The 224,788-nt window shown below is 60.8% G+C and carries 233 protein-coding genes, 1 tRNA gene and 9 pseudogenes (2 of these 243 running past the window's edge); 114 read left to right on the top strand and 129 right to left on the bottom strand.

Annotated elements, in window-relative coordinates; translation table 11 throughout:
• The 9 genes and pseudogenes from C5F70_RS06860 to gspG form a co-directional block, all read right to left on the bottom strand.
• Positions 1-11,617, bottom strand: a pseudogene (locus tag C5F70_RS06860) (filamentous haemagglutinin family protein) (it extends 985 nt beyond the left edge of the window).
• Positions 11,618-11,845: 228 nt separating this feature from the next.
• Positions 11,846-13,018 carry a substrate-binding domain-containing protein gene (locus C5F70_RS06855; protein WP_102618449.1) on the bottom strand — a complete coding sequence of 391 codons (1,173 nt, stop codon included), beginning with the start codon at positions 13,016-13,018 and terminating at the stop codon, positions 11,846-11,848.
• Positions 13,019-13,476: 458 nt separating this feature from the next.
• Positions 13,477-14,688 (bottom strand): type II secretion system inner membrane protein GspF, encoded by a 1,212-nt coding sequence (gene gspF, locus C5F70_RS06850; RefSeq protein WP_104902984.1) that lies wholly within the window; start codon positions 14,686-14,688, stop codon positions 13,477-13,479.
• A complete protein-coding gene (gene gspE, locus C5F70_RS06845; RefSeq protein ID WP_104902983.1) occupies positions 14,688-16,106 on the bottom strand; it encodes a type II secretion system ATPase GspE in 1,419 nt (472 codons plus the stop codon). The genes gspF and gspE overlap by 1 nt, the downstream gene beginning before the upstream one ends.
• A gap of 500 nt (positions 16,107-16,606) precedes the next feature.
• Positions 16,607-18,910, bottom strand: coding sequence for a type II secretion system secretin GspD (gene gspD / locus C5F70_RS06835; RefSeq protein ID WP_104902981.1), 2,304 nt, complete (start codon positions 18,908-18,910; stop codon positions 16,607-16,609).
• Entirely contained in the window at positions 18,907-19,419 is a 513-nt protein-coding gene (gene gspM / locus C5F70_RS06830) for a type II secretion system protein GspM (RefSeq protein WP_017849138.1), read from the bottom strand. Before gspM ends, gspD begins: the two co-directional genes overlap by 4 nt.
• Entirely contained in the window at positions 19,412-20,494 is a 1,083-nt protein-coding gene (gene gspL / locus C5F70_RS06825; protein ID WP_104902980.1) for a type II secretion system protein GspL, read from the bottom strand. The genes gspM and gspL overlap by 8 nt, the downstream gene beginning before the upstream one ends.
• Complete coding sequence (gene gspK / locus C5F70_RS06820; protein ID WP_158243620.1) at positions 20,491-21,381, bottom strand: type II secretion system minor pseudopilin GspK; 891 nt, start codon at positions 21,379-21,381, stop codon at positions 20,491-20,493. Before gspK ends, gspL begins: the two co-directional genes overlap by 4 nt.
• An 8-nt stretch (positions 21,382-21,389) precedes the next feature.
• Entirely contained in the window at positions 21,390-21,839 is a 450-nt protein-coding gene (gene gspG, locus C5F70_RS06815) for a type II secretion system major pseudopilin GspG (protein WP_017849135.1), read from the bottom strand.
• A 148-nt stretch (positions 21,840-21,987) separates the two neighbouring features.
• Here gspG and gspI point away from each other — a divergent pair, with 148 nt between their 5' ends.
• Complete coding sequence (gene gspI / locus C5F70_RS06810; RefSeq protein WP_046489240.1) at positions 21,988-22,374, top strand: type II secretion system minor pseudopilin GspI; 387 nt, start codon at positions 21,988-21,990, stop codon at positions 22,372-22,374.
• Here the strand turns inward: gspI and C5F70_RS06805 are convergent.
• Positions 22,361-22,792 (bottom strand): type II secretion system protein N, encoded by a 432-nt coding sequence (locus C5F70_RS06805; RefSeq protein WP_079444148.1) that lies wholly within the window; start codon positions 22,790-22,792, stop codon positions 22,361-22,363. The genes gspI and C5F70_RS06805 overlap by 14 nt on opposite strands.
• A gap of 92 nt (positions 22,793-22,884) precedes the next feature.
• Here C5F70_RS06805 and C5F70_RS06800 point away from each other — a divergent pair, with 92 nt between their 5' ends.
• Together C5F70_RS06800 and C5F70_RS06795 are read left to right on the top strand one after the other, a co-directional pair.
• Complete coding sequence (locus C5F70_RS06800; RefSeq protein WP_104902979.1) at positions 22,885-23,337, top strand: GspH/FimT family pseudopilin; 453 nt, start codon at positions 22,885-22,887, stop codon at positions 23,335-23,337.
• Positions 23,334-23,945, top strand: coding sequence for a type II secretion system protein GspJ (locus C5F70_RS06795; RefSeq protein ID WP_046383039.1), 612 nt, complete (start codon positions 23,334-23,336; stop codon positions 23,943-23,945). The genes C5F70_RS06800 and C5F70_RS06795 overlap by 4 nt, the downstream gene beginning before the upstream one ends.
• A gap of 1,781 nt (positions 23,946-25,726) precedes the next feature.
• Here the strand turns inward: C5F70_RS06795 and C5F70_RS06790 are convergent.
• Genes C5F70_RS06790 through C5F70_RS06780 form a run of 3 tightly spaced genes read right to left on the bottom strand, consistent with a single transcriptional unit; the run spans position 25,727 to position 27,871 of the window.
• Positions 25,727-26,647 carry a FecR domain-containing protein gene (locus C5F70_RS06790; RefSeq protein WP_104902978.1) on the bottom strand — a complete coding sequence of 307 codons (921 nt, stop codon included), beginning with the start codon at positions 26,645-26,647 and terminating at the stop codon, positions 25,727-25,729.
• Positions 26,648-26,684: 37 nt separating this feature from the next.
• Entirely contained in the window at positions 26,685-27,230 is a 546-nt protein-coding gene (locus C5F70_RS06785; protein WP_017846682.1) for an RNA polymerase sigma factor, read from the bottom strand.
• Positions 27,227-27,871, bottom strand: coding sequence for a secretin and TonB N-terminal domain-containing protein (locus C5F70_RS06780; protein WP_026139985.1), 645 nt, complete (start codon positions 27,869-27,871; stop codon positions 27,227-27,229). The genes C5F70_RS06785 and C5F70_RS06780 overlap by 4 nt, the downstream gene beginning before the upstream one ends.
• A 216-nt stretch (positions 27,872-28,087) precedes the next feature.
• On the opposite strand from C5F70_RS06780, the gene C5F70_RS06775 reads away from it, so the two are divergent.
• From C5F70_RS06775 to C5F70_RS06760, 4 genes are all read left to right on the top strand, one after another.
• Complete coding sequence (locus tag C5F70_RS06775; RefSeq protein ID WP_104902977.1) at positions 28,088-28,399, top strand: hypothetical protein; 312 nt, start codon at positions 28,088-28,090, stop codon at positions 28,397-28,399.
• 111 nt (positions 28,400-28,510) lie between these two features.
• Entirely contained in the window at positions 28,511-29,407 is an 897-nt protein-coding gene (locus tag C5F70_RS06770; protein ID WP_104902976.1) for a VOC family protein, read from the top strand.
• A gap of 10 nt (positions 29,408-29,417) precedes the next feature.
• Entirely contained in the window at positions 29,418-30,809 is a 1,392-nt protein-coding gene (locus tag C5F70_RS06765) for an alginate export family protein (RefSeq protein WP_104904539.1), read from the top strand.
• 90 nt (positions 30,810-30,899) lie between these two features.
• Positions 30,900-31,718, top strand: coding sequence for an alpha/beta fold hydrolase (locus C5F70_RS06760; protein ID WP_104902975.1), 819 nt, complete (start codon positions 30,900-30,902; stop codon positions 31,716-31,718).
• Between the two features lie 53 nt (positions 31,719-31,771).
• On the opposite strand, the gene C5F70_RS06755 is transcribed toward C5F70_RS06760, so the two are convergent.
• Both C5F70_RS06755 and C5F70_RS06750 read right to left on the bottom strand, forming a co-directional pair.
• Entirely contained in the window at positions 31,772-32,158 is a 387-nt protein-coding gene (locus C5F70_RS06755) for a DoxX family protein (protein WP_104902974.1), read from the bottom strand.
• 77 nt (positions 32,159-32,235) lie between these two features.
• Positions 32,236-33,111 carry a LysR family transcriptional regulator gene (locus tag C5F70_RS06750; RefSeq protein WP_104902973.1) on the bottom strand — a complete coding sequence of 292 codons (876 nt, stop codon included), beginning with the start codon at positions 33,109-33,111 and terminating at the stop codon, positions 32,236-32,238.
• A 111-nt stretch (positions 33,112-33,222) separates the two neighbouring features.
• Here C5F70_RS06750 and C5F70_RS06745 point away from each other — a divergent pair, with 111 nt between their 5' ends.
• Both C5F70_RS06745 and C5F70_RS06740 read left to right on the top strand, forming a co-directional pair.
• Complete coding sequence (locus C5F70_RS06745; RefSeq protein ID WP_104902972.1) at positions 33,223-34,455, top strand: YbfB/YjiJ family MFS transporter; 1,233 nt, start codon at positions 33,223-33,225, stop codon at positions 34,453-34,455.
• Positions 34,452-35,450: an NAD(P)H-quinone oxidoreductase gene (locus C5F70_RS06740; RefSeq protein WP_104902971.1), complete on the top strand. Its 999-nt coding sequence runs from the start codon at positions 34,452-34,454 to the stop codon at positions 35,448-35,450. Before C5F70_RS06745 ends, C5F70_RS06740 begins: the two co-directional genes overlap by 4 nt.
• A 59-nt stretch (positions 35,451-35,509) precedes the next feature.
• On the opposite strand, the gene C5F70_RS06735 is transcribed toward C5F70_RS06740, so the two are convergent.
• The 3 genes from C5F70_RS06735 to C5F70_RS06725 form a co-directional block, all read right to left on the bottom strand.
• On the bottom strand, positions 35,510-36,634 hold the full coding sequence (locus tag C5F70_RS06735) for an alkene reductase (protein ID WP_017846692.1): 1,125 nt from the start codon (positions 36,632-36,634) through the stop codon (positions 35,510-35,512).
• An 87-nt stretch (positions 36,635-36,721) separates the two neighbouring features.
• Positions 36,722-37,399: a type 1 glutamine amidotransferase domain-containing protein gene (locus C5F70_RS06730; protein ID WP_057004385.1), complete on the bottom strand. Its 678-nt coding sequence runs from the start codon at positions 37,397-37,399 to the stop codon at positions 36,722-36,724.
• A gap of 26 nt (positions 37,400-37,425) precedes the next feature.
• The gene (locus C5F70_RS06725) at positions 37,426-38,025 is read right to left on the bottom strand and encodes a TetR/AcrR family transcriptional regulator (RefSeq protein WP_046487185.1); all 600 of its coding nucleotides are present in this window, start codon (positions 38,023-38,025) and stop codon (positions 37,426-37,428) included.
• A gap of 173 nt (positions 38,026-38,198) precedes the next feature.
• Here C5F70_RS06725 and C5F70_RS06720 point away from each other — a divergent pair, with 173 nt between their 5' ends.
• Entirely contained in the window at positions 38,199-39,143 is a 945-nt protein-coding gene (locus C5F70_RS06720; protein ID WP_046383029.1) for a GlxA family transcriptional regulator, read from the top strand.
• Here C5F70_RS06720 and C5F70_RS06715 read toward each other — a convergent pair.
• Positions 39,140-39,646, bottom strand: coding sequence for a GNAT family N-acetyltransferase (locus tag C5F70_RS06715; RefSeq protein WP_026139989.1), 507 nt, complete (start codon positions 39,644-39,646; stop codon positions 39,140-39,142). The genes C5F70_RS06720 and C5F70_RS06715 overlap by 4 nt on opposite strands.
• Before the next feature lie 180 nt (positions 39,647-39,826).
• Between C5F70_RS06715 and C5F70_RS06710 the strand changes: the two genes are divergently transcribed.
• On the top strand, positions 39,827-40,699 hold the full coding sequence (locus tag C5F70_RS06710) for an undecaprenyl-diphosphate phosphatase (protein ID WP_104902970.1): 873 nt from the start codon (positions 39,827-39,829) through the stop codon (positions 40,697-40,699).
• A gap of 12 nt (positions 40,700-40,711) precedes the next feature.
• Here C5F70_RS06710 and yghU read toward each other — a convergent pair whose 3' ends face one another.
• Both yghU and C5F70_RS06700 read right to left on the bottom strand, forming a co-directional pair.
• On the bottom strand, positions 40,712-41,548 hold the full coding sequence (gene yghU, locus C5F70_RS06705; RefSeq protein ID WP_046383028.1) for a glutathione-dependent disulfide-bond oxidoreductase: 837 nt from the start codon (positions 41,546-41,548) through the stop codon (positions 40,712-40,714).
• A gap of 81 nt (positions 41,549-41,629) precedes the next feature.
• Positions 41,630-42,556, bottom strand: coding sequence for a LysR substrate-binding domain-containing protein (locus tag C5F70_RS06700; protein WP_104902969.1), 927 nt, complete (start codon positions 42,554-42,556; stop codon positions 41,630-41,632).
• 114 nt (positions 42,557-42,670) lie between these two features.
• Here C5F70_RS06700 and C5F70_RS06695 point away from each other — a divergent pair, with 114 nt between their 5' ends.
• A complete protein-coding gene (locus tag C5F70_RS06695) occupies positions 42,671-43,273 on the top strand; it encodes a glutathione S-transferase family protein (protein ID WP_104902968.1) in 603 nt (200 codons plus the stop codon).
• A gap of 6 nt (positions 43,274-43,279) precedes the next feature.
• Here the strand turns inward: C5F70_RS06695 and C5F70_RS06690 are convergent, their stop codons facing one another.
• Positions 43,280-44,047, bottom strand: a complete 768-nt coding sequence (locus tag C5F70_RS06690; RefSeq protein WP_017846701.1) for an SDR family NAD(P)-dependent oxidoreductase — start codon at positions 44,045-44,047, stop codon at positions 43,280-43,282.
• Between the two features lie 138 nt (positions 44,048-44,185).
• On the opposite strand from C5F70_RS06690, the gene C5F70_RS06685 reads away from it, so the two are divergent.
• From C5F70_RS06685 to potE, 3 genes are all read left to right on the top strand, one after another.
• Positions 44,186-45,334, top strand: coding sequence for an aldose epimerase family protein (locus C5F70_RS06685; protein WP_057004388.1), 1,149 nt, complete (start codon positions 44,186-44,188; stop codon positions 45,332-45,334).
• 147 nt (positions 45,335-45,481) lie between these two features.
• Complete coding sequence (locus tag C5F70_RS06680) at positions 45,482-45,913, top strand: hypothetical protein (protein ID WP_104902967.1); 432 nt, start codon at positions 45,482-45,484, stop codon at positions 45,911-45,913.
• Between the two features lie 330 nt (positions 45,914-46,243).
• The gene (potE, locus tag C5F70_RS06675) at positions 46,244-47,572 is read left to right on the top strand and encodes a putrescine-ornithine antiporter (RefSeq protein WP_017846704.1); all 1,329 of its coding nucleotides are present in this window, start codon (positions 46,244-46,246) and stop codon (positions 47,570-47,572) included.
• A gap of 120 nt (positions 47,573-47,692) precedes the next feature.
• Here the strand turns inward: potE and C5F70_RS06670 are convergent, their stop codons facing one another.
• The 6 genes from C5F70_RS06670 to C5F70_RS06645 form a co-directional block, all read right to left on the bottom strand.
• Positions 47,693-49,435: an ABC transporter substrate-binding protein gene (locus C5F70_RS06670; protein WP_046487167.1), complete on the bottom strand. Its 1,743-nt coding sequence runs from the start codon at positions 49,433-49,435 to the stop codon at positions 47,693-47,695.
• Positions 49,436-49,604: 169 nt separating this feature from the next.
• Positions 49,605-49,877: a DUF2160 domain-containing protein gene (locus tag C5F70_RS06665; RefSeq protein ID WP_017846706.1), complete on the bottom strand. Its 273-nt coding sequence runs from the start codon at positions 49,875-49,877 to the stop codon at positions 49,605-49,607.
• A 10-nt stretch (positions 49,878-49,887) separates the two neighbouring features.
• Entirely contained in the window at positions 49,888-50,688 is an 801-nt protein-coding gene (locus tag C5F70_RS06660) for a carbohydrate ABC transporter permease (protein WP_017846707.1), read from the bottom strand.
• Between the two features lie 10 nt (positions 50,689-50,698).
• A complete protein-coding gene (locus C5F70_RS06655; protein ID WP_046487164.1) occupies positions 50,699-51,565 on the bottom strand; it encodes a carbohydrate ABC transporter permease in 867 nt (288 codons plus the stop codon).
• Positions 51,562-52,659 carry an ABC transporter ATP-binding protein gene (locus C5F70_RS06650; protein WP_104902966.1) on the bottom strand — a complete coding sequence of 366 codons (1,098 nt, stop codon included), beginning with the start codon at positions 52,657-52,659 and terminating at the stop codon, positions 51,562-51,564. Before C5F70_RS06650 ends, C5F70_RS06655 begins: the two co-directional genes overlap by 4 nt.
• Entirely contained in the window at positions 52,659-53,753 is a 1,095-nt protein-coding gene (locus C5F70_RS06645; RefSeq protein ID WP_102618745.1) for an ABC transporter ATP-binding protein, read from the bottom strand. Before C5F70_RS06645 ends, C5F70_RS06650 begins: the two co-directional genes overlap by 1 nt.
• A gap of 328 nt (positions 53,754-54,081) precedes the next feature.
• On the opposite strand from C5F70_RS06645, the gene C5F70_RS06640 reads away from it, so the two are divergent.
• Positions 54,082-55,899, top strand: a complete 1,818-nt coding sequence (locus tag C5F70_RS06640; RefSeq protein WP_104902965.1) for a sigma-54-dependent Fis family transcriptional regulator — start codon at positions 54,082-54,084, stop codon at positions 55,897-55,899.
• Between the two features lie 92 nt (positions 55,900-55,991).
• Positions 55,992-56,321, top strand: coding sequence for a hypothetical protein (locus C5F70_RS06635; RefSeq protein WP_046383018.1), 330 nt, complete (start codon positions 55,992-55,994; stop codon positions 56,319-56,321).
• On the opposite strand, the gene C5F70_RS06630 is transcribed toward C5F70_RS06635, so the two are convergent.
• The 4 genes from C5F70_RS06630 to C5F70_RS06615 all read right to left on the bottom strand — a co-directional run bounded on the left by C5F70_RS06630 (position 56,291) and on the right by C5F70_RS06615 (position 61,391).
• Positions 56,291-58,408 carry a TonB-dependent receptor domain-containing protein gene (locus tag C5F70_RS06630; RefSeq protein ID WP_104902964.1) on the bottom strand — a complete coding sequence of 706 codons (2,118 nt, stop codon included), beginning with the start codon at positions 58,406-58,408 and terminating at the stop codon, positions 56,291-56,293. The genes C5F70_RS06635 and C5F70_RS06630 overlap by 31 nt on opposite strands.
• Positions 58,409-58,546: 138 nt before the next feature.
• Positions 58,547-58,816 carry a hypothetical protein gene (locus C5F70_RS06625; protein ID WP_017846713.1) on the bottom strand — a complete coding sequence of 90 codons (270 nt, stop codon included), beginning with the start codon at positions 58,814-58,816 and terminating at the stop codon, positions 58,547-58,549.
• A gap of 127 nt (positions 58,817-58,943) precedes the next feature.
• Positions 58,944-59,657 (bottom strand): hypothetical protein, encoded by a 714-nt coding sequence (locus tag C5F70_RS06620; RefSeq protein WP_017846714.1) that lies wholly within the window; start codon positions 59,655-59,657, stop codon positions 58,944-58,946.
• Between the two features lie 408 nt (positions 59,658-60,065).
• Complete coding sequence (locus C5F70_RS06615) at positions 60,066-61,391, bottom strand: OprD family porin (RefSeq protein ID WP_026139991.1); 1,326 nt, start codon at positions 61,389-61,391, stop codon at positions 60,066-60,068.
• A 747-nt stretch (positions 61,392-62,138) separates the two neighbouring features.
• Here C5F70_RS06615 and C5F70_RS06605 point away from each other — a divergent pair.
• Positions 62,139-64,685, top strand: a complete 2,547-nt coding sequence (locus C5F70_RS06605; protein WP_256588366.1) for a cation-translocating P-type ATPase — start codon at positions 62,139-62,141, stop codon at positions 64,683-64,685.
• Between the two features lie 918 nt (positions 64,686-65,603).
• Here the strand turns inward: C5F70_RS06605 and C5F70_RS06590 are convergent.
• A complete protein-coding gene (locus C5F70_RS06590) occupies positions 65,604-66,062 on the bottom strand; it encodes an anti-virulence regulator CigR family protein (RefSeq protein WP_081610141.1) in 459 nt (152 codons plus the stop codon).
• Between the two features lie 592 nt (positions 66,063-66,654).
• Here C5F70_RS06590 and C5F70_RS06585 point away from each other — a divergent pair.
• Both C5F70_RS06585 and C5F70_RS30525 read left to right on the top strand, forming a co-directional pair.
• Positions 66,655-66,930, top strand: coding sequence for a hypothetical protein (locus C5F70_RS06585; protein WP_046385245.1), 276 nt, complete (start codon positions 66,655-66,657; stop codon positions 66,928-66,930).
• Between the two features lie 222 nt (positions 66,931-67,152).
• The gene (locus C5F70_RS30525) at positions 67,153-67,293 is read left to right on the top strand and encodes a hypothetical protein (RefSeq protein WP_162231504.1); all 141 of its coding nucleotides are present in this window, start codon (positions 67,153-67,155) and stop codon (positions 67,291-67,293) included.
• A 159-nt stretch (positions 67,294-67,452) separates the two neighbouring features.
• Here the strand turns inward: C5F70_RS30525 and C5F70_RS30520 are convergent, their stop codons facing one another.
• Positions 67,453-67,632, bottom strand: a complete 180-nt coding sequence (locus tag C5F70_RS30520; RefSeq protein WP_046383012.1) for a hypothetical protein — start codon at positions 67,630-67,632, stop codon at positions 67,453-67,455.
• Between the two features lie 586 nt (positions 67,633-68,218).
• Here C5F70_RS30520 and C5F70_RS30980 point away from each other — a divergent pair.
• A pseudogene (locus C5F70_RS30980) lies at positions 68,219-68,326 on the top strand (MarR family transcriptional regulator); the annotation flags it as partial.
• A gap of 44 nt (positions 68,327-68,370) precedes the next feature.
• Here the strand turns inward: C5F70_RS30980 and fabI are convergent.
• Positions 68,371-68,769: pseudogene (gene fabI, locus C5F70_RS06570) on the bottom strand (enoyl-ACP reductase FabI); the annotation flags it as partial.
• 109 nt (positions 68,770-68,878) lie between these two features.
• Here fabI and C5F70_RS06565 point away from each other — a divergent pair.
• Both C5F70_RS06565 and C5F70_RS06560 read left to right on the top strand, forming a co-directional pair.
• Positions 68,879-69,430 (top strand): hypothetical protein, encoded by a 552-nt coding sequence (locus C5F70_RS06565; protein ID WP_173677844.1) that lies wholly within the window; start codon positions 68,879-68,881, stop codon positions 69,428-69,430.
• A gap of 85 nt (positions 69,431-69,515) precedes the next feature.
• The gene (locus C5F70_RS06560) at positions 69,516-70,919 is read left to right on the top strand and encodes a surface-adhesin E family protein (RefSeq protein WP_126587374.1); all 1,404 of its coding nucleotides are present in this window, start codon (positions 69,516-69,518) and stop codon (positions 70,917-70,919) included.
• An 87-nt stretch (positions 70,920-71,006) separates the two neighbouring features.
• Here the strand turns inward: C5F70_RS06560 and C5F70_RS06555 are convergent, their stop codons facing one another.
• The 4 genes from C5F70_RS06555 to C5F70_RS06540 all read right to left on the bottom strand — a co-directional run bounded on the left by C5F70_RS06555 (position 71,007) and on the right by C5F70_RS06540 (position 72,686).
• On the bottom strand, positions 71,007-71,297 hold the full coding sequence (locus tag C5F70_RS06555; protein WP_126585723.1) for a hypothetical protein: 291 nt from the start codon (positions 71,295-71,297) through the stop codon (positions 71,007-71,009).
• 148 nt (positions 71,298-71,445) lie between these two features.
• Positions 71,446-71,760 (bottom strand): hypothetical protein, encoded by a 315-nt coding sequence (locus C5F70_RS06550; RefSeq protein WP_104902960.1) that lies wholly within the window; start codon positions 71,758-71,760, stop codon positions 71,446-71,448.
• 106 nt (positions 71,761-71,866) lie between these two features.
• Positions 71,867-72,013 carry a hypothetical protein gene (locus tag C5F70_RS06545; RefSeq protein WP_226926172.1) on the bottom strand — a complete coding sequence of 49 codons (147 nt, stop codon included), beginning with the start codon at positions 72,011-72,013 and terminating at the stop codon, positions 71,867-71,869.
• Positions 72,014-72,347: 334 nt separating this feature from the next.
• Positions 72,348-72,686: a hypothetical protein gene (locus C5F70_RS06540; protein ID WP_104902959.1), complete on the bottom strand. Its 339-nt coding sequence runs from the start codon at positions 72,684-72,686 to the stop codon at positions 72,348-72,350.
• Between the two features lie 307 nt (positions 72,687-72,993).
• Here C5F70_RS06540 and C5F70_RS06535 point away from each other — a divergent pair, with 307 nt between their 5' ends.
• Positions 72,994-73,398 (top strand): hypothetical protein, encoded by a 405-nt coding sequence (locus C5F70_RS06535; RefSeq protein WP_307847780.1) that lies wholly within the window; start codon positions 72,994-72,996, stop codon positions 73,396-73,398.
• Between the two features lie 81 nt (positions 73,399-73,479).
• Positions 73,480-73,854, top strand: a complete 375-nt coding sequence (locus tag C5F70_RS06530) for a hypothetical protein (protein ID WP_104902958.1) — start codon at positions 73,480-73,482, stop codon at positions 73,852-73,854.
• A gap of 293 nt (positions 73,855-74,147) precedes the next feature.
• Here C5F70_RS06530 and C5F70_RS06525 read toward each other — a convergent pair whose 3' ends face one another.
• The gene (locus C5F70_RS06525) at positions 74,148-74,798 is read right to left on the bottom strand and encodes a hypothetical protein (protein WP_104902957.1); all 651 of its coding nucleotides are present in this window, start codon (positions 74,796-74,798) and stop codon (positions 74,148-74,150) included.
• A 52-nt stretch (positions 74,799-74,850) separates the two neighbouring features.
• On the opposite strand from C5F70_RS06525, the pseudogene C5F70_RS06520 reads away from it, so the two are divergent.
• Positions 74,851-75,818: pseudogene (locus C5F70_RS06520) on the top strand (DNA cytosine methyltransferase); the annotation flags it as partial.
• Positions 75,819-75,927: 109 nt separating this feature from the next.
• Here the strand turns inward: C5F70_RS06520 and C5F70_RS06515 are convergent.
• Positions 75,928-76,320 carry a hypothetical protein gene (locus C5F70_RS06515; protein WP_104902956.1) on the bottom strand — a complete coding sequence of 131 codons (393 nt, stop codon included), beginning with the start codon at positions 76,318-76,320 and terminating at the stop codon, positions 75,928-75,930.
• A 38-nt stretch (positions 76,321-76,358) separates the two neighbouring features.
• Here C5F70_RS06515 and C5F70_RS30515 point away from each other — a divergent pair, with 38 nt between their 5' ends.
• The 5 genes and pseudogenes from C5F70_RS30515 to C5F70_RS30970 form a co-directional block, all read left to right on the top strand.
• Positions 76,359-76,517 carry a hypothetical protein gene (locus C5F70_RS30515; RefSeq protein ID WP_156179900.1) on the top strand — a complete coding sequence of 53 codons (159 nt, stop codon included), beginning with the start codon at positions 76,359-76,361 and terminating at the stop codon, positions 76,515-76,517.
• A gap of 46 nt (positions 76,518-76,563) precedes the next feature.
• Entirely contained in the window at positions 76,564-76,764 is a 201-nt protein-coding gene (locus tag C5F70_RS06510; RefSeq protein ID WP_046383003.1) for a hypothetical protein, read from the top strand.
• Positions 76,765-77,233: 469 nt separating this feature from the next.
• A pseudogene (locus C5F70_RS30975) lies at positions 77,234-77,539 on the top strand (SAM-dependent methyltransferase); the annotation flags it as partial.
• Between the two features lie 59 nt (positions 77,540-77,598).
• Positions 77,599-77,784, top strand: coding sequence for a hypothetical protein (locus tag C5F70_RS06500; protein WP_104902955.1), 186 nt, complete (start codon positions 77,599-77,601; stop codon positions 77,782-77,784).
• Positions 77,785-77,857: 73 nt separating this feature from the next.
• Positions 77,858-78,100, top strand: a pseudogene (locus C5F70_RS30970) (integrase); the annotation flags it as partial.
• Between the two features lie 512 nt (positions 78,101-78,612).
• On the opposite strand, the gene C5F70_RS06490 reads toward C5F70_RS30970, so the two are convergent.
• From C5F70_RS06490 to C5F70_RS06380, 23 genes are all read right to left on the bottom strand, one after another.
• Positions 78,613-79,032, bottom strand: coding sequence for a hypothetical protein (locus tag C5F70_RS06490; protein ID WP_177410549.1), 420 nt, complete (start codon positions 79,030-79,032; stop codon positions 78,613-78,615).
• An 80-nt stretch (positions 79,033-79,112) separates the two neighbouring features.
• Positions 79,113-79,619 carry a lysis system i-spanin subunit Rz gene (locus C5F70_RS06485; RefSeq protein WP_104902954.1) on the bottom strand — a complete coding sequence of 169 codons (507 nt, stop codon included), beginning with the start codon at positions 79,617-79,619 and terminating at the stop codon, positions 79,113-79,115.
• On the bottom strand, positions 79,616-80,125 hold the full coding sequence (locus C5F70_RS06480) for a glycoside hydrolase family 104 protein (protein WP_104902953.1): 510 nt from the start codon (positions 80,123-80,125) through the stop codon (positions 79,616-79,618). The genes C5F70_RS06485 and C5F70_RS06480 overlap by 4 nt, the downstream gene beginning before the upstream one ends.
• Before the next feature lie 529 nt (positions 80,126-80,654).
• Complete coding sequence (locus tag C5F70_RS06475) at positions 80,655-80,867, bottom strand: hypothetical protein (RefSeq protein WP_104902952.1); 213 nt, start codon at positions 80,865-80,867, stop codon at positions 80,655-80,657.
• Complete coding sequence (locus tag C5F70_RS06470; RefSeq protein ID WP_104902951.1) at positions 80,845-81,225, bottom strand: hypothetical protein; 381 nt, start codon at positions 81,223-81,225, stop codon at positions 80,845-80,847. The genes C5F70_RS06475 and C5F70_RS06470 overlap by 23 nt, the downstream gene beginning before the upstream one ends.
• Positions 81,225-82,091 carry a hypothetical protein gene (locus C5F70_RS30505; RefSeq protein WP_158683842.1) on the bottom strand — a complete coding sequence of 289 codons (867 nt, stop codon included), beginning with the start codon at positions 82,089-82,091 and terminating at the stop codon, positions 81,225-81,227. The genes C5F70_RS06470 and C5F70_RS30505 overlap by 1 nt, the downstream gene beginning before the upstream one ends.
• A gap of 747 nt (positions 82,092-82,838) precedes the next feature.
• Positions 82,839-83,120, bottom strand: coding sequence for a hypothetical protein (locus tag C5F70_RS06460; RefSeq protein WP_046382996.1), 282 nt, complete (start codon positions 83,118-83,120; stop codon positions 82,839-82,841).
• Between the two features lie 41 nt (positions 83,121-83,161).
• On the bottom strand, positions 83,162-86,761 hold the full coding sequence (locus C5F70_RS06455) for a phage tail protein (RefSeq protein ID WP_104902948.1): 3,600 nt from the start codon (positions 86,759-86,761) through the stop codon (positions 83,162-83,164).
• Positions 86,762-86,820: 59 nt separating this feature from the next.
• Positions 86,821-87,408 (bottom strand): tail assembly protein, encoded by a 588-nt coding sequence (locus C5F70_RS06450; protein WP_104902947.1) that lies wholly within the window; start codon positions 87,406-87,408, stop codon positions 86,821-86,823.
• Between the two features lie 54 nt (positions 87,409-87,462).
• Positions 87,463-87,807: a lipoprotein gene (locus tag C5F70_RS06445; protein ID WP_104902946.1), complete on the bottom strand. Its 345-nt coding sequence runs from the start codon at positions 87,805-87,807 to the stop codon at positions 87,463-87,465.
• Between the two features lie 61 nt (positions 87,808-87,868).
• Positions 87,869-88,297, bottom strand: a complete 429-nt coding sequence (locus C5F70_RS06440; protein WP_104902945.1) for a hypothetical protein — start codon at positions 88,295-88,297, stop codon at positions 87,869-87,871.
• A gap of 110 nt (positions 88,298-88,407) precedes the next feature.
• Positions 88,408-88,563, bottom strand: a complete 156-nt coding sequence (locus C5F70_RS30500; protein ID WP_158683840.1) for a hypothetical protein — start codon at positions 88,561-88,563, stop codon at positions 88,408-88,410.
• 359 nt (positions 88,564-88,922) lie between these two features.
• A complete protein-coding gene (locus C5F70_RS06430) occupies positions 88,923-89,177 on the bottom strand; it encodes a hypothetical protein (RefSeq protein WP_104902943.1) in 255 nt (84 codons plus the stop codon).
• Positions 89,178-89,202: 25 nt separating this feature from the next.
• Positions 89,203-89,967, bottom strand: coding sequence for a C40 family peptidase (locus C5F70_RS06425; RefSeq protein ID WP_104902942.1), 765 nt, complete (start codon positions 89,965-89,967; stop codon positions 89,203-89,205).
• A gap of 2 nt (positions 89,968-89,969) precedes the next feature.
• The gene (locus C5F70_RS06420) at positions 89,970-90,722 is read right to left on the bottom strand and encodes a phage minor tail protein L (protein WP_104902941.1); all 753 of its coding nucleotides are present in this window, start codon (positions 90,720-90,722) and stop codon (positions 89,970-89,972) included.
• Between the two features lie 9 nt (positions 90,723-90,731).
• The gene (locus tag C5F70_RS06415; RefSeq protein ID WP_010567892.1) at positions 90,732-91,070 is read right to left on the bottom strand and encodes a phage tail protein; all 339 of its coding nucleotides are present in this window, start codon (positions 91,068-91,070) and stop codon (positions 90,732-90,734) included.
• On the bottom strand, positions 91,070-94,120 hold the full coding sequence (locus tag C5F70_RS06410; protein ID WP_104902940.1) for a phage tail tape measure protein: 3,051 nt from the start codon (positions 94,118-94,120) through the stop codon (positions 91,070-91,072). Before C5F70_RS06410 ends, C5F70_RS06415 begins: the two co-directional genes overlap by 1 nt.
• A 27-nt stretch (positions 94,121-94,147) precedes the next feature.
• On the bottom strand, positions 94,148-94,453 hold the full coding sequence (locus C5F70_RS06405) for a DUF1799 domain-containing protein (RefSeq protein ID WP_104902939.1): 306 nt from the start codon (positions 94,451-94,453) through the stop codon (positions 94,148-94,150).
• Positions 94,454-94,470: 17 nt separating this feature from the next.
• Positions 94,471-94,851: a phage tail assembly chaperone gene (locus C5F70_RS06400; protein ID WP_104902938.1), complete on the bottom strand. Its 381-nt coding sequence runs from the start codon at positions 94,849-94,851 to the stop codon at positions 94,471-94,473.
• A 9-nt stretch (positions 94,852-94,860) separates the two neighbouring features.
• Positions 94,861-95,520 (bottom strand): phage tail protein, encoded by a 660-nt coding sequence (locus tag C5F70_RS06395; protein WP_104902937.1) that lies wholly within the window; start codon positions 95,518-95,520, stop codon positions 94,861-94,863.
• Positions 95,521-95,559: 39 nt separating this feature from the next.
• Positions 95,560-95,988 carry a phage tail terminator-like protein gene (locus C5F70_RS06390; RefSeq protein WP_104902936.1) on the bottom strand — a complete coding sequence of 143 codons (429 nt, stop codon included), beginning with the start codon at positions 95,986-95,988 and terminating at the stop codon, positions 95,560-95,562.
• The gene (locus C5F70_RS06385; protein WP_104902935.1) at positions 95,985-96,641 is read right to left on the bottom strand and encodes a hypothetical protein; all 657 of its coding nucleotides are present in this window, start codon (positions 96,639-96,641) and stop codon (positions 95,985-95,987) included. The genes C5F70_RS06390 and C5F70_RS06385 overlap by 4 nt, the downstream gene beginning before the upstream one ends.
• Positions 96,638-97,006 carry a hypothetical protein gene (locus C5F70_RS06380; protein ID WP_104904537.1) on the bottom strand — a complete coding sequence of 123 codons (369 nt, stop codon included), beginning with the start codon at positions 97,004-97,006 and terminating at the stop codon, positions 96,638-96,640. Before C5F70_RS06380 ends, C5F70_RS06385 begins: the two co-directional genes overlap by 4 nt.
• A 19-nt stretch (positions 97,007-97,025) precedes the next feature.
• Here C5F70_RS06380 and C5F70_RS06375 point away from each other — a divergent pair, with 19 nt between their 5' ends.
• Entirely contained in the window at positions 97,026-97,316 is a 291-nt protein-coding gene (locus C5F70_RS06375) for a hypothetical protein (RefSeq protein ID WP_104902934.1), read from the top strand.
• Here the strand turns inward: C5F70_RS06375 and C5F70_RS06370 are convergent.
• From C5F70_RS06370 to C5F70_RS06320, 11 genes are all read right to left on the bottom strand, one after another.
• The gene (locus C5F70_RS06370; RefSeq protein WP_104902933.1) at positions 97,313-97,816 is read right to left on the bottom strand and encodes a DnaT-like ssDNA-binding protein; all 504 of its coding nucleotides are present in this window, start codon (positions 97,814-97,816) and stop codon (positions 97,313-97,315) included. The two genes, C5F70_RS06375 and C5F70_RS06370, sit on opposite strands and share 4 nt — an antisense overlap.
• Before the next feature lie 59 nt (positions 97,817-97,875).
• The gene (locus C5F70_RS06365; RefSeq protein ID WP_104902932.1) at positions 97,876-98,466 is read right to left on the bottom strand and encodes a hypothetical protein; all 591 of its coding nucleotides are present in this window, start codon (positions 98,464-98,466) and stop codon (positions 97,876-97,878) included.
• A gap of 46 nt (positions 98,467-98,512) precedes the next feature.
• Entirely contained in the window at positions 98,513-99,475 is a 963-nt protein-coding gene (locus C5F70_RS06360) for a major capsid protein (protein WP_104902931.1), read from the bottom strand.
• A 12-nt stretch (positions 99,476-99,487) separates the two neighbouring features.
• Positions 99,488-100,216 carry a hypothetical protein gene (locus C5F70_RS06355; protein WP_104902930.1) on the bottom strand — a complete coding sequence of 243 codons (729 nt, stop codon included), beginning with the start codon at positions 100,214-100,216 and terminating at the stop codon, positions 99,488-99,490.
• A gap of 82 nt (positions 100,217-100,298) precedes the next feature.
• On the bottom strand, positions 100,299-101,384 hold the full coding sequence (locus C5F70_RS06350) for a phage minor head protein (protein ID WP_104902929.1): 1,086 nt from the start codon (positions 101,382-101,384) through the stop codon (positions 100,299-100,301).
• Complete coding sequence (locus C5F70_RS06345) at positions 101,359-102,777, bottom strand: DUF4055 domain-containing protein (RefSeq protein WP_104902928.1); 1,419 nt, start codon at positions 102,775-102,777, stop codon at positions 101,359-101,361. The genes C5F70_RS06350 and C5F70_RS06345 overlap by 26 nt, the downstream gene beginning before the upstream one ends.
• The gene (locus C5F70_RS06340; RefSeq protein ID WP_104902927.1) at positions 102,774-104,075 is read right to left on the bottom strand and encodes a terminase large subunit domain-containing protein; all 1,302 of its coding nucleotides are present in this window, start codon (positions 104,073-104,075) and stop codon (positions 102,774-102,776) included. Before C5F70_RS06340 ends, C5F70_RS06345 begins: the two co-directional genes overlap by 4 nt.
• Entirely contained in the window at positions 104,062-104,523 is a 462-nt protein-coding gene (locus tag C5F70_RS06335) for a DUF2280 domain-containing protein (protein ID WP_104902926.1), read from the bottom strand. Before C5F70_RS06335 ends, C5F70_RS06340 begins: the two co-directional genes overlap by 14 nt.
• Positions 104,524-104,554: 31 nt before the next feature.
• Positions 104,555-105,178 carry a putative metallopeptidase gene (locus C5F70_RS06330; RefSeq protein ID WP_104902925.1) on the bottom strand — a complete coding sequence of 208 codons (624 nt, stop codon included), beginning with the start codon at positions 105,176-105,178 and terminating at the stop codon, positions 104,555-104,557.
• Between the two features lie 27 nt (positions 105,179-105,205).
• On the bottom strand, positions 105,206-105,469 hold the full coding sequence (locus tag C5F70_RS06325; protein ID WP_104902924.1) for a hypothetical protein: 264 nt from the start codon (positions 105,467-105,469) through the stop codon (positions 105,206-105,208).
• A gap of 296 nt (positions 105,470-105,765) precedes the next feature.
• Entirely contained in the window at positions 105,766-106,209 is a 444-nt protein-coding gene (locus C5F70_RS06320; protein WP_104902923.1) for a proteasome subunit beta, read from the bottom strand.
• Between the two features lie 93 nt (positions 106,210-106,302).
• Here C5F70_RS06320 and C5F70_RS06315 point away from each other — a divergent pair, with 93 nt between their 5' ends.
• Entirely contained in the window at positions 106,303-106,644 is a 342-nt protein-coding gene (locus C5F70_RS06315; RefSeq protein WP_104902922.1) for a hypothetical protein, read from the top strand.
• A gap of 40 nt (positions 106,645-106,684) precedes the next feature.
• On the opposite strand, the gene C5F70_RS06310 is transcribed toward C5F70_RS06315, so the two are convergent.
• The 16 genes from C5F70_RS06310 to C5F70_RS06235 form a co-directional block, all read right to left on the bottom strand.
• Positions 106,685-107,017, bottom strand: coding sequence for a phage holin, lambda family (locus tag C5F70_RS06310; protein ID WP_104902921.1), 333 nt, complete (start codon positions 107,015-107,017; stop codon positions 106,685-106,687).
• 415 nt (positions 107,018-107,432) lie between these two features.
• Entirely contained in the window at positions 107,433-108,395 is a 963-nt protein-coding gene (locus C5F70_RS06305) for a hypothetical protein (protein WP_104902920.1), read from the bottom strand.
• 38 nt (positions 108,396-108,433) lie between these two features.
• Positions 108,434-108,592, bottom strand: a complete 159-nt coding sequence (locus C5F70_RS06300) for a Com family DNA-binding transcriptional regulator (RefSeq protein WP_099494182.1) — start codon at positions 108,590-108,592, stop codon at positions 108,434-108,436.
• Positions 108,593-108,882: 290 nt separating this feature from the next.
• On the bottom strand, positions 108,883-109,428 hold the full coding sequence (locus C5F70_RS06295; RefSeq protein WP_104902919.1) for a hypothetical protein: 546 nt from the start codon (positions 109,426-109,428) through the stop codon (positions 108,883-108,885).
• Positions 109,425-109,691, bottom strand: coding sequence for a hypothetical protein (locus C5F70_RS06290; protein ID WP_104902918.1), 267 nt, complete (start codon positions 109,689-109,691; stop codon positions 109,425-109,427). Before C5F70_RS06290 ends, C5F70_RS06295 begins: the two co-directional genes overlap by 4 nt.
• The gene (locus tag C5F70_RS06285; protein ID WP_104902917.1) at positions 109,688-110,269 is read right to left on the bottom strand and encodes a recombination protein NinG; all 582 of its coding nucleotides are present in this window, start codon (positions 110,267-110,269) and stop codon (positions 109,688-109,690) included. Before C5F70_RS06285 ends, C5F70_RS06290 begins: the two co-directional genes overlap by 4 nt.
• The gene (locus C5F70_RS06280) at positions 110,266-110,478 is read right to left on the bottom strand and encodes a hypothetical protein (protein ID WP_104902916.1); all 213 of its coding nucleotides are present in this window, start codon (positions 110,476-110,478) and stop codon (positions 110,266-110,268) included. The genes C5F70_RS06285 and C5F70_RS06280 overlap by 4 nt, the downstream gene beginning before the upstream one ends.
• Entirely contained in the window at positions 110,475-110,945 is a 471-nt protein-coding gene (locus tag C5F70_RS06275; RefSeq protein WP_104902915.1) for a hypothetical protein, read from the bottom strand. Before C5F70_RS06275 ends, C5F70_RS06280 begins: the two co-directional genes overlap by 4 nt.
• Complete coding sequence (locus tag C5F70_RS06270) at positions 110,945-111,184, bottom strand: hypothetical protein (RefSeq protein WP_104902914.1); 240 nt, start codon at positions 111,182-111,184, stop codon at positions 110,945-110,947. The genes C5F70_RS06275 and C5F70_RS06270 overlap by 1 nt, the downstream gene beginning before the upstream one ends.
• Positions 111,181-111,924 (bottom strand): hypothetical protein, encoded by a 744-nt coding sequence (locus C5F70_RS06265; RefSeq protein WP_104902913.1) that lies wholly within the window; start codon positions 111,922-111,924, stop codon positions 111,181-111,183. The genes C5F70_RS06270 and C5F70_RS06265 overlap by 4 nt, the downstream gene beginning before the upstream one ends.
• A complete protein-coding gene (locus tag C5F70_RS06260; protein WP_104902912.1) occupies positions 111,921-112,109 on the bottom strand; it encodes a DUF1382 family protein in 189 nt (62 codons plus the stop codon). The genes C5F70_RS06265 and C5F70_RS06260 overlap by 4 nt, the downstream gene beginning before the upstream one ends.
• Positions 112,106-112,894 carry a hypothetical protein gene (locus tag C5F70_RS06255; RefSeq protein ID WP_104902911.1) on the bottom strand — a complete coding sequence of 263 codons (789 nt, stop codon included), beginning with the start codon at positions 112,892-112,894 and terminating at the stop codon, positions 112,106-112,108. Before C5F70_RS06255 ends, C5F70_RS06260 begins: the two co-directional genes overlap by 4 nt.
• On the bottom strand, positions 112,881-113,870 hold the full coding sequence (locus C5F70_RS06250; protein WP_104902910.1) for a phage replication protein: 990 nt from the start codon (positions 113,868-113,870) through the stop codon (positions 112,881-112,883). The genes C5F70_RS06255 and C5F70_RS06250 overlap by 14 nt, the downstream gene beginning before the upstream one ends.
• A gap of 1 nt (position 113,871) precedes the next feature.
• Positions 113,872-114,729 (bottom strand): Bro-N domain-containing protein, encoded by an 858-nt coding sequence (locus tag C5F70_RS06245; RefSeq protein ID WP_177410548.1) that lies wholly within the window; start codon positions 114,727-114,729, stop codon positions 113,872-113,874.
• A gap of 195 nt (positions 114,730-114,924) precedes the next feature.
• On the bottom strand, positions 114,925-115,545 hold the full coding sequence (locus C5F70_RS06240; RefSeq protein ID WP_104902909.1) for a hypothetical protein: 621 nt from the start codon (positions 115,543-115,545) through the stop codon (positions 114,925-114,927).
• Between the two features lie 50 nt (positions 115,546-115,595).
• Positions 115,596-115,808 carry a Cro/CI family transcriptional regulator gene (locus C5F70_RS06235; protein ID WP_104902908.1) on the bottom strand — a complete coding sequence of 71 codons (213 nt, stop codon included), beginning with the start codon at positions 115,806-115,808 and terminating at the stop codon, positions 115,596-115,598.
• Between the two features lie 88 nt (positions 115,809-115,896).
• On the opposite strand from C5F70_RS06235, the gene C5F70_RS06230 reads away from it, so the two are divergent.
• The 6 genes from C5F70_RS06230 (at position 115,897) to C5F70_RS06200 (ending at position 119,219) form a co-directional block, all read left to right on the top strand.
• Positions 115,897-116,556 carry a S24 family peptidase gene (locus tag C5F70_RS06230; protein ID WP_104904535.1) on the top strand — a complete coding sequence of 220 codons (660 nt, stop codon included), beginning with the start codon at positions 115,897-115,899 and terminating at the stop codon, positions 116,554-116,556.
• Positions 116,556-116,798, top strand: coding sequence for a hypothetical protein (locus C5F70_RS06225; RefSeq protein WP_104902907.1), 243 nt, complete (start codon positions 116,556-116,558; stop codon positions 116,796-116,798). The genes C5F70_RS06230 and C5F70_RS06225 overlap by 1 nt, the downstream gene beginning before the upstream one ends.
• 58 nt (positions 116,799-116,856) lie before the next feature.
• Positions 116,857-117,345, top strand: a complete 489-nt coding sequence (locus C5F70_RS30495; protein WP_158683838.1) for a hypothetical protein — start codon at positions 116,857-116,859, stop codon at positions 117,343-117,345.
• Positions 117,326-118,099 carry a DUF1828 domain-containing protein gene (locus C5F70_RS06215; protein ID WP_177410547.1) on the top strand — a complete coding sequence of 258 codons (774 nt, stop codon included), beginning with the start codon at positions 117,326-117,328 and terminating at the stop codon, positions 118,097-118,099. The genes C5F70_RS30495 and C5F70_RS06215 overlap by 20 nt, the downstream gene beginning before the upstream one ends.
• 121 nt (positions 118,100-118,220) lie before the next feature.
• Positions 118,221-118,802 (top strand): superinfection immunity protein, encoded by a 582-nt coding sequence (locus C5F70_RS30870; protein WP_218276642.1) that lies wholly within the window; start codon positions 118,221-118,223, stop codon positions 118,800-118,802.
• 165 nt (positions 118,803-118,967) lie between these two features.
• Entirely contained in the window at positions 118,968-119,219 is a 252-nt protein-coding gene (locus tag C5F70_RS06200; protein ID WP_104902905.1) for a DUF1654 domain-containing protein, read from the top strand.
• A 619-nt stretch (positions 119,220-119,838) separates the two neighbouring features.
• Here C5F70_RS06200 and C5F70_RS06195 read toward each other — a convergent pair.
• Complete coding sequence (locus C5F70_RS06195) at positions 119,839-120,357, bottom strand: DUF1993 family protein (RefSeq protein ID WP_104902904.1); 519 nt, start codon at positions 120,355-120,357, stop codon at positions 119,839-119,841.
• A gap of 222 nt (positions 120,358-120,579) precedes the next feature.
• On the opposite strand from C5F70_RS06195, the gene C5F70_RS06190 reads away from it, so the two are divergent.
• The 13 genes from C5F70_RS06190 to C5F70_RS06130 all read left to right on the top strand — a co-directional run bounded on the left by C5F70_RS06190 (position 120,580) and on the right by C5F70_RS06130 (position 127,172).
• Entirely contained in the window at positions 120,580-120,771 is a 192-nt protein-coding gene (locus C5F70_RS06190; protein ID WP_082107739.1) for a hypothetical protein, read from the top strand.
• Positions 120,772-120,792: 21 nt separating this feature from the next.
• The gene (locus tag C5F70_RS06185; RefSeq protein ID WP_079444362.1) at positions 120,793-120,978 is read left to right on the top strand and encodes a DUF551 domain-containing protein; all 186 of its coding nucleotides are present in this window, start codon (positions 120,793-120,795) and stop codon (positions 120,976-120,978) included.
• Positions 120,979-120,997: 19 nt separating this feature from the next.
• Entirely contained in the window at positions 120,998-121,264 is a 267-nt protein-coding gene (locus C5F70_RS06180; RefSeq protein WP_104902903.1) for a hypothetical protein, read from the top strand.
• Complete coding sequence (locus tag C5F70_RS06175; RefSeq protein WP_104902902.1) at positions 121,242-121,472, top strand: hypothetical protein; 231 nt, start codon at positions 121,242-121,244, stop codon at positions 121,470-121,472. Before C5F70_RS06180 ends, C5F70_RS06175 begins: the two co-directional genes overlap by 23 nt.
• Complete coding sequence (locus tag C5F70_RS06170; protein WP_046382947.1) at positions 121,469-121,696, top strand: hypothetical protein; 228 nt, start codon at positions 121,469-121,471, stop codon at positions 121,694-121,696. Before C5F70_RS06175 ends, C5F70_RS06170 begins: the two co-directional genes overlap by 4 nt.
• Positions 121,697-121,753: 57 nt before the next feature.
• Complete coding sequence (locus C5F70_RS06165; protein WP_256588364.1) at positions 121,754-122,902, top strand: hypothetical protein; 1,149 nt, start codon at positions 121,754-121,756, stop codon at positions 122,900-122,902.
• Positions 122,903-122,955: 53 nt separating this feature from the next.
• Entirely contained in the window at positions 122,956-123,945 is a 990-nt protein-coding gene (locus tag C5F70_RS06160; RefSeq protein ID WP_104902901.1) for a RecT family recombinase, read from the top strand.
• The gene (locus C5F70_RS06155; RefSeq protein ID WP_104902900.1) at positions 123,945-124,607 is read left to right on the top strand and encodes a lambda exonuclease family protein; all 663 of its coding nucleotides are present in this window, start codon (positions 123,945-123,947) and stop codon (positions 124,605-124,607) included. Before C5F70_RS06160 ends, C5F70_RS06155 begins: the two co-directional genes overlap by 1 nt.
• Before the next feature lie 2 nt (positions 124,608-124,609).
• Positions 124,610-124,852 (top strand): hypothetical protein, encoded by a 243-nt coding sequence (locus tag C5F70_RS06150; RefSeq protein WP_046382944.1) that lies wholly within the window; start codon positions 124,610-124,612, stop codon positions 124,850-124,852.
• Entirely contained in the window at positions 124,849-125,319 is a 471-nt protein-coding gene (locus C5F70_RS06145) for a hypothetical protein (RefSeq protein WP_104902899.1), read from the top strand. The genes C5F70_RS06150 and C5F70_RS06145 overlap by 4 nt, the downstream gene beginning before the upstream one ends.
• Positions 125,320-125,388: 69 nt before the next feature.
• The gene (locus tag C5F70_RS06140; RefSeq protein WP_104902898.1) at positions 125,389-125,700 is read left to right on the top strand and encodes a hypothetical protein; all 312 of its coding nucleotides are present in this window, start codon (positions 125,389-125,391) and stop codon (positions 125,698-125,700) included.
• A gap of 57 nt (positions 125,701-125,757) precedes the next feature.
• Complete coding sequence (locus C5F70_RS06135; RefSeq protein ID WP_104902897.1) at positions 125,758-126,180, top strand: hypothetical protein; 423 nt, start codon at positions 125,758-125,760, stop codon at positions 126,178-126,180.
• Between the two features lie 206 nt (positions 126,181-126,386).
• Positions 126,387-127,172, top strand: a complete 786-nt coding sequence (locus C5F70_RS06130) for a DNA cytosine methyltransferase (RefSeq protein ID WP_256588425.1) — start codon at positions 126,387-126,389, stop codon at positions 127,170-127,172.
• A gap of 41 nt (positions 127,173-127,213) precedes the next feature.
• Here the strand turns inward: C5F70_RS06130 and C5F70_RS06125 are convergent, their stop codons facing one another.
• On the bottom strand, positions 127,214-127,867 hold the full coding sequence (locus C5F70_RS06125) for a hypothetical protein (protein ID WP_104902896.1): 654 nt from the start codon (positions 127,865-127,867) through the stop codon (positions 127,214-127,216).
• Positions 127,868-127,913: 46 nt separating this feature from the next.
• Between C5F70_RS06125 and C5F70_RS06120 the strand changes: the two genes are divergently transcribed.
• Positions 127,914-128,606 carry a hypothetical protein gene (locus C5F70_RS06120; protein ID WP_104902895.1) on the top strand — a complete coding sequence of 231 codons (693 nt, stop codon included), beginning with the start codon at positions 127,914-127,916 and terminating at the stop codon, positions 128,604-128,606.
• Here the strand turns inward: C5F70_RS06120 and C5F70_RS06115 are convergent.
• Positions 128,592-128,804, bottom strand: coding sequence for a hypothetical protein (locus C5F70_RS06115; protein WP_017848206.1), 213 nt, complete (start codon positions 128,802-128,804; stop codon positions 128,592-128,594). The two genes, C5F70_RS06120 and C5F70_RS06115, sit on opposite strands and share 15 nt — an antisense overlap.
• 515 nt (positions 128,805-129,319) lie before the next feature.
• Between C5F70_RS06115 and C5F70_RS06110 the strand changes: the two genes are divergently transcribed.
• Genes C5F70_RS06110 through C5F70_RS06090 form a run of 5 tightly spaced genes read left to right on the top strand, consistent with a single transcriptional unit; the run spans position 129,320 to position 132,259 of the window.
• A complete protein-coding gene (locus tag C5F70_RS06110; RefSeq protein ID WP_104904532.1) occupies positions 129,320-129,589 on the top strand; it encodes a hypothetical protein in 270 nt (89 codons plus the stop codon).
• A 49-nt stretch (positions 129,590-129,638) separates the two neighbouring features.
• Positions 129,639-130,403, top strand: coding sequence for a hypothetical protein (locus C5F70_RS06105; RefSeq protein WP_104902894.1), 765 nt, complete (start codon positions 129,639-129,641; stop codon positions 130,401-130,403).
• Between the two features lie 49 nt (positions 130,404-130,452).
• Positions 130,453-130,917, top strand: coding sequence for a hypothetical protein (locus tag C5F70_RS06100; RefSeq protein ID WP_104902893.1), 465 nt, complete (start codon positions 130,453-130,455; stop codon positions 130,915-130,917).
• A gap of 36 nt (positions 130,918-130,953) precedes the next feature.
• On the top strand, positions 130,954-131,190 hold the full coding sequence (locus C5F70_RS06095; RefSeq protein WP_058425430.1) for a DUF4224 domain-containing protein: 237 nt from the start codon (positions 130,954-130,956) through the stop codon (positions 131,188-131,190).
• Between the two features lie 4 nt (positions 131,191-131,194).
• On the top strand, positions 131,195-132,259 hold the full coding sequence (locus C5F70_RS06090) for a tyrosine-type recombinase/integrase (RefSeq protein ID WP_104902892.1): 1,065 nt from the start codon (positions 131,195-131,197) through the stop codon (positions 132,257-132,259).
• 127 nt (positions 132,260-132,386) lie between these two features.
• On the opposite strand, the gene C5F70_RS06085 is transcribed toward C5F70_RS06090, so the two are convergent.
• Positions 132,387-132,477: transfer RNA gene (locus tag C5F70_RS06085), tRNA-Ser, on the bottom strand.
• A gap of 152 nt (positions 132,478-132,629) precedes the next feature.
• Between C5F70_RS06085 and C5F70_RS06080 the strand changes: the two genes are divergently transcribed.
• A complete protein-coding gene (locus C5F70_RS06080; RefSeq protein WP_017848008.1) occupies positions 132,630-133,301 on the top strand; it encodes a Bax inhibitor-1/YccA family protein in 672 nt (223 codons plus the stop codon).
• Positions 133,302-133,375: 74 nt separating this feature from the next.
• On the opposite strand, the gene murB is transcribed toward C5F70_RS06080, so the two are convergent.
• The 8 genes from murB to C5F70_RS06040 all read right to left on the bottom strand — a co-directional run bounded on the left by murB (position 133,376) and on the right by C5F70_RS06040 (position 140,219).
• The gene (murB, locus tag C5F70_RS06075; RefSeq protein WP_017848009.1) at positions 133,376-134,395 is read right to left on the bottom strand and encodes a UDP-N-acetylmuramate dehydrogenase; all 1,020 of its coding nucleotides are present in this window, start codon (positions 134,393-134,395) and stop codon (positions 133,376-133,378) included.
• Positions 134,392-134,856 carry a low molecular weight protein-tyrosine-phosphatase gene (locus tag C5F70_RS06070; protein ID WP_017848010.1) on the bottom strand — a complete coding sequence of 155 codons (465 nt, stop codon included), beginning with the start codon at positions 134,854-134,856 and terminating at the stop codon, positions 134,392-134,394. The genes murB and C5F70_RS06070 overlap by 4 nt, the downstream gene beginning before the upstream one ends.
• Complete coding sequence (gene kdsB / locus C5F70_RS06065) at positions 134,856-135,620, bottom strand: 3-deoxy-manno-octulosonate cytidylyltransferase (RefSeq protein ID WP_017848011.1); 765 nt, start codon at positions 135,618-135,620, stop codon at positions 134,856-134,858. The genes C5F70_RS06070 and kdsB overlap by 1 nt, the downstream gene beginning before the upstream one ends.
• Positions 135,617-135,802 (bottom strand): Trm112 family protein, encoded by a 186-nt coding sequence (locus C5F70_RS06060; RefSeq protein ID WP_003174668.1) that lies wholly within the window; start codon positions 135,800-135,802, stop codon positions 135,617-135,619. Before C5F70_RS06060 ends, kdsB begins: the two co-directional genes overlap by 4 nt.
• Before the next feature lie 23 nt (positions 135,803-135,825).
• Positions 135,826-136,836 (bottom strand): tetraacyldisaccharide 4'-kinase, encoded by a 1,011-nt coding sequence (gene lpxK / locus C5F70_RS06055; protein ID WP_104902891.1) that lies wholly within the window; start codon positions 136,834-136,836, stop codon positions 135,826-135,828.
• On the bottom strand, positions 136,836-137,264 hold the full coding sequence (locus tag C5F70_RS06050) for a biopolymer transporter ExbD (protein ID WP_046382925.1): 429 nt from the start codon (positions 137,262-137,264) through the stop codon (positions 136,836-136,838). Before C5F70_RS06050 ends, lpxK begins: the two co-directional genes overlap by 1 nt.
• Entirely contained in the window at positions 137,261-137,896 is a 636-nt protein-coding gene (locus C5F70_RS06045; RefSeq protein ID WP_046382924.1) for a MotA/TolQ/ExbB proton channel family protein, read from the bottom strand. Before C5F70_RS06045 ends, C5F70_RS06050 begins: the two co-directional genes overlap by 4 nt.
• A 109-nt stretch (positions 137,897-138,005) precedes the next feature.
• Positions 138,006-140,219, bottom strand: a complete 2,214-nt coding sequence (locus C5F70_RS06040) for a DNA internalization-related competence protein ComEC/Rec2 (protein ID WP_104902890.1) — start codon at positions 140,217-140,219, stop codon at positions 138,006-138,008.
• 147 nt (positions 140,220-140,366) lie between these two features.
• Here C5F70_RS06040 and C5F70_RS06035 point away from each other — a divergent pair, with 147 nt between their 5' ends.
• Positions 140,367-140,882, top strand: coding sequence for a DUF2062 domain-containing protein (locus C5F70_RS06035; RefSeq protein WP_017848016.1), 516 nt, complete (start codon positions 140,367-140,369; stop codon positions 140,880-140,882).
• Positions 140,883-140,885: 3 nt separating this feature from the next.
• On the opposite strand, the gene C5F70_RS06030 is transcribed toward C5F70_RS06035, so the two are convergent.
• Positions 140,886-142,256, bottom strand: coding sequence for a sensor histidine kinase (locus C5F70_RS06030; protein ID WP_104902889.1), 1,371 nt, complete (start codon positions 142,254-142,256; stop codon positions 140,886-140,888).
• Positions 142,243-142,971: a response regulator transcription factor gene (locus C5F70_RS06025; RefSeq protein WP_104902888.1), complete on the bottom strand. Its 729-nt coding sequence runs from the start codon at positions 142,969-142,971 to the stop codon at positions 142,243-142,245. The genes C5F70_RS06030 and C5F70_RS06025 overlap by 14 nt, the downstream gene beginning before the upstream one ends.
• A 204-nt stretch (positions 142,972-143,175) precedes the next feature.
• Between C5F70_RS06025 and C5F70_RS06020 the strand changes: the two genes are divergently transcribed.
• The 4 genes from C5F70_RS06020 to C5F70_RS06005 all read left to right on the top strand — a co-directional run bounded on the left by C5F70_RS06020 (position 143,176) and on the right by C5F70_RS06005 (position 147,906).
• The gene (locus tag C5F70_RS06020; RefSeq protein WP_046382920.1) at positions 143,176-145,929 is read left to right on the top strand and encodes a response regulator; all 2,754 of its coding nucleotides are present in this window, start codon (positions 143,176-143,178) and stop codon (positions 145,927-145,929) included.
• Between the two features lie 74 nt (positions 145,930-146,003).
• The gene (locus C5F70_RS06015) at positions 146,004-146,993 is read left to right on the top strand and encodes a 2-hydroxyacid dehydrogenase (protein WP_017848020.1); all 990 of its coding nucleotides are present in this window, start codon (positions 146,004-146,006) and stop codon (positions 146,991-146,993) included.
• A 71-nt stretch (positions 146,994-147,064) separates the two neighbouring features.
• The gene (locus tag C5F70_RS06010; RefSeq protein WP_017848021.1) at positions 147,065-147,505 is read left to right on the top strand and encodes a hypothetical protein; all 441 of its coding nucleotides are present in this window, start codon (positions 147,065-147,067) and stop codon (positions 147,503-147,505) included.
• Positions 147,502-147,906, top strand: a complete 405-nt coding sequence (locus C5F70_RS06005) for an META domain-containing protein (protein ID WP_104902887.1) — start codon at positions 147,502-147,504, stop codon at positions 147,904-147,906. The genes C5F70_RS06010 and C5F70_RS06005 overlap by 4 nt, the downstream gene beginning before the upstream one ends.
• Positions 147,907-148,021: 115 nt before the next feature.
• Here the strand turns inward: C5F70_RS06005 and C5F70_RS06000 are convergent, their stop codons facing one another.
• A complete protein-coding gene (locus C5F70_RS06000) occupies positions 148,022-148,483 on the bottom strand; it encodes a TlpA disulfide reductase family protein (protein ID WP_017848023.1) in 462 nt (153 codons plus the stop codon).
• 115 nt (positions 148,484-148,598) lie between these two features.
• Here C5F70_RS06000 and arsC point away from each other — a divergent pair, with 115 nt between their 5' ends.
• From arsC to C5F70_RS05985, 3 genes are read left to right on the top strand one after another with little or no spacing between them, the layout of a single operon-like run.
• The gene (arsC, locus tag C5F70_RS05995) at positions 148,599-148,952 is read left to right on the top strand and encodes an arsenate reductase (glutaredoxin) (RefSeq protein WP_017848024.1); all 354 of its coding nucleotides are present in this window, start codon (positions 148,599-148,601) and stop codon (positions 148,950-148,952) included.
• Positions 148,949-149,563, top strand: a complete 615-nt coding sequence (gene wrbA / locus C5F70_RS05990) for an NAD(P)H:quinone oxidoreductase (protein WP_046485241.1) — start codon at positions 148,949-148,951, stop codon at positions 149,561-149,563. The genes arsC and wrbA overlap by 4 nt, the downstream gene beginning before the upstream one ends.
• Positions 149,547-149,966: a DUF2069 domain-containing protein gene (locus tag C5F70_RS05985; RefSeq protein WP_017848026.1), complete on the top strand. Its 420-nt coding sequence runs from the start codon at positions 149,547-149,549 to the stop codon at positions 149,964-149,966. Before wrbA ends, C5F70_RS05985 begins: the two co-directional genes overlap by 17 nt.
• A gap of 84 nt (positions 149,967-150,050) precedes the next feature.
• On the opposite strand, the gene C5F70_RS05980 is transcribed toward C5F70_RS05985, so the two are convergent.
• Together C5F70_RS05980 and ttcA are read right to left on the bottom strand one after the other, a co-directional pair.
• Entirely contained in the window at positions 150,051-150,722 is a 672-nt protein-coding gene (locus C5F70_RS05980; protein ID WP_017848027.1) for a DNA-3-methyladenine glycosylase I, read from the bottom strand.
• Between the two features lie 67 nt (positions 150,723-150,789).
• Complete coding sequence (gene ttcA / locus C5F70_RS05975; RefSeq protein WP_017848028.1) at positions 150,790-151,614, bottom strand: tRNA 2-thiocytidine(32) synthetase TtcA; 825 nt, start codon at positions 151,612-151,614, stop codon at positions 150,790-150,792.
• Positions 151,615-151,917: 303 nt separating this feature from the next.
• On the opposite strand from ttcA, the gene C5F70_RS05970 reads away from it, so the two are divergent.
• The gene (locus tag C5F70_RS05970; protein WP_046382918.1) at positions 151,918-152,520 is read left to right on the top strand and encodes a Yip1 family protein; all 603 of its coding nucleotides are present in this window, start codon (positions 151,918-151,920) and stop codon (positions 152,518-152,520) included.
• A gap of 129 nt (positions 152,521-152,649) precedes the next feature.
• Complete coding sequence (locus C5F70_RS05965) at positions 152,650-153,144, top strand: SprT family zinc-dependent metalloprotease (RefSeq protein WP_026140162.1); 495 nt, start codon at positions 152,650-152,652, stop codon at positions 153,142-153,144.
• Positions 153,145-153,258: 114 nt separating this feature from the next.
• Here C5F70_RS05965 and C5F70_RS05960 read toward each other — a convergent pair whose 3' ends face one another.
• Positions 153,259-154,440, bottom strand: a complete 1,182-nt coding sequence (locus C5F70_RS05960) for a CaiB/BaiF CoA-transferase family protein (protein ID WP_057004417.1) — start codon at positions 154,438-154,440, stop codon at positions 153,259-153,261.
• A gap of 158 nt (positions 154,441-154,598) precedes the next feature.
• Here C5F70_RS05960 and tusD point away from each other — a divergent pair, with 158 nt between their 5' ends.
• The 6 genes from tusD to C5F70_RS05930 all read left to right on the top strand — a co-directional run bounded on the left by tusD (position 154,599) and on the right by C5F70_RS05930 (position 158,035).
• Positions 154,599-154,991: a sulfurtransferase complex subunit TusD gene (gene tusD / locus C5F70_RS05955; protein WP_046382916.1), complete on the top strand. Its 393-nt coding sequence runs from the start codon at positions 154,599-154,601 to the stop codon at positions 154,989-154,991.
• 1 nt (position 154,992) lies between these two features.
• Entirely contained in the window at positions 154,993-155,343 is a 351-nt protein-coding gene (gene tusC / locus C5F70_RS05950; protein WP_017848033.1) for a sulfurtransferase complex subunit TusC, read from the top strand.
• On the top strand, positions 155,343-155,621 hold the full coding sequence (gene tusB / locus C5F70_RS05945; RefSeq protein ID WP_017848034.1) for a sulfurtransferase complex subunit TusB: 279 nt from the start codon (positions 155,343-155,345) through the stop codon (positions 155,619-155,621). Before tusC ends, tusB begins: the two co-directional genes overlap by 1 nt.
• Positions 155,618-155,953: a TusE/DsrC/DsvC family sulfur relay protein gene (locus C5F70_RS05940; RefSeq protein ID WP_104902886.1), complete on the top strand. Its 336-nt coding sequence runs from the start codon at positions 155,618-155,620 to the stop codon at positions 155,951-155,953. The genes tusB and C5F70_RS05940 overlap by 4 nt, the downstream gene beginning before the upstream one ends.
• Positions 155,950-156,951: a glycosyl transferase family protein gene (locus tag C5F70_RS05935; RefSeq protein ID WP_104902885.1), complete on the top strand. Its 1,002-nt coding sequence runs from the start codon at positions 155,950-155,952 to the stop codon at positions 156,949-156,951. The genes C5F70_RS05940 and C5F70_RS05935 overlap by 4 nt, the downstream gene beginning before the upstream one ends.
• 88 nt (positions 156,952-157,039) lie before the next feature.
• Positions 157,040-158,035 carry a glutathione S-transferase family protein gene (locus C5F70_RS05930; RefSeq protein WP_104902884.1) on the top strand — a complete coding sequence of 332 codons (996 nt, stop codon included), beginning with the start codon at positions 157,040-157,042 and terminating at the stop codon, positions 158,033-158,035.
• 106 nt (positions 158,036-158,141) lie between these two features.
• On the opposite strand, the gene cysG is transcribed toward C5F70_RS05930, so the two are convergent.
• The 6 genes from cysG to ftsK are packed head-to-tail and all read right to left on the bottom strand — an operon-like array spanning position 158,142 to position 165,641.
• The gene (gene cysG / locus C5F70_RS05925; RefSeq protein ID WP_017848038.1) at positions 158,142-159,536 is read right to left on the bottom strand and encodes a siroheme synthase CysG; all 1,395 of its coding nucleotides are present in this window, start codon (positions 159,534-159,536) and stop codon (positions 158,142-158,144) included.
• Positions 159,537-160,817 carry a serine--tRNA ligase gene (gene serS / locus C5F70_RS05920; protein WP_017848039.1) on the bottom strand — a complete coding sequence of 427 codons (1,281 nt, stop codon included), beginning with the start codon at positions 160,815-160,817 and terminating at the stop codon, positions 159,537-159,539. It abuts the gene before it with no gap.
• Positions 160,818-160,833: 16 nt separating this feature from the next.
• Positions 160,834-161,208, bottom strand: coding sequence for a fluoride efflux transporter CrcB (gene crcB / locus C5F70_RS05915; RefSeq protein ID WP_017848040.1), 375 nt, complete (start codon positions 161,206-161,208; stop codon positions 160,834-160,836).
• Positions 161,208-162,530 carry a replication-associated recombination protein A gene (locus C5F70_RS05910; RefSeq protein WP_017848041.1) on the bottom strand — a complete coding sequence of 441 codons (1,323 nt, stop codon included), beginning with the start codon at positions 162,528-162,530 and terminating at the stop codon, positions 161,208-161,210. The genes crcB and C5F70_RS05910 overlap by 1 nt, the downstream gene beginning before the upstream one ends.
• A gap of 27 nt (positions 162,531-162,557) precedes the next feature.
• Complete coding sequence (gene lolA, locus C5F70_RS05905; protein WP_017848042.1) at positions 162,558-163,181, bottom strand: outer membrane lipoprotein chaperone LolA; 624 nt, start codon at positions 163,179-163,181, stop codon at positions 162,558-162,560.
• A gap of 54 nt (positions 163,182-163,235) precedes the next feature.
• Positions 163,236-165,641: a DNA translocase FtsK gene (ftsK, locus tag C5F70_RS05900; protein ID WP_017848043.1), complete on the bottom strand. Its 2,406-nt coding sequence runs from the start codon at positions 165,639-165,641 to the stop codon at positions 163,236-163,238.
• A 496-nt stretch (positions 165,642-166,137) separates the two neighbouring features.
• Here ftsK and aat point away from each other — a divergent pair, with 496 nt between their 5' ends.
• The 3 genes from aat (at position 166,138) to infA (ending at position 167,900) form a co-directional block, all read left to right on the top strand.
• Complete coding sequence (aat, locus tag C5F70_RS05895) at positions 166,138-166,818, top strand: leucyl/phenylalanyl-tRNA--protein transferase (RefSeq protein WP_104902883.1); 681 nt, start codon at positions 166,138-166,140, stop codon at positions 166,816-166,818.
• Positions 166,819-166,873: 55 nt separating this feature from the next.
• Positions 166,874-167,581, top strand: a complete 708-nt coding sequence (locus C5F70_RS05890) for an arginyltransferase (protein ID WP_017848045.1) — start codon at positions 166,874-166,876, stop codon at positions 167,579-167,581.
• A gap of 100 nt (positions 167,582-167,681) precedes the next feature.
• On the top strand, positions 167,682-167,900 hold the full coding sequence (gene infA / locus C5F70_RS05885; RefSeq protein WP_002553999.1) for a translation initiation factor IF-1: 219 nt from the start codon (positions 167,682-167,684) through the stop codon (positions 167,898-167,900).
• Between the two features lie 185 nt (positions 167,901-168,085).
• Here the strand turns inward: infA and clpA are convergent, their stop codons facing one another.
• Together clpA and clpS are read right to left on the bottom strand one after the other, a co-directional pair.
• The gene (gene clpA, locus C5F70_RS05880) at positions 168,086-170,356 is read right to left on the bottom strand and encodes an ATP-dependent Clp protease ATP-binding subunit ClpA (protein ID WP_104902882.1); all 2,271 of its coding nucleotides are present in this window, start codon (positions 170,354-170,356) and stop codon (positions 168,086-168,088) included.
• Positions 170,357-170,385: 29 nt separating this feature from the next.
• Positions 170,386-170,754, bottom strand: a complete 369-nt coding sequence (gene clpS / locus C5F70_RS05875; protein WP_010567912.1) for an ATP-dependent Clp protease adapter ClpS — start codon at positions 170,752-170,754, stop codon at positions 170,386-170,388.
• A gap of 224 nt (positions 170,755-170,978) precedes the next feature.
• Here clpS and cspD point away from each other — a divergent pair, with 224 nt between their 5' ends.
• The gene (gene cspD / locus C5F70_RS05870; protein WP_032804724.1) at positions 170,979-171,257 is read left to right on the top strand and encodes a cold shock domain-containing protein CspD; all 279 of its coding nucleotides are present in this window, start codon (positions 170,979-170,981) and stop codon (positions 171,255-171,257) included.
• A gap of 79 nt (positions 171,258-171,336) precedes the next feature.
• Here cspD and icd read toward each other — a convergent pair whose 3' ends face one another.
• Complete coding sequence (icd, locus tag C5F70_RS05865) at positions 171,337-172,593, bottom strand: NADP-dependent isocitrate dehydrogenase (protein WP_026140163.1); 1,257 nt, start codon at positions 172,591-172,593, stop codon at positions 171,337-171,339.
• Positions 172,594-173,098: 505 nt separating this feature from the next.
• Here icd and C5F70_RS05860 point away from each other — a divergent pair.
• From C5F70_RS05860 to nuoN, 22 genes are all read left to right on the top strand, one after another.
• Complete coding sequence (locus tag C5F70_RS05860) at positions 173,099-175,324, top strand: NADP-dependent isocitrate dehydrogenase (protein ID WP_017848049.1); 2,226 nt, start codon at positions 173,099-173,101, stop codon at positions 175,322-175,324.
• A 215-nt stretch (positions 175,325-175,539) separates the two neighbouring features.
• Positions 175,540-175,986, top strand: coding sequence for an NUDIX hydrolase (locus C5F70_RS05855; protein ID WP_104902881.1), 447 nt, complete (start codon positions 175,540-175,542; stop codon positions 175,984-175,986).
• 59 nt (positions 175,987-176,045) lie between these two features.
• Complete coding sequence (gene mnmA, locus C5F70_RS05850; protein ID WP_079444191.1) at positions 176,046-177,170, top strand: tRNA 2-thiouridine(34) synthase MnmA; 1,125 nt, start codon at positions 176,046-176,048, stop codon at positions 177,168-177,170.
• Positions 177,167-177,790, top strand: a complete 624-nt coding sequence (hflD, locus tag C5F70_RS05845) for a high frequency lysogenization protein HflD (RefSeq protein WP_017848052.1) — start codon at positions 177,167-177,169, stop codon at positions 177,788-177,790. The genes mnmA and hflD overlap by 4 nt, the downstream gene beginning before the upstream one ends.
• A 125-nt stretch (positions 177,791-177,915) precedes the next feature.
• A complete protein-coding gene (purB, locus tag C5F70_RS05840) occupies positions 177,916-179,286 on the top strand; it encodes an adenylosuccinate lyase (protein WP_046382910.1) in 1,371 nt (456 codons plus the stop codon).
• Positions 179,287-179,370: 84 nt separating this feature from the next.
• Positions 179,371-180,540 (top strand): cupin domain-containing protein, encoded by a 1,170-nt coding sequence (locus C5F70_RS05835; RefSeq protein ID WP_104902880.1) that lies wholly within the window; start codon positions 179,371-179,373, stop codon positions 180,538-180,540.
• A complete protein-coding gene (locus tag C5F70_RS05830) occupies positions 180,533-180,955 on the top strand; it encodes a GNAT family N-acetyltransferase (RefSeq protein WP_017848055.1) in 423 nt (140 codons plus the stop codon). Before C5F70_RS05835 ends, C5F70_RS05830 begins: the two co-directional genes overlap by 8 nt.
• 362 nt (positions 180,956-181,317) lie before the next feature.
• A complete protein-coding gene (locus C5F70_RS05825) occupies positions 181,318-182,055 on the top strand; it encodes a secretin N-terminal domain-containing protein (RefSeq protein WP_017848056.1) in 738 nt (245 codons plus the stop codon).
• 492 nt (positions 182,056-182,547) lie between these two features.
• Entirely contained in the window at positions 182,548-183,873 is a 1,326-nt protein-coding gene (aceA, locus tag C5F70_RS05820; RefSeq protein ID WP_024076175.1) for an isocitrate lyase, read from the top strand.
• Positions 183,874-184,532: 659 nt separating this feature from the next.
• Positions 184,533-184,946 (top strand): NADH-quinone oxidoreductase subunit A, encoded by a 414-nt coding sequence (locus C5F70_RS05815; protein WP_003219575.1) that lies wholly within the window; start codon positions 184,533-184,535, stop codon positions 184,944-184,946.
• A 10-nt stretch (positions 184,947-184,956) separates the two neighbouring features.
• Entirely contained in the window at positions 184,957-185,631 is a 675-nt protein-coding gene (locus tag C5F70_RS05810; protein ID WP_003219572.1) for an NADH-quinone oxidoreductase subunit B family protein, read from the top strand.
• Positions 185,632-185,703: 72 nt separating this feature from the next.
• Positions 185,704-187,488 (top strand): NADH-quinone oxidoreductase subunit C/D, encoded by a 1,785-nt coding sequence (gene nuoC / locus C5F70_RS05805; RefSeq protein WP_017848058.1) that lies wholly within the window; start codon positions 185,704-185,706, stop codon positions 187,486-187,488.
• Positions 187,489-187,490: 2 nt separating this feature from the next.
• Positions 187,491-187,988, top strand: a complete 498-nt coding sequence (nuoE, locus tag C5F70_RS05800) for an NADH-quinone oxidoreductase subunit NuoE (protein ID WP_017848059.1) — start codon at positions 187,491-187,493, stop codon at positions 187,986-187,988.
• On the top strand, positions 187,985-189,340 hold the full coding sequence (gene nuoF / locus C5F70_RS05795; RefSeq protein WP_017848060.1) for an NADH-quinone oxidoreductase subunit NuoF: 1,356 nt from the start codon (positions 187,985-187,987) through the stop codon (positions 189,338-189,340). Before nuoE ends, nuoF begins: the two co-directional genes overlap by 4 nt.
• 135 nt (positions 189,341-189,475) lie before the next feature.
• Positions 189,476-192,190 (top strand): NADH-quinone oxidoreductase subunit NuoG, encoded by a 2,715-nt coding sequence (gene nuoG / locus C5F70_RS05790; RefSeq protein WP_017848061.1) that lies wholly within the window; start codon positions 189,476-189,478, stop codon positions 192,188-192,190.
• Complete coding sequence (gene nuoH, locus C5F70_RS05785; protein ID WP_017848062.1) at positions 192,187-193,194, top strand: NADH-quinone oxidoreductase subunit NuoH; 1,008 nt, start codon at positions 192,187-192,189, stop codon at positions 193,192-193,194. The genes nuoG and nuoH overlap by 4 nt, the downstream gene beginning before the upstream one ends.
• Positions 193,195-193,205: 11 nt before the next feature.
• Positions 193,206-193,754: an NADH-quinone oxidoreductase subunit NuoI gene (nuoI, locus tag C5F70_RS05780; RefSeq protein ID WP_003174725.1), complete on the top strand. Its 549-nt coding sequence runs from the start codon at positions 193,206-193,208 to the stop codon at positions 193,752-193,754.
• 9 nt (positions 193,755-193,763) lie between these two features.
• Positions 193,764-194,267 (top strand): NADH-quinone oxidoreductase subunit J, encoded by a 504-nt coding sequence (gene nuoJ / locus C5F70_RS05775; RefSeq protein ID WP_017848063.1) that lies wholly within the window; start codon positions 193,764-193,766, stop codon positions 194,265-194,267.
• A gap of 2 nt (positions 194,268-194,269) precedes the next feature.
• Positions 194,270-194,578 (top strand): NADH-quinone oxidoreductase subunit NuoK, encoded by a 309-nt coding sequence (nuoK, locus tag C5F70_RS05770; protein WP_026140165.1) that lies wholly within the window; start codon positions 194,270-194,272, stop codon positions 194,576-194,578.
• The gene (gene nuoL / locus C5F70_RS05765; protein WP_017848065.1) at positions 194,575-196,428 is read left to right on the top strand and encodes an NADH-quinone oxidoreductase subunit L; all 1,854 of its coding nucleotides are present in this window, start codon (positions 194,575-194,577) and stop codon (positions 196,426-196,428) included. The genes nuoK and nuoL overlap by 4 nt, the downstream gene beginning before the upstream one ends.
• Positions 196,429-196,483: 55 nt before the next feature.
• On the top strand, positions 196,484-198,016 hold the full coding sequence (gene nuoM / locus C5F70_RS05760) for an NADH-quinone oxidoreductase subunit M (protein ID WP_010566880.1): 1,533 nt from the start codon (positions 196,484-196,486) through the stop codon (positions 198,014-198,016).
• Between the two features lie 7 nt (positions 198,017-198,023).
• Positions 198,024-199,487: an NADH-quinone oxidoreductase subunit NuoN gene (gene nuoN, locus C5F70_RS05755; protein WP_017848066.1), complete on the top strand. Its 1,464-nt coding sequence runs from the start codon at positions 198,024-198,026 to the stop codon at positions 199,485-199,487.
• Positions 199,488-199,575: 88 nt separating this feature from the next.
• Here the strand turns inward: nuoN and C5F70_RS05750 are convergent, their stop codons facing one another.
• Positions 199,576-200,400: an arylamine N-acetyltransferase gene (locus C5F70_RS05750; RefSeq protein WP_104902879.1), complete on the bottom strand. Its 825-nt coding sequence runs from the start codon at positions 200,398-200,400 to the stop codon at positions 199,576-199,578.
• A 120-nt stretch (positions 200,401-200,520) separates the two neighbouring features.
• Between C5F70_RS05750 and C5F70_RS05745 the strand changes: the two genes are divergently transcribed.
• Both C5F70_RS05745 and C5F70_RS05740 read left to right on the top strand, forming a co-directional pair.
• Positions 200,521-200,757, top strand: a complete 237-nt coding sequence (locus C5F70_RS05745; protein ID WP_046382905.1) for a DUF6555 family protein — start codon at positions 200,521-200,523, stop codon at positions 200,755-200,757.
• 224 nt (positions 200,758-200,981) lie between these two features.
• Complete coding sequence (locus tag C5F70_RS05740) at positions 200,982-201,503, top strand: DUF3087 domain-containing protein (protein WP_046382904.1); 522 nt, start codon at positions 200,982-200,984, stop codon at positions 201,501-201,503.
• On the opposite strand, the gene C5F70_RS05735 is transcribed toward C5F70_RS05740, so the two are convergent.
• The 4 genes from C5F70_RS05735 to C5F70_RS05720 form a co-directional block, all read right to left on the bottom strand.
• On the bottom strand, positions 201,500-201,940 hold the full coding sequence (locus tag C5F70_RS05735) for an MEKHLA domain-containing protein (protein WP_104902878.1): 441 nt from the start codon (positions 201,938-201,940) through the stop codon (positions 201,500-201,502). The two genes, C5F70_RS05740 and C5F70_RS05735, sit on opposite strands and share 4 nt — an antisense overlap.
• 43 nt (positions 201,941-201,983) lie before the next feature.
• Positions 201,984-203,114, bottom strand: coding sequence for an MFS transporter (locus C5F70_RS05730; RefSeq protein ID WP_017848071.1), 1,131 nt, complete (start codon positions 203,112-203,114; stop codon positions 201,984-201,986).
• Positions 203,115-203,184: 70 nt separating this feature from the next.
• Positions 203,185-204,549 (bottom strand): MFS transporter, encoded by a 1,365-nt coding sequence (locus C5F70_RS05725; RefSeq protein ID WP_104902877.1) that lies wholly within the window; start codon positions 204,547-204,549, stop codon positions 203,185-203,187.
• A 176-nt stretch (positions 204,550-204,725) separates the two neighbouring features.
• A complete protein-coding gene (locus C5F70_RS05720) occupies positions 204,726-205,589 on the bottom strand; it encodes a Dyp-type peroxidase (protein ID WP_104902876.1) in 864 nt (287 codons plus the stop codon).
• Positions 205,590-205,727: 138 nt separating this feature from the next.
• Between C5F70_RS05720 and C5F70_RS05715 the strand changes: the two genes are divergently transcribed.
• Positions 205,728-207,344, top strand: coding sequence for an NADP-dependent glyceraldehyde-3-phosphate dehydrogenase (locus C5F70_RS05715; RefSeq protein WP_104902875.1), 1,617 nt, complete (start codon positions 205,728-205,730; stop codon positions 207,342-207,344).
• A gap of 23 nt (positions 207,345-207,367) precedes the next feature.
• The gene (locus C5F70_RS05710) at positions 207,368-208,429 is read left to right on the top strand and encodes an FUSC family protein (protein ID WP_026140166.1); all 1,062 of its coding nucleotides are present in this window, start codon (positions 207,368-207,370) and stop codon (positions 208,427-208,429) included.
• A 168-nt stretch (positions 208,430-208,597) separates the two neighbouring features.
• On the opposite strand, the gene C5F70_RS05705 is transcribed toward C5F70_RS05710, so the two are convergent.
• Positions 208,598-209,350, bottom strand: coding sequence for a TetR/AcrR family transcriptional regulator (locus C5F70_RS05705; RefSeq protein WP_017848076.1), 753 nt, complete (start codon positions 209,348-209,350; stop codon positions 208,598-208,600).
• A 356-nt stretch (positions 209,351-209,706) separates the two neighbouring features.
• On the opposite strand from C5F70_RS05705, the gene C5F70_RS05700 reads away from it, so the two are divergent.
• The 4 genes from C5F70_RS05700 to C5F70_RS05685 are packed head-to-tail and all read left to right on the top strand — an operon-like array spanning position 209,707 to position 214,327.
• On the top strand, positions 209,707-210,414 hold the full coding sequence (locus C5F70_RS05700; RefSeq protein WP_017848077.1) for an ABC transporter ATP-binding protein: 708 nt from the start codon (positions 209,707-209,709) through the stop codon (positions 210,412-210,414).
• On the top strand, positions 210,411-211,610 hold the full coding sequence (locus C5F70_RS05695; RefSeq protein ID WP_102617243.1) for an ABC transporter permease: 1,200 nt from the start codon (positions 210,411-210,413) through the stop codon (positions 211,608-211,610). The genes C5F70_RS05700 and C5F70_RS05695 overlap by 4 nt, the downstream gene beginning before the upstream one ends.
• Complete coding sequence (locus C5F70_RS05690) at positions 211,603-213,084, top strand: TolC family protein (RefSeq protein WP_046382896.1); 1,482 nt, start codon at positions 211,603-211,605, stop codon at positions 213,082-213,084. The genes C5F70_RS05695 and C5F70_RS05690 overlap by 8 nt, the downstream gene beginning before the upstream one ends.
• Positions 213,074-214,327, top strand: a complete 1,254-nt coding sequence (locus C5F70_RS05685; protein WP_104902874.1) for an efflux RND transporter periplasmic adaptor subunit — start codon at positions 213,074-213,076, stop codon at positions 214,325-214,327. Before C5F70_RS05690 ends, C5F70_RS05685 begins: the two co-directional genes overlap by 11 nt.
• 22 nt (positions 214,328-214,349) lie before the next feature.
• On the opposite strand, the gene C5F70_RS05680 is transcribed toward C5F70_RS05685, so the two are convergent.
• The 3 genes and pseudogenes from C5F70_RS05680 to C5F70_RS05670 form a co-directional block, all read right to left on the bottom strand.
• Complete coding sequence (locus C5F70_RS05680; RefSeq protein ID WP_104902873.1) at positions 214,350-215,744, bottom strand: FAD/NAD(P)-binding protein; 1,395 nt, start codon at positions 215,742-215,744, stop codon at positions 214,350-214,352.
• A gap of 12 nt (positions 215,745-215,756) precedes the next feature.
• Positions 215,757-216,342 (bottom strand): annotated as a pseudogene (locus tag C5F70_RS05675) (ABC transporter ATP-binding protein).
• Positions 216,339-216,488: pseudogene (locus C5F70_RS05670) on the bottom strand (acyl-CoA synthetase); the annotation flags it as partial. The pseudogenes C5F70_RS05670 and C5F70_RS05675, both read right to left, overlap by 4 nt.
• 401 nt (positions 216,489-216,889) lie before the next feature.
• Here C5F70_RS05670 and C5F70_RS05665 point away from each other — a divergent pair.
• The gene (locus C5F70_RS05665; RefSeq protein WP_104902872.1) at positions 216,890-217,789 is read left to right on the top strand and encodes a hypothetical protein; all 900 of its coding nucleotides are present in this window, start codon (positions 216,890-216,892) and stop codon (positions 217,787-217,789) included.
• A gap of 68 nt (positions 217,790-217,857) precedes the next feature.
• On the opposite strand, the pseudogene C5F70_RS05660 reads toward C5F70_RS05665, so the two are convergent.
• Positions 217,858-218,562 (bottom strand): annotated as a pseudogene (locus tag C5F70_RS05660) (LLM class flavin-dependent oxidoreductase); the annotation flags it as partial.
• A gap of 94 nt (positions 218,563-218,656) precedes the next feature.
• Positions 218,657-219,220, bottom strand: a complete 564-nt coding sequence (locus C5F70_RS05655; protein WP_017848086.1) for a helix-turn-helix domain-containing protein — start codon at positions 219,218-219,220, stop codon at positions 218,657-218,659.
• A 92-nt stretch (positions 219,221-219,312) separates the two neighbouring features.
• On the opposite strand from C5F70_RS05655, the gene C5F70_RS05650 reads away from it, so the two are divergent.
• The 4 genes from C5F70_RS05650 to C5F70_RS05635 form a co-directional block, all read left to right on the top strand.
• The gene (locus tag C5F70_RS05650) at positions 219,313-220,242 is read left to right on the top strand and encodes a DMT family transporter (RefSeq protein WP_046485013.1); all 930 of its coding nucleotides are present in this window, start codon (positions 219,313-219,315) and stop codon (positions 220,240-220,242) included.
• 211 nt (positions 220,243-220,453) lie between these two features.
• Positions 220,454-223,375 (top strand): monovalent cation/H+ antiporter subunit A, encoded by a 2,922-nt coding sequence (locus C5F70_RS05645; RefSeq protein WP_017848088.1) that lies wholly within the window; start codon positions 220,454-220,456, stop codon positions 223,373-223,375.
• Complete coding sequence (locus tag C5F70_RS05640) at positions 223,375-223,719, top strand: Na+/H+ antiporter subunit C (RefSeq protein WP_007986256.1); 345 nt, start codon at positions 223,375-223,377, stop codon at positions 223,717-223,719. Before C5F70_RS05645 ends, C5F70_RS05640 begins: the two co-directional genes overlap by 1 nt.
• Positions 223,716-224,788 carry the 5' portion of a monovalent cation/H+ antiporter subunit D gene (locus tag C5F70_RS05635; RefSeq protein WP_046485002.1) on the top strand. Its footprint extends 610 nt past the window's final position, so only the first 1,073 of its 1,683 coding nucleotides appear in the window; its start codon is at positions 223,716-223,718; the stop codon falls past the right edge of the window. The genes C5F70_RS05640 and C5F70_RS05635 overlap by 4 nt, the downstream gene beginning before the upstream one ends.

The following is a 224,788-nucleotide window of genomic DNA, read 5'->3' as shown; positions in this document are numbered from 1 at the left end:
ACCGAACGGGCGAAGATGCGTTGCTGCTCGGGGCCCAAGCCTGCAAAGTACGCCCGCGCCTGCTCGGCATCGCCGCTGAAGGCGTAGCGCTCGTTGAGCCATTGCAACAGTTCGGCCTCGTAGGTTTTCGCCACCTTGCCGGCTTGCGCAGCCAGCGCGACCCCCTCGACCGCCTGATTGGCGCGGTCCAGGTAGGGCGTGACGAACTTCAGGTAATCCAGGCCGTTGAGCCCGACCCCGGCTTCCAGCACGATGGATGCCCCCGGACGGGAGTCGCCCGCCGCCACCGGTCCCAGGCTGGTGATGGATGCTTTGTCGGCCATCAACAGGTTGCGCCCGGCACTGACTTCCAGGGTGCCGGGGCCGGCGACGTTGAAGCTGCTGTAGAGAATGTCGCGCCCGGCGGAAACCACTGACACGTCCTCAGGGCGGCTGTGAACGAACAGGTTGCCGCGGCTTTCACCCAAGTAATCGCCGTTGTAACCCAACAGTTTAGGAAGCACCGTCGACGAGCCCATATCGGTACCTGAACTGACAATGTCGCGCCCCGCCCGCATCCAGACCGGGCCTGCGGACTCATAGCGGACCTGGCCTTGACGCGGGCTGCCGAACGTCAGGATCTCACCGCTGCGCAGCCCCACGATGTCGCCCTGCTGGGCATAAAACCTGGCCGGCTCTGCCTGGGAAGCCGGACGCGCAAGATCAGTCGCGCTGCGGAAGGCGAACAAGGAAAGGTCGTCCTGTATCGCGTCACTGCCCAGGTTGTTGACGACCAGGCTGAACCCATTCCTGCCGACAAAGGCTGGCGCGAACGGCGTCGGTATAGCACCCTGGCTGTCACCCGACTGGTTGACCGCATAACCGCTGGCGTAAATTGAGTCCCCGGCCAACATGGCCAATCGTCCTTTGCTCGACGGCGCCAATAACAGCGAATAAGCAGGATTGTTAGGCAGCGGGCCAGCACCCAGCGCGGATGCGCCGAGATAAATACTGCCATTGGCTGCTACCACGCCGAGCTTGGAGGGGAAGATGAAACGCCCGTCCGAACTGGAGTAGTTTTGCTCGGGCAGAGGATTCAGCTGGCCATTGGCGCTCAGCGACATGCTCTGCACGCTAGGCGTCAAACTGCCACCTGCGGAGAACAAGTCGATGGCGGTACGCTCGGTCCATAATGAGAACCATGTGGTGCCATTGCCATAAGCGCTACCGTTGTAACTGAACGCTTGGGTATTTTCGGTAGAGACGCGTCCAGGGTCGCCGGTCCCCGCCAACACCAGGTCACCTCGCGTCGACAGGGTGGCCGTGGCGTCGCCCAGCATCAAGGTGATCCCGCCCGTGGCCGTGCCCAGGCTTGCGGTGTACGGCGAGTAGGCTCGGCTTTCCTTGACATCCTGATCGTTACGCATACTGCCATAGTTCAAGGCAATGCCCCCCAGGCTGCCTGCCTGCAGGTTCAAGGCGCCACGCAGGTTGGTCAGCACGCCATTGAGGCTGAGTGTTTGTGCCTTATAGTCGACTGATTGCAAGCTGGCGGTATTACTGCGGGTCGCACGAGCGTCCAGCCCAGGGTTCAAATCGCCTCCCATGCGTACATCCAGGTCGCCGCCCCCCGTCAACAGCAATTGACCGTCCACCACCCGCCCGGTACTCCCCACTGCCAACACCAGGCCTTCACTGCGCGGTGCTCTCAAGCCATCCACGGAGCCACGGCGCGTCTGCATGCCACCATCGCTGCCCAGGTCCAGGGTCAGATTGCCGCCGCCCAGCGTGCCGACACCGGTGAACCCCACCAGGCGTGGCAGCTGGTCTATCTGTGCAGCGTCGTCAAAATACCGGTTGGCAGTGCCGCTTTTGCCCTTTATATAAGTGCCAAAGTTGATCCACCAACTGGTCGGTATCGGGGTGACACCCGCCGTGCTGCCTGTGCCTTGGCGCCACAACCAGTTGCCCAGGTTCGCACTGTTGAGTTGGCTGCGACCGTCATTGTCCATTGGCCTATCTTGCATCGGCGTCCAGACAGCGCCCGTCAGGCTACCGCCGGTGCGCAGCAACACGTTGCCGCCGCCGTCGGGGTACCAGGCGGCGTAAGGGCTGGCGCTGCTTTCATCGACCAAGGCTTCATACGCCTTGGCCGCGCTGCCCAGCACCGTCACATCCGCAGCGGTGACGCGAGCCTGGTTGAAGTCGGCGGCGGCACCACCTGCGCGAGACGCGCTGGACGCCCCTGCGGTGTACACGCCGTAGGGCGATTGCATTGAGACGTTGCCCGCAGCGATCAGATCCAGATCACCGGTGCCGGTGCGCAGCACACTGAAATGCTGACTCACGGGTGAAACCAGTTTGACCGGACCGACGATCACCTGCTCAGGGATTGCTGGAGTGGGTTCGCCCAAGGAAACGCACAGATCTGCGTCGCACGTGCTTTCGTTTTCGGGTGACACCGGCGCCCCGGGAGTAAAGCCAAACAACTCGGCTAAGTCGCTCCACACGTAGTTGACGCGCACGCACAAGTCCGGGCAAGAAGCCCACTCGGACTCCGGCACCGGAGTACCCGCCGTGACGCCGAACAGCTCGGCGGCAAAGTCACTCCAGTACCAGGCGCCGCCTGGCCGGGCCGGTTGCCCCGGGATGGTGGTTTTACTGTGAGTCTCGTAAATGCCGTAGTGCGTGTCCGCCAGGGTCAGGTCGCCGGCAAAGGCCGGCTGGATAGAACGCGTGTCGGCCGCCTGGGTATCAGCACCGGACACCAGACGCAACGACCACGACTGCGAGCCTTCGGCCAACATCGGCGCCACAGCCCAGTTCTGGCGTGCCGTGGCGCCGGTCACGGTGCGCAACGGCACCGATATCGCGCCGTTCGGCAGTTTGACGTCCGTGCCATAAGGAATCAGCGCGCCAACCTTGAGAGCCAGGTTCACAGCCAGCAAAACACCGTCGGTCGCACTGCCGATCAGCACCCCTCGGCTGGGTAACGGCACGCCGGCCGGCCAGGTCATCGCGCGCAGGGCGGCAGCGCCCGCCAATACGGTGCCGGCGTCCAGTCGTGTATCGGCAGCGAGCACCACAGGTTGTTGCAACAACGTGCCGGCGGCATACAGCAGGTTGCCGGCGCTGTCGCGCACCGCCGCGCTCAACACGGTATTGGCCGGCAGGGTCAGTGGCGCATCGAGGATGCCCTGCGTCGGCAGCACAGTGCCTTGCGCCAGCGTGGTGGCCTGGATCGGTAACGAGTAGTTGAGGGTCTTGCCAGTGGGGAATGCACTGCCCTCTGCCAGCACCACACCAGGGCCGGGCACGATCACATCGCTGCCGAACCCTTGCAGGCCGGGGGTCAGCACCCAGCCGTTGTCGTCCGGGGTGGGCGGCGGCGGGGCAAAACCGTCGTTGATGCTGCCGTAGACGTCCAGATTGCCACCGGCACGCACCACCAGGCTGCCGACCTCGCCCGAAGGCGTATTGCGGTTGAGGCTGGCATAGCGCATGCCCGACAGGTCCAGGTCGCCACTGACCACCAGATCGCCTTCGGCGACGATTTCCACGCCTGGGCGCAGGTGGAAGGCGTCGGCGTAGCGGCTGTTGTTCAAGCCCGCCAGCTTGCCTTGCGTCAACCCGAGGTTGTTCAAGGCATTGTTGATAAAGGTTTCACTGAGCGCGTGTTTTTATTCAGGTAATCCTGATCGATCATCTGATACGGCCGGCCACTGACCGACGGCTCAACGCCGGGCGGCGCATCGGTGTAACGGGCGACAGCGTTCAGCGCGATGGAGCGAGCGCCAAGGATATCGACGCGCCCGCGCGCATCGATGGCCACATCATTGGCATTCAGCCGGGGGGCATTCAGTTCCAGGGTGCCACGGGCCAGGCCGTCGTATTGCCCCGGGCCACGGCCCAGGAGCGCAGCCGTGCCGTGGCGCACGTCGATACGCGCGCCATCGGCCAAGGTCAATTGACCGTCACCGCTGTTGAGTTCAACCATCGCCCGGTTCGGCGCATCGATGATTTTGCCGTAGCTGTCGACCCGCAACGCCGTACCGTGGGCATCCAGCACCGCACTGCCGGCGAGGGTCAGACCCTGCTTGCCGGCCAGGCGGATACTGCCGACCCGCTCACCACTGGCGTCGATAGTGCCCACCACCGTCAAACTGCCGTTATCCACCGAGACGTTGACCTGATTGGCCTTGAGTTCATCGCCGATAACCAGGTTGCCCTGCTTGAGCTGGAAGCTGCGCGAACCCCACACCTGCCCCTGGTTCAAGCGTTGGTTCAACGCGGCGAAATCCCCCATCTGCTGCGCACGAATGTCCACCCCGCCCGCCTGGTACGGTACCAGGGTGCCACCGGCATCGTAATAGCCGCTGCTACCGGCGCGGATCTGCCCTTGCAAGTCGACCTGCCCTGCTCCGGCGTCCACCGCCACGGCTTTGAGCAGGCCACCTTGGTTGTATCGGGCGGACAGGTCGACGAGCGCACCTGCGGCCTGATAAATGTTGCCGTGGCGGCTTTCCAGGCTGACGTCACCGCCCCAGCTGTATTTGCTCACGTCGTTGTTCCGCACGGTGCGACCACTGAGGTCCAGACGCGAAGAAGCGCCCAGGGTCAGCGCTTCATCGGCGCTGAGAGTCAGCTTGCCGCTGGGCAACACCACCGCCGTATCGACCGCCACGCTGCGCCCGGACAGCAATAACTCGGCGCCCAACGCGTCGATGGCCGTCGCATCCGCCGGGGCCGCACCGTTGGCCGGGGCCACTACGGTCACTGCGCCACCGGCGGTGATCCGGTTGATCGAACCGGCTTCACCGGTCAACAACGGCGCGGTGATGGTCAAGTTGCCGCCACTGTAGGCAAAGCCCTTGCCCGCTTCATAAGCGCCCTGGGACTGATGCACCGCCAGGCTGCCTTTGTGGTTGGCCGTAATGCGTTCGTCGGCGTTGAGGTGGACATTGGCAAAGCCCAGGGTCATGCGGCCATTCTCGGTCAGGCCATCGGGCTGGGCGTTGCGGCCATAGCCGAATTCGATGCGCCGAGCCTGCAGCTCCAGGGTGCCGCTGCCAGTGCCCGCGCCTTGGTTGATCACGGCCGGCGGCGCACTGGTATCGCCTCCCCACACCAAGGTGCCGGTCTGGATCAACGCCACATCCGCCGCGTTGCCATAGCCATAGATCGCCGGAGTCGTCAGTAACAGTTCATCCAGCAGTGACTTACCCGAGCTGTCGAGGGTGCTCAGGGTTGCGCTGCCATAGAAGTTCAAGGATTGCCCAGCTGTCAGTGCCAGGCTTTTCAGGGCCGGTGCGCCGCGTGAGGTATCGCCGCGCAACAGGCGATCCATCACTTGCTGATTGAGGGTCAAGCCCGACGGCAACACGCCGCGCGCGGCTGCCTCGGCCAACGCCTCCGGGCTGCCGACGTTGATCCCACCCACCGCCAGCGCCAGATGACGGGTGCCGTAGCGCACACCGTCACCCAAGGCAAAGCGGTTGGTGGTGGCAAAGGCAATCGAGCCCTCGGAATACAGTGACGTTTCACCGCTGCAAGCCCCTGGATTGCACTGGCCGATCAGGATGCTGCCTGGTCCTCTATTATTGTCGCCAGCGGTTGGGGCCAGCATCTGCAAGCGCCCGTTGGACACTGCCAGGACACTATGAGCGCCTGGTCGATAGATAAAACCATCATCCGAGTCATAGGCAGCCTTGCCGAGCCCCAGGGTGTTGATCGACGCACCTTGTTCGATCTCAATGGCGCCCGAGGACGTACCCGTCATCAAGAACACTTCCGGCGCCGCCAAGCTCGCCCCCTGACGCACAATCACCGAGTTCGCGCTGGATCCTGTGTCGAACCCGACGAAATTACCACCCTGGCCGTACATCACCGTCGTCAAGCCGCCCACCACCAAACGGGCGGCCCCCAAGGCATTCAAATCGCTGGCGCGTACCGCCACCGTCGACGGTGTGGTACTGGCTTGGGCAGTGTCAGAAATCACCTCGATGGCGTTGCCCTGCACCGCTACAGTGGCACCGAATCCACCCTCCGCGGGTTTAAAACGCCCCTCGCCATCAAAGGTGAACCCCACGTCTTTTTGACCGGCGATCAGTTGCAACTTCAGGGTTTTGGCGTCGGCTTCAAGGGCCGCACGCGGGACGCCCAGGCGCGCAGCGTCAGCGCGCACGAAGTCTGCGTAACGGGTTTCGTTGTACTGGGAATACCGGCGCAATACCGCCGCCGGCGTGACGATCACCTGGCTCGACAGGCTGTCGCGAATGCCGGTGTGGGCAATCGACAGGAAGCCCTCGGTTGACCAGGAACCGTTATTCATGGCCGAAGCGTTCGGCATCGAACCTGCGGCAAACGCCGTTGCCAAGCCGTTGATCTCGACCCGAAACGCCCCCGGCAACAAGGCGTAACTAGACGGCAGCAAGGTGTAGGTCCCCGCCGGCAAGCCTGGAACCCCGGCACCGATACTGATTTGTTGCCCCACCAGCGGCTGGGTCGCACCCGGCTCGCCACCGCTGGGCGCGACTCCCGGCTGGGCGCCGGGAACAATCGCATAGATCGGGTTGGTGGCCAGCCCCGGCAAGGTAAAGCGCCCGTCCGCACCGATTTGCACCAACGGGTTGTAGCGCGCATCGGTGGAGCCGCCGCGCCCGGAGACAAACGCCGCGCCGAGCAACTCACCGCCACCGGCAAGGTCCAGCACCGCGCCCTGCTGCACATTCAGCGAGCGCCCGACCAATTGCATACCAACGGCCAGACTGCCCGTGTTATAGGTGCCGCCGACGCCCAGCAACTCCACCTGTTTGCCGTTGTACTGCCAGGTCACGCCGTCGACTGTCCCGCCATACGGCAGCACCAGGCCACCGGCGCTGACGGAGGTCAGGCTGCCAGGCAACAGGTTGATCACTTTGGTGGAACGGACGATGCCGCCATCCATGCCCAGGGTCAGCACACCCATGGGCGCCCGTAACACGCCGCCTTGTTCGATGGTCGAGGCACTCAGCAGTAAGCTGCCAAACACTGAATAAGGTTGCGCCGGGGCCTCACTGCCGACCCGGCCGATGCGCAAGGTGCGTGTCGGGTCAAAGTCGCTGTTAGGCCCCGTGTAGCCGGCCGTGACCTCGGCAACGGCCCCCGTGGCCGGGTAAATCTGCGCCGCCGTCAGGCTCAAGTCGGCCTGGGTGGTCAAGGCGGTTTTAGTATTGTTCGCGCTGCGGGCCAGAAAGCGCATATCCCCCAGGCTGACCAACTGGGCCTGATCGAAGGCGCGTCGGTCAAAGCCGTTGGCCAACGCCTTGGAGCGCTCGGCATGGGCACCGAAGTTGAGGCTATCACGCACATCCAGCACGTTTGCCGCTTCAACCCTCAAGAGCCCGGCTGTACCCTGCGTGGAAACGCCACCCTGGACCGTCGGACGAACGGCGCCGTCACTGCCCTGGCTGTTGTTGCCAACCCCGGCCAGGCGTACATAAGGCGCCGCCAGGAGCACCTGGGACTGTCGGGGCGCGCCATCCGTCAACGCCATGGCCCCGGAATACAGGCTCAGGCTCTGCCCCAGACGCAGGGACACGTCACCGTCGAAGCTGATCAGACCATTGCTCAACAGCGACAGGTTATCGAAGCCGCCGGCGTCGACCTGGCTGACCGTGAGCCGGCCATGACCGTAGACCAGGCTGCCCGCGGCCGATTCGGGGGTGCTGCCGGCGGGCAACGGCACGCCCGGATCGGCGGCACTGACAATCAATTCACGGGCTTGCCGCACGCGAGCGGCGGCTGATTCGGCGTACAGCGGCGTTTCCAAGGCCAGGCTCAGGGAACCACCCGCCGCACCGGCACCACCGCTGCCGGCCTTGAGCGTACCGTCGAGGTACACGCCGGTGTTGGATGCCAGGGAGATGTTGCCGCCACGGCTGGCGATCACGCTCGGGCCGGCACCGTCCAGGTCCAGCACCGCCTGGCTGCCGGAAGCGTCAAGGCGCGCGCCTTCGCGCACCACCACAAACAGGTTGGCGGCGGAGGCGATCCCGGTGGCCGGGTCGATCACCCCGCCAATCACGATAGTGCCGCCCTGGCCGACCGTACCGTAGCGCCGGCCGAGACTGTCCACTGCGGTGAACGCCCGCCCGGCCACGTCCAGTACTGCGTGTTCACCGATCCAGATCGAACGGCCATGGCCCTGGTTTTCAACGCCATCGGCCACGTTGGGTTGCACGCTGACGGCGCCCAGCGTGATGCTGCCACCCCAGGCATTCAGGCTGCCATCCACAGTCAACTGGCCAATGCTGCGTAGACTGATCGCTTGACCCGGATCAACCTCAATCCGCGCGCCCTGGCCGATGCGCAGTTGCGCCGACGCCATCTGCGCCGCTGTCGACAACAACGTACCGGCTTGCAAGCTCATGCTCGCGCCTTTGCGGGGGGTCAACAGGCCCTTGGTGGGGTTTTCCTGATACTGCGGCGGGGTCCAGATCTCCAGCGCAGTGCGTGGCGCTGCACCGCTCGCCACGCTTTGTGCGTTGTCATTGAGGCGGTACACCGGGGTTGTCACTGCAAGCTGGGTGCCATCGGCGACCACCAGACCTTCATTACCCGTGATGTCATAGGCGCCAAAGCCCTTATTGAAGAACCCACTGCCGAGCTGCAACGTCCCGGTACCTGGGGCAACCGCCGAATCGCTGATCAGCACCTGGCCGGCCTGCACACTCAGGCGCCCGCCGCCATTGACCCCATACCCGAGCAACTCACCGTCGAGGGCCAGGCTGCCTCGGCTGTCGCCACTATTGGCGTTGGCCGCGAGCGTCAGGTCACCACCCTTGCCGCCAGTGAGCTGGCCCTTGGCATCCAGGGCTGCGCCGGATGACACGTCGACCTGGCTACCTGCCGCCAGGGTCATATCACCGCTACTGCGCAACGCCACGCTGCCGCCGTTGAGATAGGGCAAACGGCTGCCATCGCCGGTGCCCAGCCGCTGATTGCTCCACAGGCCGCTGGCATCCAGGGACACGCCGTTGTTCACCGTCAGGCTGCCACGCCCACCGAGGGTCACATCGACTTTGCCGGCGGGGGTGATCTGCGTTTGTACGTTACCCAGTTGCAGGCTGCCGGAATGCGCGGTCAGGTTGGCATTGACCTCGATTTTCGGAGCAAACAGGGTGATGTCGCCGGCTGCGGCCACCTCCAGCGCACCGTTGACCAGAATCGAACCGGTGCTGGCGATTTTGATCGTGCCCAGCTCCGTCGCGTTCAAGGCATCGGTGTCCAGATAGAGCGTGGACACCCGATCAGCCGGCAGTGCGGTGGTCAAGTCCAGACCTGCGGCGATAGCCGCCGCCCGCTGCCCGAGCACGACGTTTTTCACGGTGCTGGCATCCGCCCCCAGGGCGTACTGCAACGTGGCGCTGTCCTTGACGTAATACGGCACGTAACTACCGACCACGAATTGGGCACCGCGGGCCACGGCTTTTTGCGACTGCAAATAACCGTCCAGGCCTTTTTGCGCGGCCTGGGTCTGGCGTTCGCCCTGATAGGTGTCACCCACAACCTGGCCCTCCAGAACCGCACTGGCGGTACTGACGACCAGGCGTCCGGCATCGCGCCCTACGGTGTAGGCACCTTCTGAACGCTCACGCGGGGCGATCAACGGGTTGTAGTAATACTCGGTCACGCCCCAGCGCTGGCTGTGGTCCTCATAGCCTTTGTAAATCCCGCTGTAGAGCAAGTCCCCCGGCGCGGTGGACAGTTCATACAAACGCCCGTCCGGCCCTTTGAGCCAGGTTTGCTGGACCTTGCCCGCTTGCACATCGAGGGTGCCGCCGGACAAGTTGATCTGCGAACCCTGTTGGGTCACTACGTCCTTACCGCTGAAGGTCACCGTACCGCCCTGGGCCATCCACTCGCCAATGCCGTGGTTACGGGTGCCCAAATAACCGCCCACTTCCAGCAGGCCGCCCGCGGTGTACCAGCGGTCGGTGGCATAGCCATTGGTCCCGGCCGCGACAAAAATCAAGTCGCGGACATCCACCCACACATCGTTGTTATTCAGGGACTTGTCGTCGCGATTGACCGCCGCATCGCGCTGCTCGTTGCCTTGGATATTGACCTTGACGCTATTGGACGCCATCGACACCTTGACCCCGGTGGCGCCGGACACGTCGATCACCGCGCCGTCGCGCACCAGGGTGCGCTGCGCAGCCTTGATACCGACTTGGCCGCCAGTGGCCAGGGTCACGGAACCGCTGCGAAAATCCACCGTGCCGTCGCTGGTGATTTCCACCAGGGACTGGTCACGGCGATAGGTATCGGCCGGCACAATGTTGCCGTTCTGATCAAGCGACGGCGTCATCAGCCCAGCGCGCTGGCTGTCGAGGGCGCTGCTGCTGTCGAGCAAAATCGCGCTGAGGCTGCCCTCGCCCAGGGTCACGCTAGCGTTGTTGCCCGTGCCCTTTACATGCAGGGTACCCCGGGCTTCCACCGACGAACTGGCAAGTAACACGCCGTTTTGCAACACCTGCTGGCCGGCCAGGGTGATGTCACCGGTAGAGGCCTGAATCAGCCCGCTGTTGCTGACCTTGCCGTTGCCGGTGACGCTGACTTCATTGCCCCGCGTGGTGGACGCGACATTGCCATCGGTGCTGTAGCCCTTCTTGATCACAAAGCTGTCGCCCGCCGCCAGGGTGGTCTGGCCTCGCGCGGTGGAAATGGTCCCGGCGTTCTCCACCTCTTTGCCGAGCAACAGCACATAACCGCCGCCCGCAGTGGAGGTGGCGGGCACCTGGGTCTGGATCTGCGCGCCACGCTCGACCGTCACCTTGCCGGCGGCCTGGGTGAATCCGGGCGCGCTGTTGCTTGAACTGTACAGCCCCTTGGCGGTGAATTGCTCATCGCTGAAGCCCGTGGCGGCAGCCACCAGGTTGCGCACGTTGACCTGGCTGCTGCCGCTGAACACGACGCCGTTGCTGTTGAGGATCAGCACCGTGCCGTCAGCTTTGAGAGCCCCTTGGATCTGGCTCGGCGCCGTGCTGTTGTTGACCTTGTTGAGCGCGGCCCAATCGCTGTTCTGTTGGAACTGCACGGTGGTGTTGCGACCGATGTTGAAGGTGTCCCAATTGAGGATCGCCTTATCGGCCGTTTGCTTGATCGAGACCAGCGTCTTGCCGTTGGCATCGGTTTGCACCGGCCCCTCGGCGTTGACGAACAGCGGCTTGCCATCCGCGCCGATCACCACATTCAAGCCGTTGCCGCCCAGACCGTTATGGATCGTCTCCGGCCCCGCGCTGGCGTTATTGCGGGCAGCGGCCTGCGCCGCCTGTTGCGCGGCAATTGCGGCGACGCTGGTGTTGAGGGTCTGAAAGGAGCGTTGCAACTGCTGACCAAGCGCCTGTTGCTGGGCCAACGGCGGCGGCGTTCCCGGCGACGTCGCGCCAGGGCGTGCGCCGCCATCGGCCTGCGTCACGCCCTTGGCGGCAAACCAACCCGAACTGAACGCATGGGGCTGCGCCGCGTGGGCACCGCCGGTAAACACCAGCAGTGCGATCACATGGGCCAGGGGTTTAAGGCGCAACACCGGTTGACCGGCAGTGGCAGGCACGTTGGCAGCGCGGTTGGCAGGCAGCTTCAGACGGGAACGCATCACTTACAGGTCCTTTTGACGGGGCAGGCGAACGACGGGCGCGCGAACACTGCGCGGGCACGTGTTGTGGTTATTGCTTAAGGCGGTTGCCGAGGGGTGCGACCGAACTGATGTCACACAATGTTCATACAACGCGGTTCAACTGGCGGGTCGCGATGCACAACGACAAAACCGGCAATGACGCGAAGTCATTGCCGGTTGTGGGGCCAACCCTGTCGAGACGGGGTGTTACAGCGGACGACCGATACCGTTGCAGGTGTTGGTGTCGCCGATGCGCAGCGAGCTGGTGGTGGCAACGAAGTTGTCGTAGACCGCTTTCTGCCAGGTGGTGGACAACGGAATGAACGAGTGGCTGCTGATAGCCGCGTTATTCACGCCGGTGTAGTGACGTTTCAGGAAAGTCTGGATGCGGATGTTGTCAGTGGAGTCTTTGTAGCACTGGCTGAAGACCAGGTTGGTGTAGCCGACGATGGGGTAGCCCGCAGTCGGGTTGGCAAACGTAGGGACCCAGTTCAACGGGTCGGCGGCGGCGGCGGAACCGACGGCCGGTGGCGCAATAGTATCGAGAGAAGCTTGAACGTTCACTTCAGTCGGCAGGAAGCCATTGACCGAGGCAACGGCGGCGGCGCTGTTGAACGCTGCGTAGTCAGGGCTGACGTAACCGATGGCACCATTGTTATTGGTGATAGCAGTGGCGACACCTTGACTGCCGGTTACAGCGAGGTAGCTTGAACCGACCGGAGCGCTGGTGGCTGGGTCAAAGCCGATGGCGGTGACGAAGCTGTTGCTGACATTCGGTACCGATGCGGGTTTTACCGCTTTGAGGTGGTTGGTAAAAATCTCGGTGGTACCGCTGGTTTCCTGACGGTAGACCACTTTGATCTGCAGGTCTGGACCGGCAGCCCCGTTGAATTGCACGTCTTTCCAGTTAGTGATCTTGCCGGCGAAGATATCGGCCAACTGAGCACTGGTGAGCTGCAGCGAGGTTTTACCGTCGATGTGGTAAGGCACGGTCACCGAAGTGGCTTCAGCCGGGACTTGAACCAGCGGGCCATAGGCGGCGCGGCCTTTAACGGTGTCAGCGTTGTAAGCAGCCAGTTCCGCGGCGCTCACCACCGAGTCGCTACCGGCATAATCAATGGTAATACCCGCGGCCAATTTCAGCTTGGTCGAATCGTTACCGAAGAACGCCTTCTTGCCGTCGCCGCTGCCCACACCGATGTAGGGGCTAAAACCTGGAATGCTGGCAGAGAGGATGCCGGTAGCCGTCGTCGATGTGGCAGTGCTGCCGTAGAGTTTTTCCGGCAAGGTGGCCCCGCCACCGACCACTGCGGCCATGGATTGGGCCGAAGCCAGTGCTGCAACTGCCAAAGAGGCCGCGATCATAGTGCGCTTAAACATGAAGAATCTCCTTTCGTCGTGTTTGTACGTTTGAGGTAGATGGCTCTTGCATGACGCCATGGCTTCGGTCCCAAGCCGTGTTCCGGGGGTGACTGGGGTGAGGCCATGGCTAGAGAATTTCGCAGTTTCCGATGACAGCAATGGGAAAAAACCTCGGGAGGAAGAGCTTGATTTTTAAAAAGATTCTCGGGTGTTTTGGTCATGGTTTTGAGCGGTTTGGAGGCAGGTGACAGCGCGGTTTCAGTGGGGGTTTCGTCAAGGCGGCGTAGGCTGCGGCGAGGGGCTTGGCTGTGACGAAACGATGAACCCGAGGTTGCGGGCTGGCGGTATCGGCCCACCCCCAAATCAACTGAACAGGTAGGGTCCAATGTGGGAGGGGGCTTGCCCCCGATGAGGGAGTGTCAGCCAAAGATGCATAGACTGACCCATCGCAATCGGGGGCAAGCCCCCTCCCACATTCAGGTCACCAGTTGGTTGATCTCGATGATCGGCAACAGCACCGCCATCACGATCACCAGCACCACGGCGCCCATCACTACGATCATCAGTGGCTCGAGCAGCGCGGTCATGCCCATGGCACGGCGTTCGATGTCCCGCGACAGGGTCTGCGCCGCGCGTTCGAGCATGGGCGGCAGTGAGCCGGTTTTTTCACCGCTGGCGATCAGGTGGATCAGCACCGGTGGGAACACCTTCTCCACCGCCAGCGCCGGAGCGAGGTTGACGCCCTCGCGCACTTTGGCGGTGGCGTCGTTGACGCACTGGCTCAGGCGCTCGTTGGACAGGGTCTGGCGCGCCGCTTCGAGGGCGCGCAACAGCGGCACGCCAGCACCGCCGAGGATCGCCAGGGTCGAGGCAAATCGGGCGGTGTTCAGGCCCAGCACAAAGCGCCCGATCAGCGGCAAGCGCAGCACGCGGCTGTGCCAGTTCAAGCGCGCCACCGGGTCGCGCAGGTACAGGCGCCAGCCCCAGAAGCTGCCGACGATCCCGGCAAAACACAGCCACCCCCAGGCGCGGATGAAGTCGCTGGCGTTGAGCATCGCCAGGGTCAGCCCCGGCAGGTCCTGGCGCGCCTGGGAGAACGCGCTGACCACCTGGGGCACCACGTAGCTGAGCAGGAAAATCACAATGCCGATGGACACCAGCCCCACCACGCCGGGGTAGATAAAAGCGGTGAGGATCTTGCCGCGCAGGTTGTTGCGCTCCTCGATGTAGTCGGCCAGGCGCTCCATCACCTGGGCCAGGTCGCCGGACTCCTCCCCCGCCGCGATCAGCGCACGGTAGATCGACGGAAAGTCCCGTGGCCGTGCCGCCAGGGCATCGGCCAGGCGCATGCCGCCGCGCACATCGGCGCGCACGGCGGCCAGGGTCTGGGCGATGTGTTTTTTCTCGGCCTGCTCCACCGTCGCGCTCAGCGCCGCTTCCAACGGCAGGCTGGCGCCGAGCAGGCTCGCCAGTTGCCGCGTGGCCCAGGCCAGGTCGTTGTCCGACAGCTTGGCGCTGAATAGGCTGCTGCCGCCCGCGGCCTGTTGACTGCCTTCGACCTGCACCAGAAGCGCGGTCAGGCCACGGCTGCGCAACGCGGCAAACGCCGCGCTCTGGCTGTCCGCCTCCAGGTGCCCGGCCTCGACCTTGCCGCTGGCGTCGGCGGCTTCATAGCGATAGCGATTCATCAGGCGTCCCGTGTTACGCGCAGGATTTCTTCGGCCGCGGTGGTGCCGCTGCGCACCCAGCGCTCGCCGTCTTCACGCATGCTGAACATGCCGGCGCGGCGTGCCGCCTGGCGCAGCTCCTGCTCGCCAGCGCCCTGGTGGATCAGGCTGCGCACCTCGTCGTCGACGCAGAACAATTCATGGATACCGGTACGCCCGCTGTAGCCGATCTGGTTGCACTGCGCGCAGCCCACCGGGCGCCAGGTGCCCGGCATGGCCGGGTCTGCCTGCTTGCAGTGCGGGCACAGGCGCCGCACCAGGCGCTGGGCCAACACGCCCAACAGTGAAGACGCCAGCAGGAACGGTTCGACGCCCATATCGATCAGGCGGTTGACCGCCGACACCGCGTCGTTGGTGTGCAGGGTGGCGAGCACCAGGTGGCCGGTGAGCGAGGCTTGCACGGCGATCTGGGCGGTCTCCAGGTCGCGGATTTCGCCGATCATGATGATGTCCGGGTCCTGGCGCAGGATCGCACGCAAAGCCAGGCCGAAGGTCATGTCGATCTTGGCGTTGACCTGGATCTGGCTGATGCCCGGCAGGTCATACTCCACCGGGTCTTCGACGGTGAGGATATTGCTGGTGCTCGCATCCAGCCGCGCCAGCGCGGCGTAGAGGCTGGTGGTCTTGCCGCTGCCGGTGGGCCCGGTGACCAACACGATGCCGTGGGGCTGGCGGATCAGCGTGTCGAGGCGGGCCAGCAGTTGCGGCTCCATGCCCAGGGTCTCCAGTTGCAGGCGCCCGGCCTGCTTGTCCAGCAAGCGCATCACTACGCGCTCGCCATGCCCGGTGGGCACTGTCGACACGCGGATATCAATCGGCCGCCCGGCCACGCGCAGGGCGATGCGGCCGTCCTGGGGCAGGCGTTTTTCGGCGATGTCGAGCTGGGCCATGATCTTGATCCGCGACACCAGCGCGCCATGCAGCGCCTTGCGCGGCGAGACCACATCGCGCAGGGTGCCGTCGACGCGGTAGCGCACCACGGAGTGGGTTTCGTAGGGTTCGATATGGATATCACTGGCCTCATCGCGGGCGGCCTGGGTCAGCAAGGCGTTGATCATTCGGATCACCGGCGCGCCGTCCTGGGTGTCGAGCAGGTCGGTGATCTCGGGCATGTCCTGCATCAGGCGGTCGAGGTCGACTTCGTTTTCGGCGGCACCGACCACCGCAGCGGCGCTGCCGGTGTCGGCATAGGCGCTGGCGAGCAGGCCGTCGAGCTCATCATCGCGCACCTGTTCAAGGCGGCTCTGGCCGAACTGACGTTGCACTTCGCTGATCGACCAGCCGGGGGTCGACGGGCAGACCGTCAGCAGCAGGCCGGCCTCGCCGGGGCGCAGGAGGATGCGCTGGGATTTGGCCCAGGCGTAGGGCAGCAGGCTCATGGGGTTGACCCTTTTGGATTGAGTACATATCCGTTGCTGCGGTAACGGCGGCTTACGGTTCCGCCCTCACGGCGGGCCGCCGCGCAGTGTAAATGTGGGAGGGGGCTTGCCCCCGATAGCGGTGTGTCAGTCAATTCATCTGTAACTGAACCACCGCTATCGGGGGCAAGCCCCCTCCCACATTTTGAAGCGGTGAGTGCCTGGGGATTCTCAGTCAAATCCGACTGCACCCGTCTGGGCACTGCATTGATTGCAGCGGGGTTGTGGCACAAATCCAGGCCATGAAAAAACACCGCCCCCCGCGTAAACACGATGCGAAGCGAGCCGCTTTTGATCTTAAACCACGCAAGCCTGCGTTCGGGCACACCGAGCCCAAGCGAGGTGCCGAGTGGTGGGGCAAGAGCCCTTTGGTTACTTTGGGGCTTTTCCAAAGTGACCCGCCGTAAGTGCGGAACCATAAGCCGCCGTTACCGAAGCCCCGGATATGCACTCGCTCAACATCAATCACGAGCCGGCACCGCCCTGATCACCGCCCTCGGCCCAGCCCCCGGAATCGCCTTCTCCACCGACGGCAACTGCGGTGCCTGCACATCCGGCATTGCCCAACTGCGCTCCGGCTGCAAGCCTCCCTGGGCGCGGCGCATGAACTCATAGCGGTTCAGCGTGATACTGCGCCCCGCGCCACTGTCGCGAATGATGTAGGGGCGCAAAAACACCATCAGGTTGGTCTTGTTCACACTGCGCTTTTCATTGCGAAACAACGCGCCCAACCCCGGGATATCCGACAGCCACGGCACCGCGTCATTGCTCTGGCTGTAGCCGTCCTGCAACAACCCGCCGAGCACCATGATCTGCCCGTCGTCCAACAGGATGCTGGTATCGATCGCCCGCTTGTTGGTCACCGTGCCCGCGTCCACCGACGCCCGCGCGTCCACGCTGCTGACTTCCTGGTAGATATCCAGCTTCACCGTGCCGCCTTCGGAAATCTGCGGGCGCACGTTGAGCTTGAGCCCCACTTCTTCGCGCTGCACGGTCTGGAACGGGTTGTTGCTGGTGCCGCCGCCGCCCGTCACATAGCTGCCGGTGACGAACGGAATGGTCTGCCCGACAAAAATGCTCGCGGCTTCGTTGTCCAGGGTCAACAGGTTCGGTGTCGACAGCACGTTGGTGCCGCCCTTGCTCTTCAAGGCGCGGGCCAGCACTTTGAGGTCGAGCACCTTGCCGATCCCGGGGATGTCGACGCTGCCATCGACCAGGCCGATATTCAGGCCCTTGGGCAGCACATCGATGCTGGTCTTGCTGGTCGACGTGCCATTCACCCCGCTGCCCCCCAGGTTCACCCCGCCAAAACCGCCCTTGCCGCCGAGGTTGCCGGCCTGCCACTGCACGCCGAACTCGCTGGCGTCGTCTTCGTTGACTTCGACGATCAGGCTTTCAATCACCACCTGGGCGCGGCGCTGGTCAAGCATGTCGATCACTTCGCGCAGGTTGCGGTACAGCGGGTCCGGCGCGGAGATCAGCAAGGTGTTGGTGGTGGCGTCGGCCTGGATCGTCACGCCGCCGGCGCTGAACGCGGTGTTCTGATCGCTGGGGTTGCTGCCGGTCGCCGGTTTGTCCTGGCTATACCCGGCCTGCACGCCGCTGCCGGTGGGCGTGCCGCTGCTGTTCTGCGCGGTGCTGTTGCCCTGGGTGCTCTGGGCATTGCCACCCATGGCACTGAGCTTGCCCCGCGCCTCGTCGCTGACGCCGGACTCGCTCTCGCCGGTGAGCAAGCCGCGCAGCGACTGTGCCAGCTTGCCGGCCTGGGCGTTGCGCAGGTAGACCACGTGCATGTTGCTCGGGTTGCTCTGGGCATTGTCGAGTTTGTAGATCAGGTTGCGCGCCAGCTCGGTGCGCTCGGGGCTGCCGGAACGGATGATGATCGAGTTGGAGCGCGGGTCACCGATCACGTTGATCTTCTGGGTCTGGTCGGCGCCCTGGGTTTCCAGGAGTTCGCTGACCATGGCGGCGATGTCCACGGCGATGCCGTTCTGCACCATCACCACGTCGGTGTCGATGGCGCTGGGGGTGTCGATGCCGTCGATGATCTGCGCCACCCGCGCAAGGTTTTCCGCGTAGTCGGTGATGACGATGCTGTTGTTGCCCGGGTAGGCGTTGATCGGGTTGTTCGGCGACACGATCGGGCGCAGCACCGGGATGAGGTTCACCGCGTTTTCGTATTGCAGGCGAAAGGTGCGGGTCTGCATGCCGCTGCTGCCGGCGCTGTAGATCGGCCCGCCGAGCAACTTCGCATCGGCCTCCGGCACCACCTGGGCCACGCCGCCGACGTCGACCACGCTGAAGCCCTGCATGCGCAGCGCCGCCAGCAGCATGTCGTAGGCTTGATGCGCCGGCACCTGGCCTTCGCTGACCAGGGTCAGGTTGCCTTTGACTCGAGGGTCGACCAGAAACTGCTGGCCGGTGGCACGGGACAGCGCGCGCACCACCGCCTGGATATCGGCATCGACAAAATTCAACTGCACCGGCTGATCGCCCAGTGGGTTGCGCGTCTTGACCGCAGCCGGCGCGTGGCCACGGGCGCTGTTGGTCAGCGGGTGCTGGACGCGGGGCTTGGGCGCCGGCTCGCGCTGGCGCTCCAGCACGCTCTCGCTGCTGCGCCGGGTGTCGGCCAGGGGCTGGCCGAGTTCGCTGTCCACCTGCAACGGCTTGGTCGGCGACGGGGTGTTGCTGCACGCGCTCAAGGCCAGTAACAGCAGCGGCGCGATCTTGCGAAAAGGCGCAGGGTTGGGGACTGACCACTTCATGAAGCTTCCTTAGCGCCAAGCGCCTGATCCATGCGAACGGTCCCGGACACAGTGCCGGCCGAGTTGTCGATAGCGTCCGCGCTACGCTGCAAGCGCGCCTCGGACACCTCCAGGGAAAACGAACGGGGATTGCCCAGTAACCAGTCCATCACCGCATCGGCCGGCGCGTTGTCGAAGCTCAGGCGCCAGGCGCCGGCATCCAGCGCCTGCAACTGGTAACGACCTTGCAGGCCGGCGCTGTCCAGGGCCTGTTGCAGCGTGGCGGCATCGGCGGGCCGCGGCGCCGCGACGCCCTGCAACAGCGCGTGCAAGGTGGCCGCCTGGGTGCGCAACTTGGGGGTTTCGGCCTGCCAATACGCGATCGTCTTCAAGGGCGGCTGAATCAGCACCAGCCAGGTCAACAGACCTGCCAGCACCAGGCCGGCGCCGCTGAGCATGCGTTGTTCGCGCAGGGCCAGGCCGCTCCAGAACGCCTGGGCCTGGCTGCGTAGACGGCGCCACTTATTCATCAGCGGCTCCCGGTTTTTCGGCGCTTTCCACCGGGCCCAACGTCCAGCCATGCTCATCGCGGGTCGCGCTAAACCCGGCCTGGGCCAGCGCCGCTTGCCCATCGTCCGGCGCCGTCGGGCTACGGCTGTCGGCCAGCAAGCCCACGTGCAAGCGGCCCTGTTCGAAGCTCAGGTTGTCGACGTTGCCGACCATGAACGGCAGGCTGCTGCCGGCCACTTGCAGCAGGCTGCCAAAGCGCTGGGCGGGGTCGGCGGCGGCGCCGGTTTGGCGGGCGGCCAACTGTTGGCGGGCCTGCTGCAAGGGGTTGAGGATCACCGGTAATTCGGGGAAGGCCTGGCGCACCTGCTGGCTCAGCAGCGCCTTGAGCTGCTGGCCTTCGCCCGCCTGGCGCGCGGCGTACAGGTTCAGGCCCAGGGTCCAGACGGCAGTGGCCAGGGCGACAGCGGCCAGCGCCCTGCCCCAGCCACCGCTCGCCGATTGGTTGAGGCGGCCGTGCAAGCCCCAGCCAGGCACGGCGCCACTCCAGCGTTGCGCCTCCGGCGCCAGCGGCACCTCCAGCCCTTGATCCAACACCTGTTGCCCGAGCGGATGCACCGCCGCTTGGTGCAGGCTATGGCGTGTCAGCAAGTAACCGTCGTGCATGGCCGCGGCGCCGAGCGGCAAGGCATACGGCGCCGGGTACAGACCGCGCAACCTGAACTGGCCCTGCGCCAACACCTGGCCCAGGCGCTCCAACCCGGCCGTGGACACCCAGGCCACCTGCACGCGCCCATCGCTGTCGCGCGGGCCGTGGGCCACCTGCATCTGCTCCACCGGCCCGAGGATCAACGCCTGTGCGGCACAGGCCACGGCGGCGGCGGTTTTGGCGGCGGCCAGCGGCGGCAGCTCGAGGCTGGTCGACAGGCTGTCGGCGGGGTGCAGAAAGCACTCCACCGACGGCTTGGACCGGCCCAACTGCAGCAGGCTTTCGCCGCCCTCGCTCACCACGGCACCACGCTCCAGCCAGGCAAATTGCACCTGGCTGTCGACCGTCAGTTGATCGAGTGGCGGCAAGCCGATCCGCAGGCGTTTCATGCGCCCACCCGCGACCAGATCACCTGGGGCCGGCGGTCTTCAGGGCGATGCAACAACGCGTCGATTGTCACCCGGCGCTGTTCACGGCGTACCTGGCCCTGCAGGCGAAACCACTCGCTGGTGATGCCCACTTGCACGCTGTCCACCGCCACTTGGGGCAGGTGCAGGCGGTTGACGAAATCGCCACGGTTGATAAACCAGCGCCCGCTGTCGCGCTCGGCCACCAATGCCTGGGCCTGGGCCAGGCTGAGTTCCGGCACCACCGCGCTGAGCACTTCGGCGCTGGCGGTGTTGCCGTTGACCCAGGTATTGCCGGGCAGCACGCCGACGAAGGTCTGTAGGCGTCGCAGCAGCAGCGGGTCGAGCCCTTCGATACCGCTCAGGTCATCCAGGCTGCGCAGCATCGGGTAGCGCGCCGGCAGCAGCGTCTTGTCGGTACGTTGATCATAGGAGGCGATCACTCGCCGGCTGATACGTCGGCTCACGGCCGGGTCGATGTCAATCAGGCGGCACAGGCGCTCGAAAGCTTGCAGTTGTTCGGCGTCGAGCCGCTGGTGATTGACCAGATTGCGCAGGTTGAACTTGCCCTGCTCGTCCTCCAGGCGCCCTTCAAACACCCCGCCCTGGGGCCGCGCCCACGGCTGATCGAGGCGCGTCAGCACGTCCTTCTGGCGCGCCTCCCACAGCAACAGGCGGCTGTGTTCCAGGCGGCCTTGCAACAGCCACTGACCCTGAATGCGCAATTGCTCGGCCTCCACGCTGCGGGTGAATACGCTCTGGCGCGTGAGCATGGCGCCGGCGATCACCGCCACCACCGCCGCGATCAGTAACGCGCTGATAATCGCCATGCCGCGCTGCTTCGCCGCTGCGGGCGAATCCCGTTTCATCGCGCGCTTTACAGCTGCCAGGAGCCGATATCGGCATTCACGCCGTCGCCATCCGGCTGGCCGTCGGCACCCAGGGAGAACACATCGACCTCGCCGTTGGCGCCTGGGTTGAGATAGTGATAAGGATGGCCCCACGGGTCATTGGGCAGACGGTCGAGGTAGGCGCGCCAGTTGCTGTTTTTCGCATCCGCCGGGCGTTCCACCAGCACTTTGAGGCCCTGGTTCATCGTCGGGTAAGTGCCGTGGTCGAGGCGATAGAGTTTCAGCGCCTGCATCAACCCGCCGATGTCCTGTTTCGCCGCGGTGGCCCGCGCCTGGTCCGGACGGTCGAGTACCTTGGGCACCACCATCGCCGCCAGAATCCCGAGAATGACCACCACCACCATGATCTCGATCAGGGTGAAGCCACGCTGGCCGCGAGGGCCTGGCAGTGGGGATGTTAGGCGTGCGATATCCATCTCGACATTCCTTGGCTTGAGTGCATTTCGGGGCGCAGTGTTGCAAGAACACATGTCAGTCGTATTGAAAATCCTCGGGAGTTTCGGTCGCCAATCGGTCAACTGCCAGCGCTAGGCTGCGCACCTGTTTCCAGGCTTTGAGAACGCCATGCGCAGGCACCGCAACGAGCGAGGTTTTACCCTGATTGAAGTGCTGGTGGCGCTGGCGATCATCGCGGTGGCCATGGCCGCGGCCGTGCGCGTGGCCGGGCTGATGACCCAGAGCAACGGCCTGTTGCGCGACAAGTCGATGGCGATGCTGGCGGCGCAAAGCCGGCTGGCGGAGTTGCAGTTGGAGGGGCGGTTGAGCAGCGGTAAGAAGACCTTCGCGTGCGATCAGGGCCGCTTGAAACTGCGTTGCGAGCAGACCCTCAGCAGCAGCCCCGACAGTCAGTTGGTGCAGGTCGATGTGCAGGTGCGGGACGCCAGCCGCGAGGCGCCCCCGTTGGCGCGCCTGGCGACGACCCTGGCCAGGCCGCAGGTCAAGGCCGAGTGAGGCGTGGCAATGCGGGCGCCTGCGGCAACGTGTCGAGCTGCACGCGCACCTTCTCGCCGCCGCGCTCGATCTCGACACCGTCGCCCGCGATGGCCGTCAAGCGCACGCCGGGGCTGAGGCGCTCGCCGAGCAGAAAACTGCGCGGCGGGCCATCGTTGAGGCTGAGGATCGCCACCGCGCCCCGCGCTCCGGCCAAGACCCCCGAGACCTTGACCTGCAATGCCGTCGGCGCCGTGGAAAACCACTGCAACGCCGGGTTATCGCTGCGCGCCGCCAACACCTCGGCGGCCGCCGGCGGCGTGTGGGATTCGGCGGAAGTGAGCAGCAACGGCGTCCAGACCGCCACGCCGGCCAACGCGGCAACCACGGCCAGTGCCTGCACGCCGAGGGCGGGAGAAAAACGAAGGGCAAGTGCCATGGGTGGACCTCCTGTTTGTCCGTGGCATCAGCCTACAGGCCAATTCGCACGTTTTTATTTCATAACCTCGCCAGCTTTCCAGGTGCCGCCCCATGAAACAGCAAGGTTTCACCCTGATCGAACTGATGGTGGTGCTGGTGATCATCGGCATTGCCAGCGCCGCCATCAGCCTGACCATCAAGCCCGACCCGCTGCACCTGCTGCGCAAGGATGCCGAGCGTGTGAGTCAGTTGCTGCAAGTAGCCCAGGCCGAAGCCCGCGCCGATGGGCGGCCGATCACCTGGCGCGCGGACGCCAAGGGTTTCCGCTTCAACCGTCGCAGCGATGACGGCCTCGGCGTGGAGTCATTCCAGGGCGACGCCCAACTGCGCCCGCGCCTATGGGAGAGCACGCCGATGCAGGTCACGATCGAGCCCCGGCAAACCTTGGTGCTCGACGCCGAATGGATCAACCCGCCGGTGCGGGTCGAGCTGTCCGACGGGCAACACCGCCTCAGCCTGCAACGTGATGCCGCCGGTTTGATGCGCGTGGTGAGCCAGCCATGAGTGCCTCGCAGAAAGGCTTCACGCTGATTGAGGTGATGGTGGCGATCATGCTGATGGCGCTGGTCAGCCTCATCGCCTGGCGCGGCCTCGACAGCGTGACCCGTGCGGATCAGCACTTGCAGGCCAGCACGGAACAGACCGAGGCGTTGTTGCGGGCGCTGAACCAGTTGCAGCGCGATCTCAACATGCGCGCCAGCGTGGAGCTGAGCGTGCCGGCTTCTCTGCAAGCCGATAAAACCAAGCCCAGCGGGTTGGCGGCGGTGACGGTGCGCAGTTCCGACAGCAAGGGCTTTCGCCTGGACGTGATCCGCAGCGCGCCGGTCGCGGCGGATGGGCTGCAACGGGTGCGGTGGTGGCTCAAGGGCGACAGCCTGTACCGCGCAGCCGCACCGGCGCGGGATCGCTTTCCGTTGCCGGCGGCTAAGGATGGGGTGGTGGTGTTGACCGGGGTCAGTGATCTGCAGGTGCGGGTGTGGGAAGCGGACAAGGGCTGGCGGCAGTTGAGCGGGAATCGGCGGGAAGATCCGCTGGGGCTGGAGGTGAGCCTGGTGCGGCAGACGGCGCAGGGGGTGGAGCGGTATCGGCAGGTGGTGGGGCCGCTTTGGTAGGGGGTGGGTGATGGGGGCATATTCGTTTTTTTGGTAATGGCGGCTTGGGGTTTTGATGGGGGACATATCCGTTTTTTTGGTAACGGCGGCTTAGGGTTCCGCTCTTACAGCGGGTCACTTTGGAAAAGCCCCAAAGTAACCAAAGGGCTCTTGCCCCACCACTCGGCACCTCGCCTAGGCTCGGTGTGCCCGAACGCAGGCATTACTCCGCGGGCCGCCGTCACGGGCCATCCATGGCCCGGGACGGCTAAACCGGCATCCCTGCCGGTTTACCCGCTGCGTAATACCTGCGTTCGGCCAGCGTGGTTTTACGGGGCGCCTAAGATCAAGATCAAGAGCAAAGCAGAGCAAAGCAGAGCAGAGCAGAGCAGAGCAGAGCAGAGCAGAGCAAGGTCTATCTGATCTATGGAGATCCAAATGTGGGAGGGGGCTTGCCCCCGATAGCGGTGGATCAGTCATGCATGTAGTGGCTGACATATTGCTATCGGGGGCAAGCCCCCTCCCACATTTTTGACCCGGTTCGGCTTCCAGGATCAGGTCGACTATAAGGCCGCCTCGCTTTGGCTTTTGATCTTAGGCGAGGCACCAAGTGGTTTTACGGGGCGCCTAAGATCAAGATCAAAAGCAGATCAAAAGCAGAGCAAAAGCAGAGCAAAAGCAGAGCAAGGTCTATCTGATCTATGGAGATCCAAATGTGGGAGGGGGCTTGCCCCGATAGCGGTGGGTCAGTCATGCATGTAGTGGCTGACATATTGCTATCGGGGGCAAGCCCCCTCCCACATTTTTGACCCGGTTCGGCTTCCAGGATCAGGTCAGCTATAAGGCCGCCTCGCTTTGGCTTTTGATCTTAGGCGAGGCACCAAGTGGTTTTACGGGGCGCCTAAGATCAAGATCAAGATCAAAAGCAGAGCAAAAGCAGAGCAAAAGCAGAGCAAGGTCTATCTGATCTATGGAGATCCAAATGTGGGAGGGGGCTTGCCCCCGATAGCGGTGGGTCAGTCATGCATGTAGTGGCTGACATATTGCTATCGGGGCAAGCCCCCTCCCACATTTTTGACCCGGTTCGGCTTCCAGGATCAGGTCAGCTATAAGGCCGCCTCGCTTTGGCTTTTGATCTTAGGCGAGGCACCAAGTGGTTTTACGGGGCGCCTAAGATCAAGATCAAGATCAAAAGCAGAGCAAAAGCAGAGCAAGGTCTATCTGATCTATGGAGATCCAAATGTGGGAGGGGGCTTGCCCCCGATAGCAGTGGATCAGTCATGCATGTAGTGGCTGACATATTGCTATCGGGGGCAAGCCCCCTCCCACATTTTTGACCCGGTTCGGCTTCCAGGATCAGGTCAGCTATAAGGCCGCCTCGCTTTGGCTTTTGATCTTAGGCGAGGCACCAAGTGGTTTTACGGGGCGCCTAAGATCAAGATCAAGATCAAAAGCAGAGCAAAAGCAGAGCAAGGTCTATCTGATCTATGGAGATCCAAATGTGGGAGGGGGCTTGCCCCCGATAGCAGTGGATCAGTCATGCATGTAGTGGCTGACATATTGCTATCGGGGGCAAGCCCCCTCCCACATTTTTGACCCGGTTCGGCTTCCAGGATCAGGTCGGCTATAAGGCCGCCTCGCTTTGGCTTTTGATCTTAGGCGAGGCACCAAGTGGTGGGGCAAGAGCCCTTTGGTTACTTTGGGGCTTTTTGTACGGACCGGAACCATAAGCCGCCGTAACCTAAATAACGGATATGTACTCAATCCAATCCAATCCAAAAAAAATGCCCGGTCAACCTAACTCAACAACACCACCCCCCCGGCAATTCCGTACACTTCGCCCCATACGCATCACGAATCAACAACGCCACCCCCGCCAACTGCTGCAAACTGAACCGCGCCTGTACCCGGCGCTGGCCCAGTTGTTTGTTCAATAACACCAACATCCCCGGCCGGTAGCGGTTTATCTCGTCCACCACCGTCGCCAGCGTCGCGTTGTTGAACACCAGCACCTGCTCGCGCCAAGCCACCACCGCCTGGGCGTCTACCGTCTCGACCGCGCCGATCCCGGCGGCGCCATAGGTGAGCTGTCGGCCACTCTCCATATGCACAGTGCGTCCGGCGACATCCACCGACAGCCACCCTTCGATACAGGTGACGCACACGTTGCGATCGGTATGCCGCACATTGAACCGCGCCTGCGCCGCACTGACCCAGCCGGCGCCGGCCTGAACCTTGAGCGGCTGGGCCACGTGGGCGAGCACTTCGACTTCGCCTTCGAGCAATTCGATCCCCTGCCCCACCCGGCTGATGCGCGTCTGGGTATTGAGTTCCAGGCTCACGCCGTCGCTCAACAGTACCTGGCGCTGCTCGCCGACCGCAGTGCGATAGTCCGCGGTCAAGCCGGCCAGCCCACCTGGGGCGCCGACGCCCACCATCACCAACGCCGCCGACGCCGCTATCGCGCCGCCGAGGAAGGCTCGCCGGCCAAAATGGCGCGGGGGCTGCGCTTGTTCAACCGCCGTGCCCACTTGCCGCCATAACGTCTTGGCCTGCTCGAACGCCTGGGCATGCTCCGGGCTCTGGGCGCACCACGCTTTCAGGGCCTTGGCATCGGCTACGGTGGCGCGGCCCGAGGTCAGCAGAAGCAGCCAGTCGCGGGCTTCATCGTGCAATGGGCTGGCGGGGGTTGCCCGGGCGGTGGAGAGGCTAAAAATGTTCAAGCGCGCAAATACTCACGGATTTATCAGGGACTCAACACTAAGACGGTTTTCCGGCCCCGGGACCGAACCGCTGGATCACTTTTCTTTCCAGGCGCTTGGCACAGTGGCCCAGGGCGGCCTTGATTTCCTTTTCGACCATGCGCGTGGAAATGCCGAAACGTTGGGAAATTTCCAGGTGCGGCGCTTCTTCCAGGCGCGCGGCGATGAGGATCTTGCGACGGCGCGCCGGCAGTTCGTAGAGCGCCTTGACCAGGGACTGGATTTCTTTCTGCCCGCCCACTACCCGCGAGGGGTCCTGGGCTTCGTCGGCGCTTTGCAGCAGCTCTTCGACTTCGCTGCCGGTCAACAGCCGGGCGTCGGCTTCGCGGCGATCGGCGGCGATGTTCAAGGCCATGCGGTACAGGTAGGCATTGGGCTGCGCCAGGTTCGGCGGCATGTCCATGCGGTCGACGCGCAGGTAGGTTTCGTGCAGCACATCGTTGGCCAGGTCTTCCGAGCCCAGGCGCTTGCGCAGACGCACCTTGAACTCCTCGTAGGACGCCAGGAACAGGCTGACCATCGTGCTGTGCCCGGAATCTTTCATCCGCCCCAGGCTCCTTTCCCTGCTGTGCATTCCATGCGCGTTCCTGTTGTGTCGGGCATCAAAAGTAAAGTCACCGGCTGGCGCAGCGAGCTCGGCGCCGGGCGTTCGACCCGGGCAGCGCCCAGGCTGCGCACCAGGGCTTCATCGCGTTGTTCATCGCCGGTGGAACTGACCAACCGGCTGTATTCGATCAACCCCTGAGGGCTGACCCAGACCTGCACCAGCGCTCTGAAGCTGCCGGGGTGGGTCAACGGCGAACGGCACAGGCTGGTTTCGATCGCCTGTTGCAACGCCGCGGCATAGCTGTTGTTGATCCGTGCTGCGTTGCGTGCCGATGCACCACGGGTAACAGGAGGTTGGCTGACCGCGGGCAGTTGCAAGGTGAACGCGTCACTGCGTGCATAGCGCGCCATCAGGCCACTCCCCGTCAGCAACATCGCCAAAGCCTCCTGCGCCGTGAAGCGCCCGCGCACGCTGATGGAGCGCCGGCCCCGCGTCAGTTCACGGTCGACCAGCACCGCCATGCCGGTGGCGCGGCTGTACGCTTGCAGTGCGTGTTCCAGATCTTGTGCCGGCAGGTCCAGTATCAACAGCGGCGGCTCTGCCCTCGCCGGGGTACCCAGCGCCAGCAGCAACAGCAAGGCCAGGGCACCGATGGCGCGCCGCAAGCCCCACTGTTCCCCCCCCGCTCTGCATCGCTGCACGGCCGACGTGTCCTTGAAAACCGTCATCCTGAGGCCAGTTTATGAACCTGATGTTACGGTGATAGCAAAAAAAACATCACGGTGATGGGAAACCCGCTGCACTACACTTTCAAGCCTTATCGGCCCAATTCCCCAGGCCCGCCAGGAGGCCCCATGAAGCGACTCCCCACCCTCACCAGCCTGTTGCTGTGTACCGCGCTGCCCCTGCTCGCCCACGCCGAAACCGCCGCCAAAGGCTGCACCGAGGTGACGGTGGATGGCTATAAGGCTCCTGACTATGGCTGCCTGGGCCAGCAGATGGGCAACAACGCGGATGCGGCCAAGGCGGCGCAGAAAAACCGCGAGGCGCAGAACGTACCGGTGCAGAAGCGGCCGCCGAATCAGGTGGGCCTGTCCACCCCGGCGGCGACCAGCATTCGCATGGGCAATACGTTCGGGACGTCGGTCAAACCGCAGCGGCCTTGAACCTCTGACAAGCCATCAAGGCTGAACCGCTCAACCGAGCACGCCCATACAATTCGCTTGGCTGCCCTAGCCCCTAATCTCCTGACTTTCCAAAAAGGCGGGAGAGTAGGCATGTACAAAAAAGTGAGAACGGTATCGCTGGCATTGACGCTATTGACCGGCGCCATGATGAACTGCGCCTTTGCGGCGACGCCAGCGGTCGCCGTGGCACCGCAATATGACACTAGCCATGTGTACGTCGCCCCGGCCGATGTGGACCGTTTCACCCAGAGCTTCCTCGCCACTTTCGGCGGCAGGAGCACGCCCCAGGTGGTGGTGAATGTGCTGCCGGTGCCCAGCAGCACCACCTCGCAGTTGCTGCAGACGCCGGCAGGCACGGTGTCGCTGTTTGGCTTCACCACCCCCATCCCGCATCCGTTCGGCCAGGAACGCAACGGCTATCTGGTCAAGGACATGGACGCAGCGCTCAAAGCCGCCCGGGACAACGGTGCGGCGGTGATCGTCAGCGATTTTCCCGACCCGATTGGCCGGGACGCGGTGATCCAATGGCCAGGTGGTGTGAACATGCAGCTCTACTGGCACACCAAGACCCCAGACTACGCGGCGTTCCAGACCCTACCGGAAAACCGCGTTTACCTCTCCGCCGATCGGGCCGACACGTTCATCCGGTCGTTCCTGGGCTTCTCCCATGGCAAGGTCCTGGCCGATGACAAGCACGCATCCGCGGTCGATGTGGGCCAGGTCAGCGGCACCTACCGGCGCGTCGAGATCGAGTCGCCGTTCGGACGCATGGCGGTGCTGGTCACTAACGGCCAACTGCCCTACCCGTTTGGGCATGAAACCACCGGCTACCAAGTGGCGGACCTGACCGCCACGCTCGGTAAAGCCACCGGCTCGGGTGCCAAAGTGCTGGTGCCGGCCTTCACCAGTAAAAACCGGCGCAGCGCGCTGGTTGAATTCCCGGGCGGCTATATCGCGGAAATTCACCAGCTCAATACGGTGCACTAAGCCCATGCCCATGACTCGACGCACCGGCTGGGGCCTGGCTGTGCTGTGGCCGCTGCTCGCCAGCAGCGGCCACGCAGACGAGTTGGCCACACGACCGGCGATCAAGACCAACCGCTGGCAGGAAGACTGGTCCGTACTCAGCGATCCGGCGCTGCGCACGCAGCCACTGGACAGCTTGAAGTACCTCCCGCTGTCCAGCGCCAACCCATTCACCTACCTGTCCCTCGGCGCAACATTGCGCGAGCGCTTCGAGATGAACGATGCCAGCGGTTTTGGCGTACACAATGTGGCCCGTGATAGCTACTTGCTCCAACGCTTCCAGGTCCATGCCGACCTTCACTTGAATGAAAACTGGCGTGTGTTCACCCAACTCGAAGATGTGCGGGCCTACGACAAGACCACGATCGGCGGCGCCGATCAGAACCGCGTGGACCTGCGCCTGGCCTTCGCCGAATACATCAACACCTTCGACGCCGGCACCTTCAAGAGCCGTATCGGCCGCCAGGACTTTGCCTTTGACTTGCAGCGTTTCATCTCGTCGCGGGACGGCCCGAATGTGCGGCAATCCTTTGATGCGCTGTGGGCCGACTGGGAGACCCGTCAGTGGCGCTTTATCGGCATCGCCAGCCAGCCGGTGCAGTATCAGGACGGGCGGCACTTCGACGACACATCCAACAGCGATGCGCGCTTTCATATGCTGCGGGTCGAGCGACTGGTAGGCGGCAAGAATGAACTGTCAGCCTACTACGGCGTGTATGAGCGCAGCGCCGCGCACTATCTGGATGCGGACGGCGATGAAACCCGGCATTTCGTCGACGCACGCCTGGGCGGGGCGGCCCAGGGTTTCGACTGGGACATCGAAGCCATGCTGCAAAGCGGCTCGGTAGGCCACAAGGACATTCGCGCCTGGGCCGGCGGCAGCCGCACCGGATACACCTTCGATAGCCTGGCGTGGAAACCGCGCATCGGCCTGCAATTGGATATTGCCTCGGGCGACCGTAAAGCCGGCGACGACACCCTCGGCACTTTCAACCCGCTGTTTCCCAACGGCTACTATTTTTCCCTGGCGGGCTATACGGGCTACAGCAACCTGATTCACGTCAAGCCCTCGATCACCGTTCAGCCTGTCGACAAGCTGAGCGTGCAGACCGCCGTCGGCCTGCTCTGGCGGCAGACCACCAGCGACGCGGTCTACACCCAGCCGAACTTGCCGGTCGCCGGCACCGCAGGCCAGGGTGATCGCTGGACCGGCGCTTACGCTCAACTGCGTACCGACTATGTGTTTACGCCAAACCTCAGCGGCGCGGTTGAAGCGGTGCATTACGCAGTCGGCCGGACCTTGCGCGATGCCGGAGGCGACGACAGTCATTATTTGGGGGTAGAGCTCAAGTTCAGTTGGTGAACCCAAGCAAGCACACCCATACAAGCCCGTTGCCCGGTTTGGGGCAATAGTGATCCTGATGTTTTTCGTTCCTCAACCAAGGAGTTTTCCATGAGCACATTCGTTGCCAAAGACGGTACCCAGATCTACTTCAAGGACTGGGGCAGCGGTAAACCCGTGTTGTTCAGCCATGGCTGGCCGCTGGATGCCGACATGTGGGAATACCAGATGGAATACCTGAGCAGCCGCGGCTTTCGCACCATCGCGTTTGACCGCCGGGGTTTCGGGCGCTCGGATCAGCCGTGGAGCGGTAACGACTACAACACCTTTGCCGACGATATCGCCCAACTGATCGAACACCTGGACCTCAAGGACGTAACCCTGGTCGGCTTTTCCATGGGTGGCGGCGACGTCGCGCGCTACATCGCCCGCCACGGCAGTGCCCGTGTCGCCGGCCTGGTGCTGCTGGGCGCGGTGACGCCGCTGTTCGGTCAGAAACCGGACTACCCGCAGGGTGTGCCCACCGATGTGTTCGACGGTATCAAGGCCGGCCTGCTGAAGGATCGGGCGCAGTTCATTGCTGATTTCAACCTGCCGTTCTTCGGCATCAACAAAGGTCAGAAAGTCTCCGACGGCGTACTGACGCAAACCCTGCAGATCGCCCTGCTGGCATCGCTCAAGTCGACCGTGGATTGCGTCACCGCCTTCTCCGAGACCGACTTCCGCCCGGACATGGCCAGGATCGACGTGCCGACCCTGGTGATCCACGGCGATGGCGACCAGATCGTACCGTTCGAAACCACCGGCAAGGTAGCGGCCGAGATGATCAAGGGTGCCGAGCTGAAGGTCTACAAAGACGCGCCGCACGGGTTTGCAGTGACCCACGCCCAGGCATTGAACGAAGACCTGCTGGCGTTCCTGAACCGCTGAACCGCTTAGACCCCCTCTCCTTATTTGGCCGGGCTTGCCCGGCCTTTTTTTGCTCAGGCAAAACGCTGACCGAGGGTGAAGCGACCCGGCCCGGCGATCAGCACGCTGGTGAACATGATCAACAGCAGCCAGCCGAACTGCCCTTCCAGCAATGTCCACTCCGGGTGCACCACCAGCATCGCGATCAGCAGCACCGCGAGGATCGGCAGGCAGGCCAGGCGCACCAGCACCCCGGCGATGATCAACAGCGGGCACAGCACTTCGGCGCCAATCGCCAGCAGCAACGTGACGTGGGCGCCGAGGTGAAACGGGTCTTCGATCAGCTTCAATTGCTCGCTGTAATTGAGCAACTTGGGCATGCCATGCACCCAACACAGAAACAGCGCGCCGCTGACCCGCAGAAACAGCAGACCCACATCCTGATTTCTTGATTCGTTCATAAGCGACCTGTCCGTGAGATGACTGAGGCCGATTGTGTGCACAAAGATGCCGGCGAGCTTGCAAGCGTGTGCTGACCTCAGTCCCCGGTGCCGGCAAACCCCGCGACGATTTCATCGATCACCACCCGCACCCGCGCGGTGTGGCGCAGGTCGGCGTGGGTCACCAGCCAGACGTCGTAAGGCATCGGCCGAGTGCGCTCCGGCCAGAGACGCACCAGCCCGTCGCGTTCGCCGGTACACACCGGCATCTCACCGATACCGATACCGGCGGCAATGGAACGGCGCACCAGCAGGCCGGAGCTCAGGGTGGCCGCGATGCGGCCGCGGCCCAGGGGTTCGCAGACCAGGGTCATGTCCTTCTGGCTCTGCAGATAGGCGTGGTACACCACCAGATCATGGCCTTCGAACAGGCTGCCGGGCTCCGGTGCGCCGTGGCGGTCGATATAAGCCTGGGAGGCAAACAACCCAACCGGCCAACGTGCGATACGCCGCGCGATCAGGTCAGGGCTGTCCGGGCGCATGTTACGCACGGCGATGTCGGTTTCGCGCTTGGCCAGGCTGAGAAACTGGGTGGACGCGTCCAGATGCACGCGCACGTCGGGGTGCTGCTCGTGCAAGCGGGCAATCGCCGGGATCAGGAAATCGATGGCCAACGAGTCGGTGGTACTGACCCGCACGGTGCCGGTCAGGCGTTCGTCCAAGCCTTGTATCTGGCGCTCCAGGTCGAGGGCCGAGCGTTCCATTTTTTCCACGCTGCGCAGGGCGGCTTCGCCGACGGCGGTCAGCGCGTAGCCTTCGGAAGTGCGCAGGAACAGGGTGGCGCTCAAGGACTTTTCCAGCGCGTTGATCCGTCGGCCGACGGTGGCCTGGTCAACCCCCAGCACCCGCGCCGCGCCACGTAAGGTCGACTCGCGGCACACCGCCAGGAAGACCCGTGCATCGTCCCAATTCATGCCCCCTCCTTATGCTGCATATATGCATCGATGTGCCGCATACTCGCAGCGTTATTGCATCATGCAACGGGGCTATGCTGAGCGCCAGAGAAAACCCTCAGGACCGCCGTCATGCCCGACACTCACACCCCGCCCCGCCGCGCACTGTGGTTACCGATCTTCGCCGGCCTGTGCGCCAGCCTGGTCAGCATCGGCCTGGCGCGCTTCGCCTATACCCCGCTGATCCCCTCGCTGATCCAGGCTCACTGGTTTGCCGCCAGTGACGTGGTGTACCTCGGCGCCGCCAACCTGGTGGGCTACCTGGTCGGCGCCCTGATCGGACGGCCCCTCGCCCGGCGCACCTCGAACACGGCCGCCTTGCGGCTGATGATGGTGGCCGTGACCCTGGCGTTCTTTGCCTGTGGCTTTCCCTTGTCGTTGCTCTGGTTCTTCGCCTGGCGCCTGCTGTCGGGCATCGCCGGGGGCGCGATCATGGTGCTGGTGGCGGCGACGGTGTTGCCCCACGTACCCGCGGCGCGTCGGGGCCTGGCCAGCGGCGCGATCTTCCTCGGCATCGGCCTGGGCATTGCAGGTTCCGGGACGATTGTGCCGCCGTTGTTGAGCCTGGGTTTGCAACAGACGTGGTTCGGCCTGGGCCTGTTGGCGCTGGTATTGACGGCAGCGAGCTGGTTCGGCTGGCCTTCGGGCACCCTGCATGAAGCGGCACCGCAAGCCAACGCGTCCGTCGCGACCCCGCCGGGCGTATACCTGCTGTTTGGGCAATACGCGTTCATGGCCGCCGGGCTGGTGCCGGCCATGGTGTTCCTGGTGGACTACGTCGCCCGTGGCCTGGGGGCCGGGCCGCACGTCGGGGCGATGATCTGGGTAATGTACGGCCTGGGGGCGATTGTCGGCCCGGTTACGTATGGATTTCTCGCCGACAAGCTCGGTGCGCGCCTGAGCATCCGCCTGGTGCTGGCGGTGCAGGCGATTACGGTCGGCCTGCTGCCGGTCTCCAGTTCGTTCACCGCGTTGGCGCTGCTGGCGGTGATCCTCGGTTCGTTCCCGCCGGGTATCGTGCCGCTGGCATTGGCGCGGGTTCATGAGCTGGTGCCCAACCATCACCATCAACAGCTCGCCTGGAGCCGCGCAACGGTATCTTTCGCCACTTTCCAGGCGCTGGCAGGCTTTGCCTACTCGGCGCTGTTCAACGGCAGCGGCGGCCAGCATGCCCTGTTGTTCATGATCGCGGCCGGGGCCATCGTGGTCGCGCTGCTGCTGGAACTGGGCATGATCCTGCTGAACCGCCGCCCGTCAGAGGCGGTCCCAACCCATACGCTCATCGCCACAGGAACTCTCGAATGACGCTCCCGCACGAAATGACCCTGATCGAAATCACCCAGCCCGGCGGCCCCGACGTCCTGCAACCGCGGCGGGTCGCCGTACCGGTGGCGGGACCGGGCGAGATCCTGATCCGTGTGCAGGCGGCCGGGGTCAATCGCCCGGACGCCTTGCAACGCGCCGGCAAGTACCCGCTGAAACCCGGCATGAGCCTGATTCCGGGGCTGGAAGTGGCCGGTGAAGTGGTGGCGCTCGGCGACGGCGTCAGCGCATACGCCATTGGCGACAAGGTGTGTGCCCTGACCAATGGCGGCGGCTATGCCCAGTTTTGCGCGGTGCCCGCCAGCCAGGCGTTGCCGATCCCCGAGGGCATGGACTGGATTCAAGCCGCCGCCGTGCCGGAAACCTTCTTCACCGTGTGGTCCAACCTGTTCGGCCTCGCCGGCGCGCATAAAGGCCAGCGCGTGTTGATCCACGGCGGCACCAGTGGCATCGGCACCACCGCGCTGATGCTCTGCCGCGAATTCGGTATCGAGGCCTTCGCCACCGCCGGCAGCGCCGACAAATGCGCCGCCATCGCCAAGCTGGGCGCCGAACCGATCAACTACCGCGAGCAGGACTTCGCCGACGTCATCGCGCAGAAGACCGCCGATCAGGGGGTTGATGTAATCCTCGACATCATGGGGGCCTCGTACCTGAACAATAACCTCAAGGCCCTGGCCATGGACGGTCACCTGGTCATGCTCGGCTTTCTCGGCGGCGGCAAGGCGCATGACGTCGACCTGCTGACCATCCTCGGCAAACGCGCGGTGTTAACCGGTTCACTGTTGCGCCCCCGCACCCGCGAGGAAAAGGCCATGATCGCCGAACAGCTGCGCGAACAGGTATGGCCTGTGCTGGCCGCCGGGCGTTGCCTGCCGATCATCGACAAGGTCTACGCCTACACCGACGCCGCCCAGGCCCACGCCCGGATGGAAGGTGGGGATCATATCGGCAAGATTGTGTTGCAGGTGGCGTGACGCCTGATGCCGTCACTGTCGGGCCTTGGCAGGGCCCGACAGCTCGCACAAGAAATGACCTATTGGGCATGCACCGGGTAATCGATATAGCCCACTTCATTGCCACCATACATCCCCTCCGCCCGCAGCGGATTCAACGGCCAGCCATTGAAGAGCCGTTGCGGTAAGTCCGGGTTGGCAATGAAGGGCCGCCCGAACGCAATCAGGTCGGCCAACCCCGCGTCGACCAACCGCGCACCGCGCTCGGCGGTGTAACGCCCGGCGTAGATAATCCGCCCGGTGAAGGTGTCACGCACGGCCTGACGGAACGTGTCGGGCAGGTCGGGGGCGTTGTCCCAGTCGGCTTCGGCAATCGAGACATAGGCGATGCCCGCCGCTTGCAGCACCTTGATCGCTTCCAGGTAGGTGTGGTGCGGGTCGTCTTCCACCAGGCCGATGTACACGCGGTCCTGATCGGTGCCGCTGAACAACGGCGAAAAGCGCACGCCCAGGCGCTGCGGGCCGACCACCTGGCTCACAGCCTCGACAATCTCCCGCAAAAAACGCAGACGGTTGTGCAGCGAACCACCGTACTCGTCGTCGCGCTGGTTGGCGTGGGCCGAGATGAACTGGTTGACCAGGTAACCGTTGGCCGCATGGATCTCCACCCCGTCAAACCCGGCGTCCAACGCATTGCGTGCCGCCTGTGCGTAGTGCCCGACCAATGCCTTGACCTCAAGGGTGGTCAAGGCACGGGGCACGGGCGGTTGGACCAGTTCACCCTGGCCAGGCCCGGTGGCGATGAACGCCTTCGCCTGTTCGGCCTGGAGCGCGGACGGTGCGACGGGCGCGGCGCCGTCAGGCTGCAACGCATTGTGGGACACCCGGCCCACATGCCAGAGCTGGGCGAAGATCACCCCGCCTTCGGCATGCACCGCGTCGGTGACGGTGCGCCAACCGTCGATCTGCGCCGGGGTGTAGATGCCCGGCGTCCAGGCGTAACCCTGGCCGCGCGGCTCGATCTGGGTGCCCTCGCTGACCATGAAACCGGCCGAGGCACGTTGACGGTAATACTCGGCCATCAGCTCGGTGGCGACATCGCCGGGTTGCGCGCTGCGTTGACGCGTCAGCGGTGGCAGGACGACGCGGTTGGCCAAGGTGTGATGCCCGAGTTTTATCGGGGTACTTAAAACACTGTGGGTCATTTGAAAGATTCCAAATTCAGGACGAGCGAAACCGTTGGCGGCTCTTGAGAGCCGCCAATCCATGCAGGTTTAAAACCGTTGATTAACTTATGCGGTGAGCTTCAGCAGGGCCTTGGCAACAGCGCTGGAACTGGCAGGGTTCTGCCCGGTGACCAGCAAGCCGTCTTCAAGCACAAAGGATTGCCAATCGGCGCCCTTCTCATACTTGCCGCCCAGTGCCTTGAAATCGTTTTCGATCAGGAACGGCACCACATCGGTCAGGCCGACCGCGGCTTCTTCCGCGTTGGAGAAGCCAGTGACGCGACGGCCCTTGACCAGCGGCTCACCATTGACCGCCTTGACGTGGCGCAAGGCGCCCGGTGCGTGGCAGACAAAACCGATGGGCTTGCCGGCCCGCTCGAACGCCTCGATCAGGGCGATGGACACCGGCGATTCCGCCAGGTCCCACAGTGGGCCGTGGCCACCCGGATAGAACACGGTGTCGAAGTCGGCGGTGTTGATCGTGTCCAGCTTGACGGTGTTGGCCAGGGCCTGCTGCGCGGCCGGGTCGGCGGCAAAGCGGCGGGTCTGTTCGGTCTGCGCATCCGCTTGATCGCTCGCCGGGTCCAGTGGCGGCTGGCCGCCGGCCGGAGACGCCAACACCACATCGGCGCCGGCGTCCTTGAACACGTAGTACGGTGCGGCAAATTCTTCGAGCCAGAAACCGGTCTTGCGCCCGGTATCGCCCAGCTGGTCGTGAGAGGTCAGTACCATTAATACTTTCATGTTCCAGTGCCTCGATAGGGTTAAGGTCAGTGTGTGTCAGGGCAACCCAACAGCTGGCGGGTCAGCAGCAGCGCCTGATCAAACGGCGCGGATGTACGGGTGATCTTGCTCATGACGCTGCTCCCCAGCCATAACGCATACAGGCTCCGGGCCAGGCTTTGCGGGGCTTGCGCCACTGTCAGCGAACCGTCTTCGATGCCGCGCCCGATCGCGCCGGCAAGCAAGGCGATGGTCCTCGACGTGCCGCGATCCAGGGCCAAGCGCATGGGTTCTGAAAGGTCTGACACTTCCGCACCGAGTTTGACTGCAAGGCATTTGCCCGCGTCGGTGCAGCCGGTCTGGTTGTCGATCCAGCCTTGCCAGTAGCGCATCAACTTGGCGCGCGGGGACAACCCGGGCTGCTCGAACAGTTGCGTCATGCCTTCTACGTAGTGATCGAAGTAGTGGTCGAGCAATACCACACCGAATGCATCTTTGGAGTGGAAGTAGTGATAGAACGAACCTTTGGGCACATCGGCGGCTTGCAGGATTTCGTTCAACCCCACCGCAGAAAACCCTTTGGCGCCGACAATCGATTGCGCCGCGTCGAGAATGGTCTGCCGTGGACTTTTGCTGGCGCTGTGCATGCTTCACTCCGTCCGATTAGACCAGTCGTCTAGTGCATGGGGTGAATGTTAGGAGCCGGGCCGGGCGCCCACAATGTCATATCCGCAAGGATTGCGGACATGCGCCGAACCCGGTTGCCGTTTTCCCGGCACGCGCCGACAATCGCCCCTCCCGCCCGCGTTGGAGTATGGCGATGCATAGCGTTGCGCTGATGGTTTACCCGAACTTCCAGTCCCTGAGCCTCAGCCTGGGCTCGGTGTTCGAGTGCGCGAACCTGCTGCGCGGCGAGCCGGCCTACGAGTTTCACCTGGTGTCGGAAAGCGGCGGCGCGGTGATGACGTCCCAGGGGTTCTCGGTGAACACCACGCCGATCCGGCCGCAGGGCTATGACACCCTGATCGTCAGCGGTTACCTGGAATTTCGCCTGCCGGAGGCCAACCTGCTGGCGCTGGTCAAGGCCGCGTCCGCTCAATCGCGGCGTGTCGCCTCGCTGTGCATGGGCATCTTTGTGCTGGCCGAGGCCGGGTTATTGGCGGGCAAGCGCACCACCACTCACTGGATTCACGCACCGGCGTTTCGCAAGCGCTACCCGGATATTCAGTTGGAAGAAGACAAACTGTTCATCGTCGACGGCCAGATCTGGACCGGCGCCGGCATGAGCGCTGGGGTCGACCTGGCGCTGGCAATGGTGGAGAACGACCTGGGCAGCGACCTCGCCCGGCGTATCGCGCGCAAGCTGGTGATTGCCCAGCGCCGGGGCAGCGAACAGTCGCAGTTATCGGCGTTGCTGGAATTGGACCCCAAATCCGACCGCATCCAACTGGCCCTGGCCTATGCCCGCGAGAACCTGACCCACGACCTGTCGGTGGAAGCCCTGGCCGATGTCGCCCGGCTCAGCCCGCGCCAGTTCAGCCGGGTGTTTCGCGAAGAAACCGGGCAGACACCGGCCAAGGCCATCGAATCCCTGCGGGTGGAAGCGGCGCGGGCGATGATGGAAACCAGCCGCCACCCGGTCGAGGTGGTCGCCCGCGAAACCGGCTTCGGCGACCGCGAGCGCATGCGCCAGGCGTTTCTGCGTGCCTTCGGGCAGCCGCCCCAGGCCATGCAGCAGGCTTTTTTCAGCGAGCGCAGCGTTTAGTGCAACGACGCCCGCGTGATCAGGTAACTGGTCAGTTGCGGATCATCGTCCAGTTCGAGGGTCTGCACCGGGCGTGGCAGGTTATCCAGCACGGTGCGCCAGAACGCCTGGGACACTTCATCCTGGTCATAGAAACGCACCAGCCAGTTGGCCGCGCCGCTGCATAGCACCTGGGTGGCGATCGCGCTGCCGATGCCCTTGCGCCGGTAGCGCTTGAGGATGAACAGGTCGGCCAGTTCCAGGGCATCGATGCCCGGCAATTCACTGCCTTCGATCAGCAGGAAGCCGGCGATATAACCGTCGACCAGCAGCAGGTTGGCGCTCCACTGCGGGTCGTGCCAATAGCGGTTCAGGTGTTCGTCATGGATGTAGAAACGGCCGTCCGCCTCGACATCTTCCTGCTCCCAGTCCGAGGATTCATAGGCGTAGTACTGGTACAGGTTGCGGATCAGCTCGGACGCTTCCGGGCCGGTCTGGATCAATTCGACGGTGGTTTCAGGCATGAGGCTCTCGGTGAAAAAACGCAGGGCGCCATTGTTCACAAAACGCTGCCCCAGTCCAATAGCGGCATGAACCTTTCTACTTGCTGAATCGATTGCAGATAGCTGCCGCCTCGCCCGAACCTTCGAAACATTTCGAATAAACTTCGCCGGCTGCCTCTTTTTTTCTCAAGGACATGTACTTTGACCAACGTCTGTTCCGCCGGCCTGGATGTGGGCTTCGCCTCCCTGGATTACCTGCAGATTTTCATCCTGGGCGTGATCCAGGGCATTACCGAGTTGTTGCCGGTGTCGTCCACCGCCCATATGCGTGTGATCCCCGCCCTGCTCGGCTGGCAGGATCCGGGCTCGGCGTTTTCGGCGGCGATGCAACTGGCGGCGCTGGCGGCGGTGGTCAGTTACTTCTGGCGCGATGTGCGCCAGGTGGTCAGCGGCAGCATTGGCGCGGTGCGCCAGGGTGACTACAACAATCAGTGGTTCAAGCTGGCGGTGGCGATTGTGCTGGCGACCATTCCGATCTGCATTGCCGGCCTGGCGTTGTCGTCGACCTTGAATGCCTGTAACTCGCCGCTGCGCGGGTTGATGGTGATCGGCATTGCCTGCGTGGTGATGGCAGTGTTGCTGGCGGCGGCCGAACTGCGTGCGCGGCATACGCGGGAGGTGAGCGAAATGCGCCTGCGCGATGCGTTGATCGTCGGTATCGCACAGATTGGCGCCTTGATTCCCGGGGTCTCGCGCTCCGGCTCCACACTGACCGCCGCGCTGTTCCTCAATTTCAAGCGTGAAGAGGCTGCGCGTTTCTCTTTTCTGCTGGGCCTGCCGGCGATCGCCCTCGCCGGCTTGAAGGAGCTGTGGGTGCTGCTGCACGCCGATATGCCGGTGCATGCCTGGCCGCACTTGCTGTTTGGCCTGGTAGTCGCCAGCGTCTCGGCGTTCTTCGCGATCTGGGGCCTGATGAAGTTCCTGGAGCGGTTCTCCACCTGGCCGTTCGTGATCTACCGCGCGCTGCTGGGGATCTTCCTGATCGTGGCGGTCAGCACCGGGTTGTTGAGCTGAGCCTCATCGACCTCAGCGCTCGAAATCGCGTGCATCGTGCCGCTCCGGCAGTTGCTCTTCGAGCGGCCCGGACACCCGGTTGACCCGCCGTCCACGCTGCACCGCCGGGCGCGCCTCGATCGCATCGGCCCAGCGCAGCACATGTTTGTAATCCTGCACCGAAAGGAACTGCGCCGCGTCATACAGGCGGCCTTTGACCAGGCCGCCGTACCAGGGCCAGATTGCGATGTCGGCGATGGTGTAGTCGTCACCGGCAATGTACTCGCTCACGGCCAGGCGCTTGTCGAGCACATCCAGTTGGCGCTTGGTTTCCATGGCAAAGCGGTTGATCGGGTACTCCATCTTGCTCGGCGCATAGGCGTAGAAATGCCCGAAACCACCGCCCAGGTACGGCGCGCTGCCCATCTGCCAGAACAGCCACGACAGGCACTCGGCGCGGGCCGCAGGTTCAGTCGGGAAGAACGCCCCGAATTTCTCCGCCAGGTACTGCAGGATCGCACCGGACTCGAACACGCGAATCGGCGTGGCGCCGCTGCGGTCGAGCAAGGCGGGGATTTTCGAGTTCGGGTTCACCGCCACAAAGCCGCTGCCGAACTGGTCGCCGTCGCCGATCTTGATCAGCCAGGCGTCGTATTCCGCGCCGGTATGCCCGAGGGCCAGCAGCTCTTCGAGCAGGATCGTGACTTTCTGCCCATTGGGCGTGGCCAGCGAGTACAACTGCAGCGGGTGTTTGCCGACCGGCAGTACCTTGTCGTGGGTCGCCCCGGCGATGGGCCGGTTGATACTGGCGAACGTGCCGCCACTTTCGGTGTCCCAGGTCCAGACCTTGGGGGGTACGTATTCGGTCATGCTTACGACTCCTGATGTGCTTGAGGTCAACGAATCGACCCAGACTAAACCAAAGGTTGGGGTTGCGTCACAACCCAGCCTTCATCCTTGAGCGCTGGGTGGACACTTATCGGTAACGCCTTTCAATTGCCCCAGGTAGCCGTCCACTTCCTTGAACAACCACTGGGAAAACGCCTGCTGCTTGGTGTGCGAACCTTCGCGGGGCGGCCAGACCAGCCAGTAGGGATACGCGTAGGGCACACTGATATCGCCGAGCTGCACCAGTTCGCCACGGGCGATGGCGTCCTGCACCAGGCTGCGCCGCTCCAGGGCGATGCCCTGCCCCAGGCGCACCGCCTCCAGGATCAGGTTGGAGTCATTGCTGCATAAGCCGGCGCGCTCACCGGACATCTCGACGCCCGCCGCCTCGCACCATGGCAGCCAGGACTCGGTGCTATGGATGATCGGGCTGTCGACGATCTGCTCTGGTGTCTGCGGCAACTGCCCGTGATTGAAATGAGGCGCGGCCACGGCGATCACTTCATCGTGAAACAACAGCCGCTGCTCTACGCCGTCCCAATCGCCCTCGCCCATGCGGATGCCGATATCGACCGATTCCTGATGCAGGTTGGAAATGCTCAGGCTGGCTTGCAAGCGAATGCGGATATGCGGGTACAACGCCTGGAACGTCGGCAGGCGTGGGACCAGCCAGGAGCAGCCGAACGAGGGCAGCACCGCGACCACCAGTTCATCGGTCTTGGGTTGGGCCTGGATCAAGCGCGTGGCTTCGGCGATATCTCCCAGCGCCTTGCGAATCTGCAAGGCGTACAGGCGCCCGTCTTCGCTCACCCGCAGGCCGCGACCTTCGCGCACGAACAGGGCCAGACCGACGAGCTCTTCCAGCACTTTGATCTGCTGGCTGATGGCTGAGTGGGTGACGTGCAGTTCCCTGGCCGCCAAAGTCACGCTGCCCAATCGCGAGGTGGCTTCGAAGCTGCGCAGGCAGGTCAAGGGAGGAAATGCGTTCATGTAAGCTCAGCTAACCTTTCACGGTAAAAATAATCGATATTGCAGGACCTACAGCCGCTTTAAAGTTACCTAAATTAACCAATCCTGCCAACTACCCATTACCAAGGAGGCTTTATGAAACTGGTCGGCATGCTGGACTCGCCTTATGTACGTCGCGTGGCCATTTCCCTGGAACTGTACGGGGTGGATTTTGTGCATGAGCCCTTGTCCGTGTTCAGCACCTACAACGCATTCGCGCGGATCAACCCCGTGGTCAAGGCGCCCACCCTGGTGCTGGACGATGGGACCGTGTTGATGGACTCCAGCCTGATCCTGGATTACCTCGAAGCCCTCGCGCCAGCTGACAGAAAGTTGCTGGCGCAGCCCCCGGCGGCACGCGCCAAGGACCTGCAGTTGCTCGGGCTGGCCCTGGCGGCCTGTGAGAAAAGCGTGCAGATCGTCTATGAACACAACCTGCGGCCGGCCGAGAAGCAGCATGCGCCGTGGCTCGACCGCGTCAGCGGGCAATTGCTGGCCGCGTATACGCTGCTGGACAAACACCTGAGCCAGGCCGACAGCGAAGCGCTGACCCAGGCCTCGCTGACGGTAGCGGTCGCCTGGTCCTTCAGCCAGTTCACCGTGGCCTCGGTGGTCAAGGCAGATGCGTTCCCCCATGTGCAACGCCACGCCGAACGCCTGGAGCAGCACCCGGCCTTCAAGCGCTACCCCATCAAATGACCGGAGTTACACCCAGCCGCCATCGACAATGAAGTTCTGCGCCGAACACATCGCTGACGCCTGCGAGGCGAGAAACAGCGCCATGCTGGCGATGTGTTCCGGCAATACGCTGCCAGGCAGGCACTGGCTGCGGCTGATCAGTTCCTTGGCGGCGTCGTCGACCCACATCGTCAATTGTTTTTCGGTCATCACCCAACCCGGCACCAGCGTATTGACGCGGATACGGTCCGGGCCCAGCTCACGCGCCAGCGCCCGCGTCATGCCGTGGGCGGCGGCCTTGCTGGCGGCGTACACCGGGTAGCCGGCGGAGGCCATCATCCAGCCAACGGAGCCCAGGTTGATGATCGAACCGCCGCCCGCACGTTTCATCATCGGCACCACAGCCTTGGCAGCAAAAAAGGCGTGCTTGAGGTTGACCGCGATCAGCTTGTCGAACGTCTCCGAATCAACTTCCTCCAGGGTATGACGCACGTCGTTGGCGGCATTGTTCACCAACACGGTGATCGGCCCCAGGGCGTATTCGAAGCGCGCAATCGCGGCCTTGTAGGCAATCTCGTCGGTGATATCGCAGTGACCGAACTCGACGGTGTGCCCCTGGGCACTCAACAACGCGGCCAGGCGCTCGCCCTGGCCTTGCGCGCGGTCGACGAACGCCACCTTGGCCCCCTGCCCAGCGAAGGCTCGCACCATGAATTCGCCGATCCCCGAAGCGCCTCCGGAAATCAATACGGTCTTGCCCTTGAGGTCGGGATAAACGGCCTGTTCAGTACTCATATCAAGGTTGCCTCGATCAATTAGTCTTATTTTATTTTACGAAATCGGCGTTTAAGGCTATAAATTTGCGGCCTAACCGACAAAATATCGCACATTAGTAGAACTATTCCACTCAAAACAACAAAAGGAAGTTCGACCATGAAGCACCCTCGATACCTGTTGTCCGGCCTCGCCTTGTCCATGCTGATCGCCAGCGGTGGCGCGCAGGCCGCCGGTCTGTCCAGTGAACACAAACCCTTCGGGAAAACCAACGACGGCACCGCTGTCGAGCAGTACATATTGCGCAACAGCCATGGCATGCAAGCCACGGTCATCACCTATGGCGGCGTGTTGCAGGCGCTGAAAGTGCCGGACAAGCACGGCAAGGTCGAGGACGTGGTGCTCGGCTTCGATGATGTGCAGGGCTATCAGCGCGGTACGGCGTTTTTTGGCGCGACCATTGGCCGCTTCGGCAATCGCCTGGCCGGCGGTGCGTTCGAGCTCGACGGCAAGCGTTATCAGGTGCCGCTCAACGACGGTCCCAATTCGCTGCATGGCGGCGCCCAGGGCTTCGACAAGCGCGTGTGGCAAGCCAAGCCCGTCAAGGACAAGGATTCGGTCGGCGTGACCCTGACCTACCTGTCCAAGGACGGCGAGATGGGCTTTCCCGGCAACCTGACCACCGAAGTCACCTATCGGCTCAACGACAACAACGAATTGCACATCGACTACAAGGCCACCACCGACAAACCGACGGTGCTCAACCTCACCAACCACAGCTATTTCAACCTCGCCGGCGCGGGCAACGGCGACATCCTCAAGCAGGTGGCGACCTTGCACGCCAGCCACTACACGCCGGTGAATGCCACCTTGATTCCCACCGGCGAAGTGGCACCGGTCAAGGGCACGCCGATGGACTTTCTCCAGCCCACCGCCATCGGCCAGCACATCAAGGACGCGCATCCGCAACTCAAATTCGCCGAGCCAAAACAGGGCGGGTTTGACTTCAACTGGGCGCTGGATACCCAGGGCGACATCAAGCAACTCGCCGCCGACGTGTACGACCCCGCCTCCGGCCGCCGTTTGCAGCTCTACACCACGGAACCTGGGGTGCAGTTCTATACCAGCAACTTCCTCGATGGCTCGGTGAAGGGCAAGGCAGGCAAAACCTACCTGCATTGGAGCGGTTTCACACTGGAGACCCAGCACTTTCCCGATGCGCCGAACCAACCGACGTTTGCCTCGACACGCTTGGACCCCGGGCAGACCTACACCCAGCGCACCATCTTGAAGTTTTCCGCCGATTGAGGATGGCGGCGGGCTTGCCGGCGACCGAAACGCTGTCGCCGGCAAGCCGGCGTCCGGCGCTAATGTGATGCAAATAGTCCCCAAAACCGTGCTTGGCTGCTATTGTGCCGCGCTTTGAAAAGCCGCCTACCAGCAAGGAATTGGACGTTGAACACTGACGAAAAAATGACCGGAGACCTGTTCGAGGTGGATAAGCGTCTGTCACTCAAACCCGTGGTGGACTTCAACGCCTACCTGCGCAACGCATTCGGCGACGGCCCCTGCACCTGCGTGCGCTGTGCTGCCGCTGGCGGGGAGGAAACCGGCTATGAGTTCCAGCACACCTTCAACCTCGACACAAAACCCACCCACCGCCGCTTTGCCTCGACGGCCGGCAGCGATGTGCTGTTGATGTTGAAAAAGGCGTGGCTGTCGTACACCAAGGCGGAGTTGCCGCTCAGTGGTGTGCTGGCATTGCCGATGGTGAAGGAGTTTGTCGAGCCACAGTTGCACAAGCGCCTCGCCCCGTTGTTTCTGGCCAGTGGGTTGGCCAAGGATGTCGACGGCGAACTGCGCATCCAACCGCAGGCCATGGCCTGATCCCTCCCTTGAATGTGCGGCTCAGGCGTCGGGGTGATAAATCGAACCGTTGAGTGAGCACAGTAGCGAGCGTCCTACCCAGGGACGCCGCTGTCCCTACGCCAATCCTGCCTATTTCGGCTTTTTCCTTGCGCAAGTTTCATCAGTGGGATCAGCATGGCCCTCAATGAATAGCCGCTTGATCGAATAACGCGCCTTCACCGCCAAAGCCGAACACCGTCGCACCGAGACGGGCATCCTGCGCGTGACGATGTCGCCCGACTGCCGCCGCGCAGGGTTGGCGCACCGAAAGCACAGTTCAGGTTTTGCGTTGATCACAAGGAGTTCCGGATGGCCGCACCAAGCAAGAAGATGAGCCTGTTGGGCCTGACCACCCTGGTAGCGATCAATATGATGGGTTCGGGGATCATCATGTTGCCGGCCAGCATGGCGCAACTGGGCGCGATTTCACTGCTGTCGTGGGTCGTCACTGCGCTCGGTTCGATGGCGATCGCCTACGGCTTCGCTCAATGCGGGCTGTTCTGTACCCACAGCGGCGGGATGTCGGCGTATACCGAGGAGGCCCACGGCAAGTCGGGGTTTTTCCTGTGTTCGTTTCTGTATTTTCTGTCGCTGATCATTGCCAATGTGGCGATTGCGATTTCGGCGGTGGGTTATTTGTCGTCGTTCATTCCGTGGCTGGGCAGCGGGCCGGGGCCGTTGTTCGTCGGCAGCCTGGGGCTGATCTGGCTGACCACCGTGGCCAACTTCGGCGGCCCGCGCATCACCGGGCGCATCGGAGTGGTCACGGTATGGGGCGTGATCATTCCAGTGGCGGGGCTCTGCGTGATCGGTTGGTTCTATTTCAAGCCCGAGGTGTTCACGGCCGCCTGGAACCCACACCAACGGCACCTGTGGGACGCCGTCAGTGCGAGTATTCCTCTGACCTTGTGGGCGTTTCTTGGCATGGAGTCGGCCGCCCAGGGCTACGACGCGGTGGAGAACCCCAACCGCACCGTGCCCCTGGCCTGCCTGCTCGGCACGCTTGGGGTGGCGGTGGTGTATGTGCTGTCGACTGCGGTGATCCAGGGCATCGTGCCCAATGCCGAACTGGCCGCGTCCTCCGCACCGTTCGCACTGGTTTACGCACAGATGTTCAGCCCCTGGGTCGGCAAGCTGATCATGGCGCTGGCGGTGGTGGCCTGTATCGGCTCGTTACTGGGCTGGCAATTCACTCTGGCGCAAACGGCCAAGATGTCGGCGGACCAACGCCTGTTTCCGCGGTTTTTCAGCCGCATCAGCGCCGCGAATGCACCGGTGCTGGGGCTGCTGGCGTGTGCCACGCTGCAAAGCCTGATTGCCTTGTCGACCATCTCGCCCAGCGCCAGCGCGCAGTTCAGCAAACTGGTGAACCTGGCCGTGGTGACCAACCTGCTGCCCTACGTGACCGCCCTCACCGGCCTGCTGGTGATGATGTACAAGGCACACGCCAGCGCGACGGTGCAGGCGCGCAATACGTTGGTGGTGCTGGTGGCCGTGGGGTATTCGCTGTATGCGATTTATGCCTGCGGTGAAGAGGCGGTATTTGGCGCGATGCTGGTGCTGGCGTTCGGGTATCTGTTGTATGGCTTCCTGGCCAAGCGGTTTATTGGGGAACCGGCAGATTCCCCTGGCAGATGAAGATCAAAATGTGGGAGGGGGTTTGCCCCCGATTGCGCCAGTCGATACATGTATTGACTGAACCACCGCTATCGGGGGCAAGCCCCCTCCCACAGTGTTTACCGCGTTTGCCTGAACTGATTATTTACGCGCCGCCTCCCACTGCTTGAGCAGGTCGCCGTAGGCCACGGTTTCGCCTTTGGGTTTCTCGTTGGCCAGTTTCGGCTTCGGCGCGCCCGGCTGGTCGAACCAGTATTGGGCGTCACGCTCCGGGTTCATTTTCGGACCGCACACCGGTTGCACTTTGGAGCGTTCCAGGCGCGTCATGATCGCGTCTTGCTCCTTGGCCAGGTTGTCGAGCGCCTGTTGCGGGGTTTTCTCGCCGCTGGCCGCCGCCGCAATGTTGCTCCACCACAGTTGCGCCAGGCGTGGATAGTCCGGCACGTTGGTGCCGGTCGGGGTCCACTCGACCCGGGCCGGGCTGCGGTAGAACTCCACCAGGCCGCCAAGCTTCGGCGCCAGGTCGGTCATGGCCTGGGAATTGATGTCCGACTCACGGATCGGCGTCAGGCCGACGATGGTTTTCTTCAGCGACACGGTTTTCGAGGTGACGAACTGCGCGTACAGCCAGGCCGCGAGCTTCTGCTTCTCAGGCGTCGACTTGAGGAAGGTCCAGGAACCCACGTCCTGATAACCCTTCTTCATGCCCTTTTCCCAATAAGGCCCGACGGGCGACGGCGCCATACGCCATTTCGGTGTGCCGTCGGCGTTGACCACGGGCAGGCCCGGCTTGGTCATGTCGGCCGTGAACGCGGTGTACCAGAAGATCTGCTGGGCGATGTTGCCCTGGGACGGCACCGGGCCGGATTCGGAGAAGGTCATGCCGGCCGCTTCCGGCGGTGCGTAGGCTTTCATCCAGTCCACGTATTTTTGCGTGGCGAACACGGCGGCCGGGCCGTTGGTGTCGCCGCCCCGGGTCACGCTGGAGCCCACCGGGTGGCAGTCCTCGACGCGAATGCCCCACTCGTCCACCGGCAAACCGTTGGGCAAACCCTTGTCGCCGCCACCGGCCATGGAGAACCAGGCATCGGTGAAGCGCCAGCCGAGGGACGGGTCTTTCTTGCCGTAGTCCATGTGCCCATAGATGCGCTTGCCGTCGATTTCCTTGACGTCCTCGCTGAAGAACTTGGCGATGTCTTCATAGGCCGACCAGTTCACCGGCACGCCGAGGTCGTAGCCGTATTTTTCCTTGAACTTGGCTTTCAGCTCCGGCCGCTCGAACCAGTCAGCGCGGAACCAGTACAGGTTGGCGAATTGCTGGTCGGGTAACTGGTAGATCTTGCCGTCCGGCGCGGTGGTGAAGGAGATACCGATAAAGTCCTTGATATCCAGGGTCGGCGAGGTGAAGTTCTTGCCTTCGTTGGCCATCAGGTCAGTGATGGATTCGGTTTTGCCGTAGCGAAAGTGCGTACCGATCAGGTCGGAATCGTTGACCCAGCCGTCATAGATGTTCTTGTCGGACTGCATCTGGGTTTGCAGCTTTTCCACCACATCGCCTTCCTGCAGCAGGTCGTGGGTCAGCTTGATACCGGTGATTTCACTGAAGGCCTTGGCCAGCACCTTGGATTCGTACTCATGGGTGGTGAGGGTTTCCGACACCACGTTGATCTTCATCCCACGGAACGGTTCGGCGGCCTTGATGAACCACTTGAGTTCCTCGAGCTGCTGGTCGGCCGTGAGGGTCGACGGCTTGAACTCGCTGCCGATCCATTTTTTCGCCGCCTCTTCATACGCATCGGCCCAGGCCGTGGCGCTCAAACCACTGAGGGCCAATACGGCGGCCAATGAAATGCTATGTCGCAGCTTATTGTTTTTATCGAACATAGAGACCTCCTGGTTGATTTCAAAAGGGACTACAAACGCCACACACCCCTTGTAGGAGCGAGCTTGCTCGCGAAAAACGCCCAGACACCGCGCACGCCCAGAAACGCCGCGTTATCGTTGACGAATTTCGCGAGCACGCTCGCTCCTACAGAGAATAGAGGCATCCGCACTAGCCCCAACGCATCACACACAACAGCCATACAAGGGAGAGCGCGGACGCCACCCAGATGCTCCAGTCGGTTGCGCCGATCACCAGCAGGTGCAGGTAAGCGCTACCGAGAAGACCGATAAACAAACGATCACCACGGGTGGTGCTGATCGGCAGAAACCCGCGCCGAGGGATACTCGGCGCGCGCAGTTCCCAAGTGGTCATGCCCGCCAGAATCAGGGCGATACCGCCAAAGAACAGCGCGGTGGGGGTGGTCCAGGCCATCCATTCCATCATCGACTCCTCAGACCCGGCCCAGGGCAAAGCCCTTGGCCACGTGGTTGCGTACAAACCAGATCACCAGCATGCCGGGCAGGATGGTCAACACCCCCGCCGCCGCCAGCACGCCCCAGTCGATCCCCGACGCCGAGACGGTACGGGTCATCACCGCCGCGATGGGCTTGGCATTGACCGAAGTCAGGGTGCGCGCCAGCAGCAGTTCGACCCAGGAAAACATGAAGCAGAAAAACGCCGTCACGCCGATGCCGGAGCCGATCAATGGGATAAAAATCTTCACAAAGAACTTGGGGAAGGAGTAGCCGTCAATGTAGGCGGTTTCGTCGATTTCCTTGGGCACACCCGACATGAAGCCTTCGAGAATCCACACCGCCAATGGCACGTTGAACAGGCAGTGCGCCAGGGCCACCGCGATATGCGTGTCGAACAGGCCGATGGACGAATACAGCTGGAAAAACGGCAACAGAAACACCGCCGGCGGCGCCATGCGGTTGGTCAGCAGCCAGAAAAACAGGTGCTTGTCGCCCAGGAAGCGATAGCGCGAGAACGCATACGCCGCCGGCAGCGCCACGCTCAAGGAGATCAGCGTGTTCAGGCTCACGTAGTACAGCGAGTTGAGATAGCCGGTGTACCAACTCGGGTCAGTGAAGATCACCTTGTAGTTGGCCAGGGTGAAATCCTGCGGAAACAGCGTCAGCCCGCCGAGGATTTCGGTGTTGCTTTTGAAGGACATGTTCAGCAGCCAGTAGATCGGCACCAGCAGGAACAGAATGTAGATCAGCAGCGGTATGACTTTGCGCTTGCTCATGTTGGTGGCCTCAGCGGTTGGCGTCGGAATGGGTCATGGCGGTGTAGAACAGCCAGGACACCAACAGGATGATCAGGAAGTACACCAGGGAAAACGCCGCGGCCGGGCCCAGGTCGAATTGGCCGACAGCCATCTGGGTCAGCGTCTGGCTGAGGAACGTGGTGGCGTTACCCGGCCCGCCACCGGTCAGTACGAAGGGCTCGGTGTAGATCATGAAACTGTCCATGAAGCGCAGCATCACCGCGATCAGCAGCACACTTTTCATCTTCGGCAGCTGGATATGTCGGAAAACCGCCCAGGCCGACGCCCGATCGATACGCGCCGCCTGGTAGTACACATCTGGAATAGCGCGCAGCCCCGAGTAGCACAGCAGCGCCACCAGGGAGGTCCAGTGCCAGACATCCATCACCAGCACCGTGACCCAGGCGTCCATGGTGTTGGCCGCATAGTTGTAGCTGATGCCCATCGCATTGAGGGTAGAACCGAGCAGGCCGATATCGGCGCGACCGAAAATCTGCCAGATGGTGCCCACCACGTTCCACGGAATCAGCAACGGAATGGCGAGGATGATCAGCACCAGCGATGACCAGCGGCCCTTGGTCGGCATGGTCAGGGCGATGGCGATGCCCAGCGGGATTTCGATCAGCAGCACGCACGCCGAGTAGATGAACTGGCGCAGCAGCGAGTCGTGCAGGCGCGGGTCGAGCAGCACCTGCTTGTACCAGTCGGTGCCAACGAAATAGCGGCTGGACTGGTCGAAAATGTCCTGTACCGAGTAGTTGACCACCGTCATCATCGGGATCACCGCACTGAATGCCACCAGCAGGAACACCGGCAACACCAACCACCAGGCCTTGTTGTTCTGCACCTTGTTCATGGCCGCACCTCCAGCAGGTAATCGTCGGCGTAGAGCATCAGCCACTGCGCGGGGAAGCTGATAGAAGCTGTGCCTTCGGGCACCGGTTTGTCTTCGGCCAGGCGCACTTTCAGGGTGGCGCCGTCCAGGTTCAGGGTCAGGATCTTGTAGGTGCCGAGGTCTTCAATATGAGTGACGTCGGCTTGCAGTGCGTCAGGGTTATGCTCATCCCACACATGAATGAATTCCGGGCGGATGCCCACCTGCAAGGTCGTGTAGGGCGTGTCGGCGAGGCGTTGCTGCACGGCCTCGGACAACCGCAGATGGGTGTCGGCAAAACGCACTCCGCCGGCCTCAGCCTGCACTTCGATCAGATTCATCCCAGGGCTGCCGATGAAATAGCCGACAAACGTATGGCTCGGCCGCTCGAACAACTCCCGCGGCGTGCCGAATTGCACGATTTGCCCGCCGTACATCACCGCGATCTTGTCGGCGAAGGTCGAGGCTTCCAGTTGATCGTGGGTCACGTAGACCATGGTGATATTGAACTGCTCGTGGATCTGCTTGAGCTTGCGCCGCAGTTTCCATTTGAGGTGCGGGTCGATCACCGTCAGCGGTTCATCGAACAGGATCGCCGAGACGTCGTCACGCACCAGGCCCCGGCCCATGGAGACTTTCTGTTTTTCGTCGGCAGTGAGGTTGCGTGCCTTTTTGCTCAGCAGGCTTTGCAGGTCGAGGACTTCGGCAATTTCCTGCACCTTGCTGTGAATTTTCGCCTCGGCCATGCCCTGGTTACGCAACGGGAAAGCCAGGTTGTCGAACACCGTCATGGTGTCGTACACCACCGGGAACTGGAACACCTGGGCGATGTTGCGTTTTTCCGGGGTCAGCTCGTTGACCACTTTATGGTCGAACAGCACTTGCCCTTCGGACGGGCTGAGCAGGCCGGAGATGATATTAAGCAGGGTTGATTTGCCGCAGCCCGAAGGCCCGAGTAAGGCGTAGGCGCCGCCCTGCTCCCATACGTGGTTCATTTCCCGAATGGCGTAGTCCTCGGGACCTGTCGGCGTAGGGCTGTAGCTGTGCGCCAGGTTCTGCAAATGGATCTCGGCCATCAGGCAACCCTCGCGACACGGCGCCCGGGGGCCTGGACCAAGCGGCCCTGGCCATCGAACACAAACAGTTTATGGGTGGGGATATACACACGGATCGGCGCGTCGACGTCGTACTCATGCACCCCCGGCAAGTGCAGCACCAGCAGGAAATGCTCGCTGCGCACATGCAGGAAGGTTTCCGAGCCGCTGATCTCGGCGACTTCCACGGTCACCGCCAGTTCGAGGTCGTCGTCGTTGCTGGGCACCAGGCTGATATGGCTGGGGCGCACGCCAAAGCGGAACTCGCCCTCGCCGATGGGACGCAGGTCAACATTGAGTGGGAAGTGTACGAAATTGGCGAAGCTCACTTCATTGCCGCTGATGCTGCCCGGCATCAGGTTGATCGGCGGTTCGGAAAACAACTCGGCGGCCAATACGGTCTGCGGCTGGTGATAGACCTCGGCCGCCTTGCCGCTCTGGATCACCCGGCCTTCGTGGAGAATGGTGGTGGTGCCGCCGAGTGCCAGCGCTTCGTTGGGCTCGGTGGTGGCGTAAATCGCAATGGTGTGGCGGGCCTTGAACAGCTCGCGCATTTCCTGACGCAGCTCTTCGCGCAGTTTGTAGTCCAGGTTCACCAACGGCTCATCGAACAGGATCAGTTCGGCATCCTTCACCAACGCGCGGGCCATCGCCGTGCGTTGCTGCTGGCCGCCGGACAGCTCCAGCGGGTGGCGCTTGAGGAACTTCTCGATGCGCAGCATCTTCGCGGTTTCCAGCACCTTGCTCTGGATCAGCTCGTTGGACACACCGGCCTGGCGCAACGGCGAGGCGATGTTCTCGAACACGGTCATGGTCGGGTAGTTGATGAACTGTTGATACACCATCGACACGTTGCGCAGGCGCACCGGTTTAGCGGTGACATCCACGCCGTTCATCAGGATGCGGCCGCTGTCGGGCTTGTCCAGGCCGGCCATCAGGCGCATCAGGCTGGTCTTGCCGGACAGGGTGCGACCGAGCAGCACATTGAAGGAGCCGGCCTCGAAACGCAGGTTGGCGTCGTCGATCCAGGTCTGGCCTTCGATGACGCGGGAGACATGTTCCAGGGTCAATGACATGACACGCCCTTTTTTATTATTGGAATGAATCTGGCCAGTGGTCACAGCGAGTTTCGTGCCAACCGCAGCAGGTGCTTGATCCACAAGGAAATGCCCTGAAAGCGAGGTTCGGGAGCGAACAAAAATGAACAATTCGGACTGAACAACTGAACACTCAGCGGGTTGACAATGAACAGTTCTGAACAACACTGTTTGAACCCGATTGACTGAGCAACGCAGAACACATGCGGGAGGGGCGGTGCGACGATTCGACTTGCCCCCTCCCACATCGACCGGGTGACATCCGTTAGATTGCGCAAGACCCAAAAACAATAAAAAGAAGGTCTCCATGGCCGAACCGCTGACTCACGACACCCTCATCCAGGAGTCCTGGCGCCGCTGCCGCGCATTCGGCCTGGACCACCAGAGCCCACCCAGCTTTGACCAACTGCCCGCCGAGAGCATCAGCCAATTGCTGGAGAGCCAGCATTCCCTGGTGCAGACCACCCACCAGGAAGTGTTGCCTTACTACGAGAACATCCTGAGCAACTCCAACTGCCTGATCATGCTGGCCGACAACCAGGGCCAGGTTTTGACGTCGTGGGGCACCCAGCGCTTTATCGACCCCAAGTTGGCCCGTGGTTTCAGCCCCGGCGCCAGTTGGATGGAGCGTTCCAGCGGCACCAATGCCATCGGCACCGCGCTGGCCTGTGCCCAGGCGGTGCATATCGAACACGATGAACACTTCCTCAAGGCCAACCGCTTCATGACCGGTTCGGCGGCGCCGATCTTCGACGCCCAGCGCGAAATCATCGCGGTGCTGGACGTGTCCAGCGACAGCTACCTGCCGCCCTCCCACACCCTGGGCATGGTCAAGATGATGAGCCAGACCGTGGAAAACCGGCTGATCCTCAACCTGTTTCGCGGCGAGCATTTCCAGCTGACCTTCAACACCGGGCTGAACAACCTCGACAGCCAATGGGCGGGACTGCTGATCTTTGATGAAAGCGGCCAGGTGTTATCGGCCAACCGCCGCGCCGACAACCTGCTGGGCATCAGTCTGTCGCGGGTGATGATCGACCGTTTGTTCAAGGTGTCGATGCTGGAGTTACTGAATCAGCCGGAGGATTTGCCGTTCTCCTTGCAGGCGGCCGGCCGCAATCGCTTCCAGTGTTTATTGAAGCGGCCCAAGCAGATGCCGGTACACGCGCGGGTTTTCAGCGAACCGGCGCCGCCGCAAGCCACACCGATCAGCCTCAAGACCCTGCATTTCGGCGATGTGCGCGTGGAAAAAGCCGTGCGCCAGGCCGAGCGCCTGCTGGAAAAGGACATTCCGCTGCTGATCCACGGTGAAACCGGCGTGGGCAAAGAGGTGTTCGTCAAAGCCCTGCACCAGGCCAGTTCGCGCAGCCAACAGGCATTTATCGCGGTGAACTGTGCGGCGATTCCCGCTGAGCTGGTGGAATCGGAACTGTTCGGCTACGAAAAAGGCGCCTTCACCGGCGCCAATCAAAAAGGCAGCGTCGGCCTGATCCGCAAGGCCGACAAGGGCACGCTGTTTCTCGACGAGATCGGTGATATGCCACTGCCGACCCAGGCCCGCTTGCTGCGGGTCTTACAGGAACGCTGCGTGCAACCGGTGGGCAGCAGCGAGTTGTTCCCGGTGGATTTGCGCATCATCTCCGCCACCAACCATGTGCTACGCGAGCAGGTGCAGGCCGGGCGCTTCCGTGAGGATTTGTACTACCGCATTGGCGGGTTGACCCTGGAGTTGCCGCCACTGCGCGAGCGCACTGACAAGCAGGCGTTGTTCCAACAACTGTGGCAGCAACACCGCGAACCGAAGCAGTGGGCCGGGCTGAGCGCCGAGGTGCTGGCGTTGTTCGAGCAGCACCCGTGGCCGGGCAATTTGCGCCAGGTCAGCAGTGTGTTGCAGGTGGCGTTGGCCATGGCCGAGGAGCAACCGATCCGCCCGGAGCATCTGCCGGACGACTTCTTCGTCGATCTGAACGTGACGGCGCCGCTGCCCGCCAGCGCGCCTCTGGAGGACAGCATTGACCTGACGCGGCGCTTGAAAGCGGCAGGCGGGAATATTTCCCACCTGGCGCGGGAACTCGGCGTGAGCCGCAACACCCTGTACAAGCGCCTGCGCCAAGGCAATGACTGAAACCCGGGCAACAATCGACCGCTGCCCTCTCGGGCTTGAAACCGCCTTGCCCACACGCGACACTGCGCCGCTCCATCACGAGGACACCGCCGATGACCGCAACCGCCGCCACCGTTTCTGCACGGGAGGCTTATCAAGTGCTCAAGGATATGGCCCTGGAAACGCGGGTCATCAGCGCCTGCGCGGCAGCGGATGACACGGTGAGCGTGGAAACCGACGGCTGGCGGATGGTGCTGCTGACCCAAGGTGCGGTGCTGGTGGGGTGCCAGCACTGTCGCTCACCCGACGGGCGGCATGGCTCATTGGACAGTTGGCAACGCTATGGCACCAACCCAGTGGCATTGATGAGTACGTGGGAGCACGCGCAAGTCGAGCGTCTGTTGTCGGTGTCTCAGCGCCAGCTCCACGACACGCCGGTGTAGATGCCCCGACCATCCCCGGGCGTGGAGCGGGCGGCGTCCAGGCCCTTGTCGTCATAACCCGGGGTGACGGTGTTGGCGTAGCGGCGGTTGGTCAGGTTGCGCAGGTCAACCCAGGCTTGCCAGTCCTGCTGCGGGGCGTCGTAGCCGAACGTGGCGCCGAGTAAGGTATAGGCCGCCGCGTAGTAGGAATTGGCGTAATCCACCGCCACCCGCGAGGAATGCTCGGTGTTGAGGCTGGTGTAGAAACCGGTCGGATGGCTGTAGCGCAACTGTGCCTGGTAGTAGTGCTTGGGAATGCCCGGCAAGGTGTTGTCGCCGAAGCGGTCGTCGTTGCGGTAGTGGAAGTCGCTGAAGGTGTAGGCCTGGCGCAGGGCGAGCTTACCGCTGCCGCCGCCGTCCCACAGCGGGCTGAGCAGGCTCAGTTCAACACCTTGGTGAACCGTGGGGCTGGCGTTGGCCTCGGCGAGGATCGCGTTGGTGGTGGGGGTCTGGGCCTGGGTTTCAACGGTGAGCAACTCGTGGCGCACTTCCGAGCGGTACAGTGCCAGGTCCCATTGGCCGAACCACGCGTCACCACGGCCGCCGACTTCCAGGGTGGTGGCGGTCTGGTTTTTCAAACTCACGCCTTCGCGTTGCAGGCCGGTGGCCGGTCCGCTGCCCGACCCGAAGTATTTGTTGGAACCCCAGATCATCGACCAGGCATGCGGCGGCTCGACCGAGCGGCTCAGGTTGCCGTACACCTGCAATTGCGGGGTGAAGTCATAGCGCAGGCCGATGCGCGGCGCATAGTCCCAGTCATGTTGACTGAGCGGCGCCTGGCCGTCGGGATAGGTCACCTGGGTTTCGCGGCGGGTGTAGATCGCGGCCAGGCCGGTGGTCAGCCACAGGTCCGGGACCAGTTCCAGGTCGTTGCCGATATGCAGCACGGTGTCGGAGCCCAGGTAGCTGTAGTCGCGGGTCTTGGTGCCGGGGGCATAGCCTGCGGTATTACCGACAGGAATTCGCACGTATTCCGACGCGCCATTGTTGGGCATCGCCTGGGTGGTGCGCAGGCCGATCGTGGTTTTACTGTCGTGACCGAACAGGGTGTCCTGGCGAATGTAGTTCAGCGTGCCGCTGATATCGGTATAGGCGACTTTCAGGCGATTGGTGCCCTCGCGCAGGTCCATCGGGTAGTCGTGATAGGCCAGGCCGACTTCCAGCCGTGCGTTGTCGTCGAGCTGCAACGTGGTCTTGTTGGCGATCCAGGTGGAGCCCGGTTGCAGGCGTTTTGAATCGCGGGCGGCGTTGAGGCTGTTGGCGGCACGCGGATCATGGCTGATCTGGTAGCGCGTGAGCTTGCCTGGTGTGTCGTTGGTGGTTTCGCGGTAGCGTAAGTAAAAGCGCGTCTCCAGGTTCGGGTTGAAACGGTAGCCGAAGTTGGCCGCGACGCCCTTGCCCGTGCCGGCGCTCTGCTGCTGATAGCCGTCGGATTCGGAATCGGTGAGGCTGATGTAATAGTCGGCATCCCCCAGCACCTGGCCCGAACTGATCTCGCGCTGGGCGTAGCCACGGCTGCCCGCTTCGTAGCGCACTTGCAGCTTGGGCGCGTCGTAGCCGGTATGGGTCACGTAATTGACCGCCCCACCCAGGGCCAGCGCGCCCTGATCAAAACCGTTGGCACCGCGCAGCACCTCGACGCGGCTTTGCCACAAGGGGTCCTTGAGTTCATAGGGCGTACCGCCGGGGCCCGTCAGCGGCAAGCCGTCGAGCGTCTCGTACAACCCGGAAGCATGGGCGCCGGGGCTGCGGTTGAGGCCCGAGCCACGGATCGAGAGTTTGACGCCTTCATTATTCGCCGCCTTGGCGTACACCCCGGCCTGATACTTGAACACGTCCTCGTTGGTGCTCACCCGCCCCTGTTGCACGCTGCCCATGTCGATGTAATTGGTGCCGCCGGGCACGCGCTTGAGCTGCGCCTGCGCCACTTCAGCCGCGCTGGCTTCGCTGATGGTGACTTCGACCGGCGCCAGTTGCAGGTCTTCGGCCTGCACAAGGGAACTGAGGGTCAGGGCAGCAAAAAGCAGCGGGGGTTGGCGCAGCAACATGGGGCGGGTCCTTGGAATGCGGGGGCGTGAAGGCCAGGCCTCGCACGCGAACTGTGATGGGAAGACCGGGACGCTCGCCAGGTCACGCCTTATTCACGGCGCAGAGCCTTCCCGGTCCCTGAAAAAACTACCTGTCTCCTAGCCCGCGGCGGACGCCAGCGCGCGCATGAAGTCATCCGCCTCCGACCCCGCCGGAAAGCGGAAACCGTACATTTCGTCGGTCGTCAGAATGCTGTTGAGGGCGTCGCGAAATTGCGCCTCAGTCGGCGACTCCTGCAGCAGTTTGTGTGCCGGTAACAACAGCTCGGCAGAGACGCCTTGCGCACTCGCGGCGTCAATCACCGCAAACAGGATAAATCGCAGGCGAATTTCGCGATCCGTGGGCCAAACCGTTTTTCGCTTACCCAAGGTAGGGCCTCATATTTAAGAAAAGTCCGAGGCTATTGCCGACAGATGGGCGTTTCAAGCAGTGCAGTGCAAGATAGGGCACTTCCTACAGAGGAAACGGAAACACCGCACTCAACGGCCCTAACGCTCACTGCACCGGCAGAAAATTCATCAGCAACAGGCTTTGCGCGTAATTGACGCCAATGCGTCGGTAGCGCTCATCGAGCATCTGGGTCAGCAGGTCGAGCCGCGCGACGATCTTGCCGAACTCGACGGCGAAACTGAGGTTGCTGCCCTCCTCCGAGATCTCGTTGGAAAACAGCAGCAGCACGCCATTGGCATCCTGACGCTGGCTGAGCAGCCAGGTGGCCTTTTCGATATTGCGCGCCGCGTTGCTGACGAATTGCGGGTTGATCGTGTCAGAGATATAGAACCGGGTGCGCCCGCCATGTGCAGTCACCAGCATGCTGCCAATCGCATAGATAAACGCCCCGACCCGATCGCCGCGAAACTCGGGGCTCAAGGAGTAACTCAGGGCCGCCAGATCGCGACGATCCCCCAGGGCGGGCAGCGGTTGACGGTTTTCGATGGCCGAACGGATTTCCCGCGCCGCGCTCACCGCGTCCAGGTAACCCGACTGCCGCCACTGGTTGGGGTTGCGCAGGTACAGCTTGTTCATCAGCAGATACAGGCTTTGCAGGTTATCGCGCATGCCGAGGGTGGCCATGCGGTCGACGCTGGTCTGGAGAAACTCATCAGGCTTGCCATTGCTGAATTGCCTGGCGATATCGCGCCCCTGTTGCTGGCTGCAGGCGGTGGTGCAGAGCAGAAACACGAGGACGAGCCAGCGCGGGCGGTTCATCCATCGGCAGGTAAGAGGCGGGAACGTATGATCCATCGGCACCAGGTCTAGTTCTTATGTCCACACGCAGTATGAGTATGGCTGGGATAGAGATAGATCCGAAAAATCCGAAAAAGTGCAGGATTGGGCAACAGAACATCCGGAAGGTCATGAGAAATGCCCAGTGCATGTCAGTGGGTTTCGCAACAAAGCGACCTCAGGGCCGGTCGGCACCCGAATCAGCACAAGCGCGTAACGATCCGCAGGTTCAGGCTGCCAAAACGGGAACCTCAACCTTGTAGGGCAAGCGTCGGACATAGCCTCCCGCCGACAAAGAACGCGTTATACAAACAAAAACGCCAGCTTCAGCAGAGCTGAAACTGGCCGTCAATGCGTTGCGTCTTCCGGACTTGACCGGCGATCGTCCGCTTAGAAAATCGAGATTGGGTAATCCACGATCAGACGGGTTTCGTTGTAATCCCCTTCCGCCTGATCAGCGTTACCGCGGTGCCAGGCTTGACGCACGCGCATCGACAAGTCTTTGACCGGGCCGCTCTGCACCACGTATTTGGCTTCAAAGTTGGTTTCATGGTGCTTACCGTCAGCACCATAACCATAGGCACGGTAGGCGCTGCCGACCGGCATGTGCGTGCCGTCGATATTGTCACCGTTGAGGTAGCGCGTCATAAAACTCAGCCCTGGCACGCCATAAGTCGCCATGTTCAAGTCGTAACGGGCCTGCCAGGACTTTTCGCCTGGGCCGTTAAAGTCAGAATATTGAACCGAGTTGGCCAGGAAGATGGAGTCGGCCAGATCACCCGACTTGTTATTACCCACGGCCACATAGTCGAACGGCGTGTCGCCGTGAACTTTCTGGAACGCCAGTGTGACGGTATGAGCACTCAGGAAAGAGTACGCCGCTGCCAACGACCAAGTGGTGTTGTTGATGGAACCGGCTTTGGACTGGCCGGAATCGGTGGTGCGGTAGATGTTGAAGTCCAGGTTCAATGATTGATCGGCAGTGAACGGAATCGTGTAGTTGGCATTACCGTAGTATTGATGCCAGACGTCCTTGAGGTCCGAGGCAAACACGCTCATGGACAAGTTATCGGTCAGCGTGTACTTACCGCCGAGGTAGTCAATGCTCTTGGCCGGTATGTTGGCATAACCGGCATACAATTCGTGGCTATTGTTGGTCGTGGTCGGACCGTTACTGCTGGTGAAGTGCCCGGCGTCGAAGTTCAACCCTTCAATTTCGCTGCTCAACAGGTTGAAGCCAGTCGCTGTTTGAGGCGTGGCGCGAGTACCCGCCGTGGCCAGGACCGGGTTGTTGGGCTGCAAGTTGCCATAATGCAGTTCAGTCTTGGAGAACCGTGCCTTGATCGACGCGCCTGCACTGCTGAAGTCATTCTCCGGCCGGCCGTTGCTGTCGACCGGCAAGTTGCCAGAGCCTGCATTGCCTTTGCCACCGTCCAGCTTCACGCCCCAGTATCCGTAAGCATCTACACCAAAACCGATGGTGCCTTGGGTGAAGCCGGAGGAGAAGTTGCCTTGTATCACCTGCAACCAGTCCTGTTTATCACCCGCCGAATTCTTACCGTCACGATCAAAATAAAAGTTACGAAGCAGCAGGTTCAAACTACTGCCTTCAACAAACCCCTTGGCAGTCGCCTGGTCCTCCACACCCGCGGCTGACGCTAGTTGACTAGCACCCAGCGAGACCGTCAGCGCCACCAAATTCCACTTAAAAGACATTGTTTGTTCCCCTGTTTTTAATAGAGCTGCCTCGTCTCTCAACGCACAGTCAGCAGGGTCTCCCCTGAAGTCAGGCGGTCAAAAGCGAAGAGTCATAAGTCGATGGCAGATGAGAAGGTTTCTAAGTCGCAACGCATTGACTGCGCAGCGCAAGGTACCGTTTTATAACGGTTTATTTTTAGTACAGGGCAGAGCCTAAGGTGAAAAACTTATAACACTTTCCCGCCGATGGAATGACCTCGTTTCCCGTGAAAGTAATTTTCCATTTCTGTAACAATTCAGGTTTATACAAGACAGCCGGACGCGTGAAATGAGCTGGACATCGATGTTTCGCATACATCTAAAGTCCCAACTGCACGATGAAAACGGCACGCTCTGAGCCTGGATATCCGCAAAGGGCCAAACTGATTCAGGCGTTCTTGGGGCTCCCTTATCGAGAGCGGCGAATGCCGCAATATTTAAAGCAACGTTGTGCTAGCGTACCTGTAGGACGGATTACATGATGGTCTTAGACGCATGCCTCGAGGTCGATACGACTACAAGCCTCGAGGCAAGACATCACATCGCTATAGAGCCAGCCTGCAGGTATCGCAGCGCCATGGGGGTACAGAACCTGATGACACACATTGCCCCATTGCCCCCCCTTGATTTGAATCACGATCACCCACTCATAACGGCCGCGTTGTGAACGCTGAGCTACCTCATTCAGGTTCGCAGACGCCGCTTGAGGGTTTGTGCGAGGCAGAGGTGCAGCAACGTCTGGCGCAGGACGGGCCGAACGAACTCCCCGCCTCCCGCCGACGCAGCGCCTTGCGCCTGATGTGTGACGTAGTCTTCGAGCCGATGTTTCTCCTGCTGGTCGCGTGCGGCGCTTTGTATATGGTGCTGGGCGATGTCCAGGAAGCCCTGATGTTGCTGGGCTTTGTCTTCGTCGTGATGAGCATCAGCTTTGTCCAACAGCGGCGCAGTGAACGCTCCCTGAATGCGTTGCGGGACCTCTCCAGCCCAAGGGCTAAAGTGCTAAGGCAAGGTAAGGAGTGCAGCGTTCCCGCGCGGGACCTGGTCGTTGGCGATGTTGTGATGCTGGCTGAAGGCGATCGCGTACCCGCTGACCTGCAACTGACAACATGCGCCAACCTATCAATCGATGAGTCCTTGCTGACCGGAGAATCCATGCCAGTCAGCAAGCTGGTCGCGCCGCAGTCTCATACACTTGGTGATCCAGCGCCGCCGCCAATGGATGCGACCCTTGCGCAGGCATTTTCAGGCACATTGGTCACGTGCGGCACCGCCCAGGGACGTGTCACCGCCACAGGCGAGCGCAGTGCGCTGGGCCGGATTGGCCAGTCACTGGCAGACATCGAGGTGGAACCCACCCCGACACAACAGCAAACGCGTCGTGTGGTCAAGCGGGTCGCTGTCATAGGCCTGGCGCTGGCGGCGGCGCTCGCTATCGCTTTCGGGCTGCTGCGCGGTGACTGGCTGCATGGGATGCTGGCGGGCCTGACGCTGGCGATGGCAATCCTACCGGAGGAGTTGCCGGTTGTACTGACGCTCTTTCTAGGCCTCGGCGCCTGGCGACTCGCCCGTGAGAAGGTGTTAGCGCGTAGCATCCCTGCCGTCGAATTGCTCGGTGCGACCACTGTCTTATGCGTCGACAAGACCGGTACGCTGACGGCTAACAGAATGACGGTCAGGCGCCTTTGGTCCGAGGAGGCTGAGTATGAAGTCGCCAGGGACGGTACTGACGGCGGCATGCCTTTGCAGGAGGCACTCCATGGTGTGCTTGAGTACGCGGTTCTCGCCAGCCACCGCCATGCTTTCGACCCGATGGAGTCGGCCATCGGCGAGACCGGGCAGAGCCTGCTCGCGCTCACCGAGCACCTCCACGCCGACTGGACGCTGATCGACGACTATCCCTTGTCACCCCAGATGCTGGCAATGTCGCGGGTCTGGCAATCGCCGAATCAACGAGAGCGACTCATTGCCGCAAAGGGAGCGCCCGAGGCAATCGTCGATTTGTGCCATATGGATCCCGTTCGCAGCGCGCGCATTGCGGCTCAGGTGCTGGCGATGGCGATGGCGGCAGACGGGCTTCGCGTTCTCGGCGTCGCACAGGCGACCTTCGCCGCCGAGGTATTGCCCGGTTTACAGCACGACTTCGACTTCAGGTTTCTAGGATTGGTCGGGCTCGAAGATCCGATTCGTCCAGATGTGCCGCAGGCTATTGCCGAGTGCCGAGCCGCCGGCATCCGTGTGGTGATGATGACGGGCGACCACCCGGCCACAGCGATGTCGGTCGCCAGGCAGGCCGGGCTGGGCACTGATGCGCCGGTGATCACGGGAACCGAACTGTCCACGCTGAACGATTCTGAACTGGCCGCACGACTGATCACCACGCAGATCTTCTGCCGTGTTCAGCCAGAGCAGAAACTGCGCCTGGTACGCGCGTTCCGTGCACAGGGTGATGTCGTCGCCATGACCGGCGACGGTGTCAACGACGCGCCTGCGCTGAAGGCAGCCGATATTGGCGTTGCGATGGGTGCGCGTGGCACCGAGGTCGCACGCGAGGCGGCCGCGCTGGTTTTGCTCAATGATGATTTCGAGTCGTTGGTGACCGCCGTGCGCTATGGCCGCCGCATTTTCGCCAACTTGCGCAAGGCGATTGTGTTTGTGGTGGCCGTACACGTGCCGATCGTCGGCCTATCGATGCTTCCAGTGCTTTTCGGCTGGCCGATGGTGCTGATGCCGGCGCACATTTTGTTCTTGCAACTGATCATCGACCCCGCCTGCTCGGTCGTGTTCGAGGCCGAACCGCTTGAGCCGGATGCGATGAAGGCTCCTCCTCGTCGAAAGGAGCAACGGTTGTTCGACAGCGCAGTGATGATACGCGGCCTCTGCCAGGGCATTGGCTTACTGATACTGCTTCTCGCGACGTATGCAAGTATGAGGTTCTTTGCGCCGGTTGCGTCTGAGCGAGATGAGCTGGCGAGAACACTGACCTTCGTCGTCCTGGCGCTGGCCAACCTCGCCCTGATCCATACCAATAAGTCATGGGGCCGCACGCGCTGGGTGGGGCCTGGCGCGTTTGGCACCCAGCTCAGTTGGATCGCTTTCGCAACGTTGGCCATGTTGGCGATAGCGCTGTTTTTTCCGCCGGTTACCCAGCTGTTCTCATTCGTGACACCCGCGCCAGTACTGCTACTTTTCGCATTTGGCATCGTCGCGCTGAGCGTAATGTGGTTCGAAGTCGTGAAATGGCTAATACGATTGAGGAGCGGGCATAGCGACTGAGCGAAGCCTTTCGTGCTGATCCCCGAGTTCGCCAGGGGCTGCACATGTCGCAACCCAGGCGAGGTTTGTTCAGCAGTTAATCGCTTAGATTGGCTCCCAGCTTTGGAAAAGCAAACCGGATCAGCAGCGCAGCATCGGGCCCTTCGCCCGTGAGAGTAATCTCCGCCCCTCGAACATTATCAGGTAACGCGGCGAGTGGACTCGTCACGTTGGCGAACCTCTTACTCGGGTCAACGCCTTCATAAAAGGTGTGCGTCAGGATTCGAACCCTGGAATCGCCAGTAACGCTCACTGGCTTCCAGGAATCCAAAGTAACTTTTTAAAACAATACGTTAGATTCTAATAATTACCGCACCAAGGCATTTTTGAATGCGTTGGAGCCCGCGCCGATCATGGGGCGCATAAGGTTGCGGAAATCATTCCGCCCTCCCCCGCGTGCTGCCGATCGAACACTATCGCCAATAGTCGTAGTGAAACATCCGGGGGCCGCTGATAATCTGCGACCACGTTCGCCAGCCGTTTAGGGATGGAGGCGAAAATAGAAGCCCTGGAGCCGCGAACCTCCGGGGCTTTGCTTTTTTGGCGCAGGCTGACACCCAACTCTTCTGGGCATTTTTTCCTTTGGCCCTAAATTGTTCAGGGCGCTGGGCGAAATCCCTTTCAGTACCGACATGGCCGAAATCGGAATGGTTGTGATGTGCCTTGATCTTTCCCGATAGACACGTTCGATTGCACCCGCCGGATTGTTTGGCTGTCATGGATTTGGTGTGTTTGTGCATTGGCGTAGCCGTGAAGCAAGCCTACGATCAGCCCCTGAGACAGCCGACCTTGCGATTGCTCATGGTCGCGTTTAGCGCGGATACAACAACGCCCGCGTGGCGGCGGGCGTTTGGCATAGATCGTCGAAGCGTTATCGCCTTAATCGAAGGCGCCGTTGAGGACTTCGTAGATTATGCCGGAAGCAATTGCGACCAGTATCAAGTCCGTGCCTGCCTGCTGCCATTCGTAGCCGTCGTAATGTGGAAGTCTGCCCAGCAATCGACCATCAAGTTTCTTGGCGATGCCTGGAGGAAGAGGCTTCCCTCTGGCGAGGTTCTTTTGTATTCCGGGTGGCAGTGAAGGGCCTGGGCTCCAGTAGTCACGGTAGCCGCCGAGCACTCCCAATACGCTGCCTCGGTCAATGCTTGGTCCGCGAGACCAATCGTCTCCGCTGGGACCTTTCCCCTTATTACCCTGGTTGCCATGACCCTGACCACCTTGTGAGTTGCCTTTTCCATTGCCTTGACCTTTCCCATTGCCAGGGTCTGCGAGTGCAGCCACCGAGCCAACGGCCAAAGTAAGGCAGATAGCAGCTACAAGCGTGCGTGATCTAAACATGACTGTCTTCTCCGGAAGGGAATGCTCCCTGAAATGTAGACGGTATTGAAGGTTTTAGTTCCGTAATACCCATCCCACTCGCTGCATCTGTTAACGGAGCGTGGCACCCAACAATAACCGCCGATTAGGCACCCTCCAGGTTAAAAAATTGCGGGATCAGGTGCTGCTTTCGAATTCACCAATCGTCGATGCCTTACACCCAGCACTGCCAAACACGTACATACATTCCCCTTGTATTTGATAGCTTAAAGCCATCAAGCGGCATGCCTCATGCGCAGAGCCACCTTGGACAAGACGTGGACGTCTGGCAATCATCACTCATTGGTGAATTGTTTCTATCAGGGAAGAGGATCTGAAGCTGGTGACCGCCACCCCATCCTCCATAGCCAAATGCTCAGGCATGCACGCGCGCCTATGGCTGACCCTGCCCGACCAAAGCGTTAAGCATTGGTGCCTTCCCAGGAATCTGTTTTGCGACCAACAGTCGTTGCCCAGGAGCACCCTCAGGAAATGGATTCCGGAAACCATTCAATAAACGGGGCGAACTCCGAAAAGCCAAACGAGTAGGAACTTAAATATGGAGATTTATAGTATGTCAGCTCAAGAAAACTACGTTGGTGTTGGCGGATGGACTGCTTACCACGAACTGACTCCAAAGGACCACGCTGTATTCAAAGAAGCCTTGGAAGGCTTTGTGGGGGTGCAATACACCCCTGAGACGGTTGCGACCCAGGTCGTCGCCGGCACAAACTATCGCTATCACGCCAAAGCACAGCAGCCTGGTTCGCCAGCAATCTGGGCAGCAATCGTAGAAATCTACGCCCCCCTCAAAGGTAAGCCGCACATCACCCAGATCATCCGCATCTAAGCGCGCTTAACACCCTTCGGGTCACGCGAGGATTGCGGGACTCGAAGGCTGATCGCGCGCCCTTGCTTGTGCTGCGCTTCTGGCTTCTCCCTCCCCTGGAGCCGCAAGCATGACGATTGATGCCCTCCCCGACCTGAATGCGTATCCCACCCCTGAGCGGGCGTTTCGCTATCTGCGACTTATTGCGAGGTGGCCGAGGTTCGTGGGTGCGATGAAGGCTACGTGCCGGACCTCTTCCCCGCCCAGCATTACGGTGACTACCTGATCCTGAACATCGACCTGAAGCCAGGCCGGATCAAGAACTGGAGGAAGCCGGTCGCCACCGACATCGAAAAGATGATCGAGGCGAACCAGGAAAACTGATCAACCAGCGCGGTGTATCGGATATCGCTCAGCCCTCTGTGATGACAGCAGGGTGGTTGCCTTGCCCCTGGCCTTAGCGGATTTTGTCGCGGCGTAGACGGGCAACACTCGAAGGGATTCAAGCGACATCCGATGCGGACGAATTCGCGGCCTATAACGCTATAGGCCGCCACTGATACTCAAGGAATCAGTCATCCCGATCATCACGATCTCGACCGTGATAACGATCATACCCGCGATCATCGTATCGGCGATCATACCCACGGCCCCGACCTTGGTCATCGTAGCCCTGGTCGTATCTGCGCCCATGATCATCCCCTCTGTAACGATCATGCCCATACCGTCCTCCGTCGTCCCAGATAGGCACGCAACCACCAAGCAGAATAAGACCAGAAATGGCCAAAAGGGTTATTGCTGCGCGCTTCATCTTGAACGTCCTAATTGCTTGAGAGGGTTAATTTTTTGACTGCAAATCAGCCCAATGATTCAGCCGTGCCCGCGAATAAACATCGGCCCGAGCGGCCGCCAGGGCATGATCAATTACACGTCGCTGAAGAGCGTCGCGCCGGGGAAAATTGGCCAGGCCGATCTACCTGAGCGCCATGTGCATCGACGCCCGGGGCGACCGCTACAGCAATTCCGTGGAGAGGGTGAGCACTAAAATCCACCAACACCGCTAAGCCGTGCGTTAAAAGTAACCGTACAGTAGACACATCTTGACGAAATCATCTTAGGCCATGGCGCGAGCAAGACGCCCTTGTTGACGGTAGCGGTGAAGCGTTTACGAGCTTTTGGTGTCCGGGAGAGGCCCTTTGGCCCAGTGGGCCAATGCTTCACCGCTCAGGTAAGGCAGAGCCTCGCGGGCCGTATGTGCGAACCGAGTACTACTGGTACCTTTATCGTCATATCTGAACCAGTGGTCGCCGCCCATAAGCTGTATCAAAACGTGGGCTTTGTGCTGGAGTCGGAGCAGGAAGGACAGCAGTGGTGCAAGTCGGTGGTGGAGCAGTGTTTTGTGCGGCAAGGGGTTTGACGCAACAGCGCCCCAGTAAATGGGGCACTGTTACGGCCTGACGATCACTCGTCGAGATTGCCCATGGCTGTGGTGTTAAAGCCGCCGTCCACGTACATGATTTCCCCGCTGATTCCCGACTCCAGGCCCGAGCACAGGAAGGCGCCGGCATTGCCGACCTCTTCAATGGTGACGTTACGGCGCAACGGCGTTTGCGCCTCGTTGGCCACCAGCGTCTTGAGGAAATTCTAGATGCCGGAAGCGGCGAGGGTGCGAATCGGCCCGGCAGACACCGCGTTAACCCGCGTGCCTTCGGGGCTCAACGAGCCGGCCAGATACCGTACGCCAGCCTCCAGCGAAGCCTTGGCCATGCCCATCACGTTGTAGTTGGGCATGGTGCGTTCTGCGCCCAGGTAAGACAGGGTCAACAGGCTGCCATTGCGGCCCTTCATCAGCTCCCGACCGGGAATATTACGAGGCCCATGGGCGGTTGGGGAGATACTTTTTCAAGTGATGGCATTAAGCTATCTCGCACTTAACCATCATGGCATTTAACAGGGTTTGAATTTATCTATGGGTCGTTCCTTTGCTTGGGTCTTTCCGTTGTGCCTGGTGGCTGTTTTTGGTGCGGGTTGTTCTTCTCATAAAGGCCTGCCGCCGGCCAAACCCAAGCCGGTCGTACTGACGGCAGACGACCACCATGCGAAGGTTATTTTCAGAATGCTCAGCACCGAATCGCAGGTGAGCTTCAGCGCTGGGCCCGAGGGGAATTTGAGCAGCGTGGGGGTTGTTTACAACGATTCCCTGGAGCAACAGGCGCCGGCGTTTGTCCGAGGGTTATACAAGGGCCTGGCCCATGGGCTCTATCGTGCCCGGCCGTTCCGGGAGACGTTGGTGCCGGCGAATCAGTTGACGGTGGTGGAAGGCGTTGCGAACTGGCGCAATGATCGCGGGACCTCGTACAGCCTGGAAAAGTGCGGGCCGTTGTCGCGCAGCTTTCTGCCGAAAGCGAACAAGACCTATCTGGTGGAGTTTGATTTGCAGGGGTTCTCGGTGTGTAGCGAGAAGGTTTATGACGTGACGGTGGAAGGGCAGAAGGAGTTGGTTTTACCGGTAGCGAAATGACCGGTCACGACGCGCAAAATACGGCGCGCACCGAGATGACTCTTGAAAAACGGCGCTTACTCCAGAACTTCTCTAAGGAATACCTGTGCAACGAATTGCGTTACTGCTTTCCATGGCAGCCGTCGGGGGGTGTGTTAGTCAGCCAGTGTCGCTGAGCAAAAGTGCGGTAAAGGCATATGGCGTTTTTCTGGGTCAACCTGTGGTAGCTGATACGGTATTCCGTGACGGAGACAGATTGAATTTCCAGCTCGTCGCTCCGAAAACAGATGCAAAACCGGAACGCACCGTTGTGCAATTGGAGGCGTCTTGCAGCGTGGCACAACTGCGTGCCGCTTACATTGATTCTCCCTTTGCGCGGGTTTACATCAATCGGCAAAACGGGGTGTACGTGGGCGCACGCTCCCTGACGTCATCCCTTTATTCAGGGCTCACCAGTAACCCGAGTTTCATTCACGCCTGTTCTGAGACACCGCAGCCCGACTGGAGAGTCGTCAGCGTAAAAGAGGATGACCAATGGGTGATGCTTGATAGGCATAGCATCAAACAGCAAGGCTCGGAAACGCTGTTCTGGGGGGCGTATGACAATAAAAAAATAGTGACGGATGCCTCGCAAGGCACGCCGTCTGCCCAAAAGCGTGAACACTATGCTGTCGATTGCACCGAGCAGAAGTTTCGTCGGCTGGCCAGTTATGACGTTGATATATTTAACAGTGTGATAGACGGTGAGACCCCGCAGAATCCAGTCGTCAAGACTGTTGCGCAAGCCCGCGATGATTACAAGCTGTTGTTCAAGACGCTGTGCGCCGGCGCTGAACAACTGAAGCAACTGCCCACGTATAAACCGCGCTACAAAGTGCGTGCTGTGCCAAGCCCATATAGTGTTGGTACGCCAATGCTTTCTGCAATCAACGCCCTCAATCTGCAACCGGCAGCCAAAAAACTCAGCTATGTTGCGACGAGCCGGACACCCACCCGCAAGGGTGGTGCTTCGTTGGTGTACGAAGAGAATTTCCTCACCACGGACTCAGCGAGCGGGCAAGTAGTTGTCGATGTACGCAGTGAGGCGTACGAGATACGTAGAGTTACTTGGCGGGGGTTGATTGTGCTCGCCAGTACCATCACTACGTTTGACCAGAAAGTGGGCACCTATGAACTCAAAAGCTTGAGTTTTTCCGGGGATTGGCAGCGCATGCCCATAGGCTCTCTCCTGAGTTACTCCGCTCAGGGGCGCCAGCACGGCGCTGAGCAACGTTGGGGCGACGGGAAAGGCTACGCGGTCGACTGCACTGTAAAGCGCGAACTTGACGCCGATGAGCTCAGTGCTGGACTGACTGGAAAAGCCAAGGAAATGGGCTGCACGACTCAAGGCGACAAGCACGCAATCGTTAGAAAATTTTATTATTTGGCTGACTACGGCTATTTTTTCGCATGGGGTACGCAGAGCAATTCGCTCTCTGGTGATGAAGTTCATATTTTGAGCGTTCGCTAAACGATAGCGCTAAAAAAAGAGGGGTGGTCAGGCACAAGAAGCCATCAACGCATTGGTATGGTCGATCTGGCTCTGCATTTGTATGTCTTACTGTGTAGCCTTAGAAGCGACCTTCAGAGCCGCGTCGAGATCCTGCTCAGCGATGGAAAGAATGATCCTTAGATTCTCCATCTCGTAATGATGATCCTTGGATACCGCAGCCATTTCGAGCAGATTCTGTTTATTGATTTCCTCAATTTCGGCGCGGAGCTCCTGGCTTAGGGCGTTCTGACGAACCACGCTCGAACCGAGGGTCGCTGCGACCTCTGCTCTCGCTTTTTTGCTCTCGATTAACGTTAGTACCAGTACACCGGTCACGATCAGAAGCGCACCGATCACGAACACCCAGCCAGCAGAATAACCGCCAGTCCCGCTACAACACTTCGCATGTCGTTCCCTCTTTGGTTTGGCGGGACTGTAGCACCTGGCCGCAGAAAGCAAAAAGCCCAGCGCGAGGCTGGGCTCAAAGCAACTAATCTGCAAGAGACTAAGCGTCTGGAACTTCTTTATCGAGTGCAAGCTTTGGATCAGCCACCTCTACCCAGCCCTTCTTCAAATACTCATCTGCCACAATTTTACGTATCAAAAAACAGTAGATGATTGGCAGTCCAGCAATAGGTATAGCTGCCCATGGCGGGCCTGCAAACAGCCCCAACCCTATAGCAATACCCCAGATCAATAAATGGCGCCAAAGGCCGGCGAAGCAAAGATAGAGTGGGCCTAGGAACAATATTGCCAGAACCTGAAACGCATCGACTTCTTCAACCTTGCCATTGTCTAGACTTTTGAAGTATCGGGTCATTGCACTCTCCGTGTGGGGGTTAATTCGGAAAAAATAGCACTGGGAAAGCCAGATGCAAAGAGCCCTGCGTGGGGCTGGGCTCTTCTGTTGTGAGCTCAGCCCTTCTTCAGTGCGATGAAAGCACCGCCGACTCCAAAAACAGCACTGTAGCCGGCCCCGCACGGAACGTCGGGTTGTGCTTGGCTGCCTCAAGCATATGCGGAGCGAGATCATGTGCATCAAGCGCTTCTTTTGATGCCCACTTCTTGATCAATACCCTGATCCTGAACATCGACCTGAAGCCGGGCCGGATCAAGAACTGGAGGAAGCCGGTCGCCACCGACATCGAAAAGATGATCGAGGCGAACCAGGAAGGCTGATCAACCAGCGCGGTGTATCGGATATCGCTCAGCCCTCTGTGATGACAGCAGGGTAGTCACCTTGCCCCCAGCCTTAGCGGATTTTGTCGCGGCGTAGACGGGCAACACTCGGAGGGATTCAAGCGACATCCGATGCGGACGAAATCGCGGCGTATATAGCTCGGCCTATAACCTCTCCCGGCAACACCAAAGCGAACTGTCAGTAGCTATCCACCAAGATGAACCGAACTATTTTGCTGCGTAGCTTTTGCAAAGATCCTGCGTCAAAACCACCAGACCCGAGCTTTTGAGAGATTGCACCATAAATTCAATCTCACCTTTGTAAGCGGGGTCTGAGCTAACTTTGCGAGCCTCGGCCTTGGTTGCTTCGTCCGTGTCAGGATCGCTGGCCAGCACGTTTTCGAAAGAGCCATTTAAGGCCGGGTTTGCCTTATTGCAGAGCTGCTCCACTGCAATGAGGGTTACTGCAACTTGATGAGCATCAACAGGCTGACTCGCAAAACAGCTACTGGCAAAGCCGGTGCTGACCAGGGTAAGGCAAAGCGTTGCGTTTCTTACTGAAAACATTCAACAGCCCCTAAACTTTCAAATAAATGAGTATGGCTTTGACCATATCGGCCTAAGGCCATTCAGCTTTACCCCTTCCCGAAAATATCCGCATGCACTGCCCCCGCGCCAATCGGCAACCAGAGGGAGGCATGAGTGTTGACGAATACAGGTGAACCAACGAATGGAGAGAGTCATGGGCAAAGACAACAGCACCCCGGCGTTCCCGAGCGACAGCAATGAATACGGCGCGGTGCTGGGCATGAGCATGCGCGACTACTTCGCCGCAAAAGCGCTTACAGCTTTCATGCAGTGGGAGTTGAGCCAAATGCCGGAAGGTACTGCTGATTCGCGTGGCGCGGCGTCAGCCAGCGGCCGCCAGGGCATGATCAACTACAAATCGCGGAAGAACATCGCACCGGGGAAGATCGGTCAGGCCGTCTGCGGCATCCCGCATCGATGGACTATCTACCTCCGCGCGCTCTGCATCGACGCCCACGGCGACCGGTACAGCAAGTCAGTGGAGATTGCGCCCGATGGGCTCTACCTCTCCGACCACCTGGAAGACGTGATCGAGCATTGCTACAAGGAACTGCGCGATTCTGCAAACCAAAGTCAGATGGTGACCTCGGGATGGATCGCGATTCCCAAAGCGATGTCGCTGGACGAGGCTCACGCCGCGCGGTTCTTCGAAGCGGTCGGCGCCTGGAATCAGCAGAAGGTCGCTGCGTGAAACGAATCCACAAACAGGTCAGCGCGAGACACCGACTAACCTGGCTCGCACTGCCGGCCAGCGAAATAGAAGAGGTAGGCCATGGCCAAATCAGTACAGGAGCGATCAGTCAAGGCTGCGCAGAAGCGCTTGGCGGTCGCGGAGAAGGAATTGCGGCACAAAGTCAGGCCGGGTATCGAGCGGGCCATGGAGCGTATTCGGATGCCCGGCAAGGTGCCGGTCATCAGCGAGGTATTGCAGATCGCTATCATGAAGATGGACTTGATGGCTGACGACGAGCTGATCGAGTTCTTGAGTTATCCACGCCACGAAATCGTGATTAGCGAAAACGTGGCGCGAACGTTTCACAATCGAAGTATGACTGAGATTAGTCGGGACCCAGGCGAAGAAATTGTGCCTCCTATCGCTCAGCCTGCAGAGTCAGAGTTATCGACCCCGGCTCACCCTCTTTGGTGAGACCCGGGATCTGGGTTATCACGTGGCCTTGGAAGCTGCCACCCACTGAAAGAGTGACATCAAACTCACCCTCTAGGGCCGGATCGCCAGCATGACTGTATGTGCCTTCGCGGAGCGTGACCCTGTACACATCGATTTTGTCAGTATCTTCTAAAAAAAGCTCTTCCGGACTTTGTTTTCGGTCATAGAGCGCCGCTCTAGATCCTGTTCCAATTGACAAACGATCTATCTTTAACTTCCCCACGAATTTCTCCTTGATCCGGCTCCATGCCGGTCCCCTTTGATACCCTATATCAACGAACCGTGCCAGCCGGCGAGGCATTTGACATTATCGGTTCGGGGTAGGCTGCAGCAAAGGCATCCGTAAAATTTACCCAATAGAAATTCAAATTACTGAGTCGCATTGAAAGCTCTTGCAGCAAAAAGATGTACTCCTGCTCAGGTAAAGCCGTAGTGCCAAGGCTATTGCGCGTCTGAACTAGAATGCTAGCGACACTTGCCACCAACCCACTGTGAGCAATCACAAGATCGTAAGTACCAAGCTCGTGCGCCGGTAGCAATTTCAATGAATCAAATGATGACTCTATCGAGTGCGAGTACATCAAGTTCCAGTTCATTCTGACAATCATAAAAGAGTGACTGTGCTGCGTAAAACTCACGAAATTGTTTGCAGCATCCACAGCATTTTTCGCTACAGCAAAAAAAGCAGATGCTTGCCTATTACGCTCCTCTGCTCGCTCCGACTGCTGGCGTTCGACCTGCCGATTACTGATTTGGAATGCCCCCCAAATCGCTGCAATCGAACCTAGTGCTTGAGCCCAGCTTGCAAGCTCGCTGCTGCTGAGGTTGAGAAGAGACAAAATAAAAATCACCGCTGCCGCTAAAACAACGTTTTGGACTGAGCACAAAGGCTTGAAAAGACTTTTACCGTAATCGTTCAACATTCCCGCCCCCTATTTTTACTAATTCCGCAAATATACCCGGCGAGGCTCCCCTATGTCCGACATTACCTACGGCTCTGTGTGCAGCGGAATCGAAGCCGCTACCCAGGCCTGGCACCCGCGGGGCATGCGCGCCGCTTGGTTCGCCGAGATTGAGCCGTTCCCCTCGACGGTCCTCGCCCACCATTACCCCGACGTGCCGAACCACGGCGACATGACCAAGCTTGCCGCCCTGGTGCTGGCCGGCAAGATCCCGGCACCGGACGTACTGGTCGGTGGTACCCCGTGCCAGGCCTTCTCAGTCGCCGGCATGCGCGAAGGCCTCACCGACCCGCGCGGCGCCCTCACCATCAAATACGTGGAGCTTGCAGATGCAGTTGACTATGTTCGCGCCGGCCAGCGAAAGTCCGCCAGCGTCATCGTACCCGGCGTCCTCAGCGACAAAGGGAACGCCTTCGGATGCTTTCTTGGCGTGCTTGCTGGGGAAGACTGCGAGCTGCAGCCTTCAGGGAAGAAAGGCAGGACGCTGGTTGTGTGTATGGCCCCAAAAGAACAATCGCGTGGCGGGTCCTGGACGCCCAATATTTCGGCCTGGCCCAACGACGCCGTCGTGTGTTCGTTGTCGCAAATGCTCGAAACGGGTTCGATCCCACCGAGGTACTTTTTGAGTGCGAAGGCATGCGCCGGGATACTGCGCCGCGCCGAGGCCATGCGGAAGCTCCCGCCGGCACTCTTAGAAGCACTGACGGTGGCGGTGATGTTGACCACGCAGTAGCTGGCCATCTTCAGTCAACCGCATTTGGAGGCGGCGCCAACTGTGAACAGACCGAGGTAGCAACTGCTCTCAGCGCGCATCCGGGCGGCACACGGATGGATGCTGAAACCGAGACCTTCATAGTCTCAGCGCCTCTCACCACAAACCCATATGGCGACCACGAGAGTCGGGAAAGTCTTCTTGTCGTGGCGGGCACATTACAAGCGAACGGGAAAGCGGCCGGAAGCGCAACCAATCAGGATGCCGAACAACTGGAAATGAAGAACGCGCGCACATAAATTTCGCACCAGAACTCTTCTCCCACTCCACCGCCCGGGCATGGCCCGGCAAGGACTCTCCATGCCTTACAAAGCAGTGCTATCTAGTTTTGTCAGAGGATCGTCCAATCTCTTCTCGAGTAGGCATGGTCCAGTCGGAGGGCCGCCTGTCATGAACCGACTCCTTCTTCGGATAGCCATCGATTCCAAAACCGATCAGATAAATGGCAAACGCAGCACCGGCCAAAACTGCCCTCGATGTAGGCGAGGCGTCTTTGGAGAACCCTCCAGGCCCGATCGCAACCCAGCCACCACGAAGATAAGCGAACACAGCTTGACCAAACCAGGCTTGCAGCATCAGCACGGTCCAGAAATTTCTCCAGTCCCCCGCGAATCTTACAGTCGCGCTCACCAGCGAGGCGGCAACCATCAACAGTAGTATCAAGTACCGGTAACGTTTCAATAACCCCAGAGCGCCATTTTCCATTTCCATTCAGTTAATTCCCTCACCTATCACGAGGAGCCAGCGGCATGGCCTCATCTGCCCAAATCATTACGCCAAAAAATACTGAGTTCATGTTAGGGGATAAAGAAACTGAAAATGCAACTATCGGCATGACGGTCGTGAATGCCCATGATTTGATAACGAGGGAGGATGCCGCAGTACCAACATTTTCCAAGGTGATGTAAAAAGTGCAGCTGCCATTTCAAACAATCACTGGATTCCGGCGAACACATGCAGATCATCCGTACTGGAACAGTTTTAACTGGCGAATATGCCGGTTGGACGATAAAAATTCTGGATGACCGCGCCGGTGAAACTGGTGGCTATTACCTGTTCTTGGTGCAGGACGAATCAAATGGTTTCGATTCTTGGTTTGAACTCATAGAGCAGTTGCAGCAACAGATTTCAGAACTCAACGTTCGCTGGAATTAACGCCTCACTCATTCGCTTCATCTACCCCCCTACCCCTTCAAAGTAAGCCGCTATAGCGGCAAGGAGCAGTCATGCCCGAAGAAACTGTTTTGCCAGTCGCCCAACCCGGTATCGAGTACGCCTACTCAACCAATGGCGAAGACTGGACCGCAGACTGGTGCTCGTTCATAAGCAAAAACGAAGATTTTTCACCGGGCGACGAATGCCAGCGCGGCGAAATGCACTATGCAGACCCCGCTGAGTTTGTCGATTCAGACGCAGTGATCGACACCATGGCCAACAACGCAAGTTCAAGCGAACTCGGAGAGTGGGCAGACGACTTCCCAAACGTAAGCGCCGATGCCAAGCAAGAGCTGGAAGACCTGCTCGATGCCTGGGCTCGCAAGAACTGCGACTGCTCGTTCTACCGCGTAAAGAACATTGAAACATTCAAGATCGCCCACGAGGACCTGGAACACCTGGACGAGGTGACGCCAGCTTCAACAGGGTGGTGTTCGATCCTCCGCACTTTGTGCGCGCCGGCTGCGAAAGCTGGCTGCGGCTCAAGTATGGGATCCTCACCGATGAGTGGCGCGACGACCTCTGCAAAGGGTTCGCCGAGTGCATCCGCGCTCTGAAGCCAGGCCAGTTCCTGATCTTCAAGTGGAACGAAACCCAGATCCGGGTCAGCGAAATTCTTGCCCTTACCGATGATCAGCCGCTGTTTGGCCACAAATCCGGCAAGCGCGAGAAAACGCACTGGATCACATTTATGAAGGGTGCGAAAGATAAATAGTCGGGAAACCGACACCCCTGTACATCAACCATTGAGGCTCACCCCACAAGGAATGCCTCATGAAACATTTCGCAGAAGCAGTCATCGCAATTGCGTCAGTACAAACTCGCAAGTCTAGGAATCGCTTCTTCCGAGAATACGACCGATGGACAGACCGCCTGCTTCGGCTTGGCCTCATCGACCTTGAAGAGCGCCAGGATTTGCGGCGGCACATCGCAGGGGCATATCTCGCAACCTTGATGTAGAGATCCCGAATCCCTTCTCTATAAGCCTGCCGGAAAACGGCGGGCTACCTTCTGCCGCCCAGCGCGGCAAGGACACCTTATGTTGCGCTTGCGCTGGGACAAGGCGCGGGAAAAAGCTCAGCAGAACGCCATCGAATAAGGCGATCCGACACTCGCGACCAAGATTGGAGGGTTTCAGTTCCGCGACATACGGCCGAAGGCGGCCTCGGAAATCATCGATATCGGCGATGCAAGCCTGCTGCTGGGACACAGCAAACAGGAGATCACAAAGAGGGTTTACAGGAGGATCGGGGCGACCGCGAAACCGTCCAAATAGGCAAAGTTTCGGAACGCCTGCCAAAAACCGCCTTTTCCTGCGCAAACCCCAGAAACGCAAAAGCCCCGCTTTCGCGGGGCTTTTGTGTAAATCTTGGCGGGAAACCAGGGATTCGAACCCTGGGAACGCTATTAACGTTCGCCGGTTTTCAAGACTGCCGACTTAACAATATAAATCAACAACTTAGCCGTTAATAGTTTCCGCACTTGAGCAATTTTAGATGCCCTACAAGCCGCGCAGATCAAGGCGCACGCATCAGGTTGCGGAAATGATTTTCACCCCTCCCCCGGCGTCCTGCCGATCGAACACAATTGCCAATAATCGTAGTGAAACATCCAAAGCCCGCTGATAGTCTCCAGCTACGTTCGTCAGCCATTTAGGGATGTAGGCGAAAATAGAAGCCCTGGGGCCGCGAACCTCCGGGGCTTTGCTTTTCTACTTTGCGACCGCATAAATTGCCAACGATACGGCCGCGACCCAGGAAGCAGCCAAAATGTGAGGCGAGCACAACCTCAAGCAGTAGTGCTGATCATCGATCCGGTGCTTTTGCCACCCTCAGCAGTTACTGCCTGCAATAAAGCAGAAGTCACTGTCTGCAAAGCAGCTGCAGTCGCTGAAATCTGCGTTTGGGCCGCCGCCACCGCAACAGCTTTAGCTTCTGGACTTTGGTTGCTTGACTGCGCTCTTTGCAAGGCTTGCTGCTGCTGTTGAAGTTGCTTTTGCAACTTCTCAATTTGCTTCTTAAGCTCCTTGATGGTGTCGGACTGCTGTGTGCTCGACGCCTCCTTGACGCCTTCACTAGATGAGGTTGTAGCGCTTTTCTCGAAACTGACGGTCAGGCCGCTAGAGCTTTCAGTTTTTGCACCCTCACCAATTTCGGCAGTGGTTTGACTGCTCGGCATTGCAGGGGAACTGCTGATATTCACAAGCATGCTATACATCCATTTACAGTTTAGATTTACATATATCGGTCCCCTCGCTGATTACTTGAAGGACACAGCTCTCCTTCGCACTATTGAGAAATACCCCTGACATAAGCCTGGCAAGCCCGTAGCGCGATCAGTCCTTGGTCACCGTCACCGGTGATGGCGACAATTCGTTGAGCATGCGCTGGGTCAAGTTGGGCGCGCGCGGCTCCATGAACCACGCCGACGGCGCCGGGGGTGGCAGGCACGTTGCAGCCACTGGCTGAATCCGCGGCGTCGAGAAGGACTGACAGCCGCAGATCAGAAGTGGCAAGGCGATCGCGCAGAACAGCCTGGTTGCGTTGGGCATCGGATAATTCCCTGGTGTGTTGTTGGTCCTGGCCGGCGAGCTGCTGCTCCAGGGCCAGGCGCTTATCGGTCTCGGCGCGCGCCTGTTTGGCTGCTGCCGCACTGACCAGGCCGAGGTCCTTCTGGAATTCGCCGGCCTGCTCGGCGAGCTTCTTGCCCATCCGCCAGTCCTGCACCTGCCAGGCGCCGCCAAAGCCGATGGCCATCGCCAGCAGGATCGCGGCCAGGATCTGCCCGGGCGTCACGACATCACCCCGCCCGCCAGCCGGTACTGCTTCAGCAGATCCTCCAGGCGGTGTTCGCGCTGCCCGTATCCCGCGCCGGGCAGGCTGGCCCAGATGTTCCGGCACTTCGCGATAGCCGTTTCGATCCGCCCGGCCACCACGTCGGGCAAAGCCCTGCACTCGCGGATGTGCTGCAGCGCCAGAAGGTCTTGGCTGATCGGGCTGAAGTCAGGCAGCTTGAGCAGCGCCTTGTAGTGCGGCCAGTCCTTCAGCATCTGCTGGTATCGGCCGGAAGCATTGGACGTCAGCCCCTTGCTGTTGATGACCTTCGACGCGCGCCCCTTGGCGAACGGGTGATCTGTGAAGTCTTTGAACACCTCGGGCTTTCGATCGATACCAGTGACGATCACGTCGTAGCCATCCATGGCAGTGGCTGGAGATGTGCTGGTGCCCTCGGACCAGGCGAGCATGTCCAGGAACGCCAACGTGTTACGGCCGCCGGCGAGTGATTCGGAAAGTCGTGCCATTGCTTTTCTCCAGACAAAAAAATGCCCGCTCGTGGCGGGCGAAAAATCAATGAGTTAATACAAAGGTGGATGTCTCGTCAGAGTGATCTATCCTCAAGAGGACTGAGCTATGCATTCATCAGCGGCGCATATGAAGTTTTAGCTGCAAGACATATAGCCTCAGCCAACACTCAATAACTGGAGTGAATATATGAACGCCATAACTGGAAAACGGTCTAAATTTTTTGCTGTATGCGGTGGCGCCTTTTGCGCAGCTCTCTCGCTCTATGCATTCGCAGTGGACTTTCAAACTACATGCCCAACCGAAGGCAACAGGGTTCTTTGTACCGGCACACAGCAAGATTGCATTAAATCCGGTCAAGAGCACGCTTTCAAAACGGGACATCAAACCATAACTAAGCCATACCCCTAGAAACTAGTTAAAGGGCGGCTTAAGTAGTGCCGCCTCATCTCACGCATACACACCACATGGCTATCTCTCCAGTAAACACAAACCAGCTCATAGCGGGTGGCGGTGTTCGGCAGAAACTCAAGACGCTGGTAGAGGGCTCAGCCGGTTGATGGTTGCGCGGGCGGCTGTGCGTGCCTCTTTGATGTCGTCCGGGATGGGCGTGCCATCCTCAAGCAGGGCGAAGGCATGCCAGTTGGTTTCCTTCAGGTATGCGTGGGCCCGCTCCAGGCTGACCTCATTCGCACGATCCTGCTCTGTCTTGACCGGTTCAAGCTTGCTCCAGTCCACCATTTTCTTGTTCCTCCTGAGTTTCTGGTAGCTCAATCACGGGCGGCGCGGGTGGCGAGGTGTCGGGGAACTTTACCGGACCGCTGCGCGCTTCGATTACGATTGGCTCTACTGGATTGCGGTATTCCTCGGGGCTGTTCCAATCGACAGGTAGTCGAAGGGTGAAGTACAAGGTCTTGCCCTTGCGCTCAACGTATTCAGTTTCAACGAAGAACTTATTACCAACCGCACTACCAGGAAGTCGATAACCGTCAGGGATGACTGACAAGTCTATAGCCTCACCATTAATGGTAATAACGTCGCCATTAACAGACGCTTCAAGCGGCCACTCGACAAGGTCTGGCCAAAGTTTAATTTTCATTATTTCCACCGCCCAGAAACTTGAATTGCGCCTGTGAACGTCTGCGCCGTTGCGCCGTTGCGAAGTAAAACTCTTACAGTTGTTGCCGAGGTTAAAATGCCCATTGCGCCGCCAACGTCCCACGTCATAGATGGCGCTGGTGATGCGCTAACTGTTGCAAAGTAGCTAACGTTAAGGACGTTTGGAATTGTTACATCAAGATAGCCATTGCTATTTGCCGCTATTGTTGCGCTGGTCGGTATTGGGCCAATAAGTTCGATCTTGCCGTTTGCATATTTAAAAATATCAAACCCTGAAACGGTAGTTCTAGACATTAACCCGCCGCTTGCCGGATCAACAAAGGCGTTTACATCATCATATATTTTTGCCCAGGTGCCAGACACTCCACCTGCCCGCCCTCGACGATATAGATTTCCGGTTCGCCAGTCCCCCAGCATCTGATAAACAAACGATCCAGTAGTCTCATAGCTAAGGCTTATCAGTGCGCCGTCCGTAGCCCCTGTAGGATATGAACCGCCCTGCCCCCCGTAGGAGAATGATGCGCCCGACATTAAGGTTAACGCTGCATCGGGAGTGTTTGACCTGTTCTGTAACTGCCCACCCACCCCGCCATACCCCACGGTCATTAGTCGGCCAGGGTTGACGTCATTGGTCGCCCCAACCGGAACCAGGCCCAAGGCTGCCTGAGCGGCTGCCTGCGTCTTCCCGCCAGTGCCACCTCGCTCCAATGGCAGCGGTGCGGCAGGCGTGCCAATGCCCTGATAGAGCTCCAAGGTCATCGCATTTATCTTCGAACTCGCCACGCGCGGCGTGTCGCCACCGAGACCTGTAGGCGGCGTACCGAGAATAATTTCTTGTCTTGCCATGGTTTTCTCCAGGCGAAAAAATACCCGCATAGCGGGTGGTGTAGATCAATTGATGAGTGCCCGATCAGGTGCCGGGGAGTCTGGCGAATACAGCGCCGGGGGCGCCGATATTTGTCCATGGTGAGAGAGCGCTAACCCCAAACACCTGTAGCCTGTTCTCTGAATAGTTGAACCTTACAGCTGATGTAAGCCAGTTTGTGTGGTTCTGTAGAATTCCTCGCGAGAATGGATTGATCATAAAGTACTCATCAGATTGCAGTGGCGCAACAGATCCATTCGCCCAGTAGTACGCCTGTGCTGTCGCATTTAGAACTACCTGCCCCTGATATGACCATGAGTTATTGGCCCTCGTGAAGATCACCGGAGCGGCCCCTGAGTCGAAAATCAGCACGCCATTTGCGCCCCACATCCTGAGCCCGTAATCGGCCTTAGTGATTGACGCGAACACCGCCGCAAACCACTTGCCTGTTGGCCTGAAGTTAATGTTCAGGGACGTTATTGAAAACCCAGTCCAAGCACCAGGACCGCCGCTAATGGTCATGCTCGTGTATAGCTCATTCGGTCTAGCCGAGCTGTTCTGAATGAATACGCACGGCGGCTCCGGCGTGGTTATGGCGGATGGGAACGACACTGACACCGATGAACTGCCGGATGCCTGATACGTTCCACTGTACAGCGCACAAAGCCTAGGTTGCTCTGAGTCTATCTGTACATAGCTTCCATCGTTTACAACAGATAGACCGAAATTCAATTTTTGAACCTCATTACAAGCAACCTGAACTGTATTGTTGATCCTATAGCGCCCGGCTCATTTGGGTGTTTTGAGCGTACAACAACCGAACCGACGCCTACCGACATAAACGGCATAGCGCTGTAGCAGTAGTTGTTAGCTGCGGCCTGGGTAGGAAGTATGACGGCTGTGCATGTTGCCGGGTTGAACCCGGCAATGTTTGCTGTAACTACGGCGCCCATGGCGAGCGTATAGACTGCATTGTGCAGCACCTGATAGGTGTAGCTGTCGGTATCCATTTCGAGCACGCCATTCGCGCTCCACGTCCTTACTCCGTAAGTCATGGCGAAAGCCTCCCCACCAATACACGCAGAAGCTCGTTGATGTCGTATACCGAAAGGCCATCGTTATTGAGCAGTGTCGAGCCACCGGTGCCGGCGCTGCGAAGCGTGAACGTGCCGGCCTTAACATTGATCTCCAGTAACGGCCGCCCCTTGGAGTCGACCGTCTCTGATTTCAGCGTCATCCCCAGAATGATCTCCTGGATAAAGGCCTTGCTGATAATTGCCTGATTGAGGACTGCCTGGTTCCCCTGAACAACAAACATAGGAGTGAGCTGTCCGCTAACCTCGTCGACTACCGCAAAACGCTGCGCAAAAATCAGAAACTCCGACTGCTCGCCATCTGAGCCAAACGCGAAGCCGGAGGCGACCGTCTTTCCTCCAGCAGTGGTTTGGGCCTTGAACGTAACCATCGACGAAACCTTCCCGTCGGTGGTGGCCTGAGCTTTGCTGACGACCTGAATAGCTGCCGAGTTATCGCCGGCGACCGCCTTAAGGGTTTTGATCTCTTCGGCAGTGGCTGCTTTGTCAGTTGCCATGGCTGTCTGCACGGTCGTGATGCTTGCCGCGTTCGCCGCCACATTCGCTTCGACAATATCTGTACGCTGCGACTGCGCGAAATCCCGCTCAGCAATTGCGGACATCAGCGACCAGGCCCCGGCCGAGGCGGTGTCATCCCCCGCGCTACCCTCCTCCGAGCCTGCAGAGTCGGACTTCACCAGTGCATAGACGCCTTCTAAGCGCTCGGCGGTGGCCATGACCTTGCCGTCCACCTCTTCGATAGCCGCCTTGTTCTGGCTGATTTCCAGCGCCATCGCCGCATTCGTTTCGGCGATGGTGCCCAGGTTGAACCAGTAGTTGGCGTTCGGCGGTGTGGTGTTGACCGGTACCGCCTTGGTGGCCTGGAACAACTGCTGGCCTACCCGGACCATGTCGCCCTTGACGTAGGTCTTTGTGGAGACGTACTCCAGAGCGTCGACCACTTCCGAGATCAGATCCTCCAGCTCCTGCTTGGCCTTCTCCAAACGATCGTTGACCGAGCCCGGCCCATCACCAGTAATCAGGTCGATCTCTTCCCGCAGGCTCTGGTACAGCGCACCCTTGCCGATCTTCTCGGCGAAGTACTTGTCGTACTCCGTCTGATCAGAACTGGCCCGGCCATTCACGGCGCCCGGGATCGGCCAGAACGGCCCGACGTTGCCGGTACGGTCCACCAGGCGAGCCCAGAAGTAGACGCTCGCCCCGGCCAGGATGTTCTGCATCTCGTGCTTGGCCTGCGGGTAGCTGAAGTCGCTCAGCTTCACCGCAGTGGTTAGGTCCGGTGACTGGCTGTACCAAAGCTCCGTCCGCTGGGTGTCCTCAGCGCCCGGCGGGAAGCCCCACTGGATGCCAATGCCATAGACCAGGCTGGTGGTGGTCAGGAACGCCACCGCCGGCGGCAGGCCAACCTTCCCTTCCAGGTTGGTCAGATTGGAGGTCTTCCAGATCGAGGAGATCTCAAAGGCGCTCACCGACCGAACCCGGGCCACGTAGGCGCCCGAGTAAATGCCAGTGACGTCGACACTGGTCGAACCAGTCCGCTGCACCTTGATCCAGTTGCCGCTGTCCTTGCGCCACTCCACGTCATAGGCGACGGCGCCGTTCACTGCAGGCCACGAAATGTTCATGGTGCTGATGGCGATGCCCTGGTTCACGGCGTAGCTCGACGTCAGCGTGACGCTCGCCGGCGCCGGAACGACGGTGATCGGCACAACGCTGATTGGGCGTTCTTCCAGGCGCGCGCCGGTGTCGATGTGCGCGAATTTGCTTGGGTCGTACTGCACGGCCGATATCTCGAACACGCCTGGCTCCGGCCGGGCCACGCTCACCACCCGGTACAGCGGGATGGCGAGATCGTCGGCATCGAGCGCCCATACCAGTTCGGGTTCTGGCGCCACAGAGTAGGCCACGGTAACGGTGACCTGCCGGCCGCTGACCAGTTGCACGGTGCGCCCCTCGCACTTGCCGTCTGGCAGGTTGAGGATCAATCGGTCACCGGGCTTGGCCTGAGTATCGCGGTCCAGTGTGATGACCTTGCCGTTCACCGCCGAGATTCGCCCGCCCACCGGCCGACCGGCCAGGAGTTCGTCGGCGATTGGGATCACGTAGCCAGGCAGCGGTATGCGCCCGTCGAGGCCGACCTTGAAAGTAACGGCCCGATCCTTGGAGTTGGTGAGCAGCCCCCACTTACCGCGGCGCTGCGCCTCAGACTCGCGGGTGCAGCCGATGGCACTGATCTCCAGCGGATTGTCGCCGTAGCGGCGCTGCAGCTTGGCATCCGTAACGGCAGTGACGTCGGTGTCGTAGTTGTTCGCCGGGTTGTCGTAGCTGATCAGCGCGCGGCTGTACCGGGTGCGCTCCGACGAGCTCGAGTAGGTGAGCTTGCTGTCGATCACATTCGCCCGGGTGTAGGCGAAGTCGAAGTCAGTGGCGCGTGGCATATCCGACAGGGTGAAGACCTGGCCCTGGGCCCAGTAGGTCATGCCCCGGTAGATCGCCGATATGTCGCGCAGCAGCGACCAGGCGTCAGCCTTGCTCTGCAGGTTCAGGTTGCAGATAAAGCGCGGCTCCTGGCCGCCCTTCCCGTCCGGCACCAGTTGGTCGCAGTACTGCGAGATGCGGTAGAGCTCCCACTTGTCCACCATCCACGGCTTGATGCGACGGCCCAGGCCGAAGCGGTCATTGGTGGTGATGCCGTATGTAGCCCAGGTCGGATTGTTGGTGTAGGCCTCTTTGAGCGTTCCGTCCCAGATACCACTGTATGTCCGCGACACGGGGTCGTAGTTGCTTGGGACCTGCCATTTGCGAGCCTTGCAGCCGACGGTTACCGCCGGAATGCTGCGGAACTGCTCGGCCGAAAATTCGATGTAGAGCAGCGCGGTGTTCGGATAGCGGATCTTGGCGTCGATCACCTCAGTGAAGCCGGCGATCTGCATGGTGTCGGAGATTTTGTTGTTGTTCTGGTTGATGGTCAGTCGGGTGATTCGCATAAGCCAGCCGGATGTTGCCTTCGGCAAATCGATGCGGCGGGTACGCTCATAAGTGCTCGTGGTCTTGCCGTCGACCGCCTCACTCAGCACCTGCTGGTAGGCGCCGCCGTCGGTGGCGAGCTCAACTTTGTACTGAATCCGGTAGCCGTTGATGTTGTTGCTGGCATCTACGGACTGAAGTGCTGGCCAGGCGAAGCGGACGCGCACGGCGGAAAGTTGGGTATTACTGATCGCCCGAACCCATGGTGTGCCGCTGCGCAGCTCGGTACTGATGGTGGTTTCGTTCTCGATCGAGGGGATGCCCTGGATATAGGTCTGGTCCACAGCCCCGGTGCGCCACTCCCACTTCACGTTAGGGAAGTTCATGTTGCCCTGAGGATCTTGCAGCGGGGTGTTGTCGAGATAGATGTCGCGCGCTGTGGGAGTGCCTTCGAACTCACCCTCTCCGATGGCAATCAGCATCTTGGCGATGGCAACAGAGCGCAGGCTATCCGGGGCTTCCGTTGGCGTTTTTGCTTTCTCTTCGCCGCCCTTGGCGCCGTGGATATCAATCTTGCGTGCTGCGCCCATGCTTTCCTCCAGGCAATAAAAAACCGCCTCTTGGGCGGCTGCGGTGCTGCGGGTTTCTGCTACATCTGGTCTTCGGCGTAGATGGCGGCGCTGATAATTGCGCCACCCCACCGGCGCTCGCCTATACAAAGCGGTACCGGGTTACCGGATGCAGTGGTGTTCTTGGCGCTGCCGAAGGCATAGCCGGGGGTGTTCTCTGGCGCGGCGCTGGTCTTGAGGCCGCTGGCCTGGGGGCTGAGCATTTGGATCACGCCGCCAGCGACCAGACCGATGCCGGCGGGAGCCAAATATGGTGCGGTAACCGGGAAAACATAAGAAATAGCGAGTAGCACTACACCAACGATTGTCTGGAGAATCCCAGCCCGTTTGCTACCAGTAATTACCGGCGCAATGCGGATGTCGCCTTCTCCGCCAAAAGCGAGCTCGCCCTCTCCAATATTCTTTTTCCCCCTGAACACCGCGAACTCAATCCCTCGAGACTTCGCATTCGACAAGAACCGCTCGAAGCCAGGAACCTGCACGCAGAGGGCCTTGATCGCCTCGGCGGTCGTTCTGACCGAAAGTTTGAAGGAGCGACCGAACTGGCGTAGCTGACCGAAAAGCAGGATGGTGGTGAGTGGCTGGTATTCGATTGCGAGCGCTGCCATAGTTTTCTCCGGACGTGAAAAAGCCGCCCGAAGGCGGCTTGATGTAGTTGTTCGTTACAGGCAGTCGCGAACTGCCTTTTCAATGGCTGATCGACCGTAACCGGGCGCCCAGGACAATCGCTGATAAAGCGCGATGCTGCTGCCATTTGAGGATTGATTCACCTCAAGAAGCTCCTCGGCCGTCGAGTCCGTAGCAACGATGAGCCTATAACCAGTCGAGGTTTCGGCCATCGTGGCTCCTGAGCGAGCATCCTGCCATTTGGGCATGACGCAGAGGGCATATTGTTTCGGCGCCTTACTCGACGAGGCGCTAATGGTTGCCTTTCCGCCTTTGAGGTCGCCAGGTGTTGTGCAACCCGCCAGCATCGCCACCGCTACCGCCGCTATCAAAATCCGCATGATTCTTCCTTGTCCTGAAAGGAGCGACTGTAGCGCTGCGCCACCCGGGCAACCAGTTCTGTTAGCCTTCAAGCTTGGGCCAGTTGAACTTGTAGTTCAGGGGAGGCAGCTCATAGTGCTCGGCCAAGTAGAGAGCAAGCATCTCTCCTTCCTTTGCGTAAGCTGTGGCTTTATCAACAGTCGGATGCCAGCTAACCCAGAGAGTTTCCAATGGAAAAACCTTCTCGAAAGCCGCGTAATTGAAGCGCCAGCCGGCCATATGCCCAGCGGCTCCAGGATTTTTGGCGCATCGAACAAACGCAGCGAGGCGGCGCCTCAAATTATCCGACTCGCCAATAGTCAGGACGCCATTATCATCGACGCCTACGGCGCGGTGGATAGCTCTATCGGCGCAGATTAGATACGCACCCGGTACGGCCGGGGCATCCAGATAGTGCTCGGTCAGTTTGAGCCACTCCGGCTCCCAGCCCGTCCAATTTTTGACCTTCATATACTACCTCCGCTGTTAGAGGCAAAACGATATCACGCTAGATTGGGTTTTCAGTAGTACCGATATTTACCGCCAGATGCAAAAAGCCCAGCACGGGGCTGGGCTGTTTCTCACTGCAGACGAACATCCAGAATTGTCGCGCCTGGATATTTGGCGAGAATTTTCCGCTCAGCCTCCCGCTGATCCACTCCGTTCTGAAGCACATTGCTCATTCCAGAACCATTGCTTGCTTTCAACTTGAACACGAATGTCTTCACTGCTGCCACGTTGCGACTCCTTCGCCTTGATTGAAATCCGACGATAGCACTTTGCCTGTCCGGGCATCCAGCGTGGATGGAATTCCAGTAGCGCGCATCCGTTGATCGGTAGTAGTTTTTGGCTTCCACAAACCAAGGAATGGCCATGTCAGTCAGAAGTCTCGTGAAGAATCTACCCGCAGATCCAGATATGCCTGGATGGGTGCTTGGATGGGCCGTGGGTCGTAATGCTCCCTGGAGCTTTATTGACATCTACGCCGACAAACATGTCGCAGAGGTCGAGGCTGAGCGCTTGGGTGATGGTCACACTGTGAAGTATGGTTCGCACAGGCTCGGGACTGATGACTTCATGGGTGGCGGCGAAGAACCTAAATAGCGACCGCCTGCGCCAAGCCAAAATCAATTCTGCCTGGACCAGATACAAGCGCCGCCTGAAGCCCTGACTTGCCATGGTAGCTGCGGCTGTAGCCACCTTCGCTCTGGCACTTGCCGGAAAATTTCACACGATCAATCTCGACTCCATCATCCAAAATGGCAACCACCGCTTCAGCGCCGCAAATGCTGCCTTCGGTGACGGTAAAGAGGTCGTGAATGGTCAACGTGTAGCGCTGCGGGGCTCGCATGATCTTCCCCTGCGGCCATGCCGCGTCAAGTTGGTTGTCTTGCGTCTTTGTGCCTGAGGATCAGGCGTGTCCGGTCATGCCAGGGTCCGCCGTAGACGATGATCTCGGACGGCCTACCGTAAAGGTGGTGCAGCAGGAATGGACCAGGGCCGAACGCGCCCAACTCTTCGCCAGGTAGCACCGGATCAGTGCTTAGGTAGATCCCGGCATGGTTCGGGTATACAGTGCGCCCGACCTGCATAACGATCAGGTCACCGCGTTGCGGCCGGTCGACACGTACAAAACCGGCAGCCTCGTAGTTCGCCTCGTACAGGCTTGCGTTCTCCGTACTCTCCCACCAGCCATCGGCGCGCTGGAAGGCTTCGAATTCCAGACCCCATTCGCGCTGGTACCAATCTGCGCAGACCTGCCAGCAATCCCAGGCGCCGTGTACGAACGGACGCTGGAGCAGCGGCGTGCGTCCGGTTGGCGTGATGGTGCGCAGATCGCCCTCGGGCCAACTCAAAATGTGCCAGGGAACGGCCATGGCCTCGCACATCGCCAGATCATGCGGTGACGGCCGACTGGTTGCGTTTGGGTGCGAGTGAACGATGCCGATCACCTCGCCCAAATCTTCCGCCGCGGCGTAATCCTCGGGATCGAGCCGAAACTCTTCGTTCGGCTCCGTGGCGATGTTCCGGCAAGGGAAGTACTTCTGCGCGCGGCCAACGACCAGCAGCAGACCGCAGCACTCTTTCGGGTACTGGGCTGCGGCGTGCGCCTGGATCGCCGCAATGATGTGTTTGCGCATGGTCAGCTCCTGGCTATCAGGGAAACGGCGGGGAAGCCACCGAAGGACAGCTCGTTGTTCTCCCCAAAGCGCAACTTGCAGGACGACAGGCAGCCTTTGCACTGATCCTTGGCGGGGTCATCCGTGGGGTTGTCCTCGTCATCGAACATGGCCGCGCCGGTGTAGCCACAGTCCGCTCCCCGGTAGCCATTGGTCATGGCCCAGTGGCAGAACGTCGTCATCTGCCGGCCGGGCAGTCCGTGGTTGTCGATCTCACCCGGGGAAGACAGCTCCCAGACCACCGCCTCGCTGTCCTCGCTGGTTTTCTGGTCGATGTACCAGATCTCCAACGCTTCCTGGGTCGGGTCTGCAGTCGGGTTGCCGTCGGGAAAGTTGGCCGCGTCCAGGTACTGGGCCAGGGTCTCGCGAACCGTCAGCTTGAACTTGAGCATGTCCTCGAAGGCCAGGCACAGCGCCGTGACTCTGCCGTTGACGTTGCCGGCGGCGAATGTCGGCCGTGAGGCTGTGCCGTCGCTACTTGAGGAAATTCCCTCAATTTGCACCGGCCAGGCCGCGTACTCCTCGCCCTGCCACCAGATCGACTTCGCTGGCAGATCCTCTTCCGAATGCTCGTAGGCCAGCAGCTCTTCAGGTGTGTGCGGAATGGCGTGCCCGTGGAAGCGCAGGTAATCCGCGCCGTACTCAGTCCCGTCAATTTCAAACAGGCGAATCTCGCCGCCGGGCTCCAGTTTCTGGATGTCCGTGATCAGTGCCATGGATTGGCCTCAGGGATGAAAGGTTTGCTTGAAGGTGGCGGTGATGGCGTAGACCTGGCCACCGCGGTGAACCGGCTTGTAGCCGTTGCACTTGTAGAGGCCAAGCTCGCCCAATGGCGGCTCCCATAGGAAGCCCTTAGCGCCCTTGTGCCGATCGAGGAACGCCTTGATTTCCAGAACACGAGCCTTGGCGCCGGTGAACGTGAGCGGCCAGGATTGGGACTGGTTATTGAGGCCATCTTCGACCGACTGCTCGTACCCATCGCCGAACTGCTTGGTCCGGACGCGCTGGGTCACATCACCCTCCGCGCCCTTTTCCGTTGCCCAGGTGAATCGTTCGATAGCCATCATCGCCCCTTAATTGCGTTGTTGATGACGCCGCCCTGGCGCATATCCCTGCTGCGCAGTTCCTGATATTTCTGCTCAACGAACGTCGCCAGCTCCTTGCCGAACAGGTCATAACCAGGCGCATCAGAGGTAGACGATGCGTTTCCTTCACCGTCGATACGCACCTCGACATTGATCTGTGTTCCGCCGGACCCGCCGCCCATGGCCATAACGCCGAGCTTGCCGCTGGACGTCCGGGTTAGAGGCATGATCGCTTCTTCCCCTGCCTCTCCCATGACACCGGTTTTGCCGTTGGCCATACCGAATGCCGTGGGCTTGCTGACGATGGAGTTGGTGAAGGCACCGCCGTCGGCGAACATCTGCACGCCGCCCGACCAGGCGCCGCCCATTGCTTGCGGGAAGTAGCTGCCCGAGTAGCCCCCCGCTGAAGCGCCAAGGTTGGAAGATGCAGCGCCAGCAGATCCGGCTGCCAGCCCGTTGCCGCCGGCGGCACTGCCTCCGAAGTAACTCGCCGCCGCCCCTACCAGGCTGCCCAGCAAAGCGGAACTGGCCTGACGTGTCGCAATGCGCGCCATGTCCGCCAAAATCGACTTGGTGAAGTCCGCGAACGACGCTTTGCCTGTAACGGCGAAGTTGACCAGCGAATCCTCCATGGAGCTGAAGGCGTTGCCGAACAGGCTTTTCGTCTGGCCGGCAATGTTTCGCGCCGAATCCAGGTAGTTATCCCAAGCAGCCGTCGCGCCCTTCGTCCAATCACCCTGGGCAGCTTCCACATCCGCATAGTTCTGCCGGATTTGGTCGGTCGCCGCCTTATTCGCATCGGCGAGCGCCTGGGATTTACGCTTGAACTCCTCCTCCGACATATTCCGCGACGGGTCGGACTTCTGGTTGGCCAACTCCAGGGACTGCTGAGCAAACCGGTCTTGCTGGCTGTTCAGCTCGCCGCTGAGCGCGGTTTGGCGATCACCCTGGCCCACGCCGAGGACTGCGCGCTGGCCAGCCAGTTCCAAGGCTCGCTGCTGCTGCCCCAGCGCCTGAATGTAGGTGCTGATCGCGCGCTCCTGCTTGGCTAGCCGCCCGGACTCGTTGGTCGCCAGCACCTCAAGCTGGCTATCGGCATCCTTCTGCGCTTTGACCATCCCTGCGCGCGCGTCGGCGATCTTCTGGTCAAGCTGAATGCTTTGCGCGGCCGACGTGGTCTTCTTGCCCTTGGCGGCTTCCAGCGCGGTGATTTCCGCCTCGTAGGCTGCCGTCACCTGATCGCGCTCGTTGCCGATTAGGGCCTGGCGGCGCAACAGGTAGTCAGCCTCGGATATCAGGCCGGCCTTCTGCGCGGCGTCCAGTTCCTTCTGGTAGTTTTTGTAGTCCGCGGCGATGGCCGCCAGGCTGTTCTTGGCGTCGTTGAAGCCGGTCAGGTCGACCTGAGAACTCGGGGCCTTCGGGTCTTTGAACTTGTCGTTGATGTTGGAGATGTTCTTGTCGATCGCCGCCTGATCGAGGCGAGAATCCTTCGGGTCGACCTTGCGGATGTCTTCGAGCTGCTGCTTGTACTCCTTGATTGCCTCGGTGCGCTTCTGCTCATTCGTCCACGACGATTTGGTCAGTGCGTCGATTTTCGCCATGGACGACACTGCATCGCCCTGCGCTTTCGCTTGCTCGCTCTCCCACTTGGCGATATCGGCTTGCGCGGCCTTTTGGTCCTCCAGCATGTTCAACTGGTTGGTGTAGTAATCGACCATCACCTGTTTATTTTGGAAGACACCAACGTTGCCCTTCTGGGCTTCGGCCAGGTCACGGCGCGCCTGTTCGATATCGGCGCCGATGTCTGGCCGACCGAAATTCTTGAGGTTATCGGCGGCGCGCGCTACGGCGTTGTAGCCTTTCTCCCAGAAACTCAGGTTTTCCAGAATCTTCGGGGTGCGCTCGTTGATCGCGTCAGCGTAAGACTCTGTCGCCAGCTTTACCGCACCAGCGTGGTCGCCCTGCTCTTCCAGCGCAGTGATCTGCGAGTAAACCGAAGCTGTCAGGTAGTGGTACTGCTCGTTCAGCGCAGCGGACGCCTTGACCGGGTCGTCGGCCAGTTTGGAAAACTCGGCGACTGTCTCACTCACCGCCTTGCCCGTGGCTTCCTGCATCGACACAACGGCCTGGGTGATGCCAGTGAAGCTCTCGCCAGCGATCTTGCCGTTGTCGGCCAGCAGCGCGAGAACCGCAGCAGCCTGGCCGGTGGTGCCCATGGTTGCGCTGACCTGCCGCGCCATGTCGCCCAGTTGCCCTGCGCTAACTCCAGCGTAGTTGCCGGTGAGGATTAGTGATTTGTTGTACTTGTCCTGCTCTTCACTGCCTTTGTAGTAGGCGACCCCAAGAGCGGCGACAGCGCCTGTCGCAAGCGCAATAGGCGCCAGCATGGCCAATAGGCCGGCGGCCGATGCGCCAGCACCTGCGCCAAGCTGAAGAACAGCACGAACACCGCTCCCCCAGTCACCAGAAGACAGCGCGTTGCCAAGCTGCGTAACGTTTTCCTGCGCCTGGCGGGTGCCGAGGCGCAGCTTGTCGAAGCCGGTGGTGGTTTTTTCGAGCTTGGCGTAGTCCTTGTCGATATTGCCCAGGGCTTTGTTGTAGTCGTCCTGACTCAGACGCCCCACGTCTAAGTGCTTGCCCAGTTGCTCGACTTGAGTGTCGAGTTTCGCCAGCGCCGCGCGGGCCGGGTCAATTGCCCCCAACAAGCTGTTGAGAGCTTTTTGCTCATCCAGAGCGGACTTGGCCAGAGCAACCTGCTGCTTGTCGAGCTGCGCGGAAATCTTCACCGCTTCCGCCTCGCCATAGGCGCCGGCCTTGGTCAGCTTGGTGAGCGTGTCCCGCTGCTTGGCCAGATCCTGGGTAGTTTTGGCGCTGGTGGACAGCGACTTCTCCAGGGCCTGAATTTCGTTCATCAACGAGGCAGCGGACTGCTCGGCCCGGCCGCCGGCCTTGGCCATCTCATCCAGGCTTGTCTTGGCCTGGATCGCATCGGCCGAGTCGATCTTGACGCCGAGTTCTGCAATGTTCATCGACTCACCTTGAATAAGTGCCAGTGGTTAGGGGCTGTTTTCCCTTTCCTCCGCCATGACGCGCAGGGCTTCGCCTTCCAAGACTTGAAGGTCAGGGAAGATTTCAGCGAGTTTCTTTTTCTTGATGCCAAGGAAGCTGGCCACGTCGCGGATGCTGCTGTAGTCGAGACCGATCGCCCCGCCCGTACCTGCACGCCACTGAGTAGACATCCGGTTGAACAGGAGGAAGGCCGGCCAGTTGCAGGGCCAGACCTCGACATCGTCCTCATCGAGGTCGGCAGCCGTCAGCCCGAGAGCAGCCAATTGCTCAGCAGATTGGCCGCTTTCGTACATTGCTTTGGCTGCCGCTATCAGTTTCCCAGGCGAGCCTGGCTGAATGCGCTCTGATAGGCGCTGACAACCGCTTCGGCGGTGCCGTAACAGGACTTAACAAGGGCCTGGATGCTCTTGTCGTCAAACTTGTCATCGAACCCCCACCCAACGACGAGATCCTTGATTTGCTGCACCTGAAGCTCGGTCTCGGCAGAAACGACATCGGACAAAGTGGTGGCTTCGCCGAAGCTCTCACGCATCTCCTTTCCCTTTGCGCTCCACTCATCGAACAAGGCAGCAAGCCCCGGGCGATCCCGATACTTGAAGGTGAACTCGATTTTCTCGGGCTCCTCTCCAACAATTGGGATCAGCACGAATGCCTTGAATGTAGGGTTCTGGGCGATCCTGATCTTTGCCATGGGAAATCCTTATGCGCCAGCCAAATAACGGAGCGAACGAGCGGAAAGCCCGATGCTGATGGTGCGCGTCATGACGTTGTTGCGCTCCATGGTTGGGTCAGGGGTAATGCTCACATAGCCCGGGTAGAGAATCTGGTCACCGTTACGCAACTTCATGCGGACCACCGCCAGTTCCTTGGTGTCGTCGTATCCTTCGACGGTTTCGACGTACTGAGCCGTTGGCTGGTCCTCCACCACGATGGTGATCGTGGTCGGATTGCGGTTTGTCGGGAACTGTTTGTCGTCGTCATCTTCCAGGTAGCCGACGGTTTGGTACTGCTGCTCACCGCCGGAGGACGTGAAAGAAGTCACCTTGGAGATTTGCGTCCATCCGGACACGGGAATCACAGAACCAGCGCCTGCACCGATGGTGTATTTGTCGGTATTGGTCGTGTTGAGACCGGCCAGAGCGAAAGCATCAGCAGTAATGCCGGAAGCTTTTACGGCGCGGTCGTTGATCAGCGCCCAGCCAGAATTGATCAGCAGGACGTCGCCGTTTTCAATGCTGTGCCCTACAGAAGCAGCGACTGGCGATTTCGCATTGGTCAATGCGGTGAAAGCGACTGCGGAGCCCATAACGCTGGCAATCTCCAGCACAGCGCCGTTCGGCAGCGGGAAGCGTGCGGCCATGGTGTATTTCCTCTTGAGTGCCCGCCTGACGGCGGTAGGTTATGCCCCGGCGGGCGGTTGGTCTGCGACACCCAGATAGGTGAAGCTGGCCGGGACCGTGTAGGTCGCCGACTCTGTGATAGTTGGTCCCTGATCTACTGGCTCAGTGATCAGGCCTTCGAAACCGTTACGGGTCAGAGGCGTGTCGACGCGGAACAGCCGGGTCAATTCGTCAATAAGCGTCTCGGCGGTGGCCAAAGCCTGGCCGGACGGACAAACGATGCTGACCTGGTAAACACCGGCGTACTCGTAGGCCTCCCCGCCGAGATAGCGGCAGGTGGTGCTGGCTGGAAGTTGAAAGGCTCGGAGGTAGGTTTCAGAAGAACCCGGAGTGAACGGTTGATTTGGGTAGGCCACCCTTATCGGGCGCGCAGCCGCCCATGCGGCCAGCTTCGTTTCGATGGCCTGACGGGCGCGTGCGTGACTCATACTTGGTTGTTCCTGATGGCCTCCAGCACGATCTGCTGAAAGCGAGCCACAGTTACCCGAACCATGCCGCCGGGGGCCTGGGTTGAGTGGCCGAACTCCAGCGGGATCGCGTAGGGCAAGTTGTTGATGATGTAGGCCATTTGGCCAGCGGTGAAATCACTCATCGCGGCAACCATTGCAGCGGTGGTTTCGGCGCCGCTCGGGTCAACCTCATCAAAGGTGACGCTCTCTATCACGCCAAGCGATATGTGCCAGTTCGCCCGGAACCGGCCGCCGACGTAGTCCTTGCCAGCCACCAAACCGTTAACGTTGAAATTCTGGTCGCGCTCGGTCTTTGTCAGGGGCTTGGCGTACTTCACACCCTTTCGCAATTTGCCGGCTTTGGTGAAGTTCGACTCGTTGAGGTTGATGATCGTATTGCGGACCGCGACCTTGAAGTCATAGTCGTCGGCCGCCCGGGTGTTCGCCTCACGGTGAGCAACGTTTGCGGCCCAGATCTCCGGGTTACCCACGGGAGACATTCGAATCAGGCTGCTGCCGACCTCGATGATGATCTCGCGCACGCTGGCGTCGATGGCTTCGCTGGTTTGGGCGGCGAACTCGGCGAGGCTCAGGGCGAAACTGCCGGATTGACCGGCGCCTGCCCGGCTCAAGACCGCACCTGCAGTTCATACAGAATCGGCGTGCCGGCCGGGTTGACCTCTTTCAGCGGCGGAACGATGGACCAGGTGCGGCCCTGAGCGACCACTTTGTCGAGCAGCCCCGGCACCCAGGCCAACCCCTGCGCGGCGATCTTGAGCTTCTTGTCGCCCTGTTTGATGAGACTGTTGTTTTGGAATTCTTGGCCGGTGAAGTCGAGAAGGATCCCCTGGGCGATTTGCTTAACAGTTGCCTCCGGCGCTTCGCCGCCCGTCTCTGGGTCGTACTCGCCCGATTCCGTCTTGCTGATGGTTACAGGCTGGCCAAACTCTGTAATCATCTCGAGCGCCGTTACGGCCAATTCGCCATAGAAATTCAACTTACCCTCCGGGGCACTCATGAAAAAGGCGACCTTTAAGGACGCGTTGCTGGATTTGAAAGACGCCATTGCAAACAAGCACGGGAACATTCCAGCAAAGGAACTCATCGTAAAAACCAGGCTTGCCGAGGAGATAAGGGAAACCCACTTGAGTGAGCGCTATCTGGATATTTATGAGGACTGCTTTCCTTACGGAGACTCATCGAATATCGAACTGCTAACTGAGTTGGCAGAAGGGGGAATGACCAAAAGACGGCCGCTCACAGAGAAATACTGGGTCAATCAGCTTGAAGACGACTTGGGGCTTTAGGCTCGGATCGCAAACAATCCCCTCTTTTGTAAGTAGTCCGCAAACTGCGTAGCACTCGGCCGGTCCGGCGCCGCCGGCAACAGTCGGCCGCTGGTGTTCGGAATAGTCGCGTACTCGCGAGTTACCGCGCCCTCGACACGCTCCAGAGTTACCGCGCCCTTGCGCTTCTCCACCGGATCGATGTCGTCCTGATGGATCTCGGCGGCCAGGGCCATCTGCCCATACTGGATACGCGCCGGCAGGTAGTTGTTCGGCTTGATCTCGTGATCCAGCAGCACTTCCCGGCGCGGCCAGGACAGGGCCTGCTCGCTATTGGTCTTGCGCCCTTTCCAGGTCATGCCATCCATCGCCAAGGCGGCCCGGCGCAGCAATGCTTCCTGCTCGGGAACGCCTGCGGGGATGACTGTGCCGAATTTCACGGCATACAGGGCCAAGTCCTCAGCGCTCGCGTAGCTTTCGGCGTCAGGCTTGCCGGTGCCGTCCTCGATGATGAGTGTCATGCGTCAACTCGCTGAAATGGTTTGAAGATTGGCCGCCGGGTCGCCGGCAGCCAGCATTATCAGGCCTTGGGCAGATCAGCTACGAGCTTTTCCAAGGATTCCTTCGAGGCGTTGGCCCGGTACGGCACCTTCGCGTCATCGAGCTTTGCTTTCAGCGCCGCGATTTCTCCAGCCTCATCAGCCGGCGGCGTGATGGCGGCCTTCTTCAGCGCTTCAACCTCGCCGCGCAGTGTGTCGACGGTCACGAGCAGGCCGTCACGCTCAGTAGTCAGCTCTCCAACCGAGGTGTGGATGGTGCCCAGCACGCCAAACAATCGCAACGCGATTTCACCAACTTCGGGTCGCTGAATTTCGCCAGCTTCCAGGCCATCAACCAGCAGAATGAGCGCGCCATTTTCAGTCCGCAACCTGGCAATTTCCTCAGCCAGCGCATCGGGTAGTCCCGCTGGCACGCTGACTGCGGAAGGTGCTGGAGTCTCGACGACCGACACGTCAACGCCTGCAGCCTCATAGGCAGCGACGATATCTGGATGTTCGCCAACGACCACCACCGCCGTCGCGTCGCGTTCAATGCCGCGAAATAGACTCGCAGTCCGGTAGTGCTTCTCCGGATCAAAGCCCTCAAGCTGGTTCGTGTAAATCAGTTCCATGGGAATCTCCGTAGCGGCCGTTGCCGACCGTTTCCTGGGGTGAATATCAGCCGCCGGCTGGTGGCGTAGTGGTGAGGGTGATCATCACGCCGGCGGTGACCTTGTTGCTGTCGGCATGCTTGACCCAGTTGGCCGCCGAACCGACAGCCGCCAGGGTTGGGTTCGCGCCGCCGGCAGTTTCCTTCCAGCTGTAACCCAGGACGTCAATGTTGACGGTGCCCTCGGCGCGGTAGCCGATGCCGAGGTTTTCCTCGTCGTCCACATTGTACGAACGGAAGCCGGGGGCTTGGGACTCGGTGATCACCACGGCGTTCGGCAGCAGGCCGAAGATCACGTCAGATGGCGCGGTATCAGTCACCAGCACGGGCTTGCCCAGGGTGCCAGGCAGGCCACCATAGATAACGACACCGGCTTCTTCGTAGATTTTGTTGGTGATGGCCTCGTCGACGATGTCGAAGTAGGCACTGGAGTGCATAACCCACAACACAATGCGACCGAACTTGTCGCCGAATTTGCGCATGCCGCGGGTCAGCGTCTTCTTGCCGTCGGTTTCGATGTTCGCCGAGACCACCATGCCGGCGTTGGAGCCGATGGCGGCGCGCAACGCGGCGGTGGCGTACTGGATGAAGCCTTCCAAGGTCGCGTCGGCAACGTCGGCACCGATGATCTGGGAGAACTCATCAACCGGGCGGCCGCGACGCTTGAACGCCTCTTCGGTGGTCTGGTACGGGCCGTATTTCCACGGCGCCTTGACACCGACGGCCTCACCGGCGCCGATCTTTTTGGCGGTCACCTTCCCGGTGGAGTTGACGTCGCGGTGTTCCAGCGAGCCGCCAATCTTGTAGAAAGCGCGCTTGCGGAAGTCGCCTTCGATCAGCTCGTTGTCGAGGACGATCGCGCCATTGGAAGACGCGTTGAACACGTCCAGGTTGTCCTGAACGCGCTCCAGGTATGCAGTTTGCGCCTCATCGTTGTAGATGATCAGGTCGCTATTGACGGTTGTCGCCATGAGTATTTCCCCTTACTTGGGCAATTGCAGATATGCGGTTTGGCCGTGCTTGCGCTGGTATTCGCGCTTTTGCTCGGAGGTCATTTCGGAGCGCTTGAATGCAGCCTGGCCGCCGCCCCCGCCCGGGGCTTGTGTCCCTGAGGCCCTTGGCCACAGGTGGGGCGCGCTTTCGCGCAGAGACTCGGCCCATTCGAGCGGAGTCAGAGGGGTCTTGCCGTCTTTGCCGAGGATGGTCTGGCCATGCTCATCGACAGCGACCGCTTCGCCCTCTTCGTTTAGAGAGAACACGCCTTTGGCGCGCAGGATGATGTCGTCGGTTGCTTCCGGCAGTGCGCCGGCTTTCAGTGCAGCGCCGCGCACCGAGTCGCCCAAGACTTTGCCCTGGAACTTGGCGGCGAAGGCTTCAGCCTTCTCGGCGCGGCCGGCGAGCGCCTTCAGTTGCTTGTCGTGCTCGCCACGCAGGCGCTCGGTGCGCTTGTTGAACACTTCGTCAACCTTGCCCTCAGTTAGCAACTTGGTTTCTTCGTCCTGGCCCGCTCGACTGAGCAGTCCTTTGACGGCGTCGATGTCGATGCCTTCAAATTGGGTTTCGAACTGGGTCAACTTGCCGGAGGTTTCCTTCAGCTTGCCCAGCAGTTCCGAGTTCTTGGTTTTCAAACCCGAAACGGATGCTTCAACGGCAGTCGCGATAGCGGCCTTGATTGCCGGGTTTTCCAGGTCGATTTCGTTTTCTTCTGCCACGTTGATGCACCCCTTGGGTATGTTTCGCCCGCTTTGCAGGCAATAAAAAACCGCCCAGAGGCGGCTGATTGAATGTGTTCGGTTAAATCCCGGCGCGCTCGAATGCCAGCGGTTCAAGCCCTTTCATCTGCGCCAGGGTCAGCGGCGCTAAGTTTCGATCAAGCTGCAGCTCGGCGAATCGCTCCACCGTCAATCCCCCCTCCCGGAACAGCTTGGCACGCACCGGACCAATCGCCACATCCTGAAACGCCGCAGGCTGCTGCTGAAGCCAGTGGTAATAGTCGAGGTCGGCACTGACCTGCTGTCCGCCATTGGCACCCACCGAAGCCCGGGTAGCACCTTTGGCAAACATCGCGCTGAGCTTGGTCAGGAGAATGAAGGTAGTGCGGCAGTTCGGGTGGAATGGCGGCCTTGGGCCGGAATCCACCGGAAACTTGCGCTTGTCCATAGAGCAGCAAAGCTGACTGGTTTTGCTGTCCAGCGTGGCCACCATCTGGATTTCTTCCACGATGTCAGTGTTGGCCTTGGCCACCTCCATACGCGCCTGAGACGACACATGCTGAATCGCGGTATGTACGACCGTGGCGGCATTGCGGTTGGTGGTCGCCAGGATGCCGTCTTTGTACCCGGCAGCCTTGGTACCGCGAATGTTGCGGATGATCTGGAAGTTCGTCTGCCCTTCGAAGTAGCCCTGCCGAATAGTGCCGGTGACACGCTCTCGCTCGGCGCCGGTCCAACCCTTGATGAAGGCCTTCAGCAACTTCCCACCGCCGGTACCGCGCACGCTGAGCGGATTCTTCAGCACTGCAGTGCGGATTGCTGCGGCTGTCGGCGCAACCACGTCGAGCGATACGCCGACCGGTGCTGACCTGGCAAGACTGGTCGCCTCGAACTCGGCCTCATAGTTGGCGATATCCACCAAGTCGAGGTTCAGTTGCGCGCTGTAGCGGTCGAAGATGCCCAGCAACAGGCTGTCGACCTCCTTCAGCAGCGCTTCCAGGCGCTTGACGTTGTACTCGGTCAGGTCCGACTGGGTCAGCCGGTCGCGGATCGAGCGATCGATCTCCTTGAGGAAGGGAGCGAACTTGCCCACCTCCCCCGCCTTCAGCTTTTCGAGGAAAACGGCGTGCCGGATGGTGGCGTCATGGATTGCTTGGTTTGCCGCCATTTGGTGCGTCCTCGTTGTCCAGGCCCAGGCCGTCGCCCTGCTCCTGCAATTCGCCGTCGATCTGCAGGTCAGTGCGCTCTGGCGCGATCAGGCCCAACTTACGCAGGTAGGCCCGAAGGTCAGCCTTCGCGAATCCGCCGTTCTGCCACAAGCCGACCAAGGCGGTGATCATCTGCGGATCAGCCGTCAGTTCAACAAACTCCTGATTCACCTGGTAGGCAACCTTCTTGTCAGCGATGCCCATGTAGGCGCAACACCACATGATTGCCCGGGTGTAAGCCTCGCTTACGTTTGCCACGCAGCCGGCCAGCACCGAAGTGGAGGCCGACTGATCACCACGAGACTCCGTAGCGGTCTTGGTGGCAATTGACGCCACCACCATCCGCGCGCCCAGCTCGATCATCATCTGGTTCTTGTCGGCCATGGCCTCTTTGACCAGTGTGTTGGGCAATGGCTGCGCGTAGCCGAACTGGCCACCGGTCGGCAGCATCATTGGCGCCCTGGAGCCGACATAGACGCCGTTCTTCTCCATCCAGTCGCGCCACTGCTCATCCAAGCCGCTGATCCACGGCTGGGCCTGTCCACACCAGAAAACGCTGTCCTCATAGTCGGCGCTGTTCCGGTAATGGCCCAGGTTGATCATGGCGATGTCGTACAGGGGTGATTCGTCGATGCTGGGGTCATTGTTCTGCGCGCCGACAAAGGTGAACGGGATCTCTTTGAAACGCCCAGTGACACCTTCAGGCCTGAATTCTTCGGTGACCGCCAGCGGCCCGCCACCTTTCGGCCCGGACCTGCGCCAGACCCGGCAGACAAAGCCGTCGTCCTCCAGCGCCAGTTCCCGGTACTGCTCGACCGTCTTGAAACCGAAGCCGTCGGGAATCTCAGGCGACTCACGCAACACCACCAGTGTCAGCACGCTGTGACCGTTAACCATGCCGGTGCGCCAGTTGATGATGTCTTCAGCGCAGTAGGACAGGATCACCGAGTGCCCGCCGATGCTGTCGTCCTGGTGATAGTCGACGTACAGCCCATGCCGACCGGCCTCAAGCACCTTTTCAAGCGTGCCCTGGGAATGCTGGTAGACGCTGACGCCGGAACCGTTGGCGTTGTCCTGCAGATATTCCAGTTTCTTCGACACCGTGAGTGTCGGGTCTTTATGGAAGGCCAGGCCAAGCAACCCGTTACGGGTGTGCCCGGTGGCGTTCTTGAACACCGCCCGCTCGCGGTAAGCCCGGTTCCGGTCTTCGTTCTCCGGCGACTTGTCGTGCGCGTTGATGTATGGGAGCCGATCGACAACCCGGTGCTGCCCGGCGCAGACGTCGCGAACGGTCGCCCAGCGGTCCAGCGCTTCGATGTAATCCGCCCGCTTGAAGGAGACGTCGTTGCTCATCGGGCGTATCCCATTTTGATAGCGGTGACCGGTTTGATGATCGGGTACTCGCGGTGGATGAAGTAACCGCCGGCGTCGTTCGCGTGATCGATGCCGGCGGTTTTGTCTGGCTCACCGTTCGCGCCCCACACCTGCTGCTCCAGGCCATCGGCGTAGGTTGGGCAGGTGAACGGATTGACCAGGTAGCGGCGCTCGCCCTGCGCATTGCAGAAGACGGCGTTCATTGCGTTGATTCGGTCCTTCACCGGCGGGTTTGCCGCTGGAGCGATGACCGCGAACCCGGCCTGCTTGAGCATGGCAAGGTCGGTGATGCTGGCGTTCACAGACTTGCGTGAATCGCCCGAGGCATCCGGGTAGATCCTGATCTCGCAGGTCTTCTTGAAGTCATTCCCATCGTGCTGCCAGTAGCGTTCCTTGATGCGACGGATCATGTCGGGCGTGTCGTAGCCGTCGATCAGCTCATCCACGGCCCTGGGCAAGCCTTGATCGCGCTTGACGTGGGTGATCGCCACCATCTTGCCGACGTTGAAGTCCATGCCAATGAACAGAGGCTCGCCGGGCTGCACGGTGTCGAGGCATCCGTTCAACTTGCGGTCGTAGGCCGTGTAGATCGTGCCTGAGGTCAGGTTGACGAACTGCCCCTTGAGGTACGCCATGATCAGCTGTGGCGGGTACGACTCCATCAGGGATGCGATGTAGTCATCCGGCAGGTTCAACTCGTTGTCGAAAGTGCTGGCCTGCACCAGGCCGTACATCTCTTTGAGCGAAGGCTTGTCCCGCAACTGCTTCACGAACTGCAGGAAGACGAACTTGAAGCCTTCCGGTGTCGTGGTTACGTCCACCCCGTTCTTCAGCCCGGGCAGGTTGTAGCGCATTCGGGCAATGATCTTGCGCCAGGCCTGCTGCGCCTTGACGGCGGTCAGCACGTCCAGCTCATCCACCAGCGCTTGGCCGATCTTGAAGCCAACGATGGTCTGCGGCTTCTCCATCGACCGACAAATCACAGTGCCGCGGTACTGCCGGCCGCTGTAGATGTGAACCTCGTGGTTCGCCTGGTTGATCTTGGTCTTCAGTCCCCAGTCGTAGGCCACCTCATCCATGGTCGGATAGAAGATGTCCCGTATCTGCGGGTAGGTCGGCGCGAAGTACCCAGCGTTGACGCCGGGCCACTCCATAAAGTGCTTGCTCAGCGCCGAGCACCCTACCCAGGTCTTGCCTGAGCCGAACCCAGCAACGAACGCACGAAACTTGTGGGGTAGCGTGAGGAACTGAGCCTGCGGAACGTTAAGGCTCGGCATTCGGCTTCCTCGCATCTACCACGTCGACCTGGATACGGGTCGGGATCACCGGTTCGTCACCAGCCTCTTCCTTCCGTGCCCGGTTGACGTAGATGTCGCCGGTTTCTTTCGCTGCCTGCTCGAGGATCTGCATGGCCAGGCCGATGTTCTTCATCGTCTCGGCCTTCTCCACGAAGCGGTTCATGGCTCGCAGGCGGAACGCGCGGTTGGCGATCGGGATCTCGGCGGTCTCTTCTCGGAATCGCTTGCGGGTGTCGTGAAACAGAGTCTGCCACTTGAGCGCCAGGTGGGAGCCGGCGCGCTTTGTTGGGTCGTGCTGCTCAACCTGCTGCCGGGTTACGTCCACATCGAATTCTTGCTTCACCGCTTGTGAGACCTGGCTCGGAGTGTCGAAACACGCCAAAGCCTGAACGATGAAGCTCTTCACCTCATTTTTCAGGGCTGCCATAAGTTAGATTCCGTCTCACGCCTGTCTTACATCAGGCCAACTTGAGCAGACAGGTTCCGCAGGCCCTCGCAATGTTCAATTTCCCCACCTCAGCAGGACTGTTTGCAGCATCCACCAACGCTTGAACGTCAGGGCTTGCACCGTAGCGGCGGACCACACCGACGAACTCTTCCACGTCGTGGCCCTGCAGCTTGATCTTCGGTGCGCCGTCTTGGGTGAATGCTGGTTGACCGTACTTGTCGGTCGCGTGAGCCAGGTGATACAGCTCGTGCTCGATCAGGGCGCAGAACTCAAGGTCGCTGCACTGGGCGCAGTAGTCAGCAGCCAAGGTGATGATGAAGGCCGGCACATCGCCGAACCAATCACGCATCTGCTGCTCCATCCGTGCTTTCTGCCAGCCGCCGGCGCGGAACGCTACCTGTTCGGCCTGGCCCAGGACTGTGCGCCCCTGTTTCTCGAAGCTCGACGACGCCCACATGATCCGAATGTCTGCATCCAGTAGGTGGGCATGGTCTTCGTTGTGGATGCTCCCGGTGTCGGCGAGGATCTCGCACTGGAGCCAGTCCCACACTTCGGGGGCTGGAGTAAGTCGGATACCGAATTCGGATAGCTCGGATAGCTCGAGCAGCAACGATGGAGGGTATGGCCTATTCATCCCCCCCTCCTTCATTTTAGTTGTTGCTTACCCGGTCCAGCCAAGCCTCCATAAGAGATACCCGGCAATCAAAGCCACGACTAGACCAAGAAGAGATGTTAAAAGGTTCTCGGCAAAGAACCGAAGGATGGAGCGCTTGGGCGGCAATGGAGAATCTGGCCTCGTTGCAAACGCGGAAGAGTCAGTAACCTCAAGCCGTTTCACCCCCTCACCCTGAACTAATTTTGATGAGTCGGTATGGCACTCGGTTAGTTTTATATCTTCAGAGTCCTTGAGATCAAACATAGCCATGAGCGATCCTCCTCACGGCGACCGCTAGAGGAGTAGGCCTTGGATACCAACCCGCCTGGCTATGCGACATACCATTCACAGTCAGACCTCTGACTCGCTCACCAACTACCGCTGTTCGAGTCGACTCAAGTCGAATGTCATTCATCCTGATGTCGTCAGAGTCATAAATCTCAAATGCGGTATCCATACCATCCATTGAAACGTTGTCGAACTGTACATCAATGCAATTTCTTATCAGCACGCCAGTAGCCATGGCCGGTCACCCGAGAGAAGAGGTGGCGTAACGATAGCACCCTTCAACTCACCACAGACGGTGCTCCGACTACTAATGTTCGGATCGTGCCGCCAGTGCATGTGTCCCGCTTCTTGGCCATCTCAATGGCTTCGGCAGCAGTTGCACCCATGTCCATTGCGGTAAGGGCGAATGGCGATCCATTGCCAATAGCGTCAGAACGATCAAGTCTGATTCTGTTCTTCCAGAAACCAGTCTTATCGTCATGGCCGATCAGCCAGAGCGTGCCGCCATCTATCGCGTAGCCGGATGCCTCAACGGGTGCCGACGCGGCAGTGCCAAAATAGGCCGCGATCAATGCATCGAAGTCGCAGGTCGCACCGGTACAAAGGAAATGGACACCCTTCACCGTCTGCAGCTTCTCGCAGTCGTCATCAGTGATGGTCGTTCCGCGTGTGCAGCGAGAGTCATAGGCGATCACGCCGTCCTTGTAGGCAATGGTCGTCATCTGCTTCCCCTTTTTTGAAAGCGCCGCATAACTTGATTGGCTCGCCCGACGGCGGTATTGATACGTCTCGACACATAACCAAGGTGCAATCGCATGGATCACAACAAGGCCGGGATTGTCATTCACACCGAAAATGTTGAGCCAGAGCAGCTAACCGACGTCCAGTTTCATTTCGCCCCTGGCGAGCGGTCACTCTATGCGGGCGCAGACAACACTGGCGCAATTGTCCAGAGGTCGGGCTGGCTAGGGATTCGAACCGCTCCGTTCTCAAATTGGCCGGGGAGCTTCTTAATTGAGCTGAGGCCTTCGCATGATCTACGAAGTGAGCATATGTTCGAGGTAACGCGCAGCTTCCATGAACCGCTTCAAGACGGCGAGTGGTTGTGGTTCCCCGTGAAGCCGGTGGTGGTGACGGCCTATAGCGATCACGACTAGATCGCACCACGATTTGGCGCATTCGAAAACGTGGCGCGGATTAATCGACCTTGCGACTGGGCAGTTTGAAGTCAGTCACCCTGTCAGCTATCGACCGGATCTTCTCCACACCCAGAAAGCCTACCCAGCCACCTGCGAAGGTGGCCATGCTCTGGGGCAGACCGAAGAAGTCCAGGCCGCTGATGATGGTCAAGGTAAGGCCGCCACAGATCGCGCCCTCCACCAGCATCTGGCGCCGCGTGCCGCCGCCGTAGGTGATGCGCAGGACGGCCATGGCGCAGGACAGCGCAGCCGCATAGAGGATTGGCGAATGCTGGCTCAACCACGCAAGCGCAATCGCCCATGTGTCTGGTTTGTCTGGCATGTTGGACATCTCGGTTCCTCCCCGTCAGGGAGTTATGAATATGACAGGCCATGACCTGCGGAATAGATCAGCCCCGGCGGCACTCCCAGCTCAGAGCGAAGGGTGTGGCGGGGCCGAAAACAAGAAGGCCCCGATCAATGTCGAGGCCCTGAATAGGTGCGCGTGTCTTCCCACGCTGCCAGCCAAAGACCTTCCCAGCGTCGACACCCCAATGCATCGATCTCGCTGATCTGGTATCGCGCCACTCTGGAAGTCAGGTGTGAACAGAGCGCGCGGGCTGCCGGTGTTTTTCCGTAGCGCTGCACTACCGGCTTATCAGCGTCCAGGCATCCCCCGAAAGGCCACCCTGGCTGTGACGAGCCTGAATCAGAAATGAAAAAGCCCAGCGCGACGGCTGGGCTCTATTACGCAAGGAGATAGAAGATCATGGAGTCCAGTAAGCAATCTTGCCGCCTGCACCAACAGCTACAAAATTGCCGTTACCGTAGGCGACGCTCCGGATATCGGTTCCTGCGAAAGTGTTGGCTTGCTGAACCCAGCCGATCCCATCCTCGGAAACGGCTGTCTTGCCGCCGTCGCCGACAGCTACATACTTGCCATTACCGTAAGCAATGTCGCGGATGATGGTTCCACCGAAACTGGTATCTGCAACAGCAGTCCAGGTAAGCCCATCGGATGAATATGCCATCTTGCCATCCGCACCAACGATAAACATTTTCCCGTTGCAAAGCTTCATGGAAAGGATGGTGCTAGTGCCGAAGGTGCTGGTTACGGTCGAGAATGATTGCGAATTCTCCGTCGCCATCTTCACAGCGCTAAGCAGCTTCCCATTCGATCCCGCAACCAACACAAAAACGCCAATGACGTTGACGCAGTACACAGTCTCGCTAGAAGTGAAGGTCGTAGTGCGCTCCACCTGGCCTGACCAATCGCCATAACGGGAAAAGACTTTACCGTTAGACCCAACCAGTATCCAGGTCGTGTCAATGCCAGAAATTGGCTGATAATACACAATGCCTTGCAAGTCTCCGGACGCGCGAACAGTTGCCGTAATGTTTGTCCAATCCCTTTCAGGGCGTGCTGTGCTGCCGTAGGCCACATTGCCGGATTGAGAAACGGCTTGAAGCTGTGTCCCAAGACCGTTCCAGTACAGGTCATTGAGGACCTTTCCGCTATCAGAGGTGACGACGCCCTTAAGCTTGGTCCACGCTGTACCAGTTGCGTTTCCGCTGACAAGCTGAGTGGTTGTGGGAAGACCGTTGCCACCAGCCGCATAGAACTTGCCTTGAGCAAAAACTACGCGCCTAAGCATGCCGGTGTTATCCACCGGTTGCACTTGAGTCCAAAGATCTTGCAAGGTTTGAGACGCTGAGTTTGCGTTTTCCATTTTAAACTCCGTTACTGAGCTGATTTAAGTTCAGGCCTCTATATTGGGCGTATGGCGCTCATGGGCGATTGCTCGAGGCTCGCGGCCTTCACATGATTCAGCGTCCCACATCGGGAACATTTGATCTGGAGCTCTGTAAACCCACCCGTTCGGGCGAGAAGTCTTTTGCAGTTACCGCATCTGAATTCTTTCAACATCTGCAATGCCTTTTGATTTCTGCTAGGCTCCGTCCCGCTCTCGAGAGCAAGGGGGCCTTGGCTGGCTTGCAGGCTGGTTCTGCGATCTGGTGACTACAGGAAGTGGTCAGACACTTCCTGGAGTCGCCCTCTCTTTTCTCGCACCAACGAAAAAGCCCCGAACTTGTCGGGGCTTTTGCGTTTCTGGCAGGCATAAAAAAGCCCGACACAGTGGCCGGGCTTTTTTCCTAACTCCTACACACGCAGGAATGACAGGATGGGCAGATAATGGCTCATTGGCTCACTCGTCGTCAAGCGGCTTGTGTATCAATGAGTCCATCCGCATCCAGCAGGGCTTGAGCGGACACCAAAGCCTGATCCACTTCCCGCTCCAGCGCCTTGCGAATGTCACGCCTCCACCGCTCCTGGGTCTTAATCGGATGCGGTTCGTTTGACCAGTTGTCCATCTCGTACCAGCCGGCCGGTAGGACGTTGGTGGAGCGCTTCCCGTCCACGCCTGGCAACCGAGGCATTGCCCAGGTAACCACAGCGCAATGCAGGAACCGCTCCGGCGCAGGCGAACGCATCACGCGAGTCAGCTCCGCGATCGCTGCATGCTTGCGGTCGGTATGGGTTGAGTACTTCGCCACCAGCGCCCGCCAGTGCGCTGGGGTGAGCGACTTGTGCAACCTACCGAACACCCAGCAGTCCTGGAGAAACGCCGCCTCCTTGCCGACGATCTCCCCCTTCTGCTTGGCGCACTGCACCTTGGGCTCGAAGTCGCAGCCGCCGGCGGAGTTGATGGTCTCGGCGGCCAGCGCCCGAACTACTGCTGAAACAACATTTCGATAGGTCATGCTGCGGCCCTCCGAGCCAATTTCAGTTCACATTTTTTGCAGCGGTCCCAGTTGCCAGGCTCGAACATCGGCATTTTGTCCGTGCTTACCGTGTCGATTCCGCAGATCGAGCGCCAGAAATATGCCCTACCTTGCGCTGTGATCGCAGCGAATTCCTTTTCCTGATTGAAGTAGTGGGCCTTGCCCGTGATCGGGAACATAGGCTTCAGCCAGCCCTTTGATGGCCTACTTGCGCCGCCAGTGATTTGCGCAATCTGCGTCATGCTGCAGCCCTCTTCAGCTCTCTGGTTTTTGCCCGGTATTCGGCGGTGATCGCCTTCAACTCATCGACGGTGTACTTCTTGGCCTCATGAGGACCTTCAAGCCACTCCACGGCCTCGGCGCCGATCCGCTTCACCAACTCAATGCGGTAATTCACAATGTCGCCCGACTTGTGGTTATTGCAGGGGGCGCATTGTTTGTGGACATTCAAAGGCTCGAATCGGATCTCCGGGTTGGCTGCGACTGTCCTGTAATGCCCCGCGTGATATTGGCCGTCGTGGTGGCGACCACAGCTCACGCAAGGCAGATCGGCGTCTCGTAGGCGCACCCATTCGTTGAATGCTTTCTGCGTGTCGCGCGCATGATCCGCCCTACTCTTCAGCTTCTCCTTGCGGACCTTGATCTCGCGGCGCTCAACCTGGGCCAGCGACTTGCGCGCCTTCTCCTGGTGGACGTCCTTGATGACCAGGCCGCAGGTGTAGTTGCAGACGTTCTGCCCGAGGCGCTGCGGGACGAATGAGGCCCTGCATGCTGGGTTCTTGCAGGTCTTGGGCTTGGGTTGTTTCACGGAGAGGCTCATGCGCTCATCTCCTCAACCTGGCGACGCAGCACTTCAATCTCGGCCTTCATCGCTGCCGCCTCTCCCTGCGCTACCAGCATGCGGCCCCTTGCAGTTCGGCGCGCAGCTCGGTTCATCCATGGCGAAACGTAAGCCTCATACGCACGGCAGCGAGCCTCATCGATTTCCCGTTGGCGCGTGAACTCTGGGCTTTCCTTGAATGGGCTCATGCGGCCTCCTTGCTCAGCAGATCGGCAAAGACAACGCCCTGGCCGGTGAAGTAATTGGCCATGCGATCGGTGTACTGGACGCCCTGGGCGCGATTGAACAGGCTGGTCACCGGGAAGCCATCCGGGCCGAACAAATGGCACTCCCCCATCATGGCCAGCTTCGTTTCGTAGGGCAGATGGCGCATAACCCGATACCACTCAGCTTGGAACCCGGCGTCCTCGTTCAGCAGGATCTGCACACCGAAGTGCAATTTGCAGTAGCGACGGGCGTCGGCCGCGTCGCCTATCTGGGTCATCTCGGATATGCGCCTGTACATCGCGAACCACAGGGCGTTCTGGTCGAGCGTGCGGTCCTTGCCAGGTCGAAGCGAGACCACAACGAACTTCTTGTCGCGGTACATGGTGGTTAGGCAAGTGATGGCCTCGGAGAGCTTGGCCTGGCAGTTGACGCTGATCTTGTCGGTCATTACTGGTCACCCGTACCGATCGGTTCCATTGGTGTGATGCCTGGAATCATGTTGGCCCGACGGATCAGGACATTGGCGCGCTCGTGCGGAACGCCAGTCGCATCGGATGCGCCATTGCGATACCCGTGCATGTAGGCAGCACTACGGCGTTGAGGTGGCAGATCATCCTTGCCGCGCATGTAGCCCTGGACCATCTCCCAATCGGCTTCGGTGTAGCTTTCTGGCTTGGCGTAGCTCATGACTGCTCTCCCTGGCCCAGTGCGGCCTCTTCTTCCCACGGGAAAGGGCTGTACGACTCGAAGTCAGTCTCCCAGTGCGCCGGCTCAGTCATGCCCACGTTGTCGTAATGAGCCTGGCAGTGGCCACACCTGAAAACGTAAAGCCCCGAGCCCTTCTCGAAATAGTCATCCCGATATTCAAGGATCTCAGCCTGGATCAGGGCCAACTGCTCAACGGTAATCTGACCGCTGATAGCGCTTATGAACGGATCATCGCCTTCGCTGTGAAAGACCTCGATCCAGGCCGACTCTTCGCCATTTCGCCAAGCGTTGGCGTCGTAGTGTTTCTGCTCAAGATCGTCGCGCAGCGCCTCCACCTCAGCCTTCAGCTCAGCATTCACCGGCTCGTAGGCTTCGTAGCCGGTCTTGAGGCCAGCTATTTCGGCGCGGAGTTGGTCGCGCTCATCCAGTACCGCCTTGTAGCCGTCGAAGTTGTAAGCGATACGACCAATTAGCTTGGCGTGCTCGCACTCGGCATTGAGCCGCAAAACCTCAGCCATCAGCGCCTGAACATTGTTCGACTCGTTCTGCCAGTGCTTACGAGTCGAGTCGTTCTCGGCGATCAGGGCCAGGATCGTTTCCGGGTCGACCTCTTCGTGGAACTGCTGGAGCGCGCGCATTTCCTCGTCTTCGTCGGCGAACTTGATTGTGTCCTGGGCGGCGTATGCGGCGACCTTCTGGAGTTCGGTGTAGTCGCTCATGCCCGCTTCTCCCCTGCTTCCGCGATCAATGCCATGCGCTCCAGGCGCTCGGCGGCCTGGCTCGAAAGGTTCACGCCGTCGGCCTCATCCACCACCGGCATGCACACGAAACGGATTCCGTGCTTGACCAGGGCGCTGGCCGCCTCAAGGGATTGGCGTAGCTGTGCTGGGTTTGCTCGTTTCATGGTCGTGACTCCAGTTCCTGGGCCTGACGGATCAGCAGCGCCCGGCGATCTGCCAACTCATTGGCCGCTTTAATCCGCACTTCGAGCTTCCGTTCTTCACTGGCTTTGCGCATTTCCAGCATCGAGCTCTTCACGATCTCCAGTTTTTGGCGAAGTACCGGCTCTGCCCGGGTGACGGCACCGGTGAGCAGACCGGCAATGGCACGACCATCCTCGGTGATCGGCTCAACGCTAAGGTCTGCCAGGTACTTCTGGCCGCGGTCACAGGGAATACGCTTCAACTCCACGGCCCTGGTAACAGCCTGGATACGGCGGCTGGCATCGAAGCCCACAGAGACGTGCCAGTTGACCGGCTTCGCATCCTCGCGGGCCTGACACACGAACCGCTGATAGGCGTCGATGAACGCCATGCGCGCGCCGACTTTGTCGCCGCCGTCCAATATGGGTTTCGCAGCGGCCAGGGCCAACTGGATCTCGTCGGTCAGCACCACCGTTTCGAATTCGTCGTTGGTGGTCATGGCGATAGCCCAGGCCTCATCCTTGCCCGGGCGCCCATCGGAGGACTGGACGCGCTGCAGAATGTCGGCCATCGCCAGCTTGCCCTTAACCTCAAAGCGGCAGGCCTTGAGCGCAGCTTTGACGACAGGCACCGGGTAGGCGCAGAGGTCTTCGGCCATCATCGCGGCGGTACCGGGGTTCATTTCCTGGCCCATGGCCTCGGCCGTCGCGCAGATGGCAGCGGCCAGCCCGGCGACCTGCTGGTCGTTCATTTCAGAGGTATTCATTGCGGTCACCTGCTTGGCGCTTGGCCAGAACCATCTGGGCGGCCTGCTCGGCTGCGGAGAGGTTCGCCTCGGTCCGTTCCATCTGGCGGGCCGTCGTGCCGTTGATGCGCTGCCCGGTCACCCACTGAGTGTGGTAACTCTCGGCGTTGGCCAGCAGCTCGTTGAGGCTGTGGCACTTGCGCAGGACGGTGGCATCACTGGTTTTCAGGAAGTGGGCTGCCACGTGGTGGGCGACATCGGCGCCGAGGCGGTCGACCAGTTGGCCGAGCTGACCACCGACCTTGGCGTTCCACACCGGCCAGGCGCTGTAGCGTTTGCGGTAAGCCATGGCGTAGTTCGCCCAGACCTTGAAGGTTTTGCAGGTCTGGTCTTTGGGGCCAGGCATGTCGGCGGGGATTTCAACCCGTGGAGCATCGGTACGATCAACCACCAGCACCAAACCGCGGGACTGAGCCGGCTTGCCGGTGGCGTCCTGCAAGTCCTGACTGGTGTCCTGATTGGTACCCTGATTGGTACCCTGATGATTGGTATCCTGATTTGTCGGAGATTTATCCGACCCTTGCTCGGATTTTTTTCCGACCTTGATCGGAGATTTATCCGAGGTAGATCGGATATTTTTCCGACCTTTGTTTTTTGGCGGGGTCGGATATTTTTCCGACCCATCAAGCTTCTGGTTCCACTCGATGGCCTTCTCGGTAAGGCGAAAAAGCGTGATGTTCGAAGTACTGGAAAGCTCAATCAAACCGGCCTCTTCCAGGGCCTTCAGCATGCGGTAAGCGGTGTCCGGCTTGTCAGTGAGCAGCGGTAGCTCCTCGATGATCTTGGCCTTGCTCAGCGCGAAGAAGATCCCGTCATCAGTCTTGATTGGCTTGGTCCAGCTCGGGCAGCCGTAGACGAAGGCGAACAGCAGGGCCTGCTGAGAATTCAGCCCCCACTCCAACGCCTTCACCTGGTTAATCGTGACGGTGTATTGCATGTCAGGCCTTCCCGACCTTTGCGGCCAATTCAAGGAAACGATCCACGTACCAGTGAGGCTGCGTCTCGCGGGGGCATTGAGGGCTGGTGAGGTTCTTGCCGTAGGCCATGCCCTTCTCGGTCACAGACCAGAAGTCCACCATTTCCTGCTTGGAGTTTTTGCGCTGAAGGACTTTGAGGAAGCCGTGAGCCTCCAGTGCAATGTTGAAGGCGCGCGCGGTGCTGGCGATGGCGTGTTCTTTGATAAGGACGGTGATTGCCTTGGTCGGCATCGAAGACCCGCCAGCGGCATCTGGCGCGGCGTCCACGGCATAGCCTGGGAGGAACTTGGCATCCAGGCCGTTGTTGGCGGCGATCTTGGCCAGCATCATCATCTTGCTGGAGGGCGCCGGCTTCAGCAGGCGATCGAAGCATTCCAGAATGGCGAGTTCGCCAATGACCTTGGAGTTGTTCGTCTCCAGGACGGTGTAAGAGCCGGTCTTTCGAATGGTCGGCAGCACCTGGCCCACAACCCATTCCTCAAACTGCTCGGCAGCGGGTAGCTTGGATTTCATCACCAGACGGTAGAGATCGCGCTCAGGGATGATTTGCACAGCACGGACCTGACCTCCCATTTCGGTATGGCAGGTATTGACCGCTTTGCAGTGAGTATTGATCGCCTTCGACGTGTTGGAGTAGCCCAGGGCTTCGGCGATGTCCTTGGCGATGAACCATGGCTCCCCGTGACCGTCGTCAATTACGCGGACGGGGAAGCCGTGGAAGTCGAAAGGTGTCACTGGTTTAATCCGCGCCACGTTTTCAGATTGCGGAAAACGTGGCGCGAGATCTGTAGCGCTATTGATATGTGGCTGGGTTTGCATATAATCGGCCTCACAAAGTGTTATCGAATCAGCCACCCTCGACCGGTGGCTTTTTTTTTGCTTGGGTTTTCGGGGGCTCTCATTTACTAGTGGTCCGGTAAAACCCCTGATTTGAATGTCGCTTTCGGCTCAAGCTGAAAATCGTTTTAAAACTGGCCTCGCGTTACGCTAAAAAAACCGCGCATGCGCGGGAATTCAGGAAACAGATTTCAGGTTCCGCTGGGTCGAAGCGAGCAACTGCTCAGCCTTGCGCCCCAGTTCCCCCGCCTTCGCTTCAACCTGACGGCACTGCTTGGCAAACGCAGGCAGGTGCGGCAGGTCCTGCTCGCACATCACTTGGTCGTCAAACACTTCGCTGCCGGTGTCGATCACGTCACCCAGGGCGCGGATCAGCGCGCCGAAACTTTTGTTCGCGCATTGATCGCTGGTCATCTGGCGGGCGCCAGTCAGGCCGTGGCGGCTCGCCAGCTCGTTGATACAGTGGTCGCGGAATTCAGGCTCGAGGGCGTTCACCCAGGACTCTTCCAGCCAGGACGGCATTTCCTGATCGCCCGACAGCCAGCGCTGTACGCGCTTGAGCCAGCGGCCGGTGCCCTTGATGAATTCGCCTACGTCATTCAGGCGGGCCAGCTCTTCAAAGTCCGGGACTTTGGCATCTTGGATTTTCTTGGCAGGTACACTTAGATAGATCTCACGGCTCAGTGCCTGGGCGAAATCGTCTTGGCTCAGGCTGGTGCGCGCGATCTGGTTTGCAGCATGGGCGACCAGCACCTGATCACGGGTTTGTACGGTGTGTCTGGAACTGGACGTTTGCATGGGGACTGCTCTCTTCTAATCTGGCTTCAATGGAACGGCGGACAGGGATGTTAGGCGGCGGATTGAGCCCCCTTCTGGCGCATGCATAGCTCGCGGGCAGTGATTTTTCCGCCGGTCAACTCTTCTGCTTTGAAAGCCTTTTCGGCGCGCATCGGGTGAATCCCGGCAACCCAGTACGAAACTGCGGCTTGAGAAACGTCGAGCGCTAAAGCGGTTTTGGTTTGCCCGCCGAAGAAGTCGACGAGCCTTTCGATAGGGGTCATAAGAGCGCCCTCCTGATAAGCCTGCTTATATCCTAAGTAGAAGGAAACTTATTTGCAAGCCGATAAGGGAACTTATAAATTTCAGCTGATGAGCACACTCGCCGAACGAATCAAAACCGCACGCAACCACGCCAAGCTGACGCAGAAGGCGCTCGCCTTAAAAGTGGGTGTTGAGCAACCGGTAATCTCCCAGCTGGAGACCGGAAAGAACCTTCAAAGCGCTCACCTACCGAAGATCGCCCATGTGTGTGGTGTGAACGCTATTTGGCTCTCCGAAAATACCGGGCCAATGACAGGTGTGAGCGCTGCCGAGTCAAACATCTCCATCGCCGCCCAACCCACAAAATCATTCCGCTATCCAGTAATCAGCTGGGTAGCCGCCGGCGCCTGGGCGGAGGCTGTTGAGCCCTACCCAGCCGGATTCTCGGACAGCTATGAGTTTTCGGAGTACGACTCCAAGGGCACAGCGTTTTGGCTAAAGGTGAAAGGCGACTCGATGACGGCGCCTGCAGGCCAGAGTGTCACCGAGGGCACCCTGATCCTAGTCGATACCGAAGCCGAGGTTGCGCCAGGTAAGCTGGTCGTGGCCAAGCTGCGGGACAGCAACGAAGCGACATTCAAGAAGCTCGTGAGCGACGGCGGCCGGCTGTTCCTGAAGCCGCTGAACCCAAGCTACCCAATCGAAGCGGTCGACGAGAACTGTCGGATCGTTGGGGTCGTCGTGCAGGCACTGCAGAAGTTTTACTGATGCCCTCCGCCCTTGGAAAGCCGTCGACCTCATGGCGAGAGCAGAGCTTCTGGAGCAAGGTCGGGGTCATTGCTTGGCTGGCGGTGCTTATGATGATCCCCGGCTACTCCGACGCGGCCGGGCTTGGCTGGGGTTCAAACCGCAAGCGGGTCTTCAGCCCTGGCTTCGTTGTGCTCTGCGTTTTCGTGGCTGCGTTTGAGCTGATAGCGCTGAACCACTTCTATGGCGTTCGGATGAGGTGAGAGCGGGAAGGATTGTGCGGGGCAAGCCCGAGTAAGCCAACAATTTCAAGGAGCAGCAATGCACAAAGACACCTGGCTAGACGAATGTCGCCAGTGGTGCCGCCGGATAAAGTTTCTATCTGAAGATGTGGAGTGGTCAGAAAAACCCTCTCACAGCGGATGGCTTGAAGCTACCAGCATGCTGCTGGATGATCGTCGCGTAACCATTCCGCATCTGTACTTCAAAGGCGAATTCCAGCCTGGAAGAATGGGCGAGCGCGTTAGTTATGGGCTCATGTACCGGGAGGGCAAGGAAAAGCGCCGCGTCTTCATGCTTGAGGTCTGGCCAGAGCATGAGCGATCCCATAGAGAAAAAGGAATGGACATGTTCGGACCTCATCTTCATCTTGGTGATGAGCGCTTGGCTCAGGTGACGAAAAAGGTCCGATCGTCGATCAGTGGCGCCACCGAACGAAGGTGGGTTGAGCGATTTGTGCGACACGCTAGAATCATGAGCAACAGTGGTCGTTCAATATCGACTCCTTTCGATGACGATCTATTTGGGTGAGGGTATGTGCAGCATTGGATGCGGAGATTTCTTCTCAAAATCGGGGTGGCATTGCCAAACCGTTAATGTAGGTAGCGGTCCAGCTACTTACATCAGCACGCCTATAACATTGCCAGGAGGCAAACCCCTCGATTTCTACTTGATCAAGCGCGGAAACCATATCGAGTTTACCGATGACGGGATAACGATCTTCGCGCTTCGCTCGCTTGGATACGCTCTTGGCGACAAGAGAAACTGGAAAGGCCTTGAGAATCTCGGCGTCCGTCACGGTTTTGTGCTGACCAGTGCGGGAGCTTTTGAAAGCGTTTTCCCTGAGGGCGATCTCGATATTTGGGGAGCGAAGATTCTCCGGCTTATGGCGGCAATCGCTACCTGGGAGGAAGACAGGTTCTCCGAGGGAGATGCCGACTTCTCATTGACTGAAGAGGTTGAGATGCTGCTTCGGGCTAAAGACCCGGAACGGAAGCTGCTTAGGAATGCAGCTCTCCGGGTCGGTAAGATTGACGTCACCTTCGATTTCTTGTGGGGAGACACATATGTTGATGCTGTCGCTCCGGTGCAACAGTCAATCAATGCTCGGCTTAGGAAGGCCGTGATCATCAATAAATCCGAAGAGCCAGTTGACGTATTGTTCATCGTTGATGACCGGGATAAAAAACAAAAAGCCGAGGATGAAATCAATGTTCTCGGCGGACTCTCCCCAACGATATTGTTCAGCGATTTCCAGGCGCATTATAGTTCCGCTGTTCACTGACGCCAGCCCGGCCCCGCGCCGGGCCGGGCTTCTTGTATCTGCCCTTCCCTGCTCCACCAATGGTGGCTGTACGCCACGAATGGTAAAGTGCCTGATCTGCTCAATGGATTAGGTTTTTGATATGGATAATGGAAACCCAGCAGCTGCATTCCTGCTCTTGGCGATCAGCTTCGTCATCTATTTTTTTCCAACGTTTATTGCCTCCTACCGCAAGCACGTCAATGGAACCTCCATCTTTCTGGTGAATCTGTTCCTAGGCTGGACGTTTCTGGGCTGGGTGGTCGCCTTAGTGTGGGCATCGTCGGCAAACACGGAGAAGTCAGCAGAAAAAAGCACCCCTGCTCCGCCCCTATCAGATGATCGCGCCTGCCCTTACTGCGCCGAGACAATCAAGAATGCTGCCATCAAGTGCAAGCACTGCGGTGCCGATGTTGAGCCTGTTAAGTCGCCCCGCCTGAAGCAAGGCTGGGTAGCGTTTACCGCCTGCCACGACAAGGAAGAACAGGAACGCACCATGGACGCCATAGCGATGGCAGGACTCCCTGTTGTGTCGATGATCGGCCTTGCTGTAGGTGCCGGCCCCTACGAGACCAAGGATGAAGCGAAACGGGCACTGGCCGCCCTGCGAGATGGTCCGCGCCTATTTAGTGAGATCGTCTACAGGGACTCGGTCAGCGGCAAGTACGCCCCCATTACAGACTGACACCTCAAGGTCGCCAGAGCCCGCCCAGAGCGGGCTTTTTCATGCCCCTTGCAAAGCACCTGCGCGAATTATTTACACGTCCCGAAATGGCATTTCAATTCCTCCTTGCCATTATGCGGCGGCACAAATACTGTATATACATACAGTTATGGTAAGGAATGCCACATGTCTCGCCCTGCTTTTTCTACCTCGCAAATGACCTCTTCCTACGAAGCCACAGGTCGGCGCCTGCAAGCGCTGATTGCCGCGCCAGGCGTTCAAAAGGTGCAGGCGGTGACGGTGGCGAGGCTGGATCACGAAAGCCCTGAGGACTGGAAACGACTGCTTGATGAGATCAGTGAAACCGCCGGTGTCCGGATTGAGCACTTGGAAGGTGGCGCAGTCAGGATCGGCTGGCGCGAGTACTGCGACGTGTAAATGAGCCCGCCACTGAGCGGGCTTTTTATCGCCTGCAGAAAAATATATAAGCACACTTATTGACGCATCAAATAAGCTGACTTATATTTCATCTCAAGCCAGCAGCGAAAGCTGCGCCGCTCTTTAGCGACACCCCTTGCCGGATCACCACCGGCCCAGATTCAAAGGCAGCGATGAACCGGCCTAAACGGTTCAGAGGGTTGGCAACTGACCCGGGCGTGCAGCGTAAAGCGCCAAGAACAGTTATCCAGCGGGAGAACAAGCCGAAAGGCCCGCGGCTGGACGAACATTTGATTCAAGCCGGTGACCGACGCCAGTAGCGGGTCACGGCCAGCTCCAAAAGATTTGAATTAGCGATCCCGATAGCCTCGGCTGGGAACGCCGGACCTCATGCACCCTGCCCCAATCAATCGGGCATTCAGAGCTGTAGCGTGCATGTTGTAAGGACCTGTGATCCACGGCGAACAGATGCTGTTTGACGCCGTGAGGAGGAAGCTCGCCGCCCACCCCGGCCAGCCCTGCAATCAGCAGCGGGCAACGGGCCACACCGCTGACGCAACGAACCCAGGCCGTCGCCAGTAGCGGGCCTGGGTGTTTTACCGGGCTTCAAACAGCGAGGTTACTGACGCAGGTAAGCAAACATGTGCTGTACATAATCGGCTTTCCCGAGAGGTACACCGTTATGGCGCAAGATGTTGTAAGCCGTAACCAGGTGAAAGTAGAACTGTGGAGTAGCCCAGTTCACAGCGTATTCGCTGCCGGTCATATCGAAGGCCATGCCATTTGGTAACTCAATAGCGATTTGACGCTCAGCCCCTTCCTCTATTTGAGCGCGGTCCGCTGAATCAAGAACAGCCAAAGTGCGTTCGATTAGCTCCTTCGCTGCCGCCAAGTTTTCCGGAGGAGTGAGCGAGCCAACCGGCCGCTGTGTAAGTCGCTGCACCGCCTCCTGGGCTTGAGTGCAAGCGTACTGAATTTGCCGGGCCAGATCGTGCATATCAGGTGCTAGTCGAGCGCCAAGCAGAATTTGCGGGTCATAACCGCGCTCCAAAGCGGCGGCCTCGCCCTTAGACAAAAGAGCCGATAACGCTCGCAGCATTTGCGCAAAACAGGGGATGGTAACTGAGTACACCGACATATCTTTTCCCTAAGTAGTCATTCATAGCGGGCAAAAGGATCAGCCTTTCTCCCGAACAGCGGCTTGAATCCTAGCAGACTGTTGACCTTCTTCTGCCAACACTCCCGCAGCCGCCCTTCCCCCGCCTCTATTACGTCAGCACTCCTCCCCCGCGCCCATCGGCAACCAGCGGGAGGCATGAGTGTTGACGAATACAGGTGAACCAAGTCCACGGAGTCATTCATGAGCGAGCAAAGAAAGCCATATCCACGGTCGGCAGACAACGCTGACCAAATGAATCTGCCCGAGGGCAAGACCTGCGGCGACTGCGTGCATTGCCGCCGCTGCACGCTGATGTTCGGCCACATCCCTGCTGATGAGGCTTGCGACTGGAGCCCGTCGCGCTTTCGTGAAGCCCTGCCAGCCACCGCCTAACCCCAAATACTGGAGGTCTCCATGAGCAATTGGATCAAGTGCAGCGACCGGCTACCGCCAGAAGGCGAGAAGCGCGATTACCTGTGCCTGTTCGAGTACGGGCAGATGCAGGTCACTGAGTGGCTGTACGACAAAACTCTCGGATGGTGCTTCTGGTACGGCGATCCAAGTCACTGGATGCCGCTCCCACCTCTTCCCACTGAATAACGCCATCCTGGAGGCGACCATGCACCACAGCATCCAATCGCGCCGCGACATCGTCGACGGCCTGCATCAGCGCTCCCGTATCGCCACTGCCGAGTTCTACCGGCTGATTGGGCGACCTGAGCCGGCGGTCACCTTCCGGATGATGGTGAAGCCTGCAGGCCGCGACTTCTTCCATGTGGTGGACAGCCGTACCGGCAAGGTCATCGGGTTCCGCCGCAACCACAACGAAGCCTGCGCCCTCGCTCGGCGCCTGGAGTGCCTACATGCCGACCAGTTACGCGGATAGCGCTCAGGCCCGGGAATCCGACAGGCGCTGGGACTTGCCGAACTTTGGGAAGCAGCAGCACGCTGACCTGTTCCATGAGTACACAGCAGAGGACTTGGCAGGACGCGAGGAGCACCGACTCAAAGAGCGCGCCAGCCTCAAGCTGCGCATTGGGCTGGCGATGGCGCAGATGGAGGCGATCTGTCTGCCGGCAGGAGGCGATCAATGAACGCTACTCAGCGGGACCACCTAAACGCCGTGAACTGGATCGAGGGAGAGATCGAAAACATGATTCTCGAACTTGGCAAGCCAAACGCCAGTGCGGCGGCCACATCATGCGTCACCCTCGCTTTCATGCTGCGGGTTATCGACGAAAACGAACACCGGCACTTCCGGGCACTCATCGACAAGATTTACGCCGACTACAACGCATCGCTCGTTTCTGCCGCCTGACGGCACAACCCAACCCCACTACTTTCAATGCTGCGCCAGGCGCGGCGAGGGATAGTCATGTCCAAAAATACCAAACAAGCACACGCACAAGAACCGCTCGAAATGAACGAAGCTGAAGGCGCGCAAAAAAACCTATCCCCTACGGTAGCGGTCACCGACATCGCCGAGTATCGGCCGCACGAAGAACAGATCGTTCGCCTGGAGACCACCTACGCGAAGCTGGTCGTTGACTGCTCGACGAGTGAGGGCTTGGCGAATGCGAAGGAAGTTCGCGTCGATATCCGCGATGTGCGCTACGCCCTGGATAAGACCACCAAAACCGCATTGGTGCCATATCAGCAGAAGGTCAAAGAAGCTCAGGCTCGCGTCAATCAAGTCAAGGAATTCGGTGAAACACTCAGGACTCGTGTGCTGACAATTGAAGAGCCTGTCGATGAAGCGATCAAGGCCGAAGAAAAGCGTATAGCTGATGCCAAGGCAGAGCGCGAGCGTGTCGAGGCTGAGCGTGTCGAAGCCATCCGGGCAAAAATTACTCGTTTCAGTTCTGTCGCCGCCGCCTATGCAAGCCGCAGCGCCGCAGACGTCTCCAGCATTTTGCAGGGTGTCAAAGAGTCGGTGATCCTGCCCGAAGAATATGGCGAATTTGAAGCCGAAGGCACCATCGCTCGCGACAACGCCATTGAGCAACTGGAAGCGCTGTTCAAGTCTGCCGCTGAGCGAGAAGAAGCTGCTGCTAAGTTGCTGGCCCAGCAGAAAGAACTAGATGAATTGCGCGAGAAACAACGCATCGCCGACGCCGAAGCCGAGGAGCTACGTAAGCAGCGAGCTGAGGAAGACCGCAAGCGGTTGAAGCAGCAGCAGGACGAACTGGACCAGCAGCGCCGCGATATGGAGGCACAGCAACGCCAGCAGCGTGAACAGCAGGAAGAGCAACAACGCCAGCAGCGCGAGCGCGAAGCCCAGTATCAGCGAGACCAGGAAGAACTTGCCCGCCTGCGCGCCCAGGCTACCGCGCCTGCGCCAGTGGCCGCTGTCACTGCCACTCCGGCTGAAACCGCCCCTGTTGCCGTAGTCGCCGTCTCCGTTGAATCCATCGACGTGGACCCGACCACTCCCCCGGCTGACGACATTGTCGAGGTTGTAGCGCTCGGCTTCGACGTGACTATCGACACTGCTCGCGATTGGCTGCGGGCCACCCGCTTCTAACCATCCTTTCCATCTGCCGGCCGACCCACTCCACGTCGGCCACGGAGAGCGCAATGACCGATACAGACACCCAAGCACAAACCGGCCTCGCCACTTATCACGATCCATCGCACAACGCGGCCGCGCTCATCCTCGACCCAGGCACCATGCGGTCGATGAGCGACCTCGCGCTGATGATGTCGAAGGGAGTGACAACCGTCCCGAAACACCTTAAGGGGAACCAAGCCGACTGCATGGCGGTGGTGCTTCAAGCAATGCAGTGGCAAATGAACCCCTTCGCTGTGGCGCAGAAAACGTTCATCGTCAACGGCGGCGCATTGAGCTACGAGGCGCAGCTTGTTAACGCAGTGATCACCGCCAAGGCGCCAGTCAAAGGTCGATTGAACTTTGAATGGTTCGGCGCTTGGGAAAACGTCATCGGGAAGATGCGCGAAGTTACCAGTAAGACCAAGAAGGATGAGGACACTGGCGAGTTTAAAAAATATCGCGTTCCCGCCTGGAGCTTTGACGATGAAAAAGGGCTCGGCATCAAGGTTTGGGCGACCTTTCGGGGCGAAGACGAGCCACGCACTCTGGAGCTTCTGCTGACCCAGGTCCGCACGCGCAACTCTACGCTTTGGGCGGAAGACCCCAAACAACAGATCGCCTACTTGGTGACCAAGAAGTGGGCACGCCTCTTCTGTCCTGACGTGATCCTTGGCGTTTATACGCCCGATGAATTCGAGGATTCATACGGCGGCGAGATTGATATCACTCCAACAAAACAAGCCGCAAACAGCGCTGCCGCCGCTGGCGTTTCGTTTGGCCCCAAATCCCCATCGCCTGAAATAGACGGCGTATTCGCAGACCTCCTGGTCGTTGCAAGGCAGCAGGACATCGACGCCTACGCGGCCGCCTGGGCAGGTCTCAAGCCGAAGCAGCGCGCAGCGATCGGCCTGGAATGCCACGAAGCCCTAAAAAGCTTGGCGGCTACCGTCGATGCCGACTTTACCGACATAACGGGCCCCAGCGGTGACCAGTCCCATTCAGAGGAGGCTGCGTAGTGAGAGCGGAGCTTCAGGGCACAGAAAAGTGGCGTGCGGACCGATCTGGGCGCGTGACAGCCAGCCGCTTTAAAGACGTGATGGCCTGGGGGAAGCCTGACAAAAATGGTAAGCGCGAGCCTATGGGCGCACGCACGTCATACATGCGTGAGCTGTGCTTCGAGCGGCTGGCAAAGAAGTCCAAGCACAACGTCAGCAGCGCCTCTTTAAAGTGGGGCCACACCGAAGAGCAAAAGGCACAAGACGCCTACGAGATGCTGACGGGCAACATCGTCATACCGTCAGAGTTCATCGTCCACCCAAAGTACGACTGGCTTGGATGTTCGCCAGACGGCCTTATCAGCGATGACGGGGGCACCGAATCGAAGTGCCCCTTCAACGAAGCGATACACGTCAGAACTTGGCTCGAAGGCATGCCCGAGGAACACATGCCGCAGGTCCAAGGCTGCATGTTCGTTACGGGCCGAAAATGGTGGGACTTCCTGTCCTTTGATTCTCGCCAAGATGAAGAGTGTCAGCTCTATATCGAGACGATTTACCGCGATGAGGACTACATCGCCAACCTGCACAAAGAGCTGGTCCAGTTCAACTTGGAACTGAATCGCATGGTTGATGAGGTAGCGGACAAAGCTCGGGCGCAGGCCCATCGCTTAGGAGCCTGATAATGATCAGCAACCTAAAATCAGACATCGAATTTCGGCGTGCGAAAGCCCTGGAGCTTTCCTTTCAGGTCCAGCAACACCTGGCAGCAGGTGGGAAATACACCATCGGTAAAAGCCCGGTGATTAATCCAGACCCCGCCAAGCGTTCGGAAAAGATTGACCCCGAAACCATCCTGAAGCGCCGCAAGCCCCCTATTTCAAGGGCCGAGCGTAATGCTCTGCGCAAACTCGCGGAGGCATTATGAGCAAGCGCAAGGCACACAACCTCCAGGCGCGCATCGCCCGGTCGTGCCGCTCACTGCTGGCCTCCAATCACGTCGCCGTGGTGAACATCGGCCCCAGCGGTCGCCAGGGCATGATCAATTACAAGTCGCTCAAGAACATCGCGCCCGGGAAGATTGGCCAGGCCGTCTGCGGCATTCCCCACCGGTGGACGATCTACCTCAGCGCGCTTTGCATCGACGCCCGCGGCGACCGGTACAGCAAGTCGGTGGAGGTAGCGCCCGATGGCGTTTACCTCTCGGACCACCTGGAAGACATGATCGAGCATTGCTACAAGAAGCTGCGCGACGAGGCCAATCAAAGCCAGATGGTGGCTTCGGGCTGGATTGCCATCCCGGAAGCGATATCTCTGGACGAGGCGCACGCAGCGCGGATATTCGAAGCCGTCGGCGCCTGGCACCAGGTGAAGGTCGATTCATGCGCCGCATAGCCCGCATCCAGCAACGCAAACGTCAAACCTGGCTCGCACTGCCGGCCAGCGGAATAGAAGAGGTAGGCCATGGCCATGGATCAACAAACGCGGTCAGCAAAGAGCGCGGCGAAACGCAAGGAGCGCGGCGAGGAAGAATTACGGCACCGTGTGCGTCAGGGCGAAAAGCAGATGCTTGCCGATCTAATGGCCTGGACTGAGGACACCGAGCAGGCGTCCGTGATGGCCGGATCTCTGCGCTACGTTCACTCGCTTGGCCCGGACGGAGCAAGAGAGGCGCTTCGTTCGCGCCACAAAATCGAAGTTAACGAAAACGTGGCGGAAGAACTCTACGCCATTGGCCAACGCCAAGCATCACGGCTCGACGCCGAAGAAGCATAACCCACCCTACTCGCTGCATCCGGAACCCGGAGGGCGGCGCCTGACTGGAGATAATCCATGAGTACCATTCCACCGCGCCCTAAGGCTGACAAAGCAATGATCCTCGCGGCCTGTACCGTTGTAGCCGAGAAGATCAACGGAGACGCCGAAACTATTGCCCAGCACTACCGCCGCCACATGGACGGCTTTGAACTAGCAAAGGAACTCGACAAGTATGCGTCATGGGACACCACGCGGGATGATATGGAGGCGCTGGACGAGGTCGACTATCTCGTAGATCGCGCCGAGGATATGGCAGTGAAGGCATGGGCTGAAGAGTTCAAGCCAGAGCCACCACTTCCTATTGGCACAAGGGTAAAGCAAGGCGTGATCACGCGAATCTATGAGCACACCCCGGCCGTGTACTGCGTCAAAGAAGACGGCTGCACCAACGACACCCGCAGCCTGCTGATCAAGTTCGAAGACGCCGTAGCCGCCTGAGCCAACGCCCTTCCGGTCACCCGTAATACCCCATATCAACGAATCACGCCAGCCGGCGAGGGTCCCGCATGCTCACAGCAATTGACTTATTTTCTGGTTTCGGTGGATGGACGCGCGGCGGCAAGGATGCCGGGCTCAATGTTCTCTGGGCTGCAAACCATTGGCCTGAGGCGGTCGAGTGACACACACGAAACAACCCGGAGACCATCCACGCCTGTCAGGATCTGCATCAGGCGAACTGGGCGGACGTGCCGAAGCACGATGTCATGCTCGCCTCGCCGTGCTGCCAAGGCCACACGAAGGCTCGCGGCAAGGCTGCAGGAAACCCTCAGCACGACAACTCGCGATCGACAGCCTGGGCACCGGTACAGAACGCCGAGGTCAACCGGCCGGAATTCGCAGTGATCGAGAACGTGCCGGAATTCATGGACTGGATTCTGTACCCGGCGTGGGCTGACGCGATGCAGCGACTGGGTTACGCACTGGCGCCACACATCGTGGACTGCGCAGATCTCGGCGTGCCTCAGCACCGCGTGCGCTTATTCATGGTCTGCTCGCGCAGCAAGGCCCCGCTGCACTTGCAATTGCCCCGCTACCAGCATGTGCCGGCCCGCGAGATTATCGACTTCGACGCCGGCAAATGGTCGCCGATCAACAAGCCAGGCCGCGCCGCATCGACACTTACCCGCGTGAAGAATGGTCGCGAGCGTTTCGGTGATCGTTTCGTGATGCCCTACTACGGGTCAGGCTCTGGCCTCACCGGTCGAAGTCTTGACCGCCCGATCGGCACCATCACCACGCTGGACCGCTGGGCCGTAGTCGACGGCGACATGATGCGGATGATCAGCGCTGACGAGGCCATGGCTGCTCAGTCTTTTCCCAAAGACACTCTTCGCCCGGACAACCACAAGCTGACCATGCACATGACTGGCAACGCGGTGCCGCCGCTGGCCGGACAACGAATCATAGAAGTGCTCAAATCAGCAGCTTGATGCCCCCACGCCTGTTGCGCCGAAGTGGACGGCCATAAAGGTTATGCGAGTTTAGGCTTTAAATATTGCTCAATACCTGCAACGCAGCGATTGAAGTTCTGCCGAAACTCATCACCATCATCGCCCAACTTGTCGAAGATGATCTTAGGCTTGTCCTTTATAACGTCCCAATAAGTTCTGCGATAATCCTCATCTTCCCGGGGATCCGACGCCATTAGCCAATATTCAACATATAGCAAGAAATCATGCTGCATACTAAATAACGGCTTGAAGAGCTCGCCCAACTCCTTCCCCCAGAGCGCTTCACTTTCAAGCAGAGTCGCATGAATAGGGGCGCGCGCAGCGAACATCGCGTCGAACCTTTTTTGGTAGCCGCTGCATTTGCGTAAGTAGCTTTTTTCGCGAAAAGTCAGATCTGCTTCCTCTTCAGGCTTTAGCTCCAGCTCAGAACCCATCATCGCTGGCGAGCGGGCGCGCTCAACTGACTCTCTGTACTTGTAGAGCTCAATTAAGGCCTTACGCGCCAGCTCATGATGAGTAGTCCCTCTGAGCTGTCTCTTCCATGTTGCCAGTCCTTCGATACCAACATAAAAAGCTAGTCCAACACCTAAGGCGCTCGCGATCGTACCAAGGATAGAGAACGCGTCTTTGGTCAACGACCAGTCAACATCTGTCAGCGCCAAACAAAAAGACATTCTTTTCCTCCCAAAAAGACAACCAATATACCGGCGAGGTACCCCCATGCCCACAGAAAACAAACCGGCCGAGCCGCTGAAGGTTGAGCGCTCGACTGTAACGAAGCTGGTGATCACCGGCGCGCCACGGCTAGACCCGATCACCGTGTTCCTCGAGGACTTCGGCCGGCGCGACTGCCCGACCGAATCCGATCCGAACTACCAGACCGCCCAGGGCAAGATCACCATCAACTGCTGGGACAACAGTTGGAACGCTTACTGGGGAGGCATGGGCCCGCGCACCGTTGCCGAGTTCGTCACTAACTGCGGTTGGGACTATGTCCTGAATTGCCTGGATCGTGGAATCAGCTCAACCGTGTTCAGCGGAGACGCGCTGCACACCCTGGCCAAGAAGTGCATCGTCCAGCGCCGCCGGCAACAGACCGGGCGACATGACTGGGAGCTGGGCGAACTGAGCAAGGATGAGGCGCGCGAGCTTTGGCACGACATCGACTCATTGCGCACTATCGAGAGCCCTAACGAATGCTGGCACCAGAGCAGATTGTTGACCGAGCTGTTCGGTGAGGAATGGCACTACCCGCTCGACGGCAAGGCTGTCGAAGAAAACCACAAGTTCACGTACCTGCGTCGGGTTGTGGAGGCAGTGCAGCAGGCGCTGCGCCAGGAACAGCAGGCCGGCATGGCGGTTGTGAATGCCCATGATCTAGTAACGAGGGACAAGAAGTTAGATCAGGTCTGATCTGTCAATGGAGAGTTCGGGGGAGTTGAGGAACGAAATCCAGTCATCAAAAGCGGATTTTTGGTCTTTCACCGCATCTTCCCATTCTGGACCGGTCACCTTTTTTGAAGCGACCAAGACCATCATCTTAGTTGTCGTAGCGTCAAGCTCAACAAGCAGCTTTTGAGAATCAAACCGGAAATCATCAATATGGCTCATGCAATAGCCTTGCGACGGGTCTCTCCGGAAACTCCGTGTTTTATTCCCGTCCTGCAGATGACCTAGGCTGACAGCGTTAATTCAATTTACTGAACCATTTGGATCGGCGCACCGCTGCCCTTAATAGTTTTCAATCCCCCTCCCCCTTCAAAGTCAGCCGCTATAGCGGCAAGGACGAAGTCATGCCTAAAGAAATTGCAATCCGCCTCAATCGCGCGGCGCGAGACGTGGTCGCCGAACGTCAGCGCCAAGTTTCAGCCGAAGGCTATTCGCTGTACCGCGACGATCTTTACGTGAATGGCGAGCTCGCCGAAGCCGGCGCGACCTACGCAAGTCTTGCGGGAAAGCCGACCACGCGCAGTACGGCATGGCCCTGGAAGCAGGAGACGTGCAAGCCAAGCGCTGATCGGCGTCGCGACATGGTCAAGGCAGCAGCCCTGCTCCTGGCAGAGATTGAGCGCTTGGATCGAATCGGCCTGATAAATCACCGACTGGTGCGGCGGGACGAAAACGGAATGTTCCAACACCCCGACATGCCGGACTTTGAAGAGGGTGATGGCGATAAGTGCAAGGCCTGGATCGCTGAGCAGGGTCTGAAAGTTCAGATGGTGAGCCTTGAATATGCAGATGAAGCGATTGCCACCCGCTACTTCGAATCCCACGACCCTGATTGCAGCTACTGGGAGCCTGAGCGCCCTGATGGTCAAGGCTGGTTCTGCTTGGCCATCCATGACACCGACGACGGCCCGGTCTGCTGGTGGGCGCGCCGCGAGGTGACGCCATGATCGCCACCCTCTGGTTCGCCTACGCCTTCATCTACAAGGGGCCGATGCCATGAATAACAGAATCGTTTGCCAGTTTAGTTGCGGTGCGGCTTCAGCGGTGGCCACTAAGCTGGCTCTGGCCGAATTTGGCACAACCCACGATGTGCAAATAATCAACGCCTACCTGGCCAATGAGCACGACGACAACCGCCGATTTGCCCAAGACTGCGAAGCATGGTTCGGGCGGCCCATTACGGTGCTCCGAGACGACAAGTACGGCGCCGACATCCTCCAGGTATTTCACCGCGAGCGGTTCATGAAGGGGCGAAACGGCGCGCCCTGCACCAAGTTGTTGAAACGGCGCCTGCTCGACACCTGGAAGCAGCCGGGAGACGTGATGGTGTTCGGTTACACCGCCGAAGAGGTTGACCGCCTTGAGGACTTTCGTGACCGAAACCCAGATCGGCCGGTCGTTGCACCGTTGATTGATGCAGGGTTAGGGAAAGAGGACTGCAAGGCAATGGTTCTGCGCGCAGGAATAGAGCTGCCGCTTATGTACCGGCTGGGCTACGACAACGCGAACTGCATCGGCTGCGTGAAGGGTGGCGAGGGGTATTTCCGGGCGATCCGCCAAGACTTCCCGGATCAGTTTGAAGCGCTGTGTCAGGTGCAGGACGACCTCGGCGAGGGTTCATACCTGTTTCGCAATCGCACCACCAACGTGCGGTTTTCCCTCCGCGAACTGGGCGAAGGCCCGGTGCGTCGTAACGAGAAAATCCCGTCCTGCTCATTCTTCTGCGAGATGGCAGAGGCCGACCTCGCCGGCACACCCTAACCCCAATCCCCCTACATGCCTGCCGGTGAGCGGCGGGCGAGGTATCCCTATGTCTGCAATTCTTGAGCGTTTCCACCGAGTAGCAAACGACGCGCTGGTCAAAATCAGCGAAACCCTTTGGCCTGGCGCGAAAATCGCCCTGGTCATCTACACCCCCGGCAAGCCAGAAGAAGAAGTCGTCTTGAAGGATCAGGGCCTGGTCGACGACGAAGTAGTCAGCACGCTCCGCCGGCGTGGCCTGAGCATCGACGGCGACAACGCCTACAAGCGCGATCTGTGCGACTCGATTGTCGGAGCCCTGGCCATGGGAGCCCAAAACACCAACCCGCCACCGGCAGATCACTGGGGCCAGCGCTTCTGGGATATCGGCAGGGAGGAGCGCGCAATGCAGGAAGAGCTGCTCGAAAGCCTATCCAACTTGGTCGGCCTGACGAAACTCGGCGCCGCCAGGCTCGACAAGTACCACGCAGCCCTTGCCCACGCCGAAGCGGTAATCGCCAAAGCCACCCGCTAACCCACCTTCTGCCGCCCAGCGCGGCAAGGACACCCCATGGAAATGCAAAGCGAAACCCTTGCCGAGGAAGAGCTGGCAGCGATCACAGGCTACATGATCCCGTCCGGCCAGATCGCGTGGCTCAACCGGAATGGCTGGAAGTACGTACTGACCCGGGCAAGGCGCCCGGTAGTCGGCCGGGTCTACGCCCGCATGAAACTGGCAGGCGTGAAACCATCAGCAGAAAACGTCGCGGCCGAGGCCTGGTCGCTGGATTTGTCACGGGTAGGATGAAGAGATGCGAGCAAAAAAGGCGGCAAACAGGGATCTGCCGCCGCGAATGATTCGGCGTGTGCGCACGTTGAAAGGCGGTAAAGAGTGGGTTGGGTACTACTACGACGGGAGGAATGAAGACGGGAAGCGGGTGGAAATACCGCTCGGGGGTGATTTGGATATCGCCAAGGCTGAATGGGCAAAGCTCGATTGCAAGCCAGTGCCAAAGAAGAACGCTCTGCTGGGCCAGGTATTCGACCGCTACGAGCGAGAGATCATCCCCGGCAAAGCGCCGAAGACGCAGAGCGATAACCTGCTGAGCTTGAAGCAATTGCGCAAAGCCTTCAGCGATGCGCCCATTGACGCGGTGACGCCGCAGGTCATAGCCCAATATCGGGACGGGCGGAGCGCCAAGGTACGAGCCAACCGCGAGATCTCCCTGCTTTCGCACATCTATAACATCGCACGCGAGTGGGGGATCACCGATAGCAACCCGGCCGCCGGCGTGCGGAAGAACAAGGAAGTACCGCGGGACTTTTATGCAACCGAGGAAATCTGGAGCGCCGTGTATGCGGTCGCGACCTCGGAGTTGCGCGACGCCATGGACCTGGCTTATTTGACTGGCCAGCGCCCCGCGGACGTGCTTTCGATGCGGGAAACAGACGCGGTTAACGAGTTCCTGCAGGTTGCCCAGGGCAAAACTTCCAAAAAGCTACGAATCCGCCTGACTGCCGCCGGAGTTTTGAATGACTTAGGCACACTAGTGGAGCGGTTGATAGAGCAGAGGCGTTCCCGCGGCGTGCGGAGCCCGTACCTGATTGTCACGGAGGATGGGCGACAGGTGACCAAGCCGATGCTGCGATTGCGCTTTGACGACGCCAGGGACCGGGCGATAGCGACAGCCCGCGAGAAAGGAGACGGGATTCTTGCTGCGAGCATTCGTCAGTTCCAATTCCGCGATATCCGACCGAAAGCCGCCAGCGAGATCCTCGACCTGGGTGATGCCAGCCGCCTCCTGGGGCACACGGATAAGCGCATCACGGAGACGGTCTACAGACGCGTTGGCGAGATCGTGAAGCCGACTCGCTGATCTCAAATCTGGCTGAGTTGCGGAAACCGCCTGAAATGATGCGGAAACGATCAGATGTTTCACTATCAGCATTCCTGAACGCCAGAAACGCAAAAGCCCCGCTTTCGCGGGGCTTTCGTGTAAATCTTGGCGGGAAACCAGGGATTCGAACCCTGGGAACGCTATTAACGTTCGCCGGTTTTCAAGACCGGTGCATTCAACCACTCTGCCAATTTCCCTTTTGCATCACAGGATTATAGCAGCCCATCCTGTCTCAGCGGGCGCCATAATACCCGAATGAAACACACTGTCAAACTCTCGCCATCGCTTGTTACAGAGCGTCTGTTATGATCTTTGCGACTGAACGTTTCAAAACCGAAGGAGTGTCGCCATGCGCGAACAGAATTACGCAGTGAATGGTAACGCGCAGGCTGAGCAGCTTGAAGTCAGCCGCGTCTTGCGCAACACCTATGGCTTGCTCGCCCTTACCCTCGCATTCAGCGGCGTGATGGCGTTCATGGCGCAGCAGATGCGCGTCGGCTACCCGAATGTCTTTGTCGTGTTGATCGGCTTCTACGGTCTGTTCTTCCTGACCAACAAGCTGCGTGACTCGGCCTGGGGCCTGGTGTCGGCGTTTGCCTTGACCGGTTTCATGGGCTTTATCCTCGGCCCGATCCTTAACCGTTACCTCGGCATGGCCGGCGGCGCGGAAGTGGTCAGCTCGGCGTTTGCCATGACAGCCCTGGTGTTTGGTGGTTTGTCGGCGTATGTGCTGATCACCCGCAAGGACATGAGTTTCCTGGGTGGCTTCATCACCGCCGGCTTCTTCGTGTTGCTGGGGGCAGTGGTCGCTGGCATGTTCTTCCAGATCAGCGGTCTGCAGTTGGCGATCAGCGCAGGTTTTGTGCTGTTCTCCTCCGTGTGCATCCTGTTCCAGACCAGCGCCATCATCCACGGCGGTGAGCGCAACTACATCATGGCGACCATCAGCCTGTATGTGTCGATCTACAACCTGTTCATCAGCCTGTTGCAGATCTTCGGCATCATGAGCCGCGACGACTGATTGCCAGCAGTATAAAAAATGCCCCGTATCGCAAGATACGGGGCATTTTTGTTTCAGGACGCTTTGTTCAGGGCTCAGTACTGGTTGGGCTCCATCTCCAGATCGACCTTGAAACGCTGGGCAATATCCTGCTGGATACGTAGCGCCAGGTTGGCGATGTCATGCCCGGTGGCGCCGCCGTAGTTGACCAGCACCAATGCCTGCATCTTATGCACGCCGGCATCTCCATCACGAAAGCCCTTCCAACCGGCCTTGTCGATCAACCAGCCGGCAGCGAGTTTCATCTGCCCGTCGGCCTGGGGATAGGCCACCAAGTCCGGATACAAGCCCTGCAGCTCGGCGGCCAGCGCCTGGGACACCAATGGGTTTTTGAAGAAGCTGCCGGCATTGCCCAGCTCTGCGGGGTCCGGCAGTTTTTCCCGACGGATGCCGCAGATCGCCCGGCTGACATCGCTCGGGGTGGCGTCGGTAATCCCCTGCCCGGCCAGGCGCTGTTGCACGGGGCCGTAGTCGAGCTTGAGGTGGCTGACGCGGCTCAGGGCAAACCGCACCCGCAGGATCAGCCAGCGTCCGGTTTCGTGTTTGAACAGGCTGTCCCGGTAGGCGAAGTTGCATTCTTCCAGGCTGAAATCACGCAACTCGCCGGTCTGGCGATCCAGGGCCGTCAAGCCGGCGAACACATCCTTGATCTCCACTCCGTAGGCGCCGATGTTTTGCATCGGTGCAGCGCCCACGGTGCCGGGGATCAGGCTGAGGTTTTCGAGGCCGCAGAAGCCATGTTCCAGGGTCCACAGCACGAACGGGTGCCAGGCTTCGCCCGCTTCGGCCTCGACCACCACATGCTGGCCGTCATCCTGCAGCACCCGAATACCCTGGGTCGCCATGCGCAATACCAGGGCCGGAATGTCCCGGGTCAGCAGCAGGTTGCTGCCACCACCGATCACCAGCAGCGGTACTGCCTGGGCGGCGGCATAGGCCAGGGCCTCGCGAACATCCGCGTCGCTGTGGGCCTCGGCGAAGAGCTGGGCACGCACGTCGATGCCGAAGCTGTTGAATGGCTTGAGCGATACCTGCGCAAGCACTTGCAAGGTCATAACCGCCCCTTCAATTCGATCACCAATAAATCACAGGCTCGTTCGATCAGGTCCAGGACCCGCTCAAAGCCTTGTTCGCCTTCGTAGTAAGGGTCTGGCACCTCGTCCACTTCAGAGTCGTAGCGGCGCAGGAACAGGTCGAGCTCGGCCTTGCCCTGCCCCGGCTGCATCGCTTTGAGGTTACGCAGGTTGCTGTGGTCCATGGCCAGGATCAGGTCATAACGCGCAAAGTCGGCGCGGGAGACCTGCTGCGCACGCTGGGCCGACAGATCGTAACCGCGCTGCCGCGCTGCCTGTTGGCTGCGTGAGTCCGGTGGGTTGCCGATATGCCATTCCCCCGTGCCGGCGGACGCTACGTCGACCTGGCCAGCCAAACCCGCTTCGCGCAATTTATGGCGCAATACGCCTTCAGCGGTGGGCGAGCGGCAGATGTTGCCCAGGCAGACAAACAGAACCTCCATCAGGCCCCCAGCAGGCGGCGGACGCGCTCGAGGTCTTCGTGGGTATCAACACCCGCAGGCGGTGCTTCCAGAGCATCGCCGACATGGATACGCACGCCGTGCCACAGGGCACGCAGTTGTTCCAGGGATTCGGTGTTTTCCAGCCAGCACGGGCCCCAACTGACGAAGTCATGCAGGAAACCGGCACGGTAGGCATAGATACCGATGTGACGGCGGTACGGCACGCCTTCTGGCAACCGGTCAGGATGCCTGGCAAAAGCATCCCGCGCCCAGGGCAACGTCGAGCGGCTGAATGTCAGCGCCAGGCCGTTGATGTCGCTGACCACCTTGACCACGTTCGGGTTGAACAGCGTTTCAATGTCTTCGATGGGCTCGGCCAGGGTCGCCATGCGCGCTTCGCCATGGGCCGCCAGGTTCGCGGCCACCTGGTCGATCACGCGCGGCGGGATCAACGGCTCGTCACCTTGCACATTGACCACGATGGCATCAGGCGCCAGGCCAAGTTGTGTGGCCACTTCGGCCAGGCGGTCGGTGCCGGAATTATGGTCTTCGCGGGTCAGAACCGCTTCGGCACCGAAGGTTTTGCACGCATCGATAATGCGCGGATCATCGGTGGCCACCACCACGCGTTCGGCGCTGCTTTTGCAGGCCTGTTCCCACACCAGCTGAATCATCGGCTTGTTGCCGATCAGTTGCAGCGGTTTACCCGGCAAGCGGGTCGAGGCGTAGCGCGATGGAATGACAACGGTAAAGGCTGTAGTCATTTATCCAGGCGCTCGTCGGTGGTCAGCGTGCGGGCTTCGCTTTCCAGCATCACCGGGATGCCATCACGGATCGGGTAAGCCAGGCCGGCGCCTTTGCTGATCAGTTCGGTCTTGTCCGCGCTGAGCTTGAGTGGGCCTTTGCAGATCGGGCAAGCGAGGATGTCGAGCAGTTTGGTGTCCATGAGTGTTTCCTGGAATGAAGCGTTTAAGGCAAGAGACGGGCGGGCAACAGACGCATCAGTTGCATGTCGAACCAGGCGACAAACGCTGGCGACGGCACCGCATCCACCGCAAGGTACCACCAGTCGGACTGGGCAAAGGCGCGGCACTTCACCGCGTCCTTCTCGGTCATGACCAGCGGCAATGATGGCGTGAAATTCAAGACTTCCGCGCTGTAGGACGCATGGTCGGCAAAAGCATGGGGTATCGGCTGCCAGTGTAGCGTTTCAAGGGTGTTGAAGAAACGTTGCGGGTTGCCGATACCGGCGACCGCATGCACCTGCTGGCCCGCCGGGAAGTAATCGACCGGCTGGCGTTCGCCGGTTTGCAAGTTGATCAACGCCGTGGGCAGCAGACGAAAGGCGAAACCATCTTCGCGATCGGCCGCGGCGCCATTATAGAGCAGCGCATCCACGCTCTTCAGGCGCTCCGCCGGTTCGCGCAACGGCCCGGCAGGCAGGCAGCGGCGATTGCCCAGGCCCCGGGCGGCGTCGATCAGCACCAGCTCAAGGTCGCGAGCCAGGCGGTAATGCTGCAGGCCGTCGTCGGAGAGGATCAGGTCCAGGGTTTCGCTGGCCAGCAGCGTCTTCACTGCGCGGCTGCGATCGGGGTCGATCATCAAGGGGACGCCGCAGCGCTGCACGATCAGCAAGGGTTCATCGCCAGCCACTTCAGCAGCGTGGCCGGCCTCGACCCGCCACGGCAACTGCGGTGGCTTCGCGCCATACCCGCGACTGACCACGCCCACACGCAAACCTCTGCGCTGGCAATGCTCGATCAACCACAGGATCAACGGCGTCTTGCCAGTCCCGCCCACGGTGATATTGCCGACCACCACCACCGGCACCGGCGATTGGTAGATCTCGCCCTCGCCCGCCAGGAAGCGCGCGCGCTTGCGCTGCACCACCGCGCGATACAGCGACTCCAGCGGCCGCAGCAACGTCAGCGCCGGATGGCCTTCGTACCAGGCCTTGAGCAAGCGATCGGACATGGCCATCAGGGTTGGCTCACCGCCTCGACGGTGCTCATGCGCAAGTGGCTGAACCCCAGCTTGCCGGCAGCGTCCATCGCAGTAATGACAGCCTGGTGCTGGGTCTTGCCATCGGCACTGATCGACAGCGGCATCTTGGTATCGCCACCGGACTCTTTCTGCAGGGCCTCCATCAGGCTGTTGAGGTCGTTCTTCTCGAGCAACTGGTTATTCACCGAAAACACGCCGTCGGCACTGATGGCGATATCCAGTTGCTTGACTTCCTGGTCCTCGGCCGGCGAGCCGCTGACCGCTTCCGGCAAATCGACCCGCAGCTGGGTCTGCCGCGTAAAGGTGGTGGTCACGACAAAAAACAGCAGCAGGATAAACACCACGTCGATCAGCGACGCGAGGTTGATATCAACATTTTCCCGTTGCTTGCGGCGAAATTTCACGCTTTGTCCCCGACCAAGTCCACGTCACGGTCGCCCTGCACCACTTCCACCAGTTTGATGGCTTCCTGCTCCATGCCGACCACCAACTCATCGATCCGGCGTTGCAGGAAACGGTGGAAGAACACCGAGGGAATACCGACCATCAGGCCCGCTGCCGTGGTGATCAGGGCCTTGGAGATACCACCGGCCAGCACCGCGGCGTTGGTGCTCATGCCCGAGCCCATGAACGAGCTGAAAATATCGATCATGCCCAGCACCGTGCCCAGCAGGCCGAGCAACGGTGCCATGGCGGCGATGGTGCCGAGGGCGTTGATATAACGCTCCAGCTCATGGATGACCCGCGCCGCGGCCTCTTCGATGCACTCTTTCATGATCTCGCGACCATGCTTGGAGTTGGCCAGCCCGGCCGCGAGGATTTCACCCAGGGGTGAATTGGCACGCAGTTCCTTGAGTTTCTGCTTGTCGAGCTGCTTGTTCTTGATCCAGCCCCAGACCTGCCCCAGCAGATGCTCGGGCGTGACACGGCTGGCGCGCAAGGTCCACAGGCGTTCGGCAACGATGCCGAGTGCGGCGATGGAGCTCAAGATGATCGGCAACATCATCCAGCCACCGGATTTGACCAATTCCCACACAGTGAATGTCCCCTCGAAAAAGTGCGCCACTTTACCATATAGGTCAGGCAGCGGGGCTCGTCGACCCACGACCCGCCGATCACAGGCTTCGGCCATTGGTAACGTGCGGTTACGGTAGCGCTTCTCGCCAGAAGCGGCGTTGACTGCGCGCAACAATCGGTGGCGCGAAGGCGCCCAATCGCAAACGTACCGCGCCCTGTTCGGCGCTGTCATACACCTGCGTTCCCAACGCTTGATAGCGCTCCACCACCTGTGGATGAGGATGACCGAACGCATTGCCGCGCCCTCGGGAAATCAGCACCGACTTCGGCGCCAGCCGCTGCAGAAACGGCCAGGATGACGAACTGCGGCTACCATGGTGAGGGGCTTGCAGCCAATCGGTCGGCACCGCCAGCGCCGAGGCCAGAAACGCCTGCTCGGCGGCGCGATCGATATCGCCGGTGAGCAGCAGGCGCTCGCCATTGGCCTGTACGTGCAATACACAGGATTTCGGGTTGCCATCAACTGCGTCTGGCCATTGCCATAATTCAAAGGACACGCCGTCCCACGCCCATTGTTCACCGCTGATACAAGGCTGAGTGTCGAGAAGCGCCGGCAACCCTTCGGTTTCGCCACCGACGACCCGTTTGATCGGCAGTCCACGGGCGACAGCCGCCGCACCGCCGGCGTGATCGGCATCGGCATGGCTCAGTAACATCATGTCCAGAGCGTCTACCCCAAGCCTCTTCAGCGACGGCAACACCACCCGCGCGCCGAGATCGACCGCCCCGGAGCGCGGGCCGGCATCGTAGAGCAAGGTGTGATGGCGGGTGCGCAGGATCAACGCCAGCCCCTGCCCGACATCCAGCTGCAGTACGTCCACCTGCCCGTGAGGCACCGGCTCGCGCGGCGGGAACACCGCCAACAACAGCATCGGCCAGCCGAGCAACCGAAACGGCACACCCTTGGGCAGCAACAGCAACACCGCACCGACCAGGCTAACCAGCCAATAGCCCATGGGCACCTCGGCCGGTATCCACGCGGGCAATTGCCCCGCCAGCAGCGCCAGGGCGTTGAACAAGCCGTCCAGCGCCCCACCCGCCAGCCACAACAAGCCCGCGCCCACGAACGGCACCGCCAGCAATGCCGTCCCGAGCAGGGCCAGGGGCAACACCACCAGGCTGATCCACGGCACCGCAAATAGATTGGCCAGCGGCGCACTGAGGCTGATGGGCAAACCCAGCACCAGCAACACCGGGAAAAGACCGATGGCTATCAACCATTGCGGACGGGTCCATGCCTGCCAAGCACTCCAGCGGCCTAACCGACCGCCGAACGTCAGCCCCAGTACCGCCACGGCCGCAAAGGACAACCAGAACCCCGGCTGCAAGCTGGCCAAGGGTTCAAGGATCAGCACGCCATTGAACGCCAGCAACAGCGGCCACCAGATGCCCAGATGACGGAAACGCAAACGCCACAGCAACACCAGCCCCACCATTACACAGGCGCGCTGCACCGGCACGCCGAACCCCGCCAGCAGGCCGTACCCCAACGCCGCGGTAAACGCCAGGCCACATGCCCACGGCAGCCACGGCCAGGTGCGCGGCCAGCAGCCGTAGCGCGCCAGAGCGGCGACGAGCGCATAGATCAACCCCGCCAACAGGCCAATGTGCTGGCCGGAAATGACCAGCAAATGCACCGTGCCGGTGTCCTGCAAGACACGCCAGTCGTCGGCCGTCAGCCCGGAGCCGTCCCCCAGCACCAGGGCCGCCAGCCCCGCCTCGCGCCCTTGGGCGTCCACCGCCATCAAGCGCTGACGGACCGCGTCGCGCCAAGCATTGCGGGCCGGCGCCAGGCGTTCGCCGTCCTTTACCGAGCCGGTGGCACCGATGCGCTGGGCGAGCAGCCAGGCTTCATGGTCGACGCCATGGAAGTTGAGCAGGCCCGACGGACGTTTAAGCGTCACCGCGAGGCGCCAACGCTCACCGCTGCGTACCGGTGGGCCACCGTGCCAGTACAGCCGAATGCGCGCGGGCAAGCGGGCGTTGCGCGACCGGCTGTCGCTCAGTTCGAAACGCACGCCGCTGTCAGTCTGCTGCGGCAACCCGCTCACACGCCCCTCCAGCCAACGCGTCTGGCCGTCGAGCGGCGGACGCAAGCGGTCATCCAGCGCCCACTGCGCGCTCACACATGCCCAACACAAGCCGAACAGGAAAAACGCCAGCGGATAAGTGCGAAACGGCAGCAACATCAACGCCACCACTGCCAGGGCCAACAGCATCCCGGCAGACGGCAGTGCGGGTAGAAATCGCAGCGCAAGCAGCCCGAGTGCAAGCGCGAACATCCCTGTCCTCATGGATCATTCCTTTGACGTGATCCATTCAGTCTTAGCTGCCCCCCGGCCGCAGCCTATGATGTTTTGTCACAAAGTCTGAATTTTCTGTTTATAGAATGCGCGCATACTTGCCCCTCGACTTGATCTGGACCCCTTATGCCCCGGCGCTTATTCAAACGGTACATGCCCGACCCCACCAGTATCAGGGAACACAAGTCATTACAGTTTCTGGGCACCTTGCTGCATGACCCGAACCTCTGGCACCTGAATCGGCACTCGGTAGCCCGCGCCATGGCGGTAGGCCTGTTTGCGGCGTTTATCCCGATCCCCTTGCAGATGCTCTTGGCGGCGGTGCTGGCGATCACGGTGCGGGGCAATATGCCGATTGCCATCAGCCTGGTGTGGCTGACCAACCCGATCACCATGCCAGTGGTGTTCCTGTGTACCTACATGACCGGCGCCTGGCTGATGAACGTGCCGGCGCGCAGCCTGCCCGACGACCTGACGTGGGAGTGGATCAGCGGTCAGTTGAGCACGCTGTGGCAGCCGTTCCTGCTCGGCTCGCTGGTACTGGGTGTGGTGTTGGGCGCGCTGGCCTATTGCCTGACCATGGGTTACTGGCGCTGGTGGGTCGCGCACCAATGGAATAAACGCAAACTGCGTCGCGCTTGAGTCCTAGGCTGCCCACAAACGCAGATGCACACGCAAGCCCTGGCCGGTATTCTCCGCCCACAAGCTGCCGTCCTGACGTTGCACCGCATTGCGCGCGATGCTCAACCCCAGCCCGAAGCCACCGTCGCCAGGCCGTGAGCCGTCCAGGCGGATGAACGGCGCGAAGATCCGTTCCAGATCGCGTTCATCAATACCCCCGCCCTGATCCTCCAGCCATAGGTGCCAATATGCGCCATCACGGCGCCCATCGAGGCTGACGACACCGCCCGCAGGTGAATGCCGTATGGCGTTGCGCAGGATATTTTCCAGCGCCTGGGCCAGGGCGTTCAGATTGCCGCGTACCCAACAATCCGGCCCCAGCAGGCATGGCAGCAGCGAGGCTGGCCAATCGCTTTCGAAACAGGCGTTGTCCTTGAGCATGTCCCACAACGCCTGAACCTGAATGTCTTCGACAGGCAGCGGCGTCCGCTCGGTGTCCAACCAGGCCAATTGCAGGCTGTCCTCGACCAGGCGCTGCATGACGTCGATCTCCCGCCCCAGCCGTTCACGCAGTTGCGCCAGATCCTGCTCGCTGTCACAGGCCACGCGCAAACGGCTCAGGGGGGTGCGCAGTTCATGGGACATGTCCCGCAACAGCTGTTGCTGCAATACCACCGTGCCCTGCAACCGCTCGGACATATGGTCAAACGCCCGCCCCAGCTCGCCCAACTCATCCTGGCGGCTGGTGGCATCGTGGGACAGCCGCGTGTTCAATTGATCGGCACGCCAAGCGTTGGCCTGCTCGCGCAATTGATTGAGCGGCATGATCAGCAGCCGGTACAGGCCGATGCACAACAACAGGGTAAACAGACCGGGAATCACGCCATTGGTCACCACCCGCCAGAACAGTTGGTAGCGCCCCGGCATAAAGCGCTGGGGCAACTCGATCACCAACGAGCCGACACTGGGGTCCAGGGGAAACGGGATTTTCAACCATGGCAGGCCTTTGGCGTGGCGGCTGACCGGCCAGTCCAGGCCGCGCAGAAAAGTCAGGCGCTGGCTTTCCTTGTCGGTCAACGGCGTGCTGGCGAGGGATTGCAGGTCGTTGCCGATCACGCCGATCCAGGTGCGCTCACGCGCAGCCATCAGTTGCAACCAGGCGTCCACACCGTCAGCGCCCTGGGTACTCCAGGCCAACTCCGCTCCCGCCGCATAACCGCTGAGAATCTCGCGGGAGGTGTCGGACAGATAAGCGTTCTGCTGCTCCATGTACCGACCCCAGGACCAACTGAGCCAGATCATCAACAAGCAGAAAGCAATCAGCAGGCAGGCCAATTTCCAGAATAACGAGTGCCTGCCCGGCAGACGTTTCAAGCCCCCCTCAAAGGCCGTCATCGTGACCGCTCAACACATAGCCCTTACCCCAGACGGTACGCACTTCACGCTCGCTATAGCCGATGCTCTTGAGTTTGCGGCGAATCTGGCTGATATGCATATCGAGGCTGCGGTCATGGGGCGCATAACCGCGCTGCAGCACGTGCTGATAAAGGAAGGCTTTGCTCAGCACTTCCTCGCCGTTGTTGTGCAAGGTCTGCAGCAGGCGGTACTCGCTGCGGGTCAACCCGGCCCAGTGCTGCTGGTAGAAGACGTCGGACAGTTCATCGTCAAAGCGCAGGCTCCGGGCGTCGTCGCGCGCGGGCGGCAAACTCAGCGGCGGACGACGATCCAGGGCCACCCGGCGCAGGATGGCTTCAATACGCACGCGCAACTCGATCATGCTGAACGGCTTGGGCAGGTAGTCGTCCGCACCCAGGCGAAAGCCGTTCACGCGATCGGCTTCGGCGCCCAGGGCCGACACCAGGATCACCGGGACCGCATGGCTCTGGCGCAGATGCGTGAGGATCGACAGCCCGTCCAGCCCCGGCAGCAGAATATCCATCAACACCACGTCGAAGACGTGCTCGCGGGCCATCTGCAGGCCTTGCTGGCCGTTCCGACACCACGTGACCTGAAAGCCACAGCGCCCCAGATGCTCGTGGACATAGGCGCCCAGCACGGGGTCATCTTCGATGGTCAGGATAGTGGGTAGACCAACTTCCACGGGATTCATTAGCGCCTGCAAGTCATTCTCAATCACTGATTATTCAAGATTCCCCCGCGCCAGGCAATCGCCACGTCGCGCCAAATGGCCCGAAGATTGCCCGCTGTCATTAATTTGCAAGATTCCACGCCGCGCAAATGGCTACACTGCGCAGGGGTGCGGGCCGGATGCCTGCACGGGCGATCGATCACAACGTGGTAGCAGGAGAGTGGCGTGCTTAGAAGAATGGGGATAAAAGGCCGCGTACTGTTGCTGACCTTATTACCGACCAGTCTGATGGCCTTGTTGTTGGGCGGCTATTTCACCTGGATGCAGCTCTCGGAGTTGCAATCCCAGTTGCTGCAACGTGGCGAAATGATCGCCGAGCAGTTGGCCCCACTGGTGGCTCCGGCGCTGAGCAGCAAGAACGCCGACCTGCTCGAACGCATCGCCACCCAATCCCTGGAACAACAGGACGTGCGCGCCGTTTCCTTCCTTGCGCCGGACCGCTCGTCGATGGCCCACGCCGGCCCGACCATGCTCAACCAGCCGCCGGTGGGTAACAGCTCGCACCTGTTGCAGCGCACCGGTAACGACGCCACGCGCTATCTGCTGCCGGTGTTTGGCCGTCATCGCAACCTTGCCGGCGAGCTGATTCCCGATGAATCCGACCGCTTGCTTGGCTGGGTCGAGGTGGAACTGTCCCACAACGGCATGTTGCTGCGCGGTTATCGCAGCCTGTTCGCCAGCCTGCTGCTGATCGCCATCGGCCTGATCTGCACGGCGACCTTGGCCCTGCGCATCAGCCGCACCATCAATTCGCCGATCGGCCAGATCAAGCAAGCTGTGGCCCAACTCAAGGACGGCAACCTGGAAACCCGCTTGCCGGCGCTGGGCAGCCAGGAGCTGGACCAACTTGCCTCAGGCATCAACCGCATGGCCGAGACCCTGCAGAACGCCCGGGAAGAACTGCAGCACAGCATCGACCAGGCCACCGAAGACGTGCGCCAGAACCTGGAAACCATCGAGATCCAGAACATCGAGCTAGACCTGGCGCGCAAGGAAGCCCTGGAGGCCAGTCGCATCAAGTCGGAGTTCCTGGCGAATATGAGCCACGAAATCCGCACCCCGCTCAACGGCATCCTCGGTTTCACCCATCTGCTGCAAAAAAGCGAGCTGACACCGCGTCAGCTGGATTACCTGGGCACCATCGAAAAGTCCGCCGATAACCTGCTGGGCATCATCAACGAGATCCTCGATTTCTCGAAAATCGAAGCCGGCAAGCTGGTACTCGACAGCGTGCCCTTCAACCTGCGTGACCTGCTGCAAGACACCCTGACCATCCTCGCCCCCGCCGCCCACGCCAAACAGCTGGAACTGGTGAGCCTGGTGTACCGCGACACGCCGCTGGCATTGGTGGGTGACCCGCTGCGCCTCAAGCAGATCCTGACCAACCTGATCAGCAATGCGATCAAGTTCACCCGCGAAGGCACCATCGTGGCCCGGGCGATGATCGAGGATGAACAAGAAGACAGTGTGCAACTGCGCATCAGCGTGCAGGACACCGGCATCGGCCTGTCCAACCAGGACGTGCGCGCGCTGTTCCAGGCGTTCAGCCAGGCCGACAACTCGCTGTCGCGCCAACCGGGCGGCACCGGCCTGGGCCTGGTGATTTCCAAGCGCTTGATCGAGCAGATGGGCGGCGAAATCGGCGTCGACAGCACACCCGGCGAAGGCTCGGAATTCTGGATCAGCCTGAACCTGCCCAAGACCCGCGACGACGTCGAAGACCTGCCCTGCGCGCCGCTGCTCGGCCGCCGCGTGGCCGTGCTGGAAAACCACGAACTGGCGCGCCAGGCCTTGCAACACCAGCTCGAAGACTGTGGCCTGGATGTCACGCCGTTCAATACCCTGGAAAGCCTGACCAACGGCATCACCGGCGCGCATCAGACCGAACAGGCGATCGACCTGGCGGTACTCGGCGTCACCGCCAATGACCTCCCGCCCGAGCGCCTCAACCAGCATCTGTGGGACCTCGAACACCTGGGCTGCAAGGTGCTGGTGCTGTGCCCGACCACCGAGCAAATGCTGTTCAGCCCGTCGGTGCCCAACCCCAACAGCCAGTTGCAGGCCAAGCCCGCGTGTACGCGCAAGCTGCGCCGTGCCCTGACCGACCTGATCAGCCCGCGCCCCACGCGCTGCGAACCGGGCGAACCGTTGTCCAGCCGCGCGCCTCGGGTGCTCTGCGTGGATGACAACCCGGCGAACCTGTTGCTGGTGCAAACCCTGCTGGAAGACATGGGCGCCAAGGTTCAGGCCGTGGAAAGCGGCTATGCGGCCATCAATGCCGTCCAGCAGGAAACCTTCGACCTGGTGCTGATGGACGTGCAGATGCCCGGCATGGACGGTCGTCAAAGCACCGAGGCGATTCGCCAGTGGGAAAGCGAGCGCCACGGCACACCGCTGCCGGTGGTGGCCCTCACCGCCCACGCCATGGCCAACGAAAAGCGTGCGCTGCTGCAAAGCGGCATGGACGACTACCTGACCAAACCCATCAGCGAGCGGCAATTGGCCCAGGTGGTGCTGAAATGGACCGGCCTGGCCCTGCGCAACCAAGGGCCGGAGCGCCCGACCGAAGGCCTCGGCCCAGGCGTGCGATTGCTGGTGCTGGACCACGAGGAAGGACTGCGGCTCGCCGCGGGCAAGGCGGACCTGGCGGCGGACATGCTCGCCATGTTGCTCGCCTCCCTCGAAGCCGACCGCCTGGCCATTACCCTCGCCCGTGAGGCCAATGACAACCATGCCTTGATCGAACGCGTCCATCGCCTGCATGGCGCCACCCGCTACTGCGGCGTACCGCAACTGCGCGCCGCCTGCCAACGCGCCGAAACTCTGCTCAAGCAGGACGACGCCAAGGCCATGGCCGCGCTGGACGAGCTGGACATGGCCATTGCCCGGTTGGCCAGTGAAGCGCGGGTCAGCGCCTGAGATTTTTTTTACAACGCCGGGCCCGATCCCACAGGGTCCGCGTTACCAAAACGTACATTGCAGGGAGCTATTTCATGCGCGTCATTCTTTTCAGCAGCCAGACCTACGACCGCGACAGTTTTCTCGGCGTGCCGCTGCCGCCCGGCCTGGAACTGCAATTCCAGCCCGCCCGGCTCACCCTCGACACCGTGGCGCTGGCCGAACGCCACGAAGTGGTCTGCGCGTTTATCAACGATGACCTCAGCGCGCCCGTGCTGGAGCACCTGGCCACGGGCGGCACCCGCTTGATCGCGCTGCGCTCGGCCGGTTACAACCATGTCGACCTCGCCGCCGCCAAGCGCCTGGGCCTGACCATCGTGCGTGTGCCCGCGTACTCGCCTCATGCGGTCGCCGAACATGCCGTGGCACTGATTCTCGCCCTGAACCGGCGCCTGCACCGTGCCTACAACCGCACCCGCGAGGGCGATTTCAGCCTGCATGGCCTGACCGGCTTCGACCTTGTCGGCAAGACCGTCGGCGTGGTCGGCACCGGGCAGATCGGCGCCACCTTCGCCAAGATCATGGCCGGTTTCGGCTGCCACCTGCTGGCCTACGACCCGTTCCCCAACCCGCTGGTCCAAGCGCTCGGTGCGCGCTATGTGAGCCTGCCCGAGCTGCTGGCCGAAGCGCAGATCATCAGCCTGCACTGCCCGCTCACCACCGACAGCAAGCACCTGATCAACGCCCGCTCCCTGGCGCAGATGCAGCCCGGCGCGATGCTGATCAACACCGGGCGCGGTGGCCTGGTGGACACCCCTGCGCTGATCGAAGCGCTCAAGGACGGCCAACTCGGCTACCTGGGGCTGGATGTGTATGAAGAAGAAGCCCAGCTGTTTTTCGAGGACCGCTCCGACCTGCCCCTGCAGGACGACGTGCTCGCGCGCCTGCTGACGTTCCCCAATGTGATCATCACCGCGCACCAGGCATTTCTCACCCGCGAAGCCCTGGCGGCGATCGCCGAGACCACCCTGGCCAACATTGCGGCCTGGGCCGATGGCCGGGCGCAGAATCGTGTCGACGGATGATCAGCGGTCACATACCAGGCGCATGATCCGCAGGCGCGCGTGCTAGGATGCCGCGCCTATTTGGAGGAACCATGGCCGAACACGATTTCCGCTTCAGCTTGCTGAGCCCGCAACACACCCTGATCGAATGCCGCGCCCTGGTGCCGGGCCGCTATCAGGTCACCGGCAACGGTGGTTCGATCAAGCATGGCGACGTACTGATCGTCACCCTGCGCGGCAGTAAAACCCTGTCGATGCGCCTCACCGTCGAAGGTGACGCGCGCTACTCCATCCGCCCGGCAGGCCAGTGGGTCGCCATGGCCCAGGGGCCGAAGTTCGGCGAACTGGAGATTCACACCTGGAAGGTCAACTGCGACAGCTGCGAGGCCGTGCTGGAGTTTGAATTCGCGGTGGAGACCAAGCTGACCAAGGAACCGCTGCAACCGGCCGCCAATGCGCGCATTGCCGAGTTGGGCTGGGCCAGCGAAGGCGCCAAGCACCGCTGCCCGAAATGCCAGAAGGCCGCGCAATGAAAGGCCTGCTTCTGCTGGCCGTCGTCGGCGCGAGCCTGATGGGCTGCGCTGGCGATGCGGTAAAGCTCGAGCGGGATCACAGCTACGTGGTGGAATGGATCGGTGAGCGGCCGCTGATGGATTACGCGCACCTGAGTGTCACCCTGGGCGCCGATGGGCGCGCCTACGGCAACGGCGGGTGCAACCACTGGTTCGCACCGTACACCGTGGAGGGCGACAAACTCAGCTTCGGCAAGATCGGCAGTACCCGCAAACTCTGCGGCGACGCCCTGATGGAGCAGGAACACCGCTTCTTCCAGGCCCTGCAAGGCGTTGAGCGCTGGGACATCTCGCCGATCGAGCAGACCCGCTTCTGGCCGGCCGAAGGCAAGCCTATCCGCCTGTGGCTGGAAGAAGGCTGATAGCAGGCTCAATGGGATCTAACTGTGGGAGGGGGCTTGCTCCCGATTGCGCTATGTCAGTACCGAATATGTTGGCTGACACACCGCCATCTGGAGCAAGCCCCCTCCCACATGTTCAACCGCGCAGGGCCTTGAGCTTGGCCAGCACGCCTTGCGCCGTCTGTTCGCCCATCAACTGCTCACGCACCTTGCCCTTGTCGTCGATGATGTAAGTCACCGGCAACGCTTCGCTGCGTGGAATATCAAAGATCCCGTCCGGGTTCTGCGCCAGCACGGTGAACTTGATGCCCAGCTTGTCACTGGCTTCCTTCAGTTCCGCGCCCTGCACATTGTCGAAATTGACCCCGAACACGCCGACGTTCTGCCCTTTGAGCTGTTCAGCCAAGGCATTGAGCTCCGGGATTTCCGTGCGGCACGGGCCACACCATTCCGCCCAGTAGTTGACCACCAGCCATTGCTTGTCCAGGCGTTCGGCCGCCACTTTCTGGCCATATTGGTCAACGCCGTAGTCATTACCGCAGCCGCTGAGCAGCAGGGTTGTGATGATCGCCAATGCACCGATCAGTCGCCTTGTCATGGGGTAATCCTTCGCAAAAATGAACGTTGGCTGCGACGGATCGCCTCTTACGGTTTAAGGACCGGGCGCAGCGCAGGTAGAATACCCGCCACCTTACGCAAGATGCGACCCGCACATGACCGATCTGACGCTTTATCACAACCCGCGCTGCTCGAAATCCCGCGGAGCGCTCGAACTGCTGGAAGCACGCGGCCTCGCGCCGACGGTGGTGCGCTACCTGGAAACCCCGCTGAATGCCGCGCAACTGAAGGCCCTGCTGGGCAAACTGGGGATCAGCGCACGCCAATTGCTGCGCACCGGCGAAGAGGAATACAAAACCCTCAACCTGGCAGACGCGACGCTCAGCGAAACACAGTTGATCGCCGCCATCGCCGAGCACCCCAAGTTGATGGAACGTCCGATCCTCGAAACCCCCGACAAAGCCATCATCGGCCGCCCACCGGAGAGCGTGCTGGAGATCCTGCCGTGAGTGCGCCGTATGTGCTGGTGTTGTATTACAGCCGCAACGGCTCGGTCAGCGAAATGGCCCGGCACATTGCCCGGGGCATCGAACAAGGCGGGATGGAAGCGCGCCTGCGCACCGTACCGGCGATCTCCAGCGAGTGCGAAGCCGTAGCGCCGAGCATTCCGGCCGAAGGCGCGCTGTACGCCAGCCTGGATGATCTGAAGAACTGTTCAGGCCTGGCCCTGGGCAGCCCGACCCGCTTCGGCAATATGGCCGCGCCGTTGAAGTACTTTATCGACGGCACCAGTAACCTGTGGCTGACCGGCGCCCTGGTCGGCAAACCGGCCGGGGTGTTCACCTCCACCGCCAGCCTGCACGGCGGCCAGGAGACCACGCTGATGTCGATGCTGCTGCCGCTGCTGCACCACGGCATGCTGATCACCGGCCTGCCCTATAGCGAACAAGCGCTGCTCGACACCCAGGGTGGCGGTACGCCTTATGGCGCCAGCCACCATGCTGGCCCCGACGGCAAGCGCCTGCTGGATCAACATGAAATCGCCCTGTGCAAGGCCCTCGGCCTGCGCCTGGCGAAAACCGCTGCGTTGCTGGAGAACGGCCGTGGCCAAAAAACCTAAGATCCTGCCACCCCAGGCGTGGCTGGAGCCGCGGGTCAAAGTCGCACGCGCGCTGAGCCTGCTGGCGTTTTTCGGCCTGGTGGGCCTGCTCTGCGTGTATTACCTGTTCGTCGCCGACCTGCACGGCGCACGGCCGTGGGTGATCCTGCTGATCGAACTGGTGCCGCTGCTGGTGCTGGCGCCGGGGATACTGATCGGCAGCGCACGCGGGCATTCGTGGATGTGCTTTGTGGTGAACCTGTATTTCATCAAGGGCGCACTGGCGGCGTATGACCCGAACCGCCAGTGGTTCGGCGTGCTGGAAATGCTGGCGAGCCTGGCGCTGTTCTGTACGGCGCTGCTGTATGTGCGCTGGCGGTTCCAGTTGGATCGGCGCTTGGCCGGCGAGGGTCAGCCAGCCTGACCCGCCGTCATCGCGGGCAAGCCCCACATCTGGAATGCAGTTTCCTGTGGGAGTGGGCTTGCCCACGATGGCATCACCTCGGTCTCAATGATTGACCGTATACGCCAGCATCATCGACAACTGACACATCGGCCGCCCGCTCTCGGCATGCCACTGGTTGAACGCCCCCTGCACCGTCGCCAGGTCGCGCAGGCTGGTGGGGGCCTTGTCGACGATCTTCTGCGCGTGCAGGGCCGCGACCACGTCATCGCTCGGCACGAACGTATCCTTGCCCACCATGCGCAGAAAGCGCGGCGCCGACAGCCCGCCCAACTGATGACCGTGCTTGCTCAGGTATTTCCACAAGCCGACGATATCGGTCACCGGCCAGTCGGCGATAAACGCGCCGAAACTACCCTTCTCCTGGGCGATATCCAGGATCATCTGCGCGTTGCGCGGCACGCTCTTGAGCTTGCCCAGGTGGCGGATGATGCGCGTGTCCTGCATCAAGCGCTCCAGGTGCTCGGCGCCCATCAGCACGACTTTTTCCGGGTCGAAGCCAAAGAACACCTGCTCGAATGCAGGCCATTTGGCATCCACCACGCTGTGCTTGAGCCCGGCGCGGAAAACCCGCAGCGCCAGGGTCGACAGGTAGCGATCATCACTGATCTGGCGTAATTGCGCCGGCGTCTTGGGGACAGGCAGACGGGCTTCCAGTTCGGCCGCCGAACCGAAGCGGTTCAGACAATATTCGTGCAGCCACTTGTAATCGCGCATGCCCTCTCCTGGGGATTGAAATGAAAACGGCGCCTGTGAGCGCCGTCGTTCAGAGCGTTGAGAAACGTCAGAGGTTCACCACGTTGACGAAGCGCGAAGCGGCGTTCTCGTCGATACGCAGGCTGGTGAAGTCGAACAGGTTACGGTCGGCCAACTGCGACGGGATCACGTTCTGCAAGCTGCGGAAGATACTCTCGGTACGCCCTGGGGTCTTGCGTTCCCAGTCCTGGAGCATCTCCTTGACCACCTGGCGCTGCAGGTTTTCCTGGGAGCCGCACAGGTTGCACGGGATGATCGGGAATTGCTTGAAGTCGGAGTAGGCCTGGATGTCCTTCTCGTTGCAATACGCCAGCGGGCGAATCACCACGTTGCGTCCGTCATCGGCGCGCAGCTTGGGCGGCATGGCCTTGAGGGAGCCGTTGAAGAACATGTTGAGGAAGAATGTCTCGACGATATCGTCGCGGTGATGCCCCAGGGCCATCTTGGTCGCACCGATCTCATCGGCAAACGTGTAGAGCGTGCCACGGCGCAGGCGCGAACACAGCGAGCAGGTGGTCTTGCCCTCCGGGATCAGCTCCTTGACCACCGAATAGGTGTCTTTTTCGACGATGTGGTACTCGATGCCCAGTGTCTTGAGGTAGGCCGGCAGCACATCTTCGGGGAAGCCCGGTTGTTTCTGGTCCATGTTGACGGCAACGATCTCGAACTTGATCGGCGCAACCTTTTGCAGGTGCAGCAGCACGTCGAGCATGGTGTAGCTGTCTTTGCCGCCGGAAAGGCAGACCATGACCTTGTCGCCGTCCTCGATCATGTTGAAATCGGCGACCGCTTCACCGGCCAGGCGACGCAGGCGTTTTTGCAGTTTGTTCTGGTTGACCGTAAGAGTGCCCATGGCGCTTGGATCCGCTAGAGGTGTGTGACGAAAAGCGCGGTATTTTACCGGTAAGGTTGACCAAGTTCCAATGTGGGAGGGAGCAAACCTCCTCCCCCACTTGAGTGCATTGCCAACGACAGACCGCGCCGCGATTAAGCCCACTGTTTACAGCGCAATTTGCTCTAAAGCCCTACGGTTTTTCCGGTCATCACTTCCTATACTGCGACTTGAGGTCGCACATAACTATCCAGACCTTTCAGGCCATCTGGCCCGTGGGCGCTCCGATGGGGGGCGATGGTAATAACGACAGGAGTGACTGGCATGATCCATCACGTCGTGGGGCTTTTTACCCATCCCGACCAGGAATGGCGGGAAATTCGTGGCGATAAAGAAGAAAGCGTCAGCCACATGTACCTCACTCACACCTTGATTCTCGCGGCGATCCCCGCCGTATCAGCCTTTATCGGCACCACCCAGGTCGGCTGGGTCATCGGCAGTCGCTCCCCGGTCATGCTGACCCAGGAAAGCGCCTTGTGGATGACCGTCATGTCGTACCTGGCGATGCTAGGCGGCGTAGCGGTCATGGGCGCCTTCATTCACTGGATGGCGCGCACCTACGACGCCAGCCCCAGCATGGCGCGTTGTGTCGCCTTTGCCACCTACACCGCGACACCGTTGTTCATCGGCGGGCTGGCGGCGCTCTACCCGCACATGTGGCTGGGGATGGTCGTCGGCACGGCGGCGATCTGCTACACGGTGTACCTGCTGTATGTGGGGTTGCCGACGTTCATGAGCATCGATCCGGACGAAGGCTTTCTGTTTTCCAGCTCGGTGCTGGCCGTGGGTCTGGTCGTGCTGGTGGCAATCATGGCCTTCACCGTGATCGTCTGGGGCCTGGGCGTTGGCCCGATCTATACCAACTAAGCGGTTTCACCCAGCAGGCAAGGCCACCGCAAGGTGGCTTTGTGCGCCATGCATGACCATTCGGCGCCTGACCGATTCGGAAACACCCGCCTTTGCGGCATACTGGCCACCTCTGGAGAGATGTACAGCATGCCCGAGCAACTCAATACCCGCGTCGAAGATTGTTTCCTGCTAGCCGAATCCTTTTTCAAACGAAGCTTCAAACGCCCCCAGGTCAGCCTCAAGTTGCGGGGCCAGAAAGCCGGTGTCGCGCATTTGCACGAAAACCTGCTGCGCTTCAACCCACAGTTGTACCGAGAAAACAGCCAACACTTCCTGAAACAGACCGTGGCCCATGAAGTAGCGCACCTGATCGCCCACCAATTGTTTGGCGAGCGCATCCAGCCCCATGGCGAGGAATGGCAACTGATCATGCGCGGCGTGTATGAACTGCCGCCAGACCGTTGCCACACCTATGAGATCAAGCGCCGCCAGGTGACCCGCTATATCTACCGCTGCCCGTGTGCCGACAGCGACTTCCCGTTTTCGTCACAGCGCCATGGGCTGGTGAGGCAGGGGCGGCGTTATCTGTGCAGGCGCTGTCGGCAGACGTTGGTGTTTACCGGGGAAACTCGCGTTGAGTGAAATATGCGGTGTGTGTGAGGGCCTCATCGGGGGCAAGCCCCCTCCCACATTTTGACCCTGTTCACAGAGCTAATTGTGGGAGGGGGCTTGCCCCCGATGAGGCCCGCCCAGTCACTACACAATCACCTTGGCAGCACGCAACGCGCTGATGCGCTGTGAGCTCAAGCCCAACTCCATCAGCACTTCATCACTGTGCGCGCCCACCGCGGCCCCGATATGCCGGGGGGCTGGCAACCCTTCGGAGAACTTCAGCGGGCAAGCCATCTGCGCCTGGGTCGAGCCGTCGGGCCGCGGCACCTGGGTGACCAGTTCCCGCGCCTTCAACTGCGGATGTTCCACGGCTTCGCTCAGGCTCAACACCGGTTCGACGCACGCATCCACCCCGGCAAACAACTCGCACAATTCCTCAAAGCTGCGCTTCTCGAACTCAACCTGCAGCGCCTGCTTGAGCGCCTTTTGCTGCTCAGGCTCGGGCGACAAGCCTTGTGCCGCCAGTTCCGGTCGCCCCAACGCGGCGCACAATTGCTGCATGAATGCCGGTTCCAGACTGCCGACCGACATCCAGCGCCCATCGCGGGAGCGGTAATAATCGTAGAAACTGCCGCCATTGAGCACATGGGTCTCCCACCCCGGCTCCACGCCACAGGCCAGGTAGCCAGCACCGGCCATGGCATTCAAGCTGAACGAGCAGTCGGTCATGCTCACATCCAGGTACTGGCCAACGCCGCTCTGTTGCCGCGCAATCACCGCCGCGAGCAGGCCCACCACCGCGTGCAGCGAGCCGCCGGCGACATCCGCCAATTGCACGCCCAACGGCAGCGGCCCGCTGTCCCGCCGCCCGGTATGGCTGGCCACTCCGGCCAACGCCAGGTAGTTGATGTCGTGCCCGGCGCGGTCCTTGTAGGGGCCGGTCTGACCGTACCCAGTGATCGACACGTAAATCAGCCGCGGGTTGATCGCCTTCAACGCCGCATACCCCAGGCCCAGGCGCTCCATCACCCCGGGGCGAAACTGTTCGAGCACGATGTCGTAGCCCTTGACCAGCTCGCGCACAATCTCCAGCGCCTCGGCCTGCTTCAGATCCAGGGCGAGGCTGCGTTTATTGCGATTGAGGTAAGCATGGCTGGCCGAGGTGCCCTGATCATGGGGCGGCAGCACGCGCAGCAGGTCCATGCGCGTGGGCGATTCGATGCGCAGCACCTCGGCGCCCATGTCCGCCAGCATCAGCGACGCAAACGGGCCGGGCAGCAAGGTGGAAAAATCCAGTACTTTGAGGGACGCCAAGGGACCTGACATGGAGACTCCGTTTCCGATTCGACTGGCGACAGCGTAGTCAGCCTTCAGCGCCGACGGCAATCGTCAGAACGATCATCGGCAGTGACCGTTTTGATCACGGCGGGCTTTTTCCCGGCGGCGGCCTTATCATTGGCCCACGTTTGCTTGCAGGGGGTTCCATGAAATTTGCGATAGCACTGTTTTCCGCCGCCCATGCGCCCTCCTCGCGTCGCGCCTTGCTGTTCGCCCAGGCGGCGCTGGCCGGCGGACACGAGATTGTGCGCCTGTTTTTTTATCAGGACGGCGTCTACAGTGCCTCCAACACCATCGTTGCGCCACAGGATGAGCAAGACATCGCTCGCCAATGGCGTGAGTTTGTCAGCGCGCATCAGTTGGACGCCGTGGTGTGCATCGCCGCCGCCCTGCGCCGTGGCGTGCTCGACAGCGAAGAAGCCGCGCGTTACCAGCGCAGCGCGGTGAACCTGGAGGCGCCATGGGAGCTGTCGGGCCTTGGGCAATTGCACGACGCGACCCAGGCCGCCGACCGCCTGATCTGTTTTGGAGGGCCGTGACATGTCCAAATCCTTGCTGGTGATCAGCCGCCAGGCACCGTGGTCCGGGCCGAGCGCGCGGGAAGCCCTGGATATCGTATTGGCCGGCGGCGCGTTCGATCTGCCCATCGGCCTGTTGTTCCTGGATGACGGCGTGTTCCAACTGGCGCCGCACCAGGACGCCAAGGCCGTGCAGCAAAAAGACCTCGGCGCCAACCTGCAGGCACTGGGGCTGTTCGGTATCGACGAGGTGTTTGCCTGCGGCCACAGCCTGGCTGCGCGCGGGCTGACGCACCCGGTCAATGCACAGCCGCTGAACGACGAACAGATTTCCCAGTTGATTGACCGTTACGACCAGGTGATAACCCTCTGATGTCGACTTTACATGTGGTGTCCCACTCCCCGTTTACCGATAGCCGCCTCGACAGCTGCCTGCGCGTCTGTGGCAGCGACGATGCGATCCTGCTCTGTGGCGACGGCGCCTACGGGCTGCGTCACCCGGCGCTGCTGACCAAAGGCGTGAAGGTCTTTGTGCTGGCCGAAGACAGCCTGGCGCGCAACCTGCCGCTGCCCGACTGGGCCGACTGCGTGGATTACCCAGGTTTCGTGCAGCTGTCGATCGACTACGACAAGGTCAACACCTGGCTATGAACACCCTGACCGTGGGCGCGCGCACCCTCGAACTGGACAAGGACGGCTACCTCGTCGACCTGAACGAGTGGTCGGCCGACGTGGCCAACGCCCTCGCCGCCGCCGAAGCCCTCGAGCTGACCCCGGCGCATTGGGAAATCCTCGAGCTGCTGCGCCAGTTTTATCAAGAGTTCCAGCTGTCCCCCGCCACACGCCCGCTGATCAAGTACACCGCCTTGAAGCTGGGCACGGACAAGGGCAACAGCCTGCACCTCAACAAACTGTTCAACGGCACTCCCGCCAAACTCGCCGCCAAGCTGGCCGGCCTGCCCAGACCGACGAATTGCTTATGACCGACTTTGCTCCGCTGCCCCTCGAAACCCCTGCCGAGCACCCGTTTGCGCCGTTCGTGCGTATCCTGGGCAAAGGCAAGCGCGGTGCGCGCAACCTGACCCGCGAAGAAGCCCGCGAAGCCATGGGCATGCTGCTTGACGAAAAAGTCGAAGACACCCAGCTCGGTGCCTTCCTCATGCTGCTGCGCCACAAAGAGGAAAGCCCGGAAGAACTCGCCGGTTTCACCGAAGCGGTGCGCGAGCGCCTGCACGCCCCGGCGCTGAAGGTGGATATCGACTGGCCGACCTATGCCGGCAAAAAGCGCCACCTGCCGTGGTTCCTGCTGGCCGCCAAGTGCCTGGCGCAGAACGGTGTACGCATCCTCATGCATGGCGGCGGCGCCCACACGGCCGGCCGGCTGTACACCGAGCAATTGCTGGAAGGTCTACAGATCCCGCTGTGCCGCAATTGGCAGCAGGTCGAGACGGCCTTCGAGCACGGCAACCTGGCATTCATCCCGCTGGGCGACTGGGCCCCGCAACTGCAACGCATGATCGACCTGCGCAACACCCTGGGCCTGCGCTCGCCGATCCACTCCCTGGCACGCCTACTCAACCCGCTGAATGCACGCTGCGGCCTGCAAAGCATCTTCCATCCCGGCTACCAGGGTGTACACCGCGATGCCAGCGGCCTGCTCGGCGACACGGTGATTGTGGTCAAGGGCGATGGCGGCGAAATCGAGATCAACCCCGACACGATCAGCCACCTCTACGGCAGCACCGGTGGCGAAAGCTGGGACGAAGAATGGCCCGCCCTCGCCGCCCAGCGCCATGTCAAACCGGCCAGCCTGGAGCCCGAACAGTTGAAAGCGCTGTGGCGCGGCGAGGTCGAGGACAGCTACCCGCAACTCGCCTTGATCGCCACCATGGCCCTGGCCTTGCGCGGCCTCGGGCATCCGCGGGAGCACGCGTTCGAATTGGCCCAGCAATACTGGGACGCACGGGATAAATCGATTTAATCGATCATTCCCCCGCAATCTTTGCGCTTTTAGTTCGAACTCATCCCTTTAGACTGGACTCCAACGCTTATTAGCCAAGGAGCCAGTCATGGGTTTGCTGATTGAAGGACGCTGGCACGACCAGTGGTACGAAAGTAGCGCGGATGGCGCGTTCCAGCGGGAACAGGCACAACGCCGCCACTGGGTGACCGCTGACGGCCAGCCCGGCCCCAGCGGCGAAGGTGGCTTCAAGGCCGAAGCCGGTCGTTACCACCTGTATGTGTCGCTCGCCTGCCCGTGGGCCCATCGCACGCTGATCCTGCGCAAACTCAAGGGGCTGGAAGGTCTGATCGACGTGTCCGTGGTCAGCTGGCTGATGCTGGAAAACGGCTGGACCTTCGACAAGGCCCGCGGCTCCAGCGGCGACTCGCTGGATGGCTTCGCGTTCATGCACCAGCGCTACACCGCCGACACGGCCGATTACACCGGGCGCGTCACGGTGCCGGTGCTGTGGGACAAACAACTCAAGCGCATCGTCAGCAATGAATCAGCGGAGATCATCCGCATGTTCAACAGCGCGTTCAACGGGCTGACCGGCAACACCCTGGACTTCTACCCCGAGGCTCTGCGCCCGCGCATCGATGCGCTGAACGAGCGCATCTACCCCGCCGTGAACAACGGCGTGTACCGCGCAGGCTTCGCCACCTCGCAGCAGGCCTATGAGCGTGCGTTCGATGATGTGTTTGCCGAACTGGACCACTTGGAACAGCACCTGGGCGAGCATCGCTACCTGGCCGGTGAGTACCTGACCGAGGCGGATGTACGGCTGTTTACCACGCTGATTCGATTTGATGCGGTGTATTACAGCCACTTCAAATGCAACCTGCGGCGGATTGCCGATTATCCGAATCTGTCGAATTGGTTGCGGGAAATCTATCAATGGCCGGGAGTGGCCGAGACGGTCGACTTTGCGCACATCAAGGGGCATTACTATGCCAGCCACCGCACCATCAATCCGACGGGGATTGTGCCCAAGGGGCCGTTGCAGGTGTTTGATGCCCAGCATGATCGCGTGCGGTTGAGCGGTAAGGGCGTCTGGCGCTGATCCAGAGGCTGGGTTGGATCTAATGGCCTCATCGGGGGCAAGCCCCCTCCCACATTGGAATGCATTCCAAAATGTGGGAGGGGGCTTGCCCCCGATGCATTCAGGCTCAGACCTGGGCCTGGGCGCCTTCAAACCATTTGAGCTTCTCGCGCAGCACCACCACTTCACCGACGATCACCAGCGTCGGCGCATGCACTTCATGCTCCGCCACCAGGCGCGGCAGGTCGGCCAGGGTGCCGGTGAACACGCGCTGGTTGGACGTGGTGCCCTGCTGGATCAACGCCGCTGGCGTGTCCGCCGAACGTCCATGCTTGATGAGTTGTTCGCAGATGATCGGCAAACCGATCAAGCCCATGTAGAACACCAGGGTCTGCGACGGGCCCACCAGATCACCCCAAGGCAGGTCCGAGGTGCCGTTCTTCAGGTGCCCGGTGATAAAGCGTACCGATTGCGCATAGTCACGGTGGGTCAGCGGAATCCCGGCATACGCCGCGCAGCCGCTGGCCGCCGTGATCCCCGGCACCACCTGGAACGGAATGCCATGGGCCGCCAGTTCTTCGATCTCTTCGCCGCCACGGCCGAAGATGAATGGATCGCCGCCCTTGAGGCGCAGCACGCGCTTGCCTTGCTTGGCCAGGTCGACCAATTGCTGGTTGATCTGGTCCTGGGGCACGGCGTGATCGGCGCGACGCTTGCCCACGTAGACGCGCTCGGCATCACGACGGCACAGCTCAAGAATCGCTGGGGCCACCAGACGGTCGTAGAGCACCACATCGGCTTGCTGCATCAAACGCAAGGCGCGGAAGGTCAACAGGTCCGGATCGCCGGGGCCGGCGCCCACCAGGTAGACTTCGCCCGGCGCATAAGGCGGCGCACCGTTGACCTTTTCGATCAGCAAACGCTCGGCTTCATCGCCCTGCCCGGCCAGTTGCCTGTCGGCAATCGGGCCCTGGAAGACTTCTTCCCAGAACGCGCGGCGCTGCTGCACGTCCGGGTACAAACGCTTGACCTGGGCCCGAAAGCGCGCCGCCAGCCCGGCCAACTGGCCATATGTGGACGGAATCCAGGTTTCCAGCTTGGCCCGGATCAAGCGCGCCAACACCGGCGCATCGCCGCCGCTGGACACGGCGATCACCAAGGGCGAACGGTCGACAATCGCCGGGAAGATCACGCTGCACAGGGCTGGCGCATCCACCACGTTGACCGGTACGCAACGGCGCTTGGCATCACTGGACACTTGCGCGTTCAGTGGTTCGTCGTCCGTTGCGGCGATGATCAGGGTGCAACCGTCAAGGTCGGCCTCCTGATAACCGCGCACGATCAGTTCCCCGCCACTGCCCAGCACCAGTTCACGCAACTGGTCTTCGATCTGGGGAGCAACCACCCGCAGCAGCGCGCCGGCGTCGGCCAGCAGGCGGGACTTGCGCAAGGCAATCTCCCCGCCACCGACGACCAACACACGACTGCCGCGCAGGTTATGAAACAGCGGCAGAAATTCCATTTAGCCGATGACCTCGATGCCCGCCATGTACGGCTTGAGCACATCCGGCACACGGATCGAACCGTCGGCCTGCTGGTAGTTTTCGAGCACGGCCACCAGGGTACGGCCTACGGCCAGGCCCGAACCGTTGAGGGTATGCACCAGTTCCGGCTTGCCGGTTTCCGGGTTGCGGAAACGCGCCTGCATGCGACGGGCCTGGAAATCACCGCAGTTGGAGCACGACGAGATCTCGCGGTATTTATCCTGGCTCGGCACCCACACTTCGAGGTCGTAGGTCTTCACGGCGCTGAACCCCATGTCGCCGGTACACAGCGCCAGCACGCGGTACGGCAGTTCCAACAGTTGCAGCACGCGTTCGGCGTTGGCGGTCAGGCCTTCGAGGGCTTCCATGGAGGTCGACGGCTCGACAACCTGCACCATCTCGACTTTGTCGAACTGGTGCTGGCGGATCATGCCGCGGGTGTCGCGCCCCGATGCACCGGCTTCACTGCGAAAGCACGGCGTGTGGGCGACGAGCTTGAGCGGCAGGTGCTTGGCGTCGAGGATCTCGCCGGCGACGATGTTGGTCAGCGACACTTCGGCGGTCGGGATCAGGTACAGGTCGGCTTCGCCATCGCGGCTGATCTTGAACAGGTCTTCCTCGAACTTCGGCAACTGGCCGGTGCCCTGCAGGGCCGGCGCCTGAACCAGATACGGGGTGTAGGCCTCTTCGTAGCCGTGCTCGCCGGTGTGCAGGTTGATCATGAACTGCGCCAGGGCGCGATGCAGGCGGGCAATCGGGCCGCGCAGCAAGGCAAAGCGCGCACCGGACAGCTTGGCGGCGGTTTCGAAATCCAGGCCGCCGTTCAGTTCGCCCAGGGCGACGTGGTCCTTGATCGCGAAATCAAAGGCCTTTGGCGTGCCCCAGCGGCGCACTTCGACGTTGCCGTCTTCGTCCGCACCGACCGGCACCGACTCGTGCGGCAGGTTCGGAATGCCCAGCAGGATCGAATCCAGCTCGCCCTGGATCTTGTCCAGTTCGAGTTTGCCGTCGGACAGCTCGGTGCCCATGCGCTCGACATCCGCCATCAACGGCGCGATGTCTTCACCGCGCTGCTTGGCCTGCCCGATGGACTTGGAACGCGCATTACGCTCAGCCTGCAGTGCTTCGGTGCGGGTCTGGACGGTCTTGCGCTGTTCTTCCAGCGCTTCGATGCGCGCAACATCCAAGGCAAAGCCACGGGATGCCAGGCGGTCCGCTACGTCCTGAAGGTTGCTACGTAACAGTTTGGAATCGAGCATGTCGGTCTCTCGTTTATCAAAGTTTGGTCAAGGACAGGCCGGCCCAGGTGGCGAGCAGCCCGCCGAACACGCTGATGCCCAGGTACCCGAAGGCGACCAGGGCCTGCCCGCTTTCCAGCAGGCGCACCGTATCCAGTGAAAAGGATGAAAAGGTCGTCAGACCGCCTACAAAGCCGACAATCAAGCCGGCACGAATTTCAATCGGCACTTCCGGGCGCAACAGGAACCAACCGTACAACAGCCCGATGATCAGGCAGCCCACCAGGTTGACCGCCAGGGTCGCCGTATAAAAATGCCTCGGCCAGTTGGCGTTAACCCAATTACCAGTGGCGAAACGCAATAATGTACCAGCGATGCCGGCAACGGACACGGCAAGAATCGTCTTGAGCACTACTTTCTCCGCTGTTTGGGGCTGAGACGGTCGAGTTGAGCGAGGTGATTGAGCTTTTCACCGATCTTCAGCTCCAGGCCACGGGGCACCGGCTGGTAGAACGGCTGCGGCTCAAGCGCGTCGGGGAAGTAATCTTCGCCGGCGGCATAGGCGTCCGGTTCATCGTGGGCGTAGCGGTATTCATCGCCGTAACCCAGTTGTTTCATCAATTTGGTCGGCGCATTGCGCAGGTGCAGCGGCACTTCAAGGGAGCCATGTTCGGCCGCGGCGCGCAGTGCCGATTTGAAGCCCATGTACACCGCGTTGCTTTTCGGTGCGCAGGCCAGGTAGGTAATGGCCTGGGCCACCGCCAGCTCGCCTTCGGGGCTGCCCAGGCGTTCCTGCACTTCCCACGCCGCAAGGCACAGGCTCAAGGCGCGGGGGTCGGCGTTGCCGATGTCTTCGCTGGCCATACGCACCACGCGGCGCGCGAGATAGAGCGGGTCACAGCCGCCGTCGATCATGCGCGCGAACCAGTACAACGCGCCGTCGGGGTTGGAGCCGCGCACCGATTTGTGCAGCGCCGAAATCTGATCGTAGAACGCTTCGCCACCCTTGTCGAAACGCCGGCGTGTGTCGCCGAGCAGGCTTTGCAGGAGCTCGACGCCAATCTCGCTGCCGTCCTCGGCCAGGTCGGAGGCGTTCTCCAGCAGGTTCAGAAAGCGCCGCCCGTCGCCGTCGGCGGCGCTGAACAGGATCTTGAAGCCTTCATCGCTGAGGCTCAACTGGCGCTTGCCCAAGCCCTTGTCTTCGCTCAAGGCGCGCTGCAGCAGCTTTTGCATCGCCGCTTCATCCAGGCTCTTGAGCACATACACCCGCGCCCGCGAGAGCAAGGCGTTGTTCAATTCGAAGGACGGGTTCTCGGTGGTTGCACCGATAAAAATCAGCGTGCCGTCTTCGACATACGGCAAGAACGCGTCCTGCTGCGACTTGTTGAAGCGATGCACTTCGTCGACGAACAAGATGGTGCGCTTGCCGTATTGCCCGGCCTGCTGCTTGGCCACTTCCACGGCCTGGCGGATCTCTTTGACCCCGGCCAGCACCGCCGAGACCGTTTCGAAGTGGGCATCCGAGACTTTCGCCAACAGCCGCGCCAGCGTGGTTTTACCCACCCCCGGCGGCCCCCAGAAAATCATCGAGTGCAGCGCACCCTGCTCCAGGGCTTCGCGCAAAGGCTTGCCGCGAGCGAGCAGGTGTTCCTGACCGACGTACTCATCCAGGTTGGTCGAACGCAAGCGTGCGGCCAGGGGTTGAGCGATCGGGTCACTTCGAAACAGGTCCATGGGCAGCGTTTGAAACCTCTAGGCAGGTTATTCCTGGATCACGTCGGCACCCTTGGGGATGTCGAACTTGAACGTGGACGCGGGCACCGGCACGTTGGCCTTGACCCCGGTGAACAGGATATCGGTGCGCTGGCCGACGCTGTCGATCAGGCGCATGTTATTGATCACGCCGTTACCGAACGAAAGGTGCAGGCTGTCGAACAGCGTGTCCTTGGATTTCGGCTTGAGGGTGAATTCGATCACGTTGCTGGTTTGCTTGGAGGTGATCTCGAAGCTGTCGTTGATCTTCGACACATCGCCCGACAGCAACAGCGCCGGGGTCTGGTTCAAGCGCGGATCGAGCTTTTTGATGGTCGCCTGTTCCAGGTCCGGGTCCCACAGCGTGACTTTCTGGCCATCGGAAACGATGGTCTGCTCGGCCTTCCCTTCCGTGTGCCAGTAGAACAGCCCAGGGCGCTGCACGGCCATTTCACCGGCGGTTTCCTGCAACTGGGTGCCGCCGGCATCCAGGGTCAGCTGGGAGAAGCGTGCGGTCAGGGTCTTGGATTTGTCCAGCAGGTTGGTCAGGCTGGCGACGGAGGCCGGATCAGCGTGAGCCGAAACAGCAGTCAGGGCCAGTGCCGGCAACAACAGCATGCGGATAAGACGCATGGGAGTCCTCATTGAGTCGTTAGGGCGCGCCGCGTGCTGCCACGCGGCGCGTGATCAGTCGCGCATCTGCCCGGGGGCGATGACTTCGCGCGAGCCGTTGGTGTTCATTGCGGTGACGACGCCGGCATTTTCCATGGCTTCGATCATGCGGGCGGCGCGGTTGTAGCCGATTTTCAGCTTGCGCTGCACGGCGGAGATCGAGGCGCGACGGCTTTCCAACACGAAGGCCACCGCTTCGTCGTACAGCGCGTCGGTTTCGGCATCATCGTCGCCACCACTGCTGCCGCCGTCGAAGCCGCTGCCGGCTTCTTCAACACCGGCGAGGATGTCGTCGTTGTATTCCGGCGCACCGCGCAGTTTCCAGGCTTCCACCACGCGATGCACTTCATCGTCGGAAACGAACGCACCATGCACGCGAATCGGCAGGCTGGTGCCCGGCGGCATGTAGAGCATGTCACCGTGGCCCAGCAATTGTTCGGCGCCGCCCTGGTCGATGATGGTCCGCGAGTCGATCTTGCTCGACACCTGGAACGCCATGCGCGTCGGGATGTTGGCCTTGATCAGACCGGTGATCACATCCACCGACGGCCGCTGGGTCGCGAGGATCAAGTGGATACCGGCAGCACGCGCCTTCTGTGCGATACGTGCGATCAACTCTTCAACCTTCTTGCCGACGATCATCATCATGTCGGCAAATTCGTCGACCACCACGACGATGGTCGGCAACTTGGTCAGCAATGGCGCTTCGTCGTGGATGCTTTCGCGCTTGTACAGCGGGTCGGTCAGCGGCGTGCCGGCGTCCTGGGCTTCCTTGACCTTGGCATTGAAGCCCGACAGGTTGCGCACGCCCATCTTCGCCATCAGCTTGTAGCGCCGCTCCATCTCGGCAACGCTCCAGCGCAGGGCGTTGGCGGCGTCCTTCATGTCGGTGACCACCGGGCAGAGCAAGTGCGGAATGCCTTCGTAGATCGACAATTCGAGCATCTTCGGGTCGATCATGATCAGCTTGGCGTCTTCCGGGCCGGACTTGAACAGGATCGACAGGATCATCGCGTTGACCCCCACCGACTTACCCGAACCGGTGGTACCGGCCACGAGCAGGTGAGGCATTTTCGCCAGGTCGGTGATTACCGGCTTGCCGCCGATGTCATGGCCCAGGGCCAGGGTGACCGGCGATTTGAAGTTGTCGTATTCCGGGGTCGACAGCACCTCGGAGAAGCGCACGATCTGGCGGTCTTCGTTGGGAATCTCGATGCCCACGGTGGTTTTGCCGGGGATCACTTCCACCACGCGCACGCTGGTCACGGCCAGGGAGCGGGCGAGGTCTTTGGCCAGGTTGGAGATTCGGCTGACCTTGACCCCGGCCGCTGGCTGGATTTCGTAACGGGTAATCACCGGGCCGGGGTGGATCGAGTCCACCGAGACTTCGACGCCGAATTCCTTGAGTTTGATTTCCAGCAGATGGCCGACGGCCGCCAGGGACTCCGGGGAATAGTTGAGTTGTTTCTTCTCGGCCGGGTCGAGAATCGAGATCGGCGGCAGCGTGCCTTCGACCGCGCTGTCGACAAACAACGGCGCCTGTTTTTCTTTCTGCACGCGATGGCTCGGTTCGGGAGCCTTGGGCGGTGCCGGGGCAATCACCGGCGGCACCTGTTTCTCGCGCTCCGACATGTGCTTGCTCAGGGCTTGTTCGCGTTCGATCAGGCGTTCCTTGACCTTGGCCTGTTCACGCCGGTCCGGCGTGCTCGGGGCCACGACCTCGTTGACGCGGGTGTCCACCTCGCGCAATTGGGCCACCATGCGCTTGCGCTCCACCCTGGCCGCCCACCAGCGGTTGGCGGCGCCCTGGAACAGCTCCAGCAGGTCGAGGGTGATTTTGCCGGTCACGTCCATCACCTTGAACCACGACAGGTCGGTGAACACGGTGAGGCCGAACAGGAACAGCGCGATAAACATCAGGGTGCTGCCCTGGATATTCAGGGTCTTGCGGGCCAGGTCGCCGAGGCTCTCACCCAGCGCGCCGCCAGCACCCGCCGGCAGGCCGGTCGGCGCATGGAAATGGATATGCGCCAGCGCCGCGCCGGACAGCACCAGGAACACCAGGCCGATCAGGCGCCAGGAAAACAGCCAGCCACTCCACTGCCACGGCTCATGACGCTGGCGGAAGATCTGCCAGGTCTTGATCGCCAGCAGCAACGGGAAGATGTACGCGAAATAACCCAGCACCATGAACAGGATATCGGCGCTGTAGGAACCGGCAGGCCCACCGAAGTTCTGCACGTCATCGATCTTGCTGTTGTGGCTCCAGCCCGGATCGTCCTTGCCATAGGTGAGCAAGGCCATCATCAGGAACAGGCACAGCGCGCCGATGGCGATCAGCGCACCTTCCTTGAGCCGATAATGCAGGTGCTGACGCCAGGCCGGCACGACTGTTTTTTGTGTCGCGGTGGATTTCTTCAAAACGGGTCTTTTCCTGCGCCTTTAGCGCGTCCATCTGTTGAATGACTGCACACTGCCGCCCAATCCGAGCAGCCGAAAAATAAACGAACGCCGTTAAATCTACCTTTAACACCGAGCGATTGACGAGTGAAACGGCGATAACGCCAGAATGCCCGCATTGTACGGGTTTGTGTCCGCGATGCCACGCCCTTGCCCCTTGCGCGGCAGCCTGGACAATTCACGTGTCACACACTGTTCAATTTGAGCATGCATTGTCTTTGCTGACAAAGGCTTATGCGCTGTTTTTAGCAATCCAGGCAAGCTTGGCAATTGGCCTGCATGGGGCAGCCCCGAATACGACCACGTCTCAGAGAGAGAGTTGCAGAAACACCCGCTCATGCTAATCCACAGCAATGCCCGATTCGGGCTGGCCCCCTGACGCCGGGTCGACAATAATCAACCCTCTGGGCAGGCCCGACGCCTGCCACTCCCCTCCCCTTCCGTAAGCCTGGATGCCATGCTGACCTGGTTACAACGCGACACCCTGACCTTCCCGCCGCTGGCCAAAGCCATGCGCGAACCCAATGGCCTGCTCGCCGCCGGTGGCGACCTGTCGGCCGAGCGACTGATCCAGGCCTATCGCCACGGCTGCTTTCCGTGGTTCTCGCAAGGCCAGCCGATTCTCTGGTGGTCACCGGACCCACGCACGGTGATTTTCCCCGACGAACTGCACGTATCCCGCAGCCTGGGCAAATTATTGCGCCAGCAGCGCTATCGCGTGACCTTCGACCAGGACTTCGCTGCGGTCATCCAGGCCTGCGCCGCGCCTCGCGCCTATGCAGATGGCACCTGGATCACCGAAGGCATCCAGAGCGCCTACCAGGAGCTGCACGCGCGGGGTTACGCGCACTCGGTCGAGGTCTGGGACAACGGCGAACTGGTGGGCGGCCTGTATGGGCTGGCGATGGGCCGGCTGTTTTTTGGCGAATCCATGTTCAGCCGCGCCGATAACGCCTCGAAGTTCGGCTTTGCCACGCTGACCCGGCAGCTGCAGGCATGGGGTTTTGTGCTGATCGACTGCCAGATGCCCAACGATCACCTGCACAGCCTGGGCGCCCGCGCCATACCGCGCAGCGAGTTCGCCGGCTTCCTGCACGACTATCTGGACCAACCCAACGCTGGACCGTGGGTTTCCTAGGCGACTTCCTCGCACCTGGCTTACACTTATTTCAAAGCTTATCCGAGGGTTGATCATGACCGAGCTGGCGCGCTTGAAGTTTTATGCCACTCAAGCCCACTCTTGCAGCTATCTGCCCGACGAACAGGCCACTACGCTGTTCCTCGACCCCAGCCAGCCGATGGACGTGCATGTGTATGCCGACCTTTCGGAAATGGGCTTTCGGCGCAGCGGCGATCACCTGTACCGACCGCACTGCCAAAACTGCAATGCCTGCGTGCCGGCACGCATTCCCGTGGCGCAGTTTGTGCCGGACCGCAATCAGAAGCGCATCCTCAAGCGCAACGCCGACCTCACGGTCACGGCGGCCAACCCCAGGTTCAGCGAAGAATATTTCGATCTTTACCAGCGCTACATCGAACAACGCCACGCCGACGGCGACATGTTCCCACCCAGTCGCGACCAGTTTTCCACCTTCCTGGTGCGTGAACTGCCTTTCTCACGCTTCTACGAATTCCGACTCGACGGGCGCCTGCTGGCCGTCGCCGTGACCGATTTGCTGCCCAACGGCCTATCGGCGGTGTACACCTTCTATGAACCCGACGAAGAGCGGCGCAGCCTGGGACGCTTCGCGATCCTCTGGCAAATCAGCGAAGCCCGGCGCCTGGAACTGGAGGCGGTGTACCTTGGATACTGGATCAAAAACTGCAAAAAGATGAACTACAAGACCCAATATCGGCCGATTGAACTGCTGATTAATCAAAGATGGGTCACGCTTAACTAGAACCTCTTGGCTTAAACACCCTTTTTCGGGCACAATGCACGCCGCTTTTGCCTGGCGCAGTTGCACCGGGCCATTCACTGGATACCGAGGGCTTTACTGCATGTCGAAAGAAGACAGCTTCGAAATGGAAGGCACTGTCGTCGACACCCTGCCCAACACCATGTTTCGTGTGGAGTTGGAAAATGGGCACGTCGTAACCGCGCATATCTCCGGCAAGATGCGCAAGAACTACATTCGTATTCTTACCGGTGACAAAGTGCGCGTCGAGCTGACGCCCTATGACTTGAGCAAAGGGCGCATCACTTACCGCGCCCGCTAATCAAGTCAATACAAGACGCCCGGTTATGCCGGGCGTTTTTGTGTGTATAGCATTTACCTGACACCCGAAACCCAATGCGGGAGGGGGCTTGTTCCCTCCCACATTGGATCGCCATTGTTCTGGCAATTACATTTCAAGACAGCAAAAAGGCGCCTTTCGGCGCCTTTTGCGTAGCTGCAGAACGATCAGGCCATTTCGGCCGTGGTTTCGAACTCGAAGGTCAGCTCGCCGTCCTTCAGGTCGATATGCACCACGCCACCATGGTCGGAGAGCTCGCCGAACAGGATCTCTTCAGCCAATGGCCGCTTGATCTTGTCCTGGATCAGACGCGCCATCGGGCGAGCGCCCATTGCCGCGTCGTAACCACCTTCGGCCAGCCAATTGCGCGCCGCGTCCGTCACTTCCAGCTGCACGCGCTTGTCTTCCAACTGCGCTTGAAGCTCGGTGAGGAACTTGTCCACCACGTTTTTGATGACCTCATGGCTGAGGCGACCAAACTGGATAATGGTGTCCAGACGGTTGCGGAACTCCGGCGTGAAGCTCTTCTTGATCACTTCCATCGCATCGGAAGAGTGATCCTGATGCGTAAAGCCGATCGACGCCCGCGCCGCGGTTTCAGCACCGGCGTTGGTGGTCATGATCACGATCACGTTGCGGAAGTCCGCCTTGCGCCCGTTGTTGTCGGTCAGGGTGCCGTGGTCCATGACCTGCAGCAGCAGGTTGAAGACTTCCGGGTGAGCCTTCTCGATTTCATCGAGCAGCAATACGCAATGCGGTTGCTTGGTGATCGCCTCGGTCAACAGGCCGCCCTGATCAAAACCGACATAGCCCGGAGGCGCACCGATCAGGCGCGACACGGTGTGACGCTCCATGTATTCGGACATGTCGAACCGCACCAACTCAATGCCCATGGCCTTGGCCAACTGCCGGGCCGCTTCGGTCTTGCCGACGCCGGTCGGGCCGGCGAACAGGAACGAACCGACGGGCTTGTCCGGCGACTTGAGGCCCGCCCGCGACAACTTGATCGCAGTGGACAGCGAGTCGATGGCCGCATCCTGGCCAAACACGGTGAGCTTGAGGTCGCGCTCCAGGTTACGCAGCAGCTCTTTGTCGGAGGTGGTGACGTGTTTTGGCGGAATCCGCGCGATCTTGGCCACGATATCCTCGACCTGAGCCACGTCGATGCGCTTCACACGCTTCTCGACCGGCTGCAGACGCTGATAGGCACCGGCCTCGTCGATCACGTCGATGGCCTTGTCCGGCATGTGCCGATCGTTAATGTAGCGCGACGCCAGCTCGGCAGCGGCCCGCAACGCTTCATCGGTGTACTCGATGCCATGGTGCGCTTCGAAACGCCCCTTGAGCCCACGCAGGATGCCGATGGTGTCTTGAACCGAAGGTTCGGACACGTCGACTTTCTGGAAGCGACGCGCCAGGGCACGGTCTTTCTCGAAGATCCCGCGGAATTCCTGGAACGTGGTCGAGCCGATGCAGCGGATATCACCCGACGACAACAACGGCTTGAGCAGGTTGGAAGCATCCATCACACCACCGGAGGCCGCACCGGCCCCAATGATCGTGTGGATTTCATCGATGAACAGGATCGCCTGCGGGCGTTTTTTCAGCTCGCCGAGCAGCGCCTTGAAGCGCTTCTCGAAATCGCCGCGGTACTTGGTCCCGGCGAGCAACGCGCCGAGGTCAAGGGAGTAGACGACGCTGCTGGCCAGCAAGTCCGGCACCTGGTTGTCGACGATACGCTTGGCCAGGCCTTCGGCAATCGCGGTTTTACCCACGCCCGCCTCACCCACCAGCAACGGGTTGTTCTTGCGACGACGCGCTAGGATCTGCGCCACGCGCTCAACTTCAGCCTCGCGCCCCACCAGCGGATCGATCCGCCCCTGGCGCGCCAGCTCATTGAGATTGCTGGCATAGGCATCCAATGGGTTGCCCGAAGAAGAAGACTCACCGCCCTCGTCGTCCTGCATTTCCTGCTCACCCTCGGAATGATCGCCGTGCCCAGGCACTTTGGAGATACCGTGGGCGATGTAGTTGACGACATCGATACGGGCAACGCTCTGCTGCTTGAGCAGGAACACTGCCTGGCTTTCCTGTTCGCTGAAGATGGCGACAAGCACATTGGCGCCCGTGACTTCACGCTTACCGGAGCTCTGTACGTGGAAAACAGCACGCTGCAATACCCGCTGAAAGCCCAGGGTCGGCTGGGTTTCACGGTCCTCGTCATGCACGGGGATCAGTGGCGTCGTGGAGTCGATGAACTCCTGCAGGTCATGCTTGAGTTTGTCGAGGTTGGCGCCGCACGCACGCAAAACGGTGGCGGCAGCTTCGTTATCCAAAAGTGCCAGCAGCAGGTGCTCGACGGTCATGAATTCATGACGCTTCGAACGGGCCTCTTTGAAGGCAAGATTGAGGGTGACTTCGAGCTCGCGGTTTAACATAGCTTCACCTCATACCCAAGTGGTCGGCGTTAACCGTCCTTCTCGATTTCACAGAGTAGCGGATGCTGGCTTTCCCTGGCGTACTGGTTGACCTGCATGGCCTTTGTCTCGGCGATGTCGCGGGTAAACACTCCACATACTGCCCGTCCTTCTGTGTGAACGGCCAGCATTACCTTGGTCGCCAACTCGCGGTTCAGGTTAAAAAACACCTCGAGTACTTCGACCACGAAATCCATCGGTGTGTAGTCATCGTTGAACAAAACCACCTTGTACATCGGCGGCGCCTGTAGAGCAGGCTTGGCCTCCTGAACAGCAATGCCTGCAGAACCGTCGTCATCGTGCTCGTGATCCGGTCGATCCTGATTGAATGTTAGTCGAATCTGGCTGATTGCATGCATGGAAAGAAAGGTTCGTCAGTGGTTCAAATACAGTGGTGGGGGCGACCTGTCAGAATTTCAACTCTGACCGTTCGGTCACCTTGACTATCGGCAAATCGGTGTTACAACCAATAGAACCCACAGTGGGTAAAAAAGGTCCGCGCAGTCAACCTTATTTATTCGGGTTAGGACGGATAAACTGGATGATACTCCAGTGATGGAGTCTGGTGCAGAGGGATATGGGTATGTCTGGCGTCAAGATCAGTGGCAAGGTCAAATGGTTCAACAATGCCAAGGGTTACGGCTTCATTAATGAAGAAGGTAAGACCGAGGACCTTTTTGCGCATTATTCCGAGATCAAAATGGATGGCTACAAAACGCTGAAAGCGGGCCAAACTGTGAGTTTTGAGATCATTCAGGGACCGAAAGGGCTGCACGCTGTGAATATCTGTGCAATCGCGATCACTACACCTGCAAAACCCGTTGTATCCGCCGCTCAAAAAGAAAAGAAGCTAACGGCCTGATTCACTGCCAAGCGAGAAGCATGCAAATAAAAAACGGCCACCCAACCCATTGGAGTAGCCGTTTTTTATGCCTGCGTGCTTACATGTGCGAGATCAGCGCATCGCCAAAGCCCGACGACGACACCAACTTCGCGCCCTCCATCAGGCGCTCGAAGTCATAGGTCACGGTCTTGGCCGAGATAGCGCCATTGGTGCCCTTGATGATCAGATCGGCCGCTTCGGTCCAGCCCATGTGGCGCAGCATCATTTCCGCCGACAGGATCAGCGAACCCGGGTTGACCTGGTCCTTACCGGCATATTTCGGCGCAGTACCGTGGGTGGCTTCAAACATTGCCACGGTGTCGGACAAGTTGGCGCCCGGCGCAATACCGATACCACCGACTTCCGCCGCCAGGGCGTCAGACAGGTAGTCACCGTTGAGGTTGAGGGTCGCAATCACATCATATTCAGCCGGACGCAGCAGGATCTGCTGCAGCATGGCATCGGCAATCGCATCTTTGACCACGACATTCTTGCCGGTCTTCGGGTTCTTGAACTGCATCCACGGCCCGCCATCGAGCAGGGTTGCGCCGAATTCTTCAGCCGCCACTTCGTAGGCCCATTCCTTGAAGGCACCTTCGGTGAACTTCATGATGTTGCCTTTGTGTACGATGGTCAGCGACTCGCGGTCGTTATCCACGACATATTGCAGGGCCTTGCGCGCCAGGCGCTTGGTGCCCTCTTTGGACACCGGCTTGATGCCGATACCGCAATCCTGGTCGAAACGGATCTTGGTGACGCCCATTTCCTCCTTGAGGAACTTGATCACTTTGATCGCTTCCGGCGAACCGGCTTTCCACTCGATCCCGGCGTAAATATCTTCGGAGTTTTCGCGGAAGATGGTCATGTCCACGTCGCCAGGCTTTTTGACCGGGCTCGGCACGCCTTCGAACCAGCGCACCGGGCGCAGGCACACATACAGGTCGAGTTGTTGGCGCAGGGCCACGTTCAACGAACGGATGCCACCACCGACCGGCGTGGTCAGCGGGCCTTTGATGGAGACTACGTAATCGCGCACCGCGTCCAGGGTTTCCTGGGGCAGCCAGGTGTCCTGGTCATAGACTTGGGTCGCCTTCTCACCGGCGTAAACTTCCATCCACGAAATCTTGCGCTTGCCGCCGTAAGCTTTTTCAACAGCGGCGTCGACCACCTTGATCATCACTGGGCTGATGTCGACACCGATACCGTCACCTTCGATATAAGGGATGATCGGTTGGTCAGGAACATTGAGAGAATGGTCTGCATTGACGGTGATTTTGTCGCCGACTGCCGGAACCTGAATCTTCTTGTATCCCATGCTGAACTCCATCTATGGATTGAACATCTGGCTGCGTTCGAGCCTACTCCAGATAAATGACGACTTAAACCTCACGCCACGCTCATTTGCATCGAAAACAGCATATTTAGTCGCCTACAAGCTTGAAAGCAAAGGGAAAAGCGCCAATCTTGAGCACATCATGCGACTTTAGGCGCAACTTGGTCCCTGCGACCTTTAGACCAATGGACGACCCACCTTTTGTATGAAGGCTCGGCGTAAGCATAGCGACCTATGTATAATGCCGCCGCTGACCAAAGAGTCACGACGGCCGACTGCCTGCTTCTTCAATAGAAAGCAGCGCCCAGCGCCAGAAAAGCCGGACTAAACAATAGTCCACCCGCTTGACGCTCGACTGATGCAACCCAACATCACCGCGAAGAAACCTCGACCTTTCGCTCATGGATGACTTTGAACGAACGCGCTCTACCCGGCGCATCTCGAGTTTCTGCGCACGCTTTCAGCAAAGAAGAGAGTTAATCCGAATATGCCCACCCGCTCGAAGATCATCTACACCTTCACCGACGAAGCACCAGCCCTCGCCACCTATTCACTGCTGCCTATCGTAGAGGCCTTCACCGCTTCCGCTGATATTGCCGTGGAAACCCGCGACATCTCCCTCGCCGGGCGCATCCTCGCAAGCTTCCCCGAGCAACTGGGCACCAAAGCCGTCCCGGACCACCTCGCCGAACTGGGCGCCCTGGCCGTTACGCCTGAAGCCAACATCATCAAGCTGCCTAACATCAGCGCCTCGACGCCTCAACTGCAGGCGGCGATCAAAGAACTGCAAGCCAAGGGCTACGCCCTGCCGGACTACCCGGAAACCGTAACCACCGACGCGGAAAAAGAAACCCGCGCTCGTTACGACAAGATCAAGGGCAGCGCCGTGAACCCGGTACTGCGCGAAGGCAACTCCGACCGCCGCGCACCGCTGTCGGTCAAGAACTACGCACGCAAGCACCCGCACAAGATGGGCGCCTGGGCTGCCGACTCCAAGTCCCACGTCGCTTACATGAGCCACGGCGACTTCTACGGCAGCGAAAAAGCCGTACAGATCGAGGCAGCCGACGCGGTCAAAATCGAACTGATCGCTAAAGACGGCACCGCGACCGTACTGAAGGAAAAGACTTCCGTACAAGCTGGCGAAATCATCGACAGCTCCGTGCTGAGCAAGAACGCCCTGCGCAGCTTCATCGCCGCTGAAATCGAAGACGCCAAGAAACAAGGCGTACTGCTGTCGGTTCACCTGAAAGCCACCATGATGAAGGTCTCCGACCCGATCATGTTCGGCCAGATCGTTGCCGAGTTCTATAAAGACGCCCTGACCAAGCACGCCGCCGTGCTGGAGCAGATCGGCTTCAACCTTAACAACGGCATCGGCGACCTGTACGCTCGCATCAAGGCCCTGCCGGCCGAGCAGCAAGCGCAGATCGAAGCCGATATCCAGGCGGTCTACGCCGCTCGCCCTTCCCTGGCGATGGTCAACTCCGACAAAGGCATCACCAACCTGCACGTGCCGAGCGACGTGATCGTCGACGCCTCGATGCCGGCCATGATCCGTGACTCCGGCAAAATGTGGGGCACCGACGGCCAGCTGCACGACACCAAGGCCGTGATCCCGGATCGCTGCTACGCCACCATCTACCAAGCCGTCATCGAAGACTGCAAGGCCAATGGCGCGTTCGATCCGACCACCATGGGCAGCGTGCCGAACGTTGGCCTGATGGCACAGAAAGCCGAAGAGTACGGCTCTCACGACAAGACCTTCCAGGTCAAGGCTGACGGCGTCGTCCGCGTTACCGACAGCAAGGGCAACCTGCTGATGGAACAGGCCGTCGAAGCCGGCGACATCTTCCGCATGTGCCAGGCCAAAGACGCGCCGATCCAGGACTGGGTCAAACTCGCCGTCAACCGCGCCCGCGCCAGCAACACCCCGGCCATCTTCTGGCTGGACCCACAGCGCGCCCACGACGGTGCGGTGATCGAGAAAGTCCAGACCTACCTGAAAGACCACAACACCGACGGCCTGGACATCCGCATCATGTCGCCGGTCGACGCGATGAAGTTCACCCTGGAGCGCACCCGCAAGGGCCTGGACACCATCTCGGTGACCGGTAACGTACTGCGCGACTACCTGACCGACCTGTTCCCGATCATGGAACTGGGCACCAGCGCCAAGATGCTGTCGATCGTGCCGCTGATGAACGGTGGCGGTCTGTTCGAAACCGGCGCTGGCGGTTCGGCACCCAAGCACGTGCAGCAACTGCTGGAAGAAAACTTCCTGCGTTGGGATTCCCTGGGCGAGTTCCTGGCCCTGGCCGCATCGCTTGAGCATTTGGGCGTGACTTACAACAACCCGAAAGCCCTGGTGCTGTCCAAGACCCTGGACCAGGCCACCGGCCAGTTCCTCGACAACAACAAGTCGCCATCGCGCAAAGTCGGCAACATCGACAACCGCGGCAGCCACTTCTACCTGGCGCTGTACTGGGCCCAAGCCCTGGCCGCACAGACCGAAGACACCGCGCTGCAAGCGCAATTCGGCGAACTGGCCAAGACCCTCGCCGCGAACGAGGCAACCATCGTTGCCGAGCTCAACGCCGTACAGGGCAAGCCAGTGGACATCGGCGGCTACTACGCGCCGAACCCGGAGCTGACCAGCAAAGTCATGCGCCCGAGCAACACCCTCAACGCGGCAATTGCCAAGCTGAAGTAAGGTTGTAAGGATGCAAACAAACCCCGGCCCCGTGCCGGGGTTTGTGTTTCCAGCGAATAAACCGGATTCAAATGTGGGAGGGAGCTTGCTCCCGATGGCAGTGAGTCAGCTACCAATAAGTCGACTGCCCCACCGCCATCGGGAGCAAGCCCCCTCCCACACCGACTGCAATCCTGCCTGAAGACCGCACCGCACTCAGAATCGAGAGGCATCCAATGACCTGGCAACCCCACATCACCGTCGCCACCATCATCGAAGACAACGGCCGCTTCCTGATGGTCGAAGAACTCAAGGGCGGCCGCGCCGTGCTCAACCAGCCCGCCGGCCACCTCGACCCGCACGAAACCCTGACCGAAGCCGCCGTGCGTGAAACCCTCGAAGAAACCGGCTGGGACGTCGAAGCCACCGGCATCGTCGGCATCTACCTGTACACCGCGCCGAGCAACGGCGTGACCTACCAGCGGGTCTGCTTCACCGCCAAGGCGCTGAAACACCGCCCGGACTATCAACTTGACGACGGCATCGTGCGCGCCCGCTGGCTGAGCCGTGACGAGCTGATGGGCCTGCGCGACGCCTGGCGCAGTGAGCTGATCATCCGGTGTATCGATGATTATCTGGCCGGCTTTCGTCACAGTCTCGAATTGATCCGACCTTCTCTTTAGCCTTGAAGGCTTGGGCCTGTTAGAATCGCGTCCTTTTTCAAGACACCCGTTGAAACCCTATGCGTGATCCAGCCCCTTCTGACACACAAAAGAAGCGCGTCATCGTCGGCATGTCCGGCGGCGTGGATTCTTCCGTTTCCGCCGTTCTGCTCATGGAGCAGGGTTATGAGGTGGAAGGCCTGTTCATGAAGAACTGGGAAGAAGACGATGGAACGGAATATTGCACCGCCATGGACGACCTGGCGGATGCCCAGGCCGTGTGCGACAAGATCGGCATCAAGCTGCACACCGCCAACTTCGCCGCCGAGTACTGGGACAACGTGTTCGAGCACTTCCTGGCCGAATACAAGGCCGGCCGCACGCCGAACCCGGACATCCTGTGCAACCGCGAGATCAAGTTCAAGGCGTTCCTCGACTACGCCATGATGCTCGGCGCCGACCTGATTGCCACCGGCCACTACGTGCGCCGTCGTGACATCGACGGGCGCACCGAACTGCTCAAGGGCCTGGACCCCAACAAGGACCAGAGCTACTTCCTGCACGCCGTTGGCGGCGAACAGATCGCCAAGACCCTGTTCCCGGTCGGCGAACTGGAAAAGCCCGAAGTGCGCCGGATCGCCGAGCAGCACGACCTGGCCACCGCCAAGAAGAAGGATTCCACCGGGATCTGCTTTATCGGCGAGCGCCGCTTCAGCGACTTCCTCAAGCAATACCTGCCAGCGCAACCGGGGGAGATCAAAACCACCGAAGGCGAGGTCATCGGCCGCCATCACGGCCTGATGTACCACACCATCGGCCAGCGCCAGGGCCTGGGCATCGGCGGTTTGAAAGACGCCGGCGACGAGCCATGGTACGTGCTGGTCAAGGACCTGGAGCACAACGAACTGATCGTGGGCCAGGGCAATGACCACCCATGGTTGTTCTCCCGCGCACTGCTCGCTTCGGATATCTACTGGGTCAACCCGGTGGACCTGAGCGCGCCGCGCCGCCTGACCGCCAAGGTGCGCTATCGCCAGAGCGACCAGCCCTGCACCCTGGAAAAAACCGCCGACGGTTACCGCGCCACCTTCGATGACCCGCAGCGCGCGGTCACGCCTGGCCAGTCCGTGGTGTTCTACGATGGCGAGGTGTGCCTGGGGGGCGGCGTGATTGAAGTCGCCGAACCCTGGAGCAACCCGGCATGAGCCCGATCCAGGAGCAACTGACGGCACTCGGCGGGGTCTTCCTCGCCGCAGTGCTGGTGGACAAGATCGCCAAGACCGGCCAGGTTACCGAGGCCGGCCTGACCTGCATGCTCGGCAGTCTGCTGGTTCGCGACCCCAAGGACACCCTGGAAGTCTATGGCGGTGACGACCTGGCGCTGCGTGAAGGCTACCGCGCACTGGTCGGCGCACTGGAACGCGACCCGAGCACCTTGCAGCGCGAACCGCTGCGCTACGCCCTGTCGATGCTCGGCCTTGAGCGCCAACTGGCCAAGCGTGACGACCTGCTGGAGACCATCGGCAAGCGCCTGCCGCAGATCCAGTCCCAGGTTGAACACTTCGGCCCGGCCCACGAAAACGTCATCGCCGCCTGCGGCGCGCTGTACCAGGACACCTTGAGCACATTGCGCCAGCGCATCCAGGTGCATGGCGACATGCGCAACCTGCAACAACCGAACAACGCCTCGAAGATCCGCGCCCTGCTTCTGGCCGGTATCCGCTCGGCGCGGTTGTGGCGCCAGTTGGGCGGTCATCGTTGGCAGTTGGTCATCAGCCGTCGCAAATTGCTCAAAGAGCTTTACCCGTTGATGCGCAACGAATAAGTCGCAGCCACGGGCTATTTTCAAGCCGTTACGCGTAATACGCCGGTCAGTTGGCAACGGACCGGCGGATTTTTTCATGTATGATACGCGCCCCATTTCGTTGCCCGACTGTCCGAGAACACCCCATGCAGCTCTCTTCGCTCACTGCGGTTTCCCCTGTTGACGGCCGCTACGCCGGCAAGACCCAGGCCCTGCGCCCGATTTTCAGTGAATACGGCCTGATCCGTGCCCGCGTACTGGTTGAAGTGCGCTGGCTCCAGCGCCTGGCCGCTCACCCTGCCATCAGTGAAGTGCCGGCGTTCTCCGCCGAAGCCAACGCGGTATTGAACACCCTGGCGGAAAACTTCTCTCTGGAGCACGCCGAGCGTGTCAAAGAGATCGAGCGCACCACCAACCACGACGTCAAAGCCATCGAATACCTGCTCAAAGAGCAAGCGGCCAAGCTGCCGGAACTGGCCAACGTCAGCGAATTCATCCACTTCGCCTGCACCAGCGAGGACATCAACAACCTGTCCCACGCCCTGATGCTGCGCGAAGGCCGTGATGAGGTGATGCTGCCGCTGATGCGCCAGACCGCCGAAGCCATCCGCGAACTGGCGATCCGCTTCGCCGCTGTGCCGATGCTGTCGCGCACCCACGGTCAACCGGCCTCGCCGACCACCCTGGGCAAAGAACTGGCCAACGTGGTGTATCGCCTGGAGCGCCAGATCGCTCAAGTGGCGGCCGTCCCGCTGCTGGGCAAGATCAACGGCGCCGTGGGCAACTACAACGCCCACCTGTCGGCCTACCCGGAGATCGACTGGGAAGCCAACGCCCGCGCCTTCATCGAAGACGAACTGGGCCTGGGCTTCAACCCGTACACCACGCAGATCGAACCGCACGACTACATCGCCGAGCTGTTCGACGCGATTGCGCGCTTCAACACCATCCTGATCGACTTCGACCGTGACGTCTGGGGCTACATCTCCCTGGGCTACTTCAAGCAGCGCACCATTGCCGGCGAAATCGGTTCGTCGACCATGCCGCACAAGGTCAACCCGATCGACTTCGAAAACTCCGAAGGCAACCTCGGCATCGCCAACGCCCTGTTCCAGCACCTGGCCAGCAAGTTGCCGATCTCCCGCTGGCAGCGCGACCTGACCGACTCCACCGTACTGCGCAACCTCGGCGTGGGCTTTGCCCACAGCGTGATCGCCTACGAAGCCAGCCTCAAAGGCATCAGCAAGCTGGAACTCAACGAGCAGAAAATCGCCGCTGACCTGGATGCATGCTGGGAAGTTCTGGCCGAACCGATCCAGACCGTGATGCGCCGCTACAACATCGAAAACCCGTATGAGAAGCTCAAAGAGTTGACGCGCGGCAAAGGCATCAGCCCTGAAGCACTGCAAACTTTCATCGACGGCCTGGACATGCCCGCCGCTGCCAAGGCCGAGCTGAAACTGCTCACCCCGGCCAACTACATCGGCAACGCCGTGGCCCAAGCCAAACGCATCTGATCATCGCAAGCCCCTTTGAGACGCCCGGCCGCGCCGGGCGTTTTTATTCCAGTCTGAAAAGTGCTTTTTTTCAATAGGTTACACATGAATCCTGATATCCCTCTTCAACTTCTGGGCGGCATCACGGCACGGGAATTCCTGCGCGACTACTGGCAGAAAAAACCGCTGCTGATCCGTCAGGCCATTCCTGATTTCGAAAGCCCGATCGACGCCGATGAACTGGCCGGCCTGGCCCTGGAAGAAGAAGTCGAGTCGCGCCTGGTGATCGAACACGGCGAGCGTCCGTGGGAACTGCGCCGCGGCCCGTTCGCCGAAGACACCTTCAGCACCCTGCCCGAGCGCGAGTGGACCCTGCTGGTGCAGGCGGTCGACCAGTTCGTGCCGGAAGTCGCCGAACTGCTCGAACAGTTCCGCTTCCTGCCCAGTTGGCGTATCGACGACGTGATGATCAGCTTCGCCGCGCCCGGTGGCAGCGTAGGTCCGCACTTCGATAACTACGACGTGTTCCTGCTGCAAGCCCATGGCAAGCGCAACTGGAAGATCGGCCAGATGTGCAGCTCTGACAGCCCGATGCTGCAACACGCCGACCTGCGCATCCTCGCCGAATTCGAAGAGATCGCCGAATGGGTGCTGGAACCAGGCGACATGCTCTACCTGCCGCCACGCCTGGCCCACTATGGCATCGCCGAAGATGACTGCATGACCTACTCGGTCGGCTTCCGCGCGCCAAGCGCCGCCGAAGTGCTGACCCACTTCACCGACTTCCTCAGCCAGTACCTGACCGACGAAGAGCGTTACACCGACGCCGACATCCAGCCGACCAGCGACCCACACCAAATCCAGAGCGATGCCCTCGACCGCCTCAAGAGCCTGCTGGCCGAGCACATGAGCGACGAGCGCATGCTGCTGACCTGGTTCGGCCAGTTCATGACCGAGCCGCGCTACCCGGAACTGGTCGCCGGCCCGGAAGAGCTGCTGGAAGAAGACGTGGTCGGCAGCCTGGAAGATGGCGGCGTATTGATCCGCAACCCAAGCGCGCGCATGGCTTGGTCCGAAGTCGACGACGACCTGCTGCTGTTCGCCAGCGGTCAGAGCCGTTACCTGCCGGGCAAGCTGCGCGAACTACTGAAAATGATCTGCGCAGCCGACGCTCTGCACATCGACAACCTGAGCGAATGGCTGGCGGACGACGATGCCCGCGACCTGCTGTGCGAGCTGGTCAAGCAGGGAAGCCTGGGGTTTGCCGATGAATAAGATTCACGTCAATGTCGCGAACTGGCATAAGGATATCGCCGAGATTCGGCGCATTCGTGAAGCGGTATTTATCGCCGAACAATCGGTCCCACCCGAACTGGAATGGGACGCAGACGACGCGGACGCCGTGCATTTCCTCGCGTTCGAGGGCGACTTTCCGATTGGTACCGCGCGCCTGCTGCCCAGCGGCGAGATCGGCCGCGTGTCGGTCCTCAAGGATTGGCGCGGGCTTAAAGTCGGCGACAAGCTGATGGAAGCCGTGATTGGCGAAGCCGAGAAGCGCGGCCAGAACAAACAGTTCCTCAGTGCGCAGGTCTATGCCGCGCCGTTCTATGAGCGACTGGGCTTCAAGATCGTCAGCGAGGAATTCCTTGAAGTCGGGATTCCGCACGTCGATATGGTGCGCGAGGGCTGATCCGGGACCGCGTCGCTGCTATCGGGGGCAAGCCCCCTCCCACATTTTGACCGAGGGCGTCCCTTGGAATGCCGTCAAGTGTGGGGGGGGGCTTGCCCCTCCCACATTTTGACCGAGAGCGTCCCTTGAAATGCCGTCAAGTGTGGGAGGGGGCTTGCCCCTCCCACATTTTGACCGAGAGCGTCCCTTGGAATGCCGTCAAGTGTGGGAGGGGCTTGCCCCCGATAGCATTACCAGCAGCACCCCAAAACACCCTGCCATCCACCGATGCCAGGGTGTTTTGCCGTCTACGATTCAACTTGCGACCCGCCAGGCCGACAAACTGGCACTATCAAGCCTTATGACTCGCAGAGATAACGGACATGTCCCTACGCACCCTGCTCACCGCCCTCCTCCTGACCGCCAGCTTCACAGCGGCGGCCGACACCGAAGTCGTCAATTTGAGCCACCGTACCAGCGCCGACCTGCTGCCCGTGGCGCAGAACTTCCTCGGTAAGGACGGCACCGTCAGCGCCTACGGCAATCAACTGATCGTCAATGCCGACCCCGTCAGGATCCAGGACCTGCGCACCCTGCTCTCGCAACTGGACATACCGGCCAAGCGCCTGCTGATCACCGTCGACACCAACGAAAACAACCAGCAAAGCAGCGGCGACAGCCAGACCCGCATCATCAGCTACGGCACCGCCAGCCGCGACGGCGGCATCCAGCAGATCCAGGCCAGTGAAGGCGTGCCCGCACTGATCCAGGTAGGCCAGAGCGTGCCACTGACCACCACCCAGCCCGATGCCTACGGCCGCCCGCAGAACCAGACCCAATACCGCAACGTCACCCAGGGTTTCTACGTGACCGCCAGCGTGACCGGCGACACCGTACACCTGGCGATCAGTACCAACCGTGACCGCATGAGCCAGGAGCGTCCCGATGTAGTGAACGTGCAAAGCACCGACACAACCGTCAGCGGCCGCCTGGGCGAGTGGATTCCGCTGGCCGGCATCAATCGCGAAACCCAGGCCGACAAATCCTCTACGACCCGCACTTACGCTACCCAGGGCCGCGACGACCTGACTTTACGGGTTAAAGTCGACACCTTGAACTGAAGCACCGATAACTGACTGATGAGTCGTATAAGACTAAAGATGTAGTGCCTGAAAAAAAGCACTACAAAACATTTGACGATCCAAAAAAGCATGGGCATGATGGCCTCGCTCCCGCTAATCAGAGGCCCTGGCAAGGGCCTTCGGATCGTCGCTCTAAGCTACCCAACTGAGCCGATTCGTGTCTGTACCGCCCACAAGGTGTGTTTGACGAGGTTGCGACTGGAACGAAGTTGTCCCGAGGGACGGAAGCTAACCAGGTAACCCGGCTACACACTGATGAATCGCCCCAAGGCCCACGACGCCCGAAGACCGTTCGCAGTTTGCCCCTACCTGCCCCACTCCCCCCTCGTCATTCGTTCATCCCGTCGCTTCCCCGCCAGACTTGACTTGAACACCTGTGCTTCTGGTCAGCGAGCAGCCAAGCCCACGCACTGTATACGTGGCTGGCAAACGGAATTTTCCACCCAGACCTATGCGACGAGGTTTATCTCCATGGCACTGACACGCGAACAGCAAATTGCAGCCCTTGAAAAAGACTGGGCTGAAAACCCACGCTGGAAAGGCGTGACCCGCGCTTATTCCGCTGCTGACGTCGTCCGCCTGCGTGGCTCGGTTCAACCTGAGCACACTTTTGCAAAACTCGGCGCCGAGAAGCTGTGGAACCTGGTCACCCAGGGCGCCAAGCCATCCTTCCGTCCCGACAAAGATTTCGTCAACTGCATGGGCGCCCTGACCGGTGGCCAGGCAGTCCAACAGGTAAAAGCCGGTATCCAGGCGATCTACCTGTCCGGCTGGCAAGTGGCAGCGGACAACAACTCCGCTGAATCCATGTACCCCGACCAATCGCTGTACCCGGTGGACTCCGTACCGACCGTGGTCAAGCGCATCAACAACTCGTTCCGTCGCGCCGACCAGATCCAGTGGAAAGCCGGTAAAGGCCCAGGCGACGAAGGCTACATCGACTACTTCGCGCCGATCGTGGCTGACGCCGAAGCCGGTTTCGGCGGCGTGCTGAACGCCTACGAGCTGATGAAGAGCATGATCGAAGCAGGCGCCGCCGGCGTTCACTTCGAAGACCAACTGGCCTCGGTGAAGAAATGCGGCCACATGGGCGGCAAGGTACTGGTACCGACCCAGGAAGCTGTACAGAAGCTGACCGCTGCCCGTCTGGCGGCTGACGTTGCCGGCACACCGACCATCATCCTGGCCCGTACCGACGCCAACGCTGCCGACTTGCTGACTTCGGACTGCGACCCGTATGACCAACCGTTCGTCACTGGCGAACGTACCCAGGAAGGCTTCTACAAAGTGCGCGCCGGTCTCGACCAGGCCATCGCTCGCGGCCTGGCCTATGCGCCTTACGCCGACCTGATCTGGTGCGAAACCGCCAAGCCGGACCTGGCAGAAGCCCGTCGCTTCGCCGAAGCGATCAAAAAGGAATACCCGGACCAACTGCTGTCCTACAACTGCTCACCTTCCTTCAACTGGAAGAAAAACCTGGACGACGCGACCATCGCCAAGTTCCAGCGCGAACTGTCCGCCATGGGCTACAAGCACCAGTTCATCACCCTGGCCGGCATTCACAACATGTGGCACAGCATGTTCAACCTGGCGCACGACTACGCCCGCAACGACATGACCGCCTACGTGAAACTGCAGGAGCAGGAATTCGCTGACGCCGCCAAGGGTTACACCTTCGTGGCTCACCAGCAGGAAGTGGGCACCGGCTACTTCGACGACATGACCACCGTGATCCAGGGCGGCACCTCGTCCGTGACCGCGCTGACCGGTTCGACCGAAGAAGAACAGTTCCACTGAGTGACTGAGCAAACGGCCATTGCGGCCCCGGTAAACAGCTAACCGCAATGCCGCACGACCTGACGCCCCGACTGGTTCGGGGCGTTTTTTTGCCCGAAGAAAATCCCCACCTGACACCACAAAGCTCAAAAATGTGGGAGGGGGCTTGCCCCCGATTACGGTGTGCCAGTCAATACCTCTGCTGCTGATCCACCGCCATCGGGGGCAAGCCCCCTCCCACATCAAGGAATGGGCCAACCAGAAGAATTTGTGTGAAACATTGATCCAAAGCGGTATTTGGTTCAGATAAATCAGTTAAAAGATGCGCTCCGGCAACTAGCGGTAATCAAGCAAGTAACGACAACTTCCTGCACCACACCGCAACCACCCGCTTAACGCCCACCCAAATAACATTCATTATCATTTGGACCATGAAAGCGTCGTTACAGGTTAAACAAAACATATTTGATAAAAAGCCCGCTAATGCCCGTAACTCAAGGGCTGCAGCCCTACGGAGGCGTACTATGTGCTTATTCCACCGAATAATTTCGCTATATGAATTTTACTTGCCCGGTGTTTAGCCATAAAATCACCGCGATTGATTGCGCTGCGACATATCGTCACTGCATTGTTACTTTTTCGAGCTCAGAGACCTTTGCTCTCTGCTAAGGATTACCAGCATGACCGAAGCGACAGGACTCATGGCCCACAACTGGGGCTTTGCCATTTTCCTCCTCGGTGTTGTCGGCCTCTGTGCCTTCATGCTCGGCGTCTCCAGCCTACTCGGGTCAAAAGCCTGGGGCCGCAGCAAAAACGAACCGTTCGAGTCCGGCATGCTGCCCACAGGTGGCGCCCGCTTGCGGCTCTCAGCCAAATTCTATCTGGTCGCGATGCTCTTCGTGATCTTCGATATCGAAGCCCTCTTTCTCTTTGCCTGGTCTGTGTCTGTCCGCGAAAGCGGCTGGACCGGATTCGTCGAAGCCCTCGTTTTCATAGCAATTCTGTTGGCAGGCCTTGTCTACCTATTTCGAGTGGGCGCCCTTGATTGGGCTCCGGAAGCTCGTCGCAAGCGGCAAGCGAAGCTGAAACAATGAGGCTTTGGCGATGCAATACAATCTCACCAGGATCGACCCGGATGCTCCTAACGAGCAGTACCCCATCGGCGAACGGGAAACCGTTTCCGATCCGTTAGAAGACCAAGTCCACAAAAACATCTACATGGGCAAGCTGGAAGACGTGCTGAGCGGCGCGGTCAACTGGGGGCGTAAAAACTCCCTGTGGCCGTACAACTTCGGTCTGTCCTGCTGCTACGTGGAAATGACCACCGCCTTCACGGCGCCCCATGACATCGCGCGCTTCGGCGCCGAAGTGATCCGGGCCTCGCCGCGTCAGGCGGATTTCATGGTTATCGCCGGTACCTGCTTTATCAAGATGGCGCCGATCATTCAGCGTCTCTACGAGCAAATGCTCGAGCCGAAGTGGGTTATCTCCATGGGTTCGTGCGCCAACTCCGGTGGCATGTACGACATCTACTCCGTTGTTCAGGGGGTGGACAAGTTCCTGCCCGTGGACGTCTACGTGCCTGGCTGCCCGCCCCGCCCCGAAGCATTTCTGCAAGGCTTGATGCTGTTGCAGGAATCGATTGGCAAGGAGCGTCGCCCACTTTCCTGGGTTGTCGGAGATCAAGGCGTTTACCGCGCCGAGATGCCGTCACAAAAGGAACAGCGCCGCGAACAGCGTATTCAGGTCACCAACCTGCGCAGCCCCGACGAAGTCTGATCCAGAGCCGCTTCTTTTATAGAACGAAAACCTGGCTTCATTCTTTACGTTGACCGAAAGCGATAAAAAACCATGACTACAGGCAGTGCTCTGTACATCCCGCCTTATAAGGCAGACGACCAGGATGTGGTCGTCGAACTCAATAACCGTTTTGGCCCTGACGCCTTCACCGCCCAGGCCACACGTACCGGCATGCCGGTGCTGTGGGTGGCGCGCGCCAAGCTCGTCGAAGTCCTGACCTTCCTGCGCAACCTGCCCAAGCCGTACGTCATGCTCTATGACCTGCATGGCGTGGACGAGCGTCTGCGCACCAAGCGCCAGGGGCTGCCGAGCGGCGTCGACTTCACCGTGTTCTATCACCTGCTGTCGATCGAACGTAACAGCGACGTGATGATCAAGGTCGCCCTCTCCGAAAGCGACCTGAGCGTGCCGACCGTCACCGGCATCTGGCCCAACGCCAGCTGGTACGAGCGTGAAGTCTGGGACATGTTCGGTATCGACTTCCCGGGCCACCCGCACCTGTCGCGCATCATGATGCCGCCGACCTGGGAAGGTCACCCGCTGCGCAAGGACTACCCTGCCCGCGCCACCGAATTCGACCCGTTCAGCCTGACCCTGGCCAAACAGCAACTGGAAGAAGAAGCCGCACGCTTCCGTCCGGAAGACTGGGGCATGAAGCGTTCCGGCACCAACGAGGACTACATGTTCCTCAACCTGGGCCCGAACCACCCTTCGGCGCACGGTGCCTTCCGTATCATCCTGCAGCTGGACGGCGAAGAAATCGTCGACTGCGTGCCGGACATCGGCTACCACCACCGTGGTGCCGAGAAGATGGCCGAGCGCCAGTCCTGGCACAGCTTCATCCCGTACACCGACCGTATCGACTACCTCGGCGGCGTGATGAACAACCTGCCTTACGTGCTCTCGGTCGAGAAGCTGGCCGGCATCAAGGTGCCCGACCGCGTCGACACCATCCGCGTCATGATGGCCGAGTTCTTCCGGATCACCAGCCACCTGCTGTTCCTGGGGACCTACATCCAGGACGTCGGCGCCATGACTCCGGTGTTCTTCACCTTCACCGACCGTCAGCGCGCCTACAAAGTCATCGAAGCCATCACCGGTTTCCGCCTGCACCCGGCCTGGTACCGCATCGGCGGTGTGGCCCACGACCTGCCGCGCGGCTGGGAAAAGCTGGTCAAGGAATTCGTCGACTGGCTGCCCAAGCGTCTCGACGAATACACCAAGGCCGCCCTGGACAACAGCATCCTCAAGGGTCGGACCATCGGCGTCGCCGCCTACAACACCAAAGAGGCCCTGGAATGGGGCGTCACCGGTGCCGGCCTGCGTTCCACCGGTTGCGATTTCGACCTGCGCAAGGCCCGTCCGTACTCCGGCTACGAGAACTTCGAATTCGAAGTACCGCTGGCTGCGAACGGCGATGCCTATGACCGCTGCATGGTCCGCGTCGAAGAGATGCGCCAGAGCATCAAGATCATCGACCAGTGCCTGCGCAACATGCCGGCCGGCCCGTACAAGGCGGATCACCCGCTGACCACGCCGCCGCCGAAAGAGCGCACGCTGCAGCACATCGAAACCCTGATCACGCACTTCCTGCAAGTTTCGTGGGGCCCGGTGATGCCGGCCAACGAATCCTTCCAGATGATCGAAGCGACCAAGGGTATCAACAGTTATTACCTGACGAGCGATGGCGGCACCATGAGCTACCGCACCCGGATTCGTACTCCAAGCTTCCCGCACTTGCAGCAGATCCCTTCGGTGATCAAAGGCGAGATGGTCGCGGACTTGATTGCGTACCTGGGTAGTATCGATTTCGTTATGGCCGACGTGGACCGCTAAGCATGAATAACACGCTTATCCAGACAGACCGTTTCACCTTGAGTGAAACCGAGCGCTCGGCCATCGAGCACGAGCTCCATCACTACGAAGACCCGCGCGCGGCGTCGATCGAAGCCTTGAAGATCGTCCAGAAGGAACGTGGCTGGGTGCCGGACGGCGCCCTCTACGCCATCGGCGAGATCCTCGGCATCCCCGCCAGCGACGTTGAAGGCGTGGCCACGTTCTACAGCCAGATCTTCCGCCAGCCCGTGGGCCGCCACATCATTCGCGTATGCGACAGCATGGTCTGCTACATCGGTGGTCACGAGTCGGTGGTCAGCGAGATCCAGAACAAGCTTGGCATCGGCCTCGGCCAGACCACCCCGGACGGCCGCTTCACGCTGCTGCCGGTGTGCTGCCTGGGCAACTGCGACAAGGCGCCGGCGTTGATGATCGACGACGACACATTCGGTGACGTGCAGCCTGCTGGCGTGACCCAATTGCTCGAGGGCTACCCATGACCCTGACTTCCTTCGGCCCGGCCAACCGCATCAAGCGGTCGCCCGAGACTCACCCGCTGACCTGGCGCCTGCGTGACGATGCCGAGCCGGTATGGCTCGAGGAGTATCAGGCCAAGAACGGTTACGCCGCTGCGCGCAAAGCCTTCGCCGACATGGCCCAGGACGATATCGTCCAGACCGTGAAGGACGCCGGCCTCAAGGGCCGCGGCGGCGCAGGCTTCCCCACTGGCGTGAAGTGGGGCCTGATGCCCAAAGACGAATCCATCAACATCCGCTACCTGCTGTGCAACGCGGATGAAATGGAGCCGAACACCTGGAAAGACCGCATGCTGATGGAGCAACTGCCCCATCTGTTGATCGAAGGCATGCTGATCAGCGCCCGCGCGCTGAAAACCTACCGCGGCTACATCTTCCTGCGTGGCGAATACACCACCGCCGCCAAGCACCTCAACCGTGCCGTGCAAGAAGCCAAGGCTGCGGGCCTGCTGGGCAAGAACATCCTCGGTTCGGGTTTCGACTTCGAACTGTTCGTACACACCGGCGCCGGGCGTTATATCTGCGGTGAAGAAACCGCACTGATCAACTCCCTCGAAGGCCGCCGCGCCAACCCGCGCTCCAAGCCGCCCTTCCCTGCCGCCGTTGGCGTGTGGGGCAAGCCGACTTGCGTGAACAACGTCGAAACCCTGTGCAACGTGCCGGCGATCATTGCCGACGGTGTGGACTGGTACAAATCGTTGGCCCGCGAAGGCAGTGAAGACATGGGCACCAAGCTCATGGGCTTCTCCGGCAAGGTCAAGAACCCTGGCTTGTGGGAACTGCCGTTCGGCGTGACCGCGCGCGAACTGTTCGAGGACTACGCCGGCGGCATGCGCGACGGCTACACCCTCAAGGCCTGGCAGCCAGGCGGCGCCGGTACCGGCTTCCTGCTCCCCGAGCACCTCGACGCACAGATGTATGCCGGCGGCATCGGCAAGGTGGGCACCCGGATGGGTACTGGCCTGGCGATGGCGGTGGACAACACCGTGAACATGGTCTCGCTGCTGCGCAACATGGAACAGTTCTTCGCCCGCGAATCCTGCGGTTTCTGCACTCCGTGCCGCGACGGTCTGCCGTGGAGCGTCAAGCTGCTGATGGCGCTGGAAAAAGGCGAAGGCCGCGAGGGTGACATCGAAACCCTGCTGGGGCTGGTCGGTTTCCTCGGCCCAGGCAAGACCTTCTGTGCTCACGCACCGGGCGCCGTGGAGCCATTGGGCAGCGCAATCAAATATTTCCGCTCGGAGTTCGAAGCCGGCATCGCGCCTACCAGCGCCGCCGTCCCGCCTCTGGCGAGGCCGATCGTAGTCGGCGCGTAACGCTTAAACAGGCGAAGGGTCCGTGCCCTTCGCCTCGTCATGTGCTGACGCCGTCAAGGCTGTGTTGATGCACATGAATAACAAGATTCCATTAGCCACGCCCGCTGACAACGGGCCAACGAAGATCTTTGAACCATGGCCACTATCCACGTAGACGGCAAAGCGCTCGAAGTCGATGGGGCAGACAACCTGTTACAGGCGTGTCTGTCACTAGGCCTCGACATCCCTTATTTCTGCTGGCACCCCGCTCTTGGTAGCGTCGGTGCCTGTCGCCAGTGTGCGGTCAAGCAGTACACCGACGAGAACGACACCCGTGGTCGCATCGTCATGTCCTGCATGACCCCAGCCACCGACAACACCTGGATCTCCATCGACGATGAAGAATCCAAGGCGTTCCGCGCCAGTGTCGTCGAATGGCTGATGACCAACCACCCTCACGACTGCCCGGTCTGTGAGGAAGGCGGCCACTGCCACCTGCAAGACATGACGGTGATGACCGGCCACAACGAGCGCCGCTATCGCTTCACCAAGCGCACCCACCAGAACCAGGAACTGGGCCCGTTCATTTCCCACGAAATGAACCGCTGCATCGCCTGCTACCGCTGCGTGCGCTTCTATAAAGACTACGCTGGCGGCACCGACCTCGGCGTCTTCGGCGCCCACGACAACGTGTACTTCGGTCGCGTTGAAGACGGCGTACTGGAAAGCGAATTCTCCGGCAACCTCACCGAGGTCTGCCCGACCGGTGTGTTCACCGACAAGACGCACTCCGAGCGCTACAACCGCAAGTGGGACATGCAGTTCGCCCCGAGCATCTGCCATGGCTGCTCCAGCGGTTGCAACATCTCCCCGGGCGAGCGCTACGGCGAACTGCGTCGCATCGAAAACCGCTTCAACGGTTCGGTCAACCAGTACTTCCTGTGCGACCGTGGCCGTTTCGGCTATGGCTACGTCAACCGCGAAGACCGCCCACGCCAGCCACTGCTGGCCGGCGGCGCGAAGCTGAACACCGACGAAGCCCTGGATAAAGCCGCCGACCTGCTGCGCGGTCGCAACATCGTCGGCATCGGTTCGCCGCGTGCCAGCCTCGAAAGCAACTACGCGTTGCGCGAACTGGTCGGCGCCGAGCACTTCTACTGCGGTATCGAAGCCGCTGAACTGGAGCGCATCCGCCTGGTCCTGCAAGTGCTGAACGACAGCCCGCTGCCAGTGCCGAACATGCGCGACATCGAAGACCACGATGCGATCTTCGTGCTCGGTGAAGACCTCACCCAGACCGCCGCACGTATGGCCCTGTCGCTGCGCCAGTCGGTCAAAGGCAAGGCCGAAGCCATGGCCGACGCCATGCGCGTACAGCCTTGGCTCGACGCCGCGGTGAAAAACATCGGCCAGCACGCGCTGAACCCGCTGTTTATCGCCAGCCTGGCCGAAACCAAGCTCGACGACATCGCCGAAGAATGCGTACACGCAGCGCCAGATGACCTGGCCCGCCTCGGTTTCGCCGTGGCCCACGCCCTTGACGCCAGTGCGCCGGCCGTCGAAGGCCTGGACGCTGAAGCCGTAGCACTTGCCCAACGCATCGCCGACGCCCTGCTGGCGGCCAAGCGCCCGCTGATCATCGCCGGCACCTCGCTGGGTTCCAAGGCGCTGATCGAAGCGGCAGCCAACATCGCCAAGGCCTTGAAGCTGCGCGAGAAGAACGGTTCCATCAGCCTGATCGTGCCGGAAGCCAACAGCCTCGGCCTGGCCATGCTCGGTGGCGAGTCCGTCGACAGCGCCCTGCAAGCCGTGATCGACGGCAAAGCCGACGCCCTGGTAGTGCTGGAAAACGACCTGTACACCCGCACGGATTCGGCCAAGGTCGACGCCGCGCTGAACGCTGCCAAAGTGCTGATCGTCGCCGACCACCAGAAGACCGCTACCAGCGAGCGTGCCGACCTGGTATTGCCGGCCGCGACCTTCGCCGAAGGCGACGGTACCCTGGTCAGCCAGGAAGGCCGCGCCCAGCGCTTCTTCCAGGTGTTCGATCCGAAGTACATGGACGCCAGCATCCTGGTTCACGAAGGCTGGCGCTGGCTGCATGCCCTGCGCTCGACTCTGCTCAATCAGCCGATCGACTGGACCCAACTCGACCACGTCACCGCAGCCGTCGCGGCGAGCGCCCCGCAACTGGCGCGTATCGTCGACGCTGCACCGTCCGCCGCGTTCCGCATCAAGGGCATGAAACTCGCCCGTGAGCCGCTGCGCTACTCCGGTCGTACCGCCATGCGGGCCGACATCAGCGTGCATGAACCGCGTACTCCGCAAGACAACGACACCGCGTTCGCCTTCTCCATGGAAGGTTACTCGGGTTCGGTCGAGCCGCGTCAGCAGGTGCCATTTGCCTGGTCGCCGGGCTGGAACTCGCCGCAGGCCTGGAACAAGTTCCAGGACGAAGTCGGTGGTCACATCCGCGCTGGCGACCCGGGCACGCGCCTGATCGAACCCCAGGGCGATGCGTTGAACTGGTTCGCCGCCGTACCGCGTCCGTTCAACCCGGCCCAGGGCACCTGGCAGGTTGTGCCGTTCTTCCACCTGTTCGGCAGCGACGAGACCTCGTCCAAAGCCGCACCGGTTCAAGAACGCATCCCGGCTGCCTACGTGTCCCTGGCCAAGTCCGAAGCCGACCGTCTCGGCGTCAACGATGGTGCCCTGCTCAGTCTGAACGTCGCGGGCAAGACCCTGCGTCTGCCGCTGCGCATCAACGACGAGTTGGGTGCCGGCCTGGTTGCACTGCCAAAAGGCATCGCCGGTATTCCACCGTCGATCTTTGGCCAAACCGTTGACGGTCTGCAGGAGGCAGCGCAATGACCTGGTTCACCCCTGAAGTCATCGATGTGATCATTGCGGTCGTCAAGGCCATCGTGATCCTGTTGGCCGTGGTCGTGGCGGGCGCCCTGCTCAGCTTCGTCGAACGTCGCCTGCTGGGCTGGTGGCAGGACCGTTACGGTCCGAACCGCGTTGGCCCGTTCGGCATGTTCCAGATCGCTGCCGACATGCTGAAAATGTTCTTCAAGGAAGACTGGACCCCGCCGTTTGCCGACAAGGTGATCTTCACCCTGGCACCGGTCGTGGCCATGAGCGCCTTGCTGATCGCCTTCTCGATCATCCCGATCACCCCGACCTGGGGCGTGGCGGACCTGAACATCGGCTTGCTGTTCTTCTTCGCCATGGCCGGCTTGTCGGTCTACGCGGTGCTGTTCGCCGGCTGGGCCAGTAACAACAAGTTCGCCCTGCTGGGCAGCTTGCGGGCCTCGGCCCAGACCGTGTCCTACGAAGTGTTCATGGGCCTCGCGCTGATGGGCATCGTGGTGCAGGTCGGCTCGTTCAACATGCGCGACATCGTCGAGTACCAGGCGCAGAACCTGTGGTTCATCATTCCGCAGTTCTTTGGCTTCTGTACGTTCTTCATCGCCGGCGTCGCCGTGACTCACCGTCACCCGTTCGACCAACCGGAAGCGGAACAGGAACTGGCCGACGGTTACCACATTGAATATGCCGGCATGAAATGGGGCATGTTCTTCGTCGGTGAGTACATCGGCATCATCTTGATCTCGGCCCTGCTGGTCACGCTGTTCTTCGGCGGCTGGCACGGTCCGTTCGGCATCCTGCCGCAGCTGGCGATCTTCTGGTTCTTACTGAAGACCGCGTTCTTCATCATGCTGTTTATCCTGCTGCGCGCTTCCATTCCGCGTCCACGGTATGACCAGGTGATGGATTTCAGCTGGCGCTTCTGCCTGCCGCTGACCCTGATCAATTTGCTGGTGACGGCTGCCGTTGTGTTGTTGAACACGCCCGCGGGCGCGGTTCAGTGAGGATTTGACCCATGTTCAAATATATTGGCGACATCGTTAAGGGTACCGGTACCCAGTTGCGAAGCCTGGTGATGGTGTTCGGTCACGGCTTTCGCAAACGCGACACCCTGCAATACCCGGAAGAAGCGGTGTACCTGCCGCCGCGCTATCGCGGCCGCATCGTACTGACCCGCGACCCCGATGGCGAAGAGCGTTGCGTAGCCTGCAACCTGTGCGCCGTGGCGTGCCCGGTGGGTTGCATCTCCCTGCAGAAAGCTGAAACCGAAGACGGTCGCTGGTACCCGGACTTCTTCCGCATCAACTTCTCGCGCTGCATTTTTTGCGGCCTCTGCGAGGAAGCTTGCCCGACCACCGCGATCCAGCTCACACCGGATTTCGAGATGGCCGAGTTCAAACGTCAGGACCTGGTGTACGAGAAAGAAGATCTGCTGATCTCTGGTCCCGGTAAAAACCCTGATTACAACTTCTATCGTGTTGCAGGTATGGCCGTTGCCGGTAAGCCGAAAGGCGCCGCACAAAACGAAGCCGAGCCGATCAACGTGAAGAGCTTGCTGCCTTAAGGAAGAAAGATGGAATTCGCTTTCTATTTCGCATCGGGTATTGCAGTGGTATCCACGCTTCGCGTGGTCACCAACACCAACCCCGTGCACGCCCTGCTCTACCTGATCATTTCGCTGATCGCCGTGGCCATGACCTTTTTCAGCCTCGGCGCACCGTTCGCCGGTGTACTGGAAGTGATCGCCTACGCTGGCGCCATCATGGTGCTGTTCGTGTTTGTGGTGATGATGCTCAACCTCGGGCCGGCCTCGGTCGCCCAGGAACGCGTCTGGCTCAAGCCGGGCATCTGGCTCGGCCCGGTGGTCCTCGCCGCGCTGCTGCTGGCTGAACTGCTGTATGTCCTGTTCGCTCACCAGAGCGGCCAGGCCATCGGCCACACCACCGTTGGCGCGAAGGCCGTGGGCGTCAGCCTGTTCGGCCCGTATCTGCTGGTGGTCGAACTGGCTTCGATGCTGCTGCTCGCCGCAGTCATCACCGCCTTCCACTTGGGCCGTAACGAAGCCAAGGAGCAATGATGATGCCTGCTATCCCTTTGGAGCATGGTCTGGCGGTCGCCGGCATCCTGTTCTGCCTTGGCCTGGTCGGCCTGATGGTTCGCCGTAACATTTTGTTCGTGTTGATGAGCCTGGAAGTCATGATGAACGCTGCGGCACTGGCGTTCATCGTGGCAGGTAGCCGTTGGGGCCAGCCGGATGGACAAGTCATGTTCATCCTGGTGATCAGCCTGGCAGCCGCCGAGGCCAGTATTGGCCTGGCGATCCTGCTGCAACTGTATCGTCGCTTCCACACGCTTGATATCGACGCTGCCAGTGAGATGCGCGGATGAACATGATCTTTCTGACTTTCGTATTTCCCCTGATCGGTTTCCTGCTGCTGTCGTTCTCTCGCGGACGCTGGTCGGAAAACCTCTCGGCCCTGGTCGGCGTGGGCTCCATCGGCCTGTCGGCGATTGTCGCCGCCTACGTCATCTGGCAATTCAACGTCGCGCCACCGGAAGGCGGCCACTACACCCTGGTGTTGTGGCAGTGGATGTCGGTGGAGGGCTTCAAGCCCAACTTCGCCCTCTACGTCGACGGCCTGTCGATCACCATGCTCGGCGTGGTGGTGGGTGTAGGTTTCCTGATCCACCTGTTCGCGTCCTGGTACATGCGCGGTGAAGCCGGTTACTCGCGCTTCTTCGCGTACACCAACCTGTTTATCGCCAGCATGCTGTTCCTGGTGCTGGGCGATAACCTGTTGTTCCTGTACTTCGGCTGGGAAGGCGTGGGCCTGTGCTCGTACCTGTTGATCGGTTTCTACTACAGCAACCGCAACAACGGTAACGCGGCACTCAAAGCCTTTATCGTGACCCGGATCGGCGACGTGTTCATGGCCATCGGCCTGTTCATCCTGTTCCAACAGGTGGGCACGCTGAACATCCAGGAACTGCTGGTGCTGGCACCGCAGAAATTCCAGGTCGGCGACTTCTGGATCACCCTGGCGACCCTGATGCTGCTGGGCGGCGCTGTCGGTAAATCCGCGCAACTGCCGCTGCAAACCTGGCTCGCGGATGCGATGGCCGGCCCGACGCCTGTTTCGGCACTGATCCACGCCGCAACGATGGTGACCGCGGGTGTCTACCTGATCGCCCGTACCCACGGCCTGTTCACCCTGGCGCCGGACGTCCTGCACCTGGTGGGCGTGGTCGGCGGCGTGACCCTGGTACTGGCCGGCTTCGCCGCGCTGGTGCAGACCGACATCAAGCGTATCCTCGCCTACTCGACCATGAGCCAGATCGGCTACATGTTCCTGGCCCTGGGCGTCGGCGCCTGGGACGCGGCGATCTTCCACCTGATGACCCACGCGTTCTTCAAGGCCCTGCTGTTCCTCGCCTCCGGTGCGGTGATCGTCGCCTGCCACCACGAGCAGAACATCTTCAAGATGGGCGGCCTGTGGAAGAAACTGCCACTGGCCTACGCCAGCTTCATCGTCGGTGGTGCCGCACTCGCAGCCCTGCCATTGGTGACCGCCGGTTTCTACTCGAAAGACGAAATCCTCTGGGAAGCCTTTGCCAGCGGTAACCAGAACCTGCTCTACGCAGGCCTGGTGGGTGCGTTCATGACCTCGCTGTACACCTTCCGCCTGATCTTCATCACCTTCCACGGTGAAGCCAAGACCGAAGCACACGCAGGCCACGGCATCTCCCATTGGCTGCCACTGTCGGTGCTGATCATCCTGTCGACCTTCATCGGCGCCATGATCACCCCGCCACTGGCCGGCGTACTGCCGGAAAGCGTCGGCCATGCCGGCGGCGAAGCCCAGCACAGCCTGGAAATCGCCTCGGGCGCCATTGCCATCGCGGGTATCCTGCTGGCGGCCCTGCTGTTCCTCGGCAAGCGTCGCTTCGTCACTGCCGTCGCCAACAGTGGCATCGGCCGTTTCCTTTCGGCCTGGTGGTTCGCCGCCTGGGGCTTCGACTGGATCTACGACAAACTGTTCGTCAAGCCTTACCTTGCGATCAGCCACGTACTGCGCAAAGACCCGCTCGACCAGACCATCGGTTTGATCCCGCGTGCCGCCAAGGCTAGCCACACCGCCCTGAGCCGCAGCGAGACTGGCCAATTACGTTGGTATGCAGCTTCCATGGCGGCCGGTGCCGTTCTGGTGATCGGCGCCATCGTTGTGGTAGCGGTCTGACCATGTCTAAGTACATTGCGAACTTTGCGAACTTGCGAAAGGAAACGAGCCCGTCATGATTCTGCCCTGGCTAATCCTGATCCCCTTTATCGGCGGCCTGCTCTGCTGGATGGGTGAACGCTTCGGCGCCACCCTCCCCCGCTGGATTGCGTTGCTGACCATGTCCCTGGAACTCGCGCTCGGCCTCTGGCTGTGGGCCCATGGCGACTATTCATTTGCTCCGGCGCCTGGCGCCGATCCGACCTGGGCGCTTGAGTTCAAGCACGTCTGGATCCAGCGCTTCGGCATCAACGTACACCTGGCCCTCGACGGCCTGTCGTTGCTGATGATCCTGCTGACCGGCCTGCTGGGTGTCCTTTCGGTACTCTGCTCCTGGAAAGAGATCCAGCGTCACGTGGGCTTCTTCCACCTGAACCTGATGTGGATCCTGGGCGGCGTGGTCGGCGTGTTCCTCGCCCTCGACCTGTTCATGTTCTTCTTCTTCTGGGAAATGATGCTGGTGCCGATGTACTTCCTCATCGCGCTCTGGGGTCATAGTTCTTCGGACGGCAAGAAAACCCGGATCTACGCGGCGACCAAGTTCTTCATCTTCACCCAGGCTTCCGGCCTGATCATGTTGGTGGCGATCCTCGGTCTGGTCTTGGTCAACTTCAACAGCACGGGCGTGATTACCTTCAACTACGCCGATCTGTTGAAAACCAAGATGTCCCTGACCACCGAGTACATCCTGATGCTGGGCTTCTTCATCGCCTTCGCGGTGAAGCTGCCGGTGGTGCCGTTCCACTCCTGGCTGCCGGATGCCCACGCCCAGGCGCCGACCGCCGGTTCCGTGGACCTGGCCGGTATCCTGCTGAAGACGGCGGCCTACGGCCTGCTGCGTTTCGCCCTGCCGCTGTTCCCGAATGCCTCGGCCGAGTTCGCGCCGATCGCCATGACCCTGGGTCTGATCGGGATCTTCTACGGTGCGTTCCTGGCCTTCGCGCAAACCGACATCAAGCGTCTGGTTGCCTTCTCGTCCGTTTCCCACATGGGTTTCGTACTGATCGGTATCTACTCCGGCAGCCAGGTGGCGTTGCAAGGCGCCGTGATCCAGATGTTGGCGCACGGTGTTTCAGCCGCCGCACTGTTTATCCTCAGTGGTCAGTTGTACGAGCGTCTGCACACCCGTGACATGCGTGAGATGGGTGGCGTGTGGTCGCGCATCGCCTACCTGCCGGCGATCAGCCTGTTCTTTGCCGCCGCGTCCCTGGGCTTGCCGGGCACCGGCAACTTCATCGGCGAGTTCCTGATCCTGATGGGGACCTTCGTGCAGACACCGTGGATCAGCGCCATCGCTACTTCCGGCCTGGTATTCGGTTCGGTCTACTCGCTGATCATGATCCACCGCGCGTACTTCGGTCCGGCCAAGTCCGACACCGTCCTGCGCGGGATGGATGCTCGCGAACTGATCATGGTGCTCGGTATGGCGGTCCTGCTGATCTACATCGGCGTGTACCCACAACCGTTCCTGGACACTTCTGCCGCAACGATGCATGGCGTGCAGCAGTGGTTCGGCACCGCCTTCTCTCAACTCGCTTCGGCCCGGTAAGAGCGCTATGGAATTCACGATCCAACACTTTATCGCGCTTGCGCCGCTGCTGATCACCAGCCTCACCATTGTGGTGGTGATGCTGTCGATCGCCTGGCGTCGCAATCATGCGCAAACCTTCCTGCTGTCCTGTGCGGGTTTGAACCTGGCCTTGCTGTCGATCATCCCGGCACTCAAGGTCGCGCCCCTGGCGGTGACCCCGCTGATGATGATCGATGACTTCGCGCTGCTGTATATCGCGTTGATCCTCGTCGCCACCCTGGCCTGCGTCACCCTCGCCCACGCCTACCTCGGCGAAGGCGGCACCGGCTACCCGGGCAACCGCGAAGAGCTGTACCTGCTGATCCTGCTGGCTGCGGCCGGCGGCATCGTGCTGGTCAGCGCGCAGCACCTGGCTGGCTTGTTCATTGGCCTGGAACTGCTGTCGATCCCGACCTACGGCCTGGTGGCCTACGCCTTCTTCAACAAGCGTTCCCTGGAAGCCGGCATCAAGTACATGGTGCTGTCGGCCGCCGGTTCCGCGTTCCTGTTGTTCGGTATGGCCCTGCTCTACGCCGAAGCCGGCAGCCTGAGCTTCACCGGTATCGGCCACGCCCTGGCGGCCACCAGCATGCCTGCGCCGATCGCCCAACTGGGCCTGGCGATGATGCTGATCGGCCTGGCTTTCAAACTGTCGCTGGTGCCCTTCCACCTGTGGACACCGGACGTGTACGAAGGCGCTCCGGCGCCGGTGGCCGCGTTCCTGGCCACGGCGACGAAAGTTGCGGTGTTTGCGGTGGTAGTGCGTCTGTTCCAGATCTCCCCGGCGGCCAACACCGGCGTGTTGAGCGACGTACTGAGCGTGATCGCCGTTGCCTCGATCCTGTTCGGTAACCTGCTGGCGCTGACCCAGAACAACCTCAAGCGTCTGCTGGGTTACTCGTCCATCGCCCACTTCGGCTACCTGCTGATCGCCCTGGTGGCGAGCAAAGGCCTGGCCCTGGAAGCGATCGGCGTGTATCTGGTCACCTACGTGATCACCAGCCTCGGCGCCTTCGGTGTCATCACCCTGATGTCCTCGCCTTACAAAGGCCGTGACGCCGACGCCCTGTACGAATATCGCGGCCTGTTCTGGCGCCGTCCGTACCTGACCGCCGTGTTGACCCTGATGATGCTGTCCCTGGCCGGTATCCCGCTGACTGCGGGCTTTATCGGCAAGTTCTACATCATCGCGACCGGCGTTGAAGCGCATCAATGGTGGCTGGTTGCCTCGCTCATCCTGGGTAGCGCCATCGGCGTGTTCTACTACCTGCGCGTGATGGTCACCCTGTACCTGATCGAGCCAAACCTGCGTCGTGTGGATGCCGAGCTGCACTGGGAACAGAAAGCCGGTGGCGTGATGCTGCTGGCCATCGCCGTGCTCGCCTTCTTCCTCGGCGTGTACCCACAACCGTTGCTCACTTTGGTGCAGCACGCGGTACTGGGCGTTTGATCGCTTAGCGGTATGCAGTAAACAGAAACGGCACCTTCGGGTGCCGTTTTTGCGTTTATGGGCCAGAGAAGATGCGGCCTCAATGCGTCTAAAGATTGGCCGACACTAAACCATCGAGCGTTTCGCGAAGCCGCTGATGCACCGGCAAGCGAAGGCCAAAGGTGCCGCGCAGCACATCAAGCAATTCATCGGCACTGGCTATCGCGCGTTTTTCGCTGGAACCGTCCAGGGAGTGCATCGCGTAGTGGCCGTTGTTCAAGGTGTGACGCTTACCCGGCGCGAGCAGTGCCACTTTCAACTGACCGAGAAACGGCGAGTCCGCGTGGGTGGAGACGTACCAGTTGCCGATTTCATAATCGATGTCTGCCTGCACCTGCAGGTCGAACACATACAAGCCACGCCACTCCCCGCCGACCTCGGCCCACAGGGTGTAGCTGCCGTGCTTAACGGTCAGCCGAAAGGGTTCGTGGGCGGTGGCCTGGATCGCTTCGCTGTCCAGCAGCAACGGGCTGCTCGGCACCATGCCGCCAAAGCCGACGTCGCAGATATAGCGCACACCGTCCACCGTCACCAGGCTCAGGCGATGGGTACGCGCGGTGTGTGCGTCCGGTGGCCCGCCCATCACGACCCGTCCGGTGATGCCGCGTGCGTCGAAGCCCAGCTCCTGCAGCAGTTCCAGAAACAGTTGGTTCAGTTCATAGCAATACCCGCCGCGTCCATCGAGCAAGACTTTTTGTTCGACGCTGGGCAGGTCGATCGGCACCGGCAAGCGCAGCAGGGTCGACAGGCTTTCAAAGGCGAACGTACACACATGCCGCAATTGCAGGTCCCGCAAGGTTTGCAGAGTCGGCGGTGGCGGCGCAGCGTAGCCCAGGCGTTGCAGGTACAGGTGGCTTTGGGTCAGGCGGGACATGACGCGATCCTTGGGCGCGTGGCGAAGGCCCCACTATGCCGCCCGGACCGGCAATTTGTCATTTCGAATGAACCTTTTTAAACGCTTTCCTATCCATCTATAACAAGACAGGGAGGCAACATGAGTAGCGCAAAAATCTACACCATTACCTATCAACTGCACGGTCAACCGAAGTCTTTCGTGGTGCGTGCCGAAGTGATGAATAACGCCGAGGCCTGGCACTGGGCGGCCGTTGATGCCGATATTGCGCATGTCAGCCGCATCGGTCGGGTCGGCCATGAGCAGGTGAAAAAAACCACCCGGCCCTGGGCCGAGAAGTACGGCATCACCGACGTCAACTGGGTACCGCCCAAATAAACAAACGCCCCGTTCAACGACGGGGCTTTTTTTTCGACAGCATTTGGTTGCTCACGCTCTTTCGGGGCATTGCGTGTGCGATCCGGGCCGGGGCTGCTTGCAATCGATCATAGAGAACGCCCCACACGCCTTCGCCCAACGTGTTAACCGCACACCCCATCGCCAAGCATGAGAAGATGCCGCCCTGCCCTATCCCCTACAAACGCCAAGGAGATTTTCCCCGGATGTTCGAACTCAAACCCTGCGACCCCATCACCTACCGCCAGCAGACCCGTCGCAGTACGTTGATCGTGGCCGTGTTGTTCGTGGCCCTGGCGATGCTGTTGTCGAGCCTGGCGGTGATGCTGTTTGGCGAAGCCGGCGGCGACAACTTTCGCTACAACGTGGGTGGGGTGTTTGCCGGGGTGTTGATCACCCTCGCCCTGGTGCGCGGCCCGTTCTGGACCCAGCCATGGCTAGCGCCGGCGGTGTATGGCTGGCAGCTCAAGCGCAACCTGATGCGCGTGACCAACGTGATGCACAAGGTCACCGACCGCGTGCAAGCCAATGACCCGACGGCGCTCAAGGTGCTGCGGTTCTATCACCTGGGGCTGACGCAGATGCATGAGCTGGACGCCAACTCCAGCGCCCAGGTGCAGTTGGTCGGCGAGATCGAGGCACATAGGGCGAAGATGCAAGCGTTGGGGCTCGATACCGAGCAAACCCGTTTCGACCCGTCCTGGCTGGACAGTTTCAAAGGCGCTTAAGCCAACACCCCGATACGCTGCGCATCCGGCCAGAACAGCGCCGCCTGCCCACACGGCAGGCCGGCGGCATCGAGCAACGTCCACACCACACCGGCATGGATCATGAACGGCTGCTGATGTGCATCCACCCGCCAGCCGCTGTAGCCATGGGCGATGCCGTTGGCGCTGACGTGCTCCAATAACACCTGGCGCGCGGCGCGGTCGAATTCCGAGGCGCTGAAGCGTGACGGCATGCCGATGAAGGTCTCGCGCGGGTATTTGAAGCACGCCAAGGCGCACGCATTGGCGTAGTTAAACCGCGGGTCCGCCGCGCCATCGTGGGCCAGCAGGCTGTAGGGCGCATGGGCATGCAGCCAGGTCAGGCGTTGCTGTGCGTCCAGATGCTCGGGCGCCGGCAAGCCCTGGCCGGTCCAGTGTCGATAGGCGTCATCCAGCACGCGTACACAGTCTTCTTGTCGGGTCACACACTACCTCACATTGTCAGTTGGAACGCTTTGCCCGCCAGCAGAACACGGCGCTGATGGCTATCGCGGCGCCCGCCAGGCCAAACACCCAAGGGGCCGCGGCGACCGGCAGCAACAACCCCGCCAGCAGCGGCCCGAGGCCGGCGCCGATATCGCGCCATACCGCGTTGGAGGCCAATGCCGACACGCGCATCGAACCGGGGTTGCGTTCGGCCACCAAGGTCGTCACCAGGGGCAACTGCAACGCCCGCAACACCAGCACTGCCGCCGCGCCGACGATCACCCAATAACTGCCGAATGCTGCCAGGGCCAAAGCGCTCAGGAACGAAAACAACAACAGCATCGACGTGGCGCCGAAGCGTTGCGCGGCGCGACCGCCCAGCGGGCTCAGGAGCATTTCCGAGACATAACGCAAGGCCATCAAGGCACCGGCGATCAACACCGCGTCGCCCCCGAGAAGCTTCTGTGCCTGGATCGACAGACCAAAGATAAACAGCCCATCCAGCGCCACGCCTTCAATAAACGACCACAGCGCCACGCTGTCGGGCCACTTGAAACGGCGCCCCGGACTGCTGTGCAAATCATGGCCGACAGTAGGCAACCCCCGCGCCATCCACAAGCCCAGCAGGCAGCATCCGGCGAGAATCAGAAAGATCGGACGCGGTCCGGCCCATAAGGTCAGCCAGCCGCCGAGCGGCAATGCGAGCATCGGCCCGAGGGCGATCAAGGCCCGCGACCGCCCTGCCCGGCGTGCGGCGCCCGTCGGCTCGGCGGTCGCCAGCACTTGGGTCGACAGGTTCAACGCGGCAAAACACAGGCCCCAGACCAGCCGCAAGCCCAGCAATGCAGCGAAGCCCGACAGCATCGAGTTACCCAAGGCACACAGCGTCGCGGCACCGGCGGCGATCATGCAGGTCAGACGATCGCCGTGGCGCGCATAGAAATTGAGCACGTGGCGGTAACCGAAAATCCGCACCAATCGGTTGGCCGCCAGCAGCACCCCGGCCTGGGCCAGCGTGATGCCGAACGCCTGGGATTCCATGGGCAGCAGCAGATAAAGCAACACATCACTGGGCAGGCATAAAGCCAAGGTCAGGGCGGCGCGGCGGGAGGTGATGTCGGCAGTGCGTTGGGCCTGGCTTGCCATAAATCTGAAACATCCCGAAATATTCAGGTCGCCACCGTAGCCTTCTCGAACGGCTTTTTACAACGCTCGATTAAACCTTTTTGTCATACGGCAACAACCGCAGGCCGCTAGCCACACTGCCCACCAACGCAAACGCACAGCCCAGCCACAACGCGTAGTGCGGGCCGCTGCCCAGGGACCAGTGAAAACACAACGCCACCAACGACGCTCCCAGCGTCTGCCCCAACAACCGCGAGATCGCCACAATGCCACTGGCCCCGCCACTGCGGGCCAAGGGTGCGCTGGTCATCAATGCCTTGAGGTTGGGCGACTGGAAGAACCCGAAACCGGCTCCGCACAAGGCCATGCGCCAGCCGATCTCGAACGCCGACGCATCATTGTGCAACGTCGCCAGGGCCGCCATGCCCATGCTCAGCATCAACAGGCCGATCCCACACAACAGGCCGAGGGACACGCGGTCGGCCAGGCGCCCGGCGACCAACGCCATCACCGCCACGACCGCAGGCCAGGGCGTCATCAGAAAGCCGGTCTCCACCTGGCTGTGCCCGAGCACTGCCTGCAGCAGAAACGGCAGCGATACAAAGGCCAGGCCCTGGGCACTGAAGGCGCAGATCGCCGTGAGCGAAGACAGCGCAAACACCGGGCGCTTGAACAAGTCCACTGCCAGCATCGGCGCCGGGTGCCCGGCCTGGCGGCGCAGCAGCAGCGCGCCGCAGACCAGCGCCAGCGCGATCAGGCCCAGGGTCAACGCACCTTGGGCGCCATGTACCGCCGTCCCCAGGCCAAGCACCAGCAAGGCGAACAGCCCGGCACACAACAGCGCGGCGAGGCGATCGAAGGCATGCCCGGCCATGGGAATGACCGGCAATGAGCGCAGGCCCAACATCAGCGCCAGCAACCCCAGCGGCACGTTGATCAGGTACAGCCAGTGCCAACTCGCCACCGACAGGATCGCCGACGCCGCCGTCGGCCCGAGCGTGAACGCCAGCCCCACCACCAGCGAGTTATAGCCCAGGCCGCGCCCGAGCATGCGCGACGGATAGATATGCCGCAGCAACGCCGTGTTGACGCTCATGATCGCGGCCGCACCGAGCCCTTGCACCACCCGCGCCGCCGTGAGCGTCACCAGCGACCCGGCGATCCCGCAAAACAGCGACGATACGATAAACAGCAACAAGCCACCGAGGTACACCCGACGGTGCCCGAGCACATCGCTCAGCGAAGCGAAGGGCAACACCGTGGCAATGATCGCCAACTGGTAGGCGTTGACCACCCAGATCACCGACGCGGAGTCGGTGCCAATGCCGTCGGCCAGGGTCGGCAGCGCCGTGTTGACGATGGCCGTGTCCAGGGTCGCCATGCCGATGCCCAGGGAAATGGCGATCACCGCCGGCAGGCGTTTATTCAGGGGCAGCCCATCGGCAACAGAAGACATGCACAACCCGCACAGGTGACAAAAGGCCTCCAGATTACGGGCTGCGACGATTTTTTTCAGTCGCCAATGCGTTGGCTGTCAACATCTTCATGTTGCCTGCACCCGTAAAAAAAACGCGCCAACTCCGTATCGGTGATGGCGCGTGGGCTGACGCAATGACCCAGGCAAACGCCTGGTCAGATCGACACGGCGCTCAGGTCCAGACGCCCGTCCTTGAGCGGCGGGCACCAGTAATAGCCGCCGGTCAACGGTGTGCTGATGCGGTACAGGCCGTCGACGATGCCGTCTTCCAACCCGCTCATGCGGCGCAGTTGCGCTTCAAACGCATCGAAGGAATGCCCGAACGCGAGGAACATCAAGCCAGCCTGGCCGTTTTCTGCCCAGGGCATCGAGCGGCGCACCACGAACGCTTCCGGGGTGAAGCTTTCCTGGGCGGTGCGTTTGGTGTGGGCGGACTCGGGCGCGTCTTCCAGTTCTTCGTTGTCGCCGTGGCGGCGACCGATGATGTGGTCACGTTCCTGGGCAGGCAACGCGGCAAAACCATCGAGGTCGTGCTGCCATTGCTGGATCGCGGCGAAACTGGCGCCGCTGTCGGTCAGCGCGGCTTCGACGGCGGCATCGTCGTGGGGGTTTTCGGTGCCGTCTTCGTAATCGGTCAGGTCAAAACCGCTCTTGTAGCGGAAGCCTTCAGTCGACTGCACCAGGCGGAACGCCGGGGCCAGGGCTTTCTCCAGCGCACGGCTGCGCAAGAGCAATTCGCCGCGATCCACGCCATGCAGCCACACCCACAATGCTTGCTGCGTGGAGGGGTTGTGCGCGCCCGGCGCGCTGACGGCGGGGAATGCGCGCAGCCCTTCGATCCGCGCGCCCAGTGCGTTGACCAGCGGCTCACCCAGACCGACCACTGCGGCCGAATCCGTCCACTGCACCAATGCGTTCAACGCAGCAGGTACAGCGGCCAGGGAGTCCACGGCAAAAAACAGATGGCGTGCCTGTAAAGGCACCGGTGCGGCAAGAATGCCCGGCTGGTACTGACTCATGTGAACTCCTTCAAGAAAGCCTCGCAGTTTACCCGCCATGTGCAGCCGTGCGTACAAGAAAGCGCGCAAGCCTTGCCACAGAACCCGTTGTTGGGTGACTCTCTAGTCATGTTTTGCAACTATTTCAGGGGTAGCGACATGACCACCGATAACCTGCTCGCCCAGCTGTTTCCTTCCTGCGCCGCCGATATTCCCGAGCAATTCCGCCTGGGAGCGCCCATCGAACAGCGCGATTACCTGGTCGACGGCCAGTTGCGGGTGTGGAACGGCCCCTTGGCCCAAGTGCTCAGCCCGGTGCAACTGGGCGACGAACGCGTACAAATCGGCAGCACGCCACTGCTGGATGCCGACACCGCCCTCAGCGCCCTCGACGCCGCCGTGCGCGCCTATGACCGTGGCCAGGGGGAATGGCCGACGATGCGCGTGGTCGACCGCATCCGCCACGTCGAAGCGTTCTTGCGGCGCATGCGCGAACAGCGTGATGCGGTGGTCAAGCTGCTGATGTGGGAAATCGGCAAGAACCTCAAGGACTCGCAGAAAGAGTTCGACCGCACCTGCGACTACATCACCGACACCATCAATGCCCTCAAGGAACTCGACCGCCGCAGCAGCCGCTTCGAGCTGGAACAGGACACGCTCGGCCAGATCCGCCGCGTACCGATGGGCGTGGCGCTGTGCATGGGGCCGTACAACTACCCGCTGAACGAGACGTTTACCACACTGATCCCGGCGCTGATCATGGGCAACACCGTGGTGTTCAAGCCGGCCAAGCTCGGCGTGCTGTTGATCCGCCCGCTGCTGGAGGCATTCCGCGACAGCTTCCCGGCCGGGGTGATCAACGTGATCTATGGCAGCGGCCGCGAAACCGTCAGCGCGCTGATGGCCAGCGGCAAGATCGATATCTTCGCGTTCATCGGTACCAACAAGGCCGCCAGCGACCTGAAAAAACTGCACCCGCGCCCGCACCGCCTGCGCGCAGCCCTGGGCCTGGACGCGAAAAACCCAGGCATCGTGCTGCCCCAGGTCGACCTGGACAATGCCGTCAGCGAAGCGGTCACCGGCTCGCTGTCGTTCAACGGCCAGCGCTGCACCGCGTTGAAAATCCTGTTTGTGCATGAAGACGTGGTCGACAGTTTCATCCAGAAATTCAACGCCAAGTTGGCGACCTTGAAGCCCGGCATGCCGTGGGACGACGGCGTGGCGCTGACGCCGCTGCCGGAAGTGGGCAAGGTCGATTACCTCAAGGCACTGGTGGCCGATGCAGCCCAACACGGCGCCCGCGTGATGAATGCCGATGGCGGCGTCAGTCGCGGTTCGTTCTTCTACCCGGCGGTGCTGTACCCGGTCAACCCGCAGATGCGCGTGTACCACGAGGAACAGTTCGGTCCGGTGGTGCCGATCGTGCCCTACCGTGACCTGGAGACAGTGATCGATTACGTACTGGAATCGGATTTCGGCCAGCAACTGAGCCTGTTCGGCACCGACCCGGCCGAAATCGGACGGCTGGTGGACACCTTCGCCAATCAGGTCGGCCGCATCAATATCAACGCCCAGTGCCAGCGCGGCCCGGACACCTTCCCCTTCAACGGCCGCAAGAACTCGGCCGAAGGCACACTGTCGGTACATGACGCCTTGCGTGTGTTCTCGATCCGCACCCTGGTGGCGACCAAGTTCCAGGACAGTAACAAGGCACTGCTCAGCGAGATCCTGCACAACCGCAACTCGAGCTTCTTGACCACTGACTACATTTTCTAGAGGACGCCTCGCCGTTGATTAACCTGCACTTGCCTGTATTTGCCCGGCGCCTGCTGCGCCCGCTGCTCGACCCTTACCGCCGCTATCGCCATGCCAAGCTGATCCACGCCGTGCGCGTGTCCATCGGCTTGCTGGCGACGATCCTGCTGACCACCGGCATCAACCTGCCCCACGGCGAGTGGGCGTCGGTGACCATGCTGGTGGTGATCGGCGGCCTGCAGCACCACGGCAATATCGGCAAGAAAGCCATGGAGCGCGCCTACGGCACACTGATCGGCGCCAGCGTCGGTTTGCTGCTGGTGGTGCAGGAGACGTATGTGGGGCAGCCGCTGCTGACCTACTTGTTGATGTCGGTGGTGTGCGGGTTCTTCTCGTATCACGCCATCGGCAAGGGCGGATACACCGCCTTGTTGTCGGCGATCACCGTGTTTATCGTCGCCGGGCATGGCGACAATCCGCTGTCGGACGGGCTGTGGCGCACGGTCGATATCCTGATCGGTATCGCGTTGGCCCTGGCGTTTTCCTTCGCCTTGCCGCTGTATGCCGTGTACTCCTGGCGCTACAACCTGGCCAGTGCCTTGCGCGACTGTGCCGCGATCTATAACCGCATCATCAGCGGTCAATCGGTCACCGACGACGAACACCTTAAACTGCTCAGCCACGTGAATACGGCGATGCTGCAACTGCGTTCGTTGATGCCCTCGGTGTCCAAGGAGGTACGGATCTCCATGACCCAGTTGGACACGATCCAGCGGCATTTGCGCATGTGCATCAGCACCCTGGAGATTCTGGGCAACACCCGGCCAGACCCTCGCGACGAGCAGGCGATGGCGCGGATGCAGGTAATGTTGAAGGGCGAGCATCGGCAGATTCGCGTGCAATTGGTGGGCATGGCGCGCGCGCTGAGGTCGGGCGTGACACCACGGTTGGAGCGGCCGAGCCAGGCCACCGCTACCGAGCCGACATTGGATACGCCGGTCTACAGTGCATTGGATGGGTATCGGTTGCTGACCGTGCAATTGGCGGCAAATGTGGATGAGATGCGCCAGCAGTTGGCCAAAAGTGCTGGCCGCTGGAAGATCTGAACCTGAGGGCATTTAGCGTGTTTACCTGCGCCAACACTTTCACACTTTTTCTTACATATTTTTCACGACTTATTCACATCGCGGGACGTAGGGTGAAGCCTCATCCGTTACAAACGTTGTACATCAAGCCCGCCGCCCCAGCGGGCTTTTTTTTGTCCCGGATTCGAGCTAGCGCGCCACCTTGCCGGCGGGCGCGGACGCTTGCTCGCGAATGGCGCGCTGGGTATCGAGCACCTTGGCCAACGCCACTTGCGCCTCGGGGCTTTGCTGCGGCACGCGAATCGCCGCCGAGACCAGCGTGATCAACTTGGCCATTACTTCGGCATCCGTGGCCGGGCGGCCCAGGCTCATGGAGTTCATCAGCAGGCGCAGTTCGGTGCCGGCCATCACACCGGAAATCGCCTTGAGGGCAAATTGCAGGCGTACCCCCAGTTCGTTGCGCGGCAAGTCCGGCAAGGCCAGGGCGAAGGCTTCGAAGAAGCGCTGGAACACCGGCTGGTAATGGACCTTGAGGTATTCCTGGATAAACGGCGAGGTGTCGCTGTAGACCCGCCCCAGGAAACGAATGAACGAACGCCCTTCCCCACTCGCCGGGTCGCTGCGCTCCAGGCCCATGGCCGGGGCGAACAGCACACCGAGCAGCGTGTCGCAATCGAGGGGGCCGTCAGATTCGGCTTCGCAGCGTGCCAGCAGTTCCAGGCGCTGCTCGTTGAGCGGCTCCAGGCGCTGCATCAGCAGGGTTTTCATCAGGGCATCCTTGTCCCCGAAGTGATAGTTCACCGCAGCCAGATTCACCTGGGCACGCTCGGTAATCTGCCGTAACAGAACAGCGTCATACCCGTATTTGATGAAGAGAGCCTCTGTCGCATCCAGCAATCGAGTCTTGGTAACGTTTGGAGAACTGACTTTCTTCACGACCATAAAAGTTCCACGCGGGAAATATTGTTTTAAAAATAAATTTGATTTTTTATACCGGGGCCACCGCTCGAAAGCAAGTAGTGACACTGCGCCATATCAGCGCAAGCCTTGGCAGACGGGCCCGTCGAGGCTGACCAAAGGATTTTTGCGCGGTGGGTTTTGCCCCCGGTGCATTTATTTCAAAGGGTAAAAACCCTCTACAACGATGGCTGGCGGAGCCGGTTGAACGCGGTTAGTATTCAAAGAATATTTTAAAAACAAGAAATCAAACCAGTCCGTGACGTGTCCCAGGCAGCTCCCGAACTTGTTACAAATTTTTACCGGGGCAGCACGGCAGCGTCGAGACTGCAGGCGTAGTCATGATGACAGATACCCCCGCGCACCCAGGCTTGATCTCCCTGCAAGGCATCGGCAAACGCTATCAGCTCGCCGGACAGCACCTGTCCATCCTCAATGATGTGTGCCTGTCCATCGCCCGCGGTGACAGCTGCGGCATCCTCGGCGCCTCCGGCTCCGGCAAAAGTACCCTGCTCAACATCCTTGGCCTGCTGGATCTGCCCAACTGCGGCCAGTACCGCTTTGCCGGCCACGACATTTTCAGCGCCAGCCCGGATGAACTGGCGGCGATCCGCAACCAGCAGATCGGCTTCGTGTTCCAGAGTTTCAACCTGCTGCCGCGCCTCAGCGCATTGGACAATGTCGCCCTGCCCCTGAGTTATCGCGGCGTGTCGCGCCACGAGTCGGTGGAGCAGGCCCTGCGCATGCTCGAACAAGTCGGCCTGGCCGAGCGCGCGCACCATCGCCCCGCCGACCTCTCCGGCGGCCAGCGCCAACGTGTGGCGATTGCGCGGGCGCTGGTGGGCAAGCCCTCGGTCATCCTGGCCGACGAACCCACCGGCAACCTCGACAGCAGCACCGCCCAGGACATCATGGACCTGCTCCTGGCGCTGAACCGCGAGCAGCAGGTCACGCTGATCATCGTCACCCACGACGCACACATCGCCGAACGCCTGGAGCGCAAGATCCTGGTGCGCAACGGCGTGGTGCATGAGGCCGGGCGCCCATGAGCCTGCGGGTCGAGCAGAGCCTGAGCCAATTACTGCATGAAGCGTTCGTCAGCCTGCGCACCCTGGGCAAGCGCTCGATCCTCGCGCTGCTGGGCATCGTGATCGGCAGTTCGTCGGTGGTGGCGCTGATCAATATCGGGCATAACGCGGCGGTGGATGCCGCGCTGATTTTCAAGGACATGGGCACCGACACCCTGGTCGCGCAGTTTCCGCCCAAAGCCGACAGCAGCGTACCAATGCGTACCCGCCTAGACCTCGACGCCGTGCGCCAGGCCGTGCCCGGGATCGCGCACATCGGCGCGCTGAGCCTGTTCAGCGGCCCCATCGTGTTCCAGGGCCGCAGCGTCAACGCCAACTTCGTCGGCAGCACAGCGGATATCCCCGCGGCCCTGCGCCTGGCGCTGCGCGAGGGGCGCTTCCTGTCGGCGTTCGATGCCAACGAAACCTACGGCGTGATCGGCGACCAGATCGCCCAGGCCCTTGGCGCCCCCGGCGCGCCGTTAAAGCTGGGCGACCGCGTGCGTATCAACGACTACCTGTTCCAGGTGGTCGGCATCCTGCACCACCAGCCCCGGGCGATGCTGATGCCGGTGCAGGCCAACGAATCGCTGTTCATTCCCGCCGACGGCATGCGCCGCATCTACGCCAGCCCGCAAATCGGCAACGTGATCATCCGCGCCGCGCCGGGCCAGGACATGGAACGCATCGCCCGGGACGCCGCCGCCGCGCTGCAACGCCAATTGACCGAGCACAGCGTCGACATCACGGTGCCCCAGCAAATGATCGACGGCATGACCCGGCAGAGCCGCACCTTCGCCTACCTGCTGCTGGCCTTGGGCGCGATCTCGCTGGTGGGCGGCGGTGTCGGGGTGATGAACGTGATGCTGATGAACGTCTCCGAACGCCGCCGCGAGATCGGCATTCGCATGGCGCTCGGCGCACGCCAGCGGGATATCCGCAACCTGTTCCTGCTCGAAGCCATCACCCTCACCGCCGTCGGCGCGCTGTGCGGCGCGGTGCTCGGCATGACCGCCGCGTGGCTCTATGCCTGGCTGTCGGGCTGGGCCTTCGCCCTGGCGGTCGCCGCCCTGCCCCTGGGGGTGGGCAGCACCTTGCTGGTGGGGTTGTTCTTCGGCATTTACCCGGCGGTCTCGGCCTCGCGGTTGCAGCCGGTGGAGGCGTTGCGCGATGAATAAACGCCTGCTGCTGCTCCTGGCGCTGATCAGCCTGCCGAGTGTCGCCGCCGATATGCTGATCCGGCCCACGGCGCCCAGCACCACGCGCAGTGGCTACGATCGCGGCGTCTCGCTGAATGCCCAGGTCACCGCCATCACCCTGGGCGACGCGGTGTACCTGGGCCTGCGCAACAATCCGGCGATTCGCAGCGCCTACCTGCAGCGGGTCGCGCAGAAATTCGACCTGCGCGTGGCCGAAGACGTGTTCAACCCCAAGCTCACCCTCAACAGCTATTACCGCAGCTCCCGCGGTTCCGCCGACAATGCACGCAATACCAACGTGGCCCCTGCCACCAGCCTGCTGGGCGAGTACGGCACGCGCCTGAGCATGGCCTGGACCCAGCAACTGAATAACGCCAACCGGGCCGGCCGCTACCGCAGCGACGGCCTCGACCTGGCGCTCATCCAACCGCTGATGCGCGGCGCCGGCTGGGACGCGACCACCGCGCCGCTGCGCCTGTCGCGCCTGTCGGAGCAGGCCAACCGCCTGAACCTCAAGGCCACCGTGGCACAAACCATCAGCCAGATCATCGCCACCTACCGCGAGTTGCTGCGCGCCCAGGAGCAACTGAGCATCGTCCAGGACGCGCTGAAACGCGCCAACACCTTGCTGGAGGTCAACAAGGCGCTGATCAGCGCCGGGCGCATGGCCGAGTTCGAGATCGTGCAGACCGAAGCCGATATCGCCACTCAGCAACTGGGCGTGGAAGAAGCGCAGAACCAACTCGACACCAGCCGACTGGCCTTGCTGCGCCTGCTGGCCCTCGACCTGTCGACGCCGATCCGCGCCACCGAAGCCCTGGAGGCCAAGCCCATGCAGATCGACAAACGCGAGGCCTTCAACCTGGCGCAGAACCAGCAACCGGAATACCTCGCCACCCTGCTCGGCAGCCAGCAGGCCGACCTCAACCTGGTGATCGCCAAAGACTCCGGGCGCTGGCAAGTGGACCTGGTGGCCGGGGCGAACCAGATACGCAACAACTACGACAACGACACCGGCAGCGGCAACAACCGCAGTTGGGACAGCTACGCCGGGGTGCAGGTGCAAATCCCCATCGGCGACATCAGCACGCGCCAGGCCGAAGTGCGCGCGCGGGTGAATGTGGAGGATCAGGCCATCCGCATCACCGACGCCCGCCAGGAACTGGAACGCAGCGTGAACAACGTGGTGCGCGACCTCGGCACGCGCTGGCGCCAGTACGAAATCTCCCAGCGCGCCGTGGAATTGTCGCGGCGCAAGATCGAGATCGAACGCGAAAAACTCAGCGCCGGGCGCTCCACCAACTTCCAGGTGCTGAGTTTCGAGACCGACCTGCGCAACGCCGAAAACACGCAGCTCAATGCGCTGATCGCTTACTTGAACGCCCAGACCCAGCTCGATCTGACCCTGGGCATGACGCTGGAAAGCTGGGAAATCGCCCTCAATGACTACTAACCAAAAACGCCTGCTGGCGGCTGGATTGATCGTGTTGCTGGCGGCCGCCGGCGTTGCGGTGCAAAGCCATCGCAGCGCCGCCGACCCGATCCTCCCGACCGAACAGTGGCTGGCGGTGACGCCTGGCGCACTGGTGCATCAGATCGGCCTGGTGGGCAAGATCGAGCCCGACACCACCCTCACCCTCACCGCGCCGTTCGACGGCAATGTGCAGGCCAACCTGGTGGAGCAAGGCCAACGCGTCGACGCCGGGCAAGTGTTGCTGCGCATGGACCCGGCCCTGCTCGAAGTGCAACTGCGCGATGCACTCTCCGCGCAACTCAAGGCCCGGCGCACCGTGCAGGAAATGCAAGACTGGGACAGCAGTCCCACCGTCAGCCGTGCGCGTCGCAGCCTGCGCACCGCGCAAATGAGCGCCGACAACACCCAGCGCAAACTCACCGAAAGCGAAAACCTGTTTCAGCGCGGCATCATCCCGCGCAACGAACTGGACGACCTCAAGCAACAGACCCAGCAGCAGCAACTGGACCTGATCGCCGCACGCGATGAACTGCAACAGGCACTGGAGCAAGGCAAGGGTGAATACCGACAGATCGCCGAGATGGAGCTGACCAATGCCACGGTGAAGTACGACGCGCTCTACCGACAGCTCGAAGACAAGGAGGTCAAGGCGCCCTTCTCCGGCATCGTGGTGCCCGCACCCGGAAGCAGCAACGCGGCAGCAGGCGCGGGCAACACCAACGCCCCGGTGCAGGCCGGCAGCAAGGTCAGCCAGGGCCAGGTGTTGTTCGGCCTGGCCAATATCGAACGGCTGAAAATCGTCGCCAGGGTCTCCGAGCTGGACATCAACCAACTGCACCAGGGCCAGGCGGTGGAAGTGATGGGCGATGGCTTCGACGGCGAACGGTTGAGCGGCTCGGTGAGTGTGGTCAGCGGTTTGGCGATTGCCGGCGATACCCAGGGCAGCGCGCAGTTCCCGGTAACCCTGTCGATCCCCAGGCTGACCCCGCAGCAATTGCAGCGGGTACGGCTGGGGATGAGTGCGCGACTGACCATCGTCACTTACAACAACGCGCAGGCGATCGTGATTCCGAGCCAGGCGATCCAGCCGGACATGACCGTCGAATATCGGCCGACGATGAACCAGCCGGTGGAACGCGTGACCGTGACCACCGGGCAATCGACGCCGCAGGGCGTCGAGGTATTTGGCCTAAAACCCGGTTTTGTGAAGACCCCTAGGTAGAGGAAGTTGCCCCCTCCCACCTTTAGATCGTTGTCAGCTTCAACGCCAGCGCCTTGGCCTGAAGCGCCACATCGGTCACTGCCGTGCTCTCCCACCACATCCCGCGCAGCGGCGGGCCCATGGCGAACAAGCGCCGGCTGGCCTGGCCCTGGGCATCCAGCACCGCCCCCGAGGCATCCGCTGCGATCCCCAGCGCCAGCGGCCCGGGCTGGATCAACCCGCGTTTGAGCAACTGCTGGGGCAACGGCCGGGCTACCCGGCGCCAGTCGTATTCGATGCCGCTGGAATTGATCAGTGCCGCGCCCGCAACCTGGGTGATCGCTTGCTCGCCACGGTAACGCAAGCGGATGCTGACGCCGTTGACCGCAGGCACCAAGCCCTTGAACGACGCCGCGCGAATGCGCAGGCGCCCTTCCTCATGCAGGCGCGCCACCAACTGCGCACTCAGCGGCGGCGAACGGTGGTGATGACTTTCCCACCACGGCCGCACATGCCGCACGAACTGGCGCTTCTCGCGCTCGCTGGCCTGGCTCCACAAACGGCCGATATGCGCGCGCACGGTGTCCAGCGGCGCCTGCCAATCGATGCCCTGCGCCGTCGCGATGCGACACTGCCGACGCACCTCGCGCAGCAACTGCCGAGGGCTACGCAGGCGGTGGTCGGCGGCGAGAAAATCGTCCCAGCCCGGTGGCTGTCGACGCACATGGGGCAGCAGGCCGTGGCGCGAGAACACCTCGATCGGGCCTCGGTGCCCAGCCTGTTCCAGGGACACCACGGCGTCGACCATGGTCAGCCCGGAACCGATGATCAGCACCGTCGCGCGCGGCTCGAGTTGGCTCATGGCCTGCACGTCCCACGGGTCGACTGCGGCGGCGTTCAAGCCGCTGGATTCGGTCTGCGGCGTGCGCGCCGCCGGGAACATGCCGGTCGCCAACACCGCCTGGGCACCGCGCAGTTGCTGGCCGTTATCCAGGGTCAGCAGCGTCGAGGCGGGGTCCACTTGCAGGTCGACCACTTCGGCGCGGACATGCTCGACGGTAGACGTCGACAGCGCCTTGGCCTCGGCCAAGCGTTGCTGCGCGTACAACCCGAACATCCCGCGCGGCGGGAACAGCTCGCTGATCGGCACATGCTGCTGGTCCGACTCCGGCCAGCCGCCGGCGCCGATGTAGTCGGTGAGCCATTGGGTCAGGTCGTCGGCGTTGTCCGGGTCGACACTCATGCGCGCCGCATTGCCGTTCAAGGTATGGCCCAGCTCGACCGCACTGTAGGCCTCGCCGCGACCAAGTTCGGCGCGCGGTTCGATCACCAGGATCTGCCGCGAGCCGGGCAGGCGCAGCAGTTGCACGGCCAGCATCGTACCGCTCAGGCCGCCGCCGATGATCAGGACATCGGCGTTGCGGATGGATTCAGTCATGCCTGTTCGCCTTTACTGTTTACCCAAATAGATGTCATGCAAATCGCCCCGCGCCAACAGTTCAGCGGCGCTGCCGCTCAAGACCACGCGGCCAGTATCCAGCACGTAGCCCTGGGACGCATAGTTGAGCGCGACGTTGATGTTCTGCTCGGCGATCAGGAAGCTCACCTGCTACTCGCGGTTGAGCTGCGCGACGATCTCGAATATCTCCTGCACGATCATAGGCGCCAAACCCATGGACGGCTCGTCGAGCAGTACCAAAGTAGGACGGGTCATCAACGCCCGGCCGATGGCGACCTTCGAGTACATGCACCATGCCCTGGCGCACCCGTTGGCTGGGGTCGACGCCGGCCAGGTCGTGGCCGGCGTATTCGATCACGCCACGGCTGACTTCGGCACGCTCGGCGCGCACCAGCCCGGAGATCGCCTTGAGCGTGGTGCTCTTGCCGGCGCCATTGGCGCCGAGCAAGGCGACGATCGCGCCCTTGGGCACGCTCAGCGACACCCCGGCCACGGCGAGGATCGCGCCGTCGTAGATCACTTCGATGTCGTTGACCGTCAGCGAGATATCCCGCACCTGGAGAATGGCTTGGCTCATGCGATGTCCCGTTTGAATTCAGCCAGCCACACCGGCTCGACAACGGACTTGCCCGTGCTGGGTGGCTGCCAGATAGAGGCCAGGCGTTGAAAGCCCAGCAGTTTGCGCACGCGGTTTTTCAGCAGACGGCGCAGAGCCGACGGAGGTTTGAGTACATGCACGCTCATAGGGGTGATGCTCCTATTGGGTGGGTAAGCGTGCGGTGGTCCGCTGGCTGAATGAGGATTGAACGGAAAGTCGATAGCGTTGATATAAAGGCTAAGCAGGAACCATGCCGATATAAAACGTCGCATAACCCAGGCGTTCATCAACAGTTATGAAGCTGACACAGCACAAAGTGCTTCTTCGCTGTTGCTGGAGCAACAGCGAATACCCTGCCAAGCGGGGTCGGAATTGATAAGTAAGCGGCATTCAAACATGTGTTCCGAATAACCACTTTCGCTATTAGAAACGATCACGTTATACCTGTCATTTTTGACAGTAGATATTGTATTGCCCGCTTAATAGACTCAAGCCGAACCCACGTCACAACAAAGGAGAGCCGCTTATGAGCAGCTCGAATAAAACCAAGCCAAAAGCCACTTCAGGCACAGCCAGTGCAACAGTGAATGACGACGAGGACTTTAACAGTTTCGAAGGCACACGCTTCTATTTCTATCTGGATGAAAAAACAAACAGATGGTATATCTCAGGCGCAAGCGATGAAGACCATCTTGGTCAATATCAATATATTTCGCTGTGGTTGCCTAACGAGGGTGACGTTGTAAAAAAAACCTACGCAATCGTTGACGACCATGGTGCGCAGGGGAAAGCCAATGCGTCATGGACAAAAGCAACTTCCTCGTCATTTCGCCCTTACACCGCCATCAGCGGAAGTGTGACGGTCACGCTGAACAGCACCCTGCAGACAGTGGAGTCAACTTTCGAGTTTACAGCACAAAGCGGTTCAAAAACAGTCTCTCTTACCCAGGGCGAGATGAAACTCCAAGGATTTACCGAGGACGAAAAAGCCAGAGCCAGCGGTTCAATAGTGTGCGACTTCAGCGAGTTAATTACTGAGCGCTATGAATCTACTGAGACAGCGTTCAGCCTAGGAGACGATTCAGGTAGTTTCCCGGCTTATCTACAGGCCTGGTCACGACAGTTCACGTCGAAACCCGACCTCAAGGACTATCGATTATCCATCAACATAGCCAAAGGCCTTGCACCCGGCACTTACAGCTTTAGTCCAGACAGTAAACAGGTGCGGATATTCTTCTTCAATATCCCTGAAAGCCTCGTCTGGCCGGCCGACAGCGGCACGATCACATTTAAATCCATTCCAAACTTCGAGAGCTTTGCAGGAAAACTCTCAGGACAATTTAACTTCACGGCAACCGTCGAACTTGACGATGGCAGAGTACGCGTCTTAAAAGTAGAAAATGGAATTTTCGATATGGAACGATGAGAACCGTGAGTCGTCGTCGGGTGTTGTGAGTTATTCACAACACCCGACGGTCCTTTCACACGGTTGAATCAGGCATGCTCAACAGCCCTATCTTTCTGCACATTCGCTAACGTTCGATAGCGCCTGCCTGGATGGGACACCGGCAACCTCGGGCCTTCACCAAACAACTTCTCGCGCAACGTGCCCTGGGCGTATTCCTTCTTGTACACGCCACGCTTCTGCAACTCCGGCACCAGCAGTTCCACCGCGTCGATAAAGGTTTCGTGGGTCAGCGCATAGGCCAGGTTGAAGCCGTCCACATCGGTGTCTTCCACCCACTCCTGCAGCAAGTCCGCGACCGTCTCCGGGCTGCCGACAAACAGCGGGCCAAAGCCGCCGATACCGACCCAGTCGGCCAGTTCCTTGGGCGTCCAGACCTTGCTCGGGTCCGCCGTGGAGAAGGCTTCCACCGCTGACTGAATCGCATTGGTATGCACATGCTTGAGCGGTTCGTCGGGCTTGAACTGGCTAAAGTCGATGCCGGTCCAGCCGGAGATCAGCGCCATGGCGCCTTCGTAGCTGACGTAGGATTTGTACTCGTCGAACTTGGCCTTGGCCTTCGCGTCGGTCTCGCCGACGATCACCGTCTGCAGGTTGAAGATCAGGATCTTGCGCGGATCACGCCCGGCCTCGGCCGCGCGGCGACGAATGTCGGCGACGGTGTTTTTCAGCTGCGTCTTGGACGGTGCGGCGACAAACACGCACTCGGCCTGCTCGGCAGCGAACTGCTTGCCACTTCAATAAGATCAGTAGGTTGCCGTCATTTCAATGCAAAGGAACCCGCCTGCGATCGAGCAAAGTGTCCATCCGCTGTTGGCGGGTCAACAGTCAGATCACCACATTGCGCACAAAGCGCACCGCCACGTCGCCGTCATTGCGATAGGCGTGGGCCTGGCGGCTGGCGAACATGAAGAACTCACCGGCGCCGACCGGTTTTTCCTGGCCATCCAGCACCAATGTCAGGCGGCCTTCGAACACGAACAACTGCACGCTCCAGCCATCCGGGTCCGGCTCGGGGCTGTAGCAATCGCCCGGCTCCAGGCGCATCTCCCACAGCTCGACTTCACGCCGCGCCGTGGCCTTGGCAAGCAATACAGCTTTGCTGCCGGGGATGTCACCGGCCCAGGCCAGTTCGTTGATACGGCTATGGTCGGGTGCATCCGGGGCCTGGATCAGGTCGCTGAAAGCCACATCCAGCGCTTCGGCGACACGGTCGAGGGTGGACAGGCTGACGTTTTTCTCGCCAGCCTCGATGGCCACCAGCATGCGTCGGCTGACCCCGGACTTTTCCGAGAGCGCGGTCTGGCTCAAGTCGGCGGCATGACGCAGGCGACGAACATTCTGGCTGACATGCTGCAGGACCGAGGCCCGTTGCGGATTTTCTTTGTGCACTATATTGCTCAATGGGTGGGTGTGCGCAGTATACTGCCCAGCGTGCGGCGCATTGTGCGTTCCGCGCCCTTCCCTTGCAAGACTGAGCCGCCATGACCACCCCGAATGCTCCCTCGCGTTTCAACCGCTTCAGCAAAGCCGAATGCATCCTGGTGTTCATCACCATGATCTGGGGCGGCACCTTTTTGCTGGTGCAGCACGCCATGACTGTCAGCGGGCCGATGTTTTTCGTGGGCCTGCGGTTTGCCGCGGCGACGATCGCGGTTGGTTTTTTCTCTTTGCGCACCCTGCGCGACCTGACCCTGTTCGAGTTGAAAGCCGGCGTATTTATCGGCGTGGCGATCATGTTTGGCTACGGGCTGCAGACCATCGGCCTGCAGACAATTCTGAGCAGTCAGTCGGCGTTCATTACCGCGCTCTATGTCCCGTTCGTGCCGTTGTTGCAATGGCTGGTGCTGGGTCGTCGGCCAGGGTTGATGCCGAGCATTGGCATCATGCTGGCGTTCGCCGGGTTGATGCTGTTGACCGGCCCGGCCGGTGCTTCGCTGAATTTCAGCCCCGGCGAGATCGCCACGCTGGTCGGTGCGGTGGCGATTGCCGCCGAGATCATCCTGATCAGCGCATTTGCCGGGCAAGTGGACGTGCGCCGGGTGACCGTGGTGCAACTGGCCACGGCGTCGTTGTTGTCGTTCCTGATGGTGGTGCCGATGGGCGAGGCGTTGCCGGGGTTCTCCTGGTTGCTGTTGTTCAGCGCGGTGGGCCTGGGCTTGACCAGCGCGGTGATCCAGGTGGCGATGAACTGGGCGCAGCAAAGCGTTTCGCCGACGCGGGCCACATTGATTTATGCCGGGGAACCGGTGTGGGCCGGCGTGGTTGGGCGGATTGCCGGGGAGCGGTTCCCGCCGATTGCCATGGTCGGGGCGGCGTTGATCGTAGCGGCGGTGGTGGTGAGTGAGTTGAAGACGCGCGGGCAGAAGGCCATCGAATTGCAAAATGCGCGGGAACAGGAACAGCAGGGGTAAGGTCCGAGCCCGGGCGGTGGCTGTCAAATCGCCATCCCGGGCACGCCCAGCGTCCACAATCAGGCGCTGGTGCGCGTGGTGGGGGGTTAGCTGAAACAATGCCAAATGGGCGTTTTCAGCCTACCTTGTAGGATCCTGCCACACGTTGCCGTTTGGTGATCAAGAAAGCGGCACGTATGATGCATCCCAAACTCCCGCAGATTAGAAGCCTATGTCCCTGATAGTTCTACTGCTTCTGCCTTTTATCGGCAGCTGTCTGGCGGCCTTGCTGCCGCACAACGCACGTAACACCGAATCCTTGCTGGCCGGCCTCATCGCCCTGATCGGTACTGTTCAAGTCGCCCTGCTCTACCCTCAAATCGCCCACGGCGGGGTGATCCGCGAAGAATTCATGTGGTTGCCCAGCCTGGGCGTGAATTTCGTCTTGCGCATGGACGGCTTCGCCTGGCTGTTCTCGATGCTGGTGCTCGGCATCGGCACGCTGGTGTCGCTGTATGCGCGTTACTACATGTCGCCGGACGATCCGGTGCCGCGCTTCTTTGCGTTTTTCCTGGCATTCATGGGGGCCATGCTCGGCCTGGTGATCTCCGGCAACCTGATCCAGATCGTGTTCTTCTGGGAACTGACCAGCCTGTTCTCGTTCCTGCTGATCGGTTACTGGCACCACCGCGCCGATGCGCGACGCGGTGCCTACATGGCGTTGATGGTCACTGGCGCGGGCGGTTTGTGCCTGCTGGCCGGCGTGATGCTGCTGGGGCATATCGTCGGCAGCTATGACCTGGACCTGGTCCTGGCGGCGGGCGATCAGATTCGCGCGCACTCGCTGTACCCGGTCATGCTGGCCCTGGTGCTGATCGGCGCGTTGAGCAAAAGCGCGCAGTTCCCGTTCCACTTCTGGCTGCCCCACGCCATGGCGGCACCGACACCGGTGTCGGCCTACCTGCATTCGGCGACGATGGTGAAGGCCGGCGTGTTCCTGCTGGCCCGCCTGTGGCCGTCGCTGTCCGGCAGCGAAGAATGGTTCTGGCTCGTCGGCGGTGCCGGCGCCCTGACCCTCCTGCTCGGCGCTTACTGCGCCATGTTCCAGAACGATCTCAAGGGCCTGCTGGCCTACTCCACCATCAGCCACCTCGGCCTGATCACCCTGCTGCTCGGCCTCAACAGCCCACTGGCCGCCGTCGCCGCAGTGTTCCACATCCTCAACCACGCCACCTTCAAGGCCTCGCTGTTCATGGCGGCCGGCATCATCGACCACGAAAGCGGCACCCGCGATATCCGCAAACTCAGCGGCCTGGTGCGCCTGATCCCGTTTACCGCGACCCTGGCGATGGTGGCCAGTGCGTCCATGGCCGGCGTGCCGTTGCTCAATGGCTTTCTGTCCAAAGAGATGTTCTTCGCTGAAACCGTATTCATCTCGTCGACCGCCTGGGTGGAAATCGCCCTGCCGGTGATCGCGACCATCGCCGGCACGTTCAGCGTGGCCTACGCGCTGCGTTTCACCGTGGATGTGTTCTTCGGCCCACCCGCGACGGACCTGCCCCACACCCCGCACGAGCCTCCCCGCTGGATGCGCGCGCCGGTGGAGCTGTTGGTGTTCACCTGCCTGCTGGTGGGGATCTTCCCGGCCCAGGTGGTCGGCTCGATCCTCGCCGCCGCCGCGCTGCCGGTCGTCGGCGGCGTGTTGCCGCAATACAGCCTGGCCATCTGGCACGGCTGGAACGCGCCGATGATCATGAGCCTGGTGGCGATGTGCGGCGGGGTGCTGCTCTATCTGCTGCTGCGCAAGCAACTCAAGCGCGGGCGCTTCAAGTACCCGCCGGTGATCAGCTACTTCAACGGCAAGCGCGGCTTCGAGCGCTGCCTGGTGCTGATGATGCGCGGCGCGCGCAAAATCGAGAAACGCATCAGCACCAAGCGCCTGCAGACGCAGTTGTTCCTGCTGGTGCTGGTCGCCGTGATCGGCGGGCTGATCCCGCTGCTCAACAGCGGCCTCAGTTGGGGCGACCGGCCGAAGATCCCGGGCTCCATCGTGTTCGTCACCCTGTGGCTGCTGGCGATTGCCTGCGCCCTCGGCGCCGCCTGGCAAGCCAAGTACCACCGGCTGGCGGCCCTGACCATGGTCAGCGTGTGCGGCATGATGACCTGCATCACCTTCGTGTGGTTCTCGGCGCCGGACCTGGCGCTGACGCAACTGGTCGTGGAAGTGGTGACCACCGTGCTGATCCTGCTGGGCCTGCGCTGGCTGCCACGGCGGATCGAAGAAGTGTCGCCACTGCCCAGTACGCTGCGCAAGGCACGCATTCGCCGCTTGCGCGACTTCCTGCTGTCCACCGTGGTCGGTGGCGGCATGGCGCTGCTGTCCTACGCGATGCTGACCCGCCAGACGCCCAACGACATTTCCTCGTTCTACTTGAGCCGCGCCCTCCCCGAAGGCGGCGGCAGCAATGTGGTGAACGTGATGCTGGTGGACTTCCGTGGCTTCGATACCCTCGGCGAAATCACTGTGCTCGGCGCCGTGGCGCTGACCGTGTACGCCCTGCTGCGACGCTTCCGCCCCTCCAAGGAAAGCATGCAACTGCCCGCGCAACAGCGCCAACTCGCGCCGGACGTAGCCACCGACCTGATCAACCCGCGCCAGGCCAGCGACACCGCCCTGGGCTACATGATGGTGCCGGCGGTGCTGGTGCGCCTGCTGCTGCCGATTGCGCTGGTGGTGTCGTTCTACCTGTTCATGCGCGGCCACAACCAGCCGGGCGGTGGTTTTGTCGCCGGCCTGGTGATGTCGGTGGCGTTTATCCTCCAATACATGGTCGCCGGCACCCAGTGGGTAGAGGCGCAGATGAGTCTGCGGCCGATGCGCTGGATGGGCTTCGGCCTGTTCTCGGCGACCCTCACCGGGCTCGGCGCATTGTTCGCCGGCTACCCGTTCCTCACCACCCACACCTGGCATCTCAGCTTGCCGGTGCTGGGCGACATCCATATCGCCAGCGCCCTGTTCTTCGACGTCGGCGTGTACGCCATGGTCGTCGGCTCGACGCTGCTGATGCTCACCGCCCTCGGTCACCAATCAGTGCGGGCCCATAAACCGAGCAACCAGCCGAAAACCGTTGCCACACCGGAAGGAGCCGCCTGATGGAAGAAGTCATCGCAATTGCCATTGGGGTCCTGGCGGCCTCCGGCGTCTGGTTGATCCTGCGGCCACGGACGTTCCAGGTGGTGATGGGCCTGTGCCTGTTGTCGTATGGGGTCAACCTGTTCATTTTCAGCATGGGCAGCCTGTTTATCGGTAAGGAGCCGATCATCAAGGACGGCGTGCCGCAAGACCTGTTGCACTACACCGATCCCCTGCCCCAGGCCCTGGTGCTGACGGCGATCGTGATCAGCTTCGCCATGACCGCGCTGTTCCTCGTGGTACTGCTGGCGTCGCGGGGCCTGACCGGCACCGACCATGTGGACGGCCGGGAGCCCAAGGAATGACCTGGGTCAACCAACTGATCGTCGCGCCGATCCTGCTGCCGTTGCTGACCGCCGCGCTGATGCTGATGCTCGGCGAGAAGCACCGCCCGCTCAAGGCGCGTATCAACCTGTTCTCGAGCATGCTCGGCCTCGCTATCGCCATCTTGCTGCTGTACTGGACGCAACAAGGCGGCCCCGGTTCGATCGGCGTGTACTTGCCCGGCAACTGGCAAGTGCCGTTCGGCATCGTGCTGGTGGTGGACCAACTGTCGGCGCTGATGCTGGTACTCACCGGGATCATTGGCGTGAGTGCGCTGCTGTTCGCGATGGCGCGCTGGGACCGTGCGGGCACCAGTTTCCATGCGTTGTTCCAGATCCAGATGATGGGCCTCTACGGCGCCTTTCTCACCGCCGACCTGTTCAACCTGTTCGTGTTCTTCGAGGTGTTGCTGGCGGCCTCCTATGGCTTGATGCTGCACGGTTCCGGCCGGGCGCGGGTGTCGTCGGGGCTGCATTACATCGCGATCAACCTGCTGGCCTCGTCGCTGTTCCTGATTGGCGCGGCAATGATCTATGGCGTCACCGGCACACTGAACTTCGCGGACCTGGCGCTGAAAATCCCGCTGGTGCCAGAGGCCGATCGCGGCCTGTTGCACGCGGGGGCGGCGATCCTCGCCACCGCATTCCTGGCCAAGGCCGGCATGTGGCCGCTGAACTTCTGGCTGGCGCCGGCGTACTCATCGGCCAGCGCGCCGGTGGCGGCGATGTTCGCGATCATGACCAAGGTCGGCGTGTACACCGTGCTGCGCCTGTGGACCCTGCTGTTCTCCGGCCAGGCCGGGGCGTCGGCGCTGTTCGGCGGCGACTGGCTGGTGTACGGCGGCATGGTGACCATCATCTGCGCGGCGCTGGCGATGCTGGCGGCGCAGCGCCTGGAGCGCATGGCCAGTTTGAGCATCCTGGTCTCGGCCGGCATCCTGCTCTCGTCGGTGGGGTTCGCCCAGCCGAGCCTGACAGCCGGAGCACTGTTCTATCTGGTCAGTTCCACGCTGGCGTTGAGTGCGCTGTTCCTGCTGGCCGAATTGATCGA

Origin of the sequence: Pseudomonas sp. LH1G9 (assembly GCF_002949975.1) — a bacterium.
GTDB classification, from domain to species: domain Bacteria; phylum Pseudomonadota; class Gammaproteobacteria; order Pseudomonadales; family Pseudomonadaceae; genus Aquipseudomonas; species Aquipseudomonas veronii.
This window is presented reverse-complemented; position numbering and strand designations above follow the sequence as displayed.

Coding starts and splice junctions, on each gene's coding strand:
- C5F70_RS06455 (WP_104902948.1), bottom strand. CDS start 86,761: ATGGGCGCAGCACGCAAGATTGATATCCACGGCGCCAAGGGCGGCGAA.
- C5F70_RS06730 (WP_057004385.1), bottom strand. CDS start 37,399: ATGAAAGTATTAATGGTACTGACCTCTCACGACCAGCTGGGCGATACC.
- C5F70_RS06310 (WP_104902921.1), bottom strand. CDS start 107,017: ATGTCCAACATGCCAGACAAACCAGACACATGGGCGATTGCGCTTGCG.
- C5F70_RS06245 (WP_177410548.1), bottom strand. CDS start 114,729: ATGCAAACCCAGCCACATATCAATAGCGCTACAGATCTCGCGCCACGT.
- C5F70_RS06590 (WP_081610141.1), bottom strand. CDS start 66,062: ATGTTTAGATCACGCACGCTTGTAGCTGCTATCTGCCTTACTTTGGCC.
- C5F70_RS06510 (WP_046383003.1), top strand. CDS start 76,564: ATGCAGATCATCCGTACTGGAACAGTTTTAACTGGCGAATATGCCGGT.
- C5F70_RS06010 (WP_017848021.1), top strand. CDS start 147,065: ATGGCCGAACACGATTTCCGCTTCAGCTTGCTGAGCCCGCAACACACC.
- C5F70_RS06035 (WP_017848016.1), top strand. CDS start 140,367: ATGCCCCGGCGCTTATTCAAACGGTACATGCCCGACCCCACCAGTATC.
- C5F70_RS05970 (WP_046382918.1), top strand. CDS start 151,918: ATGATCCATCACGTCGTGGGGCTTTTTACCCATCCCGACCAGGAATGG.
- C5F70_RS05715 (WP_104902875.1), top strand. CDS start 205,728: ATGACCACCGATAACCTGCTCGCCCAGCTGTTTCCTTCCTGCGCCGCC.
- C5F70_RS06425 (WP_104902942.1), bottom strand. CDS start 89,967: ATGCGCAAACACATCATTGCGGCGATCCAGGCGCACGCCGCAGCCCAG.
- C5F70_RS06515 (WP_104902956.1), bottom strand. CDS start 76,320: ATGGAAATGGAAAATGGCGCTCTGGGGTTATTGAAACGTTACCGGTAC.
- C5F70_RS05940 (WP_104902886.1), top strand. CDS start 155,618: ATGAACACCCTGACCGTGGGCGCGCGCACCCTCGAACTGGACAAGGAC.
- C5F70_RS06765 (WP_104904539.1), top strand. CDS start 29,418: ATGACTCGACGCACCGGCTGGGGCCTGGCTGTGCTGTGGCCGCTGCTC.
- C5F70_RS05690 (WP_046382896.1), top strand. CDS start 211,603: ATGAATAAACGCCTGCTGCTGCTCCTGGCGCTGATCAGCCTGCCGAGT.
- C5F70_RS05825 (WP_017848056.1), top strand. CDS start 181,318: ATGTCCCTACGCACCCTGCTCACCGCCCTCCTCCTGACCGCCAGCTTC.
- hflD (WP_017848052.1), top strand. CDS start 177,167: ATGAGCCCGATCCAGGAGCAACTGACGGCACTCGGCGGGGTCTTCCTC.
- C5F70_RS06430 (WP_104902943.1), bottom strand. CDS start 89,177: ATGCGAGCCCCGCAGCGCTACACGTTGACCATTCACGACCTCTTTACC.
- C5F70_RS06550 (WP_104902960.1), bottom strand. CDS start 71,760: ATGACCCGATACTTCAAAAGTCTAGACAATGGCAAGGTTGAAGAAGTC.
- C5F70_RS06535 (WP_307847780.1), top strand. CDS start 72,994: ATGCCGGAAGGTACTGCTGATTCGCGTGGCGCGGCGTCAGCCAGCGGC.
- C5F70_RS06090 (WP_104902892.1), top strand. CDS start 131,195: ATGCGAGCAAAAAAGGCGGCAAACAGGGATCTGCCGCCGCGAATGATT.
- nuoN (WP_017848066.1), top strand. CDS start 198,024: ATGGAATTCACGATCCAACACTTTATCGCGCTTGCGCCGCTGCTGATC.
- gspI (WP_046489240.1), top strand. CDS start 21,988: ATGCGCAGGCACCGCAACGAGCGAGGTTTTACCCTGATTGAAGTGCTG.
- C5F70_RS06110 (WP_104904532.1), top strand. CDS start 129,320: ATGTTCCAACACCCCGACATGCCGGACTTTGAAGAGGGTGATGGCGAT.
- gspD (WP_104902981.1), bottom strand. CDS start 18,910: ATGAAGTGGTCAGTCCCCAACCCTGCGCCTTTTCGCAAGATCGCGCCG.
- C5F70_RS06000 (WP_017848023.1), bottom strand. CDS start 148,483: ATGACAAGGCGACTGATCGGTGCATTGGCGATCATCACAACCCTGCTG.
- nuoH (WP_017848062.1), top strand. CDS start 192,187: ATGACCTGGTTCACCCCTGAAGTCATCGATGTGATCATTGCGGTCGTC.
- C5F70_RS06005 (WP_104902887.1), top strand. CDS start 147,502: ATGAAAGGCCTGCTTCTGCTGGCCGTCGTCGGCGCGAGCCTGATGGGC.
- C5F70_RS30520 (WP_046383012.1), bottom strand. CDS start 67,632: ATGGGCATGATCGTTACAGAGGGGATGATCATGGGCGCAGATACGACC.
- C5F70_RS06420 (WP_104902941.1), bottom strand. CDS start 90,722: ATGGCACTGATCACGGACATCCAGAAACTGGAGCCCGGCGGCGAGATT.
- C5F70_RS06470 (WP_104902951.1), bottom strand. CDS start 81,225: ATGAAAATTAAACTTTGGCCAGACCTTGTCGAGTGGCCGCTTGAAGCG.
- infA (WP_002553999.1), top strand. CDS start 167,682: ATGTCGAAAGAAGACAGCTTCGAAATGGAAGGCACTGTCGTCGACACC.
- C5F70_RS06395 (WP_104902937.1), bottom strand. CDS start 95,520: ATGGCCGCACGCTTCCCGCTGCCGAACGGCGCTGTGCTGGAGATTGCC.
- C5F70_RS05910 (WP_017848041.1), bottom strand. CDS start 162,530: ATGGACCTGTTTCGAAGTGACCCGATCGCTCAACCCCTGGCCGCACGC.
- C5F70_RS06620 (WP_017846714.1), bottom strand. CDS start 59,657: ATGAACCGCCCGCGCTGGCTCGTCCTCGTGTTTCTGCTCTGCACCACC.
- C5F70_RS05695 (WP_102617243.1), top strand. CDS start 210,411: ATGAGCCTGCGGGTCGAGCAGAGCCTGAGCCAATTACTGCATGAAGCG.
- C5F70_RS06290 (WP_104902918.1), bottom strand. CDS start 109,691: ATGACGCAGATTGCGCAAATCACTGGCGGCGCAAGTAGGCCATCAAAG.
- C5F70_RS06700 (WP_104902969.1), bottom strand. CDS start 42,556: ATGAACGCATTTCCTCCCTTGACCTGCCTGCGCAGCTTCGAAGCCACC.
- C5F70_RS06235 (WP_104902908.1), bottom strand. CDS start 115,808: ATGACCCCTATCGAAAGGCTCGTCGACTTCTTCGGCGGGCAAACCAAA.
- C5F70_RS06060 (WP_003174668.1), bottom strand. CDS start 135,802: ATGGACACCAAACTGCTCGACATCCTCGCTTGCCCGATCTGCAAAGGC.
- C5F70_RS06200 (WP_104902905.1), top strand. CDS start 118,968: ATGTCTCGCCCTGCTTTTTCTACCTCGCAAATGACCTCTTCCTACGAA.
- C5F70_RS05745 (WP_046382905.1), top strand. CDS start 200,521: ATGAGTAGCGCAAAAATCTACACCATTACCTATCAACTGCACGGTCAA.
- C5F70_RS06100 (WP_104902893.1), top strand. CDS start 130,453: ATGTCTGCAATTCTTGAGCGTTTCCACCGAGTAGCAAACGACGCGCTG.
- C5F70_RS06660 (WP_017846707.1), bottom strand. CDS start 50,688: ATGAGCAAGCGCAAAGTCATACCGCTGCTGATCTACATTCTGTTCCTG.
- C5F70_RS06740 (WP_104902971.1), top strand. CDS start 34,452: ATGACGCTCCCGCACGAAATGACCCTGATCGAAATCACCCAGCCCGGC.
- C5F70_RS06720 (WP_046383029.1), top strand. CDS start 38,199: ATGCATAGCGTTGCGCTGATGGTTTACCCGAACTTCCAGTCCCTGAGC.
- C5F70_RS06655 (WP_046487164.1), bottom strand. CDS start 51,565: ATGAACAAGGTGCAGAACAACAAGGCCTGGTGGTTGGTGTTGCCGGTG.
- C5F70_RS30495 (WP_158683838.1), top strand. CDS start 116,857: ATGCACAAAGACACCTGGCTAGACGAATGTCGCCAGTGGTGCCGCCGG.
- nuoF (WP_017848060.1), top strand. CDS start 187,985: ATGACCCTGACTTCCTTCGGCCCGGCCAACCGCATCAAGCGGTCGCCC.
- C5F70_RS06475 (WP_104902952.1), bottom strand. CDS start 80,867: ATGGTGGACTGGAGCAAGCTTGAACCGGTCAAGACAGAGCAGGATCGT.
- C5F70_RS30515 (WP_156179900.1), top strand. CDS start 76,359: ATGGCCTCATCTGCCCAAATCATTACGCCAAAAAATACTGAGTTCATG.
- C5F70_RS05650 (WP_046485013.1), top strand. CDS start 219,313: ATGACCACCCCGAATGCTCCCTCGCGTTTCAACCGCTTCAGCAAAGCC.
- gspE (WP_104902983.1), bottom strand. CDS start 16,106: ATGAGCCTGCTGCCCTACGCCTGGGCCAAATCCCAGCGCATCCTCCTG.
- C5F70_RS06115 (WP_017848206.1), bottom strand. CDS start 128,804: ATGAGCCATATTGATGATTTCCGGTTTGATTCTCAAAAGCTGCTTGTT.
- C5F70_RS06405 (WP_104902939.1), bottom strand. CDS start 94,453: ATGTACGAAAGCGGCCAATCTGCTGAGCAATTGGCTGCTCTCGGGCTG.
- C5F70_RS06040 (WP_104902890.1), bottom strand. CDS start 140,219: ATGTTCGCGCTTGCACTCGGGCTGCTTGCGCTGCGATTTCTACCCGCA.
- arsC (WP_017848024.1), top strand. CDS start 148,599: ATGACCGATCTGACGCTTTATCACAACCCGCGCTGCTCGAAATCCCGC.
- C5F70_RS06695 (WP_104902968.1), top strand. CDS start 42,671: ATGAAACTGGTCGGCATGCTGGACTCGCCTTATGTACGTCGCGTGGCC.
- C5F70_RS06775 (WP_104902977.1), top strand. CDS start 28,088: ATGAAGCGACTCCCCACCCTCACCAGCCTGTTGCTGTGTACCGCGCTG.
- C5F70_RS06175 (WP_104902902.1), top strand. CDS start 121,242: ATGCCGACCAGTTACGCGGATAGCGCTCAGGCCCGGGAATCCGACAGG.
- C5F70_RS05960 (WP_057004417.1), bottom strand. CDS start 154,440: ATGTCAGGTCCCTTGGCGTCCCTCAAAGTACTGGATTTTTCCACCTTG.
- C5F70_RS06070 (WP_017848010.1), bottom strand. CDS start 134,856: ATGGAGGTTCTGTTTGTCTGCCTGGGCAACATCTGCCGCTCGCCCACC.
- yghU (WP_046383028.1), bottom strand. CDS start 41,548: ATGACCGAATACGTACCCCCCAAGGTCTGGACCTGGGACACCGAAAGT.
- C5F70_RS05720 (WP_104902876.1), bottom strand. CDS start 205,589: ATGAGTCAGTACCAGCCGGGCATTCTTGCCGCACCGGTGCCTTTACAG.
- C5F70_RS05700 (WP_017848077.1), top strand. CDS start 209,707: ATGATGACAGATACCCCCGCGCACCCAGGCTTGATCTCCCTGCAAGGC.
- gspM (WP_017849138.1), bottom strand. CDS start 19,419: ATGAATAAGTGGCGCCGTCTACGCAGCCAGGCCCAGGCGTTCTGGAGC.
- C5F70_RS06145 (WP_104902899.1), top strand. CDS start 124,849: ATGAGCAAGCGCAAGGCACACAACCTCCAGGCGCGCATCGCCCGGTCG.
- C5F70_RS06525 (WP_104902957.1), bottom strand. CDS start 74,798: ATGTTGAACGATTACGGTAAAAGTCTTTTCAAGCCTTTGTGCTCAGTC.
- C5F70_RS06240 (WP_104902909.1), bottom strand. CDS start 115,545: ATGCAAACGTCCAGTTCCAGACACACCGTACAAACCCGTGATCAGGTG.
- C5F70_RS06630 (WP_104902964.1), bottom strand. CDS start 58,408: ATGTTGCTGCGCCAACCCCCGCTGCTTTTTGCTGCCCTGACCCTCAGT.
- C5F70_RS06080 (WP_017848008.1), top strand. CDS start 132,630: ATGCGCGAACAGAATTACGCAGTGAATGGTAACGCGCAGGCTGAGCAG.
- C5F70_RS06230 (WP_104904535.1), top strand. CDS start 115,897: ATGAGCACACTCGCCGAACGAATCAAAACCGCACGCAACCACGCCAAG.
- C5F70_RS06305 (WP_104902920.1), bottom strand. CDS start 108,395: ATGGAAAACGCAAACTCAGCGTCTCAAACCTTGCAAGATCTTTGGACT.
- C5F70_RS06855 (WP_102618449.1), bottom strand. CDS start 13,018: ATGTTTAAGCGCACTATGATCGCGGCCTCTTTGGCAGTTGCAGCACTG.
- nuoG (WP_017848061.1), top strand. CDS start 189,476: ATGGCCACTATCCACGTAGACGGCAAAGCGCTCGAAGTCGATGGGGCA.
- C5F70_RS06490 (WP_177410549.1), bottom strand. CDS start 79,032: ATGCTTGTGAATATCAGCAGTTCCCCTGCAATGCCGAGCAGTCAAACC.
- C5F70_RS30870 (WP_218276642.1), top strand. CDS start 118,221: ATGGATAATGGAAACCCAGCAGCTGCATTCCTGCTCTTGGCGATCAGC.
- C5F70_RS05930 (WP_104902884.1), top strand. CDS start 157,040: ATGGGTTTGCTGATTGAAGGACGCTGGCACGACCAGTGGTACGAAAGT.
- aat (WP_104902883.1), top strand. CDS start 166,138: ATGCTGACCTGGTTACAACGCGACACCCTGACCTTCCCGCCGCTGGCC.
- C5F70_RS06530 (WP_104902958.1), top strand. CDS start 73,480: ATGGCCAAATCAGTACAGGAGCGATCAGTCAAGGCTGCGCAGAAGCGC.
- C5F70_RS06500 (WP_104902955.1), top strand. CDS start 77,599: ATGAAACATTTCGCAGAAGCAGTCATCGCAATTGCGTCAGTACAAACT.
- purB (WP_046382910.1), top strand. CDS start 177,916: ATGCAGCTCTCTTCGCTCACTGCGGTTTCCCCTGTTGACGGCCGCTAC.
- C5F70_RS06285 (WP_104902917.1), bottom strand. CDS start 110,269: ATGAGCCTCTCCGTGAAACAACCCAAGCCCAAGACCTGCAAGAACCCA.
- C5F70_RS06480 (WP_104902953.1), bottom strand. CDS start 80,125: ATGGCACGACTTTCCGAATCACTCGCCGGCGGCCGTAACACGTTGGCG.
- C5F70_RS06315 (WP_104902922.1), top strand. CDS start 106,303: ATGGATCACAACAAGGCCGGGATTGTCATTCACACCGAAAATGTTGAG.
- C5F70_RS06640 (WP_104902965.1), top strand. CDS start 54,082: ATGGCCGAACCGCTGACTCACGACACCCTCATCCAGGAGTCCTGGCGC.
- C5F70_RS06190 (WP_082107739.1), top strand. CDS start 120,580: ATGAGCGAGCAAAGAAAGCCATATCCACGGTCGGCAGACAACGCTGAC.
- C5F70_RS06645 (WP_102618745.1), bottom strand. CDS start 53,753: ATGTCATTGACCCTGGAACATGTCTCCCGCGTCATCGAAGGCCAGACC.
- C5F70_RS06265 (WP_104902913.1), bottom strand. CDS start 111,924: ATGAGCGACTACACCGAACTCCAGAAGGTCGCCGCATACGCCGCCCAG.
- clpS (WP_010567912.1), bottom strand. CDS start 170,754: ATGCATGCAATCAGCCAGATTCGACTAACATTCAATCAGGATCGACCG.
- gspG (WP_017849135.1), bottom strand. CDS start 21,839: ATGGATATCGCACGCCTAACATCCCCACTGCCAGGCCCTCGCGGCCAG.
- tusB (WP_017848034.1), top strand. CDS start 155,343: ATGTCGACTTTACATGTGGTGTCCCACTCCCCGTTTACCGATAGCCGC.
- C5F70_RS06275 (WP_104902915.1), bottom strand. CDS start 110,945: ATGACCGACAAGATCAGCGTCAACTGCCAGGCCAAGCTCTCCGAGGCC.
- lpxK (WP_104902891.1), bottom strand. CDS start 136,836: ATGGCCATGTCCGATCGCTTGCTCAAGGCCTGGTACGAAGGCCATCCG.
- C5F70_RS06335 (WP_104902926.1), bottom strand. CDS start 104,523: ATGGCAGCCCTGAAAAATGAGGTGAAGAGCTTCATCGTTCAGGCTTTG.
- C5F70_RS05965 (WP_026140162.1), top strand. CDS start 152,650: ATGCCCGAGCAACTCAATACCCGCGTCGAAGATTGTTTCCTGCTAGCC.
- murB (WP_017848009.1), bottom strand. CDS start 134,395: ATGACCTTGCAAGTGCTTGCGCAGGTATCGCTCAAGCCATTCAACAGC.
- C5F70_RS06260 (WP_104902912.1), bottom strand. CDS start 112,109: ATGAAACGAGCAAACCCAGCACAGCTACGCCAATCCCTTGAGGCGGCC.
- cspD (WP_032804724.1), top strand. CDS start 170,979: ATGTCTGGCGTCAAGATCAGTGGCAAGGTCAAATGGTTCAACAATGCC.
- C5F70_RS06805 (WP_079444148.1), bottom strand. CDS start 22,792: ATGGCACTTGCCCTTCGTTTTTCTCCCGCCCTCGGCGTGCAGGCACTG.
- C5F70_RS06105 (WP_104902894.1), top strand. CDS start 129,639: ATGAATAACAGAATCGTTTGCCAGTTTAGTTGCGGTGCGGCTTCAGCG.
- C5F70_RS05835 (WP_104902880.1), top strand. CDS start 179,371: ATGAATCCTGATATCCCTCTTCAACTTCTGGGCGGCATCACGGCACGG.
- C5F70_RS06800 (WP_104902979.1), top strand. CDS start 22,885: ATGAAACAGCAAGGTTTCACCCTGATCGAACTGATGGTGGTGCTGGTG.
- C5F70_RS06255 (WP_104902911.1), bottom strand. CDS start 112,894: ATGAATACCTCTGAAATGAACGACCAGCAGGTCGCCGGGCTGGCCGCT.
- C5F70_RS05705 (WP_017848076.1), bottom strand. CDS start 209,350: ATGGTCGTGAAGAAAGTCAGTTCTCCAAACGTTACCAAGACTCGATTG.
- C5F70_RS06690 (WP_017846701.1), bottom strand. CDS start 44,047: ATGAGTACTGAACAGGCCGTTTATCCCGACCTCAAGGGCAAGACCGTA.
- C5F70_RS06565 (WP_173677844.1), top strand. CDS start 68,879: ATGGGTCGTTCCTTTGCTTGGGTCTTTCCGTTGTGCCTGGTGGCTGTT.
- C5F70_RS06750 (WP_104902973.1), bottom strand. CDS start 33,111: ATGAATTGGGACGATGCACGGGTCTTCCTGGCGGTGTGCCGCGAGTCG.
- C5F70_RS06795 (WP_046383039.1), top strand. CDS start 23,334: ATGAGTGCCTCGCAGAAAGGCTTCACGCTGATTGAGGTGATGGTGGCG.
- C5F70_RS06615 (WP_026139991.1), bottom strand. CDS start 61,391: ATGTCTTTTAAGTGGAATTTGGTGGCGCTGACGGTCTCGCTGGGTGCT.
- C5F70_RS05860 (WP_017848049.1), top strand. CDS start 173,099: ATGCCCACCCGCTCGAAGATCATCTACACCTTCACCGACGAAGCACCA.
- C5F70_RS06160 (WP_104902901.1), top strand. CDS start 122,956: ATGACCGATACAGACACCCAAGCACAAACCGGCCTCGCCACTTATCAC.
- nuoM (WP_010566880.1), top strand. CDS start 196,484: ATGATTCTGCCCTGGCTAATCCTGATCCCCTTTATCGGCGGCCTGCTC.
- C5F70_RS06745 (WP_104902972.1), top strand. CDS start 33,223: ATGCCCGACACTCACACCCCGCCCCGCCGCGCACTGTGGTTACCGATC.
- C5F70_RS06375 (WP_104902934.1), top strand. CDS start 97,026: ATGAAAAAGGCGACCTTTAAGGACGCGTTGCTGGATTTGAAAGACGCC.
- C5F70_RS06360 (WP_104902931.1), bottom strand. CDS start 99,475: ATGGCGACAACCGTCAATAGCGACCTGATCATCTACAACGATGAGGCG.
- cysG (WP_017848038.1), bottom strand. CDS start 159,536: ATGGAATTTCTGCCGCTGTTTCATAACCTGCGCGGCAGTCGTGTGTTG.
- C5F70_RS06140 (WP_104902898.1), top strand. CDS start 125,389: ATGGCCATGGATCAACAAACGCGGTCAGCAAAGAGCGCGGCGAAACGC.
- C5F70_RS06735 (WP_017846692.1), bottom strand. CDS start 36,634: ATGACCCACAGTGTTTTAAGTACCCCGATAAAACTCGGGCATCACACC.
- C5F70_RS06650 (WP_104902966.1), bottom strand. CDS start 52,659: ATGGCCGAGATCCATTTGCAGAACCTGGCGCACAGCTACAGCCCTACG.
- C5F70_RS06295 (WP_104902919.1), bottom strand. CDS start 109,428: ATGACCTATCGAAATGTTGTTTCAGCAGTAGTTCGGGCGCTGGCCGCC.
- C5F70_RS30505 (WP_158683842.1), bottom strand. CDS start 82,091: ATGGCAAGACAAGAAATTATTCTCGGTACGCCGCCTACAGGTCTCGGT.
- C5F70_RS06635 (WP_046383018.1), top strand. CDS start 55,992: ATGACCGCAACCGCCGCCACCGTTTCTGCACGGGAGGCTTATCAAGTG.
- C5F70_RS06095 (WP_058425430.1), top strand. CDS start 130,954: ATGGAAATGCAAAGCGAAACCCTTGCCGAGGAAGAGCTGGCAGCGATC.
- icd (WP_026140163.1), bottom strand. CDS start 172,593: ATGGGATACAAGAAGATTCAGGTTCCGGCAGTCGGCGACAAAATCACC.
- C5F70_RS06015 (WP_017848020.1), top strand. CDS start 146,004: ATGCGCGTCATTCTTTTCAGCAGCCAGACCTACGACCGCGACAGTTTT.
- C5F70_RS06165 (WP_256588364.1), top strand. CDS start 121,754: ATGTCCAAAAATACCAAACAAGCACACGCACAAGAACCGCTCGAAATG.
- C5F70_RS05980 (WP_017848027.1), bottom strand. CDS start 150,722: ATGCGCGATTACAAGTGGCTGCACGAATATTGTCTGAACCGCTTCGGT.
- tusC (WP_017848033.1), top strand. CDS start 154,993: ATGTCCAAATCCTTGCTGGTGATCAGCCGCCAGGCACCGTGGTCCGGG.
- C5F70_RS06215 (WP_177410547.1), top strand. CDS start 117,326: ATGACGATCTATTTGGGTGAGGGTATGTGCAGCATTGGATGCGGAGAT.
- C5F70_RS06415 (WP_010567892.1), bottom strand. CDS start 91,070: ATGGCTATCGAACGATTCACCTGGGCAACGGAAAAGGGCGCGGAGGGT.
- C5F70_RS06350 (WP_104902929.1), bottom strand. CDS start 101,384: ATGGCGGCAAACCAAGCAATCCATGACGCCACCATCCGGCACGCCGTT.
- ttcA (WP_017848028.1), bottom strand. CDS start 151,614: ATGGGCACTCTTACGGTCAACCAGAACAAACTGCAAAAACGCCTGCGT.
- nuoC (WP_017848058.1), top strand. CDS start 185,704: ATGACTACAGGCAGTGCTCTGTACATCCCGCCTTATAAGGCAGACGAC.
- C5F70_RS06400 (WP_104902938.1), bottom strand. CDS start 94,851: ATGGCAAAGATCAGGATCGCCCAGAACCCTACATTCAAGGCATTCGTG.
- C5F70_RS06770 (WP_104902976.1), top strand. CDS start 28,511: ATGTACAAAAAAGTGAGAACGGTATCGCTGGCATTGACGCTATTGACC.
- C5F70_RS06280 (WP_104902916.1), bottom strand. CDS start 110,478: ATGAGCCCATTCAAGGAAAGCCCAGAGTTCACGCGCCAACGGGAAATC.
- C5F70_RS06345 (WP_104902928.1), bottom strand. CDS start 102,777: ATGAGCAACGACGTCTCCTTCAAGCGGGCGGATTACATCGAAGCGCTG.
- C5F70_RS05750 (WP_104902879.1), bottom strand. CDS start 200,400: ATGTCCCGCCTGACCCAAAGCCACCTGTACCTGCAACGCCTGGGCTAC.
- C5F70_RS06300 (WP_099494182.1), bottom strand. CDS start 108,592: ATGTTGAAAGAATTCAGATGCGGTAACTGCAAAAGACTTCTCGCCCGA.
- C5F70_RS06450 (WP_104902947.1), bottom strand. CDS start 87,408: ATGGCAGCGCTCGCAATCGAATACCAGCCACTCACCACCATCCTGCTT.
- C5F70_RS06125 (WP_104902896.1), bottom strand. CDS start 127,867: ATGTCTTTTTGTTTGGCGCTGACAGATGTTGACTGGTCGTTGACCAAA.
- C5F70_RS06685 (WP_057004388.1), top strand. CDS start 44,186: ATGAAGCACCCTCGATACCTGTTGTCCGGCCTCGCCTTGTCCATGCTG.
- C5F70_RS06120 (WP_104902895.1), top strand. CDS start 127,914: ATGCCCACAGAAAACAAACCGGCCGAGCCGCTGAAGGTTGAGCGCTCG.
- C5F70_RS05830 (WP_017848055.1), top strand. CDS start 180,533: ATGAATAAGATTCACGTCAATGTCGCGAACTGGCATAAGGATATCGCC.
- serS (WP_017848039.1), bottom strand. CDS start 160,817: ATGCTCGATTCCAAACTGTTACGTAGCAACCTTCAGGACGTAGCGGAC.
- C5F70_RS06030 (WP_104902889.1), bottom strand. CDS start 142,256: ATGACGGCCTTTGAGGGGGGCTTGAAACGTCTGCCGGGCAGGCACTCG.
- C5F70_RS06340 (WP_104902927.1), bottom strand. CDS start 104,075: ATGCCGAGCCTTAACGTTCCGCAGGCTCAGTTCCTCACGCTACCCCAC.
- C5F70_RS06760 (WP_104902975.1), top strand. CDS start 30,900: ATGAGCACATTCGTTGCCAAAGACGGTACCCAGATCTACTTCAAGGAC.
- C5F70_RS06390 (WP_104902936.1), bottom strand. CDS start 95,988: ATGAGTCACGCACGCGCCCGTCAGGCCATCGAAACGAAGCTGGCCGCA.
- C5F70_RS05815 (WP_003219575.1), top strand. CDS start 184,533: ATGACCGAAGCGACAGGACTCATGGCCCACAACTGGGGCTTTGCCATT.
- C5F70_RS06585 (WP_046385245.1), top strand. CDS start 66,655: ATGTCAGCTCAAGAAAACTACGTTGGTGTTGGCGGATGGACTGCTTAC.
- C5F70_RS06365 (WP_104902932.1), bottom strand. CDS start 98,466: ATGGAACTGATTTACACGAACCAGCTTGAGGGCTTTGATCCGGAGAAG.
- C5F70_RS05725 (WP_104902877.1), bottom strand. CDS start 204,549: ATGTCTTCTGTTGCCGATGGGCTGCCCCTGAATAAACGCCTGCCGGCG.
- C5F70_RS05740 (WP_046382904.1), top strand. CDS start 200,982: ATGTTCGAACTCAAACCCTGCGACCCCATCACCTACCGCCAGCAGACC.
- C5F70_RS05640 (WP_007986256.1), top strand. CDS start 223,375: ATGGAAGAAGTCATCGCAATTGCCATTGGGGTCCTGGCGGCCTCCGGC.
- C5F70_RS06370 (WP_104902933.1), bottom strand. CDS start 97,816: ATGACACTCATCATCGAGGACGGCACCGGCAAGCCTGACGCCGAAAGC.
- C5F70_RS06170 (WP_046382947.1), top strand. CDS start 121,469: ATGAACGCTACTCAGCGGGACCACCTAAACGCCGTGAACTGGATCGAG.
- C5F70_RS06715 (WP_026139989.1), bottom strand. CDS start 39,646: ATGCCTGAAACCACCGTCGAATTGATCCAGACCGGCCCGGAAGCGTCC.
- potE (WP_017846704.1), top strand. CDS start 46,244: ATGGCCGCACCAAGCAAGAAGATGAGCCTGTTGGGCCTGACCACCCTG.
- C5F70_RS06250 (WP_104902910.1), bottom strand. CDS start 113,870: ATGCAATACACCGTCACGATTAACCAGGTGAAGGCGTTGGAGTGGGGG.
- gspF (WP_104902984.1), bottom strand. CDS start 14,688: ATGAATCGCTATCGCTATGAAGCCGCCGACGCCAGCGGCAAGGTCGAG.
- C5F70_RS06330 (WP_104902925.1), bottom strand. CDS start 105,178: ATGAATAGGCCATACCCTCCATCGTTGCTGCTCGAGCTATCCGAGCTA.
- C5F70_RS06225 (WP_104902907.1), top strand. CDS start 116,556: ATGCCCTCCGCCCTTGGAAAGCCGTCGACCTCATGGCGAGAGCAGAGC.
- C5F70_RS06540 (WP_104902959.1), bottom strand. CDS start 72,686: ATGTTTTCAGTAAGAAACGCAACGCTTTGCCTTACCCTGGTCAGCACC.
- C5F70_RS06440 (WP_104902945.1), bottom strand. CDS start 88,297: ATGAAGGTCAAAAATTGGACGGGCTGGGAGCCGGAGTGGCTCAAACTG.
- C5F70_RS05935 (WP_104902885.1), top strand. CDS start 155,950: ATGACCGACTTTGCTCCGCTGCCCCTCGAAACCCCTGCCGAGCACCCG.
- tusD (WP_046382916.1), top strand. CDS start 154,599: ATGAAATTTGCGATAGCACTGTTTTCCGCCGCCCATGCGCCCTCCTCG.
- C5F70_RS06785 (WP_017846682.1), bottom strand. CDS start 27,230: ATGAAAGATTCCGGGCACAGCACGATGGTCAGCCTGTTCCTGGCGTCC.
- kdsB (WP_017848011.1), bottom strand. CDS start 135,620: ATGACTACAGCCTTTACCGTTGTCATTCCATCGCGCTACGCCTCGACC.
- C5F70_RS06325 (WP_104902924.1), bottom strand. CDS start 105,469: ATGGCTATGTTTGATCTCAAGGACTCTGAAGATATAAAACTAACCGAG.
- C5F70_RS05645 (WP_017848088.1), top strand. CDS start 220,454: ATGTCCCTGATAGTTCTACTGCTTCTGCCTTTTATCGGCAGCTGTCTG.
- C5F70_RS05855 (WP_104902881.1), top strand. CDS start 175,540: ATGACCTGGCAACCCCACATCACCGTCGCCACCATCATCGAAGACAAC.
- C5F70_RS05890 (WP_017848045.1), top strand. CDS start 166,874: ATGACCGAGCTGGCGCGCTTGAAGTTTTATGCCACTCAAGCCCACTCT.
- C5F70_RS06410 (WP_104902940.1), bottom strand. CDS start 94,120: ATGAACATTGCAGAACTCGGCGTCAAGATCGACTCGGCCGATGCGATC.
- C5F70_RS06180 (WP_104902903.1), top strand. CDS start 120,998: ATGCACCACAGCATCCAATCGCGCCGCGACATCGTCGACGGCCTGCAT.
- C5F70_RS06670 (WP_046487167.1), bottom strand. CDS start 49,435: ATGTTCGATAAAAACAATAAGCTGCGACATAGCATTTCATTGGCCGCC.
- C5F70_RS06320 (WP_104902923.1), bottom strand. CDS start 106,209: ATGACGACCATTGCCTACAAGGACGGCGTGATCGCCTATGACTCTCGC.
- nuoI (WP_003174725.1), top strand. CDS start 193,206: ATGTTCAAATATATTGGCGACATCGTTAAGGGTACCGGTACCCAGTTG.
- C5F70_RS06725 (WP_046487185.1), bottom strand. CDS start 38,025: ATGCACAGCGCCAGCAAAAGTCCACGGCAGACCATTCTCGACGCGGCG.
- lolA (WP_017848042.1), bottom strand. CDS start 163,181: ATGCGTCTTATCCGCATGCTGTTGTTGCCGGCACTGGCCCTGACTGCT.
- C5F70_RS05680 (WP_104902873.1), bottom strand. CDS start 215,744: ATGACTGAATCCATCCGCAACGCCGATGTCCTGATCATCGGCGGCGGC.
- C5F70_RS05810 (WP_003219572.1), top strand. CDS start 184,957: ATGCAATACAATCTCACCAGGATCGACCCGGATGCTCCTAACGAGCAG.
- nuoJ (WP_017848063.1), top strand. CDS start 193,764: ATGGAATTCGCTTTCTATTTCGCATCGGGTATTGCAGTGGTATCCACG.
- C5F70_RS06150 (WP_046382944.1), top strand. CDS start 124,610: ATGATCAGCAACCTAAAATCAGACATCGAATTTCGGCGTGCGAAAGCC.
- C5F70_RS06025 (WP_104902888.1), bottom strand. CDS start 142,971: ATGAATCCCGTGGAAGTTGGTCTACCCACTATCCTGACCATCGAAGAT.
- mnmA (WP_079444191.1), top strand. CDS start 176,046: ATGCGTGATCCAGCCCCTTCTGACACACAAAAGAAGCGCGTCATCGTC.
- C5F70_RS05685 (WP_104902874.1), top strand. CDS start 213,074: ATGACTACTAACCAAAAACGCCTGCTGGCGGCTGGATTGATCGTGTTG.
- clpA (WP_104902882.1), bottom strand. CDS start 170,356: ATGTTAAACCGCGAGCTCGAAGTCACCCTCAATCTTGCCTTCAAAGAG.
- C5F70_RS05730 (WP_017848071.1), bottom strand. CDS start 203,114: ATGGCAAGCCAGGCCCAACGCACTGCCGACATCACCTCCCGCCGCGCC.
- C5F70_RS06755 (WP_104902974.1), bottom strand. CDS start 32,158: ATGAACGAATCAAGAAATCAGGATGTGGGTCTGCTGTTTCTGCGGGTC.
- nuoL (WP_017848065.1), top strand. CDS start 194,575: ATGAACATGATCTTTCTGACTTTCGTATTTCCCCTGATCGGTTTCCTG.
- C5F70_RS06195 (WP_104902904.1), bottom strand. CDS start 120,357: ATGTCGGTGTACTCAGTTACCATCCCCTGTTTTGCGCAAATGCTGCGA.
- gspK (WP_158243620.1), bottom strand. CDS start 21,381: ATGAAACGGGATTCGCCCGCAGCGGCGAAGCAGCGCGGCATGGCGATT.
- aceA (WP_024076175.1), top strand. CDS start 182,548: ATGGCACTGACACGCGAACAGCAAATTGCAGCCCTTGAAAAAGACTGG.
- C5F70_RS06185 (WP_079444362.1), top strand. CDS start 120,793: ATGAGCAATTGGATCAAGTGCAGCGACCGGCTACCGCCAGAAGGCGAG.
- C5F70_RS06135 (WP_104902897.1), top strand. CDS start 125,758: ATGAGTACCATTCCACCGCGCCCTAAGGCTGACAAAGCAATGATCCTC.
- C5F70_RS06270 (WP_104902914.1), bottom strand. CDS start 111,184: ATGAGCTACGCCAAGCCAGAAAGCTACACCGAAGCCGATTGGGAGATG.
- C5F70_RS06460 (WP_046382996.1), bottom strand. CDS start 83,120: ATGGATACCGACAGCTACACCTATCAGGTGCTGCACAATGCAGTCTAT.
- nuoK (WP_026140165.1), top strand. CDS start 194,270: ATGCCTGCTATCCCTTTGGAGCATGGTCTGGCGGTCGCCGGCATCCTG.
- C5F70_RS06445 (WP_104902946.1), bottom strand. CDS start 87,807: ATGCGGATTTTGATAGCGGCGGTAGCGGTGGCGATGCTGGCGGGTTGC.
- nuoE (WP_017848059.1), top strand. CDS start 187,491: ATGAATAACACGCTTATCCAGACAGACCGTTTCACCTTGAGTGAAACC.
- gspL (WP_104902980.1), bottom strand. CDS start 20,494: ATGAAACGCCTGCGGATCGGCTTGCCGCCACTCGATCAACTGACGGTC.
- C5F70_RS06665 (WP_017846706.1), bottom strand. CDS start 49,877: ATGGAATGGATGGCCTGGACCACCCCCACCGCGCTGTTCTTTGGCGGT.
- C5F70_RS05665 (WP_104902872.1), top strand. CDS start 216,890: ATGAGCAGCTCGAATAAAACCAAGCCAAAAGCCACTTCAGGCACAGCC.